At 71.1% G+C, this 162,586-nt stretch carries 153 protein-coding genes and 5 pseudogenes (1 of these 158 only partly in view); 71 read left to right on the forward strand and 87 right to left on the reverse strand.

From position 1 onward, the window contains the following. On the forward strand, positions 1 to 3,088 hold the 3' portion of the coding sequence (locus ACIBK9_RS11615) for an NACHT and WD repeat domain-containing protein (RefSeq protein WP_397157274.1). Its footprint begins 1,256 nt before the window's first position; the window shows 3,088 of its 4,344 coding nt (coding positions 1,257-4,344); the start codon falls outside the window, past its left edge; its stop codon occupies positions 3,086 to 3,088. Positions 3,089 to 3,090: 2 nt separating this feature from the next. On the opposite strand, the gene ACIBK9_RS11620 is transcribed toward ACIBK9_RS11615, so the two are convergent. Further along, positions 3,091 to 3,567: a hypothetical protein gene (locus tag ACIBK9_RS11620; protein WP_397157276.1), complete on the reverse strand. Its 477-nt coding sequence runs from the start codon at positions 3,565 to 3,567 to the stop codon at positions 3,091 to 3,093. 554 nt (positions 3,568 to 4,121) lie between these two features. Here ACIBK9_RS11620 and ACIBK9_RS11625 point away from each other — a divergent pair. Beyond that, positions 4,122 to 4,265, forward strand: a complete 144-nt coding sequence (locus ACIBK9_RS11625; protein ID WP_397157278.1) for a hypothetical protein — start codon at positions 4,122 to 4,124, stop codon at positions 4,263 to 4,265. Here the strand turns inward: ACIBK9_RS11625 and nuoH are convergent. After that, complete coding sequence (gene nuoH / locus ACIBK9_RS11630; RefSeq protein ID WP_397157280.1) at positions 4,253 to 5,500, reverse strand: NADH-quinone oxidoreductase subunit NuoH; 1,248 nt, start codon at positions 5,498 to 5,500, stop codon at positions 4,253 to 4,255. The genes ACIBK9_RS11625 and nuoH overlap by 13 nt on opposite strands. A gap of 57 nt (positions 5,501 to 5,557) precedes the next feature. Next, positions 5,558 to 6,334 carry a helix-turn-helix domain-containing protein gene (locus ACIBK9_RS11635; RefSeq protein WP_397157282.1) on the reverse strand — a complete coding sequence of 259 codons (777 nt, stop codon included), beginning with the start codon at positions 6,332 to 6,334 and terminating at the stop codon, positions 5,558 to 5,560. A 305-nt stretch (positions 6,335 to 6,639) separates the two neighbouring features. Between ACIBK9_RS11635 and ACIBK9_RS11640 the strand changes: the two genes are divergently transcribed. From ACIBK9_RS11640 to ACIBK9_RS11650, 3 genes are all read left to right on the forward strand, one after another. Next, entirely contained in the window at positions 6,640 to 7,452 is an 813-nt protein-coding gene (locus tag ACIBK9_RS11640) for an SDR family oxidoreductase (protein ID WP_397157284.1), read from the forward strand. Between the two features lie 377 nt (positions 7,453 to 7,829). Then, a complete protein-coding gene (locus tag ACIBK9_RS11645; RefSeq protein WP_397157286.1) occupies positions 7,830 to 8,174 on the forward strand; it encodes a hypothetical protein in 345 nt (114 codons plus the stop codon). A 114-nt stretch (positions 8,175 to 8,288) separates the two neighbouring features. Continuing rightward, entirely contained in the window at positions 8,289 to 9,113 is an 825-nt protein-coding gene (locus tag ACIBK9_RS11650) for a hypothetical protein (protein ID WP_397157288.1), read from the forward strand. A 99-nt stretch (positions 9,114 to 9,212) separates the two neighbouring features. Here ACIBK9_RS11650 and ACIBK9_RS11655 read toward each other — a convergent pair whose 3' ends face one another. After that, positions 9,213 to 9,503 (reverse strand): hypothetical protein, encoded by a 291-nt coding sequence (locus ACIBK9_RS11655; protein WP_397157290.1) that lies wholly within the window; start codon positions 9,501 to 9,503, stop codon positions 9,213 to 9,215. Positions 9,504 to 9,620: 117 nt separating this feature from the next. Between ACIBK9_RS11655 and ACIBK9_RS11660 the strand changes: the two genes are divergently transcribed. Beyond that, on the forward strand, positions 9,621 to 10,487 hold the full coding sequence (locus ACIBK9_RS11660) for an alpha/beta fold hydrolase (protein WP_397157292.1): 867 nt from the start codon (positions 9,621 to 9,623) through the stop codon (positions 10,485 to 10,487). Positions 10,488 to 11,168: 681 nt separating this feature from the next. Here ACIBK9_RS11660 and ACIBK9_RS11665 read toward each other — a convergent pair. The 5 genes and pseudogenes from ACIBK9_RS11665 to ACIBK9_RS11685 form a co-directional block, all read right to left on the reverse strand. Further along, a pseudogene (locus ACIBK9_RS11665) lies at positions 11,169 to 11,482 on the reverse strand (hypothetical protein); the annotation flags it as partial. A 35-nt stretch (positions 11,483 to 11,517) separates the two neighbouring features. Continuing rightward, complete coding sequence (locus tag ACIBK9_RS11670) at positions 11,518 to 12,834, reverse strand: hypothetical protein (protein WP_397157294.1); 1,317 nt, start codon at positions 12,832 to 12,834, stop codon at positions 11,518 to 11,520. Between the two features lie 114 nt (positions 12,835 to 12,948). Continuing rightward, complete coding sequence (locus ACIBK9_RS11675) at positions 12,949 to 13,722, reverse strand: alpha/beta fold hydrolase (protein WP_397157296.1); 774 nt, start codon at positions 13,720 to 13,722, stop codon at positions 12,949 to 12,951. A gap of 48 nt (positions 13,723 to 13,770) precedes the next feature. Next, the gene (locus ACIBK9_RS11680) at positions 13,771 to 14,418 is read right to left on the reverse strand and encodes a nitroreductase family protein (protein WP_387649012.1); all 648 of its coding nucleotides are present in this window, start codon (positions 14,416 to 14,418) and stop codon (positions 13,771 to 13,773) included. A 13-nt stretch (positions 14,419 to 14,431) separates the two neighbouring features. Beyond that, the gene (locus ACIBK9_RS11685) at positions 14,432 to 15,529 is read right to left on the reverse strand and encodes an MFS transporter (RefSeq protein WP_397157298.1); all 1,098 of its coding nucleotides are present in this window, start codon (positions 15,527 to 15,529) and stop codon (positions 14,432 to 14,434) included. A 135-nt stretch (positions 15,530 to 15,664) separates the two neighbouring features. Between ACIBK9_RS11685 and ACIBK9_RS11690 the strand changes: the two genes are divergently transcribed. The 3 genes from ACIBK9_RS11690 (at position 15,665) to ACIBK9_RS11700 (ending at position 16,749) form a co-directional block, all read left to right on the forward strand. Then, a complete protein-coding gene (locus tag ACIBK9_RS11690) occupies positions 15,665 to 16,135 on the forward strand; it encodes a MarR family winged helix-turn-helix transcriptional regulator (protein WP_397157300.1) in 471 nt (156 codons plus the stop codon). 207 nt (positions 16,136 to 16,342) lie between these two features. Further along, a complete protein-coding gene (locus tag ACIBK9_RS11695) occupies positions 16,343 to 16,495 on the forward strand; it encodes a hypothetical protein (RefSeq protein ID WP_352324543.1) in 153 nt (50 codons plus the stop codon). 14 nt (positions 16,496 to 16,509) lie between these two features. Further along, positions 16,510 to 16,749: a hypothetical protein gene (locus ACIBK9_RS11700; RefSeq protein WP_397157302.1), complete on the forward strand. Its 240-nt coding sequence runs from the start codon at positions 16,510 to 16,512 to the stop codon at positions 16,747 to 16,749. Between the two features lie 91 nt (positions 16,750 to 16,840). Here the strand turns inward: ACIBK9_RS11700 and ACIBK9_RS11705 are convergent, their stop codons facing one another. Together ACIBK9_RS11705 and ACIBK9_RS11710 are read right to left on the reverse strand one after the other, a co-directional pair. Then, the gene (locus tag ACIBK9_RS11705; RefSeq protein WP_397157307.1) at positions 16,841 to 17,209 is read right to left on the reverse strand and encodes a hypothetical protein; all 369 of its coding nucleotides are present in this window, start codon (positions 17,207 to 17,209) and stop codon (positions 16,841 to 16,843) included. Between the two features lie 348 nt (positions 17,210 to 17,557). Then, positions 17,558 to 18,892: a PLP-dependent aminotransferase family protein gene (locus tag ACIBK9_RS11710; protein WP_397157309.1), complete on the reverse strand. Its 1,335-nt coding sequence runs from the start codon at positions 18,890 to 18,892 to the stop codon at positions 17,558 to 17,560. A gap of 129 nt (positions 18,893 to 19,021) precedes the next feature. Here ACIBK9_RS11710 and ACIBK9_RS11715 point away from each other — a divergent pair, with 129 nt between their 5' ends. Next, on the forward strand, positions 19,022 to 19,798 hold the full coding sequence (locus ACIBK9_RS11715) for an enoyl-CoA hydratase-related protein (protein ID WP_397157311.1): 777 nt from the start codon (positions 19,022 to 19,024) through the stop codon (positions 19,796 to 19,798). A gap of 989 nt (positions 19,799 to 20,787) precedes the next feature. Continuing rightward, positions 20,788 to 21,861 carry a glycosyl hydrolase family 18 protein gene (locus ACIBK9_RS11720; RefSeq protein ID WP_397157313.1) on the forward strand — a complete coding sequence of 358 codons (1,074 nt, stop codon included), beginning with the start codon at positions 20,788 to 20,790 and terminating at the stop codon, positions 21,859 to 21,861. Between the two features lie 517 nt (positions 21,862 to 22,378). Here ACIBK9_RS11720 and ACIBK9_RS11725 read toward each other — a convergent pair. The 5 genes from ACIBK9_RS11725 to ACIBK9_RS11745 form a co-directional block, all read right to left on the reverse strand. Then, positions 22,379 to 22,615: a hypothetical protein gene (locus tag ACIBK9_RS11725; protein WP_397157315.1), complete on the reverse strand. Its 237-nt coding sequence runs from the start codon at positions 22,613 to 22,615 to the stop codon at positions 22,379 to 22,381. Continuing rightward, positions 22,608 to 22,733 carry a hypothetical protein gene (locus ACIBK9_RS11730; RefSeq protein WP_397157317.1) on the reverse strand — a complete coding sequence of 42 codons (126 nt, stop codon included), beginning with the start codon at positions 22,731 to 22,733 and terminating at the stop codon, positions 22,608 to 22,610. Before ACIBK9_RS11730 ends, ACIBK9_RS11725 begins: the two co-directional genes overlap by 8 nt. 307 nt (positions 22,734 to 23,040) lie before the next feature. Further along, entirely contained in the window at positions 23,041 to 23,250 is a 210-nt protein-coding gene (locus ACIBK9_RS11735; RefSeq protein WP_397157319.1) for a hypothetical protein, read from the reverse strand. A 31-nt stretch (positions 23,251 to 23,281) separates the two neighbouring features. Beyond that, entirely contained in the window at positions 23,282 to 24,487 is a 1,206-nt protein-coding gene (locus tag ACIBK9_RS11740; protein ID WP_397157321.1) for an alpha/beta hydrolase family protein, read from the reverse strand. A gap of 196 nt (positions 24,488 to 24,683) precedes the next feature. Beyond that, positions 24,684 to 26,132: a hypothetical protein gene (locus ACIBK9_RS11745; RefSeq protein ID WP_397157323.1), complete on the reverse strand. Its 1,449-nt coding sequence runs from the start codon at positions 26,130 to 26,132 to the stop codon at positions 24,684 to 24,686. Positions 26,133 to 26,458: 326 nt separating this feature from the next. Here ACIBK9_RS11745 and ACIBK9_RS11750 point away from each other — a divergent pair, with 326 nt between their 5' ends. Continuing rightward, on the forward strand, positions 26,459 to 27,493 hold the full coding sequence (locus ACIBK9_RS11750) for a site-specific integrase (RefSeq protein WP_397157325.1): 1,035 nt from the start codon (positions 26,459 to 26,461) through the stop codon (positions 27,491 to 27,493). A gap of 429 nt (positions 27,494 to 27,922) precedes the next feature. Here the strand turns inward: ACIBK9_RS11750 and ACIBK9_RS11755 are convergent, their stop codons facing one another. The 3 genes from ACIBK9_RS11755 to ACIBK9_RS11765 all read right to left on the reverse strand — a co-directional run bounded on the left by ACIBK9_RS11755 (position 27,923) and on the right by ACIBK9_RS11765 (position 29,747). Then, positions 27,923 to 28,699: a hypothetical protein gene (locus tag ACIBK9_RS11755; protein ID WP_397157327.1), complete on the reverse strand. Its 777-nt coding sequence runs from the start codon at positions 28,697 to 28,699 to the stop codon at positions 27,923 to 27,925. A 339-nt stretch (positions 28,700 to 29,038) separates the two neighbouring features. Continuing rightward, a complete protein-coding gene (locus ACIBK9_RS11760; RefSeq protein ID WP_397157329.1) occupies positions 29,039 to 29,413 on the reverse strand; it encodes a hypothetical protein in 375 nt (124 codons plus the stop codon). Positions 29,414 to 29,585: 172 nt separating this feature from the next. Continuing rightward, positions 29,586 to 29,747 carry a hypothetical protein gene (locus tag ACIBK9_RS11765; RefSeq protein WP_397157331.1) on the reverse strand — a complete coding sequence of 54 codons (162 nt, stop codon included), beginning with the start codon at positions 29,745 to 29,747 and terminating at the stop codon, positions 29,586 to 29,588. A gap of 436 nt (positions 29,748 to 30,183) precedes the next feature. On the opposite strand from ACIBK9_RS11765, the gene ACIBK9_RS11770 reads away from it, so the two are divergent. Then, positions 30,184 to 30,429, forward strand: a complete 246-nt coding sequence (locus ACIBK9_RS11770) for a hypothetical protein (protein ID WP_397157333.1) — start codon at positions 30,184 to 30,186, stop codon at positions 30,427 to 30,429. A 42-nt stretch (positions 30,430 to 30,471) separates the two neighbouring features. Here ACIBK9_RS11770 and ACIBK9_RS11775 read toward each other — a convergent pair whose 3' ends face one another. From ACIBK9_RS11775 to ACIBK9_RS11795, 5 genes are all read right to left on the reverse strand, one after another. Next, positions 30,472 to 31,554: a thiopeptide maturation pyridine synthase gene (locus ACIBK9_RS11775; protein ID WP_397157335.1), complete on the reverse strand. Its 1,083-nt coding sequence runs from the start codon at positions 31,552 to 31,554 to the stop codon at positions 30,472 to 30,474. Next, positions 31,551 to 32,516 carry a lantibiotic dehydratase C-terminal domain-containing protein gene (locus ACIBK9_RS11780; RefSeq protein WP_397157337.1) on the reverse strand — a complete coding sequence of 322 codons (966 nt, stop codon included), beginning with the start codon at positions 32,514 to 32,516 and terminating at the stop codon, positions 31,551 to 31,553. Before ACIBK9_RS11780 ends, ACIBK9_RS11775 begins: the two co-directional genes overlap by 4 nt. Further along, the gene (locus ACIBK9_RS11785) at positions 32,509 to 34,977 is read right to left on the reverse strand and encodes a hypothetical protein (protein ID WP_397157339.1); all 2,469 of its coding nucleotides are present in this window, start codon (positions 34,975 to 34,977) and stop codon (positions 32,509 to 32,511) included. Before ACIBK9_RS11785 ends, ACIBK9_RS11780 begins: the two co-directional genes overlap by 8 nt. Before the next feature lie 15 nt (positions 34,978 to 34,992). Then, positions 34,993 to 35,151 (reverse strand): hypothetical protein, encoded by a 159-nt coding sequence (locus tag ACIBK9_RS11790; protein WP_397157341.1) that lies wholly within the window; start codon positions 35,149 to 35,151, stop codon positions 34,993 to 34,995. A 198-nt stretch (positions 35,152 to 35,349) separates the two neighbouring features. Further along, positions 35,350 to 35,928 (reverse strand): hypothetical protein, encoded by a 579-nt coding sequence (locus ACIBK9_RS11795; RefSeq protein ID WP_397157589.1) that lies wholly within the window; start codon positions 35,926 to 35,928, stop codon positions 35,350 to 35,352. 27 nt (positions 35,929 to 35,955) lie between these two features. Between ACIBK9_RS11795 and ACIBK9_RS11800 the strand changes: the two genes are divergently transcribed. From ACIBK9_RS11800 to ACIBK9_RS11810, 3 genes are all read left to right on the forward strand, one after another. Further along, positions 35,956 to 36,165 carry a methyltransferase domain-containing protein gene (locus tag ACIBK9_RS11800; RefSeq protein WP_397157583.1) on the forward strand — a complete coding sequence of 70 codons (210 nt, stop codon included), beginning with the start codon at positions 35,956 to 35,958 and terminating at the stop codon, positions 36,163 to 36,165. Between the two features lie 30 nt (positions 36,166 to 36,195). Next, a complete protein-coding gene (locus tag ACIBK9_RS11805) occupies positions 36,196 to 36,969 on the forward strand; it encodes a class I SAM-dependent methyltransferase (protein WP_397157343.1) in 774 nt (257 codons plus the stop codon). 599 nt (positions 36,970 to 37,568) lie between these two features. Then, positions 37,569 to 38,138: a dihydrofolate reductase family protein gene (locus ACIBK9_RS11810; protein WP_397157345.1), complete on the forward strand. Its 570-nt coding sequence runs from the start codon at positions 37,569 to 37,571 to the stop codon at positions 38,136 to 38,138. A 279-nt stretch (positions 38,139 to 38,417) separates the two neighbouring features. Here the strand turns inward: ACIBK9_RS11810 and ACIBK9_RS11815 are convergent, their stop codons facing one another. Next, positions 38,418 to 39,005, reverse strand: a complete 588-nt coding sequence (locus ACIBK9_RS11815) for a TetR/AcrR family transcriptional regulator (RefSeq protein WP_397157347.1) — start codon at positions 39,003 to 39,005, stop codon at positions 38,418 to 38,420. 105 nt (positions 39,006 to 39,110) lie between these two features. Between ACIBK9_RS11815 and ACIBK9_RS11820 the strand changes: the two genes are divergently transcribed. Continuing rightward, positions 39,111 to 39,587: an MFS transporter gene (locus ACIBK9_RS11820; protein ID WP_397157349.1), complete on the forward strand. Its 477-nt coding sequence runs from the start codon at positions 39,111 to 39,113 to the stop codon at positions 39,585 to 39,587. Between the two features lie 35 nt (positions 39,588 to 39,622). On the opposite strand, the gene ACIBK9_RS11825 is transcribed toward ACIBK9_RS11820, so the two are convergent. Further along, the gene (locus ACIBK9_RS11825; protein ID WP_397157351.1) at positions 39,623 to 40,345 is read right to left on the reverse strand and encodes a TetR/AcrR family transcriptional regulator; all 723 of its coding nucleotides are present in this window, start codon (positions 40,343 to 40,345) and stop codon (positions 39,623 to 39,625) included. Between the two features lie 77 nt (positions 40,346 to 40,422). On the opposite strand from ACIBK9_RS11825, the gene ACIBK9_RS11830 reads away from it, so the two are divergent. Further along, positions 40,423 to 40,737, forward strand: coding sequence for a DUF1330 domain-containing protein (locus ACIBK9_RS11830; protein ID WP_397157353.1), 315 nt, complete (start codon positions 40,423 to 40,425; stop codon positions 40,735 to 40,737). A 361-nt stretch (positions 40,738 to 41,098) separates the two neighbouring features. Here ACIBK9_RS11830 and ACIBK9_RS11835 read toward each other — a convergent pair whose 3' ends face one another. Next, positions 41,099 to 41,437, reverse strand: a complete 339-nt coding sequence (locus tag ACIBK9_RS11835; protein ID WP_397157355.1) for a hypothetical protein — start codon at positions 41,435 to 41,437, stop codon at positions 41,099 to 41,101. Here ACIBK9_RS11835 and ACIBK9_RS11840 point away from each other — a divergent pair. The 4 genes from ACIBK9_RS11840 to ACIBK9_RS11855 all read left to right on the forward strand — a co-directional run bounded on the left by ACIBK9_RS11840 (position 41,430) and on the right by ACIBK9_RS11855 (position 43,923). After that, on the forward strand, positions 41,430 to 42,380 hold the full coding sequence (locus tag ACIBK9_RS11840) for a LuxR C-terminal-related transcriptional regulator (RefSeq protein ID WP_397157357.1): 951 nt from the start codon (positions 41,430 to 41,432) through the stop codon (positions 42,378 to 42,380). The genes ACIBK9_RS11835 and ACIBK9_RS11840 overlap by 8 nt on opposite strands. Before the next feature lie 148 nt (positions 42,381 to 42,528). Further along, positions 42,529 to 42,783, forward strand: coding sequence for a hypothetical protein (locus ACIBK9_RS11845; RefSeq protein ID WP_397157359.1), 255 nt, complete (start codon positions 42,529 to 42,531; stop codon positions 42,781 to 42,783). Continuing rightward, positions 42,784 to 42,933 (forward strand): hypothetical protein, encoded by a 150-nt coding sequence (locus ACIBK9_RS11850; protein ID WP_397157361.1) that lies wholly within the window; start codon positions 42,784 to 42,786, stop codon positions 42,931 to 42,933. It abuts the gene before it with no gap. Positions 42,934 to 43,098: 165 nt separating this feature from the next. Then, positions 43,099 to 43,923 carry an enoyl-CoA hydratase/isomerase family protein gene (locus ACIBK9_RS11855; protein ID WP_397157363.1) on the forward strand — a complete coding sequence of 275 codons (825 nt, stop codon included), beginning with the start codon at positions 43,099 to 43,101 and terminating at the stop codon, positions 43,921 to 43,923. A 3-nt stretch (positions 43,924 to 43,926) separates the two neighbouring features. On the opposite strand, the gene ACIBK9_RS11860 is transcribed toward ACIBK9_RS11855, so the two are convergent. Beyond that, entirely contained in the window at positions 43,927 to 44,538 is a 612-nt protein-coding gene (locus ACIBK9_RS11860; RefSeq protein WP_397157364.1) for a hypothetical protein, read from the reverse strand. A 119-nt stretch (positions 44,539 to 44,657) separates the two neighbouring features. Here ACIBK9_RS11860 and ACIBK9_RS11865 point away from each other — a divergent pair, with 119 nt between their 5' ends. After that, the gene (locus ACIBK9_RS11865) at positions 44,658 to 44,795 is read left to right on the forward strand and encodes a hypothetical protein (protein ID WP_397157366.1); all 138 of its coding nucleotides are present in this window, start codon (positions 44,658 to 44,660) and stop codon (positions 44,793 to 44,795) included. Between the two features lie 471 nt (positions 44,796 to 45,266). On the opposite strand, the gene ACIBK9_RS11870 is transcribed toward ACIBK9_RS11865, so the two are convergent. Further along, the gene (locus ACIBK9_RS11870) at positions 45,267 to 46,607 is read right to left on the reverse strand and encodes a dihydrolipoyl dehydrogenase family protein (protein WP_397157368.1); all 1,341 of its coding nucleotides are present in this window, start codon (positions 46,605 to 46,607) and stop codon (positions 45,267 to 45,269) included. Between the two features lie 160 nt (positions 46,608 to 46,767). On the opposite strand from ACIBK9_RS11870, the gene ACIBK9_RS11875 reads away from it, so the two are divergent. From ACIBK9_RS11875 to ACIBK9_RS11885, 3 genes are read left to right on the forward strand one after another with little or no spacing between them, the layout of a single operon-like run. After that, positions 46,768 to 47,607, forward strand: a complete 840-nt coding sequence (locus ACIBK9_RS11875; RefSeq protein WP_397157370.1) for an alpha/beta fold hydrolase — start codon at positions 46,768 to 46,770, stop codon at positions 47,605 to 47,607. Between the two features lie 5 nt (positions 47,608 to 47,612). Further along, positions 47,613 to 48,098 carry a VOC family protein gene (locus ACIBK9_RS11880; RefSeq protein ID WP_397157372.1) on the forward strand — a complete coding sequence of 162 codons (486 nt, stop codon included), beginning with the start codon at positions 47,613 to 47,615 and terminating at the stop codon, positions 48,096 to 48,098. A 45-nt stretch (positions 48,099 to 48,143) separates the two neighbouring features. After that, positions 48,144 to 50,888, forward strand: coding sequence for a BREX system ATP-binding domain-containing protein (locus ACIBK9_RS11885; protein ID WP_397157374.1), 2,745 nt, complete (start codon positions 48,144 to 48,146; stop codon positions 50,886 to 50,888). A 56-nt stretch (positions 50,889 to 50,944) separates the two neighbouring features. Here ACIBK9_RS11885 and ACIBK9_RS11890 read toward each other — a convergent pair whose 3' ends face one another. Further along, a complete protein-coding gene (locus ACIBK9_RS11890; RefSeq protein ID WP_397157376.1) occupies positions 50,945 to 51,262 on the reverse strand; it encodes a hypothetical protein in 318 nt (105 codons plus the stop codon). 496 nt (positions 51,263 to 51,758) lie between these two features. On the opposite strand from ACIBK9_RS11890, the gene ACIBK9_RS11895 reads away from it, so the two are divergent. Further along, complete coding sequence (locus ACIBK9_RS11895) at positions 51,759 to 52,853, forward strand: site-specific integrase (protein ID WP_397157378.1); 1,095 nt, start codon at positions 51,759 to 51,761, stop codon at positions 52,851 to 52,853. Beyond that, positions 52,766 to 53,143 (forward strand): hypothetical protein, encoded by a 378-nt coding sequence (locus tag ACIBK9_RS11900; protein WP_352365461.1) that lies wholly within the window; start codon positions 52,766 to 52,768, stop codon positions 53,141 to 53,143. The genes ACIBK9_RS11895 and ACIBK9_RS11900 overlap by 88 nt, the downstream gene beginning before the upstream one ends. Here ACIBK9_RS11900 and ACIBK9_RS11905 read toward each other — a convergent pair. After that, positions 53,136 to 55,919 (reverse strand): hypothetical protein, encoded by a 2,784-nt coding sequence (locus ACIBK9_RS11905; RefSeq protein ID WP_397157381.1) that lies wholly within the window; start codon positions 55,917 to 55,919, stop codon positions 53,136 to 53,138. The two genes, ACIBK9_RS11900 and ACIBK9_RS11905, sit on opposite strands and share 8 nt — an antisense overlap. Before the next feature lie 221 nt (positions 55,920 to 56,140). Between ACIBK9_RS11905 and ACIBK9_RS11910 the strand changes: the two genes are divergently transcribed. Further along, positions 56,141 to 56,506: a DUF4158 domain-containing protein gene (locus tag ACIBK9_RS11910; RefSeq protein WP_397157585.1), complete on the forward strand. Its 366-nt coding sequence runs from the start codon at positions 56,141 to 56,143 to the stop codon at positions 56,504 to 56,506. A gap of 55 nt (positions 56,507 to 56,561) precedes the next feature. Here the strand turns inward: ACIBK9_RS11910 and ACIBK9_RS11915 are convergent. Next, positions 56,562 to 56,945 (reverse strand): annotated as a pseudogene (locus ACIBK9_RS11915) (tyrosine-type recombinase/integrase); the annotation flags it as partial. Positions 56,946 to 56,991: 46 nt separating this feature from the next. On the opposite strand from ACIBK9_RS11915, the gene ACIBK9_RS11920 reads away from it, so the two are divergent. Beyond that, a complete protein-coding gene (locus ACIBK9_RS11920; protein WP_352365465.1) occupies positions 56,992 to 57,099 on the forward strand; it encodes a hypothetical protein in 108 nt (35 codons plus the stop codon). A 293-nt stretch (positions 57,100 to 57,392) separates the two neighbouring features. Here the strand turns inward: ACIBK9_RS11920 and ACIBK9_RS11925 are convergent, their stop codons facing one another. The 6 genes from ACIBK9_RS11925 to ACIBK9_RS11950 form a co-directional block, all read right to left on the reverse strand. Next, positions 57,393 to 57,926, reverse strand: coding sequence for a serine hydrolase domain-containing protein (locus ACIBK9_RS11925; RefSeq protein ID WP_352365467.1), 534 nt, complete (start codon positions 57,924 to 57,926; stop codon positions 57,393 to 57,395). Positions 57,927 to 57,967: 41 nt separating this feature from the next. Beyond that, on the reverse strand, positions 57,968 to 59,179 hold the full coding sequence (locus tag ACIBK9_RS11930) for a hypothetical protein (protein ID WP_397157384.1): 1,212 nt from the start codon (positions 59,177 to 59,179) through the stop codon (positions 57,968 to 57,970). A gap of 144 nt (positions 59,180 to 59,323) precedes the next feature. After that, on the reverse strand, positions 59,324 to 60,421 hold the full coding sequence (locus tag ACIBK9_RS11935) for a HesA/MoeB/ThiF family protein (RefSeq protein WP_397157386.1): 1,098 nt from the start codon (positions 60,419 to 60,421) through the stop codon (positions 59,324 to 59,326). 248 nt (positions 60,422 to 60,669) lie between these two features. Then, on the reverse strand, positions 60,670 to 61,566 hold the full coding sequence (locus ACIBK9_RS11940; RefSeq protein WP_397157388.1) for a proline racemase family protein: 897 nt from the start codon (positions 61,564 to 61,566) through the stop codon (positions 60,670 to 60,672). After that, the gene (locus ACIBK9_RS11945) at positions 61,563 to 62,180 is read right to left on the reverse strand and encodes a thiolase C-terminal domain-containing protein (RefSeq protein ID WP_397157390.1); all 618 of its coding nucleotides are present in this window, start codon (positions 62,178 to 62,180) and stop codon (positions 61,563 to 61,565) included. The genes ACIBK9_RS11940 and ACIBK9_RS11945 overlap by 4 nt, the downstream gene beginning before the upstream one ends. 125 nt (positions 62,181 to 62,305) lie before the next feature. Continuing rightward, positions 62,306 to 63,589, reverse strand: coding sequence for a serine hydrolase domain-containing protein (locus tag ACIBK9_RS11950; RefSeq protein WP_397157392.1), 1,284 nt, complete (start codon positions 63,587 to 63,589; stop codon positions 62,306 to 62,308). A 198-nt stretch (positions 63,590 to 63,787) separates the two neighbouring features. On the opposite strand from ACIBK9_RS11950, the gene ACIBK9_RS11955 reads away from it, so the two are divergent. Next, on the forward strand, positions 63,788 to 64,027 hold the full coding sequence (locus ACIBK9_RS11955; protein ID WP_397157394.1) for a hypothetical protein: 240 nt from the start codon (positions 63,788 to 63,790) through the stop codon (positions 64,025 to 64,027). 335 nt (positions 64,028 to 64,362) lie between these two features. Here the strand turns inward: ACIBK9_RS11955 and ACIBK9_RS11960 are convergent, their stop codons facing one another. Then, positions 64,363 to 64,836, reverse strand: coding sequence for a hypothetical protein (locus ACIBK9_RS11960; RefSeq protein ID WP_387658750.1), 474 nt, complete (start codon positions 64,834 to 64,836; stop codon positions 64,363 to 64,365). Between the two features lie 216 nt (positions 64,837 to 65,052). Between ACIBK9_RS11960 and ACIBK9_RS11965 the strand changes: the two genes are divergently transcribed. Continuing rightward, entirely contained in the window at positions 65,053 to 66,015 is a 963-nt protein-coding gene (locus tag ACIBK9_RS11965) for an IS630 family transposase (protein WP_397157397.1), read from the forward strand. A gap of 220 nt (positions 66,016 to 66,235) precedes the next feature. Here the strand turns inward: ACIBK9_RS11965 and ACIBK9_RS11970 are convergent, their stop codons facing one another. The 4 genes from ACIBK9_RS11970 to ACIBK9_RS11985 all read right to left on the reverse strand — a co-directional run bounded on the left by ACIBK9_RS11970 (position 66,236) and on the right by ACIBK9_RS11985 (position 68,797). Beyond that, the gene (locus tag ACIBK9_RS11970) at positions 66,236 to 67,048 is read right to left on the reverse strand and encodes a class I SAM-dependent methyltransferase (protein WP_352365484.1); all 813 of its coding nucleotides are present in this window, start codon (positions 67,046 to 67,048) and stop codon (positions 66,236 to 66,238) included. Positions 67,049 to 67,286: 238 nt separating this feature from the next. Then, positions 67,287 to 67,433: a hypothetical protein gene (locus ACIBK9_RS11975; protein ID WP_352365486.1), complete on the reverse strand. Its 147-nt coding sequence runs from the start codon at positions 67,431 to 67,433 to the stop codon at positions 67,287 to 67,289. A 199-nt stretch (positions 67,434 to 67,632) separates the two neighbouring features. Next, positions 67,633 to 68,124 (reverse strand): hypothetical protein, encoded by a 492-nt coding sequence (locus ACIBK9_RS11980; RefSeq protein ID WP_397157400.1) that lies wholly within the window; start codon positions 68,122 to 68,124, stop codon positions 67,633 to 67,635. A 124-nt stretch (positions 68,125 to 68,248) separates the two neighbouring features. Beyond that, positions 68,249 to 68,797, reverse strand: coding sequence for an HTH domain-containing protein (locus ACIBK9_RS11985; RefSeq protein WP_352365490.1), 549 nt, complete (start codon positions 68,795 to 68,797; stop codon positions 68,249 to 68,251). Positions 68,798 to 68,965: 168 nt separating this feature from the next. Between ACIBK9_RS11985 and ACIBK9_RS11990 the strand changes: the two genes are divergently transcribed. Continuing rightward, positions 68,966 to 69,175, forward strand: coding sequence for a hypothetical protein (locus tag ACIBK9_RS11990; RefSeq protein ID WP_352365492.1), 210 nt, complete (start codon positions 68,966 to 68,968; stop codon positions 69,173 to 69,175). Between the two features lie 1,044 nt (positions 69,176 to 70,219). On the opposite strand, the gene ACIBK9_RS11995 is transcribed toward ACIBK9_RS11990, so the two are convergent. From ACIBK9_RS11995 to ACIBK9_RS12030, 8 genes and pseudogenes are all read right to left on the reverse strand, one after another. After that, positions 70,220 to 70,573, reverse strand: a complete 354-nt coding sequence (locus tag ACIBK9_RS11995) for a hypothetical protein (protein WP_357710198.1) — start codon at positions 70,571 to 70,573, stop codon at positions 70,220 to 70,222. A gap of 258 nt (positions 70,574 to 70,831) precedes the next feature. Then, positions 70,832 to 71,845 carry a helix-turn-helix domain-containing protein gene (locus tag ACIBK9_RS12000; RefSeq protein ID WP_352365498.1) on the reverse strand — a complete coding sequence of 338 codons (1,014 nt, stop codon included), beginning with the start codon at positions 71,843 to 71,845 and terminating at the stop codon, positions 70,832 to 70,834. A 204-nt stretch (positions 71,846 to 72,049) separates the two neighbouring features. Then, positions 72,050 to 72,424, reverse strand: coding sequence for an oxidoreductase C-terminal domain-containing protein (locus tag ACIBK9_RS12005; RefSeq protein ID WP_397157403.1), 375 nt, complete (start codon positions 72,422 to 72,424; stop codon positions 72,050 to 72,052). A gap of 28 nt (positions 72,425 to 72,452) precedes the next feature. Continuing rightward, positions 72,453 to 72,845, reverse strand: a pseudogene (locus ACIBK9_RS12010) (FAD-dependent oxidoreductase); the annotation flags it as partial. Further along, positions 72,761 to 74,230, reverse strand: a complete 1,470-nt coding sequence (locus ACIBK9_RS12015; RefSeq protein WP_397157405.1) for an alpha/beta fold hydrolase — start codon at positions 74,228 to 74,230, stop codon at positions 72,761 to 72,763. The pseudogene ACIBK9_RS12010 and the gene ACIBK9_RS12015, both read right to left, overlap by 85 nt. A gap of 284 nt (positions 74,231 to 74,514) precedes the next feature. Then, positions 74,515 to 75,162 (reverse strand): hypothetical protein, encoded by a 648-nt coding sequence (locus tag ACIBK9_RS12020; RefSeq protein WP_397157407.1) that lies wholly within the window; start codon positions 75,160 to 75,162, stop codon positions 74,515 to 74,517. 9 nt (positions 75,163 to 75,171) lie between these two features. After that, positions 75,172 to 75,531: a hypothetical protein gene (locus tag ACIBK9_RS12025; protein ID WP_397157409.1), complete on the reverse strand. Its 360-nt coding sequence runs from the start codon at positions 75,529 to 75,531 to the stop codon at positions 75,172 to 75,174. A 79-nt stretch (positions 75,532 to 75,610) separates the two neighbouring features. Next, the gene (locus ACIBK9_RS12030) at positions 75,611 to 75,937 is read right to left on the reverse strand and encodes an AAA family ATPase (RefSeq protein ID WP_352365508.1); all 327 of its coding nucleotides are present in this window, start codon (positions 75,935 to 75,937) and stop codon (positions 75,611 to 75,613) included. 1,063 nt (positions 75,938 to 77,000) lie between these two features. On the opposite strand from ACIBK9_RS12030, the gene ACIBK9_RS12035 reads away from it, so the two are divergent. The 3 genes from ACIBK9_RS12035 to ACIBK9_RS12045 are packed head-to-tail and all read left to right on the forward strand — an operon-like array spanning position 77,001 to position 79,259. Then, entirely contained in the window at positions 77,001 to 77,285 is a 285-nt protein-coding gene (locus ACIBK9_RS12035) for a hypothetical protein (protein WP_397157411.1), read from the forward strand. A gap of 22 nt (positions 77,286 to 77,307) precedes the next feature. Next, positions 77,308 to 77,811 carry a hypothetical protein gene (locus tag ACIBK9_RS12040; protein ID WP_397157413.1) on the forward strand — a complete coding sequence of 168 codons (504 nt, stop codon included), beginning with the start codon at positions 77,308 to 77,310 and terminating at the stop codon, positions 77,809 to 77,811. After that, a complete protein-coding gene (locus ACIBK9_RS12045) occupies positions 77,808 to 79,259 on the forward strand; it encodes a tyrosine-type recombinase/integrase (protein ID WP_397157415.1) in 1,452 nt (483 codons plus the stop codon). Before ACIBK9_RS12040 ends, ACIBK9_RS12045 begins: the two co-directional genes overlap by 4 nt. A gap of 543 nt (positions 79,260 to 79,802) precedes the next feature. Here ACIBK9_RS12045 and ACIBK9_RS12050 read toward each other — a convergent pair. Next, positions 79,803 to 80,006 carry a hypothetical protein gene (locus tag ACIBK9_RS12050; protein WP_397157417.1) on the reverse strand — a complete coding sequence of 68 codons (204 nt, stop codon included), beginning with the start codon at positions 80,004 to 80,006 and terminating at the stop codon, positions 79,803 to 79,805. Positions 80,007 to 80,184: 178 nt separating this feature from the next. Here ACIBK9_RS12050 and ACIBK9_RS12055 point away from each other — a divergent pair, with 178 nt between their 5' ends. Further along, positions 80,185 to 81,138: a cyclase family protein gene (locus ACIBK9_RS12055; RefSeq protein ID WP_397157419.1), complete on the forward strand. Its 954-nt coding sequence runs from the start codon at positions 80,185 to 80,187 to the stop codon at positions 81,136 to 81,138. 771 nt (positions 81,139 to 81,909) lie between these two features. Here ACIBK9_RS12055 and ACIBK9_RS12060 read toward each other — a convergent pair. Further along, on the reverse strand, positions 81,910 to 82,485 hold the full coding sequence (locus tag ACIBK9_RS12060) for a sensor histidine kinase (protein WP_397157421.1): 576 nt from the start codon (positions 82,483 to 82,485) through the stop codon (positions 81,910 to 81,912). Here ACIBK9_RS12060 and ACIBK9_RS12065 point away from each other — a divergent pair. From ACIBK9_RS12065 to ACIBK9_RS12080, 4 genes are all read left to right on the forward strand, one after another. Beyond that, positions 82,466 to 82,993, forward strand: coding sequence for a class F sortase (locus ACIBK9_RS12065; RefSeq protein WP_397157423.1), 528 nt, complete (start codon positions 82,466 to 82,468; stop codon positions 82,991 to 82,993). The two genes, ACIBK9_RS12060 and ACIBK9_RS12065, sit on opposite strands and share 20 nt — an antisense overlap. A 160-nt stretch (positions 82,994 to 83,153) precedes the next feature. After that, the gene (locus tag ACIBK9_RS12070) at positions 83,154 to 83,885 is read left to right on the forward strand and encodes a macro domain-containing protein (protein WP_397157425.1); all 732 of its coding nucleotides are present in this window, start codon (positions 83,154 to 83,156) and stop codon (positions 83,883 to 83,885) included. A gap of 320 nt (positions 83,886 to 84,205) precedes the next feature. Beyond that, a complete protein-coding gene (locus ACIBK9_RS12075) occupies positions 84,206 to 86,362 on the forward strand; it encodes a hypothetical protein (protein WP_397157427.1) in 2,157 nt (718 codons plus the stop codon). Positions 86,363 to 87,581: 1,219 nt separating this feature from the next. Then, positions 87,582 to 89,339, forward strand: a complete 1,758-nt coding sequence (locus tag ACIBK9_RS12080) for a hypothetical protein (protein WP_397157429.1) — start codon at positions 87,582 to 87,584, stop codon at positions 89,337 to 89,339. Positions 89,340 to 89,420: 81 nt separating this feature from the next. Here the strand turns inward: ACIBK9_RS12080 and ACIBK9_RS12085 are convergent, their stop codons facing one another. Continuing rightward, positions 89,421 to 89,570: a hypothetical protein gene (locus ACIBK9_RS12085; RefSeq protein WP_397157431.1), complete on the reverse strand. Its 150-nt coding sequence runs from the start codon at positions 89,568 to 89,570 to the stop codon at positions 89,421 to 89,423. 264 nt (positions 89,571 to 89,834) lie between these two features. Here ACIBK9_RS12085 and ACIBK9_RS12090 point away from each other — a divergent pair, with 264 nt between their 5' ends. Both ACIBK9_RS12090 and ACIBK9_RS12095 read left to right on the forward strand, forming a co-directional pair. Next, positions 89,835 to 90,125 carry a hypothetical protein gene (locus ACIBK9_RS12090; RefSeq protein ID WP_397157433.1) on the forward strand — a complete coding sequence of 97 codons (291 nt, stop codon included), beginning with the start codon at positions 89,835 to 89,837 and terminating at the stop codon, positions 90,123 to 90,125. Positions 90,126 to 90,482: 357 nt separating this feature from the next. Beyond that, positions 90,483 to 90,899 carry a hypothetical protein gene (locus ACIBK9_RS12095; RefSeq protein ID WP_397157435.1) on the forward strand — a complete coding sequence of 139 codons (417 nt, stop codon included), beginning with the start codon at positions 90,483 to 90,485 and terminating at the stop codon, positions 90,897 to 90,899. 210 nt (positions 90,900 to 91,109) lie between these two features. Here ACIBK9_RS12095 and ACIBK9_RS12100 read toward each other — a convergent pair. The 4 genes and pseudogenes from ACIBK9_RS12100 to ACIBK9_RS12115 all read right to left on the reverse strand — a co-directional run. Continuing rightward, positions 91,110 to 91,268: pseudogene (locus ACIBK9_RS12100) on the reverse strand (hypothetical protein); the annotation flags it as partial. 179 nt (positions 91,269 to 91,447) lie between these two features. Beyond that, positions 91,448 to 92,347 carry a serine hydrolase domain-containing protein gene (locus tag ACIBK9_RS12105; protein WP_397157437.1) on the reverse strand — a complete coding sequence of 300 codons (900 nt, stop codon included), beginning with the start codon at positions 92,345 to 92,347 and terminating at the stop codon, positions 91,448 to 91,450. 81 nt (positions 92,348 to 92,428) lie between these two features. Continuing rightward, entirely contained in the window at positions 92,429 to 92,569 is a 141-nt protein-coding gene (locus ACIBK9_RS12110) for a hypothetical protein (protein WP_397157439.1), read from the reverse strand. An 88-nt stretch (positions 92,570 to 92,657) separates the two neighbouring features. Beyond that, positions 92,658 to 92,801: a hypothetical protein gene (locus ACIBK9_RS12115; RefSeq protein WP_397157441.1), complete on the reverse strand. Its 144-nt coding sequence runs from the start codon at positions 92,799 to 92,801 to the stop codon at positions 92,658 to 92,660. Positions 92,802 to 92,896: 95 nt separating this feature from the next. Between ACIBK9_RS12115 and ACIBK9_RS12120 the strand changes: the two genes are divergently transcribed. Next, on the forward strand, positions 92,897 to 93,052 hold the full coding sequence (locus ACIBK9_RS12120; protein ID WP_397157443.1) for a hypothetical protein: 156 nt from the start codon (positions 92,897 to 92,899) through the stop codon (positions 93,050 to 93,052). A gap of 11 nt (positions 93,053 to 93,063) precedes the next feature. On the opposite strand, the gene ACIBK9_RS12125 is transcribed toward ACIBK9_RS12120, so the two are convergent. The 10 genes from ACIBK9_RS12125 to ACIBK9_RS12170 form a co-directional block, all read right to left on the reverse strand. Continuing rightward, the gene (locus ACIBK9_RS12125; protein WP_397157445.1) at positions 93,064 to 94,494 is read right to left on the reverse strand and encodes a glycosyl hydrolase family 28-related protein; all 1,431 of its coding nucleotides are present in this window, start codon (positions 94,492 to 94,494) and stop codon (positions 93,064 to 93,066) included. 210 nt (positions 94,495 to 94,704) lie between these two features. Beyond that, the gene (locus ACIBK9_RS12130; protein ID WP_397157587.1) at positions 94,705 to 95,223 is read right to left on the reverse strand and encodes an aldo/keto reductase; all 519 of its coding nucleotides are present in this window, start codon (positions 95,221 to 95,223) and stop codon (positions 94,705 to 94,707) included. A gap of 154 nt (positions 95,224 to 95,377) precedes the next feature. After that, positions 95,378 to 96,202 (reverse strand): LLM class flavin-dependent oxidoreductase, encoded by an 825-nt coding sequence (locus ACIBK9_RS12135; protein WP_397157447.1) that lies wholly within the window; start codon positions 96,200 to 96,202, stop codon positions 95,378 to 95,380. Then, a complete protein-coding gene (locus ACIBK9_RS12140) occupies positions 96,199 to 97,086 on the reverse strand; it encodes an alpha/beta fold hydrolase (RefSeq protein WP_397157449.1) in 888 nt (295 codons plus the stop codon). Before ACIBK9_RS12140 ends, ACIBK9_RS12135 begins: the two co-directional genes overlap by 4 nt. 64 nt (positions 97,087 to 97,150) lie before the next feature. Beyond that, positions 97,151 to 98,062 (reverse strand): LysR family transcriptional regulator, encoded by a 912-nt coding sequence (locus ACIBK9_RS12145; RefSeq protein ID WP_397157451.1) that lies wholly within the window; start codon positions 98,060 to 98,062, stop codon positions 97,151 to 97,153. A gap of 485 nt (positions 98,063 to 98,547) precedes the next feature. Next, a complete protein-coding gene (locus ACIBK9_RS12150) occupies positions 98,548 to 98,865 on the reverse strand; it encodes a trypco2 family protein (RefSeq protein WP_397157453.1) in 318 nt (105 codons plus the stop codon). Positions 98,866 to 98,881: 16 nt separating this feature from the next. Then, on the reverse strand, positions 98,882 to 102,490 hold the full coding sequence (locus ACIBK9_RS12155) for a CHAT domain-containing protein (RefSeq protein WP_397157455.1): 3,609 nt from the start codon (positions 102,488 to 102,490) through the stop codon (positions 98,882 to 98,884). After that, positions 102,480 to 104,750: a trypsin-like peptidase domain-containing protein gene (locus ACIBK9_RS12160; protein WP_397157457.1), complete on the reverse strand. Its 2,271-nt coding sequence runs from the start codon at positions 104,748 to 104,750 to the stop codon at positions 102,480 to 102,482. Before ACIBK9_RS12160 ends, ACIBK9_RS12155 begins: the two co-directional genes overlap by 11 nt. Before the next feature lie 206 nt (positions 104,751 to 104,956). After that, a complete protein-coding gene (locus ACIBK9_RS12165) occupies positions 104,957 to 105,583 on the reverse strand; it encodes a response regulator (RefSeq protein WP_397157459.1) in 627 nt (208 codons plus the stop codon). Between the two features lie 11 nt (positions 105,584 to 105,594). Next, positions 105,595 to 107,583, reverse strand: a complete 1,989-nt coding sequence (locus ACIBK9_RS12170; RefSeq protein WP_397157461.1) for a sensor histidine kinase — start codon at positions 107,581 to 107,583, stop codon at positions 105,595 to 105,597. A gap of 137 nt (positions 107,584 to 107,720) precedes the next feature. On the opposite strand from ACIBK9_RS12170, the gene ACIBK9_RS12175 reads away from it, so the two are divergent. Together ACIBK9_RS12175 and ACIBK9_RS12180 are read left to right on the forward strand one after the other, a co-directional pair. Beyond that, positions 107,721 to 108,158 carry a hypothetical protein gene (locus tag ACIBK9_RS12175; RefSeq protein ID WP_397157463.1) on the forward strand — a complete coding sequence of 146 codons (438 nt, stop codon included), beginning with the start codon at positions 107,721 to 107,723 and terminating at the stop codon, positions 108,156 to 108,158. A gap of 442 nt (positions 108,159 to 108,600) precedes the next feature. After that, positions 108,601 to 108,738: pseudogene (locus ACIBK9_RS12180) on the forward strand (transposase); the annotation flags it as partial. 204 nt (positions 108,739 to 108,942) lie between these two features. Here ACIBK9_RS12180 and ACIBK9_RS12185 read toward each other — a convergent pair. After that, complete coding sequence (locus ACIBK9_RS12185; RefSeq protein ID WP_397157465.1) at positions 108,943 to 109,737, reverse strand: neutral zinc metallopeptidase; 795 nt, start codon at positions 109,735 to 109,737, stop codon at positions 108,943 to 108,945. 523 nt (positions 109,738 to 110,260) lie between these two features. On the opposite strand from ACIBK9_RS12185, the gene ACIBK9_RS12190 reads away from it, so the two are divergent. Further along, positions 110,261 to 112,219 carry an ABC transporter ATP-binding protein gene (locus tag ACIBK9_RS12190; protein WP_397157467.1) on the forward strand — a complete coding sequence of 653 codons (1,959 nt, stop codon included), beginning with the start codon at positions 110,261 to 110,263 and terminating at the stop codon, positions 112,217 to 112,219. A gap of 56 nt (positions 112,220 to 112,275) precedes the next feature. Here the strand turns inward: ACIBK9_RS12190 and ACIBK9_RS12195 are convergent, their stop codons facing one another. From ACIBK9_RS12195 to ACIBK9_RS12225, 7 genes are read right to left on the reverse strand one after another with little or no spacing between them, the layout of a single operon-like run. Continuing rightward, entirely contained in the window at positions 112,276 to 113,907 is a 1,632-nt protein-coding gene (locus ACIBK9_RS12195; RefSeq protein ID WP_397157469.1) for an amidohydrolase, read from the reverse strand. 10 nt (positions 113,908 to 113,917) lie between these two features. Further along, entirely contained in the window at positions 113,918 to 115,330 is a 1,413-nt protein-coding gene (locus ACIBK9_RS12200) for an amidase (RefSeq protein WP_397157471.1), read from the reverse strand. Continuing rightward, a complete protein-coding gene (locus tag ACIBK9_RS12205) occupies positions 115,327 to 116,142 on the reverse strand; it encodes an ABC transporter ATP-binding protein (RefSeq protein WP_397157473.1) in 816 nt (271 codons plus the stop codon). The genes ACIBK9_RS12200 and ACIBK9_RS12205 overlap by 4 nt, the downstream gene beginning before the upstream one ends. Continuing rightward, positions 116,135 to 117,091 (reverse strand): ABC transporter ATP-binding protein, encoded by a 957-nt coding sequence (locus ACIBK9_RS12210; protein WP_387683197.1) that lies wholly within the window; start codon positions 117,089 to 117,091, stop codon positions 116,135 to 116,137. Before ACIBK9_RS12210 ends, ACIBK9_RS12205 begins: the two co-directional genes overlap by 8 nt. Then, complete coding sequence (locus tag ACIBK9_RS12215) at positions 117,091 to 117,924, reverse strand: ABC transporter permease (protein WP_358300013.1); 834 nt, start codon at positions 117,922 to 117,924, stop codon at positions 117,091 to 117,093. The genes ACIBK9_RS12210 and ACIBK9_RS12215 overlap by 1 nt, the downstream gene beginning before the upstream one ends. Positions 117,925 to 117,946: 22 nt before the next feature. Further along, positions 117,947 to 118,912, reverse strand: a complete 966-nt coding sequence (locus ACIBK9_RS12220) for an ABC transporter permease (protein WP_397157475.1) — start codon at positions 118,910 to 118,912, stop codon at positions 117,947 to 117,949. Further along, entirely contained in the window at positions 118,882 to 120,504 is a 1,623-nt protein-coding gene (locus ACIBK9_RS12225; protein ID WP_397157477.1) for an ABC transporter substrate-binding protein, read from the reverse strand. The genes ACIBK9_RS12220 and ACIBK9_RS12225 overlap by 31 nt, the downstream gene beginning before the upstream one ends. Positions 120,505 to 120,640: 136 nt before the next feature. Here ACIBK9_RS12225 and ACIBK9_RS12230 point away from each other — a divergent pair, with 136 nt between their 5' ends. Further along, positions 120,641 to 121,684, forward strand: a complete 1,044-nt coding sequence (locus ACIBK9_RS12230) for a LacI family DNA-binding transcriptional regulator (RefSeq protein WP_397157479.1) — start codon at positions 120,641 to 120,643, stop codon at positions 121,682 to 121,684. On the opposite strand, the gene ACIBK9_RS12235 is transcribed toward ACIBK9_RS12230, so the two are convergent. Beyond that, positions 121,685 to 122,131: a MarR family winged helix-turn-helix transcriptional regulator gene (locus ACIBK9_RS12235; RefSeq protein WP_397157481.1), complete on the reverse strand. Its 447-nt coding sequence runs from the start codon at positions 122,129 to 122,131 to the stop codon at positions 121,685 to 121,687. Positions 122,132 to 122,170: 39 nt separating this feature from the next. Here ACIBK9_RS12235 and ACIBK9_RS12240 point away from each other — a divergent pair, with 39 nt between their 5' ends. The 5 genes from ACIBK9_RS12240 (at position 122,171) to ACIBK9_RS12260 (ending at position 127,866) form a co-directional block, all read left to right on the forward strand. After that, positions 122,171 to 123,022, forward strand: a complete 852-nt coding sequence (locus ACIBK9_RS12240) for a crotonase/enoyl-CoA hydratase family protein (RefSeq protein WP_397157483.1) — start codon at positions 122,171 to 122,173, stop codon at positions 123,020 to 123,022. Further along, the gene (locus tag ACIBK9_RS12245) at positions 123,019 to 124,998 is read left to right on the forward strand and encodes an acetoacetate--CoA ligase (RefSeq protein ID WP_397157485.1); all 1,980 of its coding nucleotides are present in this window, start codon (positions 123,019 to 123,021) and stop codon (positions 124,996 to 124,998) included. Before ACIBK9_RS12240 ends, ACIBK9_RS12245 begins: the two co-directional genes overlap by 4 nt. Continuing rightward, the gene (locus ACIBK9_RS12250; protein ID WP_397157487.1) at positions 124,995 to 125,942 is read left to right on the forward strand and encodes a 3-hydroxyacyl-CoA dehydrogenase NAD-binding domain-containing protein; all 948 of its coding nucleotides are present in this window, start codon (positions 124,995 to 124,997) and stop codon (positions 125,940 to 125,942) included. The genes ACIBK9_RS12245 and ACIBK9_RS12250 overlap by 4 nt, the downstream gene beginning before the upstream one ends. A 17-nt stretch (positions 125,943 to 125,959) precedes the next feature. Further along, positions 125,960 to 126,856: an amidohydrolase family protein gene (locus ACIBK9_RS12255; protein WP_397157489.1), complete on the forward strand. Its 897-nt coding sequence runs from the start codon at positions 125,960 to 125,962 to the stop codon at positions 126,854 to 126,856. 80 nt (positions 126,857 to 126,936) lie between these two features. Continuing rightward, positions 126,937 to 127,866, forward strand: coding sequence for a phosphotransferase family protein (locus ACIBK9_RS12260; RefSeq protein WP_397157491.1), 930 nt, complete (start codon positions 126,937 to 126,939; stop codon positions 127,864 to 127,866). A 61-nt stretch (positions 127,867 to 127,927) separates the two neighbouring features. Here the strand turns inward: ACIBK9_RS12260 and ACIBK9_RS12265 are convergent, their stop codons facing one another. Continuing rightward, a complete protein-coding gene (locus tag ACIBK9_RS12265; RefSeq protein ID WP_397157493.1) occupies positions 127,928 to 128,761 on the reverse strand; it encodes an ABC transporter permease in 834 nt (277 codons plus the stop codon). Further along, entirely contained in the window at positions 128,758 to 129,651 is an 894-nt protein-coding gene (locus ACIBK9_RS12270; protein WP_397157495.1) for an ABC transporter ATP-binding protein, read from the reverse strand. The genes ACIBK9_RS12265 and ACIBK9_RS12270 overlap by 4 nt, the downstream gene beginning before the upstream one ends. Positions 129,652 to 129,922: 271 nt before the next feature. Between ACIBK9_RS12270 and ACIBK9_RS12275 the strand changes: the two genes are divergently transcribed. Together ACIBK9_RS12275 and ACIBK9_RS12280 are read left to right on the forward strand one after the other, a co-directional pair. Then, positions 129,923 to 131,617: an alpha/beta fold hydrolase gene (locus tag ACIBK9_RS12275; RefSeq protein ID WP_397157497.1), complete on the forward strand. Its 1,695-nt coding sequence runs from the start codon at positions 129,923 to 129,925 to the stop codon at positions 131,615 to 131,617. A 29-nt stretch (positions 131,618 to 131,646) separates the two neighbouring features. After that, positions 131,647 to 132,483, forward strand: coding sequence for a serine protease (locus ACIBK9_RS12280; protein ID WP_397157499.1), 837 nt, complete (start codon positions 131,647 to 131,649; stop codon positions 132,481 to 132,483). Positions 132,484 to 132,508: 25 nt separating this feature from the next. On the opposite strand, the gene ACIBK9_RS12285 is transcribed toward ACIBK9_RS12280, so the two are convergent. After that, a complete protein-coding gene (locus ACIBK9_RS12285; protein WP_397157501.1) occupies positions 132,509 to 133,444 on the reverse strand; it encodes a DUF2332 domain-containing protein in 936 nt (311 codons plus the stop codon). A gap of 43 nt (positions 133,445 to 133,487) precedes the next feature. After that, on the reverse strand, positions 133,488 to 134,717 hold the full coding sequence (locus tag ACIBK9_RS12290; RefSeq protein WP_397157503.1) for an MFS transporter: 1,230 nt from the start codon (positions 134,715 to 134,717) through the stop codon (positions 133,488 to 133,490). 58 nt (positions 134,718 to 134,775) lie between these two features. Here ACIBK9_RS12290 and ACIBK9_RS12295 point away from each other — a divergent pair, with 58 nt between their 5' ends. After that, positions 134,776 to 135,759, forward strand: coding sequence for a helix-turn-helix domain-containing protein (locus tag ACIBK9_RS12295; RefSeq protein WP_397157505.1), 984 nt, complete (start codon positions 134,776 to 134,778; stop codon positions 135,757 to 135,759). Positions 135,760 to 135,857: 98 nt separating this feature from the next. Beyond that, positions 135,858 to 136,094, forward strand: a complete 237-nt coding sequence (locus tag ACIBK9_RS12300; RefSeq protein ID WP_352329212.1) for a DUF6289 family protein — start codon at positions 135,858 to 135,860, stop codon at positions 136,092 to 136,094. A 31-nt stretch (positions 136,095 to 136,125) separates the two neighbouring features. Here the strand turns inward: ACIBK9_RS12300 and ACIBK9_RS12305 are convergent, their stop codons facing one another. Together ACIBK9_RS12305 and ACIBK9_RS12310 are read right to left on the reverse strand one after the other, a co-directional pair. Next, entirely contained in the window at positions 136,126 to 138,504 is a 2,379-nt protein-coding gene (locus ACIBK9_RS12305) for a glycoside hydrolase family 65 protein (RefSeq protein WP_397157508.1), read from the reverse strand. Further along, positions 138,501 to 139,265 (reverse strand): beta-phosphoglucomutase family hydrolase, encoded by a 765-nt coding sequence (locus ACIBK9_RS12310; protein ID WP_397157510.1) that lies wholly within the window; start codon positions 139,263 to 139,265, stop codon positions 138,501 to 138,503. Before ACIBK9_RS12310 ends, ACIBK9_RS12305 begins: the two co-directional genes overlap by 4 nt. 153 nt (positions 139,266 to 139,418) lie before the next feature. On the opposite strand from ACIBK9_RS12310, the gene ACIBK9_RS12315 reads away from it, so the two are divergent. Then, positions 139,419 to 139,643 (forward strand): 4-oxalocrotonate tautomerase family protein, encoded by a 225-nt coding sequence (locus ACIBK9_RS12315; RefSeq protein ID WP_397157512.1) that lies wholly within the window; start codon positions 139,419 to 139,421, stop codon positions 139,641 to 139,643. A 29-nt stretch (positions 139,644 to 139,672) separates the two neighbouring features. On the opposite strand, the gene ACIBK9_RS12320 is transcribed toward ACIBK9_RS12315, so the two are convergent. Continuing rightward, positions 139,673 to 140,197, reverse strand: coding sequence for a PadR family transcriptional regulator (locus tag ACIBK9_RS12320; RefSeq protein WP_397157514.1), 525 nt, complete (start codon positions 140,195 to 140,197; stop codon positions 139,673 to 139,675). Positions 140,198 to 140,258: 61 nt separating this feature from the next. Between ACIBK9_RS12320 and ACIBK9_RS12325 the strand changes: the two genes are divergently transcribed. From ACIBK9_RS12325 to ACIBK9_RS12360, 8 genes are all read left to right on the forward strand, one after another. After that, the gene (locus ACIBK9_RS12325) at positions 140,259 to 141,017 is read left to right on the forward strand and encodes an alpha/beta fold hydrolase (protein ID WP_397157516.1); all 759 of its coding nucleotides are present in this window, start codon (positions 140,259 to 140,261) and stop codon (positions 141,015 to 141,017) included. Between the two features lie 175 nt (positions 141,018 to 141,192). Beyond that, complete coding sequence (locus ACIBK9_RS12330; RefSeq protein WP_397157518.1) at positions 141,193 to 144,162, forward strand: AAA family ATPase; 2,970 nt, start codon at positions 141,193 to 141,195, stop codon at positions 144,160 to 144,162. A gap of 66 nt (positions 144,163 to 144,228) precedes the next feature. Further along, positions 144,229 to 144,357 (forward strand): hypothetical protein, encoded by a 129-nt coding sequence (locus ACIBK9_RS12335; RefSeq protein WP_397157520.1) that lies wholly within the window; start codon positions 144,229 to 144,231, stop codon positions 144,355 to 144,357. A gap of 25 nt (positions 144,358 to 144,382) precedes the next feature. Beyond that, a complete protein-coding gene (locus ACIBK9_RS12340; RefSeq protein WP_397157522.1) occupies positions 144,383 to 146,719 on the forward strand; it encodes a hypothetical protein in 2,337 nt (778 codons plus the stop codon). A gap of 11 nt (positions 146,720 to 146,730) precedes the next feature. Further along, on the forward strand, positions 146,731 to 147,879 hold the full coding sequence (locus ACIBK9_RS12345) for a hypothetical protein (RefSeq protein ID WP_397157524.1): 1,149 nt from the start codon (positions 146,731 to 146,733) through the stop codon (positions 147,877 to 147,879). A gap of 8 nt (positions 147,880 to 147,887) precedes the next feature. After that, positions 147,888 to 149,057, forward strand: a complete 1,170-nt coding sequence (locus ACIBK9_RS12350; RefSeq protein ID WP_397157526.1) for a hypothetical protein — start codon at positions 147,888 to 147,890, stop codon at positions 149,055 to 149,057. A gap of 1 nt (position 149,058) precedes the next feature. Beyond that, positions 149,059 to 151,479: a S8 family serine peptidase gene (locus ACIBK9_RS12355; protein WP_397157528.1), complete on the forward strand. Its 2,421-nt coding sequence runs from the start codon at positions 149,059 to 149,061 to the stop codon at positions 151,477 to 151,479. 195 nt (positions 151,480 to 151,674) lie between these two features. After that, the gene (locus ACIBK9_RS12360) at positions 151,675 to 154,080 is read left to right on the forward strand and encodes a glycoside hydrolase family 5 protein (RefSeq protein ID WP_397157530.1); all 2,406 of its coding nucleotides are present in this window, start codon (positions 151,675 to 151,677) and stop codon (positions 154,078 to 154,080) included. Positions 154,081 to 154,111: 31 nt separating this feature from the next. Here the strand turns inward: ACIBK9_RS12360 and ACIBK9_RS12365 are convergent, their stop codons facing one another. Beyond that, on the reverse strand, positions 154,112 to 155,050 hold the full coding sequence (locus ACIBK9_RS12365) for an MBL fold metallo-hydrolase (RefSeq protein ID WP_397157532.1): 939 nt from the start codon (positions 155,048 to 155,050) through the stop codon (positions 154,112 to 154,114). A 75-nt stretch (positions 155,051 to 155,125) separates the two neighbouring features. Between ACIBK9_RS12365 and ACIBK9_RS12370 the strand changes: the two genes are divergently transcribed. The 5 genes from ACIBK9_RS12370 (at position 155,126) to ACIBK9_RS12390 (ending at position 159,849) form a co-directional block, all read left to right on the forward strand. Continuing rightward, positions 155,126 to 155,797: a TetR/AcrR family transcriptional regulator gene (locus ACIBK9_RS12370; RefSeq protein ID WP_397157534.1), complete on the forward strand. Its 672-nt coding sequence runs from the start codon at positions 155,126 to 155,128 to the stop codon at positions 155,795 to 155,797. Between the two features lie 100 nt (positions 155,798 to 155,897). Next, on the forward strand, positions 155,898 to 156,479 hold the full coding sequence (locus ACIBK9_RS12375) for a DUF998 domain-containing protein (RefSeq protein ID WP_397157536.1): 582 nt from the start codon (positions 155,898 to 155,900) through the stop codon (positions 156,477 to 156,479). Further along, positions 156,476 to 157,576 carry a sensor histidine kinase gene (locus ACIBK9_RS12380; protein WP_397157538.1) on the forward strand — a complete coding sequence of 367 codons (1,101 nt, stop codon included), beginning with the start codon at positions 156,476 to 156,478 and terminating at the stop codon, positions 157,574 to 157,576. The genes ACIBK9_RS12375 and ACIBK9_RS12380 overlap by 4 nt, the downstream gene beginning before the upstream one ends. Beyond that, on the forward strand, positions 157,573 to 158,235 hold the full coding sequence (locus ACIBK9_RS12385; RefSeq protein WP_397157540.1) for a response regulator: 663 nt from the start codon (positions 157,573 to 157,575) through the stop codon (positions 158,233 to 158,235). The genes ACIBK9_RS12380 and ACIBK9_RS12385 overlap by 4 nt, the downstream gene beginning before the upstream one ends. Before the next feature lie 279 nt (positions 158,236 to 158,514). Beyond that, positions 158,515 to 159,849 (forward strand): erythromycin esterase family protein, encoded by a 1,335-nt coding sequence (locus ACIBK9_RS12390; protein WP_397157542.1) that lies wholly within the window; start codon positions 158,515 to 158,517, stop codon positions 159,847 to 159,849. Positions 159,850 to 159,948: 99 nt separating this feature from the next. Here ACIBK9_RS12390 and ACIBK9_RS12395 read toward each other — a convergent pair whose 3' ends face one another. Continuing rightward, positions 159,949 to 160,101 (reverse strand): hypothetical protein, encoded by a 153-nt coding sequence (locus tag ACIBK9_RS12395; protein ID WP_397157544.1) that lies wholly within the window; start codon positions 160,099 to 160,101, stop codon positions 159,949 to 159,951. A gap of 194 nt (positions 160,102 to 160,295) precedes the next feature. After that, positions 160,296 to 162,554 (reverse strand): hypothetical protein, encoded by a 2,259-nt coding sequence (locus tag ACIBK9_RS12400; protein WP_397157546.1) that lies wholly within the window; start codon positions 162,552 to 162,554, stop codon positions 160,296 to 160,298. Positions 162,555 to 162,586 lie beyond the last annotated feature (32 nt).

The following is a 162,586-nucleotide window of genomic DNA, read 5'->3' on the forward strand; positions in this document are numbered from 1 at the left end:
CGTTCGTGGCGACTTCGCCGCCACCTGCGCCGCTCACCCCACGCTGGCCGAGGCGTTGGAGGACGGGCAGTTCGTCCTCGGTCCGATGACCGAATCCGACCTGCGCCGGGCCATTACCGGGCCGGCGGGCATCGCCGGTCTGGAGGTCGAGGCAGGTCTGGTCGACAGCGTGCTGAGCGATCTGCGCTCGTACGCCGACGAGGGCGGCTATGGCGCAGGCGTGCTGCCCCTGTTGTCCCAGGCGATGCTTCTCACCTGGGAGAAGAGCCAGGGCGGAACGCTGACCAGCAGGACGTACGGGCTGGTCGGCGGCGTCGCCCATGCCGTGGAGTCGGCCGCCGAAGAGGTCTACGGGAGCCTGTCCGCCGAGCGGCGACGCCTGGCGCGCGAGGTGTTCCTGCGGCTGGCCGCCACCGGCCCGGACGGGCGGCCGGTGCGCCGCCGCGTCACGCGCGCCGAACTGCTGGGCTCGCACGCCGCCGGCCGGGCGGCCGACGTGAATGACGTGCTGGAGGCGTTCACCGAGCGCCGGCTCCTCGTTCAGGGCGGCGCCGACGAGGGGAGCCCACGCGGCACCGTCGAGATCGCGCACGACGTGCTGCTGAGCGCGTGGCCCAAGCTGCACGGCTGGCTCGACGACGATCGTAGCGACCACCTGGTGCTGCGGCAGTTCCTGGACAGCGCCGCCGACTGGCAGGCCAGAGGCCGCGATCCGGCGTTCCTCTACCGGGGCACCAGGCTGACGGCGCTGCAGGAGGCGTTCCCCCGCTGGGACGACGATCCTGTACGCAGCCCCGCGCTCACCGGCGTGCATCGCGCGTTCCTGCACGCGAGCGAGCGGGCGGCGACGCGGACCACGCGGACCCGTCGCGTGGTCCTCGCCCTGCTCACCATCCTGGCGCTGGCGTCACTGACGGGCGTCGGCGTGGCGATGAACCGCGCCACCGAGGCGAGCAACCAGGAAAGCACCGTGCGCTCGCGCGAACTGGCCGGCCGCAGCGTGGAGTTGAGCGAGACCGATCCGGCTCTGTCCCGGCTGCTGGCTGTCACGGCCCATGAGATACGGGACACCCCGGATTCCCGCGCGGCCATGACCACCGCCCTGCTCAACCCTGCTCGCGCCGTGTTCACCGGTCACGTCGGCGAGGTCGAGAGGGTGGCGTTCGCCCCCGACGCGAGGACGCTGGCCTCGGCCGGACGTGACGGCAGCGTCCGGCTGTGGAACATCGCCACGGGCCGTCCGATCGCGCGCTTCACCACCGGGCCGGGCGAATGGGCGCGGGCAGTGGCTTTCAGCCGCGACGGCAAGCTCCTGTTCTGCGCGAGCGGTACGGAGGAATCCAACAGGGGCGCGATCTACATCTGGGACGTCGCCGGCCAACGGCAGGCCGGCGCCCCGCTCACCGTCGCGGACGTCATCGAGGGGCAGACCGTGCGCTTCAACGCGCTGGCACTCAGCCCCGACGGCGAGACGCTGGCCGGGGCGGGAGACGACGGCATCCTGTACCTCTGGGAGGTCGCCACCCGGCGGCGCCTCGCCCAGATCACCGCCGACCAGGTCGAGGACGTCGTCTTCAGCCCGGACGGGCGCGTACTGGCCACCGCCGGCACGGACGGAACCGTGCTGTTCTGGGACGTGGCCCGTCGCCGCGAGATCACGCCCCGGACGGCCACCCGCAAGGGCAACATCACGGCGTGGAAGGTGGCCTACACCCCTGACGGCACCAAGCTGCTGAGCGATGACAGCGATGGAACCGTGCGCTGGTGGGACACGACCACCCACCGCCGGCTCGGCGCCGCCCTCAAAGCCTCCGGTTCGGCGCTGGCCGTCAGCCCCGACGGCGTCACCATGGCCACCGGCGGTGAGGCGGGCACGATCGCCCTGTACGACCTCAGCACCCGCCGGCCGGTCGGCGCTCCCCTCGTCGGCCACACCGGCACGCCGCTGGACGTGGCCTTCTCCCCGGACGGGAAGGCGCTGGCCAGCGCCGGGAACGACGGAACCGTACGCGTCTGGGACCTCGTCCGCGGCCGGCAGATCGAGCGGCCCGTCACCAGGCCCGGCACCGGCGATGTCTACGAAATGGCCCTCAGCCATGACGGCCGTACGCTCGCCACCTCCAGCGGCACGAGCGTGCTGCTGTGGAACCTGGCCGGGCGCGACCGCCGCGGACGCCTCGTCGTGAGCCCGCTCGGGCAGCCCATCGCGCCGGGCAGGACCGGCGACGGCGGCCCGGTGGCCTTCAGCCCCGACGGCACGATGCTGGCCACCGGCGCGGCCGACGGCGTGATCGACCTGTGGACGGTCGCCACCCAGCGGCCGATCGGGCCACCGCTGCGCGGCCACACCGAGCACAACGGGCAGAGCTGGGTCCGCGGGCTCGCGTTCAGCCCCGACGGGGGAACGCTGGCCAGCACCGGCGCGGACGGCACCTTGCGGTTCTGGGACGTACGCGCCCGGCGGCAGCTCGGCCCGCCGGTGGCAGGCGTGCGCGGTTCCGCCCTGGCCTTCTCCCCCGACGGCGCCACCCTCGCGGCGGGGCTGGACGACGGGAGCATCCGCCAGTGGGATCGGCGTTCCCGCCGCGAGAAGGCCGCCCCGCTGCGCGGCCACATCGACGCCGTCACCTCCATCACGTACAACGCGGACGGCTCGCTGCTGGCCAGCGCGAGCAGCGACCGCACGATCCGGCTGTGGGATCCGCACGCGGTACGGCCGAAGAACCAGCCGCTCGTGGGGCACACCCACACGGTATGGAAGGCGGCCTTCAGCCCCGACGGCCGGCTGCTCGCGAGCGCAAGCCGTGATCGTACGATCCGGCTGTGGGACGTCGCCACCCAGCGGCCACTCGGCCGTCCACTGACCGGACACGACGGGGACGTCTCGGGGATCGCCTTCACCCCGGACGGCCGCACCCTCGTCAGCACCGGCTATGACTCCACCATTCGCGCGTGGAATGTGAACCTGCCCTCCGACCTCGAAGCCGCCGTATGCGCCCTGGCCCAGCGGCCGATCAGCCGCGCGGAGTGGAACCTGTACGTACCGGGCAAACCGTACGTGCCGACCTGCGCTGCCTTCGTACGCTGAGTTCAGCGTGCCGGCCGGGCGGGCGGCCTGAGGCCGTCCATCAGGAGGTCCAGCAGGCGACCGGCCTTGGCTTCATGCTCGCGCCGGGGGGCCACGGTGAAGATGCCGATGAGGGAGGCGGCGACGTCTTCGGCGGTGACGTCGGAGCGGAGGTCGCCCGCCGCGCGACCGGCGTCGGGAATCGTGGTGATGGCCGCCAGTAGCTCGCTCCGGGTCTGCGCATGGGCGATCTCGCCCGACTCGATCATCGAGAGCAGCGTGTCGAGCATGCCGTTCTTGGTCGCGATCCAGTCCCCGAACAGGTCCATCCAGCATCGCATCGCCGCGGCCGGGGGCAGTCGGCCGAGCACCTCGCGGGCGCCCTCCGACGTCCGCACGGTCCACGACAACGCCCATGCCGCCGTGTTCTCCGTCGACCGGCAGGTCGTCGCCCGAGACCGCATCCGCCGGCTCACGCTGCTGACCGGGGTCGTGACCATCGTGCGCCACGAGAACGATCTCGTCGTAGTGCGCGCGGCGACCGAAGCCGAGGCGCCCACTTGTGGAGTGGCAGATACCCGCCCCTGGGCGTCACCGCGAAGCGTCCAATGGAGAGGTGACGACCAGACTTTCCCGGGCCCCCTCGGGCAGCGTTGGCGCTGGCCGGGCTCATCGCCTCCGCCGCGGCGGGCGCGGCCCTTGCCTCCACCCGAACCACGACGCCCAGCGTTCCGGCAGCCCCCGCTCCGGAACCCGTGCACCCCCCTCCCCCAGCCCCCTGCCGGGCCCCTCCATCGTCATCTTGGGCTCTTGACCCCTTCTCGCAGGCCAGAGAGAGATGATCTTGTAAGGCATGTAAGGCACTGTGGCGAGCGGTAAAGCCACAGGCGCGAGGTTCGCCGCGAGGAGGAACAGAGAGCATCCAAGCCCCCGGGCCCATGTGATCCGCCACAGCGCAGGCGATCTTCGTTCGGCTGCTCGTTATCCCAGGTGAGGCCCGTGGCGCAGGGCCCAGAGGAGAGGATCGGCGACGCGGAACGGAGCAAAGACTGGCGTGTGCCTGGGCTGGAGCCGCCCCGGCTGGATCGCCCTCGGCGTCGGCTTCGCCCTCGTCGGCCTCCTGGTGCCACCCGCGGCCCGGCTCGCCGAACGGCGGGCGACCCTGGTCAGCGCCCGGGTGGCGGATCAGCGGCCGTGATAGTGCGGCAGATCGAGCGGCGGCACCGGGAAACCGCCTGCGGTCGGCTCTTCGCCGAGCTCCTCGAACTCGGCGTCGACCTGTGCCTTCCTGGCTTCCCTTCGCCGCTGGCCGACGGTGTCGAACCGCATCCAGATGGCCAGTACGCCGACGGCGATGACGACCCCGAGCGCGATGGAGACGACTCCCGGGCTCTGCGTGATCGTACGGACGGCGGCGACGAGGAGGATCCAGCCTAGGTTGACCGGGATGAGGACCTTCCAGCCCAAGGACATGAGCTGGTCGTAGCGCACGCGGGGCAGCGAGGCCCGGACCCAGATGATGAAGCAGAACGTCAGCACGAACTTGATGAAGAACCAGAGCATCGGCCACCAGCCCTCGTTCGCGCCCGCCCACAGCGAGATCGGGAACGGCGCCCGCCAGCCGCCCATGAACAGGGTGACCGCGATGCCGGAGGCGGTGAACGTGTGCAGGTACTCGCCCATCATGATCAGAGCGAACTTCAGCGACGAGGAGTACTCCGTCTGGAACCCGCCGACCAGCTCACCCTCACCCTCGGGCAGGTCGAACGGAATCCGCGCCGCGTCACCGAACATGCAGACCACATACACCAGGAACGACGGCAGCAGCATGATGCCGTACCACAGCGACGTCTGCGCGTTCACGATCTCCGAGGTCGACAGCGTCCCGGCGAAGATGAAGACGGCCACGAACGACAGGCCCATCGCGATCTCGTAGGAGACCACCTGCGCCGCCGAACGCAAACCACCGAGCAGCGCGTACGGCGAGCGCGACGACCACCCGGCCAGCACCACCCCGTACACCGAGATGGCCCCCATCGCCAGTATGAACAACACCGCCACCGGCAGATCGACCAGCTGCAACGGCGTCTGGTGCCCGAACATCCACACCTTCGGCCCGAACGGCACGATCGAGAACGCCAGGAACGCCGGAACCACCATCATGACCGGAGCCAGCAGATACAGCACCTTGTCCACGGTGTTGGGGAAGAGATCCTCCTTCAACCCCATCTTGATCGCGTCCGCCACCGACTGCAGGATCCCGAAGGGGCCCGCCCGGTTGGGACCGATGCGGTTCTGCATCCTGGAGATGAGCTTGCGCTCGAACCAGACCCCGAACACGACCCCCAGCGACAGGAAGAGGAACAGGAACACCGCCTTGACGATGGTGATCCCCAGCGGATCCCTGCCGAAGTCGGCGAGCGTGACTCCCATGACGTGCTGCCCCTTCCCGTCCCGGGCACGCCGTTCGGCCGGGAGCGGAAGGTCACGCTATTCGGCGAGCCGCCCGGTGTCTTGAACGAATGCGAACAGCTGCGCGGGCGTCAGCCGCGACATGGCCCTGATCTCCCGGCTGAGATGCGGCTGGTCGGCGAAACCACAGCTCAGGGCCGCGTCCACGGTGGCTGACGGGCGGCGCCAGCTGTCCACGGTCCGCTGGAAGCGGGCGATCCGGGCGACGGTCTTGGGTGACAAACCCACCACTCTGCGGAATCCGAGCTCGACGTACCGCCTGCTGACACCGACCTCGGCGGCGAGGCCCGCGATCGTGCGCGGACAGTCCGGGGCCTGCAGCCGCCACCAGGCGCGCATGATCAGGTGGTCGCGTCCCGGGCCGGGGCGCAGCCACGCCGTCAGGCGCTCCCACAGCAGGGCGAAGCGCTCATCCCAGCTCGCTGACTCGCCCAGCCGCCCCGCCAGCTCCTCGGCCCGGACGCCGAGGAGGTCAGCGAGCGGCACGGTCGTCCCGGCCACCTCCCGGACCGGCGCGCCCGTCAGCGCGGACATCCCGGCGGGGGTGAGCCCGACCGCCATCCCGTGACGCCACGGCGTGCGGACCGCGAACGTCGCGGTGGCGCGCGGGCCGGTGACGATGGGGCTCATGCCGGTGAAGTCGACGATCAAGGTGACCGCGTTGAGCGGCAGCATCCGCGCGTCCTCCGCCGTCCGCGTCCGGAACCCCGCCGCTCCCAGTGCGTACGGGCGCAGGTGCGGCGGCGACCGCCGCACAATCATCTCGTACGGCTCAGCCTGCCTCAGCGCAGGCACCGAGTGGATCATGCCGTGGTCGGCAGGAGCATGGCGCGTGCCTGACGTGCCTTACATGCCAGACCAACCATGGATAACGCGTCAGACACGTTCTGAATCCTTCATGTGCCTAGCATGCCTGACACTCCGACAGCACCGAAGATATCCCCGATTATCTAGTGTTCTCAAGCGAAGTAGCTGGTCAGCCGCATGAAGGCTTGTAAGGCATGTCAGGCAAGTGTGCTGGCCGCGCTGCCGCACCGAGGTCCGAGTTGTCTGACGATAAAGGGGTGGTGGCGTTCAGCCGGACCAGCGATCATCTCCAGATGCCCGTCGAAGAGCGCGCAAGCGCGCAGCGAGGTCCTCTGGCCGGCCGTGTCGCGGTGGTGACCGGCGTGAGCCGGCAGGCCGGGATCGGGTTCGCCCTGACGCGGGAGCTGCTGGCCGCCGGTGCCAGGGTGCTGGTGCAGTCATGGACACCTCATGACGCTGATCAGCCGTGGGGCAGCGACCCGGCGGGGATGGCCGGCGTGCTTGAGGCATTGGGCGGCCTGGGCGACCGGCTGGCGCATGTCCAGGCCGACTTCGCCGATCCGCTGAAGCCGGCGTGGGTGATCGAGCAGGCTGTCCAGCGGTTCGGGCACGTTGACGTGCTGATCGCGAACCATGCCCGCAGCTCGAAGCAGTCACTGGAGCAGGTGACCGCGGCTGAGCTCGACCTGGCCTGGGCGGTGAACGCTCGCGGCAGCGTGCTGCTGACTCAAGCGTTCGCGGCTCAACACGATGATCAGCGCCCCGGCGGCCGGGTGATCTTGTTCACCTCCGGCCAGCACCTGGGCCCCATGCCGACCGAGCTGCCGTATGCGATCAGCAAGGGCGCGATCCACCAGATGACCGCCAGTCTCTCCGAGGCGCTCGTCGATCGCGGCATCACCGTCAACACCGTCAATCCCGGTCCGGTTGATACTGGGTGGGCCAGCCCCGAACTGACCCGGCAGCTCGCCGGCGCCTTGCCCGCGGGCCGGTGGGGTCGGCCGGAGGAGGTGGCTCGCCTGGTCCGCTGGCTCGCCTCGGACGAAGCGGCGTGGATCACCGGACAGGTGATCAACTCCGAGGGCGGGTTCCGACGCTGGAAATGACAGCGCTGATGGGAAAGACCGTGACCCGGACCTACAGGAGGAGTCTGAAGGGTTTGATGACGCCCTCGGGCTAGACGCCCCAGGGAGTCCGCTGACCCAGGCCGGCTCGCAGGCCCTCACCGGTTCGAGCCTGGCCCGCGTGCAGCGCGCCGACGGCCGGGCCGGTGGCGAGCCGACCGCGCTCGCGTCGGTCGACCCGTCAAGTGGGACATCGCCCGGTTTCGAGACGCATGACCAACGTCCCGCACGTGTCTCACATCCATTGGATATCTGTAAGGCACGTACGTCGAGCGTGCCCATGTCTCACCTGCCTGACGCTCGCAAGGCACCCAAGCTAAGTGGAGCAACGAGCAGACCGACGGTCCTGAGGAGCGCGTATGCACCGGACGATCATCTGGCGCCGCAAGAGCATGGACGCCGTGTTCCCCGTTGACATGCGCGCACAGGTCCTCCAAGCGATGGCCCGTGGCGTCCCGCTGGCCACTGCCATGGAAGAGCGCGGGCTGCCCGACGAGGTCGCCTACGGGCGGGCCCGCTGGAACGAGGAGTTCCGGCACCTGCTGTACTCGGCCTTGATGGACGGCCGCGATCCCGCCCTGCGACACGGCTGTCCATGGACCTACAGCCAGTACGGGTGCCGCTGCCCGGAATGCCAGGCCACGCAGACCGGCTGCACCGCGGCGCGGCGGTGGCTGGAGGAGATCACAACCAGGGCCCGGTAACGCGAAGCCGGACTGTGCCGCCAGCCAGGGTGCGCGTCCTAAGTCCGGCCATCGTCGGTCCCAGGAACCCTCGATAATCTTCGGATGCTGCGATTGGTCGTGACGCTCCTGACAATGACTCTGCTCGTCAGCGGCGGGAACCTCCTTATCGGACAGCTCGCCTTCGATGACCACGCCGCCCGTGCCGTCTGGACCTGGCGGACCAGCGGCGCGGCAGAGATCTGGCGCGACGGCTTCGTCCCGACGGAGGGCCTGAGCAAGATGCCGCAGGACGTGGAGAAGCAGATCGGCAGTGACGAGGAGTACGGCTTCGCCGTGGCCGGCCCGCTGCCCGCGGCCCCGAACAAGGCGCGGATCCGCTGGGACGACGGCTCCACCATGCAGGTCCCCGTGATCAGTGCGCGCCAGGCGCTGATCACGCTGTCCCCCTACGAAGAGGAGGCCTCCGCCCAGGACGATCGGGCGTACAAGCTGACCGCTGCCACCTTCACGACCATGCGCATGCGGACCCTGCGCGGCATGGCCACCGTCCCGGCGTGGCGGCTGTACTTCTCGAACCTGCCCGGCCCGATCGACCACGTTGCGGTCGACCGGGCCACGCTCGGCACCGTCGAGGACGCTGTCGGCGACCACCTGCCCCCTGACATCACAGGCTTCGAGGTGCTCGACGAGCGCACCCTGCGGGTGAGCTATGAATACGGCCTCTGCAACAGCCACGAGAGGCCGACCGTCCACCTGCGGGCCGACGAGCGGCCCGACGTCGTGGTCCTCGGAATTGAGGTCCAGGAGCGCGTCAGCGCCGGCCTGTGCCTGGGCGTTGGCGCATCTGGCGAGGGCGTCGTCCCGCTTGAGGAGCCGTTGCGTGATCGGGTGGTGCTGGATGCGAAAAGCCGGCTCCCCGTCTGTCTCCATTGGTCGGCCCCCTGCCGCGCCGGGTGACCTGCGGGCGCATCCTGATGCTGACGGCCGCCATCTGGCATGACCGAGCAACCGGCTGGCCCGCCGCCCAATCACCGATCAGACTTGGGACTTACTCGTCTAGCACTCCATTCTGGTGATGTCGACCCACTGCCAGTCGTGGATCTTGATCCAGCCGGGGCCCTGGATGAGGATGCCGTACGGAGTGTCCAGCGTCGTGTACTTGCAGTTGGTGGGAATGTAGAAGCCGTCGACGTCCTTGAGGCCGATTCCGTTCTCGTCGTGGCCGCTCTGCCCCGGGTTCAGCCAGTGCCAGGTGCGGGAGTCGTTGACGCCGCCCCAGTTGTCGGTGATCCGGATCAGCCAGTTGGTGTGGTTCCAGACCTCGCCGCACATTCCGATGGGGTGCATTCCCCGGCTAGCGCTGGGCCTGTTCCCGCGAGCGTCATGCCGGCGGTGAGGGTGAGCGCGAGTGCCGCTGCCGTGATGAGCCGACGCATGAAGCAACTCCTCCTTACACTCACGTCCATGACCGCGGCCATGATCGAGTTGGATGACGGTACGCAGCTACGCACGTGGACCACGGGCTCGGTCATCCCTCAGAGATTCCCCGTGGTCATGGTGCACGGCGGGCCAGGAGTTCCCGACTACCTCGCCCCGGTCGCCGGCATCATCGACGACCTGTGCCTGGTCCACCGCTACGACCAGCGCGGTACCGGTGGCTCGTGCTGGGAGGGGAAGCACACGATCGCCCGTCATGTCGACGACTTGGCGTTGCTGCTCGATGCGTGGGGACACGACCAGGTTGTTCTGGTGGGGCATTCGTTCGGAACCAGCATGGCCGGCTACTTCTTGCTGGCCCATCCCGAGCGCGTGGCCGGACTGATCCAGATCGCCGGCCCCTTCCTCGATCCCTGGCGGGAAGCCGACCAAGCAGCACAGCGAGCACGACGCACTGACGAGCAGCAGGCCAGGCTCGATGAACTCGATGCGATCGAGCCGCGCACCGACGCCGAGGAGATCGAGTACCTCACGCTGTCGTGGCTTACTGATCACGCCGACCGAACTCGGGCATGGGATTGGGCGCTGGCCTCAGCCCGCACGCTGCGGCCCATCAACTACGCGATGAACGCCCAGCTCAACGCAGCGAAGAAAGCCGACCCGCTCGAAGCACACGTGGACGAACTTCGCGAGCGTCTGCCACCCGGCGCGATGATCATCGGCGGGGCCGGAGACAGCCGCCCGGCTGACGCTCTGCAACGTCTCGGAACCCGCCTCAACTGCGAAACCATCATCATCCCCAACGCGGGGCACCATCCATGGCTGGACGCACCAGACCAGTTCGGTGTGACGCTTCGCGCCGCAGTGGCGAGGCAGGCCCAAGGGCCCAGCTGACGGCTCAATGATCGGCATGTGGGGACACGGCCGGGACTCAGCGTAGACAAGCATCGTGGAATTGCAGCGGGGCATGTTGTGCCTCCAAGCCTCCGCTGGGGGCGACCGAGCGCGCGCGTGGCCGTACGGTCGGACCGGTGCTGTCGATCAACGCGGCGTCCCGCGGGACTTCTGGCCATGACTCTCGCCAGTTGACGATGCCACCCCCGCCACCTTCGTTCGGTGGGTCCTGGGTGCTCAGGGATCGGGGCGGAAGAAGGAGCCCAGCGTCTGAAGGTCGTCGGGGAACATCGGGACGCTGGTGGTCTTGGCCGGCAGGGCGGCGAGGAACTGGGTGAGGGTTCCGTCGTAGATGAACCAGCGGGGGCCCGCGGGCTTCGTTGACGGCCATGGTCCACTGCTCGGGGCTGTCTTCAGGATCGATGATCCAGAAGAGGGATTCGCCGTTGTCGGTGACGCCTACGGCGAACAGGTGCTGGGGGTCGTAGGGGACGGCGTTCTTCTCCGGTGCGCGGTCATCCTCCAGTTGGCCACGGATCACAGTGGGCCACGGATCACAGTGGGCATGGGGCCGGTGAGGTCAACCCATTCGGTGGTGGCGTGGGCTGGTAGAGGCGTAGGAAATCCCAGAAGCTGCCGGGCCCGTAGGTGTCAATAAGGATCTTGTAGTCGGCTGGGAGTGCCCGGCCCAGGGTTTTCTCGACGCTCGGCCCGCCGCTCGCCGCCGCGGCCGACCGGGACCAGGTCGCCGGCCTGGGCGGCGAGCCGCCGCAGATTCTCCCAGCGCCACAGGTGCGGCACCGCGCGCGAGCGCGGATGCGCCGGCATCAGGTCGCCGATCTCCGTCCACAGCGGCACGAGCAGTTCCCGCTCGAAGCCGCGGTAGAGCTCTTCGAGCGCGGGGGGACGGCGGGCTGGTCCGGCCCGTCGGCCGCGCGGAGCCGTACGGGGAGGGTGGGCTGCTCATAGGACCCATGGTGCGGGCGTAACGCGATGAGGAACCCCAAACTCTGCTGGGCAGAATCCGAGCTCAGTTCCCCTGGCGGTATCGGCCCTCGTCGAAGTACGTGCGCAGCCGCGCGTCGTGCCGCGCCACGGCGTCGGGGTCGGCGATCCAGAACGAGTACGCCTCCGCGAACAGCTCCCCGAACGACGTCTCCGCGTACGTCGTGAGGTTCCTGGCCACGCCGCCGTTGTGCACGAACTGGACGAAGTCCCGCAGGCACGGGGTGATCGGCCGGCCCTGCGGCGTCACGTAGGTCCGCCGCCACCGGGCCTCGGAGATCTGCGCGTCGCACCATCGCACGATCTCCTGCCGGTAACTCCGCCACTGGTCGAGCGTGAGCGTCCCGGTCACCTCGGCCTTGACCTCGGCGAACGCCTCCTCCGGCTGGTAGGTCCCGTCCCGGGCGGCCGTGATCCATCCCTGGAGCTTCTCGATCGTGTCGGCCAGGGCGTTGAACTGCGTGATGGGGGCGCCGCTCGCCAGGCCGGTGGCGAGCTCGTTCAGCGCCTTGTTGTCGGTCCGGAGCTGGATGGCGTCGGTCACCCGGTTCTCCGGGACGCGCTGCGGAGCTGGGTAGCGCGGCCCGCCGATGCTCTCGACGACCCGGGCCGCGTTGTCGCGGGAGTCGTACCGGCACGCCACGCTCTCCACGGCGTGGCCGACCTCGTGCAGGATGCCGCGTACGCTCGGTGGGCAGGCGGGCGAGGTGAGGCCGCCGTAGAAGCCGATGTCGTCCTCCTCGAAGATCGCGTCCGCCAGTTTGAGCATGCCGGGCGAACCGGTCCAGGGGCCTCGGTCGTAGCTGAAACTGCCCTTGTTGTGGCCGTCGTCGGACCGCAGGACGTTCACCCGCTGGATCTCGACGCCGCGCAGCGCCGGATGGTCGGCGGCCGGGACGCGGCGCAGCGCCTCGTACAGCTTGGCCAGCTGGTCGGCGCTCCACGCGCCGGAGATCGCGGCGAGGGCGTAGGTGTCCTTGAGCCACTGCCCGAGCTGGGCCGGGTCGCGGTGCGGCGGCTCGGGGCCGGTCGGCAGGCCGCGCCCGACCAGGGTCGCGGTGGCTCGCTTGCCCGCCCCGTAGGCGAGGACCACCTGCCCGACGGACGCGGCGGTGAGGGGCAGGATCTGGTGGTTGGTCCTCGTCGCGTACGGCTGCGGGACGTAGGTCGCCAGCAGCCAGGTCAGCGCGTTGCGCTCGGCGTCGGTCCCGCCGCCGGCCCTGAACACGACGTCGGCGGCGGCGAGGCCGTTCTGCCTGGCCGCCGACGTGGCGGCCTCCGCGGTCAGGGGATGCGGCAGCTCTAAGTCCTCGAATCGCTCGTAGGTGTAGTCGATCGGCATGGCGGCCTCTTCTCCTGATCACCGCACCGCGCGCGGGTGCTCTGCCCTGTCCCCGAGCGGCTACGGTCAGTCCCTGATACGAGCGGCCGCGTGATCCTTCGGCGCGTCCCGGTCTCAGCCCTGGCCCGCGCGGGGTGCGCCGGCAGTGCGGTCGAGCTCGTCGATGAAGGTCAGGATCCGGGAGTTGACCCGTTCGGGGAACTCGCCGTTGCTGGCGTGGGAGGCGTCCGGCCACAGTTCGACGACGCCGTGGGAGAGCAGCCGGCGGGCGCGCTGCCCGGCCTTGCCCGGATCGTGGATGATGCTGCGCCCGGCGATCAGGGCGAGCACCGGCGCCTCGACGCCGGCCACCTGGTCGTCGGCTGGGTACGACGGCGGCGGCAGGAAGGAGGTGAAGTCCCGCATGCCCGCCGAGATCAGGTTGGCGATGGGCTCATCGCCGGAGGCGTCGGCTCCGCCGGAGATCCAGCTCAGCAGCTTGCGGCGCCACGACTCGGGGAAGGACGGCACCACCGACCCCAGCGAGACGATGACGACCTTCCAGGTGATCCGGCCGAACGTGATCGCGGGGTCGAGCAGGCTCACCGAGGCGATCTTGTCCGGGGCGCGCATGGCGAGCTGGAAGGCGCTCCACCCGCCGATGGACACCCCGAGGAGGTGCACCCGGACGGTGCCGAAGCCGGTGGTCACGTCGTGGGTCTCGGCGGGCTCGGGCAGCTGCGCCATGGCCTGGTCGTGGGCGGTGCGGTAGCGCGCGAACGCGGACGGGTCGCGGAAGTGGCCGAGCCGCCTGCCGCGGAAGGCGGCTCCGGGCACGCCTTTCTCGCCAGGGCCGTCGCCGACCCCGACGTGCTCGCGCTGTACCGGACGGGCGGCGCGGCGGTCCACCGCGAGATCGCCGCCCTCGTGACCGGCCGGTAGGGCCGGAACGGGCTCTCACCAGCGGTCCCAGTGCAGGACCTCCTCGCGCGGGATGCGGGGAGCGGGCCTGAACTCGGTGCCGATGGTGAAGGCCAGCGGGATGAACGCGGCCAGCATCACCTTCTCGTACGGCACCCCGAGAACCTGGGCGAGCTCCCGTTCGAGGGGCGCCTGCGCGGTCGTCCACACCGTGCCGAGGCCGCGGGCCCGCGCGGCCAGCATGAAACTCCACACCGCCGGCAGGATCGACCCCCAAGCCCCCGCCTGCGCCTCCACCGTGGCGCGGTCGGTGCGCCCCTCGACGCCCGGGATGACGAACGCGGGCACCCGGTGGATGTTGGCGGCCAGGTGACGCAGCCCGTCGAAGACCCGCTCGGTGGAGCCGCGGTGGTAGTTCATGCGCCACAGGTCGCGCTCGCTCAGCGGCTGCCCGGTGGCCCGCGACAGGGAGCGCAGGAAGAGGTCGGCCACGGCCCGCCGCTGCTCGGGCTCGGTGACGACGAGGAAGTGCCAGCGCTGCCGGTTGCGTCCGGTGGGCGCCTGTACGGCCAGGTCCACGCACTGCTCGATCAGCTCGCGGGGCACCGGACGGGTGAAGTCGAGGCGTTTGCGCACGGCGCGGGTGGTGCTCAGCAACTCGTCGGGCGTGAGATCCAGTGTCATGGCAGGTGTCCTTTCAGTCGATCGGTACGGCGGCGGGACGGCGGGCGCGCAGCCCGTAGGCGGCGACCAGGGCCCCCAGCAGCGAGAACCCGCCCGCCACCAGGAACGCGAGCCGGTAACCGGCCAGCGGCGACCCGCCCAGCGGCAGGACGGCGGCCAGCACCGCCACCCCGACCCCCGCCCCGATCTGGACGGAGGACGTGACCAGCCCCGAGGCCAGCCCCTGCCGCGCGTCGGGCAGGCCGGCGACGGCGGCGATGTTGAGGCTGGGGAAGGACAGCCCGTTGCCGACGCCGTGCACGACCAGCGCGGGCATCAGCACCGTGAGGTAGTCGCCGGTGACCCCGGCCCGCAGGAACAGCAGGATGCCCGCCCCCTGGACGAGCATCCCGGCGGCGGCCACCCGTCCCAGCCCCCAGCGGCTGATCAGCCGGCCGGCCAGGTTGGCCGTGACGACGATGGCCAGGCCCATCGGGACGATCCCGAGCCCGGTGGCCAGCGCGGTGTAGCCGAGCACCTGCTGCAGGTACAGGACGGTGACGAACTGCCAGCCGATGGTCGCGCACGCCCAGGTCAGCGCGGCGAGGTTGGCGGCGCCCACCGTCCCGGACCTGAACACCTCCAGCGGGACGAGCGGGCTGGGCCGCCCGCGTTGGATGAGCACGAAACCGCCGAGCAGCGCCACGGCCACCACACCGGCCGGCCAGTTCCGCTCGGTCAGCGCGAACACCAGCAGCAGCACGCCCCCGGTGACCGCGACCGCCCCGGCGGCGTCGAACCCGCCGCGCGCCCGCTGCGGCCGGACGTCGCGCGGCAGTGCCAGCGGCGCCGCGGCCAGCACCAGCGCCGCGACCGGCACGGGCAGGAAGAACACCAGCCGCCAGCTGATCTCCGCCAGCAGGCCGGAGGCGATCAGCCCGGCGGTGTAGCCGGTGGCCCCGGCCAGCGAGTAGACCCCGAGCGCCCGGTTGCGCGGCGCGCCCTCGGCGAAGGTGGTGGTGATGAGCGACAGCAGGGCCACGCCCATCAGGGACAGGTCCATCGAGTCCAGGAACACCGCCGCGCACAACACCACCAGGGCCGTCCGTGCGACGCGCTCAGTCCGTGCCACGTCCACTCTCCATCTGAGTACAAACAATTTGCTGACAGACGATTGGGACCGTACGGCTACAAATCATCTGCTGTCAAACGATTGGAGGTGAGATGGTTTGCGTTAGACTCGGCGTCGGAGCGAAGAGGGGGATCCATGGCGACCACCACCAGGACAGGCGACCGCGCACGCCAGGCGTACTTCCCGCGGCTGGCCGCCGAGCGGCTGGACATCGCGTTGTGCCGGGCCTCGGCCGCCGTGGCGCGCGCCGCCGACGCCCACGCCACCACGCAGGGGCTCGGCGTCGGCCAGCAGCTCGTGCTCCAGATGCTCGACGCCGTCGGCCCCTGCTCGCAACAGACGCTCAGCGAGGAGCTGCGCATCGACCGCAGCGTCATGGTCAGCGTCTGCGACGACCTGGAGCGGGCGGGCCACGTACGCCGCGAACGCAACCCCCGCGACCGCCGCTCCTACGCCGTCACCATCACCGACCCGGGGCGGCGGCGGCTGGCCGAGGCGCAGGCCGCGATCCCGGCCTTCCTCGACGACACCTTCCAGTCCCTCACGCCGCAGGAGCGCGACCAGCTCACCGCCCTCCTCGGCAAACTCCTCAACACCGGTTCCTGAGGCGTCGGCTCCTGGGGCGCCGGTTCTCGAGGCGTCGGGCGGCCGTGGTTGTCGTCCTCCCTGTGGCCGGAGGGACCGGCCTCGGGGAGGAGCCGGGGCCGCCGCCGGCGTCCGACAATCGCAGTGCGGCCCCGGAGATCATCGGGGCATCCGGCGGCCGTCACGGAAGCATCTCGCGTACGTCGCGACCTCACCGCAGGAGCCCATGTGACCCGTCTTCGTCCCGTCATCACCGTCGCGCTGCTGGCCGCGGCCACAGTGGGGGCGCTGTCCCTGCCGGCCCAGGCCACCGAAGGCAAGTCGTGCAACACCGGACCGAACGGACCCGCCTGCCACTCGCCCGGCTGGGGAACCAAGTAACAGGAAGGATCGCCATGCGTCACGCACGCCGCCTCGTCATCGCCACGCTCCTGGCCGCCGCCTGGGTGGTCCCCGCCGCCGTTGCCGCCCAGGCCGACAGCCGGACCGACTGCTACCAGATCTACAACCACAACTACCAGGCCCTCGTCGCCCGGGGCTGGAGCCCTGAGAAGGCCGCCAACGAGGCGCTTCTCTACTACGAGGAGTGCATGCGGCTCAAGGAGAACCCCGCTTCGAGCACCCCGACTGACTGAACCCCGCCGCGAAGCGTCCTGCGGCTGCTGTCGCGCACGCCCATCCACGCAGGAAGGGCGTGCGCGGAAGCAGCCCGTCAGACGCCGCCCGTCAGATGCCGATCGTGAGGGTTCCGGGCGCGGTGAGCCGCGTGACGCCACCGCCGGCGCAGGCGAGCGGGTCGGGCTGGAGCCCGAGGCCCTGCGAGATGGCGGGCAGGCCCTGGTACCTGCCGTCCTGGATCGAGCCGGTGGCGATGACCTGGATGTAGCCGGCGACCCGGTTCACGACCCGGTGGTAGGCGAACGTGCTGTGCTCTCCGGAGCTCCAGCGGAAGGTCCGGGTCCCGTCGCCCGAGGAGAGCAGGCTGGTGCAGGTGGCGCCCACCGCCGTCCCGGACTCGGCGTACCAGCCGGTGGGGGCGGAACCGTCCGTGCTGACCCAGGTCGGGCTGTCGGTGCCCGACCCGGCGCGGCTCATCCACGATTTCTGGACCACCGTCTACCAGGCCGTCGACGCGTAGACAGCCTGGTAGGGCATCAGCTGTCGTGGCAGCGGTCGCGGGTCGGCTCTCGTTCGTCGAACCCGGCCGAGCGGCAGGTGGCGACGGCGCCGACGTTCGAGGACGGGGTCGTGAGCGCGGCGGTCAGCGTCGCGGGCGTCGGCCGTGGCCGCGTCGACCCAGGGGCTCGTCACTCAGCCTGGATTGATCGGCAAGGCGTTCCAATGTCGGCTCGTCACCTGAGATCGGTCAAGAACGCATGCATCCGCAGAGCCGGTACCGGCGCGGAACCCGGCGGCCCGGGGCGCGGCTCCTGTCGGCATGTGTCATGGGGGGATGGTCTCGATCGCGTCCTTCAGGCAGCGCAACGCGGCCCCGAGCTCGTCCCGGGGCGGTGTGGCCAGTGCCAGCCGGAGTGCCTGGGGACGGTGGGGGCCGGTGGCGAAGGCGTCTGCGGTGGATACCAGGATGCCTTTCTCCGCGAGCACGGCCGCGACGTGATCGGGGCGCTGGTGCGACTCCAGGCCGAGCCACACGATGTATGAGACCGGGTGTGCCGTGAGGTCCAGGCCGGCGAGCGCGGCGCGGGCGATGTGCTGCCGGGCGGCTGCGTCCTCGCGGCGGTCTTGCTCCAGGCGCGTGACGGTTCCGTCGGCGATCCAGCGGGTGGCGAGCGCGGTGACGACACCCGGGGCTCCCCAAGCCGCGGCACGAAGACCGCTCGTGGCCGCCTCCAAATGGCGCTCGGGCAGCACAGCGAAGCCGAAGCGCAGGCCGGGTGCCACGTTCTTGGACAGGCCGGCGACGTAGCAGGTGCGTTCGGGCGCGAGGGCCTGGAGCGGCGGTGGCGGTGAGGCTTCGAGGAAGGCGTAGGTGCCGTCCTCGATGATCAGGCAGTTGTGTGAGTGGGCGAGGGCGGCCAGCCGGTCGCGCTGCTGTCGGTCGAGCACCCAGCCGAGCGGGTTGTGCACGGTGGGCATCGTGTAGATCGCGCGGACGGGCCGGGCGCAGCACAGCTGATCGAGCGCGTCGAGGTCCGGTCCCGTGGCCGTGACCGGGATGGGGGCCAGGTCGAGGCCGTGTGCCGAGGCGAGGAGCTTGATACCCGGGTAGCTGAGCGCGTCGACGGCGAGGACGTCGCCGGGTCGGGTGAGGGTGTGCAGCACGATGTCGAGCGCCTGCTGGGTCCCGCTCGTCAGCAGGACGTTGCGCGGCACCGTGTCGATCCCCCGCCCCAGCAGGTAAGTGGCCACGGCCGCCCGGTCGTGCCGGTGTCCGCCCGGCGGGTGCTGGCGCAGCAGCGCCTCGACGTCTCCCGACACCGCCATCGTGCGCAGGGCCTGCCGCAGCAGGTCGGCCTGCCCGGGGGCCAGGGGCTGGTTGAACGACAGGTCCGCCACCCGGGGCACCGGCAGAGTGCGCGACGGTTCGAGCCCGTCGTAGCCGGACCGCACTCGAACGAACGTTCCCCGGCCCGGCTCTCCCACGACCAGGCCCAAGGCGGCGAGCTCGGCGTAGACCCGGGTGGCCGTGGCCAGCGCCATCCCCCGCTCGCGCGCGAGAGCGCGGTGGGTCGGAAGCCGGGCACCGGTCGGAATCGCGCCAGAGCGGATGGCTGACGCGAACTCGTGAACAACGGCCTTGTAGGACGACGGTCCCATGGCACACCTGCTGCCCCTTGCAGAACCCGTTGGGACCGCCCCATTGTATCTAGGACGATTATTGGATCGTCCTAGATGGGTGCTCGTAGCCTCAGAAGGTCGAACCCAGAGGAAACGGAGCACCCCGGCATGACCGTGCGCATCGAGCGAGAAGACCAGATAGTGGTAGTCACCATCGATCGAGAGCAGAAGCTCAACGCCCTGGACTACCCGACGATTGACGCGCTCCTCGCGCAGCTCGACCTCATCGACTCCGACGACAGCATCCGGGCGGTCATCCTGACCGGCGCCGGGCGCAAGGCGTTCAGCGCGGGCGCGGACATCCCTTCGCTGGCCTCCAGCATCGCAGGAGGACCCGAACGTGCGCTGCGCGAGATCGTGCGCCGCGGTCACGGGCTGACGCGGCGGATCGAGGAGTTTCCCAAGCCCGTGATCGTCGCGGTCAACGGTCTCGCTTACGGCGCCGGCTGCGAGATCACCGAGGCCGCTCCGCTGGCGATCGCAGCCGAGCACGCCGCCTTCGCCAAACCCGAGATCACCCTCGGGTTCCCGCCCCCCTTTGGCGGTTCCCAGCGCCTGCCGCGACACGTCGGTCGTAAGCGGGGCCTGGAGATGATCCTGACCGGCGACCCGATCCCGGCCGCCCGAGCCGCCGAGCTGGGCATGGTCAACACCGTCGTACCGGCAGACGAGCTCCTCGACGCCGCACGGGACTTGGCCGCGCGGATCATCCGGCACGCGCCGACGGCCGTCGCGGCGTGTCTGCGCGCGGTGACCCGCGGGATCAACCTGCCGATCGACGAGGGCCTGGCGGTCGAGGCGGCGAGCTTCGCCGCCACCGTGCCCACCGACGGCGTGCGGACCGGCCTGCAACGGTTCCTCGACCGGACGAGTGTGTCGGCCTGAACCTGGCGGAAGAGTCGGCGCTGCTCGCTCGTGACCGTCCGGCGCGTGCGTGAGCGCCACGAGCCAAGAAGACAGACGAGGACCGGGCCAGGAGGACACCGTTGGCGGAACCAGCCGTGATGTGACCAAGCCTCGGCGCTGCCTCATGTGCCGGTTCGTCCCGCGCGCGGTCGAACTGCTCGGCAATCTCGGTTTGTGCGGGTGGCGGAGCTGCTCCAGGTGGAGAAGCGGATGCGGCAGCGCCGGTGTAACCGTGGAGGCCGCGCGCCTGCTGTTAGCTGATTCCGTGTCTCTTGAAGACGCACCAGTACCAGCAGGTGAAGGTCCTGCCGAAGGCTTCCGCGCTCTGGTACTTCATGTGGACGAGTTCCCACCCTTGTTGGCCCAGTTCGTTGAGCTGCTTCTCCACGTCTGGGTCTTTCAACGTAGCGATCTTGTACTCCCACCGTCGTGCCATGCCGAGGTTCTCCCCGCTGGTCTTCGCCTCGGTGCGGCTGGGGTACACAGTAGGCCGCGAAGGGCTGGAGGATTCGCGGCTTAGTCGTCGAAGGTGCGAGCCGGGTAAGGGGCTTTCAGGTGATCAGGTTGATCCAGATGCCGATCGGGATGGAGAGGAGCCCCCCGGCGACGAGGCCGACGATGAGGAGCATCCACTCGCGGCGCCGCTGCCTGGGGCGTTCGGCCATGGCCCTGGCCTCGGTTTCGGCTGCGACGGCTTGGGCGATCTTCGTGACGTACTCGTCGCTGAGTTCTGCCGGGGATGCGTGCCGGTGCGTGGCACTGGCGTTTGCGGCGACTCTGCTTCGATCCAGTTCGGGGTTCGCCGCCGGAGGTCGATTACTTGTCCGACATTCGGTGATGGGCCACTGGCTGAGCGCTCATGGCGACGCGAGCCCTTGTGGGACCCGGGTGTGTCCTCCTGGGGAGGGACAGCACCATGCAGAATTAGTTAACCTCCTTTCCAGTTCCTCGTGAACGGAGGTATCGGCATGCGCCGTCTGGCCGCGCTCGTCTCCTTATTCCTCCCCCTCCTTCTCCTGCCCGTCCCCGCACAGGCCGCTGCGACCCCGCTGCAGGTCTACGGCGCCTGGCACTGCGGTGATGACGCCTGCATCTGGGGCAACGTCCGCAGCCCAACAGACTTCGACGCGAAGAACCACTGGCTGATCGACCGAGGAGACGGCCGCCCCTCGGTCAACCTCGTGGTGCTCAGCTTCGTCCACCCGGTCAAGTTGCTGCACAAGACCACCGACGCGCAGACCCTCGACGGCGTGCCGCGTGGCATGACCGCTGACATCGCGAACTACTTCACCAGCCGTGGCATCCGGGTGATGCTCTCCATCGGCGGCATCACGTACACCACCGCGTGGAACTCCGCCCTGGCGGAGAATGCGGCGCAGTTCGGGCGCAACGCGGCCGAGGTCGCCCAGCGGCTCGGCGTCGGCATAGAGATCGACTACGAGGAGAACAGCAGGCCCGACCTGGCCGGTCTGCAGGCCTTCGTCGACGCCTACCGCTCCGCCCTGCCGTACGACGCGAGCGGTGCGAACCCAGCCGCCCGGCTGACCATCGACCTCGCCGCCGGTGACCGCTGGCTCATCGACATCACCAGGAAGGCGACCGCGGACTGGCTGCGCACCGACACCCCGGTCCTTGACTACGCCAACGCGATGGTGCCCGCCCAGCAGCCCAGGAGCTCCGACGCCATCGCCAACTGGCAGGAGCACATCGACGGCAAGACCACCTACTCTCCGCCGATCCCGTCGCTGGCTCCGGCCAAGTTCACCGGCGCGTTCTACATCGCTGAAGGAAGCAAGGTCCGCGCCGAATGCACGAACTTCAGCACCTCGCTGCAGAAGTCCACGGGATCGTTCGTCCAGACGGCCGCGCCGAAGGGTGCCGGAACCACTTCCGGCATGCTCGGCTACATGTTCTGGGCCGCCGAACGTCCCTCCACAAGGGGCGTGACCACCGCACCTCCGAACAGCTGCGAGGGAGGAGTGGGCGGCGGCGCCACCGCGTACGCCATCCCCCTCCCGATGCCCGCCCTACGGCAAAGCTGACCGCCTCCTGGGACCGGGCCGCCGGTCCCAGGACAGACCGATTACCCGTCCGAGATTCGCTGACGGGCCACTAGTGTCGTTGCCGGCGCTGTCGAAGCGGGGACAAAGTAGGCGATCAGCAGCGCCTTCTCGAACTGCTCGCAAGTCATGATCAGTGCCTGCCCGCAACGAGGAAATCACCCGCCGGCTGCCCGACCCCGCCCGGCTGATCGTCGACCCCGAGATGCTCGACGTCGCCCTGCCGTTGTCCGCCAAGGCCGTCACTCCTGGGCTCGGGTGCTGCCGCGCGGGTCGCTCACCCGCGTGGACAGCGAACTGCTGCGAGCCAGCGCATCGGCGAGTTGGAAGACGAGGTAGGCGCCATCCGAGCGAGGGCCGGCCGCTGCAGAGGCTGCGGAGGCCCTCTCAAGCCGCACGGCGACCTGCCCGGTCTACGCGCCGAGAAGGGGTACTGCTACGACTGCATCCAGCAACTGCGGAAGGCCCTGCCTGCGTGCTTGGCAGGGCCTTTCGCAGCTCATGCGCAGATCACGATCTCCCGCTGCGCGATCACGTTCACAGCGCGTGGATCGTCGCCGGCAGGCGTGACCAGCAGCCATCGATCCGGGTGCTCGACGTCATACCCGTGCTCATCCAGCCAGGAGATCGTGTCGGCGTCGAACGCGGCGTACGACACCGGTGAGTCGCCCAGCTCGTCGCCGACTGCCTCACGCCCAGCGTCGCCCTCGATCAGGGACAGGGTGTACTCACGCATCGGCCACCGACCCGAACGCGCGGCAGCCGACGACCGTGCCGTCCACGTTGCGCACCTGCTCGTGCGGGACGAGCAGGTCCTCCCGCCCGGCCGCGGCGAGCGCGGCCAGGAGCGGCACGATGTACCAGACCCCGGGGGCCGGATCGGGGTGTCCGCGGAGTAGATGCGGACAGGGGGCGGGGTCATGTTGACCACCATCGGAATCCTCCAGAGGGCGGCCAGCACCCGCAGGCGCTGGCCCAGATCCCTCGAAGGGGCGATGAGGTCGTTTCTGTTCTTCTACTTCCTACAGATGGACGAAGCGGAGACTCAGATCTCCCCCTCCAGTTCCAGCAAGTGCCAGTCAGTGGCCAGCCACACCCACACGGTGCGCTCCTGCTGGTCGCGCAGCGCCGCCATGTACTCGAGCACGGACGTCTCCGGGGTCACGCCGAGCAGTTCCTGCTGCCGGACCGGAGGTGGGCGCGGATCGCCGCCACGCGCCCGGCTGCACCGTGCTCCTCCCGGAGTCGTTCCCGGAGGTCGGGAGACGCCGTGAGGGTGCCGTCCTCGGCGGTGCCGAGCCGGTCGCGGGCCCACGCCTCCCGGTGCGGACGCCTGCTGACGGCGAGTTCAGCGGTCCCGGGCCCCGTCACACGAGGATGGTCATGCCGATCAGAAAGCCGGTCACCGAAGATCGGTGAACCACCGCAACACCGTCGGCATCGCCGCGAGGGGCGAGTCCATGTGACCGATGTCCCCAACGTCGGTCAGTGTCGCGTCCGTGCCGTGTCGCCGCAGGTCACGCAGGCAGTTGCGGGAGTTGCGCGCCACCACCTCCCGGTCGCCCCGGGCCGCGAACAGCCGTACAGGCACCCGGGGCCGCCACGACGAGCACGTGTCGTCGTTCGTCTCCAGCGCCTTCAGCACCGCCCCTGACGGGTTCAGGTACCACTGCTGGAACTTCGGCGTGAGCACGTCCAGCGGTGAGGCGGGCAGCCCGGCGATGATCTCGTCGAACGTGTGATTCCCGTCGTAGAGCGCCTCGACCGCCGGGTCCTGGAACGCCTCGGCGGGCGAGTCGTAGAAGTGGTGCAGCCGGTTCATGGAGGCGGTCCAGTACGCCAGGTAGAACGCCGAGGTGCGCGGATCCAGCCGTTCCGCGATCAGCTCGGGGAACTGGACGTGCTGCACTTCGTACGGCCCGGAGATCGGCGCGAGGCCGCGCAGCCGGAACCCGAGCCCGGGGCCGGCCTGCAGTTGCCGGCCCACCGCCATCGTCGCGGTACCGCCCTGGGAGAAGCCGGTGACCAGCACGTCCCCGCTCAGCCTCCGCCCTTGGCCGGTGGCGAGCGAGCGGGCGGCGCGCAGCAGGTCCACCGTGGCGGAGGCCTCGCTGGCGTGGTCCATGTACGGATGGAAGCCGGGGGCCGTGCCCAGCCCGAGGTAGTCGGGGGCGACGGCGATGAACCCTGCCGCGGCGAACATCATCGGCACCGCCCGCCCGTCGCCCTCGTCCATCGAGCCGACGTAGGCCCTGGTGGCCGTCGTGCCGTGCTCGTAACTGACCGTCCACAGGTCTTTCCTGGACTTGTGGGGGACGGCCACGGTGCCGCTGGCCGTCGTCGGGCTGCCGTCCACGCCGACCGTACGATAGACGACGGCGTACAGGTCGGCGCCCTGGGCCTTGGGTGGGACGGGGAACTTCGACTCGCGCAGGTACGCGGCGATCTCCGTGGCGGACAGGCTTTTGATCTTTTTGGCCGAGACGAGCGAGCCCTGCTCCACCTGAGGGGTGGACAGGGCCAGTGCGGCGGGGGCGGTGGCCGTGGCCAGCACGAGTCCGGCGCAGGCCAGGGCGAGCAGCCCAAGCGTCTTGCGGGTTCTCCTCATGTTCCTTGACGCTAGAGATCATCCAGGAGCCGCCCCATCCTGCACACCGCCCAACCGTTGGTAGGGCCTACCGGATGGCGCGTACGCCGTCTGGTGCTGTGACCGGAACCGGGTTGGGTGGGGATTTCAGGCTGCGGGAGCCAGGGGCCGGCCGCCCCAGCGGATGCCCTTCTCGCTATGGTCGCCGCGGGCAGTGTCAGGCATGGTCGTCGCCTTCTTGTCTCGTCGTGGGGGACGTTACTACGGCCAGGAGTCCCGCGGCGAGGGCGCGGCCGCGGGCGGCGGCGTGCTCGGTGTCGCCGAGGCGGACCTCCCGGCCGGCGGCAAGCAGCATGACGGCGCCGTCCGGGTGCCGGGCTACGGCGATGCCGGCGCCGGGCAACGTCACGCCGCGGACACCTGTGCCGAGGTCGCCGCTGAGGTCGGCCAGTTCGGGCAGCACCAGCCCGGCGGCGGCCTGGGCGGCGGCCAGCCGGTCACGTAGTCCCCGCACCTGTTCGGCGTCACGTTCGCGTTCAACTTGGGCGGCGCGGGCCTGCTGTTCGGCGGCCACGGCGCGCTCGCGCTGGAGATCGCGGTCGGTGCCGGCCTGGCGCAACTCGTCCTCGGCGCGGGCCTGCAGCCGCGCAGCGGCGGCGGCCTCCCCTTGGGCGGCGGCCAGGGCCAGGCGGGCGTCGGTCGCCTCCTGCCGGGCGGTCTCGGCGCGGCCTTCGGCGGTCTCGGCCCGGGCCCGGGCCTGGCGGCTGTCGTGCTCGGCGCGCTCGCGGGCGAGGTCGGCGTCGGCGGCCGCGGCCCGCAGGGTCTCGGCGCGCCGGGCGTGCTCTTCTGCGGCGGCGCGCAGCCGGTCGAGCTCGCGCCGGGCCTCCTCCAGCGCGGCGGCCGTCCTGTGCTGCTCTGCCTGGGCCTGTTCCCGCTCCCGCAGGGCGTCGTCGCGGGCCTGCTCGGCCGCGCCGCGGGCACGTTCATGCTCGGCCACCTGAGCCCAGGCGGCGCGGGCGTCCTCCTTGGCCACATCGACCTTGCTGTCAGCCTCCCGTTCGGCGCGGCGCTGCTCCCGCTCGGCCGCCTCCTGAGCCTCACGGGCAGCCTGTGCGCGGCGGTCGGCCAGCTCGGCACGGGTGTCGGCCGCGTTCTTCTCGCGGCGCGCCTGGGCGGCGTCGGCGCGGGCGGCCTGGGCCTGCGCGATCGTGTCGGCGACGGCTTGCTCCAGGTCGGCGCGCAGCCCGGCCGCCACGGCGGCGATCTGGTCGGCCAGCGGCCCGAGGACGGCCTGGGCCTGTTCCAGGCGCACCTCGCCGCTGTCGCGGGCGGCGGCGGTCTCGGCCGGGACGCGCTCGCGGTGGTACCGGGTGCGGTGATCGGCGCTGCAGTCCAGCGCGTCGGCACGCTTGCCCGGCGGCAGGGCGCCGCCGCAGTACCGGCAGGCCCGCCGGCCGGCGGCGCGGGTACGCGCGGCACGCTCGGCAGCGACTGTCTCCTCCACCCGGCCGGGCAGCGGCTCCGGCACCACTCCCCCGTCCGCGACGTCCGCCGCGGAGCCGGGCACGGACGGCTCGCCCCCGGGGATGTCCCCGGACTGCTGTCCCGCGATGGAGTCCCCGGCGGGCTGCTCTGCTGACTCCGCCCGCTCCTCACGTTCGCTCATGCCGAGCATCCTATCAGATCAATATCTGTGCCATATCCGTATCCGTTCGCACGGCTATGGCTACGAAAACTTCAGCAGCTCGAACATCTCACACAATTCAGCTTGTGTGAGATACGATGATCGCCGGCTGTCGGAATGAGAGTTCTCATCTTTCTGGCCTGGGGTTTTCTCACCTGCTGTCAGCAGGATTCCCACCTGCTGTCAGTGGCCTGATCCGCAGCCGATGCCGCCCGTTCTCCTGCCTCCTCGGAGATCGACCGCCTTGGGACGCTGGTTAGCGATAAGCTCACTTATCGCTAACCAGGGAGTTGATCACGGAAAACCATATGGACGCTCCCGAACGGCTGCCGGCGCGCACCCCCGCGCTGCCCCCTCCGGATGAGCACCTTCTGGAGGGCCGGACGGCCCGGCTGGTCGACGAGGGCCTGGCCGCCAACACCCGCCTGGCCTACGCCCGCGACTTCGGCGCCTACGCCACCTGGTGCGCCTCCACCGGCCGCCCCCTGCTGCCCGCCACCCCCGCGACCCTGGCCAACTACGTCGCCCATCTGGCCGCCCAGAACTACGCCCCCTCCACCATCGACCGCGCGCTGGCCTGCGTACTGGCCGCACACGACCACGCGCAGCTCGCCAAACCCGCCACCACCGCGGCCCGGCTGGCCCTGCGCGCCTACCGCCGCGAGCGCGCCCAGCAGGGCCACCGACCCCGCAAGTCCCCGCCGATCACCGTCGACCGGCTGCGCGCGATGGTCGACGCCCTGCCCGCCGGCACCCCCGCGGCCCGCCGCGACCGCGCCGTCCTGGTGCTCGGCTTCGCCCTGATGGGCCGCCGCTCGGAGATCACCGACATCGACGTCGACGACCTCACCTTCACCACCGACGGCCTGGAGGTGTACGTGCCGTTCAGCAAGACCGATCAGGACGCCCGAGGCGAGATCGTCGCCATCCCCTACGGCCAGCACCCGCAGACCTGCCCCATCAGGGTGACCCGCGCATGGCTCACCGACCTGACAGACGCCGGCGTGACCACCGGGCCGCTGTTCCGCCCGATCGACCGGCACGGCCGCATCGCCGCCCGCGCCCATCCCGCCGCCGGTCGCGGCCGCCGTGAACGGCTGACCCCACAGTCGATCAACCTGATCGTCAAACGGGCCGCCACAGCCGCCGATCTCGACCACGCCGAGGCCTACACCGCCCACGGCCTGCGCGCCGGCGGCGCCACCTCCGCCGCCAAGGCCGGCGCGCCGATGTCCGCGATCACCCGCCACGGACGCTGGGCCGACGGCTCCCCCGTCGTCGCCGGCTATATCCGTCAGGCCGACAAGTGGAACGACAACCCCCTGCACGGCATCGGACTATGAGACCAGCGGCCGCCAGTCCCCCGGTACACCGACAGTTGGCGATCCACTTCGTCCGGCCCGACACATCACGGGGTGTAGAAGGCATCTGGCGGCGCACCGCCCGATTCTTTCGGCCGAGCCGGTGGTGGCTCGCCGGGTAAGTCTGGCGGGCCGGTGGGTAGAGGTCGGCGCCGAGCCGAAGAGGATACGGTTCGGCCTTGCGGGCGTGGCACTGCTCGTGTCCGTGCTGCTCAGATCTCGCGCAGTGCCGCCTCGGAGGGGGAACCCGGGGTCGACGGTGTAGAGGCCGAGCGTCTGGCGTGGGGCCCCGGCCGGGGTGGAGGGCTCGAAGCCGAGGGTGAGTTCGCCGGCGCGACAACCTGCAGGACGTCCCCTCATCCTGTCCCGATGCCGTGCGTCACGGTTCAGGATCCGAAGTCGTTCGAGGCGTCAGCCGATGGCCTGTCGCCACGCCGGAGCGAGCGCGATCTGCCGGAGTTGCTCAAGAGTCAGCGCCGGTACGCTGCGGTCCGCGGGAAGACGGTAGGCGCCCGCGTTGAGTGCCGAGATCACCACCCGCAGGCCGTCCGTACCGAGGGCGTCGACGGTCCACTCGATCGCGCCCGCTCCCCCGAGCGGCGCGAGCCCCTGGCGCACCCCGACGCGAGTGCCGTCAGGCAGTGTGGCGGCGTTCCTGAACACCAGTGCGATGGCCGCGTCACCGGGCTTCCACTGCTGGACGTTCACGGCGACCAGGCTCTTGCCGTGGCCGTCGTCGGCCGTGACGTGCCCGAAGCCGTCAGCGCCGCCCGGTCGCCCGGCGCGTACGCCTGCCGGAAGCAGTCGCTCGATGACGCGGGTGATCTGCGCCGCGGTCAGCCGGGACACCGATCCGGCACGGGGAGCGGCAGGCGGCGCGGGCATGGCCGCGAGAACCGGATGCCACACGGGAGAGGTCGCCACGGCGGCGAGTTGCTGATGCGTCAGAGGAAGAGTGGACCTACCGGCCGCCGACACGAAGACCTGCCTGCCGTCCTCGTAAGTGAGCAGAGCACTGAGGAGTTCGCCCCCTGATGGGTTGTTCTCATCGCTCGGGGAGCGGTCCAGCACGAGCCTGGCCCCGCTGGGCAGGATGGTCTGGAGGCAGCGGCTGTAGGGGTGATAGGCGGAGTCCGGGCACTGGGCGTACTGGACCGGAACGGGGACGGGCCATCTGTTGAGCTTCACCACTACTTTCGCCGAGCTCCCGCCCGCTTCGAAGAGCACTTGAGCGGAGGGCGCCGGACCGGGCTCGGCGCTCAGTCCCCGTCCCTGCTGCCCTGAGAGTCTTCCTGGCGGAAGCTGGGTCTGGAGCAGATGAACCATCTGCTGGGCGGATACAGCGGCTGCGGGGGATGCCGCGGGCCGAGCGGCAGCGCAGCCGGCGACGGCGACAGCGAGGACGGACATCGCGATCGAGGTGAGCAAGCGGACCGTTCTGCGTGGCCTGACCGACATGGCGCGCCTCCGTTCATTCGGTTCACCGGGCCTGCCCGGGGGAGGCGTCCGCCCCCGGGCGGGGACAAGTCAGGCTCCGGGGTAGGAGATCGAGCTGATGGAGTTGTCGTAGGGGTAGTCCAGCGCGTTCCAGACGGAGTTCGGCGCGAAGTAGCCGTAGGTGCCCTGGAAGTTGACGTTCGTCCAGGCCTCGATGGCGACCGAGTTGGTCTTGATGGAGGAGATGGCGTCGTTGTAGGCCCAGGTGCGCAGGTCGGGCACCCTGGGCGGGTTGGTGTTGGTGCCGGTCAGGCAGGCACGGGTGATTTCCCACATGTTCCAGTCGTCGCACAGCTTCCACGTGCCGGTGGCGGCGGCGGCGGGGCCGGCCGCGACGCCGATGATCCCGATGCCCAGGACCAGGCTCGTAGCGGTCGCGATCAGGGCCTTACGGAAACCTCGCATGAGAACTCCTCCTTGGTTCTTTCCTCCGCCCCTTGACGGAGGCTGTTCGGGCGTGGTCGAGGACGGGCTTGTCATCCACCCCTGAGTGGATCGGGCCTCTATGCAGCATCCGCCGACGCCTACATCACTTCCAGTGGATGGTTGGCTACTCTGGGCAACCTCGAAAGGGAACTCAGCGGGACTCGACGCCGTCGGCCGGCTGCGCCTCGAAATAGTCGCCGTCTGGTGGTGGTTGCCCCTGCGCGCCGGTGCCGGTGGCGGTGCGGATGGGCCGGGAAGCGGTCGTGACAGTCGCGGCCTGCTGGTCCCCGGCGGAGGTGGGCTGGTCGGACATCTCTGCTCCTTTCCGTAGCCGCCGGGCTCGCTCGTCCGGGTCGCTGGGGGCTGATGTCTTCACGATCGCGCGCGGTCGGCTCGCTTCGCGCCCGTGGTAGTCCCTGGCCCTGCCCTGGCCTCCCCGGGGCCGATCGGAGGGCGGCTGTCAGACCGTCGCGGGACGACTGCATGATCTGCGCTTCCTGCGGGGTCAGCTGCACGCCCGGGTCACCGGTTCGCCTGTGCACGGATTTCCCGGTCGCCGGCAGCTCGCGTTCAGCGCGACTCGCGAACGCGCGCCCATGGCGTCGAAGGCATGGAAGGCGGTCCTGACCTGGGCTCGCGCGTCGACGCTGCGGTTCTGCCTGTGTAGCCCTTCGCCGTAGATCAGCTGGGGACTTGCCCGGTGTACGGTGACGCGGGACCTTTGAGCCGCTCGATCACTTCCCGATCAGGTGCTCACCGCCCTCACCAGCGGCGGCGAACTGGTCGGCCGCGACTTCGACGGCTCGGCCGGCCAGCGCTGGTTCCTGCAGGCGTCCGATACGGCAGACAGCGTCAACGAGGTCGTGCTGCGCGGCTCGCCGGCCCCTGACTCCCGGCTGGGTGCTGTCGGACGCCACCCGGTGACCACTGCCCGTCGGCGGCAGGCTCGTCGATCGGCCCGGATCAGGGCCTCGTCGACGGCCGCTGCGCGATGACGTTCGCGATGACGTTCGCGAAGTCGTCAGCCGCCGGCGTTGTCAGGCTCGCGCCCAGGCCGTGGCCTTCTCCACGGGTGAGACGCCGTACTCGGCCTCGACCGCCGCCGCGATCAGGTGGCAGAACAGGTAGCGCTGGAGCGGTGCGAGCCCGAGTCTGGCCAGGTGGCCGTAGAGCATGTTGATGGCCAGCCGGTGACCGAGGAACCAGTCGGAGCCGAGCACCTCGTTCTTGTACCGTCCGGTGGCCAGCAGGATCTCGTGGAAGTCGATGGGGTGGAGCTGGCGCATCTCGGGTTCGGGCGCGGCGGCGTCGAGGTCGATCTTCTTGTCGCGGATGAGGGGTGCGGCCATGGCCTTCCTGCGCTCGACGTAGTCGAGCCATTCACGGACGTGCGGCGGGGTCCGGCCCTCGTCCACCTCGGCCACCCGACGGCGTACCAGGGCGCGGAGCTGCCGTTCGTGCTCGCGGTACTTGGCCTCGAAGCCGGCGCGCACGCCGTCGCGGTCCACGCAGTAGGAGGCGAAGGCGTCGGCGTGGGAGCGGAAGGACATGTACCCGCGCGAGATCGGGGGCACGCTGGTGTGCGCGAAGGCGATCATCAGGTCGAGGCTGAGCTGGAAGAGTGACAGCTCGCCCCGGCGGATGGCGGCCAGCGTCCCGAACGCCATCCGGGTGCTCTCGGCGTGGTAGGAGTCGAGCAGGTCGCGCAGGGCGGGGCTGCCGAGCACGTGCAGGCGGTCCTCGTACGGTTCGGTCTGCAGCGTGTTGTCCGGATACCACGGCCGCAGCGGCCCGTGGTCGCTTTCCCGGACGGCGAGCGCCCGGTGTGCCTGCTCCAGCGCGACCTCGTCCAGAACCGCCCGGGAGGGGTGTTCGCGCAGGTATCGGCCGAGCCGGTCGGTGGCCAGCGGCAGGACGTCCGCGTGCCAGGCGTCGTCGGGGGCCTGGAGGTTGAGTCGCAGGTGCGGCCCGCGCCGCCAATGACGCACGAAGTACGGTTGCCGCACCCGCTCCCCCAGCTCCTCCAGCAGCGGTCGCACGGCGTCGAGGATCAGGCCGTCCTGGTCGGTCTGGTAGTAGCGGATCTGGATGCTGTGCCAGGGGGTCGTGAGGTCGTTCACCGGTGCTCCAGTTCGCGGTAGGTGGTGCCGACGAGGTGACGCAGGTGCGACTCGTGCCCGCCCGGCAGGCCGAGCCGGTTGCACAGCAGGTGGACGCAGCGCAAAAGGAGGATCAGCAGGTCGCCGCGCGGCCGGGTGACGCCGGAGGGGACGAAGGTGGATTGTGCGGGTTCCGGATTGAATCGGCCGGTGGCCTGGAGGTCCAGGACGCGATGGCGCAGGGCGTCGATCGAGCGCCACCACGCGCCGAGCGGATCACCGGCGCGGGGGTGTTCCTCGCCGCCGGCGATGCGGTGGCTGCGCTGGAGCTGCGCGGCGAGCGCGGCCCGCTGCCCATCGGAAGGCCCTGGCTGGTCGGACGGTTCTCCAGGGGCGGAGCGACGGTCGCGGGTGGTGGGGAGCGTACGGGCGAGGCGGGCGGGGTCCGGTTCCCAGGCGGCAAGGGCGAGCATCAGGGCGGCGACGGCGAACCCGGCCCGGCGTCCGGTCCCGATCTCGCCCTCCAGCAGGGCGAGCGCGATGCGGCTGGAGTCGTGGAAGTGCCGTTCGGCGGCCTCGACCGCCTCCGGCCCGCCGTACGTCCCGTATTCGGGGCGGTACGCGATGGCCTCCACGCCGTCGCGGGCGCGTACCCGCCGGTCGTAGTGGAGGAGGTGCTCGGCTCTGGCGTACCGTTCGGCCGTTGCGGCGTACTGGCCGGGGTCCCAGGAGGCCGGCGAGGGGTGGGCGGCGAGGTGCCGTTCCAGCGCCGCCGTGGCCCGCTCGGCCACCTCCTCGGGGCGGGCGGACGGCAGGAGCCGCAGCCGCAGATGCGGCCCGCCCTCCCAGTAGCGCAGGAAGAAGTAGCCCGTCAGCAGGCCGTCGGCGGCAAGCTCGCGAACCAGCCCGCCGACCGTCTGGACGATCAGCCGGTCGGTGCCGCCGTAATGGAAGGCGTGCAACGAGATCCACGGCTCAGCCATCGCCCACCTCCACCACGTACTCCGTGACGTGGCCGTCGCCCGGCTCGGGCAGCACCTCCTGGAACGCCGTACAGGTGCCGCTGTCGCCGAGCTGCCGGTCGAAGGCGGCGACCAGGGAAGGGTCGGCCAGGTCCAGGAAGGTCGGTTTGGCCAGCCGTGCCGTACGCATGGGGTCCTGTCCCCAGGTGCCCGGGTCCAGGGAGAAGACGAAGCAGCGGGGCGGGATGCCGGACACGGCGAACCAGCGGGCCAGCGCCAGCAGGTGCTCGGTCTCGGGCTCGCCGGGCCGGCGTCGCGGGACGTCGGTCGTGGCTGCGTACCAGGTGGCGCGGGCCACGACGACCTGCCCCAGCCACACCCTGGACCTGCTCACGACCGCTTCAGGCGGCTGACGTGGCGGCTCGGCGAACAACGCCCAGGTCGGCACAGAGACGCTGGGCTGGTCGCCGAACAGGTGCAGCAGCAGCCGGGCCGTACGCGGCAGGAACGGCGTGGCGATCAAGCCCGTGTGGCGGGGCAGGACGCGGCGGCCGTCGGCGGCGCGTACCAGCTCAAGCTCCCCGGTGGCGGGGTCGTGGCGGACGGCCAGCTCGCCCAGAGTGAGGCGCGCGCCGGGCGGCCGGTCGGAGACCGCGCCCGGATAGCTCAGCTCGTGGACGGTCGTGGCCGAGCGGAGGTTGACGTTGTGACCGAACAACCCGGTCATCTCAACCGGAATCCCGCCATCCTCGGGTTCGGCGGGATTCGGCTCGTCCATGAGACCTGCGATCGTCAGGAGCCGGTGGACCCGGCTGCGCGCGGCGCCATGACCGGCCGCCACGCTGTTGAGCACCAGCCGCACGGGACCGTCCCCCGGCAGCACCTGCACGTAGCACGCCAGCGAGCGCACCGGCCGGGCGCTGCCCGGCCGCCCGGACAGCCAGTCGGCCAGCGTCTCCGGCTGCTCGTGCAACACGCTCAGGGTACGGTCGCGGAACCGCCGCAACTCGACCGCCGCGGGCAGGGTGCTCACACTCTCCGCCGCCGCGCCACCGCGATGGAGCAGAGCGTGCAGCGCCCGGCCCTCGGGGGTGGCGAGCTGCGCGGCCAGCGTACGGTGGAACCGGACGAACGGGACCTGCGCCCCGGCGCCGGACGCCCGCACGAAGAGGTCGGCGGCCAACAGCCGGATCTCGTTGTCACGCTGGAAGACTTCCAGCAGCTCGCGGAGCAGGTGAAGGTCGTCCAGGGCGGCCCGCCAGGCCTCCTCTCCCAGGCGCATGACGGGCGAGGCGAAGACGGCGTTGTCGCGGAAGAGGTTCTTGTCCGGGAGCTTCGTGCCGGACGGGGCCAGTCGGCGCAGTGCGCCGCGGACCTCGTGCTGGAAAGCCAGTTGCTCGCTCAGTCCCGCCACGCCGGGGTGGCGGTCCAGCGCCCGCGCGAACGCGGTGAGCGCGTCGGCGGCGGGATGCGGCGCCAGCCCCCGGGCCAGATCGGCCAGATGGGAGTCGGACTGGTCGGCGACCGGCGCGCAGGTCTCCAGCACCTCCAGCTCGATCAGCCGGGCGAGCGTGGCCGGCGGGACAAGCCGCCGCGCCTCACCGAGCGTCGGGGCGCCGGCCAGGGAGCTCAGGAGCGCGCGCAGTGGCGGCGTGGCCCGGACGCCCCGGTAGGCGTCCTCGGTACGGCTGAGCCACCACAGGCGGTCGCCGTCCTCGCTCAGGCCGGCGTTGGGCCTGACCAGGAATCGGGTCGCGAGGTCGTCGTCGGTCGCGGCCAGGTCACCGAGCAGCCTGCGCAGCAGCCACAGGTCGGGCTCGGCCGCGCTGCGCCAGTTCTCCTCGCCTGTCACGGCGATCGGTTCCGGCCCGAGGTCCCAGTACCCGAGCCCCATCATGGTGAACGTCGAGTACGGGCTCGTCTTGGCCGCCACCCGCGCGAGATATCGGCTCAGCCGCAGGTCCAGCCGCCGGGACGGCCCGGCGCCGGGAGAATCGAGCCAGCGTCGCAGCGCCTCGGCCAGTGACGGGCTCGCCTGGACCAGGCCATGGGTGAAGACATCGGCCGAAGCCCATTTACGAAGGTTGCGGTGCCTGTCCTGGCGTTCCTCCTCCAGGACGGCGGGCAGCGAAGCCCGCAGCCGCTCGCTCGCCCGCGACGCCTCCAGCCACCGCCGAAGCCGCCGCTCCAGCTCGGCCGGAAGCTCGGCCGAGCCGGCGAACGCCGCGGGGCGGCGTCCGTTGTACAGCGCCCGGCGGAGTGCGACCAGGCGGGACCTCGCCCGCCCCGAAGGGACGTCCGCGATGCACGGCTCCAGGGCGAGCGCGAGCTCGCGCCCCTCAGCGGACAGGCGAGCCTGCCCCTTGAGGATCTCCTGGACGGTCCGCCAGGTCCGTTCGCACCGCAGATCGTCCAGGACGGCCGCGGGCAGGGCGGCGACTCTGACCACCACGGTCTGCGAACGCCGGCGCCAGATCGCCATGCGGATTCCGCCGCGCTAGATGAGCCAGCTCTTGCCCGACGTACAGCCCGAAGCGCCGATCTCGGTGTTGCCCAGCCCCATGGCCACGGCCTCGACGAGCACCTCGGAGCCGGGGAGTTCCACGGTGGCGACGTCCAGCGCGTCCAGGTCAAGGACTTCTTCGTGCAGGTCCATGCTGCCTCCGTTTCGTTCGGGCGCAGGTGCGCCACGACACTTCTGCCAAGAGAACACGCAAAACAGCCCATGTCCACACTGCATGACATATCGGGCATGACGGCGCCTCCCCCATGCGGTGCCGGGAATCAAAGCCCCGCCCGTGCCGGCTGCCGGCGTCGCGTCCCCGTCGGAGTGGTTCTTCCAGCCGTCCGGCGGTCAGGCGCGTACGCGGCTCCACGAGGCGTCGTTGTCGACCCGCGCCTGCTCGCGGCGGTCGGGCGTGACACAGACCCGGTCACCGATGAACGCTTCCCGCCACACGTATCCCGCGACACAGGTCTTGGGCCCGTAGGGGCCGTCGGTCCAGCGGCCGGAGGCGGCGGCGTTGTCGTCCAGCGTCTGGTAACGGGTGGTGAGCGGGACGCAGACGTAGTCGGAGTCGTCGGCCATCCGCCACACGTAGTCGTCCTGGCAGGCGTTCGGTCCCCAGACGTGCTTGGCGGTGTTCAGCCGGTTGGGCGCATCAGCGGTGTCGCGATCGGTCTGCGCCTTGACCTCGCGGGTGACGCAAGCGGCGTCCATGATGGTGATCCCGCGGAAGACGTAGCCCGTCCGGCAGGAGCCGTCGCCCTCGTGGCGGCCGTTCTGGTTCGCGTTGTCGTCGGCGGCCTGGTCACGAGCGGCGGCGGTGACACAGACGTCGTCGCCGGCGATGGCGTTGCGCGGGACGAAGCCGAACCGGCACTTGGTGGTCAGGTCGGTGGTGACGGTGACGGTGGCCGCGTCCTCGGTCATGGAGTCGAGGCGGATCCGCACCCCGTCCTGGTCGTAGACGCCGGCTGCGGCTCGGGTCCCCTGTTCTCCGCGCTGCGCGATCGAGGCGCCATCGTGACCGGCATCGACGCGAGCGCCGGGATGCTGGAGCTGGCCCGACGGCGGCTGGGCGACGACGCGGATCAGCTCGTGCTATCCGCGGCATGCGCGGACGGGTTGTCCTTGCGAAAACCATTGGTGCCCGGCTTGCTCCGATGATGGACTGACGTCCCGCCGTGAGTCTGCTCCGTGACGGAGGTAGTGGTTGTGACGGAATATGACGTGCTTGCCGAGGTGTACGAATGGCTCATCTCGGATGCAAAGTTGCCTCCAGCCAAGTTCGCTGCGTCGTTCGATGACGTCCTCGGTCTCCTGCCGTCGCACGCTCACGTCCTCGACTGTTCGTGCGGAACCGGACAGTTGGCGGTTGGCCTCGCCGGCCGTGGCATGCAGGTCGTCGCAACTGACGCCAGCGAAGCGATGGTTCGCCGGACTGCAGAGCTGGCTGAGGAGTTCGGGGCCTCCGTCCGGGCCATGCGGGCGAACTGGGAAGAGTTGCCCGACCATTTCGAGGACGACACGTTCGACATGGTGTTCTGCGTGGGCAACTCGCTTCACCATGCCGTGGGCGCGACAGGCAGGGGTGCTGCCCTGGAGTCGATGTCACGGCTTCTGCGCCCTGGCGGGCGCTTGGTGCTCACATCCCGCACTTGGGAACTCGTGAGGGCCAGAGGTTCCCGGCTGGACATCAGTGACCGACTCGTCCGCCGGAACGGTCGCGATGCCGTCGTGGTCTACCGCTGGGAGATTGCGCCGCATTGGGAGGAGGAGCACCACATCGAGATTGCGATCGCGCAAGTTGATGCGACTGGGCTGGTTCTTGTCCGCTCGGAACTGCTGTCCTGCTGGCCCTACCGGTACGAGGAACTCGAAGTCGAGCTGCACCGGGTCGGACTCCGGACGGAAGTGAGCACGTTCGATCTTGAGGCCGAGAACTACATGGTGGTCGCGAGCAAGGTATAGACACCGGGCTCTCAGTCCCCGGTCGGACCGCGCTGTTGCTCGTAGGACGCTTGCGCCCTCTCATCGGTGCGGGTCAAGCGGTCAACGCAACGCCTTGCAAGTACTTCGAGACCCGCAGCCGGACCGAAGAATGGGCCCAGGGCGGGCAGGCCGTCCAGATGAGGTTCTGGCACCGGCCGCTGCACGCGATGACCGAAGCCTTCACCGCCGGGGGCTTCGCATCAGCGTCATCAGCGAACCGCCGTTTGTGCCGGAAGCCCGCGAACTGTTCCGCGAGGAGCTCAGCAGGATCCCCGGTATGAGGTTCCTGAGCTTCCTGTTCTTCGTTCTGGAAGCCGGCCAACGGCGCTTCGTAACGATCGATCCCGGTGACTGAGCGTTTCAGCGGGCGATTCCGCAACCGAAGCGCTCAATCAAGATCCGTTGCGAAGCTGAACGCCCCCAGCGCCCGAATCGGTCGCGCGCTCGGTCTGCGGTCTGGTTCGCATCACGACGGTGTTGAGCAGCTGGGATCGGGCGCCGATGAGAAATGGCGCCGACAGTCGTCTAAGTAGACGTCCGGTGAGAACGCGCTGCGCGCATCAAGGGAGAGCAACGAGATGAGACCACTTCGATACTCGATCAACGTCACGCTCGACGGCTGCTGCCATCACGAGGCAGGGCTCCCCCCGGACGAGGAGTCGATGCGTTACTGGACCGCTGAGATGGAGCGAGCCGATGCCCTGCTATTCGGCCGGGTGACCTACGAGATGATGGAGTCGGCGTGGCGGAAGCCGGCCACGGACACGTGGCCCGACTGGATGGATGAGTGGCGGATCCCGTTCGCCGAGACCATCGACCGGGCGAAGAAGTACGTCGTGTCGAGCACCCTGAGCGCGGTCGATTGGAATGCCGAGCTGGTGCGAGGCGACTTCGGGCAGGCGGTTCAGCGGCTCAAGCAGGAATCAGGCGAGGGCCTGTGGGTGGGTGGCGTGACGCTCCCCCTGGCGTTGGCAGATCTGGGACTGATCGACGAGTACGAGTTCCTTGTGCAGCCGGTCCTTGCCGGACACGGGCCGACGTTGCTCGCTGGTCTGCGTGAGCGCATCCAGCTCGAGCCCGTGGACCGCCGTGAGTTCCGGTCGGGGGCGGTCGCCCTGCGATACCGGCCCTCGCGAGCTACGGGTTGACGTGATTCATCCTGGCACGTTGGCCGCTCCCTCGCGACGGGGCGGGCGCTGGAGACGTCCTCGTGGCGCGCGGCGGCCTCGGGGATCGTGAAGATGCTGGCCGAGGCAATCGAGTTAGGCGCCAACCCCGAGGACGGGGACGTGCCAGGGGGGACGGGTCTCGCTCGGCTCACACCCCGGCCGGTGATCGCTACCTTGCCAGATGGCGAAGGCTATTCCCCCCAGGGCATGGGCGCCGTTCGCTCGCTACGCCGTTCGCACCGTATTGGACCAACAGGTTCAGGTCGGCTCATCCACTCGGCGGTGGAGCCCGTCGAACATGACGGCCAGAAGTCGATCACGATGTGCGGGGGTCCGCTCCGCCGCCCAGGCGACTGAAGCGATCAGGGAGAAAAGGGCAGAAGCGTCAATATCGGGGCGGATCGTCCCCGCGTGCTGGGCTCTGTCCAGGAGTTGCGCCCCGGCGGCCTTGACGGCCTGACAGGTGGCGTGGAGTTCGGACGCGGGGTCGGCGAGGCTGTCCACCAGGGCGTCGACCAGGCCGCGATAGGCCATGGCGTGCTCGACGGCGGCCGTCGTCCAGGTGATCAGGGCCCTGCTCGGGGACGGTGAGGCGAGCAGCTCGTCCGAGCGCGCCCGCAAGCCGCGCAGGCTGTCGCCCAGCAGCGCCTCCAGCAGTGCCTGGCGGGTCGGGAAGTGCCGGTAGAGGGTCACGTTGCCGACGCCGGCGGTGCGCGCGATGTCGTTCAGCGACGCGCCGACGCCGTGTTCGGCGAACGCCGCCTGGGCGGTCGTCAGGAGCCGCTCGTAATTGCGTCGCGCGTCTTTGCGCCCTACGGGCCGGGCCCGCGTCGACCGATCCGCCACCGGAACCCTCCACACATTTGCCAAAACGAGGAAGCTCCTCATATCTTAGCCCACCGAAAGCGAGGAGGTTCCTCGTTTATTGTGGACACCATTCCGAGGAGTGCCATGACCGAGCACAGCACGCACGCGGCGAGAACGGGCCCCGGGCCGGCCGGCGCCGCCGCCGCCCACCAGCGCCACCCCGGCCTGATGCTCGCCATCGTGCTGACCTGCCAGACGATGTTCATCCTGGACACCAACGTGGTGAACATCGCCCTCCCCGACATCCAGCACGACCTCGGCTTCTCCGCGGCCGGCCTGTCCTGGGTGCTCAACGCCTACATGCTGACCTTCGGCGGTCTGCTGCTGCTCGGCGGTCGCGTGGGCGACATCGTCGGCCAGCGGCGGGCGCTCGTCGGCGGAGTGGCCGTCTTCACCCTCGCCTCACTGGCCGGAGGGCTGGCCACCTCGGCCGGGATGCTGCTGGCGGCCCGCGCCGGTCAGGGGATCGGCGCCGCCGTCGCCGCACCGACCGTGCTCGCCGAGCCCGTACCGGCGGGTGTTTCCCGAACGTCCCCTCAGGGCCGATGTAGCTGTGCGTAGCGACCCATCACTCCCATGGCGTGATCAGGCGTGGCTCAGCTCAGGCCCAGCGATCTGACCAGGTCGAGCATCTCGGCGCGGTGCAGGGCGGCCGGGTTGCCGGCTACGGGGTGGATGTGGCCGTCGATCTCCAGGGCGACCAGGCCGTGCATCCGGCCCCAGACGCGCAGTGCGAGGGCCGCCGCGGCGGGCGGCACGTCGGGGAGATCCTCCTGGATCTTCGCGGCGTAGTCAGGATGGAGGTCGGACCAGGAGGTGTCTTCGGGCTGGTGGCGCCGGGCATGCGGCCACGCGGCCGCCACCAGACGGGTGAGCTCGCGGCACACACGGCGGGCCGTCTGGTCGACCGGCCCGTCCTCGGGCGGCTGGTAGCCCGGGACGGGGTGTCCGTAGAAGAGCCGGAAGCTCTCCGGATGGGCCAGTGCCCACTCTCTGAGCGCCCGGCCCCAGGCCATCAGCCTGCCACCGGGGTCGGCGTCGGGCACCGCGTTGCTGGCGGACTCCAGCGCCTCCGCGAGCGAGGCGGCGATCTCGCTGATCAGTGCCGTGATCAGGTCGTCCCGGGTGGGGAAGTAGCTGTAGATCGCGCGCGCGGTCATCCCCATCTCGCGGGCGATGCCCCGCAGCGAGATCGCTCCCGGGCCGCCTTCGGCCATCTGCCGCAGCGCGATGGTCCTGATCTCCCGGCTCGTCTCCACCCGCAGCCGCTCACGGCGGCTCATCATGCCCCTGGCGCGTTCGCCCTCATCGATACCCACCTTGAACAGGTTACAGGGATGCGTTACCCTTCGGCGGGTCAAAAGTACACGCCGTGTCCGAATGAAACGGAGTTTCCATGCCTGCTTACGTCATCGCCAACGTCGATGTGCTCGATGAGGAGGCCGGCTGGGCCTACGCCCCCGTTGCCCAGCGGTCGATCCTCGACCACGGCGGCCGCTACCTGGTCGCGGGCCCCGTGCCCGAACCCGCCGAGGGCACTTGGACCGCCTCCCGGCTGCTGATCATCGAGTTCCCCGACATGGACCGTGCCCGGCAGTGGTACGACTCCCCTGACTACCGGCGGGCCAGGCAAATCCGAGACGGCAAGGCCCGCGTCGGGCTGCTCTTCGTCGAAAGCTCCCCACCCGAAGGCTTCACCCTTCCCTCCTAGGAACTCTCCGGTGAGGTGACCCCCGTCCACTGGTCCAAGGCCGTTGGTCGGACTGGTCGACGATGCCGAGCGCGTTCTGCCGACCCGCCGAGCGGGCCCTGGGGTCGGGAACATGCGACGAGCCGCAAAGTGGCTGTCCGCGATGGCGACGAACCGGGTGAGGGCGCGCCAGTGGATCGCGGGTTATCGGCTCGGCGCGGGCGAGGCGGCCACGGCACGTTCGATCTCGATGGCCACCACGCGCAGATTGTCGTCCGTGCAGGGGCCGGGGCGTTCAGGCCGGCTTGGCAGTGCAGGACGATCTTTCCTCGGGTGTGGCCGGTTTCGCTGCATCGCATGGCTTGGTCCGGGGTCGGCGATGTCACGTCGATGCCCTGAGGTGCGAGGTGGCGGAGGCGGTCGGCGAGCCCGTCGCCGTGGGAGACAGGGACGGCGCGAGCGAACGCCGGTAGTCGTGGTCGGCGGCGGAGGTCGTGCCGGTGACAGTGGCGCCGCGGGCGACGGCCGGCTGGACCGCGACGGTGCCGACCGCGCCCGCCGCGCCGGGGATGAGCTGGGTGTCGGCGTCGGTGACGTGCAGCAGGTCGAGGTCGCAGCGGGCAGCGCGGCGGCTGTGGCCCAGTCCATCGCGGCGGGTTCGACGGCGAAGACGATGCTGGTGGCGCTTGGTGGCGGAGGCCAGGAGCACACGGGTGTGCACGCTCGCACCAGTCGATGATCACCCCGTCCGGGCGGTCGACCAGTTCCTCGACGTGCTTGTCACCCGGGCGACCCGCGAGTACGTCCAGGGGCTGCCGTCGGTGCGGCGGGCGCTCGCGACCTTCCGCCGCGAGGGCTTTCGGCGCGAGAACATCGCCTGGTGCCGGCCGGCCTGCCAACTGGCCATGGACGTGTGGGACGACGAGGCGTGCGCGGCGATGGCGGGCGGTCTGGCCGAGGCGGCCCGTGAGGGCGGCCTGCTCACGGTCTTGCCGTTCGCGCTGAACTACTCCGCCGCTCACCAATTGTTCGCGGGCCGCTTCGATCTGGCCCAGCAGCTCATCCGGGAAGCCGACTCGATCACCCAGGCGACGAGCAACGTCGCCATCGCCGACTTCTCCATCCTGCTCGCCGCCTGGCGAGGAGACCGGGAACGAACCCTCGACATGCGCGATCAGATCATCGCCGAGGCGACCGACCGCGGCGAGGGTTTCGTCGTGGAGGCGGCGGGGTGGGCCGCCGCGACCCTGCATCTGGGCCATGGCGAGTACGGTGCGGCCGCCGAAGCCGCGCACCGAGCCGCCGAACCGGACGGGATCGGCTTCACCGTGTGGGTGCTCCCCGAACTGATCGAGGCCGCCATACGCGCCCTGGATGCGATGGGAGCGGCAGCGTTCGCCCAACGCGCGGAACAGGAGCTACTGGCGACCGGGGAAACCGTCCACAAGCGCAGCCAGGGCCCGAGCGTAGGGCTGACCTCGCAGGAGGCACAGATCGCGCGACTGGCCGGCGGCGGGCACACCGATCCGGAGATCGCCGCCCGCCTGTTCGTCAGTCACCGCACTGTCGAGTGGCACCTGAGCAAGGCGTTCACCAAACTCGACGTCACCTCACGCAAGGACCTGGCGCAAGCACGTCGAGCTGCCGAACCGGCGACGGTCTGACCGCGCTCGGCGACCCGGCCCCAGTAAGGGGCCCGGGCGAGGGCCAGGGAGTGTCACGGGCGCGAATACCGGCGGCCGCGCGCGATCGTGAAGACATCACCGCCCAGGCGCCCGGACCGTGAGCCCGGGACCACGGCAAGGAGCAGAGATGTCCGCCAAGGCCACCCCCACCGCCTCCCGTCCCCTTCGCAGGAGCATCACCGTCGCGCTGTCCGTCGCGACCACCGCGGCCGCCCTGCTGGTCGCCGCCCCCAGCGCCAGCGCGCAGGGCAACTGCCCCCATTACGGGCAGGAGGGCTGGGGACAGATGTTCACCGACGACAACTACCAGGGCGACTGTTTCGAGTGGACGCTGGGACAGACTGTGATCCTGCCCGCCTATGTGAAGAACAAGGTCTCTTAAGTGCGGATCTGGACTGTCTGGCCGCAATACGGCGCGACCCTGTACGACTTCGACGCGGACCCCAGGGAGTTGTTCTCTGTCGGGCCGAACGAGTGGTGGCCGAGCCTGCCCGGCTGGATCAACGACAAGGCTGACCGCGTAACCGGTTGAGCCCTGATGAGTTTCGCCGCCTGATGCGTGGGACGGTGCGATGGGGAGGAAGCCAGGGCAGGTCACCGGCGACTGCCTGAACGAGCCAGGTCGGGCACCCGCCCGCCCCCTGCCATGCCGTACGGCTCAGAGGGGCAGGCCTTGTCCCGGAGAGGATGAGTAGTCATGACGTATGAGACTCTGCGCCTTACGCACACCGATCAGGGTGTGCTGAGCGTGGTGATGGACGCGCCGCCGATGAACCTGATCGGCCCCGAGCTCGTCCGCGACCTGGTGGGCCTGGTCGGCGAGTTGGAAACAGGCCAGGACGTCCGGGTCGTGGTCCTGGAGAGCGCCGACCCTGACTACTTCGTCCCGCACGTCGACCTGACCAAGGTCGCCGCCTACACCGCTGAAGCGGCCAGGGCGGGCGGCCCTGGCGACTCCTCTCTGGGGATGCTGTGGCATCGGCTCAGCGAGCTGCCGGTCGTGACCATCGCGAAGATCCGCGGCCGGGCGCGCGGGGCGGGCAGCGAACTGGCACTGGCCTGCGACATGCGCTTCGCCGCCCTGGAGAACGCCGTCCTCGGGCAGATCGAGGTCGGCACCGGCGCCCCTCCCGGTGCCGGCGGCATCCAGCACCTGGCCCGGCTGCTGGGAAGAGGGCGGGCCATGGAGGTGATCCTCGGATCCGAGGACTTCGACGCCCGTACGGCGGAGCGGTACGGCTGGATCAACCGGGCGGTCCCTGACGCGGACCTGGACGCCTTCGTGGCCCGCCTCGCCCGGCGGATCGCCTCGTTCCCCGCCGAGGGGGTCCGTACGGCCAAGCGGGTCCTCAACGAGCTGACCCTGCCCGCGGCCGACGCCTTCCGCGCGGACGCGATCCGCTTCCGAGACCTGGTCACGGCAGAAGCCGCCCAAACCAGGGTGAAGAGCCTCTTCGCCCAGGGGCTGCAGACACGAGGGCCGCTCGAACTCAACCTGGGCGACCGCCTCGGCGACCTGTGAAGATCAACGCAAGATGAGAGCGCTCCCTCGGTGGACGACCCCGAGAGCACGCTCGACCGTCTCGTCGTTCTCTCCAACTGGCGCGACATAGTCGAGTACGGCTTGGGCCGCCGCCTCGCCGAGTGTGCGGGTGATCACCCACGTGGCAAGGTACTGCGAGGCCAGGCACCCACCCGCCGTCGCTATGTTTCCCCGGGCGTGGAAGGGCGCATCCAGGACCCTGACATTCTCCGCCTCGACGAACGGCCGGCTCGTCCGGTCGGTGCAGACCGGCATGTCGCCCAGCAACCCCAGGCGGGCCAGCACCAGCGCTCCGGAACACTGCGATCCGATGAGCTGTCGGCCTGGGTCGAGAGGCAGCATGGACAGCAGCCGATCATCGGCCACCACGTCGCGGGTCTTCACCCCGCTCCCGATGAGCACCGCCTCGGCCTCGGCCACGAACTCGATCGGCCGCTGCCCGGTCACCGGAACACCGTTCATCGAGGTGACGACGGGCGTCGGCGTGGTGATGAAGGCTTCCAGCCCGTCGGCCCGGCACCGGTTGATCAGTGCCGAGGCGATGAAGCTGTCCAGTTCGTTGAACCCGTCGAAGGTGACCACCGCGACCTGCATGACGACTCCTCGGAATCAGATCAGACAGCAGCGGCCCGTTCGGCGCGCGCCTCCTGACATCATCCCCCATTCATGGCCTTTCGCTCTATCGAGCCAGACGCTGGATGGGGCAGTAGTCCTTGAGGCTTGCAGATGGGCAGATCGCCTCGCCGACGAGTCGGCCACGGCGCGCGCAGGCTCCGTCGGCGTTCGTCAACATGCTCATGCTGCAGGACGTGCCGGCCGACGCCCATGGCGAGGCCGGGCTGAACGTGTAAGCCCGGCGGCCAGCCGTCCCCCCCCCCCCCCCCATGGTGCCGCACAGAAGCGTGTGGCGGCGGCCGACAGGCGCGATCGAGAACCGAAGGAAGCAGCCACCTGGAGTAGCGTCGCGGCTAGAAGCATCGAGATAGGCGGCGTCGAAACCGTACGCCCTGACCCCTGCCGCGTTCACCCAGATCCACCTCGGAGCTCCGTTGCCCGGGTTGTCGTCCACCTGGGCCTGGGCTCCGAAGCTGTGGGGGAAGTTGCATGCCGTGCTCGCGGCCGCGGAGGCGGGCACCCCGGAGATCCCGCGACGTCCGGATGCCCTCGATGACGTATTCACGTTCGCACCCGGACGTCGCCTCTCGCCCCCCGTGACAGTCCCTGGACCATGCCCTGGCCGTCTACGACCGCTCCGTGGACAGGCACGCCAACTCCACGGTGTTCCAGACTGCCGCCTTCACCTCCCGATGATCAGCCAGCTCTCACCGCAGGGCGCGCAGCACCGGCTGGAGGGCGCGGTGGAAGGTCGGATAGGCGAAGTGCATCTCCGCCAGCGTCGCGATCGGGATCCGCGCGTGGATCGCGGTGACGAGGGCGGACAGCACTTCGCCGCCCATGCTGCCGACGACGGTCCCACCGATCAGCACACCCCGCTCCGCGTCGGCCACGAGCTTGATCGGGCCAGCCTCCCCGGCGATCCAGCCGCGCGTCCCCAGGTCGCTGGTGGCCGTCCTGACGTTGACGCCGTGTTCGCGGGCCGCCGCTTCGGTGAGGCCGACGGAGCCGACCTCGGGCGCGGTGAAGGTGACCCGGCCGACGGCCCGGTAGTCGGCCCACGGGCCGTCGGCGCCGGTCAGGTCGCGGATGACGAGGTCGGCCTGGTACATGGACATGTGCGTGAAGGCGCCCTTGCCGGTGATGTCGCCGATGGCCCAGACGCCGTCGGCGACCCGCATCCGCTCGTCGGGGTCCAGGACGCGGGCCTGCGGGTCCAGCCCGACGTGCTCCAGGCCGAGATCGCTCAGGTTGTTGCGCCGGCCTGCGGCGACCAGCAGGCGTTCCGCGGTGACCACGTCGTCGCCGAGGTGGATGCTGAAGCGGTCGCTGTCGTGCTCGACTCGTTCGGCGCGCGCCGCCGTACGCACGATGATGCCGTCGGCGGCGAACGCCTTCTCCACCGCCGCTGAGGCCTCCGGTTCCTCTATGGCGAGCAGCCGGTCGGCGACCTCGATCACCGTCACCTCGACGCCGAAGGCGGCGAGCGCCTGTGCGAGCTCACTCCCGATCGCGCCGCCGCCGAGCACCGCCAGGGAGGCGGGCAGTTCGGTGAGCCGGACGACATCCCGATTGGTCCAGTACGGCGTGGCGGCCAGGCCGGGGATCGGCGGCGCGGCGGGTGACGTCCCGGTGTTGAGCACGATGCCGCGCCGGGCCGTGTAGGTCGTCGTCGACCCGTCAGCAGCAGTGACGGTGACCGTACGGGGCCCGGTGATGCGGCCTCGGCCACGGGCGAAGACGGCCCCTGCGGCGACCAGCCGGTCGACGGCGACCTGGTCGTTCCAGTCGTCGGTGGCCTCCTCGCGAATGCGGTCGGCGACCGGTTTCCAGTCCGGGTGGACGCTCGCCGTCTTGGCGTGCTGGGCCGTGCGGAGCCTGTCGGCCGCGGCGATCATCATCTTGCTCGGAATGCACCCGAAGTACGGGCATTCGCCACCCACTAGGCGCTCGTCCACGCCGGCGACCGACAACCCGGCCTTGGCCAGGCTCCCGGCCACGTGCTCGCCGCCGGGGCCCAAGCCGATCACTACGACATCGCATTCCATGGTCTCGTCCCTTTCCGGTGGGTCCGTCGTGTCCTATGACCATGCAGCACCTCTCGTCGTGTCGCACCCGTGTTCGCCCCTGGGCGCAGGCCAGGGGTCATCCCTGGTGCGACGGAGCGCCGCCCGCACGAAGCTGGGGGCGTTCCCGAAGGAGGGCGACATGACCACCTCCCCGATCACCACCAAGACCATCACCGTGGACGGGCTCACCGTCCGCTACGCCGAGACCGAACCGCGCGCACAGCACGCGCTGCTCCTCAGCCCGTGGCCCGAGAGCTTGTACGCGTTCGAGCCGATGTGGACCGAACTGGCCGCCGCCGCGCACGTCGTCGCCGTCGACCTGCCCGGGTTCGGCAGATCGCAAGGACGCCCGGACGTGCTCACCCCGCGCGCCGCCGGCGCGTTCGTGCTTCGGCTCATGGACGCGCTCGGGCTCGACCGGACGCACGTCGTCGGGCCGGACGTGGGCACCAGCGCCTCGCTGTTCGCGGCGGCCGGCCGGCCCGAGCGCTTCCACAGCCTCGTCATCGGCGGCGGCGCGGCCTCGGCCCGTCTGGACCTCGGTGAGCCGCTCGCGACCTGGGTCCGCGACCCCGACCTGGCCTGGTACGAGCTGAACGCGGACCAGATCACCCGGATGACCTTGGACAACATCCACCCGGCCACGCCGCTCGCCGACCACGTTCGCGAGGACTACGCCGCCTCCTACGCAGGGCGCCGTTTCGCCGAATCGATGCGCTACGTCCGCACCTACCCGGCCGAGCTCGACGCCCTGGAACCGCTGCTCCCGGCGATTCGGACACCGGTCCGGATCATCGCCCCGGAGCGCGATCTGGTCGTCCCCCGCGCCCACGGCGAGTTCCTCGCCGCCCGGCTGCCCGACAGCACGCTCGACGTCGTCGACGCCGGGCACTTCGCCTGGGAGGAAGCCCCGAGGGCCTACGCCTCCCTCGTCCTGGACTGGTGGGAGCGCCACCAGCCCGTCCGAACCGGAAGGTGAGCACCATGAAGCAGACGGACCTCAAGGTCGAAGCCGTCGTGATCCCCGTGTCCGACGTCGACCGCTCCAAGCAGTTCTACCAACGCCTGGGCTGGCGCCTGGACGCCGACTTCGCCTTCGCCAACGGCTTCCGCGTCGTCCAGGTCACCCCGCCGGGGTCACCGGCCTCCGTCCAGTTCGGCACCCGGATCACCGGCCAGAAGCCCGGCACCGCCGAAGGCGTCTACCTGGTCGTCTCCGACATCGCCGCTGCCCGCGAGCGGCTCGTGTCCCTCGGCGCCGACGTCAGCGAGATCTTCCACCCGGACGCCCCCGGCGCGCAGTTCGGCCAGATCCCCGGCGGCCGGGCCGACGGGCCGGCGCCCGAGCACGCCAGCTATGGCTCCTTCGCGACCTTCCGCGATCTGGACGGCAACGCCTACCTGATCCAGGAGGTCACCACCCGCCTCCCCGGACGGGTCGAGCACCACGGTGACCCGCTGCCCGAATGAGGACAGGATCGTGCCGGCCGGGCGGTTGATCCCTAGACTCGGGGCGTGGCAGCAGCGCTGGTCCTCCGCGGACGCCGAACCGAACGCGAACGGCTGGACCAGGCGCTGCGCCGGGTCAGAGAGGGGCAGAGCGCCGCGCTGGTCCTGCGCGGCGAGGCAGGCACGGGCAAGACCACGCTGCTGCACTACCTTGAGAACCAGGCCGCTCACTGCAGGATCATCCGGCTCACCGGCGTGGAGTCCGAGCTTGAGCTGCCGTTCGCCGCACTCCACCAGCTCTGCGCACCCATGCTCGCCGCATCCTCCACCCTGCCGGCACCGCAGCGGCAGGCGCTCGAAGTGACCTTCGGACACGCGGCGGGTGCGACGCCCGACCGGCTCGTCCTCGGGCTGGCGGTATTGGGCCTGCTCGCCGAGTCGGCTGCCGAGCAGCCGCTCGTATGCCTCGTCGACGACGCCCAGTGGCTCGACGCCGCATCCAGGCAGGTGCTCGGATTCGTCGCCCGACGGCTGCTCGGCGAAGGGGTGCTGCTGGTCTTCGCCGTCAGAGAGCAGAACCCAGACACGCTGCTGGCCGGGCTTCCGTCCCTGGCCGTGGCCGGCCTCGCCGACGCCGACGCCCGTGAGCTGCTGACCGCGGCGACCCCGGGGCGGCTCGACAGCCGCGTGCTCGACCGCATCGTGGCCGAAACCCGCGGCAACCCGCTGGCCCTGCTGGAGCTGTCACGCAGCGGCCGGGCGGAACTCCTCGGCGGCTTCGCCCTCCCGGCGACCGGCGCCGACGCACTGCAGGACCGCTACAAGCGACGCATCCGTACCCTGCCGGAACCGGCCCGCCTCTTGCTGCTCCTCGCAGCCGCCGACCCCACCGGCGATGCCGCCCTGCTCTGGCGCGCCGCCCACGAGCTCGGCCTCGGTCCACACGCGGCGGGCGCGGCGGAGGAGGCTCAGCTCGTCGAGATCGGAAGCGGCGTCCTGTTCCGGCACCCGCTGATCCGCGCGGCCGCCTACGCCGCGGGCGGCGCTGAGGAACGGCGGGCCGCCCACCACGCGCTCGCCGGCGCCTTGGACGGCGAGAGCGACCGGCAGCGGCGCTTATGGCACCTGGCAGCGGCGGCCGAAGCTCCCGACGACGTGCTCGCCGCCGACCTCGCCGAGGCCGCGCAGGGCGCTCGCACCCGCGGCGGGATGGCCGCCGCCGCGACCCTGCTGCGCAGCGCGGCAGAGCTCACCACCGACCCCTGGCTCCAGGTCGAGCGCACGCTGGCCGCAGCTCAGGCCAGCCTCGACGCCGGCGCTTTCGCGTCCGCGCTCGGCCTGCTCGCGCGAGCCGAGGGCCTGCCCGCCGACGACCTGCAAAGCGCCAGGATCGACCTGATCCGCGGCCGCACCGACCGAGCTGCCCACTCCGGCAGGGAAGCACCCGCCGCCCTGCTGCGGGCCGCCCGGCGGCTCGAACCCCTGGACGCCAGGCTCGCCCGGCACACCTACCTCGACGCCTGGAGCGCGGCCCTCGTCGCGGGCGGGCTCGCCCACCTCGGCAGCGACCTGGCCTCCGTCTGCGCCGCCGCCCGCCAGGCGCCACCGCCGCCCGAGGCCGCGAGCGCCGCCGATCACCTGCTGGACGGCCTCGCCTCCCACATCACCGACGGGCCTTCGGCGAGCCGCCCGCTGCTGCGCGAAGCCGTCACGGGCTTCCTCGACCACGACGTGCCGGCCACGCTGTGGCTGCACTGCGGCGTGCTGGTCGCCAACGCTGCCTTGTCGCTGTGGGACTACGACCGCTGGGAGGCGGCCAACGCCCGGCACATCGAACTCGCCCGCGCCGACGGCGCGCTCGCGCCGCTCGCCAACGCGCTCAACGTGCGCCGGGTCATCGCGCTGTGGCGCGGTGATGTGCAACACGCACGGGAGCTGGGATCGGAGGAGTCGACCGTCAAAGAGGTCACCGGCACGCGCAGGGTGTCCTACGGCGAGTTGTTCCTGCTCGCCTACCAGGGACACGACGCCGAGGCGCTGGCGCTCATCGAGGAGGCGGCCAGTGAGGCGACCGAGCGCGGAGAGGGGCTCGGGCTCTACTTCACCGACCGGGCCACCGCCCTGCTGCATCTGGGCCTCGGTCACTACGCCGAGGCGACGGCCGCCGCAGCACGAGCCGCTGCAGGCAACCTCGGCCCCTTCACCGCGCAGGCTCTTCCCGACCTGGTCGAAGCGGCTGCGCGCAGCGGCGAGACCACGCTCGCGGAAACCGCGCTAGCCCGCCTTGTGACCTCTACCGCCTACGCCGATCAGGAGTGGGCTCGCGGCCTGGAAGCCCGTTCACGAGCCCTCGTCACTCAAGGTGAGGAGGCCGACCGGTTCTACGCCGAGGCCGTCGAACGGCTCAGCCGTACCCGGCTGTCCTTCGAGCTGGCCAGGACCAGGCTGCTGTACGGCGAGTGGCTGCGCCGAGAACGCCGCCGCGCCGACGCCCGCCACCACCTCAAGCCGGCGTTCGAGGCGTTCGTCGACATGCGCGCCGACGGCTTCGCCGAACGCGCACGCCACGAACTCCTCGCGACCGGCGAGAAGGTCCGCAAACGCACCGCCGACACCGTGGACGACCTGACACCGCAGGAGGAGCACATCGCCCGCCTGGCACGCGACGGCCGTACGAACGCGGAGATCGGCGCCGAGCTCTACCTCAGCGCCCGCACCGTCGAGTGGCACCTGCGCAAGGTTTTCGCCAAACTGGGCGTCGCCTCCCGCAAGGAGCTTCGCGACACGCCGATCCGCTCGCCCAGACGCTGACACAGTGACCGGCTCGAAGCCGCACCCCGACCGCTCGGAGGGGCTGGGCCTGGAGGTCAGGCAGGCGGCGATGCACATCCGGAGACCAGCGGCGAAGGGAGAGCCGCCGGTGACACCGGATCGGCCGCGTTCGCCGTTGGAGTGAGTATGGTTCTCACCCGCTGCGGCAGGGCGATGCCGCCGCGCTCCAGCGCGGTTGGCACCATCTGGTCGATGCGTGCGCAGGTCACATCCCGGGTGGTAAAACTCCAGGTCGTCCGCTTCTCCATCCCGATGCCAGAATCGATTCCCGTGAAGCTCCAGCTGTGCCGTACTGACAACATGAGAATCAGTACTGACAGAACAATGAGAACTCTCAAAGTGAGAGCTCTCATCTTTCTGACTGTCCCGTCTCACTAGATCTGGCGCAGTCTCAGGAGAAGTGACGCATGGCGATGATCAGCCCCGGCGACATAGCGCACTCATCAGGGCGGAACCGGCATCCTCCCGGCCACGACCTGCATCAGAGGCAAATTCTTCCGTTCCGTGATCGTGTGCCAAGTCGGATGAGAGAAACGGTCGCTTGCGCCAACTTGAGTGAGACGCGGCGGCTGCGGTCGTCTCATCCAACTTGGCGCACCGCAGGTCAGAGCCCCACCGCACGCCAACTTCATTGAGAAGGAACACTGACCCTGGGGTTTCTCGCCTGCTGTCAGCGGGATTCCCACCTGGCGTCAGTGGCGCGATCCCGCATCCGACGCCGCCCGGCCTCCCTCCTCTCCGGAGATCGACCGCCTTCCGTCCTGGTTAGCGATAAGCTCTTATCGCTAACCAGGAAGTTGATCACGGAAAACCATATGGGCGCTCCCGAACGGCTGCCGGAGCGCGTCCTTGCGCCGCCCCGCCCCGGATGAGCACCTCCTGGAGGGCCGCAAGGCCCGGCTGGTCGACGAGGGCCTGGCCGCCAACACCCGCCTGGCCTACGCCCGCGACTTCGGCGCCTACGCCACCTGGTGCGCCTCCACCGGCCGCACCCTGCTGCCCGCCACCCCCGCGACCCTGGCCAACTACGTCGCCCACCTGGCCGCCCAGCACTACGCCCCCTCCACCATCGACCGCGCGCTGGCCTGCGTACTGGCCGCCCACGACCACGCGCAGCTCGCCAAACCCGCCACCACCGCGGCCCGGCTGGCCCTGCGCGCCTACCGCCGCGAGCGCGCCCAGCAGGGCCACCGACCCCGCAAGTCCCCGCCGATCACCGTCGACCGGCTGCGCGCGATGGTCGACGCCCTGCCCGCCGGCACCCCCGCAGGACGCCGCGACCACGCTGTCCTGGTGCTCGGCTTCGCCCTGATGGGCCGCCGCTCGGAGATCACCGACATCGACGTCGACGACCTCACCTTCACCACCGACGGCCTGGAGGTGTACGTCCCGTTCAGCAAGACCGATCAGAACGCCCACGGCGAGATCGTCGCCATCCCCTACGGCCAGCACCCGCAGACCTGCCCCATCAGGGTGACCCGCGCATGGCTCACCGACCTGACCAGCGCCGACGTGACCACCGGGCCGCTGTTCCGCCCGATCGACCGGCACGGCCGCATCGCCGCCCGCGCCCATCCCGCCGCCGGTCGCGGCCGCCGTGAACGGCTGACCCCACAGTCGATCAACCTGATCGTCAAACGGGCCGCCACAGCCGCCGATCTCGACCACGCCGAGGCCTACACCGCCCACGGCCTGCGCGCCGGCGGCGCCACCTCCGCCGCCAAGGCCGGCGCGCCCATGTCCGCGATCACCCGTACCGGCGCGGGCCCGGTTCGACCGGGATTTGGTGAACCCGGTGTCCAGCGAGGTGATCATCCACACCAGGTCGGGGTGGCTGCGCCACTGATGACACCCCTGTGGTGGGCGTCGCCGGCTACTACGCGTTCGCCGGCGTCATCGCGGTCGCGGTCGGGGCGATGGTCAGGCACGCCGCCGCCGTCCTGACGCTGCTGCTGGGGTACGCCATGATCGCCGAGTCGCTCGTGCAGGCGGTCCCCGGCGTGGGGGCCGGGATCTACCGGTGGTTGCCCTTCAACGTCGCCAAACAGTTCCTCATCGGCGCCCCCGATCCCGGCACAGGCCAGCCGGCCCCGCCCGCCCTCACGCCCTCGACCTCTTCGCTGCCTCCGTGGTGGGCTCTGGCCTATTACCTGGCTTTCGCACTCGTCCTGCTGGCGATCGCCGCCTGTACGGCGAAGCGGCGCGACGCCCGACGATCGAGTACGGCTAGCTGATCGCCACCCGGATGAAGCGTGGCCGGTAGATGCTCGGGTCGCGATAGTGGTCGGCGTCCGGCTGGGCCCTGTTGTCCATGCTGTTGACGTTGTAGGAGATCAGCAGCGAGGCGTCGGTGCTCTGCTCGAAGTGCACGTGCGGGTTGTAGGAGATGACGTCGCCGTCGAGGTAGCTGCCGAACGGGCCGGGCTCGGGCATCCGGTAGACGGGAGTCCTGTTGGTGAAGCCGTCGAACGGGTCGCACGAGGTGAAGGCGTTGATCAGACCGTTGAACGCCTCCGTGCTGTCCTGGCTGACCATGAGGAACTGGCCCCGCCACGGGGTGACGCTGTACTCGTTCGCGATGCCGCTCAGCGTTTCCGCGGCGTGCTCCTCGACCTCGCTCCAGCCCCACGGGGTGTAGAACTGCCACCGGCCGACGCGCAGGTCGTCGCCCCGCACCCGGGCCACCTTCATCTTCTTGTTGATCGGCGCGTCCGACACGCCGTAGACGTAGGTGTAGCCGTCGCCGCTGCGGCTCGCGGGCAGGATCGCCGACCCCCAGGCCACGCCGGCGCGCGAGGGCAGCGGGGTGACGCTCTTCGGCTTGGTCAGATCGCTCAGCGAGAACGTAGCGACCACGTTCTGGTCGAAGGCGAACGGCATCGGGCCGGTGCCCTCGAGGCGGTACTTGTTGAACATCACCTGCAGCCGGTCGCCGGTGACGAAGCCGTCGCCGCTCCAGTACCAGTGCGTGCCGTCCGGCGGCGGCAGGAGCGCCCGGGGATCCGAGGCCGTGCCGCCGTGCACGGTGGTGAGCTTGTCCCCGTCCTGCAGGACGAACGAGTTGTTGATGATCCTGGCGGTCGTTGGTCTGGTGCCGTTGGCGTTGAGCGGCCCCAGGAAGGTGTCGGAGAACAGCCAGAGCGTGCGGCCTCCTGGCAGGGGCATGGAGAAGGTGGAGTCGCCGCCGGTCCAGCCGTCCGGGGTGGAGGCGGCGTAGGCGTTGAACGTGCCGACCGGGTAGGCGTCCAGCTGGGGAGGCCCGAGCACGGGCGGTCGTAGGGCACAGGAGCGGCGCTGGAACGGGACGTAGTTGCCAACGCTCCAGAAAGGGTTGGTCCAGTCGTTGCTCGCGGCCGCGGAGGAGGTGCGAAGGTCGAGGCGGGTCTTGACCAGCGTCGCCACCATCGGATAGCGGAAGTTCTCGATCTCCACCGTCCCGGTGGAATCGGGTGAGCGCACGTACTCCGCCGTCGGGTACGCCGACAACGTGTCGGAACCCTCTCCCGCCTGTGCCCATACCAGGACGCTCCACGCGACGCGCGGCACCGGCTGGCCGGGCGCCACGTTGAAGCCCTTGATCGTGAGCGTGGCCGGCGCCGCCCCCTGCTGGGCCGTGAAGTCGGTGTAGGAGCTGCCGCCCGGCAGCAGCGCGCCGCCAGCCACCTCGTTGTAGCCGACGAACGCGGCGTTCGAGCTCCTCATCGGGCGGGCGCCGCCGAGCGAGTCGCCCTCCGTGGCCTGCTCCTGCTCGAGTTCGCTTCGCCACAGGGCGACGTCGGGGTCGCGATAGCCGTTCTCCGCCGCGCCGTACTGCGGGGCGGCCAGGCGGTAGTTGGCGATGGCGAAGCCGTGCAGAAGCACTCGCAAGTCGCGCCCGCCGAGCGAGGCCTGGATGGCGGTGATGGGGGCGGAGCCCGCGCTGCGGATCTGCTCCCAGGTGCTCCGCACGAAGTCAGGGCCGACCTGTTCCGTCAGGTAGAGGGGCAGCAGAAAGGCGCCGTACTGGCGTGGCCCGCCCAGGCCGTCCCAGCCGTTCAACGCCAGCATGGGTTTGGCCAGGAAGTCATCCACGTGATCGGCGTACATGTCGCGCTGGGAGGGATGGGGGACGTGCGAGGGGGCGCGGAGGTAGGTCTGATGGGCCGCCCATTCCGCGGTCGCCTCCATCCACCAGTTCATCGACCCGAAGGCGTCCGTGTCGATGAACTGGCGGAAGAAGTCCTGAGCCACCTTTCCTGCCTTCCAGTAGGAGTACTGGAACACGTGGAAGAGCTCGTGGCGCGGCAGATAGTCGTAGTACACCGGATTCGACGGCATCAAGATCGTCGGCAGGAAGTTGTAGCCGATCGGCAGGACGAACGGATTCCTCAACTTGGGGGAGCAGAGGTTGTCGAGCACGGGGTCGCAGAACTGGTCGGTGCCGAAGAAGATGGCGTGCGGCACCGCCGGATTGTCGGAGATCTCGAATCCCATCGAGCGATATGTCCTGGCCGCGATGGAGACGGCGTCGACCGCGTTCTGGATCGCGGTCGGGCGTCCGCTCGGCTCGGCAGGCGTGGGAGGCACGCCGCCGCCACCGGTGTCGAGGTTGTAGAAGATGACGAAGTTATCGACGTTGGCCCAGCAGTGGTAGTCCTTTCTCAGGAATCGGTACGGCTCGTCGTGCGCGCAGTCGAAGAAGGAATTCCCGGTACTTCGCAGTCCCGGGGGTGAAAGCACCTGCTTGGCGGCGCCGGAGGCTTTCGCCGACATCGCTGACAGGTAGGTGAGATAGGTCTCGGCATTCGTCGAGAGCGGGCCGGTCGGGCGCAGCCGCGCGGGCACCGTCTCGGGGGCGGTCACCGACGCCACGCCGTACCTGATCATGTCGTCGACCGACAGTTCGCCCGCCTGGTAGGCGCTGACGATCCGTTCGTTCGGCCCGAAGAGGCTTGTTGCCTGAGCCGGGCGGGAGAGAACGACGGCGGGGAGGAGAAGTATCAGCAGACCCGCTAAGACCGCGCGCTTCATGCGCGGAGTATCACATGATCGTCAGGTCGGCGACAGCCGATCGAATGCCGTTGCGCTCCATGGCAATGAAGTGTGCGTTCAGCACTAACTACCCTCAAAAAGCAGCCCCGGTCCACGAAGGGGTCTCAGTAGTAACGGCCGAAAATCGGGCGGATATAGCCGAGTAGGCTTCTGGGCTTGGTATCTGTGGGGCTGGCTGGAGGTCGTTCTTGGCGACGCAGGTGTTCGCGGATGAGGAACTGGAGCGGCTGCGGGGATTCCCGGAGATCGGCCGAGACGAGCTGTTTCGGTTCTTCACCCTGCCATCAGCTGATGTCGCGTTCGTCGATCCCGGCCCGGGCCGAGGTCCGGCCGATCGGCTGGGGCTGGCCGTAGCCCTGTCCACGTTGCCGTGGCTCGGATTCGTGCCGGACAAAGTGTCGGCGGCGCCGCCGGTGGCGGTGGCCAGGCTGGCCGACCAACTCGCCGTCGACCCAGCCGGACTGCGGTCCTACGGGCGGCGGGCGAAGACGCGAACCGAGCATGGGTGCGGCGGCGGGGTGCCAGGAGCTCGGTGGCCTTGGCGATGGCCTCGGGGCCGGGGTTGACGTAGCGCATGGCGGTGCGGGGGTCCTTGTGCCGGGTCCTGCCCATGATGAGCTGCAGGGGGACTTCGGCCTCGCCGAGGTGGGTGGCGGCGCTGTGGCGCAGCTGGTGCAGATCGAGGCCGGCGTGCTTGTCCAGCAGGACGCGGGCGCGGTCGTAGCCCAGGCGGGCGCGGCCGGTGTGCGGGCAGATGTCGGCGGCCGCCGGGCGGCGGGCGCGGGCGGGGCGGCGTTCGGACAGGAACAGCGGGCCGCGCGTGCGCGTGCTGCCGTCCGGGAGCCGGAGCAGGCGTGGCAGCGGGTGGGCGGTGCCGCTGTCCCAGTACACCCACTCGATCGAGCTGCCCTTGGACCGGACCGGGGCGCGGCGATGCTCCAGGTCGAGGTCCTCGACGTTCAGCGCCAGGATCTCAGCCGCTCTGGCCGCCGTTTCGTGGAGCATCCGCCACAGCGGCTTCTCGCGCGCGCTCTCGCCACGCGAACGCAAGGTGCTCGCGCTGGTTGCCGAGGATCGGTCGAACAGTGCGATCGCCCAGCGCCTGTATGTGTCAGAGGCCGCCGTGGCCAGCACGTCACCGGCGTATACACCAAGCTGAACCTCGGCCCGGACGCCGACGACCACCGCAGAGTGCTCGCCGCACTGACCTTTCTCCGCTCGCGCTGACCTCGAAGCTGCATGGACGATTCGCAGCTCTGGTGTCCTCGGAGACAGCACTGAGGTCGCTTTCATCGTCCCGCCAACCGGGCGGGCGCAGGGCAGCCGCACAGTCACGTCCCGACATCCCGAGCCCGGCCCAGACCCTCGCCATTCAGGCCGGGCACCGCTCAGAGGGGCAGAACCCGAACTGACCGAGCCCGCCGTGATTCGTTGATGTCTAGCCGATCTGGATCAAAGTCCGTGAAGCGGTGACTGTGTCTGACGAACGCAACGCGGCTGACGACCTCCTCGAGGATGTAGCGGAAGGTCAGCGCGTGGTATCCGGTGACGGTGCCCAGGGCCACAGCGGCGCCAGGTCGGCGATCCGGTCGCACATGCTCCCCCGGTCCCGCAGGTCGCCCGGCGTGGTTCCGGCCGGCGCCTGGGCACGCCCGCCGTGTGGACGAGAACGTGAGCCAGCGTGATGCCTTGCTTGCCGTGCGCGGCGAACTCCGGCCAGTACTCGGCGACCGGCCTGTCGTAACTGAGTCTGCCGCGGTCGGCCAGCACGTGCACGACCGCCGCAGTCAGTCCCTTGCCGGTGGACCAGGAGTGGAACAGTGTTCGGTCGTCCACCGGCCGCTCCGCGCACGGGTCGGCGAGGCCCGCGCCGGTGTTCACGACCCGCTCGCCGTGCAGGCGGGCGGCCACCTGGACGCCGGTCTCCCGTCTAGAAGCAACCAACTCGTCGAGCAGTCGCTGCACGTGTTTCTGGGCATCCGCCATGTCCGTTCATAGACGAGATGACGACGTCACTGCAGCACCTCTCACAGGAGCCTGCCCGACCTCCGCAGGCGGCGCTCCCTGAGTGCGAGGAGCGGGGGCAGGGCAAGCTGTGTCGCCACGTACGCCGTCACGGCAAGCGCCTCCCAGAACGCGGCCGAACCCATGGTGCCGGCACTCAGCTGTACCAAGCCCCACTGAGCGAGGGCGAGCAGCAGCGGCAGGGCCACGAGCACGAACATGCCGGCCATGGCCACGACCCCCGCCACGTACAGCAGGGCGAACCAGCGTGCCACGTGCCGATCACGCTCGCCCGCCGAGGCCAGCTCGGCCGCCTCGGCGGGAGGCAGCCGGAAGAGCCCGGCCTTGGCAGTCAGCCACGTGACCCGGTACAGGTTGTGGCAGCGCAACGCGTTGGCCAGTACGGCATAGCCGTCACTGCGCATCGGCACCGCGGCCCACTGCCAGACGATCCCGACGAGCCGATACAACACCACCGCGCCGAGAAGACCGCTCAGCGTCTCGGGCAGTGTGAGCATCCCGGCCCTGTCGAGCAGCCGCAGCCCCAACGCCGTCGCCACGACCACGACGTCGATGGCCATGCCCGCCAGATAGGCCCCGTACCTGCGGCGGCGCGGCACGTTCACGATCTGGGTCAGGTCGGTCTCGAAGACGATGTAGAGGCCCCGATAGCTGACCCTGAACGTGGCGGGGACGCCGAGCGCCCTGCCCGCGACCCAGTGCCACGCCTCGTGCAGGGCGCTGAAGGCGATGTCGACGAGCAGGTAGGTGAGCATCGACAGTGCGGCGCTGGGGAGAAACCAGGCGTCCTTCCACGAGGGGCGCAACTCGGGTGTGAAGGCCAGGACAGTCACGACGAAGACCGCTGCCGCCGCGTAGCACGTCCAGGCGGTCCTGCCGAAGAATCTGGCCGCCGTGCCCTGGCCGAGTCCCTCGATCCAGCCGCTGGGGGCTCGTTCTCCGAGCGGTGCGGGCGGGTCGAGCAGGCCGGCGCCGGTGAGACCGTCGAGGAAGTCGGCCCCGTCGACCTCCTCGCCCGCCACCTCGCTCGCCCGCCTCGCGGCCTCGGCGGCCGACCCGCCGTCCTGCAGTGTGGTGACGAACACCGCCCCCGGCTCCGGCACCGCGACGAAGATTCCGAGGTCGGGGCGGCCCAGGATCCAGGCGTCACCGTCGAACGCGACGGTGAGCCGTGCGGCCCGTTCGCGCAGGTCCCGGTCAACGATGGCGGACATCCGTCCTCCTGGAGCTTGCGGAGCGACAGAGGCAGAGCGCACCCCGACCGACGCCGGGGTGCGCTCGCGATGGTCAGGAGTCGGGCGTGTTCAGTCCGGTCAGGCGGGTGTTCTCGATCCGCACGATCTCGATCTTCATTGTGGTCAACTCCTTCCGCAGGTCGCACACTCGGGATTGCGAGACCACTCGGCCTGACTCATGGCGCAGGCGCCGGCGAAGTCGATGGTGAGTGGCCGGCCGGCGTATGCCGGTGGCTCGAAGCCGGTCAGGTAGCGCAGCACCTCGAAGGCGCCGAGCGCGCCGAGCAGACCGGCGACGGGGCCGATGCCGCGGTTGGGTTGCGGCCTGCTGTAGAACAGGCGGGCCGCGGCGATCTCGGCGCTCAGTGCGGGCTCGTCGGGGTCGGCGTGGCCTTCGGGCCTGGTCGGATCGGCGGGGACGCAGCCCCTGCAGGCGCTCTCCCCCGGCGCGACAGACCAGACGATTCCCTTGGTGACCGTGATGCCGCCGCGTACGAACGGCACGCCGTGCCCCACGCAGGCCGCGTTGACCCAGAGGTCGACCTCCTTCGGCTGGTCGATCCCCGAGGCGACCACGTCGGGGCGCGTCTCGTCGAGGAGCTCGGCCAGTTGCCCGGCGCTCTCGATGCCCGTGTCGATCGCCTGGACCTTGATGGCCGGGTCGAAGGCGCGCACCCACTCCGCCGCCCGCTCGACCTTCCTGGCGCCGACGTCCTCCCAGCGATAGAGGTACTGCCTGGCGAAGTTGCGCACGTCGACGGTGTCCCTGTCGACCAGCGTCATCCTGCCGACGCCCAGCCCGCTGAGATGCGGGATCGTGTTGGAGTTGAGGCCGCCGGTGCCGAGCACGAGCACGTGCGACTCGCGCAACCGGCGTTGCAGGTCCTCGCGGCTGCGTGTCAGCGTGCCGAACGACTCGAAGAAGGCCAGGTTGCTGAAGTGGCGCTCGGCTTCGGCGGCGTCGAGGACGCCCAGCCGATCGCCGTCCTCCAGCAGCCGCTCGGCGTCGAGGGCCTCGATCGCGCCGAGCACGTCCTGGACGGGGAGCGCCAGGTCGTCGGCGAGCTCGCTGACGGTGCGGCCGCCCTCGCGCAGAAGGGCGAGGAGCTTCTCCACCTGGCCGCCGGGGTCGGTCACGATCAACCGGTCTCGCAGGTCGTACACGAGGTGGAGCTCATCGCCCACCCGTTGCCAGGCGACGTTCTTGAGGCGTGGCCGCATGCGTCCTCCGATGTGTCCGGTGAAGCCGTCGTCCTGAAGCTCGATGAGCAGACGGCGTCGCGGTCGACGTGGGCAGCTTACGCACGGCGGATCATGGAAGTCGTTGGCGGAGCACGCACTATTCCTTGGCAACGGCGGCACGGACAGCGGCTCGCCCCCTCCTTCCGATCAGCCGGCGCGATCGCCGCACCAGCCAGCGCCGAGAGGTACGAACTCGCCCTGATCGTCGGAAGCACGATGTGGATCTCTCAGGGCGGAGGAAGGCCAAGGCCAGGTCCAGTACCGCGCCGAGGCGCCGCGCCTCGGGTACGGATGGGGACTGCGCCTCGCCCGCCCGGCGAGCACTGCGACGCGCGCTGGAAGGAGGAGTAGACCACTCCGGAGGACGTCGAGGCTGCCAGGCGGCTGCCCGGAACCACGTCGCCGTCCTCGACCGCCAGGCTGCAGCGAGCGCACGTGCCGGTGCCGCACGGCCCCATGTGCAGGACCGCGTCGCCCCAGACCACCGCGCTGGTCGTTCGCGCGGAGGTCACCGGTGTGGTGAGCAGGAGCATGTGCGGGCGCGCCGGGCCCGCGCGGAGGGTGCCGAGGAGGGCCGAGCCATGCTCGGTGAGGGCGCGCGCTCCCGCGGCGGAGACCTCCAACTCCAGCTCGGCCGCGGAAACCGCGGCGAAGACGTTGCCTCCGGCCGTCACGGTACGGACCTGGAGCCGCTTGCCCTCGTAGGAGACTTCGGCGACGTCGACCCGGGAGGTCCCCGGAGGCATGGTGAGGGTGATGCGGGCCTCTCCCGAAGACCGGGCGATGATCAGGCCCGCGCCCGTCTCGAGCCGCACCTCAGGCCGGGACCCGAGAACGAGCATCGCGGCGAACATGCTCGCCTCACCGCAACCGTCGAGCGGTCCGTCGGCGGCCATGAAGACCAGCCCGAGGTCCGCCTCGCTCCGGACGGGCGCGACCAGGACCGCGACGATCGCGCCGGGGTCCCCGGCCCGTGCTTCGAAGTAGTCACGCCGGATCTCCTCCAGCGTGTCCGCCATGAGGGCGGGCACCTCGCGCATCCGCGACCCGGAATGAGGCACCGCCGTGGCGTCGTAGCAGGCGACCGGCTGGCCTTCGGCGTCTCCGAACGCCGGCGGTATCACAGCGTGCCGCCACGGTTGGCGGGCTGGTAGGCGGTCACGACGACGGCGCCGCCGAGTCCGATGTTGTGCTGGAGGGCGACGGTTGCGCCGTCCACCTGGCGGGCGCCGGCCTCGCCGCGGAGCTGCCACGTGAGCTCGGCGCATTGGGCCAGGCCCGTGGCGCCGAGAGGGTGGCCCTTGGAGATGAGGCCGCCGGACGGGTTCACCACCCAACGGCCGCCATAGGTGGTGTCGTCGTTGTCGACCAGCAGGTGCCCCTCGCCCTCCTCGGCCAGGCCGAGCGCCTCGTAGGTGAACAGCTCGTTCGGGGCGAAGCAGTCGTGCAGCTCGATCACGTCGACGTCGTCCGGGGTGAGCCCGGACCGGGCGTAGACCTTCTCCGCCGCCTTCCGGCTCATGTCCGTGCCGACCAGGTTGATCCCGCTGTTGCTGTCGAAGGTCGAGCGCATGTCGGTGACCATCGCCTGGCCGACGATCTCGATCGCGCGGTCACCGAGGCCGTTCTCCTCGACGAACCTCGCGCCGGCGAGCACCACGGCGCCGGAGCCGTCGGACGTCGGCGAGCACATCAGCCTGGTCAGGCCCGCGTCGGCGTAGACCATCTCGGCGTCCATGATGTCTTCGACGGTGTAGACGTCCTGGAACTGGGCGTGCGGCGGAGCCGGCCCGGCCCGACCGGCACCCCCTGTGCGTCTGCGACCCCCTCTTCCAGGCAGTGCCCGAGGCCCGCTCGGCCCGTCTACTGAGCCTGCCCGTCGCAGAACACCGTCTTGACCAGGTTGTTCAACGCCTTCGGGAACTCCGTCGCCACGTCCGCGGGGGCGTCACCGGTGGTGATCGAGGCGGTCAGGGTCTTCTTGCCGTCGGGCGTGCTGTACATCAGCGCCCCGTAGCCGTTGTTGCTGCCGTCGTGGTTGTAGACGACGCCGCCGCAGTTCGGGCCCAGGTCCTGCACGTACAGCCCGAGGCCGTAGCTGCCGAAGAGACCGGCGCTGTTGGGGTGCGGCTTGCGCATCTGGGTCAGCAGCCCGGCCGGCAGAAGCTTGCCGCTGTTCAGCGCGGAGAAGAACGTACGCAGATCCTCCGTGGTCGAGATGATCTCGCCCGCGCCCGAGATCCACGAGGGGTTCTGGCGGGTGACGTCGATCACCTTCCACTGGTCGGCGGCGTCCTGGTAGCGGTAGTAGGCGTGGGCGTACGGCGCGGGCATACCCGTCCAGGCGCCCGGCACCACGGTGTGCTGCAGCTTGAGCGGCCCCAGGATCCGCCGCTTCATCTCCACGGCGTAGGAATGGCCGGTGACCTTCTCGATCAGCAGCTTGGTCAGCACGTAGTTGACGTTGCCGTAGCTCCATCTCGTCCCCGGCTCGAACTTCGCCGGCCTGGTCAACGTCAGCCGTACCAGCTGCTCGTCGGTGTAGGTGTGGAAGCGCTTGGGCACCCACTCCTTGCCCTGCCAGGGGATCAAGGACACCGGCTTCCCGTCGGGGTCGATGTCGAAGCTGTAGTCGAACAGCCCGGTGGTGTGCTGCAGCAACATCCGCACAGTGATCCGCCGGTCCAGCTTGAACTGGGGCAGGTAGTCGGCCACCGTGGCGTCCAGCCCGATCTCGCCGGCCTCCACCAGTTTCAGCATCAGGGTCGCGGTGAAGTTCTTGGTGCTGCTGCCGATCCGGAAGTACCCGTTCGTCGGCGGCTTGGCGCTCGTGCCCAGCCTGCGCACCCCGGCGCTGCCGACCCACTCGCCTTGCTCATCGTTCACCCGCATCTGCACCCCGGCGGCGAGACCGGCATCGACGAACGCCTGGATGGCCTTCTGCAGCTCCGGGCGGTCCTGTGCGGCGGCGGCCTTCGACACGGCTCTGCTGTCCGCGGTGGCCATCGCGGGGGTGGCGGCGCCGGCCAGCAGCGCGGCCGCCAGCGCGGTGACCGCCACGCGCCGGAAGGCATCGCCGCGGCTGGCCGGGCGCGGGTGCACGCCGGAGATGCGTGCCTGGGTCGCTGATGTGGACGGGGTATTCATGGCTTCTCGTCTCTGTTGTCGCGCTCATGCGAAGCGCTCGTCCGGTGATTCGGGGATGGGCGATCGGGATGGGTATGGGCCATCGATCAGGTCGCGTACCAGGAGGCCCAGGTGCGTTTGCGGGCCTTGAGTCAAGCGGCGTCGAGGGCGACGATGATGGTGCTGCGGAAGTTGTCGGCCTCTGCCGGATCCTCCCGCTTGAGCAGGCTCATCGAGGCCGTCAAAGCCGGCAGCACTCTGGTCGGCGAGGTCGGCCACGGTCTTGCCCCACTTCACGCCCTTGGGCGCCTTGGCCAGCACGTGCCCGCCCAGGCGGCGGCGGAGGTCAGGGCGATGGAGCCGTCGGTGCCGACCCGGTGGGCCGAGTCGGCGGCACCGGCGGTCGACATCAGCGCGACGGCGCTCCAGGCGGGGACCCGCAGGGTGTGCGTGTCCTAGGCGGAAGGGGTGGTGGACATGGTGGTGGACTCTCAGAGATCGGTGATGAAGGTCGAGTGAACGAACGACTGGTGGAATGCGGTCCCTGCCGGTGCCCGGAGGGCTGGACGGCTCAGGTCAGATCGCCCGAGCGGATCTCCCCCGGCCTCAGTCGCTGAACCGTTCATGACGTTCACCTTCGCAGACCGCCCTGACACCGGGCCGTCGTCGTGCTGACATGGCCGCTGACACGAGCTGTGCGTCGCCGGGACTCGCCTGTGTTGTGCTGCGTGCACGCCCTCGGAGGCCGCGCACCTGTCGTGCCGGAGTTCACGGAAACGCGAAGCGTGAGCGCGTCAGTTGCCGAACTCCTCGGCGACTTTCTGATGGATGGCCTCCAGCTTGGGGGTGTAGACCCGATAGAAGTCCTTGCCGCACTCCAGATCGTCCAGAATCGCGCGCTTACCCGCCCTCTCCGCGGCGGCGGCGGACTGCGCTAACAGGTCCTCGCCGGATTTCAGCTCCTTGCCGAGGACCCGCTTGGCCGCGTCGACGATGCAGGCGTCCACGGCCTTCCAGTAGCTTGTTCTCTGCGCTGGGGAGAGCTTCGTCCAGATATCCCCGTTGGGGTCGGCCCCTGAGAGGTCGGGCATGAAGTCGGGGGCGTCCGGGCCCTTCAGGTAGACGTACACCGAGAAGACCCCGAAGCCGTACTTCGCCCGCTGGGCCTTCAACGCCTCATAGTCGCCGGCTCTGCGCTTGCGCTCGTCGTCGGTCATGGGATCTTCCGGTGGCACATAGGGGATGTACCTGAAGCCCTTCTGCTTCATGCAGTCCGCCTTGACGGATTCGAACTGGCGCCTCTTCTCCAGTGCCGTCGCGGCCGACTTCGACGGAGTGAAGCGCCTTCCCGGAGGGCTCGGCGTCACCCCCGCAGCCGTCGAGCACGATCGCCGCGGCCATCGCCAAGGCGGTCATTCTGATGGTGTCCATGGTCGGTCTCCCGTATTCAACGTCACGCGCGCACGCGAACGCCGAGGCAGGCGGTGGCCCGCCGGCGCAGCCGGTTCCTGGCCCATCGGCTGGACGGGCTGTCCGACGAGCCCCGGCCGGGCGTGCCGCGCACCATCACCGACGTCCAGGGGGAGGAGGTGGTGGTGCGCACCCTGGAGGAGGTGCCGGCCGGGTCCACGCACTGGTCCAAGCGGGAACTAGCCCGCCCGGTGGGCATCTCGCCGACCAGCGTGGCCAGCATCTGGCGGGCGTTCGGGCTCCAACCCTGGCGCACCCAGGACTTCAAGATCTCCACCGATCCGCTGCTGATCGACAAGACGTGGTCGGGCTGTATCTGGCCCCGGGCCACCCATGCCGCGGTGTTCGCCGTCGACGAGAAACCGCAGATCCAAGCGTTGCAGCGGAGCGCACCGGCACTGCCGATGCTGCCCGGCGTGCCCGAGCGGCGCAGCTTCGACCACGTCCGGCACGGCACCGTCGATCTGTTCGCCGCGCTCAACACCGCCACTGGCAAAGTGATCGGCAAGCTGTCGGCCCGTCACCGTGCCGTCGACTTCCGCGACTTCCTGGACGAGATCGTCCGCCAGGTCGAGCCGGGCCTGGGAGCGGGGCAACTTCTGCTCCTTGGACGCTCTCAAGGCCGCGTCGGAGGAGTGGATCAAAGTCTGGAACGAGGACGCCAAGCCGTTCAGGTGGACCCAGACCGCCGACCAGATCCTCGACCGCATCTGCCGCTACTGCGACCGAATCTCAAAAACCGGCTCACTAGGGTGACGCAGCCGTGCGACGCCTGTCCCAACCCTCCCCCGGGACATCGGATCCGGGGACCCCGCGATGGGGACCATCAATCCGGTCGACACCATCCAGCCCACCACGCCGCCCATCTCCTTCGACCTGACCCAGCCGCTTGCCTGCCGGCGCTCTGTGGCCGGTGGGTCGAGCCCGTACCGCGACGTCCTCGAGGTGAAGGTCCACGCCGCCAGCTCATGCAGTGAGGATCACCATCGACCGGCCGTGGAACGGCTCATACGCGCCCATGGCGTGCGGAATCGGCGGACGGCCGTTGTCGATCAGGCCAGGGCTCCGAAGGACAGAGGCGGGGCGCGAGTGGGAACAGCTGCTGGTCAGCCTTCCCGCCGTCCAGGCGGCGGACCTGGCCGGGATCCTCGCTGGGCAGGCGCGCTCGCGTACGTTCCCCGTGCCATCAGCCCCGGCTCAGAACCGGTAACGGAGAATGCGTGCCCCTTGGCGGGACAAGGCCGTGCTACGGGCGGTGAGACGGGTCAGCGCGCGTAGCGGTTGCGGGAACAGGGCTACTTCCGGTGCGCGGTTGAGGATCTGTTCCTCGATCAGTTTGAGGCTGGCGTCCCAGGACTCGGGTTCGTGCGGGTCGTCGAAGCCCCGGGCGGCTTCCATGCCGAGTGTCCTCATGATCGGGTGGTGCTTCATGGCCCAGGCGGCGAGGCGGGTGTAGCCGTTGAGCGCGAGTTCGCCCGAAGGGAAGTGGCCGGCCAGCTCGCGGACCAGGGCCTGGAAGGAGTCGCCGGGCATGAAGGGGAGCAGCCCTTCGGCGACGATCATCGCCGGGCGGTCATCGGGGATGGCCGTGAGCCAGTCGGAGCGGGTGAGGTTGGCTCCGACGAGGTGGGAGCGGCCGTGCAGGAGTGCGGATCGCAGACTCACCACTGCGGGAAAGTCGACGTCGTACCAGTCGACGCCCGGCGGCGGATCGCAGCGCCGCATCCTGGTGTCCAGGCCGCAGCCCAGGTCGAGCACCACGCATCCGGGGTGAGCGGCGACGAAGGCCCGGACGGCGTCGTCCAGCTTCCTGGAGCGCAGGGCCGTGGTGACGACGACGTTGGTCTTGACCTTCAGCTTGCCGAAGTCATAGTCGATTCTGCCGGCCAGGTCGGCGGAGAGCGTGTCGCCGAGGATCGGGCGGGGCAGTTCGGCGTCCCGGGCTCTGGCGTGGAGCGTGAGCAGGAGCGTTTCCTGGATCAGCCCGAGGTCGGGTTGCCAGCGGTACATGGTGATTCCTTAACGGCGTAACGGATGGCGGGCTGCGGAGTTCTGTGGCCATGTCGGGGAGTCGCGGCCGGCCTTGATGCGCTCGGTGCGGTGTCCCTCGCCGCCCGCGATGTCGAGCCCCAGCGCTTTCGGAGGTGTGGCAGCGTTGCTGCGACGCCGCGCGGGTGTCGTCCCGCCGCGTCCATGCACCCGGCCATGGCGGGGATCTCTGGCCCGCCTCCGGCCCCGGCGCGTTTCGTCAGTACATGAGGATCCACAGTTCGAGGTACGGGTCTCCCCACTTCACCGGGAACTCGACGCACTGGTGACCGCGGCCGGTCCGGGGGCACCTGTCGTACATGTCCATGCTGTAGTAGCGCGCGGCGCTCTCCCGGTGCGGTCCCATGGGCCGAGGACGTCGCGGCCGACGCCGGCGACCCAAAGACCGCGCTTCCACGAGCCACGGGTTCTCCGATCGTTGTGAGGCGAGCCGAAATGTCGCTGTCGACCCTCACATGATCAACCTCTTCATGTCGTTGGCACTGAACGCACGCTTCCTTCGACATCAACGCAATGTGGAGTTCCCGTAGCACTGACCGAGGGATTCAGGGCGTGCTGTCCGGAACATCATTCGCCGCCGTCTTCGCCCTCTTCACCAGAGCCTCTCCCCGCACGGAGAGCCGGTGGCCGACTTCCAGGCTCTCGGTCAGGCTGCGGCCTTTGAGTGTGCGGACGTCCCGTTTGAGGGCCTGGGTGTCGCGCCCGAGGTGCTGGGCGAGCTCGGCGGCGGCGGTCGCGGGCAGTTCGTGGATGAGGCGGAGCAGGTCGTGGGTCCAGGGGCCGCGGCGGGCGGCCTTATCGATGCCGGCCAGGCGGCGCTGTATTTTCGGCCGCCTGTTCGGCGTGCAGGTCGCTGCGTTCACGGAGCGCTGTCCGGGGGCCGGGCCGGCTATGCGCAGGCTGATCCGGTAGAGCTGTCCGTCGGCCCGCCGGGCCAGTTCCTTCCACAGGTCGTCGGGCGTGGCGTAGCCCGCGCGCCGGAGGTCCTGCGCGGTCACCTGGGCCTCGGTGATCTCCTCCACCGTGTCGATCGCCACGATGCCGACGGCGGTGCGCAGCCGGCTGCCCGGACACACGGCGTTGCGCTGCCAGCGGCGGACGGCCAGCGTGAGGGCCCGTCCGCGATGCGCTCAAGGTCTCGGCGCTTGAACAGCATGGGAATCAGGCTAACGGCGGGTGCCTCCCGGCGACGTCGGCGCGGTGCGCCGAACGCCATGGCGGAGGTCGGGCTGTGCGGGCGTGATCCGTCGGTTGCCGGTGCCTGCAGCAGGTCTGGGAACCGTGTCGTAGCGCCGGGTGCGTGCGGCCGCCGGTGAGCGCGGTGGCGAGCTTGTCCATGGCGGACGCCGCGGACGGGCTCGTGGTGGGGCCGAGCGCGGTGAGGCTGGCCATCAGGGTGGCGATCTCGCGGAGGTCGAAGGCGATGGCGGGGATGCGGTGGTGCCGGTTGATGGCCACTCCTCCGCCGCGGCCGGTGGTGACGTCGATGGGGACGCCCGACTGTCGTAGCCGTTCGATGTCACGGGCGATGGTGCGTTTGGAGACGCCGAAGTCGCGGGCGAGGGTGCCGACGGTGATCCGATCGGCGGCGGCGTGGAGCCGTTCGATGAGGTGTTGCCGGCGCTCGACACTGCGGATCGTCAGGTGATTGTCGCGCGAGGCAACGGACTTTGCGGACGACTTCCTGGCGAAGGATCGTAACCAGGACACAAGCTTGTCCAGGTTCGTCGCTAGCGCGACACCTCATGAGCATGACCACCGTCGTGCACGCATTCGTCGACCGATACGCTCGCGCCCTGCTCGCCCGAGACGGGAAGACCATGGCCGACATGTACGCGATACCGTCGTTGATCCTGTCCCCCCGGCCATCCCATCGCCGTGCCGGACGCCGGACAGAGCGAGGAGTTCTTCGCCGCCGCCCGGGGTCAGTACGACGGCGTGAACGACCTGGCGGCGGACATCACCCTGGTCGCCGAGACGGCTCACAGCGCCTGGGCCGACGTCACCTGGCGCCATGACGGAGCCGCCACCCAACGCCACCTCCATCAACTCATCGACACGGGGCGCAATGGAAGATCGCCGTACTGACGCCCCTCGGCCGATGAGCGCTCCGGCCTTCAGGATCGAGCCCGCGTCGGCGGACCACTTCGACGACGTCTCGATCATGCTCGCCCCCACAAGGCCGGGCACGACCGCCTGCTGGTGCCTGAGCCATCGCATCGACCCCGCGGTCAACCGCGAACTCGGCCCTGACGCACGGCCAGGCTACATGCGACGCCTGTGCCGGCAGCCCGTCGCGCCGGGCGTCCTGGCCCATGACGTCGATGAGGTCGTCGGCTGGGCCAGTGTCGCGCCCCGCGCCGGGGTGTACTCCATCGCTCGCAACAGCAGGATCCCCAAGCTCGACGACGACCTCGCGATCTGGTCGATCTGGTGTCTCAAGGTCCGCGCCGGCCACCGCGGCCGGGGGGGCGAAGGCGCTGATCGACGGCGCGGCCAGGTTCGCGCGCGGGCACGGCGCCGCGGCCGTCGAGGGCTACCCGGTCGACAACACCGGCAAGAAGATCGACACCATGCTGGCGTTCGTCGGTACGCGGTCTCTGTCCGAGTCCGCCGGCTTCGTCACGATCGCCGATACCGGATCGAGGGCCGCCGGAGTACCCCGCATCGTCCTGCGACTCGCCGATTGAGGCCGAGCGGCAGCCGGCAGAGCTGATGATCCGTTGTTGCTCGACGAGCCGCTGGTCGGGATCTTAGGGCGCCACGTCGCGGGGGTCGCCGAAGCCCTCGTTGGCGGGAGCTCTGATCGTCTTGATGGCCGGCACGACCTTGCGCACCCTCTGACTTGAAGGCTTGGAAAACCCAGCAGGCGGCAGCCTGATGAAGGTGGGGCTGGTTAGCCAGGGGTAGAGCCCGCCCATCATCATGACCGCCACCGATCCGCCGGGGCCGTCTCCAGCCAGTCGCCCTCAGCGAGTACCGCGCGACAACCCCTACGGCCGTCCGTGAAGATCAGGCTTCTGATCCAACCTGATCATCACGAGCGGTCGTTCTCACGTGCGGGCAGTTACAGCACCGCGATCATGGGCACGTGCCGTCACGGCATCCTGCTCTTTTGCGCCAGAACTGCCTTCACGCAACGCCCGGCTGTGGTGGCGCGGACGAATAGCACCAGGAATTGCCATAGAAGGTGTCGGCGCTGTCGCCGTCCGAGCCGCCGTCGTTGTCAGCCATCCAGAACCATTTGTGCAGTCCCCGATAGGCGTCGTAGAGGGAGCCGTTGACGTAGTGGTTACCGGTGTTGTGGGAGTGGCCGTACGCCCGCTGTTTGGGGTCCCCGCCGGGGCTGTCGTTGATGTAGATCGGATCCGCGCTGCACCGGGTGTCCGCGTGCGCCGCTGTTGCGCCGCCCGCGACGACCATGGTCCCTGCGAGGGATACGGCCGCGGCCCCGAGGGCACCCCACCGCCTGAGTCTTCTTGTCATTCCCGTTCCCCTCATCCCATGAAATTCGTGGCGTCGAATCCCGTTCGCTGGGATCCGACGTGCGCAGCCTAGTTGCGGTCGATCATGGAAGTCGTCAGCGCGGCGCGCACTGTGTCTTGGCAATGAGCGCACGACAGCGGACGGCGAGTTCGCCACAGCGCGATGGCGTTCGGGCCGGTTGATGCCGCTCTCCACGACGTGGCGCTGCCGGTAGAGGGCCGGCCTGACCGGCGGCCGGCAGCCGGGGAGGTCTCGACGTCATCGTCGCGCGTGGCTGTCGTCCGCCTCTGGTGTGGCGCGGGTCAGGGCCTCGTGCCGATAGTCCTTGGGCGACAGGCCGTACTTGGCCCGGAAGGATTTGCTGAGGTCGGCGGCGCGGGTGAATCCCCAGCGGGCGGCGATGGCGTGGATGGGCTGCCCGGCCAGGCGGGGATCGGCCAGGTCGGCGCGGCAGTGCTCCAGACGGCGGCGGCGGATCCACTCTGTCAGCGTTGTGCCTTGACGCTGGAACAGCAGTTGCAGGTAGCGCACGGAGATGTGGTGCCGGTGGGCGATCGCGCGGGGTGTCAGGTCGGCGTCGGCGAGGTTGTGCTCGACGAACGCCCGGATGCGCGCCACCAGGGCGAACTGCCGGGTCTCGGGGGGCAGGCGGTCCTGTGCGTTCAGCCGGTGGGCGAGGAAGGCCAGGGCCAGGTCCAGCGTGGCGGCACCGAGCCGCCGTACCTCGGGTAAGGACATGGACCGCGCCTCGCGCACCAGCGTCTTGAGGTAGCCGGCCAGGATCGCGTCGACGCCGCCGTTCGCGGGCATCGCGTGGGCCAGGAGCGCGTCGACCTTGCCGGACGGCAGGGGCAGCTCGGATTTGGGCAGATGCACGATGATCGCCCGTGCCGGCCCCGGCCCGTCGAACGCGCCGCCCTGGTACGGGTGGGAGGTGTCCCACATCACCAGGTCGCCGGCCCCCATCCGGGTGTCGTTGCCGCCCTGGGAGATCCACATCGTGCTTCCCACGATCAGGGCGAGCTCGTACCTCTCGGGGTCGGAGCGGCGGATCAGCGCGGGTGTGCGCACGGAGCTGAGCGCGGGGAACGACATGGTCGTCACCTGGACGGTGTCCAGGTCGATCGCCCCGGCCGACGCCCGGAAGTCGGCGGCGTGGTCGCTGGTGATCTGGATGGGCGCCACGTCGTGGCTGATCAGGTCGCACCACCAGTCGAATCGCTGGTCGGGCGGCAGGTCCGTGCTGTGCAGGGTGACGATTCCCAATTTCACCTCTCATGACATGATCTCGAGCGTTCGAGACATACTCGGGTGTGACGAGAAGCCAGGCTGCGCCCCGCCGACCACATCATCGGCCATCCTGAGGCCGAGCCGGCCGACCGCAGCGGGGTGCGTGCCGGCGACCGTGCCGCTGTCCGTGCCGCTGTCCGTGCCGCTGTCCGTGCCGCCGTTGCCCAGGAGCGGTCGAGTGCCGGGTCATCCGGTGGTGGCCTGGCGCCACGGGGTCCGCTCGGCGACGTGTCGGCGGAGGTCGCGGGCCTGCCAGGGCAGGTTCCAGGTCATGGCGCCGATGACGTGGCCGTCCCTGCCGTACAGGCCGGCGAACCGGCCGGTGGCGGGGTCCCCGGCGACGACCTGGAACCGGGCGTCGCCGCCGGTGACGCCGTGGACCTGGATCTTCACGTCGTACTGGTCGGTCCAGCAGTAGGGCACGGGTGCGAAGGGGGCCTGGCCGCCGAGGAGCGTCCAGGCTGCGGCCGTGCCCTGTTCGGTGGCGTTCAGCCGGTGTTCGACGCGCAGGCGGCCGAAGCCGGGGTGCCGCCAGGAGGCGACGTCGCCGGCGGCGACCACGCCGGGTGCGGCCCGGCACCCCGTTCACCCGGCCGTCGTGGCCGGTCAGGCCGGTGACCAGGGTGCCGGGACGCAGACGGACGCCGTGCCTGGCGTGCAATCCGGCCAGCAGCCGCGCCACCCGGTCGCCGAGCCGGTCGATCAACGGCGCGCGGAGCGGATCGACCAGGGTGACGTCCAGGCCGAGCTGCCGGGCGGCGGCGGCGACCTCCGTACCAAGGAACCCCGCGCCGACGCGGACCACCGACCGCCTGAGCGCGGGCGGCGTGGGCGAAGCGGGTGTGCGTCGGCGAGGCGCTGACCGACGACGGGGCCGACTGGTTGTGGCCCACGCGGTCAGGACGGATCGGCGCGGCAGGTGAGATCGTCGGCGGGCAGGGTGCCGCTGGCGAAGTAGGTGTTCACGGCCGTCTCCACGCAGGTGTTGGGCAGGCGGCCGAAGACGCCGTGCATGCGCACGTCCCGTACGGTGACCAGGCGTGCGGCGGGCATCGCCCGGCGCAGGTTCACGCCCTCCTGATAGACCGTGCGGGTGTCGCCGGTGGCCTGGACGATCAGTGCGGGGACATTGTTGCCGACCTTGGTCGCGGGCTCGCGGGGGTTGGCCCAGAAGGCGCAGGCGGTGATGTTGTTCGCATACGGTCCGAACACCGGCTGGGTGGCCCGGCTGCGCTGGATGGCGCGCCAGTACCGCTCGGGGTCGCGTGGCACTGCCGCATCGCCGCAGATGACGGCGGCCTGGCTGGAGTAGCCCTGCGGCTTGCCGTACAGCGTGAACTGCAGTTCCTGTTCGAAGTCGTCGCTCGGGCGGACCGGCTTGCCCTCGGCGGCTTCGGCGAGCAGCCGCACCCGCGCGGCCAGACGGGCGTTCTCCCTGGCGTCGGGCAGCAGGGTGAAGATGACCATGGGCAGGAAACGTTCGTCGACGAGATGGTCCCCGATGCGGATCGGGGCCTTGACCAAGCTCTCGACGCGGGCCCGCACCTGGCGTGCCGTCGCGCCGAGGTGGTATTCGGGGTCGCGCTTGGCGGTCCAGGCGGCCCAGTCGTCGAGCGCGGCCTCGTTGGCCGGTCCGCTGTTCCTGATCGACCCGGCCATGTACTGGGCCGGATCGATCGCGCTGTCCAGTACGAAGCGGTCGCTGCGCTGCGGGAACATCTGGGTGAAGACCGCGCCGAGGTAAGTGCCGTAGGACATGCCGAAGTAGGAGATCTTCGCCTCGCCGAGGGCGGCGCGGATGACGTCCATGTCCCGCGCGGTGTTCCGGGTGGTGATGTGGGCCATCCGGTCGCCTTCCCGCTGCGCGCACCGCTGCGCGAGATCGGCCTGCGTCTGTACGGCCCGGCGGAAGCTCGCCCGGGTCGGCCCGGCGGACCAGAGCATGTGCCCGATCGGCCAGCCGCAGTCGACCGGTGCGCTCCTGCCGACGCCGCGTGGATCCATGCCGATCAGGTCGTAGCGGGAGGTGACCTCGGGGGTCATCCGCTGACTGATGTAGCCCATGAAGTTCAGGCCCGCACCGCCGGGACCACCGGGGTTGGACAGCATGACGCCGCGCCGCTTGCCCGGGTCGGTGGCCTTGATGCGGGAGATCGCGACTTTGATCGTCTTGCCCTGCGGCTTGGAGTAGTCCAACGGGACCGTGATCTCGGCGCATTGGGCGCCCACATGGTCCAGGAGGGGGTCGCCGCAGGTCGCCCATTCGACGGGCTGGTTGTAGAAGCGGGTCAGGGCAGTGGTCGTGGGGCCTGGCAGGAGTGTGGTTCCCGTCAGCACTACGCCGACTAGGGCATGGGGGAGATTCATGTGGGACGTCCTTCATCGGGAATGCAAGCAACCATAGTTGACTAAATCCGGGATAGTCAACCTAAGTTGCTTATCTGGTGAAAGGCGGTCAGAGCGGGAGGAGTGGAGGAGAGCTATTCCCAGAGCAAGATCGAACAGATTCAACGCCTGGACGCCTGCACGATGAGCAACTCGTGTTGACTGAAGCAGCCCCGTGGTCGTGGTCAACGTCAGCGCCGGGGAGGTGACCGTCGTTCCGCTGCCCCGCCTGACCGGCGGAGGCGGCCGACGCCCAGGTGGCCGGCCTAACCAAGGCGATCGACGCGCTCGGTGGGACTAGGACCAGCGAGTGGGCAGGGCTGGGGCTGCCGCACAGCAGCTGGGTCAGGTAACTGAATGGACCGGCCGAGTCGTCGAAGCGAAGGGGTTGCAGACCACGGTCCCGTTGGCGGGTGAACCCGCCGGTGCCAGCGCACGGGCGCGGCAGGCCGCGCGCGGCACGGGATCGGCGTGATAGTCCGGGTGGCCGGTGAGGAACGCGCAGGCCGAGTCCATCGCTTGCCGGTACAGGGCATCGGCCAGCGCGAAGCATCGGGGCCGAGCTGGCGGCGCAGATCGGCCCGGAACCGGGTCAGCCCGCTGTCCGGCAGCAGCGGCAGCGGCGTGGCGAGCGCCTCGGTGACCACAGCGGTGTCGGTGGACAAGTTGGAGCATCGCATCGGGCGCGATGGCGGTTCGGGCCGCACCGGGCGGCGCGCGCGGGCCTGCTCGAACAACGCCTGCACCTGTCCCAGCACGGTGAAGGTGGCGGCCGGCAGCACGTGGGCCAGGTCGATCAGGCTGTTGCTGGATGGGGTCGGATGCACGGTGATCCACCCGGCCGCCGGATCCTGGGCATTCAGCGCCTGCCGGGTCAGCCGGTGGTCGTCGGCGTGGTCCACGACGATGCTCACCACCGGCGGTCATGGGCTGCCGCCGAGTTTGCTGAACACCCACTCCAGCACCTTGCGGTCAACTCGCGGCTGATCGAAGAGCGTCAGCGCCTCCACCGCCAGACGCGTGATGGTCACCCACATCCGGAAGTTGCCATGGGCCGCGCGGGCGTCGACCAAGGTCAGATCTGCAGGGGCGACGTGCGCCCAGACCGGATGGAAGGCGGGGATGACGGTCGCGACCTCCTCGCGCGACAGCCGCTGGAGCTCCTGCCAGATCGTCACCCGCGAGGCCAGCATCGGCTTGCTGCGCAGCACCTTGTAGCAGTTATGGCCGCCGACGAACACCAGGACGATCTTCGTATTCTTGTCGTCCCGCAAAAGCGCCACAGCTCGAAGCACTCAGCCGACAACCACTGGGCCTCATCACACACCAGGACCCGGAACTCGCCGCGCAGCTGCTGAAGGATCAGCCGGTCGAACTGGCCGGCACGGCGCGGCACCGGCCCGGCCATGCCCAGCGACTCAAAAGCGCCTCGCGGATATCACGCGGGTAGGGGTGGGCGCGAAAACGCACCCAGAACGTGCTCACCGGCGCAAGCTCCCGCAGCACGCCGCGGGTCAGGAACGTCTTGCCGACACCCGCCTCCCCGTACAGGCACAACATGCCCTGAAGTTTGATCACCTGGGCGAGGTTCTCCTTGATGATCAACGCGTCGCCGGTGACCACCGAACGGGCGCCGGGCAGCCGCAAGTGGTGATCGTCAGGTTCGTCGTTCGACCAGATCCGCTCCACGCTCATCCTCCTGCCGCATCGCCGCTCGACGGGTCTTCTGCGTGTTCGCCGGGCCGGACCCATCCGGCGACAGGCGGCGGCAGCGGGAGGCCGGAGGGGCGGGGCAGGTGACGCGGCAGCTGGTGGTAGGAGGCGTCCAGTTCGGCTTGGGCCTCGGCAGTGGTTTGCGTCTGCAGCGGCTGCGGTGCCCGGGCCTCGGTGACAGCGGCATAGCGTGGGCGGCGCTTCTTGGCGGCCGCCTTCAGCAGGCGCTCCAGCTCCTGGGCCTGCCGGCGCGGCCATGACCTCGGCCTGCTGCTGCGCGGTGGCCGCATCGGCCAGGAACGGCGGCCCCAGGTGGGCGCCGGTGCGGGCGTCGAACAGATGTTCCTGCGCTCCCTGCCGCGCTATCTCCATCAGCCCACGCTCCGGGGGAAGGTCCTCGGTCCAGACGAACCGCGGGTGCGGCTTTCGCTCCGTGCGGCCTTCCTCACACCCGGCGCGGATCCATCGCCACAGGGTCCGCTCGCTGATCCCCATGCAGGAGCTCAGCAGGCGGACGTGCGCAGTGGTGAACTCCTGACGCTCATCGAAGGCCAGAAGGCGGCGCATGGCGGGACCGCGGAGTTGATGGAGACTTCCCCATTCGAGGTGTCGACGTGTTCCCGCGATGCCGCTCCCTCGTGCCGGCGGTGAGCACGCGTGCAGACGCGTTACCGCACTGGACAGTTCGGTCACATGCGCCAACATCCCGGATGGTAACTCCAGCAATCCAGACGATTCCATACCGTAACGATTGAAGCCAGGAAACTGGGACGGTGAGGAAATGCCCGACTACCCAGGGTCGCTCGCCTCGCGCTTGGCCGCCCGTTCCTCCATCCCGATGCCAGAATTGACTCCTATGAAGCGCCATCTGGGCTTACTGACAACCCGATGAGAATCGGTACTGGCAGAAGAATGAGAACTCTCACGCAGCCGGGCTTCCCGCGCGGAGAGGCCCCCTGGAGACTGGAGGAGTCGCCGATGAGCCCCGGCGGCGGACCGGCGCTACCTGACGTACGGCCTGAACCTGGAGCGACGGAACGTGCGTGAAGCCTTCGCCCAGGAACTGCGCTACGCCGTCGAACGGCTGCGGGCGCTCGACGGCAAGTTCGCCGATGCCGACGCCACGGTGTTCAGCGGCGACACCCGCCGGCTGCTGCACGCCGTCGACGAGTTGCACCGGCGGGCTGCGGAGCTGGACGCCCTCGACCGGTCGGCCGGCCTGATCGAGCAGGCACCGCCACCGACGGAACCCCACCTCGCCTGTCCCGACGAGCCGGTGGTGGAGACTCCGCCGACGTCTCCGCCGAACGGCACGGAAGGCTGAGCACGTGACGAAGGAAGTGTTCATGGCAGCACCTGGGCAGGCCCCGGAGCAGGTCAGCGACGCGTCACGCCGCCCCTCGCCCTTTACGACGGAGGGCGCGGGCACGCTGGAGTTCCGCTCGCGGCCGTGCGGGGGCGAGCGCGTGTGCGCGTGGCGGCGTGACGCGGATCTGACCGCCTACAGCGACGAGGACATCCGCAAGCTGATCCAGGTCAGCGAGGGCGACGCCCGGGGCGGTGCCCACACCATGGACGAGGCCGCGCAGAGGTTCGGCAGCCGCCGGATGGCCTGCGGTCTGGACCAGCCGGACGCCGCGCATCCGCTGCGGTTGTGCGCGGGCTGGCTGGCCGTCGTCGGCGACACCACCACCTGGCCGCCGCTGGTGTGCGACCTGGAGGAACTCCTGGAGCGCCGTGCCGTCCAGCTGGCCGCGCGGGGGCCCGGCCAGGCCAGACCTGGCGAGCCCGATGCCGATGCCGATGCCATGGACGACCCGGCAGGCCGGACGTCGGGAGCCCGCCCGTGACGGAACAGCAGATGGGCCGCGGAGAAGAGGTGCTCGTTCCGACGACGGTGTGGCGTCCCGGCGCGAGCACCGTCCCTCCTGCCGCTGCGACGGTCGCGGGCTCCGGCGGGTCCGGCGGCGGAGTCATCGGCCCGCTCGGCCGGGCGGGCGAGCCGCCGCTGCCGCCGCCGTCGCCGCTGGTGGCCTCGGTAGGCGACATCGCCGGGCTGCGTCCCCGGCGCCGGCCGCGTGACGGCGGTGAGGTGCCCGGCGCCGACGTCGACCTCATCGACGCGCTGCCCCGCGACGACGACCCGGCGACGCACCAGCGGGCCGGCTGGCCGACGGTGGCGGCCTGGCTGCGCGCGGGCAAGACCGCCGCCACCCGCCGCGACCGACTGGCCGTGGTGGCCAAGTTCGTCCGGTGGTGGGCACTGACCGCGCCGGGCGCCGGGCTGTGGCAGGTCACCGAGGATGTCGTGGTCGCCTACCTCGACCAGCTCGGCACCGGCAGCGGCGCCGCCGCCGGACTGAACCGGGGCGGCAAGGCGCTGGCCCCGGCCACGCTGGCCTGGCACCTGTCCAACCTCAAATCGTTGTACGGCTATGCCGCCCGCCGCCAGGTGATCGGCCACAGTCCGGCCCAGTGGGTCGAGGCGCCCGAGGTGGGCAAGGTCGGCACGACCCCCGCCCTCGATCTGACCGAGGGCACCGCGCTGTTGCGTGGCGCCCAGGCGATCGCCGCCGAGCATCCGGCCGACGCCGCCGCGGTGGCGTTGCTGGCCGTCACCGGGATGCGTGCCGGAGAACTGGAGAGCCTGACCGTCGGGCGGATCGAGCGCTCGGCGGGGCACTGGGTGATCCGCTTCCGGCTCAAGGGCGGCGCCGTCATCGTGGTGCCGCTGCCCGAGGTGGCCATGGCGTTGCTGCGGCCACTGACGGCCGGCCGCAAGCCGAACGACCTGCTGCTCCAGCGCGCCGACGGCCGCAGCTTCGACCGGTGGCGGCAGCAGACCGCGCTGCGCCGTGCCGCCCGTGCCGCCGGCCTGGATGTGGCCAAGCTGACCCCGCACATGCTCCGCGCCACCGCCGCCACGCTCCTGCTCGCCATGGGCGTCCCGGTGGAGAAGGTCCAGGCACTCCTGGGGCACGCCTCCCCCGTCACCACCCAGCGCTACGACCGCGGCGAGGCACAGCTGGACGAGCACGCCGTCCATCGGCTCGCCGAACTGCTCACCCAGCAACCTCCTCCCGGCCCCGGCCGGACCGCCGACGAGCCCATCGCAGACCCCGCCAAGGCTCAGCCGCACGATCCGCGCACCCCCGGCTCCGGCTCCGGGGCGGACCATGTGCAACACGAGCCAGCCCTGCTCGCGCCGACCGTTGGGCCACCACCTGCGGGCGAGGCTCCCCCGCCCCCACTCACCGACGCCGTGGCGGCAGCTGCGACACAATCGCATGAGTCATGACGGATCGGACGTCTCCCGTGCCCTACACCGAGAATCCCGGACGTGACCACTGGTCGCATGCCCAGCCGAGCGTGGCCGAACCCGAGTGCCGGTAGCCCCTCACCTTCCGAACCATGACCGTGGTCTGCGCCGGACGGCCAGGCGCGGCAGGTCGCGATTCCCGAGTGCGTGCCCTGCGATGTGGAATGGATGCCCTGCCACCTGTTCGAGCCGGGCGTTCAGGAATGGGTGCGCTTCCAGCGGAGGGACAGCGTCCTGGACACGGTGCGCGGGCGAGACCAGCCGATGCCGAAGCCTGACCTCCCGCTGACGTCCGCGCGGAACGACGGCTGCACATGGACATCCCGCAAGAGAGAAGGCGAACGTGGCTGACACCGACCTCGCGACCAGCAACTCGCCAACATCCGCCGCATCTACGGCCCGGAGAAAGAGGCCCTCGGTGTCCTGGCCACGAAGCCGGAGCGGCGGGCCCGATAGGGCGCCGTCGCGACGTGAGCCCCTGGCCTAGAGACTCTCCTCCTCAGCCGCCCGGATGGCGGCGGCTCACGACTCCTTGCGGCTGCGCCTATCCCCCTCCGGCCTCGTCGTAGGGGGCCCACCCCTTATCGAGTGCTGGACGGTCACGCCCCTGCCCTCGCGCAGCTGCGCGCGCAGCGCGGCCAGCGGATCGTTGGGCGCGGCCAGCGCCGGCACGGACGGCACCAGGACGAATCCGGCGACCACGCCGGAGATCACGTACTTCTTCATGCCGGGAGATCATTCCGGTCGTGGATCACGGCGAGAACACGGATCCGGCGGGGGCGGCGCGTCCGTGGATGATCCAGTAGCATCCCGGGTCAGCGGGCCTTTGGCAGGCCGAAGGAGAAGGCGGGACACCCCGCCTCCGGCGCCTCGGGCCGCGTGGACCCGAGGAGCCGATGGCGCGATGACGGCAGGCCGACCGATGCCCACGCAGGACGACGTGCTCGGATACTTCGACACGCTGTCGAACTGGGGCCGCTGGGGCGACGACGACGAGCTCGGCACCCTCAACCACATCACCGACGACGTCCGGCTGGCCGCGGCGCGGGCGGTGCGCCACGGCAGAAGCGTGTCGTGCGCGTGGGAGGTCGCCGTACCCAAGGACATGGAGCGGTCGACGACGGCCTGCCCGCGCAGCGCCGACATGCCGGGCGCCGAGAACATGCCGGTCGCCTTCCACAAGGACCGGCGCTGGGGGTTCTCCTCCGAGCGGCTCGGCCTCACCTTCCACGGCAACAGCCTCACCCACCTCGACTCGCCGTGCCACATCTTCTGGGACGGCACCATGTACAACGGGCGGCCCCACTCGCTGGTCGACGCCGAGACGGGCTCGTCGTGGGCGGCCGTCACGGCGGCGGCGAACGGGATCGTCACGCGTGGTGTGCTGCTCGACGTCGCCGGCGCGCGCGGCGTGCCGTGGCTGGAGCCGGGGGAGGGCGTCGTCCCCGGCGACCTGGAGGAGGCCGAGCGGCGCCAGGGCGTGCGGGTGCGGCCCGGTGACGCCGTGCTGCTGCGCACCGGTTACGGCCGCGCCCGCCGCGAGGCCGGTGAGCCGGGCGGTTTCCGGCAGGCCGGCTGGCACGCGTCCTGCCTGCCGTGGCTGCACGAACGGCAGGTCGCGTTGATCGCCGCCGACACCCCCCAGGACGTTCAGCCGTCGGGGTACGAGGACGTGCTGATGCCGGTGCACGCCGTCGGCCTCGTGGCCATGGGGTTGTGGCTGGTCGACAACTGCGACCTGGAGGCGTGCTGGGCGACGGCCGCCGAGCTCGGCCAGTGGGACTTCCACCTCGCGGTCGCGCCGGTCCGCTTCGCCGGCACGTCCGGCAGCCCGGTCAACCCGATCGCCACGTTCTGACCGACGTTCACGAGGCGAAGCACGTCACGTGGCGAACGGCCCCGAGCGGGAACGGCGAGCCCCGCTTGAGGTGCCGGCCGCGTCAGGGCCGACGCCCTGCACGGGCAGAGCGGCCAGGCCGCCGGCTTACTGGGCGCGCTCGGGAGGCGGGGTCGCCGTCGGAGCGGGCGGCCTGACCGCCGTCGTCGGGATCGGCGTGGCCGGCTTCCTGAGCTCGGGGGTGGACCTGCAACGGAACCGTTTCGTACGGTAAGCGGCTTCCCGCAGGTCGGGATGGGTGCCGGAGGGGACCCGTGTGAGGTCGTTAGCGTGCGTTCCCGTTCGGCCGCAGCTCGCCTCTGATCGCTGTTTCGGAGGTGGATCACCTGGTGGGTGACGCCGGGTGATGGTGATCTTCGTGTCCGGAAGTCCTCAGCAACGGACAAGATCAATTATGGCATTGTCGATTTCCGAAGTCGTAGGCACGGATCTGCACAGTCCTCTGCACAACCGTCGGGTGCCAGTGCCAGGAGCGCGGGTTCTACCAGCGGCTCAGTTCCTGTAGATGAGGCCGAGCTTCTCGGCTCCGTCCTTGCTCTCGCCGATCGTGTCCGCGTCACCTTCGGATCGCCGTCCCTCACTGACGCGATGATTTCGGCAGCTCGGATCCCAGGGACTTGCCCATGACCATCGATCACCATGCCGAACTGCATGGACGAGTTTAGAAGGCGTCCCTGGGTTTGCTGCGCGCATGGTGGACTCCTGGATACGGGCGGCGACCACATCGCGTCATCATGTCCGCCGATCTGCCGGCGCCACCGGGCTCTGTGGGAGGTCGACGGTGACGTCGAGGCCGCCGCTGGTCCGGGCGGTGACCGCGATCCGTCCCCGGTGGGCGAGTGTGACCGCGCGCACGATCGACAGTCCCAGCCCTAGCCCCGGGCCGTCGGTACGGACGCGGGTTCCCTGCCCGTGCACGAACGGTTCCAGCAGTGTCTGCGTCTCGTCGGGCGGGATGTGCCGTCCGGTGTTGGAGATGCGCAGGACGGCGCGCCCACCCGCCGTACTGGTATCGATGGCCAGGTGCCCGCCGGCCCGGTTGTAGCGGATGGCGTTGTCGGCCAGGTTGCCGATCATCCGTTCCAGCAGGACCGGTTCGCCGCTGACCGGTGCCGGCCGGAGCCGGGGTTGTACGGCGAGGTCGGCGGCTGCTGCCCGCGCTGCGGCGGCGTCGAGGGTGGCAGCCGTGATAGCTGCCAGGTCGACCCGTTGGCGCGCTCCGGGCCCGGCCTGGCTGCGCGCCAGCAGCAGCAGCCCATCCAGGACGCGCTGCATGTGCGTGCCACCGATGCCGCTGTACGTCTCCATCCCCGCACCGCCTGTCGGGCGGCCTGCTCCAGCCGCCACGGCCGAGCCCGTCGCGCCGCCCACACACCTGGACATCGAGGCGATCGGCGTGTCCGCACCGATCACCCAGGTCGGCCTGGACGCCGCCGGAGTGATCGAGCCGCCTCCGTTGGAGGAGACGAACCTGGTCGGCTGGTACGGCTTGGGCCCCGCCCCGGGCCAGGTCGGCCCGGCCGTCCTGCTCGGACACGTGGACACGCGTACCGGACCGGCTGTTTTCGCCCGCCTGCGAGAGCTCCGACCGCAGACCCTGATCACCATCACGCATTCGGACGGCACCAGCGAGAGGTTCCTCGTCGAGCGAGTCGAGAAGGTCGCCAAGACCTCGTTCCCGACCGCCAAGGTCTACGGCGCGACCCGGAATGCGGAGTTGCGCAACATCACCTGCGGCGGGGCCTTCGACCACCAGGCCCGCAGCTACGCCGACAATGTGATCGTGTACGCGAGTCTCCAGCAGACCAGCACTTGAGTGCCACAACGAGCCACGGGGGGCCGCCGCCAGTCGTCACAGTGAGCGCGCTCGGCGACCCAGTCCTTAAGGGGCTAGGGAATCTGATCGATCTCCGCTTCGGGCCGCAATGCCCGCAGCGGGGCCGGGTCGGCCGTCACGATGGGCGGCCCGCGACGGCGTGCCGCGTGAGCACTGGCGCCAGTCCTCCCGCCTGGACGACATCCGCGACGGCCTCGACGACCTGGCGCGCCTCCTGGTGGAGCTGAACATCACCAGCGTCGCGGTGCCTCCGCTGGGCTGCGGCAACGGCGGACTGCAATGGTCGGTCGTCCGGCCCCTCATCATCGAGAAACTCGCTCCCCTGGACATCGACATCCGGCTGTACCATCCCGGCACGCCCGCCGCCCGTGACATGATCACCCGGACGGTGCCGCCCGCTCTGACCACGCCGCTCTTGCACCTGATCGCCGGTCTTGCCCGCTATGTCACCGCGGCCTTCGACGCCGGTGTCACCCACACGCCACGGCTGTCGCTCCTGGAAGCGCACAAGGTCAGCTACCTGCTGCGAAGCAGTGGCCTCGACCTGAACCTGCGCTTCGACCCGCACCTGTACGGTCCGTTCTCGGCCGACACCATGCAGAAGGTCACCCGATCCACCGCCGACGACGTTGCGTTCAACCAGGCAGGGGACACCGTTCAGCGCGCCATCGTCGGATTCGAGTACCCCGAAGGCATGGAGCTCCTGGCGACCGTCCACTACCTGGCCACCCGCCCCGGGGGCACCACCGACGTCCCGGCCATGACCAGCCGGATTGCCGACTGGAACGAGCGCAAACGCCGCCTGTTCCGGCAGGCCGACGTCAGCGTCGCCCTCACCCGGCTCCGGCACGCAGAGCTCGTCGACGCCTGAAAACGTTCACCCCATGTGACGTTCACCCACTCGGCGCAGTGCGATAGTCCGATCAACAGCCGGCAGGCGCAGGCTTCAGCGCCGCGCTCACCGCTAACTCCCCTCGGGACGCACGCCGGCGCCTGTCGGACCTGGGGCAGCGTTGGGTGACCGGGCGTGTGGCTTTGACGCCCGCCGCTGACGCCTGTGCGTGGAGGCGTCCTTGGTCGTCGTCTCACCCGCCTGTTCAGGCCGCCGTCCTGTCCCGGCAGGGTTCGCGCATGATCGCCGTGGGAGAAAAGCAGCGGTGGACCGGCACGCATCACCACTATGGTGCCGATGTGGAGGATCTGGAAAAGCTCGTCATTTCCCGCCGTCTGCGAGTTCCCATCGGCAGCGTGCCCGCCGGCTCCGGGCAGGCCCCGCAGCAGTGGGGACAGGTCGCCGCGCGTCAGCTCGACGTCGCGCTGCTGAGTGTCGGCTTCACCTGCTCGGCGCCGTTGCTGGAACGCCTGTCAGAGCTGCGCGGTGAAACCGTCATCGATCTCGGCGTCCGGATCCTGGCTGCCGTGCGCACGCTGGTCGGCGACCATGTCGAGCACAACGCCTACTTCCTCGACTTTCCCAAGAACGTGCCGGACACGCTGGAGTTCTGGGCCGCTCTGCTGCGCGAGGCCATGCTCGACCCCGCCGCCGTGGAACGGCTCCGGCGCTCGTCGAGACCGTCCGCACTGAACCTGCTGGCGCTGCCCGGCTATGGCCGCTACCAGCACACCTACGCCGACCTGCTGGCCGCACACGCCGAGCTGATCCCGCTGGCCGGCGACCGGGTGACCGTCCTGGACCTTGGCGGCAGCCTGGAGTCGGAGACGCGCGAGCTCTACTTGTCGCTGGCGGGCTCGACGGTGCCGCTGTCGGCCGAGGACCTGGCCGCGCTGCGCATCCTGGCTGCCTCCTGCGCCGCCGTACCTGACACCATCCCGGTACGCGAGAACCGTGCCGTCATCAACGAGGCCCGCCTGGCAGACGGCCGTCCGTTGCTCGTCGACACGGTCACCGACGTGCTCCGACTCGCCTGCGCCGCCTCCGGCGGCGACGTCACGCTGGCCGCCCCGACCAGGTTCCGCTCCTTCCGCCGCGCCGAGCGCCGCGCCCTGCTGCAGGCCCTGGACGCGGTCGCCTCCCCCGCCAAGCTCGGCGACGTGCCTTCCCGCCGGGAGCAGTGGAAGCGGCTCGGCGAACGGCTGCACCCCCACGAATACCCGCAGCTCCCGCACGCCGCGCACGTCTTTGAAGCCGCGCGAGGCGCACGCCGCGTGAGCAGTCTCGACAGCCGGGTGGAGGCGGCCCTGGCGCAGGGACGTACCGGCGAAGCCGTCGACCTGCTGCGCAACGCGCCGGGCGCGCTGCTGCGCCGCCTGGACCACTTGCTGCGCACCGGCACCGCGGCGACCGCACCGGCATCCGTGCTGGAGCCCGTGCTGGAAGCTGCCGAGAAGGCCGCGGCGAGCGCGTCGGGGCGAGTCCTGCTGTCGCTGCGCGAGCACTTGACCAACCGGCTCATCCCCGCGCCCGGTCGCGTGTTCGTCAACCGGAACGGCCGGGCCTGGGCGACCGGCGACCAGCGGCCACCGCTGGCCGGCGACGTCGTGACGCGGGCCGCGGCCATCCTGGACGAGGAGATCATCCGCCGGCTGCCCGACCCCGGCCGACTGATCGTCGACCCCGAGATGCTCGACGTCGCCCTGCCGTTGTCCGCCAAGGCCGTCACTCCTGGGCTCGGCATGCTGCCGCGCGGCTCGCTCACGCGCGTGGACGGTGAACTGCTGCGCTTCTTCGTCTACTGGCGGCAGGCCGAGCAGCGTACCGACTACGACCTGTCCGCGTTGATGCTGGACGCTTCCTACGGCGCGCCCGAGCACATCTCGTGGACGAACTACGGCAACGACTTCGCCCAATACTCCGGCGACCTCACCCAGGCTCCCGACGGCGCGAGCGAGTTCATCGACATCCGCCTCGCCCAGGCGACCAAGCCGATCATCATCCCGCAGGTCAACATCTTCGCCGGCGAGGCCTTCGACGAGGCCACGGAGGCGTTCTTCGGCTACATGTCCAGGGACGCCGACCAGCAGGGCCTGCCGTTCGAGCCACGCACGGTACGGATGAAGTCCGACCTGCGCGGCGCGGGCCGCGTCGCGTTGCCGCTGGCCTTCCTGCGTGGTGACGACGGCGGCTGGCGGGTGAAGTGGCTGCATCTCTACCTCAAGGGCCACCCGGGGTTCAACCAGGTGGAGGGCAACCGCGTGACCACCGCTCTGCTGGTGCGCTCCATCGTGGAACGCGACCACCTGCGCGTACGCCACCTGGTCGACCTCCTGCGGGCCAAGCCCCAGACGGGGGATCACACCACCTACATCGGGCTGCATGCGCCGGCCGACCTGCCGCCCGGTGCCCGGGTGTACACACCGGCGACTCTGCACGAGCTGATCCCCGGCTGATAGGGTGATGATCGCGAGGCTATGGAAGGGCTTCCTTCTCACTTCGAAAAGTTCTCTAGCCTTTCCGCCTTCCTCGCAATACAAGGTGTGAGGCCATCCGAGGGCTTCCTTCTCACTGGGACCAGTGTGGGCCCCACAAGGGGCCAGCTGGCTGATCTAGCCCTCGGGCCTTCCTCACGCCCCCGACGCCCCCGACGCCTTCGGCGCCGGTGCCAACGCCTTCGCCTGGCGGCTGGGCAGCACGTCGGGCTAGCCCGCGAGCTGTTGCCCAGCGCCCGTGGCCTGGAGACGCGGCTACGGAAAGCTGTCGGCCGCGCTCGCCACGACATGGAGGACGTGGTCGCGCCGATGCCGGTCCGCGCCCGAGCAGGCGCAGCCCAGCGGGTCGAAACTGCGAGGTGCTGAGGACCGGTGTTGCACCGTCCGGCCCCCGTGCCGCCTCATCCTGAGCGTCCTGAGTACCGCCATCGAGCTGCTCGGACATCACCCCGCTGCCCTCGTACGTCGCCCCTTTTCGGGGCTGGCGCCCACTTGCTGCACGACTGAGAGTCGCCAAAGCTGCCGTTCGCCAACGGCGTGGCTCCGCCTTTCACCGAAGGGCGCACAGCGCGACCGCTTCTTTCCGTCCCCCTGCTCAGCGATTCAGGGATCAGACGCCATGTTGATGACTTCTCAGTCCAAGGAGTGCTGTGGGCGCAGAAGCAGTCATTGCTCTGGCTGCAGCAGTCATTGCCCTCGCGGCACTCTTCGTTGCGATCTTCGAGGTTCGCGCTACGCGTCGCCACAACCGACTGTCCGTACGCCCAGTCCTCCAGTGCCGAGTAACTCTTCGCGAGGGGGAACCATCGGGCCTGTCGATCACAATCTCATGGTCACCACGAGGTCGCCCGGATGGCGGTCCCAGCCGTAAGCCCGCCGCTCGAAGCGCCCCCTCGTCCTCAGAGCGGGCCTCGCCCCAGGTCTTCTCGCTGGAGGGCGCCCGACGGGATCGACTCCGGCGGAGGAAGGCCCCGCCCAGGACGAGGTACTCGTGGTGCCACGGCCTCTTCAGCTGGAAGCGGCTGGGAGCTCGGCCAGGAACTCCTGCAGGCATTTTGCCGGTACGCCCACGAGATGTGGGCGCGGCCTGTCGCAGGAGGGTGAGCGGCCAGTTGGCGGAGAAGCGGGCTCGTTCCTCAGCAGGAGGCAGGCCACCTGAGGGGTGCTCATAGTTGACGGCATGACGCGCAGATCCTTACGGCGGCCCCTCCCCCGCACCCTCACCGCGGGAGCCCTCGCCATCGCCCTGATCGCGAGCTCCGGCTTCACGCCCGCGAACGCCGCTCCCATCACCGACGTCCCGCTGCTCGACGACTACGACGCCGAATCGCTGGCGAACCTCCCCACCGTCGGCGGTCTGAGGTACCTGGCTCAGCGGTACGCGCCGACCGACACCTGCCCGCCGACCGGCACCGGGCCGGGCGGGCCGCTGTTCTGGGGGGAGGACAAGCCCGTCCAGTTCCGCCAGGGCGTCCCCCGGCCGGGACAGAGGATCGTGAAGATCGTCATCATGGGCGATTCGTACATGTCAGGAGAGGGGGCGGGAGACTACTACAACAGGCGCGGCTTCCTTCCCGAACCCCGCGAGCCGGGAGGGCTGGGAGGGGAGACCTATCCAGCGGCAGGGCACACCGAGGACGACTACACCGAGGACTTCCGTCACCGTTCGGCGAACGCGGCGGTTCTGCAGGCCATCGACCTGCTGCGCCGGGCCAACCCGGAGGTCTTCTTCGACGTGCGGTTCAACGCCTCCTCCGGCGCCGCCAGCGAGCACTTCTTCGTGGGCCAGAACGATCACTCCCGCGTCAATCCGCCCCAGAACCAGGGAGTGGACGAGGCCACCGACCTGGTGATCTCCGGCTTCGGCGGCAACGACGTCGAGTTCGGACCCATGCTGAAGGCCGTGCTCGACGATCCCGTCGACATCAGCAACATCGAGGCGCGCATCCGGCCACTGCTCGACACCACCCGCACCTCGCAGCAGGAATGGGACGACTCGCAGCCGCCGCGCCCCCCATTCGTCCGCCCGCTGACGCAGCCCGCCACCTTGTCGGCCAGGCTGGTGCAGCTGGTTCGGGCGATGCACGCCGCCTCCAACGGCAGGACCAGGGTGATGATGGTCAACTATCCGCAACCCGTCAAGGTCGGCCTGCACCCGGGCGGCCTCATGGGCTGGCTGACGAACATGTGGCCTTATGCCTGGACCAGCGCCGCGCAGCTGGCTCCCCAGCTGACCGCCTCCGTCAAGAAGGCGCAGCAGGTCCTGGCCGACCACGGGATCGCCGCCGACGTGCTGGACCTCGAGAACGCCTTCGCCGGCCACGAGCTGGGGACCAAGACCCCCTACATCCGCAACGTCAACTGGAGACTGGCCGCGGCTGGGGACGGCCTCAACCAGATGCAGCAGACAGGACATCCCAACCAGGAGGGGCAGAAGGCACTGGCGGGCCACTACGCCCTGATGATCGCCGGTGAGCTCGGGCTGCGGCTCAAGGCGTCCGACGGGGCGCCTCCACCGGCCAGGGCGGCGCAGCCGTGCGACCCCGACCACAGCGACCGTCACTATCTGCCCGCCAAGGCCACCCAGAGCGGCGGGTCGACCGGCGGCACCGGCGGCGGCGGAGGAGGCGGCGGCACCAGCACCCCCAACGTGGGCCCGCGTTCGACCATGACCTACGTCAACATCGACCCGCCGCCCTTCCATCCGGCGCCCCAACCCAGCTCACAGCCCAGCACACAGCCCACCCCGGGCACGGGGACGCCGGACCAGACGCCGCGGTGGACCATCTATCCGGTCGACACCATCCAGCCGACCAACCCGCCCATCTCCTTCGACCTGACCCAGCCGCTCCCCTACCTGTGGCCCGTGGGCGGCGGATCGAGCCCGTACCGCGACGTCTACGAGGTGAAGATCAACGCCGCCCAGCTCCTGCAATGACGATCGCCACCGACCGGATCCGCGCCCGCTGAAGCCGATCCCGAGAGCTCCCTGAGCTCGGCCGCGCCGGCCGCCGGGGGCTCAGGAGCTCCCGGGCGCGGGCCGCCGCACGAGGGCGCGCCGCGAGCCGTCGGGAGCCTCGGCCCACCCGGTGATCTCGCTCTGGGCGTTGACGGCATTGGCCATCGTGGCGGTGCCGGTCGCCGGGTTGGGCAGCAGGGCCGATGCCACGTCGGGGGCCCAGACCGCCGCGTGGGCGGCACTGCCCGCCTGGGTGCTGCCGTCGGCAGGTCGGCGCGGCAGAACCGCTGGTCGCCCAAGTCGGCGACGCGGGGCGCGAACCGGTAGCCGAGCATGGAGAAAATCCGCACCGAGGCGGCCGATCAGTGCGCCGAACAGGAACGCCAGGCCGCCACCGAGGCCCGTGCCGAGACCACCGCGGTGCGGGAGCAGGCAGATCGACGGTGAGACCGGCCCTGACCGCGCGTCCCGGGCGTGTGGTTCTGCTCGGGTCAGCTCTACGCGGCCCGCGGGTCCGCGGAGCAGGAGCGCCCGGCGCCGCCCGACTGGGTGCGCCCTGACGGCAGCGTCGACCTGGCCGCCGCCCCCAGCCAGATCCCCGTGTACGACTCCGCGCCGTCCTCCCCCTCCGGCAGGACGCTCGCCGGGCACGTGCCGGTCCGGGACATGTTCGCCCCGCCCTCCACGCCGCCCTCGTCGCTCCTCCGTTCGCAACGGCCGCTCCCGGCCGGCGTCGTGGTCACCACGACCCCCGCACACCGCTGAGGAGAACATCATGCGAAGTCACCCCCGGACGCCTGGCACGACAGGCCGGCGGGCCCGCCGCACCCTGTGCGCCGTCGCCGCGACCGTCCTGGTGCTGATCACCTCGGTCGCCCCGGCGCGCGCCGAGGACGGCCGGGCCAGTAACGAGGACTACGTCTACCGCTCCAACTTCCTGTGTGTCAGCGTCCACGCCGAGGTGCGTGACTTCAGCAGCATCGACGCCGGCTCGTACAAGTCGACCTGGGTGGACACCTGGGCACCGAACGGCACCATCCCGTGCGGCCGCCAGTGGCCGCTGCCCGCCGGCTACCTCGCGGTACGGCTGATCGTGCTCGTCTACAACTTCGACCGGCAGGAGTGGGGCACCTGCTCGGGCATGGACTCCGGCTTCCACTACACGCGCCCGACGAGACCAGCCACGCCGACTGGTACATGTGGGACGGCTACGGCTCCAACCCCGCCCCCTGCGGCACCGCCTGGTACGCCTCGCTCGGCTTCGGTTACGCCTGGAACGGCTCGTGGTACGGCGGCTACCTGCCCTCGGGCAACGTCTGGCTCACCTCCAAGTACGGCCTCCAGGCCAAGACGCCACCGGCGCAGCCGCCGCGCCCGTCCTGGATCAACGGCGAGGGCGGGTTCGACCCGGGCGGGCTCCCGGACCGGCTGCCGCTCATCGGCGCCGACGGCAAACCCAAGCGCACGGGCTCGGGCGCCGTCGCCACCGTCGACAGCGCGACCCTGTTCGGCCCGCCGCCCACCCGCCCGGCGGGTTAGGCCGGACGACCGAGCCGCCCCGCGACGGGCAGCGTGAGGGGCATGCTCAGCCCTCCCCCAGGGTCTCCTCGGGGGAGGGGGCCGCTCATGGCCTCGGCCGGCCCGCGCGGCAGGGCGACCCCGAGCCCGACGCCGGAGTGGTTGTCGGTTGCCGAGCCGCTGGAAGTGCTGGAAGACACGGTCGTACGCGTCGGGCGGGATGCCGGGACCGCGGTCGATCACCCGGATCTCCACCTGGTCGCCGTGGCTGCTGGCGGTGATCAGGACCGGCTCCCCGCCCCGGCCGGCCTGCTCTGTACGGCTCGTTCGAGGAGATGGTCGAGGCCAACCGGCGTGCGGCCAAGGACGGGTGAGCCAAAGGCGCCGCATCGCCGAGGCTGAACGCAAAGGATGGCTCGGCGAGATCGAAGGGGCCACGTGAGCGATCGGTCCCCCGGTGTTCGTCACACTGGCCGACCGTGAGCGCGAGCTCGACGAGCTGAGCACCGGTCCTGTCCAGCGCCACCCACACCGCCGAACGGCTACATCAGGACCTCGAGCGCAGGGAGTCAGCCAAAGACATGCTGGCGGAAGGTGTCACGGATGGCCATGAGCGGGTCGCGGTCGCGGGTGAAGTAGAGCTTGTTGGTGAGCAGGACTGCCCATCGGTTCAGTCCCGGTGACACCCACATGGCCGTTCCGGTGAATCCGTAGTGGACGTGGACGTCGTCCTGCGGGCTGGTGCCGGGTGCGGGATGCCAGAAGAGGCCGCGCGCCGGCGTGAGAGCGCCGGTGTTGACGCACAGCGACTCGGCGACCCAGGTGGGGCCGAACCCGACATGGGCCGGATCCGGACCTGGGTGCAGGAGGTTGCGCAGGAACGCGGCCAGGTCCTGCACGACAGAGAAGACGCCGGCGATGCCGCACACGCCGCCCAGCAGGCGAGCGGAATAATCGTGAGCAACGCCCTGGAGGTGGGCTTCGGTGTCAGGGTCGAACTCGGTCGGCGCGCACCGGCCCCCGGTGTACTCGACGGCCTGGCCGGGTGGGCGGTGCAGCTCCTCGTGGAGGACACCTTCGCGGATGACCTGGGGGTCGGTGCCGTAGGCCCGCAGGTTGGCCCGCAGCGGGACGCCGGCGGTGTGGGTGAGGAGCTGGCGGGCGGTGACCTGGCCGAGCGGATATCCGGCGGCCTCAGGCCAAAAGGTGGCCACAGGGTCGTCCAGCGAGAGTTGCTGATCGTGCCACAGGGTGCCGATGACCGCCCATACGGCAAGGATCTTGGTGAGGCTGGCGACATCGAAAACCGTGTCGAGGCGCATCGCCGCCTGGCCCGGGGCCATCGCTCCGTGGGCGCCGCTGTCGAGTACGGTGTCCGCGTCGCCGATCGCCCAGACCGCGCCGGGGTACACCTGCTCTCGCACCCCGGTTTCCAGGAGCCGGATGATCGATCCGTGGGTGTCTGCCATGGTTGATTCCCTGGTCCGGGCGAGTGCGTTGTGATCAGCGTAGTGAGGAGTCTGGGGGGCCGCAGGTGTACCGGGAGCGTGTCAGGCGATGTCGTTGTCGAGCTTGGCCAGCGCGACTGCGGTGGCTGACGGCGGGAAGTGCGCGGCGTTGCGCCGGCCGGCCTCGCGCAGGTCGTTCGAGATCCCCGGATCGCCTTGCAACTCCTTCAGGACCTTGGCCAAGGCCAGAGGGTCGCCCATGTCGGCCCGGAGCGCGGAGTCGCCCAGGACCTCCTCGGTGGTCCCGCGCGGGAAGACCCATGGCCGGAGGTCAGCAGATCGCCACCGTGGACGACATGGAGCCGACCGAGACAGGATCGGTTCGGTAGCCTCGCCCGATGGCGATGATCTTGGTCACGGGGATGCCGGGCACCGGTGAGTCCGCCGCGTCGGAGATGCCGGCGGCGGCCGTCACCGCGGCCCGGCTGGAGGAGCCCAGGCCGCCACCAGGCCGACACTGCCCGAGCCGATCGGTGCGCGCTCCGACCTCGGCGACGGGGTGAGCGGCTCGTGCTGCTGCCCGACGCCGCCATCGAGACCGTCACCCGGGAGCCGGACGGCACCATCGCGCTGCACCACCACGACACCCGCATCCGGCTCGGCGCCCCGCAGCACGCTTCAGCTCACTGCTTCCATCGGTTCCAGACATCGGGCGCGAAGAGCTGATCGGGTGGCTCCTACCCCTGGTAACCGGGGATGGAGAGCTCCGGGACGGTGCTGCCGGCGCAGCGGGCGCGCTGGTCGGCGGTGGGGGCGGCGTTGCGCATGCCCACGACCGGCACGGCGCGGCCGTCGGCGTAGGTGTTGTCGGACGCGGTGAAGGCCGCCGCGTCCCCGGCGACCTGGGAGACGTCGGGGCGGCCCGGGGTCCCGGCGAGCGGGTCGAGAAAGCGGTTGCCGAAGACGGCGATCGCCCGCTCGGCCCCGGTGCCGGAGAAGTTGCGCCAGTACATGATCCCGCTGTGGTCGGCGGCGGGCGTGACCGTGCTGACGTCGTAGACGTTGCCGCAGACGACGACGTCCTGGAAGACCTTGGGGGCGTTGGTCACGTCGTAGGTGTAGAGCAGTAGCGCGGTGCCGTACAGGAGGTTGCCGGCGATGGTCGCGCCGGTGCCGTTGCGCACCTTGAGCCCGCCCCTGGCGTCCTGGGGCCAGCCGCGCAGCCAGTTGCCGGTGATCCGCAGGCCGTCGAAGCCCCAGGCGTACACGCCGTGATCGCTCTTGGCGCGGCTGCGCGGGTCACGGTTGACGATGTTGCCCGAGACGGTCGCGTCGATGTCGCCCTTGATGCTGATGCCGCGCTGGATGTGGCCGAGGGCGGCGGGCAGGCCGGTACGGCGGCGTACCTCGGCGAGGCGCGCGGCCGGGGCCTGGGACCAGGAGCGTCCGCCGGCCCAGGTGCTCAGCCACGCCGTCGAGGACAGGTCGGCGCCCAGGACGTTGCCGCTGATCGTCAGGTCGCGGGTGCGGTAGGTGAACAGCGGGGCGCCGCCGTCCACCTGCCGGTCCGACAGGAAGACCGAGTCCTGAACCTTGGCGCCGACCACGTTGGTGAGAGCCACGGCGACCTGGGCCGAGCTCGTCTGCTGCTCGTCGCCCCCGGTGGGCGTCTCCCCGTCGCCCATGCGGTTGACGAACACGCTGCGCCGGATGATCGGCCCGGTCTTGTAGGGGCTGTTGACGTCCAAGCGCAGCCCGTCGAACACCACGTTGTCCAGTACGGGCGTACGGTCCCAGCGGTTGGCGTAGGTGGTGTCGGCGAGGGCCGCGTTGGTTGTGCCGCGCAGGATGGCGGGGGTGTCGGGGTCGCCGAGGATGGAGGCGGGCTTGCTCCAGTCGAGGCCGCCGGTGATGCGGTAGAGGCCGCCCGGCAGGTAGAGGCAGCGTCCCGAGGCGTACGCGGCGGTGATCGCCTGCCGCATGCTCGCGGTGTCGTCGGCCTGCCCGTCGCCCTTCGCACCGGCGTCGGCGACGGCGTTCAGCACGCCACCCGAGCAGGCCGGGTCCGCGGCCACCGACTCCGGCACCGCAGGAGCGGCACCTGCCATGGCCGGCTCGGCACCGAACCCCGACACGACGATCACGCCCGCGACCAGCGCCTTACGCATCCGCCCTGCGTTGCTTGCCCGCATCGCCCGACTTCCTCCGGTTTCCCCCGACGCCGGCCGCGACATGGTTGCCGCGTCCGCCCGTTCAGCAAGGTGATCTTGCCATACGCGGCCGCCGCCGGGGTGGCGTGTCACGACGGGCCGCACGAGCGACGATCATCGCGACCGGGTCCCGGTCGCGCCGCGTGCCGTTGGGTCCAGTGAGGGTGTTCAGGCGTGGCGGCCACACCAAGAACGATCAGCCATGGAAGCGGCCGCGGTCAGGAAACCGCGGCCGAGCGGGGAGTAGGCGACGAAGGCGGCGTCGTGGCGCGCGCGCCACTCCAGCGACGTGGACAGGTGGTCTCTCGTCCACAGGGACAACTCCGACTGCACGGCCTTGATCGGGTGGACGGTCTGCGCCCGGTCGAGCCGTTCCACGCTGAACTCCTGGACCCCGACGGCCAGCGCCTTGCCTGCGGCCACCATCTCGGCCAGGGCGCCGGCGCTCTCCTCGACCGGCACCTCGGGATCCGGACGGCGCGGATAGTACAGGTCGACATGGTCCACGCCCAGCCGCCGGAGCGAGGCGTCGACGGCCGCGCGCAGACACTCGGCCTTCCGTCCGGCACAGGCAGGGCGGGGGCGCCGTTCTCGGTGGTCCGCGCGAAGTGCACGCCCGGTCCAGCGCCCGTCCGTTGACGGTACGGGGTCCTCGGCGTCCGGGGAGTCGCCGTACGCCCACGTCATCCCCACGCAGCCGAGCCCGACCGCGCCCACCTCCAGACCGCGGGCCTCAACCGCCGGGGCATCCGATCCTGATGCATCTCGCCGTTCACGACGTTTCTCCTGTTCATCCGATGCAGGACGGCTCGTCGGAGATCAGGAACACCGGTGAAGCGGCTCAGACGCCGCCCGGGTTCGCCGGGCCGTCGCGAAGTACGCCGCGTACCGTGTCGAGCCGTACACCCGGGTCGAACTCCGTCAGCCACCAGGTCGCGCCGGCGGCGGCGTACGGCAGCGGGTCGACGCCGGCGGGCAGGCTGACGGCGATGTCGTACGAGGCCATGTCGCCGTGTCGCAGCTCGGTGAGGGCGCCGGCGACCTCGGCGAGCTGGTCCGGGTGTTCCAGGTTGATCGGGAAGAAGCCGTCGAGCCGGGCGGCCCGGCGGATCGGCTTGACGTTGCCGGGGAATCCGGCGGCCCATACCGGCACGCCCGGCCGCTGAACCGGCTGCGGCAGGAACGTGATGTCGTCGACGGTGTAGTGCTCGCCGCGGTGGCGCACCGGCTCTCCGGACCACGCGGCGGCCAGGATGGCCAAGGACTCGTCGAGCATCCGCCCCCGCTGCCGGTCGTCGAGCTGCTCGCCGGTCCTGGACAGCTCGCCGCCGAACCGATCGCTGCCGAGTCCGACGCCCAGGGTGAGACGGCCGTCGCTCAGCTGGTCCAGTGTCGCGGTCTCCCGCGCCACTTTGGCCGGCCGCCGGCGGGCGAGCGTCGCCACCATCGGACCGAGCCGCAGCCGTTCGGTGACGGTCGCGATCGCCGCGAGCGTGATCCACGAGTCGGCGACCTGCTGGACCGGCGCCCGCCAGGACAGGTGATCCCACACGAAGCAGCCGTCCCACCCGGCCTCCTCCGCGTCGGCGGCCAGGTTCGCCACCGCCCGCGGGTCGGCGAGCTCGTCGAAGAGCGGCAGCCAGAGTGCCGATCGCAGCAGGTTCACGGGCGCTCTCCGCCGGAGACCGAAAGGATCTCTGCGATCACGACGTCCCAGAGCTCCGGCGGCGGCATCTGATGCCCCATGCCCTCGAGCGGGACCAGCCGGGCTCCCGGGATCTCCCGTGCCAGCGCCTCGCCGTGCCCGTACGGGAGCAGCGGGTCCGCGGTGCCGTGCAACACCAGCGTGGGCGCCGTGATCTCACCGAGACGGGCGCGGACGGGCTCGCCGCCGTCGAGCTGCCAGTGGTTCTGCGCCGAGGCAGGGGACGGGCTGCGGTCCCAGACGCGGCCGGCGACGCGGCGCATCCGCTCCTCGTCGACGGGAACGGTGCCCGCGAAGGTGCGCTCGCCGTCGGTGTAGTACGCGATGACGGCCTCGCGGTCGGACCAGTCGGGCGTCTGGTCGCCGCCCTCGGCGAACCGCTCCGCCAGTTCGGCGCTCATCGGCGGCAGGTCATGGCGGTCGGGGCCGCCGGGTCCGCCCGGGCTGGTGGCGATGAGCGTCAGGGAGGCGACCCGGCCGGGGTGGCGCACGGCCAGGCGCTGGGCGATTCCGCCGCCCATGGAGACGCCGACGATGTGGGCGGCCGCGATGCCGAGTTCGTCGAGCAGGCCGACGGCGTCGTCGAACAGGGCGTCGTTTCCGTACGGCGGCGCGCCGGGCGGGAAGGTCGTGGAGCGGCCGGTGTCCCGGGTGTCGTACCGGATGACGTGCCGGCCGCCGGCGGCCAGGCGCTCGCAGAACTCCTCGTCCCACCAGTCCATCGACGCCTCGGCGCCGCCGATGAGCAGCAGGGCGGGCGCGGCCGGGTCGCCGAACGTCTGGACGCAGAGCTTTATGCCGTTGACGTCGAGGAGCCGCTCAGGGTGATCTTGATTGGCGTTCATGTCCGGCACGCTAAGCCTGGCCACCCCATCGCGAAAAGCTATGATTTTCGATCGAGTCGATCGCCTACAGCGATATACCGTGTTCCATCTGGCCGGCCAGCTCAGCGGCGGCTGCGACGGCGAGGTCGATGGCCCGGGCCGCCAGCGGCGACCGGGTGCGCCCGGCCGGCCGGCACAGGTACCACGTGCAGGCAGGCGGCGGTTCCAGCCGATGGATGCGGAGCCGGTCGTCGGACCAGACGTCCGACCCCAGGAGGGCGAGCCAGGGCAACACCGCTGAGCCCAGGCCCACCCGCACCATCGAGACGACGGTTTCGTGGCCGGCCGTGCGGAACACGATCCGCGGCCGGGCGCCCGCGCCGGCGAGCTCCCGTTCCAGCCATCTTTGGTGGACGGTGGGCGGCCAGGCGACCATGGGAGTGTCGTCGAGCAGCTCGACCGGTACCGGACCGTCGGGGAACGCGCCCGCGGCGGCCACCAGGAGGTGCGGCTCGTCCAGCAGCTCGACGTGTTCGACGTCGCCGTCGATGCGGTCGTAGTGGAACAACAGGTCGAGATCTGCGATGTTCGGGTTCTCCGGTTCCACTTCCGACAGCCTGATGTCGCAGCCGGGGTGCTCGCTCAGCAACCCGCGCACCACTGCCGGCAGGATCAGCCGGGTCGCGCCCTGGAAGGTGCCGATGTCGATCCGGCCGTGACCCGCCTTGAACCGATCGACGGCGTCGGCCAGCGCCTCCGACCTCGCGAGCAGATCACGCCCGTGGGCCAGCACCAGCTCGCCGAGAGGAGTGGCGCGCACCGGCCTGGGACCTCCCGGCCGGTCGAAGACGGCCCCGCCGACGGCCTTCTCCAGCGCGGCGATCTGCTGGCTCACCGACGACTGGGTGTAGCCGAGGCGAACCGCCGCCCGGCCGAACGTCCCCTCCTCGGCGATGGCGGCCATCGTCCTCAGGTGGCGCAGTTCGACGTCAGCCATGACCGCCAGAGTATCGTCAAAGGCGATTGATTCGAACAAAACAATCGCTCCTGTTGATGAATGCGCGCTGCTGCCGGCGCCTCTGCGCCTCCGGCTGGGCCGCGGCCCAGCGCGACCCCGCCGTCGCTTTTGCCCGCCCGTGGAATTGCGACCTTTAATCCACTGCTTCTTCCGGAAATTTCAGGCAGGGACGGACGCGTCCGCGCGGCCAGGCCCTTGGGCCGCTCCATGGCATGGCCGTCGGCCGGCCGCCACACGGCCGAGACGTCCCGCGGGCGCCGAGGAAGCGCTGCACGAGCTACACGTCACCGCAGACTGACTTCCCGCGTGCGCTGCGCAACAAGATCGCGCATCACGCTCGCATCCACCACCGGCATCTGCACACCCGCCACGAAGCGATCACGGCCATGCTCGGTTCCACCGATACGCCGCCGGCCGAGCTTGAGAGCCGGCACAACCCCGTACCGGCCCTGCTCGCGCGAGGATCAGGAATCGGGGATCGACGGCTTCCCCGTCGCCGCCACTCGGGCGGGGTTGCCGTCCACGTCGACGGGGTTCAGGGTGAGCTTGATCTTGTGCGAGTCGGACCGGCCCTTGACCTTCTTGGCTCCGACCGAGATGACGCTGATCTTGACGCCGCCCTCGCCGCTGACCTCGTTCTTGACGTCCACGAGGAACTCCAGCTCCACGGGGCCCAGCCCGAACAGCAGCTCCTGACCCTCGCCCTCGTGCATCGCCCGGGTGAGCTCCCGCCTGATCTGCCTGATGGTGGCGCTGAGGTCGGCGAACTGGTCGTCGGTCATGGGACTCCAATCAAGGTCAGCGGCCGACATGGATATGTGCGGCCCACAACGAGGGGATGTGCGGGTAACGCTCACGCAGCCGGCGGGCGGCGGCATTCAGTGCTCGCGCCGAGCGGTCCACGTCAAGGGTTCCGTTCACGTCCGCGAGTTCCTCGTAGAAAGCTTGTGCGAGGTCGGCGTAGGCGCGGTCGTCGACCTCCCACAGCGTGGCGATCGCCTGCCACGAACCGCTGAGCTGCGCCGCCACGGCCAGGTTGATGGGCTCGCCCGCGGCGCCCGGCGCCGCCGTGGTGCACGCCGACAGATACGTCAGCCGGCTGGGCGCGGCCACGTCCCGCAGGCGCAACCGCCCGTCCGACAGCAGGAGCGAGCCGGCTGTGGCGTCGTCGGCGTCCGTGCTGCTGTGGCCGGCGAAATGCAGGACGTCGGCGCCCGGCAACTCTCTCAGAAGGCGTTGCCTGGTGGCCTGCTCTCCCTCGATCACGACGGCGGGGTCGAGGAGGCGGGCGACGGTGAGCGCCTCCCGCTCGGCCCCCGGCATCCGCATCGGGCTCTCCGCGGACTGCGGCAGCACGACCAGGGCCGAACCCGGCCGGCCCGCGGGCGCGGCCGAACGGGAACGCGTCAGCGCGCCGATCGTCGCCGTGTACGAGGAGACAACCGAGTCGATGGCGGAAGTCTCTGGGAGCCACCCCGCCGCGTGCAACGGCAGCACGCTCAACGGACCCGTCGGCACCCACCACACGCGCGGCATGCCCTCGGCTGCGCTCAGATGCGGCCGCAGCGCCTCCAGCACCGGCCCGACCACGACCTCCGCCAACCAGCCCAGCGTCTCGGCCAGCGACTGCTCCCGGCCCAGCCGGTCACGCAGCGGCCGGTAAGCGGTGGTGAGCTCGGTCAGGAAACGGCGTGCGCGCTCGGTCGCCGCCGCACGGTCGAGGCCAGGCAGGCCGATGACGAGCAATCCGTCCGTCGTCACCGCGATCGCGTCGCAGCGGTGCCCGCTCACGTTCAGGACCACGACGGGCCCCTCGGCCGCGGCCTGGAGGAGATCGCCGACCACCGGCGGGCGCAGGAAACCCGCCATGCCGGGCAGGGCGCGCGCCTCCTCCACCAGCCGCTCGAACTCCTCCGCCGGCCGGCCCCCGGGTTCGCGTGACGATGGCTCGTCCACCGCGATCCGCAGCGCCGACAGCCGCTCCGCCAGCTCAGGTGCGCGCGCACGCAACCTGCGAAGATCCTCCTGTACGCCCAGGGCCTGCGACAGCAGCAGCCCGCGTCCCTGCTCCAGCAGCGTGAGCGCCTCCTGCGGCCGTCCCGTCTCCAGCGCGCACGCGGCAGCGTCGCCGGCCAGCTCGGTCAGGCTGTCCTCGCGGCTCCCCCTCGCATGCCAGAGCCGGTCCGACATGGCCAGTGGAACCAGCTCGATCGCGGCGCGGAACGCGCCGAGCGCGCGCTCGTAGGCACCGCCCGCCATGGCGAGCCGCCCGTACTCCTGCCAGGCGAGCACGCGCTCCGCGATCGGCTCGTCGAGCCGTCCGGCGATCGCGGCGAACGCCTCCAGCGCCCCTTCGAGGGCAGCAGGGTCTCCCGAGCGCTCCCAGCGCCCGCGGTGCTGCGCGGCGAGGTCGGCGAGGTCACGGGTGAGCCGGAACCGGGCTTCGCGCAGCGTGTCGATGAACGCCTCGTGCTGCCCGCGCGCCTGCTGAGGGGCGATGGCCGCCGCCAGCCGGATCAACGCCTCGGCCTCGTCCAGATCGTCCGCGATCCCGGCAGACCACGAGCGTCGCAACAGGACCTTCGCGAGCAGGGCAAGGGCCCAGTGCCGGTCCGGGTCGCCCTCCGGCATCGCGCCGACCGCCCTGCGGGCCACATCCACGGCCTCTTCGAGATCGCCGGGGTTGTCGAAACGCTCGAAGCGTTCCTCCAGGGCATGGCCGAGCTGCACGAGGGCGAGGGCTCCGTAGGTGCCGGGCGTGTCGAGGGCGACGAGCCGGCGCGTCAGGTCGAGCAGGCGGTCCAGGACGGCGGGTTCCCCGGTCGCCTCATACGTCAGCGACACGGCGTGACGGAGCCGATCAAGCGCTACGGGATGTTCGGGCGCGTCGACAGAGGTGCCGGACAGGACCTCCGCGGCAGCCGTCAGGTAGGCGCGCAGGTCATCGGGCTCGCCCGACCGCTCGAAGCGGGCTCCCAGCATGTCGGCCAGACGACCGGCGACGAGCGGGGCGTCCGCGGAGTCCGCCGGCATCGCCGCGGCCACGCCCCGCATGAGCTCGATCGCGGCATCGAGGTCGGCCTGCTCGCCGACCGCGAGGAACCGGTGGAAGAGCAGCAGGCCGAGTTCGGCGGGGGCGCTCGCGCCGACGGACAGGTCCAGGTTCGCTCTGACCAGGCTGATGGACTCGTCCAGGTCGGCGAGCGACCCCGAACGCTCGTACCTGAGCCGCAGCGCCCCGCTCAGGCTGATCCACAGGACGTCGCGCTCCGGCTCGGCCTCGGGTACGACCGCGAGCCCTTCGCGCAGCACCCCGATGGCCTTCTCGAGGTCCTCGTCCATGCCGAGACGCTGGAACCGGTCGAGGAGGAGATCGCCGAGCGTCGCGTAGACGAACAGCGAGTGGGCCGCGAGGCCGTTCTGTTCGTGCATGAGCCGGGTCAGGACGAAGATCGCGGTGTCCGGCGGCTGCTCGACGGCCGCCGCCACCAGGAACCTGGCGCGGTCCTCGTGGTCGCTCGGCAGCAGCTCGGCGGCCTCGATCAGGAGAGCGGCGACCCGGTCGAGGCCGTCCCGGTCGTCGTCCCTGTCGTCGTCCGCGACGACCCCCCGCTCGATCTCCGCCTGCGCGGCCAGAGCGTAGGCGAGATGGATCCGGTAGGGGTCCGGTTCCGTTTCGGCGAGCCGCCGATGGACGTCCACGATCTCGCGGGCCGTCGCCAGAGCGCCCTCGTCGTCGCCCTGGCTCCGCTGCCTGCCGCGGCGTTCGGTGAGCGCCGCGGCGAGCGCCGGCAGGGCCGACTCCGGGGTGTGCTCGGCGAGGCCACGATAGAAGGCGACCGCCTCATCGGGGTAGTCGTGAGAGAAGGCAAGCTCGTGGAAGGAATGGCGGGATTCGTCCAGTTCCTCGATGACCTCCGCTGCCTCGCCGTCGCGTCCGAGCAGGCCCAGCGCCTGCGCCTTCAGCGCGGAGAACTTCGCCTCGCCGGCCTTCCTGCGGCGTCTGGACCCGGCGAGCAGCTCGATGCCGGCTTCGGCCGTAGCCAATGCCTCCGCCGCCAAGCCCGCGCGGAGCTGGACGTCGGCCAACAGGAGGAGCACGCGCAGCTGCGCATCGCGCAGAACGGGCGTGCTGCCCCTCCCCGCGACCACGTCCCACAGGACGAGCAGGGCGGACGGTGCGTCGGCCATGGCGTCGCCGAACCGTCCGAGCGCGGCGGCCGACTCCGCCCGCACGGTCAGCGCGCGAGCGAGCCCGAGCGGTTCACCGTGCAGCCGCTCGTAGACCTCGACGGCCTCCCGCGCCGCGGCGGACGCGCCCACGTGATCCTCGACCTCCATGAGCTGCTCGGCGTAGCTCACGAGGTTGGCGGCGTAGTCGGGAAGATAGCCGTGGTCAGGACGCATGAGAGGCTCCTCCCGCCGCAGCGCTGCCCCGGCCGGTCAGCGCGCGGTACAGCTCCAGCGCCACAGCCCTGGCGGCGAGCGCCTCATCGTGGCGCTGAGCCTCCCGCATGTGATCGCTCAGGTTCTGCCACGCCCTGGCCAGTTCCGGGCGGTAGTCCGTCCGGCCTTCGCTCACCAGCCTGCCGTACACCGATATGGCCAGCCGGGTCAGCGGCTCGACCAGCAGGTTCAGCGCGGGCGCGCCCGCGGGGAAGGAACCGGCCAGCGCGACCAGCGCGGCCTCGTCAGAAGCGCAGACCCCGGCCACGCCGTCCTCCAGCGCCGAGATCAGGTAACCAGGCTGCTCGGTCTCGATGACGACCTGCAAGGCGACGGGGCCATACCTGGCCAGCTGCCCGACCACCTGCTCCTTGAGCAGCCGCCCCACGTGGGGATGATCGCCGCTCGCCCGGGCCAGCACATGGAAGGCCTGGTGAAGCTGGGTGAGCGACGCGGCGGCCAGCGGTTCGTCGATCAGGTCGGGCCACTCACGCAGATGCGTTCCCACGAGATACTCACCCAGGCGGTCCGGCTCCAAGGGCCCCCACTCACCCTCCTGGGACGGATAGAGCGTGCTCAGCCACTGGTGGACCACAAGAAGTTCGTTCTCCCCCAGGTCGCGCAGGCCGAGGACGTGACTCAGCAGTGCCACGGCTTGGGACCTGCTCGACGCCCCGAACAAGGTGGCGATCGTCACCGTGTTGCGCAACGTCTCATCCGACAGGAAGGCGAGGCCCACCGCGTCCGCCGTCCGCCGCCAGTAGCGGTTCTCGTGCACCATGAGGACCTTCTCGTGCGGCGTACGGCTGCGCGCGGCGGCCGGTGCGGGCCCCGCCTGCAGCAACCCCACCAGGGCACTCAAATGAAGGCGCATCAGCGATCCGTAGCCGGGGCCGCCCAAATCGGGCAGCGCCACCTGGGCAGCCAGATCAGTCCAGCACGTCTCCTGCAGACCCGACACCCGATGGAGCTGGGCGGCGATGTCCACCACCGCCTCCCTGAACGCCGTCTCACGTGCTCCCGTCCACGTCGGCAGGCCGGTCAGCGGGTGAAGCTCGGCGAGTTCAAGGGCGTACTCCATCAGGTCGGACTTCGCGGTCAGCCGCTGCCACCACTGCCCGGCCGAGCGCGCCAGCATCAGCACGCGCACCGCGCTGCCGTCGTCGACACCGACGTTCTCGATCAACCGGCGGACGACGTCGGGCCGCGTCTCGGCGTAGTCGACCACGAGCAGCAGCGGCAGGTCACACGCGCGTAACCGGCTCAAAGGCTCCTCCGGCAGCACCGCCGCGCTCTCGGCCACCACCTGCCCGGTCACCCAGCCCTCGCGGCGCAGATGGGCGACGAGCTGACGCGCGAGCCGCGTCTTGCCCAGCCCACCGGCGCCGAAGACGAGCCGAGCGTCGAAGACCTCGTCCGTGGAGCACCATCCGATGAGCCTGGCCAGCTCGTCGTCCCTCGGGGTGAACCACCGCACCGCCTCGGCGTCGGCACGCAGGAGCGCCGCAGGAGAACGCGGGCGGCGCCGGTCAGCCGGAGCGGAGAACAACCTGGCCAGCTCGGCTGGTTCGAGAACCGCCGGCACCGCGATCGCGTCAAGGAAACCGGGCTCGGCGAACAGGGCCTCGGCCCGCGTGGCGAGCAGCCTCGCCCCGCCATACCCCTGATGATCAGCGACCACCACGCCGATCAGCAAGTCATCGGCGAACAGCGCGGCACCCGACATCCCTGCCCAGGGCGACCCTGCACCTGTGCGCTTGGGCGGGTTGAGCACCTGGAGGTGATAGCGGCGCTGCTTGGCGCCCGCCTCCGGATTCACCCGGCCACCGGCCTGATCGCGCTCGCGCACACCATCCGGCTGGGCCAGCACCTCGGGAAAGCCTGAGGCCTGACAGACCACCTCCGCCCGGCGGCTGACCAGCCGTCCCCAGCGCACGGGCGCGACAGGAGGATCGCCCCAGTCGCCGTCGATGATCTCCAGGACAGCGACGTCCACCTGGGGGTCGGCCGACGACCAGGTACACACGGCGGACCACAGGCGCGTCCTGTCGGCGGTCCTGACCTTGATCTCGGCCCCGAGTCCGGGGCGGCCCGTCGCGGACAGCACGTGCGTAGAGGTGATGAGCAGGCGCGGCGCGATCAGGTAGCCGGAACCGGACGACCAGGACGCGTCGGCCTGCCGGGACCACACCTCGGCCACGCGTTCGACCGTGGTCGGCATCTGTTCTCCGGCTGCGGGGGGAAACTGACAGCAGAATACGGGCTACCGCGTCAAGGCCGGTAGGTTCCGACGAACCAGGAGCCGCCCCGGAGTCCTTGCGCCCCCCCATCTGGGCCCTTCCGGCACGTCCGAGCATGATGCGACAGCCAGAAGGCCGATCAGGTGTCCGGCCAAGAGGTCCGTGGGCGGACAGGACTCGGCGATGATCAGCCGGAGCCGAGCCCGGCATCCCGCGCCCGGACAACCGCCGCCGAACGGTCGGAGACGTGCAGCTTGGCGAAGATGTTGGACACGTGGTTGCGCACGGTCTTCTCGCTCAGCACCAGCCGCCGCGCGATCGCCTGGTTGTTCAGACCGACCGCGACCAGATCAAGGATCTCCACCTCACGGTCGGTCAACTCGGGCAGCGGGCGCGGACGAGCCGCGGTCGTGGCGAGCACCGACAGCAGGCGTTCGCCCGTAGAGGCGCCGAACACCACCTGCCCGGCCGCGACCGCCCGCACCGAGCGCACGATCTCCTCACCGGTCGACTCCTTCAGCAGGTAGCCACGAGCCCCGGCGCGGATCGCGGCGAGCACACTCTCGTCGTCGGTGAGCATCGTCAGCGCCAGCACGACCGTCTCCGGCCGGTCGGCGAGAATGCGAGCGGTCGCCTCCACGCCGCTCATGCCCGGCAGGTGCAGGTCCATGAGCACCACCTCCGGCGCGACCCGTCCGGCGAGATCGACGGCGGCCTCGCCGGTGCTCGCGACACCCACGACGTCGATCTCCGGCGCGTCGCCCAGGAGCGCGACCAGGCCCTCGGCGAACACCGGGTGGTCCTCCACCACCATGACCCTGATCATCAGGCCGCCAGCGGGAGTCTGACGAGCAGGAGCGTGCCCGGCCCCGAGCCCGTGACCAGCTCGAACGTCCCGTTCAGCTCCTCGGACCTGCGCCGCATCGAAGCCAGGCCGAACCCCCGCCGGACAGGCGCGCCGACACCCACGCCATCGTCCTGCACACGCAGCTCCAAGGTGTCGGTGGCACGCAGCGTGACCGTACAGCGGGACGCCATGGCATGCCGCACGGCGTTCGTCAGCGCCTCGGCGGCGATCCGATAAGCGGCGAGCTCGACCGGCGGCGGCAGCACGGGCAGGTCGAGCGGCACCTCCACGTCCACCGCGAGGTCGCCGGCGAAGCCCCTGCCGAGCTCGGCCAGCGCGCCGGCCAGGCCCAGGTCGTCCAGGGGCGGCGGCCGCAGGTCGTTGACGATCGTGCGGACATCCTCGACGGTGGCGCGGATGCGCCTGGACAGCTCATCCATCACCCCCTTGGCCTTGGCGGGGTCGATGTCCACGAGACGACGGGCGCGGTCGGTCTGGAGCGCGAGCGCGGCCAGGTTGGGACCGAGGCCGTCGTGCAGCTCGTACAGCAGGCGGTCGCGCTCCTCCTGGCGGGCGGCGAGCATACGGCCGTGCGAACGCTCCAGGTCGGCGCCGAGACGGTGGGCGTGCACGGCCACCGCGACGTGCGGGGCGAGCTCGCCCACCAGCTTGTGATCCTTCGGGCGCAGCCGTTCCCCGAGCAGCAGCGCGCCGACCGGCTCGCCCCGATGCAACAACGGCACGCTCTCGGCCACCTCACCCGGACAGCCCCAGGAGGCGACGACCGCGCCGGACTCCTCGACCGCGACGTAGTGGACGCGCAACACCCTGCCGACCTCCGCGGCCATCTGATCGAGCAACTCGCCCGGCACGCCGGCACCGGACAGACGGGCGCCGAGCATGCGCAACGCGCGGGCCGGGTTGTCGCGGTCGCCGTACACCAGGCGGTTGGCGGCGGCGAGAACCCGGGCGTACAGGGGATGCACGACGAACGCCACGAGCACCGCCGACACGCCCGCACCGACGATCCCACCGAGAGCGAACGCGACCAGCGCGTACATGATCAGCAGCCCGACGCTCAGCGCGCCGAAGGCAAGCGCCCGCGACAGCAGGAGGTCCAGATCCCACAGGCGATGGGCGACGATCGCGACCGAGACCGCCACCGGCAGCGGCACCGCCGCCAGCACGAGCGCGCCCGCTCCCCAAGACGCCACGAGCGCCACCCCGGCCAGCGCGACCGTGATCAGCGCGGCGGCCACCACCCACTGCAGCCGCCTGCGCACCTCCTCGCCCGACGACCGGTAGCGGACGGCGAGCGAGGCCACCGCGCCGGCCACGGCCCCCGCCGTGCACACCACGACCGGCCCATCCAGCACGTCGGGCAGGCCGCGCAGACCAGCCAGCACGCCCGCGTACCCCTCGGGGAACAGGCCCGGCACGTTCTCGTACGGCACCGGCCGCAACATCCAGTCCAGAGTGTTGGCCCCGATCGCGACGAGCGCCGCCACCAGCGCGGGCCGCCAGCGACGCGAGGGCAGCCGCCCGTCCGGGAAGATCAGCAGGAAGACCGTCGGCACGACGAGGTAAGCCGGCATCCACAACCAGTTGGACGCCCACATCGCCCAGTCGTCACCCGGCAGCCGCCCGCCCCCGACGCCGCCCTCGACACCCTGGTTGATGCCGAGCAGCCCGTACGTGCCAAGCGCCAACCCCACCGCCTGGGCCGCCCCGGTGAACACCATCACCCAGCCCACCCGGCCCGCCGGCCCGCCCGGCCGCTGCGACACCACGAAGAGCCCCGGCACGCCGAACGACAGCGCCGCCACACCACGGAAGGCGTCGAACCGCTCGACGATCCCCGTGACGCCGAGCGCCCGCAGCCGCGGCTCGACCGCCAGCGAGCCGACCACGAGGGCGACGAGCACCCCGCCGACCAGCGAGGCTCGCCGTACCGATCTGTCCTTCATGGAGTGAATCGTGCCACCCGGTTGTCCCGCCGTCACGGGACGAGAAGTCCCCTCCGGGTCGGGACATGAGGCTCATGACGCCCGGCGGCCGCCCCGCACATCCTTGAGGCCGTTCCCTACGACCTCAGGAGAAGAACATGTCCGTCTCCACCACCACGACCACCACCGACCGGCCGCTGAAGATCTCGCTGCTCGCCGGGGTCGGGCTGCTGCTCACCCTGGACCTGACCGGCGCGGTCATCTCGCTGTCGGCCGGCCTGAACGCCACGTTCCTGGACGCGCTCGGCTCCCAGGCGCGCCTGTCGGCGCCGATCCCGATGATGGCCGCGCAGGTCATCCTGGTCGCGGGGGCAACCAGCCGCCGCCGGGCGCTCGCCGCGCCCGCCGCCGGGCTGCTGGCCGTAGCGGGGGTGCTGGCGTTCATGTCCGGCTTCTACGACGGAGGCTACGCGGCCGACCTCACCGGCGGCCAGCGGATCTTCCAGATCGTCCTGGTGTGCGCGCATCTGGGAGTGGGCGTGCTGGCTGCGATCCGGCTGGTCGGGCTGCTGCGCCGCCGTAAGCCACTTTCGTGAGCAGGAGAACGTCGATCGCCGGAGCCGACGACGCGAGGTAGGCCATCAGCCTGGCGTGCGCAGCGCCACGACAGCGGCTGCCATGGCGGTTCACAGCATTCTGCCGCTGAGCTTGCGACGCCGGACCGCTGCGCATCTCCGGGGCCGCCTACCGGTTGCGACGCCGCTGGCCTCCTCTTTCAGCTGGATCCGTTCCGTTCGGCATCTGCGTACCAGCGGCGAGCCTGCCATGCGGTGACCGCCATCTGCGCGCGCTTCAGACAAAACGATCATGGATCTATCTTTTGATTCTGATGATGAGTTCGGGCGAAGCCCGTTCCGATATGAACCGCTGCTGCAGACAATTTTCTGGCGGCACCACTGCCAGCGCCTTTACAAAGTAAGTTCCTGTCTGCGTTCGGGGCAGCGTGACGGCCAGCTCGTGGGCGGCCAAGGTGGCCGAATGCCCCCGCAGCGCCACCTCTCCAACCTGACCGACGCCCAATGGGACCTCATCGAGCCTCTGCTTCCCGAGCCCAACAGCGGCGGCCGTCCAGAAAAGCACCCGCGCCGAGAGATCGTCAACGCCATCCTGTACGTGGTCCGTCCCGCCCGCCCCGGCGAGCGGTACGAGCTCACGGGCGACCCCACCGCGCGCGGCGAGATCCTGGAAGGAACAGACCTGGCCAATCGCACGGTGGCCCAGGTCAAGGCCCCACACTGAGGCGTCGCCCTGCCCAGGAGATCAACGCCCGCCCAGGAGCGTCGCGCCGGCCAGGCGATGGGACAGACAGGGGCTCCGCGATCAGGAAACCTTGGACGAGGAGACCGTCCAGGTGTTGCACGCCTGCGGGGATCTGGCGCGGAAGCCCTTGTCGAGCCAGATGGCGATGTTGCGGCCCTTGCCGTGGTCGCGGTTCTTATACTGCTCGTCCCCGCTGTCGCGCGTTATCTGGAGCAAGATCTCCCAGTCTTCCTCGCTGCGTTCTGTCAAGGAGTCCCAGACGCTGCCGGTGAACACTCCGCCTAGGCACTCCGCCTGCAACTCCATGCGGCGGATCTGCTCGTTCAGTTCACTCTTGTTCCGGTACGGATAGCGGTCGTAGCTGCGGCTGATCCCGGTGAGGTTCTGCACGTGGTGCCCGTACTCGTGGGCGGCCGTCTGGAACAGGTACAGGTCAGTGGAGTCGTCGAGCATGTCGTCGTCCAGAAGGACGAGGAAACGCCGCTCGGCGTCGCAGTATCTGGCTGCGGCGGAGCCCCAGGGCTCTCCGCAGTACTTGCGCGGCTTGGTGATGAATCCGATCTTGGCCTTGGCGAAGGGCAGGCCCGCCCTCTTGAAATGGGCGCCCCACGACCGGTTGAGACAGTCCAGCACCGCGGTCAGGTACCGCTTGGCGGCGGCGACGGTCTTCGGCCCGACTTCGCGCTCCGGGCACTGGCTCGCTTGGAGTTCGCCCGTACGGTACAGCTTGTTCGCGGTCAGAGCTCGGGCCCGAATGGGGAAGGCGGACGCCGCGTGTGCTGTGTCCAACAACAAGGTGCCGGATAACAGCAGGCAGGCGAGCGTGGTTGCGGCGACAAGGGTGACGAAACGCATGATCGCCATCTAAGCACGCGGTACCGGAACTCTGCCGGGCTCGAAGGCGTCCCCCGAAGATACGACGAGGCCGAGCTCCCCGGATGCCGGAAGACGTGGAATCCCCTACATCAGGGTCCAAGAATCGAAGGTCGGTGCCACGCTCGCGCGAATAGTGTGCCTGCGAGGTTCCGTCACCATCGTCTTCCGGGTGGGGCGCCTGCGTGCTGAGGTGAGCGCATGACACCCCGTGAGCGCCATCAACCGGACGGCCGCCGCAGGAATGACCGCTCTGACGTCGGATCGCGCCCGCTCAGCCAAGCGGCAGATGCCGGGTGACATCGATCACGACACCGCTCATCCTCGGAGATCTGCCCGCCGCCCTCCACCATGAGCCTGCGACCGCCTCGCCCGGCGAGGTCCGCCGGCAGCCAGGGCAACGGGGTGCCCGCGTCGACGCCACGATCACACGCACGACATCGCCATCCGGGCGAGAAGGGACGCCGACGGCAAACGGAAGAACCGAGAGAACGGAGCCTCGTCCGTGACGGTAAGGTCCAAATCTGATCCACCCCCTGCCGACCACGCCGGGCAGCAGGCCGCCGTGCAGGAGCCCGCCACGGATCCGATCTTCGGAGGCGGCCTCCAGTACAGCATGGGATGGGCGCGGCACGAGGCCGACCTGGCGGTCGGCTTCGGCGTGATCATGCGTAAGCTGCCCTCGCTGATCGGCATCTGCCTGCGGCTGTCCTGGCGAGCCGACCCGGCCGCGCTCGTGATCGTCGTGGCCTGCCAGCTCATCGTCGGCGCCGCGACCGCGTTCGGCCTGCTGGCCACCAACCGGGTCCTGCAGCAGATCCTCGCGGTGGGGCCCACCCCCGACCGCGTCAAGGCCGCCGTGCCGGCGCTGGTCCTGGTCGCGGCCGCCGGCATCAGCGTCGCGGTGTTGACCGCCTGGTCCGGTGCCGCCTCCGGCCGGCTCCAGCCGAAGGTCGAGCACCTCGCCTACGACGAGCTCCTCAGCCGCGCCGCGAACGTCGAGCTGCTGCACTTCCAGGGCGCCCAGTTCCACGATCTCCTGGAGGCCGCGCAGTTCGGGGCCGGATGGATCGACATCGTCATCGATCAGGTCATCCGCATGCTGAAAGCGCTGATGGGCATGACCGCCGCCGCCGGCGTCCTGGGTGTGCTGCACCCTCTGCTGCTGCCGCTGCTGCCGCTCATCATCCTGCCGCGCGCCTGGGCGCTGGTGCGCTCCACTCTGCGCCGCAAGGCCTCCCGCCTGCGGTGGCTGACTCCCCTACGGCAGCAGCGCAGCCTGGCCCAGCTCCTGGTCGGAGCCGACCCCGCCGAGGAGATCCGCGCGCACGCCGCCGGGGACTTCCTGCTCCGCCACCACGACCGGATGGCCCTGCGCTCGGCGCGGGAGCAGGCCCGCCTCGCCCGCGCCGACGCCGGAGGCGAACTGCTGGCCGGGGCACTGAGCGGCCTGACGACGGGCGCCACCTACGTGGTGCTCGGCTGGCTCCTGATCACCGGACGCATGCAGCTGGCCGCCGCCGGCACCGCCGTCCTGGCCATCCAGACCGGCACCAGCCAGCTGGGCAACCTGATCTATTCGATCAACAACGTGTTCGAACACGGCCTCTACACCGAGGACTGGGCCGCCGCCTGCCGCCAGGCCGAACGCCTGGCCATCCCCCGCGACGGCACCGGCCTGCGGCGGGCCGACGGTCCCGACCTGATCGAGGCACGCGACCTGCGCTTCAGCTACCCCAACGCCGACGAGCCCGCCCTCGACGGCGTCGACCTCACCATCACCCGCGGCCAGATCGTCGCCCTGGTCGGGCACAACGGCTCCGGGAAGACCACGCTGGCGAAACTTCTCACCGGCCTCTACCTCCCCGAGTCCGGATCGGTCACCTGGGACGGCACACCCACCACCGACCTCGACCGAACCCAGCTCTTCGACCAGGTGGCCCTGCTGTCCCAGGGCTACGAACGATGGCCCTTCACCGTGTCCGCCAACGTCGCCATCGGCCGCCACACCACCGGCCCCACCCCCGAAGCGCTCGCCTGCGCCGCCGCGGCCTCCGGCGCCACCGATCTCATCGCCTCCCTGCGGGACGGCTGGGACACGCTGCTCGCCCCCGAGTACCAGGGCGGGGTCGACCTGTCGGGCGGGCAGTGGCAGCGCATCGCGGTCACCCGCGCGTACTTCCGGGACGCGCCCGTGCTGGTCCTGGACGAGCCGACCGCCGCCCTCGATCCCCGCGCCGAGGCCGAGACCTTCGCCGGTGTGCGCGCCCTGGCCGGCGGACGCACGGTCATCCTCATCACCCATCGCCTGCACTCGGTGCAGCACGCCGACCGCATCTTCGTCCTGCAGGACGGCCGGGTCACGGAGAGCGGCAGCCACCAGGAGCTGCTGGATCTCGGCGGCGAATACGCGGAGCTGTGGTCGTTGCAGGCGGCCCAGTACGGCATGGGCACCACCCCGTGATCTCGACCGGGCTCCCCCATCCTCGATGGGGGGCCGGTTCACTCGGCGACGAGCGGTCAGAAGGACGGATGCGCGTGCACCTGTCGTCCCTCCACGTAGGTGGCCAGGACGGTGATGGCGCCCAGGTCACCGGGGGGTACGGCGAACGGGTCGGCGTCGGTGACGATGAGGTCGGCGAGCTTGCCGGGCTCGATGGTCCCGGTCCTGGTGTCGAGGTGGTTGATCCGGGCGGTGCCGATCGTGTACGCCGACAGGGCCGCCGCCACCGGCAGGCGCTGCGCGGGCAGGAACGGCCGCCCCGATCCGTCGGGGAGCATCCGGTTGACGGCGACGTGGATGCCGAGGAACGGGTCCGGGCTGCTGACCGGCCAGTCGCTGCCCGCGGCGAGGGCGGCGCCCGAGCGCAGGAGGTCGCCGAAGGGGTACTGCCAGGCGGCGCGCCGGTCGCCGAGGAAGGGAATGGTCAGCTCGTCCATCTGCGGCTCGTGCGCCGCCCACAACGGCTGGATGTTGGCGGTGACCTCCAGGGCCGCGAAGCGCGGCACGTCGTCGGGATGGACGACCTGGAGATGGGCGATGTGATGCCGGTTGCCCTTGCGCCCGTTGACCTTGAGCGCCGCCTCGAACGCGTCCAGCGCCTCCCGGGCGGCCCGGTCGCCGACGGCGTGCACGTGGACCTGGACCCCGACGGCGTCCAGCCGGGTGACGTAGGCGCGCAGGTCCTCGGGCCCGACGAAGCTGATGCCGCTGTTGCCGGTCCGGCATCCACAGCCGTCCAGGTAGGGGGAGGTCATGGCGGCGGTGTAGTTCTCCGCCACGCCGTCCTGCATGATCTTCACGCTGGTGGCTCTGAACCGTCCGGTGGTGGTACGGCGGGCGAGCAGTTCGGGGATCTGCTCCTCGCCCCGGTCCCGATCCCACCACAGGGCGCCGACCACGCGCCCGGTGAGTATCGAGGCGTCGGCAGCGGCTTCGTAGGCGCGCTGGACCTCCGGGCCGACCATCGCGTCCTGCCATGCCGTCACTCCGGCCTGGTGCAGGCGTCGCTGGCCGGCCTGGAGGCCGCGGAGCAGGTCCTCCTCCGTGGGCTCGGGCACGTGCCTGCCCACGAGGGAGGCGGCGCCCTCGTGCAGGGTTCCTTGAGGGGTTCCGTCCGGTTCGCGCTCGATGCGCCCGTCGTTCGGGTCGGGGGTTCCGTCGTGGACGCCGCACAGCCGCAGGGCCTCGGTGTTGACCCACGCGCCGTGCCCGTCCCTGTTGGTCAGGTAGACCGGTCGGTCGGGGACGACCTCGTCGAGGGCGATCCGGCTCGGCGTGCCGCCGGGGAACCATTCCATGGACCATCCGCCGCCGGAGATCCAGCGCACCTCGGGATTGGCCGCGGCGTACGCGCGGACGACGGCGAGGGCGTCGGCGGCGTCCCGCGCCTCGTGCAGGTCGCACCGGGTCATGGAGAGCCCGGCCAGCACCGGGTGCACGTGGGCGTCCTGGAACCCGGGAAGCAGGGTCCGGCCGGCCAGATCGACGATCTCGGTCCGCGGGCCGGCCAGGTCGCGCACCTCCTCGACCTCGCCGAGCGCCAGGATCCGCCCGTCGCGCACGGCCACCGCGCGGCTGGGAGCGCCGGCCATGGGACGCACCCGGCCGTTGAGGAACACGATGTCGGCAGTTTTGTCGGCAAAAGTCATGTAAGTCTCCTCAGAGCTGCGGGCGGGTGGGCCACGGCAGGACGCGTTCGACGGCGGCGCCGATGTGGAAGACCGTCGCGTCGTCGTAGCTGCGGCCGACGATCTGCGTCCCCGTCGGCACGCCGTTCGACGCGAGACCGGACGGGACGTTGAGCACGGGGCAGCGGCTGGCGATGTTGAAGACGGTCGTCAGCGAGTACTCCAGGTAGTGGTCGAACTGGACCCCGTTGACCGTCAGCTTGGTGTCCACGTAGTCCTCGCCCGCGGGCAGCGCGGCGGTGCCCGCGGTGGGGCAGATCAGCGCGTCGTACCGGTCGAGCAGGTCGCCGATCACGGCGTAGATGCGGCCCTCCAGCTCCAGCCCGGCCAGGAAGCCGTCCCGCGCCAGCGCGGCGCGCGAGTCCTCGGCGAAGGCGAGGGCGTAGGGCGTGAGCTCGTCGCGGTGCGTGTCCGCCACGCCGGCGACCATGGGGCCGAAGATGGCGCCGAAGTGGATGAAGGCCGCGCGCATGACGTCGGCGCGCCGCAACGGCACCTCCACCTGCTCCACGATGGCGCCGGCCGCGGCCAGCGCGTCGGCGACCGCGCGGGTGTTGGCCGCGACGTCCGGCTCGATCTCCCAGTTCCCCAGGTCGGGGGAATAGGCGATGCGCAACCCCGCGACGTCGCCGAGGCGTTCGGGGAGGTGCACGGCGGGCCGGATGGAGACGACGTCGGCCGGGTGCGGCCCGACGATGACGTTCTGCAGGAGCGCGCAGTCGGCGACGGTACGGGCCATCGGCCCGTCATGGCAGTAGTGGTCCAGGTTGTACGGCGACATCGCGGGCACCCGCCCGTAAGGCGGCTTGTATCCGACTGTGCCGGTGGCCGCGGCGGGCAGCCGGATCGAGCCGCCGATGTCGGACCCCGTGGCGAGCGTCGCCGTCCCCGACGCCAGGGCCGCGCCCGCGCCGCCTGAGGAACCGCCGGGCGAGTAGTCCAGGTTCCAGGGGTTACGGGTGAGGCCCCACAGCCGGGAGTGCGTGTAGGCGGCGCAGCAGAACTCCGGCGTGGTGGTGCGGGCATGGACGATCCCGCCGGCGGCGACGACCCGTTCGACGACCGGATGGGTGGTGTCGGCGACGTGGTCGGCGTAGGCCAGAGAACCGTCGCTGGCGCGCATCCCCGCGATCGGCTGCTCGTCCTTGGTGGCGACCGGCAGCCCTTCGAGCGGTCGCGGCGACCCGTTGCCGAGGTAGGCGCGCTCGGCCTTCCTGGCCTGGTCGAGCGCCTCGTCGAACATCGTCTCGCTGAGCGCGTTGACCCGCGGCTCGACGGCCTCGGCCCGCTCGATGACCGCGGTCATGAGCTCGACGGGCGACAGGGCCCGGGTCCTGAACAGCTTCAGGGCTTGCGTGGCGGACAGGTGTGCGAGCTCACTCACATGATCTCCTGAAGGGCGCGCCGGTCGGCGGCGATCTGGGCGGGATCCCAGCCCGGCCGCGGCACGGAGTGCAGCAGCAGGCGGGTGTAGGGATGCTGGGGGGCGGCCAGGACCTGCGCGGTCGGCCCGGCCTCGACGACCTTGCCGCGGTGGAGCACGACGATGTCGTCGGCCGCGTGCCGGACCAGGGCCAGGTCGTGGGTGATGAACAGGTAGGCGATGTCGAGGTCGCGGCGGATGCTTGCCAGCAGGTCGAGGATCTGCGCCTGGATGGACACGTCGAGCGCCGAGGTGGCCTCGTCCAGGATCAGCACCTTCGGCGCGGTGGCCAGCGCGCGGGCGATGGCGACCCGCTGGCGCTGGCCGCCGGACAACCGCCTGGGCCGTACGGCGGCCTCACGCTCGCCGAGCCCGACGCGCTCCAGCAGTTCCTCGCGCCGGGCCCGGCGGGCCTGCTTGTCCAGGGCGAAATGCAGCCGTAGCGGCTCCTCCACGCATTCGCTCACGCTGATCCGCGGATCCAGGGAGAGGTAGGGGTCCTGGAAGACCATCTGGATCTCGCGCGCCCGCGACAGCCTGGCCCGGCGGCCCCGCGGGGCGCGGGAGCGGTTCCGGCCCTCGACGCTGATCCGCCCGGCGTCCGGGATCTCCAGGCCGACGAGCATCCGCGCGGTCGTCGTCTTGCCCGAGCCCGACTCGCCCACCACGGCGAGCGAGCCGCCGGCCCGCAGCGAGAAGGAGACGCCGTCCACGGCCGCCTTGTGGCCGTACGCCTTGCGCAGCCCCTCGACCTCCAGCACGTTCTCAGTCATGGACCGGCTCTCCAGCTCTCAGGCACGCCACCCGCGCGCGTTCCAGGATCTCCAGGTCGGGCCGTTGCTCCCGGCATCGCTCGACGGCCAGACCGCAACGGGCCTCGAAGGCGCACCCGGCCGGGGACTCGGCCAGCGACAACGGCCTGCCGGGCACGCCGTGCGGCGGCTCGTGCGACTCCAGCCGGGGCGTGGCCGCCAGCAGCCCGGCCGTGTACGGGTGCCGGGGCCGGGCGAAGAGCTCGCCGGTGGCCTGCTCCTCGACGATCCGGCCCGCGTACATCACGTAGATGCGGTCACAGATGGCCGCGGCCAGCTCCAGGTCGTGGGTGACGAACAGCATGCCCATCCCGCGCGCGGTCCTGAGGTGGGACAGGATCGCGATGACCTCCGCCTGCGTCGTGACGTCCAGGGCGGTCGTCGGCTCGTCGGCGAGCAGCAGGTCGGGCTCCGCGGCCAGCGCCCCGGCGATCATCACCCGTTGCAGCATCCCGCCGGAGAACTCGTGCGGGTGACGGCGCAGCGCGGCTTTCGGGTCCTCGATCCCCACCGCCTCCAGCAGCCCCTCCGCCCGATCGAGAGCCTGCCGGTACGGCAGCCCGCCCGCCCGCAGTCCCTCGGTGACGAAGTCGCCGATCCGCCGGACGGGATTGATCGACGCCCGCGGATCCTGGAAGATCATCGCCACTCGGCGGCGGCGCAGGTCACGCAGCCCCGCGGCGGTCTGCGCCAGTACGTCCTGGCCGTCGACCAGGACGCGCCCGCTCACGGCGGTCCGCCCGGGCAGCAGGCCGAGCACGGCCCGGCAGGTGACGGACTTGCCCGACCCGGACTCGCCGACGAGCCCGACGGCCTCGCCCTGGGCGACGCGCAGCGACACCGCGTCCAGGATGGGCCGGGCCGCCTGGCCGGGCGCCAGCCGTACGGTCAGATCGTCGATCTGGAGCATCAGCGCTCCCTCCCGGAGACGCGGTCGGCGATGCCCTCGCCGACGACGCTGAAGGCCACCACCGTGATCACCACGGCCGCGCCGGGGGCCAGCGCGGGCAGCATGGCGCCCTGGAGCAGGGCGGAGGCCCCTTCGTTGATCATGGCGCCCCAGTCGGGGACGGGCGGTTGCGTGCCGAACCCGAGGAAGGACAGCGCCGCGAGGTCCATGAGCGCGTAGCCGAAGTTGATCGCCGACTGGGCGAGGATCAGCGGGACGACATTGGGGACCAGGTGTCTCAGGCAGATGACCCACCCGGACCAGCCCTGCACCCGGTAGGCGTGGATGTAGGGGCGGGACATCTCGCGCAGGGCGACGCCGCGCGCCAGCCGTCCGACATAGGGGGTGTAGGCGATGCTCATCGCCACGACGGGCGCGGTCAGGCCGGGGCCGAACATGGCCACCAGCGTGATCGCCAGCAGCAGCGCGGGAAAGGCGAAGACGAAGTCCATGGCGCGGGACAGGACCGCGTCGAGCACACCGCCGGTCCAGGCGGCCAGGACGCCGAGCAGGGTGCCCGCCACCGTCGACAGAGTCACCACCAGGAGCGGGCCGAGCAGCCCCGCCCGCGCGCCGTGGATCAGGCGGGACAGGATGTCGCGGCCGGACTGGTCGGCTCCGAGCAGGTGATCGGCGCTCGGGCCGCTCAACGCGGCCGGGAAGTCGATGGCGAGCGGGTCGTGCGGCGCCACGACCGGCGCCAGGATCGCCACCGTCACCAGGACGGCCAGGACGGCGACGCCGGCGACGGTCATCCGGTCCGCGGGAAGCCGGTAGCGGCGGTGGAAGGTCACGGCTGTCAAGAGGACTCCTTCACTACGCCCTGCGCAGGCGCGGATCGATGGCCGGCTGAACCAGGTCGACCAGCAGGTTGGCCGCCGCGAAGACGACGACGATCAAGGTGGTGACGGCCTGCACGACCGGGAAGTCCTTGACGGTGACCGAGCTGACCAGCAGTTGCCCGATCCCGGACAGGCCGAAGGCGGTCTCCACGATCGAGGTCGCGACGAGCAGCCCGGCGATCACCGTGCCGGTGACCGTGCTGATCGGGCCGAGGGAGTTGCGCAGGACGTGGCGCCGGATCACCGCGTTCTCCTGGACGCCGCGCGAGCGTGCCACCTCGACGTGCTCGCGGGCCAGCTCCTCCAGCATGGACGAGCGGGTGACCCGGGCCAGCAGACCGGCGAACGTCAGGGCGAGCGCGGCCGCGGGCAGGGTCAGATGCCAGACGCGGTCGACCGGTCCCTCGCCGTTGCCGAAGGCGGGGAACCAGCCGAGCTGGACGGAGAACAGCGAGATCAGCCCGATCGCCGCGACGAAGGAAGGGGTCGCGGTGGCCACCCCGGTGCCGATGAGGACGATCCTGTCGAGCGGGCCGGGCCGCAGCGCGGCCAGGGCGCCGAGGATCAGCCCCGCGACCACGATGAGCAGCCCCGCGTAGCCGACCAGGAAGAGCGTCGTGGGCAGCCTGGCCAGGAGCAGCCCGGTCACGTCCTGCCGGAACTGCACCGACCGGCCGAAGTCCCCGGTCACCGCGCCGCCGACCCATTTGAGGTACTGCATGAGGAACGGATCGTCCAGGTGGTACTGCGCCCTGATCGCCGCGATGGCCTGCGGAGAGGCCGAACGCCCCTGGGTGAGGAAGGAGGCGGGGTCGCCGGGAGCCAGGTACACGGCGGAGAACACCGCGAACGACGCCCCGGCCAGCGTCGCCACCAGCCCGGCGAGCCTGCGGGCCAGGAAGGCGCCCATCAGTTCGCCGACCCGAGCGCTGCCGCCCACGGGTAGACGAGCTGGGTGATGCCGGTGGGCGCGCCGGTGAGCCGCTTGTTGAGGAACATGCTGTGCGGCACCTCGTACAGCGGGATCCACACCATGTCCCGGACGGCGATCTCCTGGAGCTTGGCGACCACGGCGGCGCGGGCCGCGGGGTCGGCCTCGGCGCCCGCCTGGTCGACGAGCCTGTCGTACTCGGGGTCGGAGTAGCCGCCGTAGTTGGAGAAGTTGCCGGTCTGCAGGATTCCGTAGAACTCCAGCGGATCGGGGGTGGAGTCGTACCAGATGGTCATGACCAGGTCGACGCCCTGGCGGGCCTTGGGGTCGGAGAACAGCGCGGAGTAGGCGTCGGGGGCCACCGCCTTCTGCTCGACCCGCAGGCCGATGGCCTGGCCCGCGGCCTGGACGGCGTTGGCGATGACGCCGATGTCGGGAGCCATCGTGCTCGTGGCGATCACGATCTTCTTGCCCGTCCCGCCGGCCTCCTTGACCAGCTTCCTGGCCCCTTCGAGGTCGGTGCTCAGCTCGGGGAGCTTGGCGTAGTACTGCTTGGCCGCCTCGGGGGCGATGCCCCACGCGCCGATCGCCGCGGGCGCCTTCGCCGGTGTGGCCACCCCGGCCACGCTGGCCTGGAGAATGGCCTTGCGGTCGAGCGCCATGGACAGCGCCTTGCGCAGCCTCAGGTCGCCGAGCGTGCCCTTGAGGTCGAGCGGGATGAGGCTGACGGCCGCGGTGTTGGGGCCGAAGTACAGCTTGCCGCTGGAGGCGCTGCCCAGGCGGGTGAAGCCGGTGGTGGGGACCAGGTAGCTGCCGTCCACCTCGCCCGAGAGCAGCGCGTTGACGCGGGCCGCCGGGTCGGAGATGAAGACGTTCCGCACGGTCGCGGCCCTGGCCTTGAGCGCGGGGTCCCAGTAGCCGTCGAAGCGTTTCAGGTTGATCGCCTGGCCCTTCTCCCACTTGTCGAGGGAGTACGGCCCGGTGCAGTTCACGCCCTTGTCGGGGGTGCCGTACCCGGCGCCCTGCGCGGCCAGGAACGCGGCGCTCTCGATGGTCCCGGCCGAGGTGCCCATCTGCTCGTTGAACAGGTGGTCGGGCTTCTTCAGGTGGACGGTGACCTCCATGGGGCCGGTCTTCTCCACCGATTTGACGTTCTGGTAGGACGAGACCCAGTACGAACCCACCGCCGGATCCATGTGCCGCCGCATGCTCGCCACCACGTCGTCGGCGGTGAGCGGCGATCCGTCGTGGAAGCGCACGCCCTGGCGGATCGTGTACACCCAGCGCCCGGGGTCCGGGGACTCGGCCTTGCTGGCCAGCCCCGGTTCCACCCGGAAGCCGGGGGTGATCCGCATGAGCTGCTCGCACACGTTGGCGAGCACGGTGTTGGGCGGGTAATCGAAGGCGTAGGCGTAGTCGAGCGACTGCGGCTCGGCGTAGAGCGCCCAGGTCACGGCATCCACCGGGCCCTTGGCCGGCGGCAGGTCCGCCGTGACGGTGAAGGTTCCGGAGCCGGCGGCCTTCGGGGCGGCCGCGCCCCCTCCACAGGCAGTGGCCGCCAGTACGGCCAGCGCCGCGGCGGCGAGTCGAGCGGTACGCATCGGACCACCTCATCCTCGTGCGGGAAAGTGCCATGAGTATTGGTGAAGGAACGTTCCTGCACAAGACACTGAAGGAACGATTCAGCAACGGTCAGCGAGGTGGCGAATCGGCTGACATCCTGCAAAGATCGGACCCATGGAAGAGCCAGAGCGTAAGGTCGGCGCGCGCGTGCGCCTGGTGGACGTCGCCCGCGCGGCGGGGGTGTCCAAGACCACCGTCTCGGACGCGCTCAACGGCGCGGGCCGCCTCCCCGACGCCACCCGCGAGCATGTCCGGCAGGTGGCGCGCCGGCTCGGATACCGGCCGAACGCCACGGCGCGGCGGCTGCGCGCCGGGCGCTCACGCCTGCTCGGCCTCGCCGCCCGCGAGTTCGTCGAGCATCCGTGGTTCTACACCGAGCTCGCCTACTTCGCCCGGCTGACCGCCGCCACCACCCGCGCGGGCATGACCCACGGATACGGCGTGGTGCTGCTGCCCACCACCGGCCCCGACGACTACTGGACGGACCTGCCTCTCGACGGCGTGTTCGTGGTGGATCCGGTCGAGGGAGACCCTCTGGTCGGAGACTTTCTCGCCGCGGGGGTGGCCGTGGTCTCCGACCGCAGAGCCGTGGCGGGGACACCGTGGCCGTGGGTCGACTTCGACTACGGCGCGGCCCTGCGCGGCGTGCTCGACCACCTGGAGGACGAGGGCGCCCGGCGGATCGCCGCGGTCGGCGCCCCGACCACGGCCTGCTACCACCGCGATTCCGTCCGGGCCTATCTCGACTGGAGTGCGGAAAGGGGCCGCGACCCGTTGCTGGCCCAGCTCGACGGCCCCGGGTTCGAGCCGACGCTGGCCGCGGTGGAGAGGTTGCTGAGTGATCCCGAGCCGCCGGACGCGCTGGTCGTGCTCGTCGAGGTCAGTCCGTCGCTGCTTCTGGACCGGATCCGCAAGCTCGGCAGGTCGGTGCCCGGCGACCTGCTGCTGGTCTGCGCGACGGAGGACCCCACGGCGCCGTTCACGGACCCGCCCGTCAGCACGCTCAGCTTCCTGCCGGTCGAGACGGCCGACATCGCGGTCGGGATGCTCGTCGACCTCATCGAGGGCCGCGGCGTCGCGGGCGGCCGGCTGCTCCAGGCGAGGTTCGACGTCCGGGCCTCCTCCGATCGCCGCTCCGTGCCGGGAGCCGGGAAGTGATCACTTTCTGGGCGGGCGCAGAGTCGTCCACGCCACGGTGAGGGCGGTGCGGAAGGTGTCGGCCTGCTCGGGCGACAGGCCCGAGATCATGCGGTCCTCAAGCTCGGCGGCGGCCTCGGCGTGGGCGTCGAGGAGCGCCCGGCCCTCGTCGGTGAGGTAGAGCAGCAGTTCGCGCTTGTTCGCCGGGTTGGGCGAGCGGCGGATGAGGTGACGCCGGTCGAGGGCGCCGATCACGTCGGCCATGGCCTGCGGGGTGACGAAGGAGTCGCGGGCGAGCTGGGCGGCGGTCACACCGTCCTTGTGCTGCAGCACGGTGAGCGCCGTGTACTGCGGCGTGGTCACGGCCGCGCCGCGCAGCATCTCGTCCAGGCGCGACCTGATCGCCAGTTCGAGCCGTTTGACGGCGTACAGCAGCGACGGGGTGGGGCGGGGCGGGGCGCTGGCCATGACGAACAGTATCCCAGCCAGGCATTGACAGGAAACCTGATGATACTTCAGCCTTCTTCATCAGGATTCCTGTCAATTGGAGAGCTTGTGATCCCTCCCTGCCCTGACCTGCCCCCGTCTCTGACGCTGGAGCGCCGTGGGGACGTCGCGGTGCTGTCGTTGAACCGGCCGGCCAGACGCAACGCGCTGGACGACGCCACGATCGCCGGGCTCGGCGCCTTCTTCGCCGCCCCGCCCGCGTGGGCCGGGGCCGCGGTGCTCGCCGCCGAGGGCGCGCACTTCTCCGCCGGGCTCGACCTCGGCGAGCTCACCGTACGAGACGCCGCCGGCGGCCTGCACCACTCGCGCGGCTGGCACGAGGCGATGGGCCGGATCGACCACGGCGCCCTGCCGGTGATCGCGGTCCTGAAGGGCGCCGTCATCGGCGGCGGCCTGGAACTGGCGGCGGCCGCGCACCTGCGCGTCGCCGAGGAGTCGGCGTTCTTCGCCTTCCCCGAGGGCAGCCGGGGGCTCTTCGTGGGCGGCGGCGCCTCGGTCCGGGTCTCCCGGCTGATCGGCGCCCAGCCGATGATCGACATGATGCTCACCGGAAGGGTCCTGACGGCCGCGGAAGGCGAGGCCCGCGGCCTGGTCGACTACCGGGTGGCCGAAGGCGACGGGATCACCAAGGCTCTTGCCCTGGCCGAGCAGGTCATCGGGAACCCGCCGATCGCCAACTACGCCGTCCTGCACGCCCTGCCGCGCATCGCGGACGCCGACGCCGAGACCGGGCTGCTGCTGGAATCGCTCATGTCGGCCGTGGCGCAGAGCAGCCCGGAGGCCAAGGCCCGGATACGGGACTTCCTCGACGGCCGGGCCGCCAAGGTCGGCCGTCCGGGAGCCGCCCGATGAGCGCCCCCCTCCCCCCGGCGGAGCCGCTGTACGTCCCCGGCCCCGAGCAGATCGCCAGAGCGCACGCCACCGGCTTCATCGGCTGGCTCGCCCGCGAGCGCGGCGTGACCGTGGAGACGTGGGAGGAGCTGCGGCACTGGTCGGTCACCGGCGTCGAGGACTTCTGGGCGGCCGTGTGGGCCTACTTCGAGGTCAAGGCCCACACGCCCTACGACAGCGTCCTGGCCGAACCGGCCATGCCCGGCGCCCGCTGGTTCCCGGGAGCGACCCTGAACTACGCCGAGCACTGCCTCGGCACGCCCGAGGACGCCGGCCAGGTCGCGGTCGTCGGCCACTCCCAGACCCGGCCGCGCGTCGAGCTCACCTTCGCCGAACTCGCCGAGCAGGTCCGGCGCGTACGGGCCGGCCTGCGGCGGCTCGGGGTGCGGCGCGGCACCCGGGTGGTCGCCTACCTGCCCAACTGCCCGGAGACGCTGATCGCGTTCCTGGCCACGGCGAGCCTCGGCGGCATCTGGGCGAGCTGCGCCCCGGAGTTCGCCGCCCCCGCCGTGGTGGACCGGTTCGGCCAGATCGAGCCGGCCGTCCTGCTCGCGGTGGCGGGCTACACCTACGGGGACAAGAGGATCGACCGGCGCGAGCAGGTCCAGGCGATCCGGGACGGCATGCCCTCGCTGGAGCACGTCGTGCACGTCCCGTACGGCGAGCTCGACCTCCCCGGCGCCCTGGCCTGGACGGAGCTCGCCGCGCCCACGGACCAGGCGCTGCGGTTCGAGCCGGTGCCCTTCGACCACCCCCTGTACGTGCTGTTCTCCTCCGGCACCACCGGCAAGCCGAAGGCCATCGTGCACGGCCACGGCGGCATCCTGCTGGAGCACCTGAAGAACCACGCCTTCCATTGGGACCTGGGCCCCGGCGACCGGCTGCTGTGGTTCACCACGACGGCGTGGATGATGTGGAACACGCTGGTCTCCGCGCTGCTCGTGCGCTCCTCGATCGTGATGATCGACGGCAACCCGCTCCACCCCGACCTGCGCGCGCAGTGGCGGCTCGCGCAGGAGACCGGCGCCACCCTCATGGGCGCCAGCCCCGGCTACCTGATGGCCTGCCGCAAGGAAGGGGTGCGGCCCGGCGAGGAGTTCGACCTGTCCCGGCTGCGGCAGATCGGCGTGGCCGGCAGCCCCTTCCCCGCCGAGGGCTTCCGGTGGGCGGCCGAACAGCTCGGCCCCGCCGTCCTGCTGAACGTCGGCAGCGGCGGCACCGACGTGTGCACCGGCCTCGTCCAGGGATCGCCGTTGCAGCCCGTGTGGGAGGGGGAGATGTCCGGGCCGAGCCTCGGTGTGGACGCCAAGGCGTTCGACGAGCACGGCAACGTGGTGATCGGCGGCGTCGGCGAGCTCGTCATCGCCGCGCCGATGCCCTCGATGCCGGTACGCCTGTGGGGCGACGACGACGGCCGCCGGATGCGCGAGACCTACTTCAGCCGCTATCCCGGCGTCTTCCGCTTCGGCGACTGGTGCCGTTTCTCCTCCCACGGCTCCTGCGTCATCACCGGCCGATCGGATGCCACGCTCAACCGCGGCGGCGTCCGGCTGGGCACCGCCGAGTTCTACCGGGCCTTGCAGGACGTCGAAGAGGTCACCGACAGCCTCGTCGTCCACCTGGAGAGCAAGGAGGGCGACATGGGGGAACTGATCCTGTTCGTCACTCTCGCCGACGGGTTCGTCCTGGACGAGCCGTTACGCGCCCGCCTGATCGCGCGCATCCGCGCCACCCTGTCCCCGCGGCACGTGCCCGACGCCCTCCTGGCCGTCCCCGCGATGCCCTACGGGAGAACCGGCAAGAAGCTGGAAGTCCCCGTCAAGAAGATCCTGCTGGGCGCCGCCCCTGACGAGGTCGCCTCGGCCGGCTCCCTCATGGACCCGGCGGCGCTCGACGCGTTCACCGCCATCGCCCGCGACCGTGCGAGGCGGGCGTGACGAGCCCGGCGGACCAGCCGGTCGCCGTCATCGGCACGGGCGTCATCGGCGCCGGATGGGCGGCGCTGTTCCTCGCCCGCGGCCTCGACGTCACCGCCTTCGACCCCGCTCCGGACGCCGAGGAACGGTTGCGGGCCGCGCTCGACCTGGCCTGGCCCGCGCTCACCCGGCTCGGCCTGGCCGACGGCGCCTCCCGCGACCGGCTCACCTTCGCCGCGACCTGCGGTGACGCCGTCGCCGGAGCGCGGTTCGTCCAGGAGAGCGGGCCGGAGCGCGCCGACCTCAAGCGGGCACTGCTGGCCACGCTGGACGAGGCGGCCCCGCCGAGTGCGCCGATCGCCAGCAGTTCGTCGGGCCTGATGCCCAGCCACCTTCAGGAGATGTGTCCCGCGCATCCCGAAAGGGTGCTCGTCGGACATCCCTTCCACCCCGCCCACCTGATCCCGCTGGTGGAAGTCGTGCCCGGCGAGCGCACCGGCCCCGACGTCACCCGGCGGACGATGGACTTCTACCGCTCCCTCGGCAAGCGGCCGGTGCTCGTGCGGCGTGAGGTTCCCGGGCACCTCGCCAACCGGCTTCAGGCCGCCCTGTGGCGGGAGGCGTACTCGCTGGTGGAGCGGGGAGTCGCGAGCGTCGCCGACATCGACGCCGCCATCGCGCACGGCCCCGGCCTGCGGTGGGCCCTGCTCGGCCCGCTGGTCAACCAGCACCTTTCGGGCGGCCCCGGCGGGATGGCGCACACCCTGCGCCACCTCGGCCCGCCCGCCCAGACCTGGATGGACGACCTCGGCGCGCCGCGGCTCACCCCCGAACTCGCCGGCCTGCTCGTCGACGGCGTGCGCGCCGAGCTCGACGGCATCGACCAGGAAGCCATGGCGGCCGACCGCGACGCGCTGCTCGTCGGCCTGCTGCAGGCCAAGCGCCGGCGCCACGACCTTCCCTGACACACCGAGAAGGAACGATGACCTACACCCCGCGCATCGACCCGGACGCCATCGTGGCCCTGGACGTCCACGCCCACATCGAGGCCGACCACCACGGCCGCCTGTCCCTCGACGCCGAGCTGATGGCGGCCTCGGCGAAGTACTTCAAAGCCGGTCAGGACCGCACCCCGACCATCGACCGCGTCGCCGCCTACTACCGGCAGCGGAACATGGCCGCGGTGGTCTTCACCGTCGACGCCGCCACCGAACTCGGCCACCCGGCCCTGTCCAGCGAGGAGATCGCCCGTCAGGCGGCCGAACACGCCGACGTCCTCATCCCCTTCGGCTCCGTGGACCCGCGCCGCGGCCCGGCCGCCATCGCCCAGGCCCGCCGGCTCGTGCGGGACTTCGGCGTGCTCGGCTTCAAGTTCCACCCGAGCCTGCAGGGCTTCACCCCCAACGACCCTGCCCACTATCCGCTCTGGCGGGCGCTGGAGGAGCTGGGCAGCGTCGCGCTGTTCCACACCGGCCAGACCGGCATCGGCGCCGGCCTGCCCGGCGGGCGCGGCATCAAGCTGCGCCACTCCGACCCGATGCTGCTCGACGACGTCGCCGCCGACTTCCCCGGGCTCACCATGATCCTCGCGCACCCGTCCGTGCCCTGGGTCGACGCCTCCCTGTCCATCGCCGGCCACAAGTCCAACGTCTACCTCGACCTGTCCGGCTGGTCACCGAAGTACTTCCCGCCGCAGCTCGTCCGCCAGGCCGCCGGGCCCTTGCGGCACAAGGTCCTGTTCGGCTCCGACTACCCTGTCCTCACCCCCGACCGCTGGATGGCCGATTTCGCCGCCCTGGACGTCAAGGACGAGGTCAAGCCACTCATCTACAAGGAGAACGCCCTACGCGTTCTCGGCCTGCGCGGGGCGAGCCGATGAACGCGGCCGTCGTGGCCGAGCCCCCAGACGCGGAACGCCTCGTTCGCAGCTTCTGGCCGTGCGTGCCAGCATGATCGATCATGTCGGGATACGAGACGAGTGACGCGACCCTGGCCGCCATCGCCGGCCTGTTCGGGACCACCGCCGAGCGCGTACGGCCTCTCCCGCAAGGGGTGGCCAACCATGTCCTCCTGCTCGGCGACGACCTGGTCCTGCGCATCCCGCGGACCGAGCAGTTCCTTCCGGACCTGGTCAAGGAGGCCGCGGTCATCCCGTACGCCCGGCGCGCCGGCGTACGCACCCCGGAGATCGTCGCCTTCGACGACACCTGCTCGGTGGTGGACGTCCCCTACATGGTGCTCACCCGGACGCGCGGAACGGATCTCGCAGGCCTTGACCTGCCCCACGCGGACACCGAACATCTCTACCGGCAAGTCGGGCGGGAGCTGGGCAAACTCCATCGGCTCACTCCGGACACCGCCCCCGCCCTTGCCGGCGTCCCCACGGACGACGGCAACGCGGACCCCTGGGCGCTCACCGACCGCCTCCTCAAGGACGGCTGGATCGACGCCGAGACCGCCCGCTGGCTCACCGGATGGTTCGACCGGCTCTCACCGCATCTCCCCGCGAGCCCGCCTCCGGTCCTGATCCACGGCGACATCGCTCCCCAGAACCTGCTCATCTCCCCGCAGACGGCCCGGCTCAACGGGATCGTGGACTGGGGCGACGCCGAATGGGCCGACCCCGCCGCCGACTTCGCCAAGGTGCCCCTCACCTCCATCCCGGCCATGCTCGCCGGCTATCGGCAGGAAACCGGCATCGCCACGAGCCCGCCGACCTGGGAGGCTCGCGTGCTGTGGTTCCACCTCACCTGGGCGCTGGGACGCCTGAAAGATCCCGTGCCGCGCCCGGGCGAACGCCACTGGACCGCGCCTCCGGCCAGCCGACTCCTCGGCCTGCTCCGCTTCTTCGCGTCAGCCCCACCCACTCCTTGGGCCGATCTGTCCTGATGGCCCGCCACCTGATCCGGCGTCAGCTATCGGCCGGGCACCGTCGTGACGGTCACGGCATTCACCCGATCCGTCGCAGGGCACGCTCGCGGCGTGCCGCCACCGTGGAGCCTGACTCGCCGCGTGCCATCCGCCGCAGCACGACCGGCGCCACGAGCAGGCCGAGCACCGCCCAGGCGCCCAGCACTCCGGCGGTCTCCAGGTGTCGCCAGGACGCGCCGATCTCGACGGCGACCGCCGCGTCCGGCAGCAGGGCCGAGCGCATTCCGAGCCCCATCCAGTAGAGGGGGAAGACCTGGGCGATCCACTGCAGCCACTCGGGCAGCGCGGTGATCGGGTAGAAGATGCCGGAGATCCCGATCAGGGCCAGGAACGGCAGCTGGACCAGCCCTTGGGCGCGTGCGGTGGCGAACACCGAGCCGAGGACGGCGCCGATGGGCAGGGTCGCGACCAGGCCGAGCGCCAGCACCCAGGCCAGTGCGGGCCAGGAGCCCGGGCTGATCCGCAGGCCCTCGACGAGCAGCACGGCGGGCACGAGGAAGATCGCCAGGTCGGCCAGCAGACCTCCGGACACCGAGATCACCTTGCCGATCAGGTATGCGGGCATGCCGTGCGGGGTCGCCTTGGCCCGCAGCAGCGTGCCGTCCTCGCGGTCGGCGGTGAGCTGCTGGCTCATGCTGATCAGGCCGGTCGCGGCGTTCATGCCGAGGATGCCGGGCAAGGCCAGGGCGCCGAGAAGGAGGGCGCCGACGGGCCGGTCCCGGATGAAGAACAGCGTGGCCACCATCAGGGCGGGCCACAGGAAGTGGGAGAACAGCTCGGCGCCGTTGGTGAACGACTGCCGCAGCTCGATCAGCCCCCGGGACCAGCCCGCGCGCAGTACGGTCGCGTTCATCGGGCCGCTCCCTCGGCCTCGCGCACCAGCGCCAGGTACGTCTGCTCCAGCGAGGCCCGGACGATCTCCAGCTCCTGGACGTCGTCGCCGTGACGGGCGAACAGCTCGCGGGCGAACGCGGTCGAGTCGGGCGTCCGCTCGACGTACCGCCGTCCGTCGCGCAGCCAGCGCACCTCGTCCTCGCCGGCGATCCGCCGTGCCAGCCCGGCGGCGGTGCCGTCGGCGACGATCCGGCCGCCGTTCAGCACGAGGATGCGGTCGGCCAGCTTCTCGGCCTCGTCCAGGTCGTGGGTGGTGAGCAGGACGGTGGTCTCGCGGGCGTCGGCCAGGTCGCGTACGAGATCGTGGAAGTCGGACCTGGCCTGCGGGTCGAAACCGGTGGTCGGCTCGTCGAGGAACAACAGCTCCGGGCGCCCCACGAGCCCGATCGCCACGTCGAGCCTGCGCCGCTGGCCGCCCGACAGCGTCTTGAGCTTCTTGCCGGCGTGCTCGACGAGGCCGACCCTCGCGATCAACTCGTCGGGGTCCCAGGGGCGCGGGATGGCGGGGGTGGCGTAGGGGGCGTAGTAGGCGCCGAGGTGGGCGAGGAGTTCGCGTACCGGCCAGTTGCCGTGGTCGCGCCAGGACTGCAGCACGATCCCGAGCCTGGCCCGCCACGACTCGTCGCCGTGCGAGGGGTCGGCGCCGAGCACGGAGACCCGGCCCTGCGACCGGACGCGGAAGCCCTCCAGGATCTCGATCGTGGTGGTCTTGCCCGCGCCGTTCGGCCCCAGCAGGGCCAGGACCTCGCCGTGGCGGGCCTGGAACGTGACGTCGTGCAGGACGTCGGTCGAGCCGTAGCGCATGCGCAGGCCGTCGACGTCGAGCACGACATCGGTGCTCCTTGTCATGAGATGACCTCTCTTCGTGATCGGATGACCTCGTGCCGGGGCGACTGCCGGTGCGAGGGCATGGCGCATCGCGGCCCGCACCGGGGCCGGAGCGTGGGGGTCAGGGGTGCCGGCTACCGGCTTTCGCGCGTGGACGTCTCCTCGACGCGGTCCGTCGGATCGGTCTCGACGAGCGCGTCGGCGGGCTTCCGAGGCACGTTTTCCGGCATGCAAGCAACCTTAGTTGACTATTCGGAGCTTAGTCAACCAGAGTTGCTTAAGAAGGGCGCGGGTGCCGTGCCAGCTCGTGGTGGGGGCGGCTGCTGCGCGGATACGCGACGGATACACGGCCGCGCGGTCGCCGATACGAGGGTGCGACGGTGTGGGAACCTTTGCCCCCGAAGGTGGACGACGTACGCCTGACGGCGTGCCCCGCGCGCTTGGAGGTGTGCGGGCAGGACCGTCGAAAGATGCGACCATGTTCAGCACCCGTGTTTCACCAGGCACTCGTCCGGCGCGCGTGGCGGTCGCGTGCCTGGTCGGCCTGGCGAGCTTCGCAGCCGCCGGCACGGCCGACGCCCGCACCGACGAAGAGCCTCTGACGTGGCGTGAATGCGCCAAGACGGCCAAGGACTGGCCCGTCGAGAACGACACCAGGACCGAATGCTCCACGCTGACGGTCCCCCTGGACCACGCGAACCCGCAGGGCCGCAAGATCAAGATCGCCGTGAGCCGGATCAAGGCCGCCGATCCGAGTAAGCGCCGTGGCGTGCTGGTCATCAGTCCCGGTGGTCCCGGCATCAGCAACATCGACGCGCCGGCGACGTACGCCGCCGGCAGGCTCGGCCCGCTGGCCGTCGACCATGACCTGATCGGGTTCGATCCCAGGGGCGTGGGCTACAGCGACAAGATCAAGTGCGACGCGGAGGAGCCGTCGCCCGCCGCGTCCGCCAAGGGCCAGGAGTCGTCCAGCATCTCCCCCAAGGAGGCGGCGAAGGCCGGATTCGCCGAGACCGCCGCGTACAACAAGCGGTGCGCCGCCAAGGATCCCGCCTTCGTCCAGCAATTGACCACCACGAACATCGCGCGTGACGTGGACGCGATCCGCGCGGCCCTCGGCGAATCGAAGATCAATTTCTACGGGGTGTCCTACGGCACCGCGGTGGGCGTGAACTACCGGTCGCTGTTCGACAACCGGGTGAACGCGATGTGGCTGGATTCGGTGATGCCTCCCGTCATCGACCTCGCCGCCATGGACGCCACGACGGACGCGCTCTCCGAGAAGCGCTTCAACGCCTTCGTTCCATGGCTGGCACGGCACGACGGCGAGTTCCACTTCGGGACGACCGACGCCAAGGTCCGCGAGAACATCTTCGCGTTGCGTGACGAGCTCCGCCGCAAACCCCGTGAGGTGGACGCGAACACGGTGCTCGACGACGAGTGGGTCAGGCAGCAGCTCGGCGGAGGGCCGGGATACTGGATCTCCTCCGCCAGGGATCTCGCCACCGTCCGCGAAGGCGGCGTCCCGCTGTCGGCGCGTCCAGCCCCGGAGTCGGCGAAGGTGTTCGGGTTCGACGAGAACCCGCTGGGCCTGAACCTGATCCAGTACCAGGCGATCTTCTGCAACGAGGGTGTCGGCGGCCGCGATTTCGAGCAGATGTGGGCGGCCGCGCAGGCTCGGAGAGCCGCCTTCCCCGCGACCGGCGGCTATTTCGAGCGCAGCGGCTGGTGCGGGGGATGGCCGTGGCCCGCACGGCCGTGGAAGCCGGTCAGGGGAACCAGTCCCCTGCAGCTGTCCGGCCACACCGACGAAGACGTCACGCCGTACGCCTGGGCGGTGGACACGGCGAAAGCCGCCGGCGGGACGTTGCTGACGGTCCAGGACGACGCGCACGCCTCGCTGCGCCGGCTGCCCTGCGCCGCGAAGGTGATCGATTTCTTCCGCACCGGCCGTACCGCCGCGGGCACCTGCCCCGGTACGCGCTGACCGCGGCCCCTCCCATGAACGGACATGAGATGCGTGTGTTTCGGCGAATCGGCGCGGCACTGGCTGCCGCCGTCCTCGGCCTCGGCCTGCCGGCCTTTCCCGCGCGGGCGGCGACCACAGACCTGGCGGGCACCGTCAATGTGGACGGCTGCTCGGGATCGCTGGTGCGGATGCCGGCCAGCGCGGCCGACGACCGGGCCTTCGTCCTGACCAACGGTCACTGCTACGAGGGCACGTGGCCGGTGCCGGACGAGGTCCTGGTGGACCAGCCGTCCCACCGCGTGGTCGACCTGCTCGACGGCGCCGGTGAGCCGGTGGCCACCCTGCACGTGGCCAGAGCGGTCTATGTGACCTTGACCGGCACCGACGTCGCGCTGTACCGGCTGGACCTGACCTACCGGCAGTTGGAGCGGGCCTACCGCGTCCGGCCGCTCACGGTGTCGGCGGAGCGTCCCGCACCGGGCACGGACATCCGGGTGCTCTCCGGAAGCATAAAGAAGGTCTTCTCGTGCGAGATCGACACGCTGGTCCACCGGGTGCTGGAGGTGGGCAACGTGACCAAGGACGTCATCCGTTACACGCCGCGGTGCGACACCGGCCCCGGCACCTCGGGATCCCCGGTCGTCGACGCCAGGAGCGGCCAGGTCGTCGGCATCAACAACACCAGCAACCACGACGGCGGCCGGTGCACGCTGGACAACCCGTGCGAGATGAACCGCGACGGCGTCATCAGCGTGCGCAAGGGCACCGCCTACGGAACGCAGACGTACTGGCTCGCCACCTGCGTCAGCGCGGGGAACCAGCTCGACCTGGAGCGCCCGGGCTGCCTGCTGCCCAGACCGGACCCGCGGCTCTCCGCACGGTGACCCGCGCCTGGGCCGTCTCCTCGCGTCACGCGAACCAGATGATCTCCTGACCGTGCGATCGGGCCCAGGCGAGCGGCTGCCCGTCCAGCGCGAGCACGTGGTGGTTCGCCTCGCCCGGCGGCGTCGGGAGCGTGTCGTAGGGCAGCACGTCGGGGGTCTCGTTCGCGATCCAGTGTGCGGGGAGCTCGCGTACCGCCTCGGCGAACGCCGTCCGTCGCGGCGTCGGCACGAGGTACAGCACCGAGCTGTGGAACACCACCAGCGTCGCGTCGGGCGGGGACTGCGCGGCCAGGGCCGGCAGGTCGTCCACCAGGTCGCCCCGTACGAGCAGCGGCGGGTCGGCTGCGACGACGGCCGCCGCCGCCCGCAGCCGGGCCCGGCGGTGCGTGTGCTCGGGCCAGATGAGCGCGTCGAGCCAGGCCAGATCCGCCGGGTCGGTCACGTCGAGCGGGTTCAGGTCCAGGCCGGCCCGCCACACCACCTGGGGCAGGCTGGTCGGCGGCGCCAGGCCGGCGGCCGTGCAGGCGAGGACCGGGTCGCCGGAGCCGACCAGGTGATCGCCGTAGCGGTAGCCGTACCGGTCGGGGTAGAGGCACAGCCCGGCGGACGCGCCCACCTCCAGCAGCGCGAGCGGCTGCGGGAGCGCGTTGAGCACCGGCAGCAGGACGGCACACCGTCCGGCCTCGTTCGTCTGGGTGGTTCGGGTGCGCATCTCCGCCTCGATCGCGGGCCAGTTCGCCACCGTGTAGTCGTGGAAGGCGGCCGGGTCGTCGACCGGCCCGCCGAGCAGCCGGACCACGCCGAACAGCAGGTTGGGCTGCCGTTTGGCCGGCGGAAGCCCGGCGAGCAGGTCCAGGAGGCCGGGATCCCGCGCCACCGCGGAGGCCAGGCGTTCGTACGTGGGCGACACACCGTGCGCCTCGCGCGCGGCGAATTCAGCGTAGATCGCGGCGATCGTCATGTTTCGATGATCGCAGCCGGGTGCGATCCCGGACGGCCGTGTCCTATGGGCTGCTACGGGCACGGTCGTCCTGGGCGTGCGGGAGCCGGCGCACGGCGGCGGAGGCCAGCGGGAGGACGGCCGCCGCGGCGTAGACCAGACCGGCGGTCGCGGCCACCTGGAAGCCGTCGAACCTGTCGGCCAGCAGTCCCACGGCCAGCTGGCCGACGGGGATCGCGAGGTAGGACAGCAGGTCGTCGTAGGACGAGACGCGCGAGAGCACGTGTGCGGGAACGTGCTCCTGCAGTGAGGTCTCCCAGCTGACGGCGGCGGCCGAGGAGCCCAGTCCGGCGGCGAAGGCGACCGCGATCAGCCAGGGGGCGTCCAGGCGCGCACCGAGCGCGAGCAGGGGGATCGCGCCGAGCGCGCTCATCAGCTGGCCCAGCCGCAGCAGGTGCCTGACCACCAGCCGGTAGATCAGCGCGCTCATGACCAGCATGCCGACGCCGCGGGCGCTGAGCACGAACCCCCACGTCTCCTCGCCGCTGAGCTGCCTGGTCAGTACGGGCCCCAGGATCTGCCAGGTGCCGACCTGAACCAGGTTGACCACGCAGAAGCACGCGGACACCGTCCACACCCAGCGGATGCGGCGGAACTCGGTCCAGCCGTCGCGGATGTCGGCCGCCATCCCGGAGGAGGGCCGCGGCGCGGCCGGCGCCGCGGGGAGGGACAGCCGGGCAAGGCATCCCGCGGCCAGGAGGTAGGTCAGTGCGTCGAAGGCGATGGCGGGGCCGCCGCCGACGGCGGCGACCGCGATCCCCGACAGGCTCGGCCCGAGGATCTTCGTGGCGTTCCGCACCGATCCCAGCAGCGCGTTCGCCTGCCGTATCCGGTCTTTGGCGACAAGTTGCGGCACGATGCCGCGCAGGGCCGGCGTGGTGAACGCGGCGAGAGTGCCGTTCAGGAACCCCAGCGCGGCCACCGGCAGCAGCGCGTACCTGCCGGTGAGCAGCAGCGCGGCGACGCCGCCCTGGGTGAGGGCCGAGCCCAGGTGGGCGGCCGTCAGGACCGTCCGGCGCGGGAGGCGATCGGCCACGGCCCCGCCCACCAGGAGAAAGGCGAGCAGCGGCACCATGTAGGCGGTCAGGACGACGCCGAGGTCGCTGGTGTTGCCCGAGGCGTCCAGCACCCCGAACGCCAGCGCGACCGGCGCCATCGAACTGCCCAGCAGCGACACCGCCTGCGCGGAGAGGAACCAGCGGAAATCGGTCTGTCGCAGGAGGGCTGAGAGCATGGGCAGGAGTCTGCAGACATACCGGATCGCGCACTATCGTTTCGGCAGGAGGCGAAAGATGACGCTGCTGCGGTTGAGCACCCTGGCCCTGTCGCGGTCGCGGTTCGCGCTGTCGCCGCTCGCCGAGACGCTGGGATCACTGATGGTGCTCGACAGGCCCTGCGCCGATCCGTGGCTGGCGTCCTGGCACGGCCGCCACCGCGGCGCGTTCCGCGCCGTCCTGGAAGCCGATCCTTTCGCCGGGGGCCTGGTCAGGTTGCTGAGCTCGACCAAGTGGCTGCCGAGCCACGTGGTGCTTCCGCCGACGGGCGGCATGCGCACCACTTTGGACAGCGAGCTCGCGTCGGTCGCGCGGGTGCCCGACGAGGAGGTGCGCGCCGAGCTGGCGGAGTCGGTGGCGCACAGCTGGAAGCAGCACGATCTGGCCTGGCTGACCGGACGCGGCTGGGCGGCCCGTACCGCCGACCTGCTCAGGTACGTGTGGGACGCTCATGTGGCCCCCGACTGGCCGCGCCGGCGGGCGCTGCTGGAACGCGACGTCACCTACCGGGCGGGGTTGCTGGCCGCCTACGGGTGGCCGCGCGCGCTGGAGCGCATGAGCCGCCGCAGCGCCTGGGTCGGCGACGACGCCATCCGCTTCAGCGACCAGCCCTCCCCCGACCGGGTCGTCGGCGACGAGGGCATGCTGTTCGTCCCGGTCAGCGTGCTGAGCAGCGGCACGTGGTTGTGCGAGGCGCCGCCGACGTCGTACGCGCTGGTCTATCCGGCCCGCGGATCGGCCGGCGGCACGGCGCGTTCGCCGCGCGCCCGGTCGCTGGAGCGGCTCATCGGCGCCGGTCGAGCGGCCATCCTGGACGAACTCGAACACCCCGCGACCAGCAGCGAGCTCGCCGCGCACCTCGGCCTGTCACTCGGCACCGTCGGCGGCCACCTGGCCGTCCTGCGCGACGCGGACCTCGTCGTCGGCACGCGGGCCGGTCGGCGGGTGGTCTATCGGCGCACCGAGACCGGTCACCTGCTCGCGGGCCAGGGAGAAGGCTGAGCAGGACGGGCCGGGTGATCCCCTTGCGTTTTCATCCCACGCGACGGATCATTTCGTGCGCATCGTACCGTTTCCCTGCGAATCAGGAAGGACGATCCATGATCCGTCGCGTACTGGCCGTCGCGGTTCTGGCCGCCGCCACGCTCGCCACCGTCCCGGCCGCCGCGCAGGCGCTGCCTGCCTGCCCGGTCGGTTACCTGTGCAACACCCAGTACTTCTCCGACGCCGCGCGCACCCACCTGGTGGGCGTCAGGACGCAGTTCTGCGACCGTTCGGTCTCGACCTGGGGCACGCTCAGCGGCTACGTCACCTGGTCCTCCAGCCCCTGCAACTGATGACAGGCCTCCGGCACGGGGCCAGGAAGCCTCAGCCACTCGCCCTCCTGCCGGAGGTCCGGGGATGTCGTGGGCCCGGTTCGCGGCCGGGCGGCTGGTGGATCCGCTGCTCCGGCGCCGGTCGCGACGGGTTGGGCCGGGTGACCTCCGTCCCGTCCAGGAGGATCTGCTCCCCGTGGTGGGTCACCGTGATCGACGGCCCCCGCAGCAGCCGGTAGACCGTCGCCTCCGGGGCGACGCCGACGCTCAGCAGGCTGCCGCGGTAACGCAGCCGGAAGGCGAGCCGGGTGATGCCGGGAGGCAGTGACGGGGCGAAGCAGATCCGTCCCCGGCCGGCGCGCATCCCGCCGAAGCCCGAGACGAGAGCGATCCACGCCCCGGCCAGCGAGGCCATGTGCACGCCGTCCATGGTGTTCCGCTCCAGATCCGCCAAATCCATCAGCGCCGCCTCGCCGAGATAGCGATAGGCGAGCTCCAGATGGCCCACCTCGGCGGCGATCACCGCCTGGGTGCAGGCCGACAGGGACGAGTCCCGTACGGTCAGCGCCTCGTAGTAGGCGAAGTTGCGGGACTTCTGCTCCGGCGTGAAGGCGTCCCCGCGCAGATGCATGGCCAGCACCAGGTCCGCCTGCTTGACCACCTGCTTGCGGTAGAGGTCGAAGTACGGGAAGTGCAGCAGCAGCGGATACTGGTCGGGCCTGGTGGCCGCGAAGTCCCAGGCCGCGTGCTGGGTGAAGCCCTCGCACTGCGGGTGGACCCCCAGCCGATCGTCGTAGGGCACGGACATCGCCTCCGCCGCGTCCCGCCAGCGGCGGATCTCCTCGGCGGTGACCTGGAGCCGTTCCGCCGGGCCCGGATGGCGGTCCGCGGCCTCGGCCGCCGCGCGGAGGTTCTGCTGGGCCATCAGGTTCGTGTACACGTTGTCGTCGACCACGGCGGTGTACTCGTCGGGGCCGGTCACACCGTCGATGCGGTAGCGCCCGGCCGGGTCGTGGTGGCCGAGGGCGCACCACAGCCGGGCCGTCTCGACCAGCAGCGGCAGGCCGGTCCGCTGTTCGAACGACAGGTCCTGGCTGGCGTCCACGTACTGGATCGCGGCGTGCGCGATGTCGGCGTTGACGTGGAAGGCCGCGGCTCCGGCGGGCCAGTAGCCGGAGCACTCCTCACCGTGGATGGTCCGCCAGGGGAAGGCGGTGCCGTGCAGGCCGAGCTGCTTCGCGCGCTCGCGAGCCAGCGGGATCGTGGTCCGCCGCCAGCACAGCGCGTCCGCGACGGCCGCGGGATGGGTGTAGGTGAGCACCGGCAGCACGAAGATCTCGGTGTCCCAGAAGGCGTGCCCGTCGTAGCCGGAGCCGGTCAGGCCCTTGGCCGGGATGGCGCGCTCCTCCAGGCGCGCGGCCGACTGCAGCAGATGGAACAGCCCGAAACGCACCGCCTGCTGCACCTCGGCGTCGCCCTCCACCTCGACGTCCGCGCCTTCCCAGAAGTCGTCGAGGTAGCGCCGCTGGTCGGCGTGCAGGCCGTCCCAGCCGTCCAGGCGGGCGGAGGCCAGCGCGGCGGCCACCTGGTCGTGCAGCGCGGCCCGCGAGCGCTGCGCCGACCATCCGTAGGAGAAGAACTTGACCAGCCGCAGCGTCTGGCCGGGCGACAGTCGGGTGGCCACGGTCAGCCGGCTGACGTCGTCGCTGCCCTGCGCCTCGATCCTGGTGCCGTCCGGCCCGTCGATCTCGTGGCACATCCCGGCGGCCACGCGCAGGCCGCTGGCCCGGGTGCGGTGGACCATGATCGCCGTTCCGTCGCTGCTCGGGACGTTCTCCTCCGCGACCAGCGGCGCGTGCAACGGGGCGGCGGCGCGCGGGTCGGCGCTCTCGTAGGTCTGGGTCTCGTTGGCGATCAGCTCCGACTGGAGGACCACGCGCAACGGCCGCTCGACGGCCTCGACCTCGTACAGGATCGCGGCGACCGCGCGGTGGGTGAAGGACACCAGCCGGGTGGACGTGATCCGGACCGGGGCTCCGGTCGGGGAGCTCCAGTGGGCCGTGCGCGTCAGGGTGCCGGCGCGCAGGTCGAGGACCCGTTCGTGCCGGTGGAGCGTCCCGTACCGCAGGTCGAACGGCTCGTCGCCGACCAGCAGCCGGATCACCTTGCCGTTGGTGACGTTCACCACGGTCTGTCCGGATTCCGGGTACCCATAGCCCGCCTCCGCGTACGGCAGCGGCCGCACCTCGTAGAACCCGTTGAGGTACGTGCCCGGCGCCCCGTGCGGCTCGCCCTCGTCCAGGTTGCCGCGCAGCCCGATATGTCCGTTGGACAGCGCGAACACCGACTCGGTCTGCGCCAGCACCCGCAGGTCGAGATGCCGCTCCCGGACCGCCCACGGCTCGACGGTGAACGCCGGATGCCGGATCATCCGGCCTCCCGGGACGGCGCGCCCCGCTCCAGCAGGTCGGCCAGGTCGGTGACCACGACGTCGGCGCCGTGGTCGCGCAACGCGTCCGCCTGCCCCGCCCGGTCCACGCCGACGACGTAGCCGAAGCCTCCCGCCCGGCCGGCGGCGACTCCGGCCAGGGCGTCCTCGAACACCGCCGCCTCGGGCGCCCGCAGCCCCAGCGCCTCGGCGCCCGCCAGGTACATGTCCGGAGCCGGCTTGCCGGCGAGCCGGCGGTCCCGGGCCACGACGCCGTCGATCCGGGCCTCGAACTGCCCGGCGAGCCCGGCGGCGGCGAGGACCTGCTCGGTGTTGGCGCTGGAGGACACCACCGCGCGGCGCAGCCCCGCGTCCCGGACCGCGGCCAGGTAGCGGACGGAGCCGGGGAACACGTCCACGCCGTCCCGGTCGATAATGGCCTGCACCAGGGCGTTCTTGCGGTTGCTCAGGCCGTACACGGTCATCGTGCCGGGCGGGTCGTCCGGCGTCCCCTCGGGCAGGCTGATGCCTCGGGCGTCCAGGAAGCCGCGCGCGCCGTCCGCCCGTTTCCTGCCGTCGACGTAGCGGTCGTAGTCGGCGCCCGCGTCGAAGGGGACGAACGCGGCCCCGGTCTGCTCGCTCCAGGCCCGCAGGAAGTCGTCGAACATCGACTTCCAGGCCCTGGCGTGCACGGTGGCGGTGCGGGTCAGCACGCCGTCCATGTCGAACAGGCACCCTCGAATGCCGTCAGGCAGCCCCAGCATGGATCCCCCGTTCGCCCTCACACCAGCTCCCACCTGCGCATACCCTCCGCCTGCGGTCCTCACCCGCGCCGGCGCCCCGGCGGCGTTTGCCCACTTCGCCCAGGGGCATGTCGGCTGGACGGCGTGCGGTGCCATCGGGGGGAAGGGGAACCCATGCCACTCGTCAATGTGAAGGTGATCGAGGGTGTGTTCAGCGCCACCCAGAAGGCCGAGATGGTGCGGAGGCTGACCGACGCGATCGTCGCCATCGAGGGTGAGCACATGCGTCCCCTGACCTTGGTCGTGATCGAGGAGATCAAGAGCGGCGACTGGGGTGTGGCGGGACAGCCGGTGACGGCCGCGGAGGTGAAGGCGCTGGCCTCGGGCGGGCCCGGATGACGTCCTTGGGGCGGTACGCGTCCCGCGCTCTAGACGCCCAGCGCTGCCAGGGTCTCCCGTAGCCAGCCGATCTCGGTCCTGCTGGTGGCGGTGGCGATCGTGAACAGGCCCTTGCGGAACGGGTCGTCGAAGTCGGCGGCCCGCAGGGGCCGGTCGCCGTCCCAGAAGAAGCTGGCCGGTTCGGTGAGGAAGGTCAGTCTGCGTCGCAGCACACCCGCCTGGAGCGCGGGGTCGCCGAGGTGACGCAGGAACGCCAGCATCGTGAACCAGCGGTTCTCGTCGGTGATGAACGGCTCGTCCGGCTCGGCGAGCCGCTGCCGGAGCTCGGCGCGCCCGGCGTCGGTGAGGGTGAGCACGTGCCTGGGTGCGGCCTGGGCGCCGGGCTGCAGGTCGCGTTGGAGCAGGCCGTCGCGCTCCAGACGTTTGATCGCCGGGTAGAGGGTGCCGTCGGCGATGGGCCGGACGTGGCCGGTCAGGGCGGCGACGCGCTTGCGCAGCTCGTACCCGTGGAGCGGTTCGTCGTAGAGGAAGCCCAGGATCGACAGCTCAATCATCCCGCTATGCTATCTCGATGTCTTGGTACATCGATGTCGAGGTATCTCGGAGGGGATGGTCATGAGGGACGCGCAGGTACTGCCGGACGGGAGCCGCATCCGCTGGGCCGAGGTGGCCGGTCGTGAGCCGGTCCGCGTCTACGTGCACGGGCTGGGCGCGGCGGCGGCGCCGTACTTCCTGGAGGTCGCGAGCCGGCCGGAGCTGGCCGGGCACCGGAGCCTGTTCGTGGACCTGCTGGGGTTCGGCACCAGCGACCGGCCCACCGCGTTCGGCTACACCATCGAGGAGCACGCGGACGCGCTCGCGACCGCATTGCGGGCGGCGGATGTGCGCGCGGCGCAGGTGGTCGCGCACAGCATGGGCGGGACGGTCGCGGTGCACCTGGCCGAGCGGCATCCGGAGCTGGTGGCCGAGCTGGTGCTGGTGGACGCCAATCTGGACCCGGCCGACCCCGCGCCGCGGCCGGGCAGCTCGGGCATCGCCGCCTACACCGAGGCGGACTTCGTCCGGCACGGCTGGGAGGAGACGCTGACCCGGGTCGGGCCGCACTGGGCGGCCACGATGAGGCTCGCCGGACGGGAGGCGCTGCACCGGAGCGCGGTCCACCTGGCGCGCGCGGATGTGCGGGAACGGCTGCGGAGGCTGCCGATCCCGCGCGCCTACCTCCACCCGGAGGCGGACGGCGAGCCCGGCGGGGCGGCCGAGCTGGCGGCCTCCGGGGTGCGGCTGGTCGCCGTCCCGGACGCCGGCCACAACATCATGATCGACAACGTGGACGGATTCGCCAGGGAGGTGAGCGGCCTCCTCGCCGGCCGGTGAGCAGGCCGCGTTTCCCCGGGGAGCCGCGTGCTCGGGATCCCGCCGGTGGAGGGCTGCCGAAAGGGCGCCTGACCCCACCCTGTTCACCTCTACGTGCGCGGGAATTGGGGGTGACCGATTCCCGCGATCCAACCCGTGACAAAAGGGCTGACAAGCGCTTGAATGGCGCTCGGACATGAAGAGTCACATCGGGCTGGTGGGCCGGAGCGCGGAGCTGGAGCGGCTGCTGGCGGCCGTCGTCCATCCGCCCGCTCTGGCCGTCGTCGAGGGTGAGGCGGGCATCGGCAAGACCCGCCTGGTCTCCGAGCTGGCCGCGCGGGCCGGCCGGCCGGTGTTCCTGGGGCGGTGCGCGCACATCAGGGAGCCGTTCCCCCTCGGCCCGCTCCTCGACGCCGTGCGCGGCATCGGCGCGAACGGGCCGCTGTCGCCCGTCACCGGCGCGTTACGGCCGCTGCTGCCGGAGCTGGCCGGGCAGTTGCCGCCCGCCCCCGAGCCGCTGGAGGAGCGGGCGGCCGAGCGGCACCGGATCTTCCGCGCGCTGTCGGAGCTGCTGGGCTCTCTGGGCGAGGCCGTACTCGTGCTGGAGGACCTGCACTGGGCCGACGAGCAGACCCTGGCCTTCCTCGGCTACCTCATGGGCGAGCCGCCACCGGGGCTGTCGGTGGTGCTGACGTTCCGGGGCGAGGAGGTCGCGCTGGACGCCAGGACGATCGCGGCGCGGGCGGCGCCGTCGGTGTCGCGGGCCCAGGTGGGCCTGGAGCCGCTCGACGTGGCCGAGACCCGCGAGCTGATGACCGCGATCCTCGGCTCGGAAGGGGTGTCGGAGGAGTTCGCCGCCCATCTGTGCGAGCGCACGTCGGGATTGCCCTTCGCGATCCAGGAGATGGTGGCGCTGCTGCGCGAGCGCGGGACGCTGATCAGGCGCGGGCGCGGATGGGCGCGTAAGGCCATCGACGAGCTGAACGTCCCGACGGCGCTGCGCGACTCGGTGCTGGAGCGGGTGGGCCGGCTGCCCGCCGGGGCGCGGGCCGTGGTGGACGCGGCGGCGGTGCTGCAGGTGCCGGTGCCCGTGGCGGTGCTGGTGGCGATCTGCGGCCTGGAGCGCCCGGACGCGCTGGCCGGGCTGGAGGAGGCGCTGCGCTCGGGGCTGCTGAGCGAGCACACCGCGCTCCCGCGCGGCGCCCCCGACGGCTCGGCGCGCACCGCGGGTGTGGGGTTCCGGCACATGCTGGCCCTGCAGGCGGTGTACGAGAGCATCGCGCTGCCCCGGCGTCAGGTGCTGCATGGACGGGCGGCCGAGGCGGTCGAGCGGTTGCGGCCGGTGCCGATCGGGCAGATCGCCCACCACCTGCGGCATGCCGGGATGATGGAGGAGTGGGCCCGGGCGGCCGACCGGGCCGCGGCCGAGGCCGGCCGGCACGGCGACGACAGCGAGGCGGCCCGCCTGCTCGGCGACGTCCTGCGCGAGGCCCCGCCCGAAGGGGAACTGCTGGAGGACATGGCGGTGCGCTTCGGCTGGGCCTCCGTCCAGGGCCTGCACGCCCAGCCCGGCTTCGGCCAGATGGACGATCTGCTGCGCCGCGACCTCGCTCCCGGCGTGCGCGGCGAGCTGCACTTCCTGTACGGCCTGCTCCTGGAGAGGGCGGGCGCCGCCCCGGAACTCCGGCGGGAGCAGTTCGCCACGGCGGTGCGCCACCTCGACGACCGTCCGGAGCTGGCGGCGTGGGCGATGGTCGGGCTCGGCGTGCCGACCTCGGCCGGGGTGTCGCCGGCCGAGCACGTCTACTGGCTGGACCGCGCGCTGGAGACCGCCGAACGGCTCGGCGGCAGCCCGTCGCTGCAGCTGTCGGTGCTCGGCAAGGTGGCGATGGTGCTCACCACCATCGGCGACCCACGCTGGACGTCGCTGACCGAGCGGATGACCCGGCTGGCCGGCGGCCGTCCGGTGTCCCGGCAGGAGGTCGTCGCGTTCTGGTCGGTCGGCGACGAGACCTGTTACGCGGGCCATTACGCGGTGAGCGAGCGGCTGCTGGAGGCCGCGCTGCGCGGTGGGCTGAAGATCGACAGCAGCCGGCGCCTGGAGTACCTCATCCGCTCCTCCCTGGCGGTGCTGCGCTACTTCCGCGGGGAGTGGACGGGCCTGGCCGACGAGACCGCCCTGCTGCTGGACGCGCTCGACGAGCAACCGCACCAGCGCGTCACGGCCGAGCTGGTCGCCCACTGCCTGGCCGTGGCGCGGGGTGAGATCGAGGAGGGGGCGCGCAGGCTCCGCGCGGCCGTCGGGCGGGCCGTGGAGGTCGGCGCGGTGGACGCGCTGCCGCCGGCGGTCGAGACGTTGCTGCGCCTGGGCACGGTCCGGGGCGAGCCGCCGGACGACGAGCTGATCGGGATGCTGGCGGGGTGGCGGGCCAAGGGGTTGCAGCCGCTGGCCGTCCGCGCGTTGCCGGCCCTGGCGGGCGCGCTGGTCGCGGCCGGCCGGGCGGCCGAGGCCGGCCTGTTGTGCGCGGAGCTGGAGCGGGAGCTGGACGGGCTGGACGCGCCGCTGGCGCCCGCGGCCCTGGCCCACGCCCAGGGGTTCGTGACGGGAGACCCGGAGCGCTTCCTGGCGGCCGCCCACGCCTACGACGAGCTGGGCGGCCGGTACGAGGCGGCCCAGTGCCGCGCACTGGCCGCGACCGCCCTGCTCGACGGCGACCGCGACCGCGACGGCGACGGCAACGGCGACGGCGACGGCGACGGCGACGGCGACGGCAACGGCAACGGCGACGGCAACGGCGACGGCAACGGCGACGGCGACGGCGACGGCGATCCCGGGCGGGCCGGAGCGCTGCTGGGCGTCGCCATCGCGGTCTTCGAGGAGCTGGGGGCGCGGTGGGACCTCGACCGGGCCGCGAGCACGGCCAGGCGGCACGGCGTGGCCGGGCCCGTCCGGTACCGGGGCGGCACGCGCGGCTACGGTGACGCGTTGTCGCCGCGCGAGGCCGAGGTGGCCGAGCTGGCCGCGACCGGGCTGAGCAACAGGGAGATCGCCAAGGAGCTGTTCCTGTCGCCGAAGACGGTGGACAAACATCTGAGCGCGGTGCTGCGCAAGCTGGGGCTGCGGTCGCGGGCGGCGCTCGGGCAGCGCATGGGCGGATCCGGCTGACCCACCCCCACGAATGGGGATTTTTCCCCATAGCTGGGCGTACGCCCCTGTCATCACGCTTGTCCCATGGACAGCCCGGACGAGCCCACCGAGACCGAGGACGCAGAAGAGCCGACCCCGGCCCCGGACGACCACGGAAACCCCGCCGACGCCCCCGTGACCACTGCCGACGACGACGGCTGGGTCGAGGCGTGACCCCCCACCGAGGACAGGAGCCCGCATGACCACCTCCAGGCCGCGCTTACGAGCGGTGGTGATCAGCGCGACCGCGGCGCTGGTCGCCGGACTGGGCCTGACCGGCTCGACGGCCGGCGCGGCGACCGGCGTGCCGCCCGCCGACCCCGTCATCCCGTCCGTCATCCCGTACGAAGACGCCCCGGCCGTCGCCCGGGAACAGCCCGCGACCCCTCCCCGGCGGACCACCGTCACCCTCGTCACCGGCGAGCAGGTCCGGCTGGACGTGGACGAACAGGGCCGGCAGAGCACCACCGTCGTGTCCCCCGGCGCGGTGCAGGCCGGCGGCACCTACCTGAGGTTCGGCTGGCACGGCGACCAGTACGTCATCCCGAGCACGGCCGTGCCGTTCCTGGACCGGCTCCTCGACCCGCGCCTGTTCAACGTCAGCCACCTGGCCAGGACCGGCAACCGGCCCGTCCCGGTCAAGGCCACGACGGGCCGGCTCGCCGCGATGGGCGCCACGATCACCCCGGACGAGGCTCCGGCCCTCGGCCGCGTGCTCGCCGAGGAGTGGCGCGCGGGCCGCGGCGGGACGCCGGCCGGCGTCGAGCGCATCAGCGCGCCGGACGACGCGCCGCCCTCGCCGTTCCAGCGGCCCGCGACCGCGAAGGCGGCGGCCGGCGCCTACCACACCCTGTCGATCGACAGCGTCGACCTGGACGGCAAGCCGGGCGCGGTCGTCGCCTACGTACACAGCGTCGACGACACCGACCTCGGCTTCTACACGATCGACTATCCCGGCGAGACCGGCGAGGTCGCCTTCAGCGTGCCGGAGGGCACCTACGCCGTCGAGGCGAGCGTGTTCACCGGGCCCGCCGACGACCTGACCAGCCGCGCGGCGTTCGTCGTCCAGCCGGAGATCAAGGTGGGCGGCGACGTGCAGGTCACGCTGGACGCCCGCACCGCCGTGCCGTACGACGTCGAGGTGGAGCAGCCCACCGAGGGCATGTACCGGCAGGACATGTTCGCCTTCGTCAGGAAGAGCGAGGCGGGCAACTCGGCCGGGGTGGACGCGTGGGGGCTGGGAGCCTTCCAGCTGGTCGCGTTCCGGATCGTGTCCAACCCGGAATTCGGCAGCCGGCCGCTGTACGCGACGCCGACCAGGCCGGTGCGGAAGGGCAGTTTCAGCTTCGCCGCCTACACCCAGCTGACCGAGACCGCGTCCGGCTCCCCCAGCAGGCCCACGTACCGGCTCGTCCTGCCGTACGCCAAGGGCGTGCCCGGGAGCCTGGCCCGCAGGGTGCGGAACGCGGAGCTGACCACCGTCCGCTCCACGATCGTGCGCAGCCCGTACGGGCAGCAGGACCGGTTCGAGCTGTTCCCCGAGGTCTTCCTGCCCTGGACGCAGACCGCGCTCGGGGTCGGCGCGTCCGTGCTGCCGGGTGAGCGCACCGACTACCTGTTCAGCGGCTCCCCCGACATCACCGTCTGGCACACCGCGTTCAACTCCGACGACGGCGCGCGGCACTACGACCAGCGCCGCACCCTCAGGCCGGGATCCGTGGTGCGCGAGGTGTGGAACAAGGCGCCGGGCGTGCCGTCGCGCACCGCGCCCTACCGGCAGGAGTCGACCATCGGCTTCGGCGGCGACTCGCCCCTCGTCGACGATCCGTTCGCGACCTTGTGCGTGGCCTGCCGCCAGGGAGACCTGGGCATGATCTATCCGCAGCGGTTCGCGGACGCGACGCCGGGCCACTACACCACCGGCAACAGCTGGGACGAGCACTCCGGCCTGGACTTCTACCGCAACGGCGAACTGGCCTTCACCTCCGACAACCGCATCACCGGCAACCTCGGCGCCCAGGCGGCCGACCTGCCGATGCTGCCCGAGCAGGCCGTCTACCGGCTGGTGTGGAAGCAGGACCAGCGCGGCGAGCTCGCCGGCACGCCGGTCACGACCGACTGGACGTTCCGCTCGGGGCCCTCCGACCGGCGGGCCGAGCTGCCGAAGAGCGCGTCGTGCGTGCCCGACGCCACGCGGGAGTGCTCGTTCCTGCCGCTGCTGTTCCTCCGTTACGACCTGCCGCTCGACGCCGAGTCGAAGGCGAAGGCCGGGCCGTTCGAGGTGGCCTTCGCGGTGGAGAACCAGGAGCACATGGCCGCGCCGAAGGGCGTCGAGGCCACCGTCGCGGTCTCCTACGACGACGGCGCCACCTGGAGCGAGCCGCGGACGGCGGCCAGGCGGGCCGGCGGCCTGTTCGCCGCCACGATCCGGCACCCGGACTCCGGCGGGTTCGTCTCCCTGCGGGTCAGGGCGCACGACCGGCAGGGCAACGCCGTCGAGCAGACCGTCGTCCGCGCCTACGGCCTGACGAGCTGAAGGAGCTCATCATGGTGAAACTCATCGCGGCGGCCGCGGCCGCCCTGCTCCTCGCCGGGCCCGCCGTTCCGGCGCAGGCCGATCCCGCGCGCTCCTGCCCGGCCGCGCGGGCCGGGTCGGCCGGCTGCCTGCTGACCGCCCGTCCGGCCGCGGAGGCCAAGGCGGCCGGGCTGCCGCAGCCGTTCTCGGCCGCCGACCTGCAGCAGGCCTACCGGCTGCCGTCGGCGCGGCTGGGCGGCGGTCAGACGATCGCGGTCATCGTGCCGTACCACAACCCGAACGCGGGCAACGATCTCGCCGTCTACCGCAAGGCGAACGGGCTGCCGCCCTGCGAGGGCGAGTTCGACTGCTTCCGCCAGGTCAACCAGCGCGGCGGCGACGAGCCGCCGGGCGCCAACCCGGACTGGTCGCTGAACAGCAGCGCGGCGCTCGACATCGCCGCGGCCGCCTGCCCCAACTGCAGGCTGCTGCTGGTGGAGGCCGACGACGCCGGCGCCGAGAACCTGGGCCTGGCCGTCGACCAGGCCGTCAAGCAGGGGGCCACGGTCGTCACCACGCCGTACGGCCTGCCGGAGTACGCCGGCGAGCTCGCCCACGCCGCCCACTACGCGCACCCCGGCGTGCCGGTCACCGCGCCGAGCGGCGACAGCGGGTTCCCCGCCAGGACGGGCAGGCAGCTCGTGCCCGCCGCGTACGGGACGGTCACGGCCGTCGGCGGCACCACGCTGTACCGTCAGGCCGGCGCGCGCGGCTGGGGCGAGACCGCCTGGTCCGGATCGGGTTCGGGCTGCTCGGTCTACGTCGCGCGGCCCGCCTGGCAGCCGAAGGGGGCGTGCGGCGCCAAGCGCACCGTCGCCGACACGGCGGCCGTGGCGGACCTGCGAACGCCGGTCGCCGTCTACGACAGCTACTCCTACGGCGGCTGGGTCGCGGTCGGCGGCACCCCGATCGCCGCCGCGCTGGTGGCCGGGGTGTACGCGCTGGCCGGCAACGGCGACCTGATCACGCCAGGCAGGCAGCTGCAGGCGGGCAAGGGCCACCTGTTCGACATCACCGCCGGCAAGACCGGCACCTGCGCCGCGCCCGAGCTGTGCAACGCGCGTCCCGGCTACGACGGCCCGACCGGCTACGGCAGCCCCAACGGCATCGGCGCCTTCTAGGAGAGCCCATGAAGACCCTCATTGCCGGCGCGCTGCTGGCGACCACTCTCACCACGCCCTCGGCCGCACCGGGAGGCTGCGTGCCGTCCTGGAACGTCGTCGACACCTCCGCGATCACCCCGGCCGACAGCTATCCGCAGGACGTCACCGTCTTCTCCGCCCGGGAGGCCCTGTTCACCGGCTCCTCCTCCAGCGGGTCACCGGCGGCCTGGACCGGCGACCTGCGCGGCGGCCGGCCACGCGACAACATCCGCCCGCCCGTCCCGCCGCACACCAGGCAGAGCGCCGAGGCCAGCTCCTTCCACTCCCCCAGCGGCGGCTGGTTGCTGCTCGACCACATGGGCACCGGCGCCGACACCACGCAGGCCGCCCGCTGGGACGGCCGGCGCTGGACGCTCCACCCCACGGCCGTCTCACCGGCGGCGGCCACGACGGGCCTCTACCTGGCCGACGTCGCCTCGGTGTCGAAGAACGACGCCTGGGCCGTCGGCTACACCTACGGCGCCAAGAAGGGCGACCTGAACCCGCCCACCGCCGCGCTGATCGAGCGCTGGGACGGCCGGCGCTGGTCGATCGTCGAGAACCCGGCCTCCGGGCGACCTGAGTCGATCCTGCGCGCCGTCACCGCCGTCGCGCCCGGCGACGTGTGGGCCGTGGGCAACCAGCGGGACGCCGACGGCGTCGTCAGCCCGCTCGTCCAGCACTTCGACGGCACGCGGTGGACGGAGGTGCCGGCCCCGCACCCGACGGGCGCCCTCTTCGCGGTCTCCGGCACCGGCCCCGACGACGTGTGGGCGGTCGGCAGCCGGCGCCGCGACGGAACCGACAACCAGGCGGCCGCCCTGGTCATGCACTGGGACGGCACCGCGTGGAGCAGCGTCACGACGCTGCCCGACCTGGGCAACAGCCGTCTCGACAGCGTCTACGCCGCCGCCCCCGGCGACGTGTGGGCCGTCGGGGACGTCGGCCTCGGCCAGGAGGAGGAGTTCCTGCACTGGGACGGCTCCGCCTGGACGACGGTCTCCCATCCCGGGCCGCGTTTGAACGGCCTGACCTACAACTTCCTGGACGTGCACGGCAGCGGACCGGACAACGTGTGGGCCGTGGGCCTGACGATCTCCGAGGTCGCCCAGGAGGTGCGGCCGATGGCCGCCAGACTCACCTGCGGAAAGGGCTGACATGCGATTCCGGGCCTTACTCCCCGTCCTCGCCCTGGTGGCGGGGCTGACCCCGGCCTTGCCCGCACAGGCGGCGCCGGGCGACGTCTGGGTGATCCTCAAGCCGGAGGCCGACCTGTCGGCCGCGCCCAAGGCGCGTTCCAGGACGGCGCGCGGCCAGCTCGTCGTGGACGCGCTCAAGGACACCGCCGTCCGCACCCAGTCGGACGTCAGGAAGTACCTCAAGGACGAGAAGCTGGACAGCGAGTCGTTCTGGGTCACCAACGCGATCCTGGTCAAGGACGCCACCCCGGCCCAGGTCAAGAAGCTGACCGCGATGGGGGGCGTGCGGCAGGTGCGGCCGCCGAAGACGTACACGCTGGCCGAGCCGGTGCGGCGCGCCGTCACCACGGCGGCCGGCACGGGCCTGGAGTGGGGCGTGGGCGACATCAACGCCGACGACGTCTGGAAGGAGTACGGGCGGCGCGGCGAGGACATCGTCATCGCCAACATCGACACCGGCGTGCAGTTCGACCACCCCGCCCTGCGCGCCTCCTACCGCGGCACGAACGCCGACGGCACCGTCACCCACGACTACAACTGGCTGGACACCTCGGGGCACTGCGCGGGCGGCGCTCCCTGCGACACGCACGGGCACGGCACCCACACCATGGGCACCATGGTGGGCGACGACGGCCAGGGCAACCAGATCGGCGTCGCCCCTGGCGTGAAGTGGATCACCGCGAACGGCTGCCAGACCTGCAGCGAGGAGGACCTCGTCGCGGCCGCCCAGTGGATGCTGGCCCCCACCGACAGCCACGGCCAGAATCCGGACGTCAGCAAGCGGCCGCACATCATCAACAACTCGTGGAGCTCGACGGAGCCCACCGACGAGCCGATCATCGAGGACATCCTGCAGGCGTGGGCGGCCTCCGGCATCATGGGCGTCTGGGCCAACGGCAACAGCGGCCCGTCGTGCAAGACCAGCGGTTCGCCCGGCAGCCGCGCGCTCAACTACTCCGTCGGCGCCTACGACGTGAACGGCGCGATCGCCTCCTTCTCCAGCCGCGGCCCCGGCCAGAACGGCGAGACCAAGCCGAACATCGCGGCCCCGGGCGTCGACGTGCGCTCGGCGCTGCCCGGCGGCTCCTACGGGCTGATGTCGGGCACCTCCATGGCGGCGCCGCACGCGGCCGGCGCCGTCGCGCTGCTGTGGTCCGCCTTCCCCGACCTGGTACGCGACCTGGACGGCACCCGGGCGCTGCTGGACGCGTCCGCGATCGACACGGCCGACGCCCAGTGCGGCGGCCCCGCCGAGGACAACAACGTGTTCGGCGAGGGGCGGCTGGACGCCTCGGCGCTGCTGGCCGTCGCCAAGGTCGGGCTCGGCACGCTGGCCGGGACCGTCACCGACGCGGAGACGGGCGAGCCCGTGCCCGGCGCCACGGTCTCCGTGACCGGCGCGCGCTCCCGCGACGCCGTCACCGGCCAGGCGGGCGACTACTCGCTGCGGCTGATCGGCGGCGAGTACCAGGTGAAGGTCGAGGCGTTCGGCTACGACGACGCCACAAAGGCCGCCACGATCGCCAAGGACGGCACGGTCACGCTCGACGTCCGGCTCGCGCCGACCGCGCGGGTCCAGGTCGGCGGCACCGTACGGGACGGCTCCGGCCAGGGCTGGCCGCTGGCGGCCAAGGTGACGGCCTCCGACGGCGCCGGGCACACCTGGACGGCCGAGTCCGACGCCGGGACCGGCGCGTACCGGCTGGACCTGCTGCCCGGTACGACGTACACGCTGGAGGCGGCGGCCGTGCCGCGCGGCTACACCCCGGCCGTCCGGCAGGTGACGGTCGGCACGGCGCCGCTCACCGAGGACTTCGCGCTGACGGTGACCCTGGCCTGCGAAGCCCCCGGCTACGAGCCGGTCCTGGAGGGCGTCACGGAGCGGCTGGACTCCGGGCTGCCGGGCGGGTGGAGCGTCACCAACGCCGATCCCGGGTTCCCCGGGTACGCCCACGAGCCCGGCTGGGTGCTGAACGATCCGGGCGGCCGTACCAACAGGACAGGCGGGAAGGGCGGGTTCGCGATCGTGGACTCCGACCACTACGGCCTGCACCACGTCCAGGAGACCACGCTGACGTCGGCGACCGTGGACCTGTCCAAGGCCGCCGCCCCGGCCCTGCAGTTCGCCTCCGACCTGGAGCCGAGGGTGAACGGCACGGCGCTCGTGGACGTCAGCCTCGACGGCGGCCGGACCTGGGCGAACGTCTGGAAGAAGGCCGGCTATCCGGGGGCTCGCGGGCCTGAGCTGCAGGTCGTGGAGCTGCCCCAGGCGATCGGCCGGAACGCGGTGCGGGTCCGTTTCACCTTCCTCGGCCAGCTGTCCGGGTGGTGGGGGATCGACGACGTCTTCCTCGGCCACCGCACCTGCGAGAAGAAGTAGCCCCTCCGGGGCCCGTCCCTGACGGGCCCCGGAGAACGACGCCCGGGGGCCGCTCGTCCCCGACGTCGAGCCGGTCAGGAGCGATGTCAGGGCCACCTGCGAGAAGGGCTCTGCCACAACGGCGGCGCGGCCGCGTGCTGTCGCGGATCTTGGCCCTTCATTTGTGAGCGATGCTCATGTATGGTCGCCGTCACTATGAGGAACCGCTGGTTGTCGCCGATCGCCGTCGTGGTACTGGCCGCCGTCATCGCACTGGGAGCGGTGTTCGACCCGTCGGGGCTGGCCGCGCCGTACACCTGGACCGGGGCTGATCTGCTGCCTGTCGCCGGGCTCTGGCAGGTGGCCGCGCCGGCCGTCTACGTGCCACTGCTGCTGGCGGGGGTCGGAGCGCTGACCTGGGCGGTCGCCCGCGGACATGCCCCGCTGCGTACGGCGCTGCTGGTGTGGGGCGCGGTGGTGTGGTCGGCGATGGCGGCGAAGCTGCTGATGTCGCTGGCGATGACCTTCGACGACGTGCTCTACCTGGTGTGGTCGACCGGCTTCACCGGCGTCAAGGCGGCGGTCTTCGGCCTGCCGGTGGCGGCGGCCGCCTGGCTCGCCCAGCTTCTGCACCGCCGCCTCGCCCCACCTTCTCCCACGTCGGCGTCCGCGGATCCCGCCGAGGGCTCGGGGGCGTCGGCGCCGGGATGGGTTGCGGCGGGAGTGGCCGTGGTCCTGGCCGCGTCGGTCGGCGGGGTGTGGTGGGGCGGCTCGCCCGTCGGCTATGCCATCGGCGACTCCCCGCTGGCCCCCGCGCCCGAGGCGGGACCGCTGGGCTGCCTGGCCGCCCTCGCTCTGCTCGGCGTGCTGACCTGGGCGTCGCACCGCCGGCTCAGCGCCACCACCTCGCCCGGGGCCGTCGTGGCCGGGCTCTCCGCGCTGGGGGCGGCCGGGACGCTGGGCCTGGTCGAGGTGGCCGTCGGGATCCCCGGCGACCTGGCGGGCGGCGGTCTGTTCTGGGCGCCGGCGATCATGCTTCGCCTCGCCCCCGCGCTCTCCTTCGGCGCCCTGCTCGCCCTGGCGACGGCACTGCTCGTCGCCCTCCTCGACGCCGCCCGTCCGGCGCGCAGGGGCGTCGGCCTGGCCGCGCGGATCCCGATGGCGGTCGTCGTGGCCGCGGCGGCGCTCGCCTTACCGCTCCTGCAACCCGGCGCCACGACCGCGCAGCCGCCGCCGCGCACCCCGGGGCTGACGCTCTCGGCCGACCGCAGGATCGTCGACGCCGACGGCAACGAGGTGCTGCTGCGCGGCGTGAACGTCAACCAGCTCGAAGACTATTTCCAGCAATTTCAGGACAAAGCGGTGACGCGGCCGCTCACCGAGGCCGACTTCGCCGGCATGGCGCGGATGGGCTTCAACGTCGTCCGTCTCGCCCTGTCCTGGTCGGCGCTGGAGCCCCGGCCCGGCCACTATGACCCGGCCTACCTCGCCAAGATCTCCTGGGCCGTCGAGACCGCCGCCCGGCACGGCCTGCGCACGGTCATCGACATGCACCAGGACGCGTGGGGAAAGGGCGTCGCCGCCGCCCCCGGCACCACCTGCGCCAGCGGTTCCCCGATGCACGGCTGGGACGGCGCCCCCACCTGGGCCGACCGCTTCGACGGCGCCCCCAGGTGCGAGTTCACCGGACGCGACATCTCCCCCGCCGTCGCCCGCGCCTTCACCAACTTCTACCAGGACCGGGACGGCATCCAGACCCGCCTGGTCGCCGCCTGGGGCATGCTGGCGGAGCGGTTCGCGAACGAGCCGATGGTCGCCGGATACGACCTGCTGAACGAGCCCGGCTTCGGCGAGGCGCCGCCGATCACCTCCGGCGTCCTGCTCGGCCGCTACTACGACCGGGCGATCAAGGCCATCCGGGCGGGCGAGCGGCGCGGCTTCCCCCACCTGGTCTTCTTCGAGCCGTCCGTGCTCTGGTCGGGTCTCGGCTTCGAGGTCCCGGTGCCCAAGGACTTCACCGACGACCGGCTGCTCGTCTTCGCTCCCCACCTCTACAACGAGTCGATCACCATCGAGCAGGGCACCGGCCTCACCGTCACGAGCATCGAGCGCGGTTTCGAGCTGGCGAGCCGGGCGGCGAAGTACTACGGCGCCGGGCTCTGGTCGGGCGAGTGGGGCTGGTTCGGCGACCCCGCCGCCGCCCCGATCGCGAGATACACCGACCAGGAGGACCGGCACCGCATCGGAGGCGCGTTCTGGGTCTGGAAGCAGTCCTGCGGCGACGCCCACGCCAGTGCCGGCGCCGAGACCGGCGGCAACCTCGTGATCGAGGACTGCGCCACCGGCAAGGACCTGCCTCCGCCCGCCGAGTACGTCGCCGAGCTCTCACGTCCCTACCCCCGGTCCGCCCCCGGCCGCCTGACCGGCCTGACGTCGGACCGCGCGAGCCTCACGGCCCGGGGCGAGGGCAGCGGGTGCGGGCTCGACGTCTGGTTCCCGGGCGACGTGCGGCCGGCCGTCCGCGGCACCGGGCTCAGCGGCGTCGCCGTCCGGCAGGCGCCGGGCGGCTGGCGCATCACCGGCTGCACGTCGGGCTCCTACAGCGTGACGGCGGACGCTTAGCGCTCCCCCGGCGGAGGCACGACCGGTCACGTCACCGGTGTTCGCCGGCGTGGAAGGCGCGGGCGGCGAAGGCGATCCACTCGGGGCGTTCCCAGGTGGTCCAGCGGGCGCGCGCCTGTTCGTCGATCCGCGCGGCCGTCTCGTCGGCGGAGGCTCCGGCCGCGCGCAGCCGTGCGACCTCGCCGTGCACGTAGCCGAGGTAGTCGCGGACGTCGCGGATCAAGGAGACGCCGCCCACCTCCCCGTGGCCGGGCACGACGATCTCGGGCGCGCCGGCGATCAGGTCGTCGAGCACGCCGATCCAGCCGGGGCCGTCCACGTCCACGTCGTACGGCGGGAAGTACGGCGCGATCGGGAAGATGCGGGTCTCGATCAGGTCGCCGCCGAACAGCACCCGGTCGTCGATGACGACGACCTGGTCGGAGCCCGTGTGCGCGGGCCCGACCGCCCGCAGCGCCGCCGTGCGCCCGCCGAGGTCGATCTCGGCCCGGCCCTCGTAGACCAGGTCGGGATCGACGAGTTCGACGCCTTCGAGCTCGGCCGCCGCGGCGGCGCTCAGCCCCCTGAACATCTCGACGTAGGCGGCGCCCTTACGGTGCAGCTCCGCGCGCTGGGCGGCGTTGTAGACGATCGTCGCGGCGCCCTTGAACGCCTGCGCCCCGAACCCGTGCTCGGGGTGGAAATGCGTGATGGTCAGGTACAGCCGCCGGTCGCCGGCCAGGCGCCGGGCCTGCTCCAGGACATGGTCGCCGTTGCGGGGACCCATGCCGGTGTCGACGACCAGCGCGGCGTGCTCGCCCACGACGATGCCGACGTTCGGGACGAGCTCGACGCGGTTGTCGGGGATGACGTACACGCCGTCGCAGACCTCGACAGGCTCGCCGCGCACGACCGGCGGCGGGCTCGTCCGCACGTCGGGAAGGTCGGTCAGGTCAGGGGACGGGTTCGGCGTCACATCGGCGGGGCACATGATCCGGCTCCAATCTGAACACTGTTGAGATGCTGGCGAGCGTAGCAGAGATCTGATCAGTGTTAAGATCGGGCGATGGCGAAAGGGCGATACCACCACGGTGACCTGCGCAGCGCGCTGCTCGGCGCCGCCGAGGCTCTCGTGCGCGAGCGCGGCGCCGACGGCTGGTCCCTGCGCGAGGCCTCGGCGCGCGTCGGCGTCAGCCCCAGCGCCGCCTACCACCACTTCGCCTCCCGCGACACGCTGGTGCGCGCCCTGTCCGAGCGCACGCTCGCCTGGCTCGGGGAACGCCTGCGACAGGACTGCGAGCGCGCACCCGGGCAGGCCGACGACCCGCAGCTGCGGCTGATCGCCCTGGGGTGCGGCTACGTGCGCTGGTCGCTCGACGACCCGGCCGTCGCCCGGCTCGTGCTGCGCGGCGGCGCCACCGCCCCCGACTCCGCCATCTCCCCCCACCCGCACGACGTCCTCACCGCGGAGCTCGACCGGCTCGCCGCGGCCGGCGGCCTGCCGGAGCCCGCCCGCGAGGGGGCGGAGTTCGTGGTCTGGGCCGCGCTGCACGGGCTGGCCGTGCTGCTGGCCGATGGCCTGGTGCACTTCGACGACCCGCGCGCGGTCGATCTCCAGACCACGCGCGTGGTCCGTACCACGCTCAACGGCCTGGCCCAGGAGGCGTCGCACGCGGCGGGCCGTCCCGCGGGCCGTTCGGCGCACACCGAGCGCCTGGCGCGCCGTTCTCCCGGCTGACCTCTGCAAGGGGTGCATGCGCATACACCGATCGGTGTACGCGCAGGTGTCCGCGCATGGACGACGCCGGGCACCAGAGGCCGCTCATAACGTCTGGGCCATGAAGAAGACAGTTCTCGCCGGTGTCGGCATCGGCGTCGCGGCATTCGCCGTCTCGGACGTGGTCAACAGGGAAATGAGCCCGATCGGCGAGACGATCAGCAGGTTCGTCAACACGGGGGCCGGTTGGCTGGTGCCGCTCGGGCTGGTCGCCCTCGCGCTCGGCGCGGCGGCGCTGACGGTGGCGGTGGCTCGTACCCGCACCAGCCGCGCGGGCACCTGGCTGCTGGGCGTCTGGTCGCTGGGGCTGCTGCTGGCCGCGATCTTCCCCGCCGACCCGCCGGGGTGGTGGGACGACCCGTCGGTCTCGGAGAGCGTGCACGGCTTCTCCGCCTGGGCGGCCTTCGCCGCCTTCACCGCCGCCGCCGTGGTGCTGACCAGGGCGTGGCCGCGGGACGGCCTGCTCACCGGTGCGACCGTGGCCCTGGTGTCTGGAATGATCCTGTTTGTGGTCACTCTTGTCGATGTCATGGTCTCCCGGTCACTTCCTCCCGTTGTGGGGCTGACCGAGCGCATCGCCATCGCCGCCGCCCTCGGCTGGATGGCGCTGGCCGCCGTCCGTCTGCCCCGCACCGGCCGATGATCTCCGCTGTCCTGGCCGTCGTGCTGCCGGGGGTGCTCACGACCATCGCCGTCCTGACCGGGACGGCGGCGGTCGGGGCTCCGATCGGCTGGCCGGTGGTCACGATGGCGCTGCTGCTCGGCGGGTTGCTGGTGGCGCGGCGGCGCCGGCCGGTCGGCGTCCTGCTGGCCTCGGCGCTGGTGCTGGTCGCCTTCCAGGGAGCGGGGCTGTTCGAAGGCGGCTGGGTGTGGCCGCTGACCGCGGCCGCTTACACCGTGGCCGCGGCCGGGCGGACCCGCTGGGCCGCCGGCGTGGGAGTGTTCCTGCTGCTGTACGCGCTGACCTGGGACTGGGCCGTCGCGGGCGGCTCGCCCGCCCGCGCGCTGGCCTCCGGCGGCGCCGAGGTGCTCTGGCTGGCGCTGGTGCTGGCGGTCGGCAACGCCCGCCACCTCCAGGCGCGCTGGCGGGCGCAACTGGAGCAGGCACGCGAGGCGGACGCCCGCCGCCGGCTCGCCGAACAGCGGCTGGAGATCTCCCGCGAGCTGCACGACATCATCGCCCACACCTTGGCCGTGGTCGGCGTGCATCTCAACGTGGCCGCCGACGCGCTGGACGACTCTCCCGAGGAGACGCGCGCGGCCCTGCGCACCGCGATGGACGTGCGCGGCAAGGCCATGGCCGACCTGCGCTCGCTCATCGGCGTGCTGCGGATCGACGGTGACGCCGCCCCGCAGCCGGACCTGGGCGGCATCGCCGATCTCGTCTCCGCCGCCCGGGCCGCCGGCCTGGAGGTGGAGCTGCACGAGGAGGGCGATGCCGCCACGGTCACCGGCCCGCAGGCCGTCGCGGCCCACCGGCTCGTCCAGGAGGCGCTGACCAACACCATCAAACACGCCGACGCCACCCGGGTGTCGGTGCGGCTGCGGTATGCGAGCCACGCGGTGACGGTCGAGGTGGCCGACGACGGCCGCGGCGCGACCGCCCCGGCCGATGGCGTCCTGGCCGGGGGCCACGGACTGACCGGCATGCGCGAACGTGTCACCACCCTGGGCGGCACGCTGAGCATCGAAGGGAGCGAGGGGTTCGCCGTGCGCGCGATCATCCCCATGGCAACATGACGATCAAGGTGCTGCTCGCCGACGACCAGGCCCTCGTCCGGGCCGGTTTCCGCAGCCTGCTCAACCGCTCCAAGGACCTGACCGTGGTCGGCGAGGCCGCCACGGGCGACGAGGCCGTCCGGCAGGCGCGCGCCACCGAGCCCGACGTGATCCTCATGGACATCCGCATGCCGGGAATGGACGGCATCGAGGCCACCCGCCGGGTGCTGGCCGAACGCCCGGGGACCAAGGTCGTCATCCTGACCACGTTCGACACCGACGACCACGTCTTCGCCGCGCTGCGCGCCGGCGCCAGCGGGTTCCTCACCAAGGAGGTCGAACCGGCCGAGCTGCGCCACGCCGTGGCCGTGGTGGCCGCGGGCGAGGCACTGCTGTCGCCGAGCGTCACCCGCCGGGTCGTCCAGCAGTTCGCTCACCGGCCCGCCCCGCTGAGCGGCGACCGGCTCACCGCGCTCGCCGTGCTCACCGATCGCGAACGCGAGGTCGTCCGTCTGGTGGCGGAGGGGCTGTCCAACGACCAGATCGCCGCCAGGCTCGTGATCAGCCCGCTGACCGCCAAGACGCACATCACCCGCGCCCTGATGAAACTCGGCGTCCGAGACCGGGTGCAGCTGGTCATCCTCGCCTACGAGACCGGCCTGGTGCAGCCGGGCTCCTGACCGTCTTCTGGGACGCCGACGAGAAGTCCTGCGAGCGGTGCGCGAGCAGGGGGTGCCAGGTCAAGACCCGCGGCGGCGGCAAGGAGTACACCGTGCTGAACCTGGCGGCCGTCCCCCGGTGAGCTCGGCCGCGCGAGGGCGGCCTCGGTAGGGCTGGCCCTACCTGTTCGAGGCAGTGCGTACGCCGAAAAATGCGCAGGTCAGCGGCATCGTCTGGGCATCCGGGCGCGTCATACGGTTCTTGGCGTCAAGTAATGGCGACACCAAGGAGCAAGTGACATGACCGTTGGCCGGAAGCTCGCCGCCCTCGCGGCGGGCCTGACCCTCGTGCCCGTCCTGGCCCAGGCGGCCTTCGCGGCTGAGCCCGCCGCGCCCGCCGCGCCCGCCGAGCCCGTGCGAGCTCTGGAGGCGGCGGCGCAGGAACTGCGCTCGACCGAGCCGGGCGCGGAGTCGGGCGACCTGAGGGCGTTCGGCCGGATGGTGGGTGACGCCCGGGTCGTCGGCATGGGCGAGGCGACCCACGGTTCGCATGAGTTCTTCACGGTGAAGGAGCGGGTCTTCCGTTACCTCGTGGAGAAGAAGGGTTTCACCACGTTCGCGCTGGAGGCCAGCTGGTCGGGAGGGGTGCGGCTGGACGAGTACCTGCGGACGGGGAAGGGCGACCTGCGGGCCATCGCCAAGGAGGTGCTGCGGGCCTCGCCGTGGGAGCGTGAGGAACTCGTCGGGATGCTGGAGTGGATGCGCGAGCACAACCGCCGCGACCCCGGCCACCCGCTGCACGTCATGGGCGACGACGTCGGCGCGCCGAAGGTGGGCGAGGAGGTCTTCGCCCGCATCGCGCAGTACGTCCGGGGCGCCCACCCCGGCTCCACCGCTCCCCTGGCGGCGCTGTACGAGGGGTTGCGCCCGCTCGACGACGTCTTCGCCTACCTGAACCGGCCGCTGGACGAACGGCGGCAGCTCGCCGCCAAGGCTCAGCAGGCGCTCGACCTGCTCCTCAGCCTGGGAGGGCCGCGGGCGTCGGCCGCGTACGACAGCGCCGTCCAGGATGCCCGGTTCATCGCCCAGACCGCCAAGTTCGCCGGCTACGACCTGGCCGACAAGTCCTGGCTGAGTGTCATGGAGCGCTACCGCGACCAGGTCATGGCCGACAACACCGTCTGGTGGCTGCGACACCACGGCGGCAAGATCCTCATGTCCGCGCAGAACACCCACGCCGGGTACGTCTCCGGCGATCCCGCGCTCTACCCGAAGACGCAGGGCGCCTACCTGCGCGACATGCTGGGCGAGAAGTACGTCGCCGTCGGCTTCACCTTCGACCGCGGATCCTTCCTGTCGAAGGACGCCGCGCTGGGCGGCGACTGGAAGCAGTTCACCGCCGGCCCCGCCGAACCCGGCAGCAACGAGCACACCCTCGACCGGGTCCGCTACGACGACTTCTACCTCGACATGCGCACCGCGCCGGCCGCCGCGCGCGACTGGCTGGCGGTGGCTCGCCCGACCCGCAACATCGGCACGCAGTACCCGTACCCGCCGCTCGACACCGCCCTGTCCCGCGCCTTCGACGTGCTGGTCCACCTGCACGAGGTGCGTTCGGCGCAGGTGCTCAAGTAGCGAGGCAGTCGGCGGGGCCCGCGGCAGACGCCCCGGGCCCCGCCTCATTCAGCTGTCCGTCCGGTCATCACCCGGTACGCCGCAGGCGTCCCGGACGGCTCAGTACCAGCCGCCGGTGGTGGTGATCGTCTGGGTGTTCATGGTGGACCCGCTGCAGTTGACGCTCACGTCGAAGCAGGTCATGTCGCAGTACATGAGGCCGGCCTCGTCGGCGGTCGGCAGCATGTCCAGGGCGGAGACGTTCAGCTCCATGGCAATTCCCTTCCCTATGGTGGTGAGCGGGCGGCCGCCTCGCGCGGCGCCCCTTTTCACGGCCGGTCCCGGAGCGCGCGGCCGACATGTGGCCGAGCCCCGCGTCCCGGACCGCCGGGGCCGTGCCGAGCCGCCAGTCGCCACAGGCCGATTCCAAGGTTTCGCAGGCCACGCCGAACAGCGGTCGAGAAGGCTCAGCTCCGGGCCAGGGAGACGGTCCCCTCGCCACTCTTCTTAATCACGACGACCGCGTAGACGCCGGTCGTCCTCGGGTCGGAGATGGTGATCCGCTCGGCCTTGCCCGCTCCGCCGCTCGCGGCGCGGCGCGCGGCGGAACGCGGCTGCCCCCACACGGCGGGGTTGGGCGTCATCACGAAGAGGTCGACGTCCTGGCCGTTGCGGGGCGTGACGGTGAGGGTCGCGGGCACGCCCTGCTCCAGCCGGACGGTCCGGATCTCCACCAGCCGATCGGCGGCCATGGCGAGCTCCTGGGGAGATCCCTTCTCCAGGTCGCCGTCGGGCGCCTGCGCCACCTCCAGCGCGTACTCCTGATAGTCGGCGGGAGACCCGGCCCAGGCGGTGAAGGATTCGTCGGCGACGGGCGGCTGCACGGCGACGAAGTCCGGGTTGGCCGCCCAGTCCTCGCTGGTGACGGGCGGCTTGCCCGCCGCCTGGGGCACGACGTCCAGGTTGACGTCCGTTCCGTCGGCGGCGACCGCGGAGGTCACGGCCACCGCCCACCGCCCGGCCGGGACGGTGAAGAGCTCTTCCTGCGGGACGTTGGTGGGCCAGCGCGCCGGACTGCGGTCCAGCAGCGCCGACAGGCGGCTCACCCTGATCGTGTTCTGGAACAACACCTGCTCGGCGAGGGCCTGGTTCCGGACGTCCAGCCCGAGCAGGAACTGGTCGAGGTCGTCGGCGGCCACGTTCCTGAAGGCCGCCACGACCCCTTCCGGCCCGATCCCGGCGACGTCCCAGTACTTCTCGTCGCGTGCCCCGGAGTCGGCCAGGTCGAGCAGGGCGCCGGCCACGCGCCCCTCGGTCCTGTCGGCGTCGGGACCGCTCGGCCAGCCTGCGCTGTACCAGCGCGGGCTCTCCAGGTCGACGTCCTGGAGGCCGCCGGTGGCCCACCGGAAATGTGTGTCTCCGTACGTCTGGACCGCGACCCAGTCGGCCCACCCCTCCACCCAGGCGCAGGACTTGGTCGCCATCGGCGTCATCATGTAGTGGGCCCGGCAGGAGGGGTCCATCGGCGGCAGGTGGCCGTAGGTGTAGTCCATGATGAAGTGCCCGAGCTCGTGGGCGATCTCCATCTTCCGCAGCTGCGCCGACGCCGTCAGATGGGCCTCGAACTCGCGGGGGCAGGAGGGGGCGGCGACCCTGCTGCAGTAGTAGGAGCCGCCGGGGACGGCCCGGTCGGGAGCCCAGACCAGGAGCACCCTCCGGCAGGAGGCCGAGCCCGTCTCCCAGCACCCGTCGCCCGGCTGGTCCAGCCAGCCGGTGTAGGCCTTCCAGGTGTCGTGGGCGGCGGTGAAGAGGCGGAACGCGCCCTCGATCGGGCTGCCCGGCGCGGCCTGGTAGTCGATGACCGACAGCGCGGTGCCGCGGGGGATGTCCGGCCGCACCTCGCTCCGGTCGAGATAGTTGGTGCCGTCGGCCGGCTTCACCACTCCCCAGTAGTCGCCGGTCGAGGTCACCTCGACGTAGACGTCCTGGCCGGTGCCGTCCTCCTCGACGCCGTCGAAGCACACCCGGTAGTCGCCGGTGTCGTCGGTGACGGTCCAGCCGATCTGCTCGGAGCCGTCCGCGTCGACGTCGAACGTCTCGACGAGCACCTTGGGCACGCCTCTGAGCGCGCCGGTCTCCGCCACGACGTGCGTGATCCGGCCGTGCACGCACGTGTCACCGGGCAGGTCGCTCCTCCGCGCCGGGATCCGGACGCCGCGGGCGCGGTCGTCCGCCGGCATGCCGAAGATCGACCGGGTGCCGATGGTGAGGTAGGCCAGGCCCTCGGTGCCCGGTCCCGGCCGCCCGTCCCGGGCCTGCACCCGGATGGAGGCCGGGCCCGGCCGCTCGGCCGCGACCACTGCCTCGTACCGGATGGTCCGGCCTTTTTTCACGCGTTCGGCACGGCTGGTCGCCCGGTCCACGGGGCTGCGGCCGACCGTGGCCGTGTCGTGGGTGAATCCGGCGGGTGGGGTCGTCCATTTCAGGGTGTCGGGGAGTTCGATGATCGTGGTGGCGTCAGGTATGTCCTGTTTCGGCGTCACCACGACCGTGAGTCTCGCGCTCTGCCCGACGGCGGGGGCGCGGTCGAGCGAGACGTCGACGGTGAAGCAGTCCCCCGGGTCGCAGGAGGGCTGTCGCGGTGCGGCGGCGTGGGCCGGGGCCGTGGTGAGTCCCACGGCCGCCAGCACCCCCGCCAGGATGGTCGCCATCAGACGGCGTGACATCGGCATGTCTCCTGATCAGCCCGCGCAGGCCA

Origin of the sequence: Nonomuraea sp. NPDC050227 (assembly GCF_044459705.1) — a bacterium.
GTDB lineage: Bacteria > Actinomycetota > Actinomycetes > Streptosporangiales > Streptosporangiaceae > Nonomuraea.

Bases quoted from the DNA above. Each gene is read 5' to 3' on its own strand.
- ACIBK9_RS11620 (WP_397157276.1), bottom strand. From the start codon at position 3,567: ATGGTCACGACCCCGGTCAGCAGCGTGAGCCGGCGGATGCGGTCTCGG.
- nuoH (WP_397157280.1), bottom strand. From the start codon at position 5,500: ATGGGAGTCACGCTCGCCGACTTCGGCAGGGATCCGCTGGGGATCACC.
- ACIBK9_RS11640 (WP_397157284.1), top strand. From the start codon at position 6,640: ATGCCCGTCGAAGAGCGCGCAAGCGCGCAGCGAGGTCCTCTGGCCGGC.
- ACIBK9_RS11645 (WP_397157286.1), top strand. From the start codon at position 7,830: ATGCACCGGACGATCATCTGGCGCCGCAAGAGCATGGACGCCGTGTTC.
- ACIBK9_RS11650 (WP_397157288.1), top strand. From the start codon at position 8,289: ATGACTCTGCTCGTCAGCGGCGGGAACCTCCTTATCGGACAGCTCGCC.
- ACIBK9_RS11655 (WP_397157290.1), bottom strand. From the start codon at position 9,503: ATGCACCCCATCGGAATGTGCGGCGAGGTCTGGAACCACACCAACTGG.
- ACIBK9_RS11660 (WP_397157292.1), top strand. From the start codon at position 9,621: ATGACCGCGGCCATGATCGAGTTGGATGACGGTACGCAGCTACGCACG.
- ACIBK9_RS11670 (WP_397157294.1), bottom strand. From the start codon at position 12,834: ATGCCGATCGACTACACCTACGAGCGATTCGAGGACTTAGAGCTGCCG.
- ACIBK9_RS11680 (WP_387649012.1), bottom strand. From the start codon at position 14,418: ATGACACTGGATCTCACGCCCGACGAGTTGCTGAGCACCACCCGCGCC.
- ACIBK9_RS11690 (WP_397157300.1), top strand. From the start codon at position 15,665: ATGGCGACCACCACCAGGACAGGCGACCGCGCACGCCAGGCGTACTTC.
- ACIBK9_RS11700 (WP_397157302.1), top strand. From the start codon at position 16,510: ATGCGTCACGCACGCCGCCTCGTCATCGCCACGCTCCTGGCCGCCGCC.
- ACIBK9_RS11705 (WP_397157307.1), bottom strand. From the start codon at position 17,209: ATGAGCCGCGCCGGGTCGGGCACCGACAGCCCGACCTGGGTCAGCACG.
- ACIBK9_RS11710 (WP_397157309.1), bottom strand. From the start codon at position 18,892: ATGGGACCGTCGTCCTACAAGGCCGTTGTTCACGAGTTCGCGTCAGCC.
- ACIBK9_RS11715 (WP_397157311.1), top strand. From the start codon at position 19,022: ATGACCGTGCGCATCGAGCGAGAAGACCAGATAGTGGTAGTCACCATC.
- ACIBK9_RS11720 (WP_397157313.1), top strand. From the start codon at position 20,788: ATGCGCCGTCTGGCCGCGCTCGTCTCCTTATTCCTCCCCCTCCTTCTC.
- ACIBK9_RS11725 (WP_397157315.1), bottom strand. From the start codon at position 22,615: ATGCGTGAGTACACCCTGTCCCTGATCGAGGGCGACGCTGGGCGTGAG.
- ACIBK9_RS11740 (WP_397157321.1), bottom strand. From the start codon at position 24,487: ATGAGGAGAACCCGCAAGACGCTTGGGCTGCTCGCCCTGGCCTGCGCC.
- ACIBK9_RS11745 (WP_397157323.1), bottom strand. From the start codon at position 26,132: ATGAGCGAACGTGAGGAGCGGGCGGAGTCAGCAGAGCAGCCCGCCGGG.
- ACIBK9_RS11750 (WP_397157325.1), top strand. From the start codon at position 26,459: ATGGACGCTCCCGAACGGCTGCCGGCGCGCACCCCCGCGCTGCCCCCT.
- ACIBK9_RS11760 (WP_397157329.1), bottom strand. From the start codon at position 29,413: ATGCGAGGTTTCCGTAAGGCCCTGATCGCGACCGCTACGAGCCTGGTC.
- ACIBK9_RS11765 (WP_397157331.1), bottom strand. From the start codon at position 29,747: ATGTCCGACCAGCCCACCTCCGCCGGGGACCAGCAGGCCGCGACTGTC.
- ACIBK9_RS11780 (WP_397157337.1), bottom strand. From the start codon at position 32,516: ATGGCTGAGCCGTGGATCTCGTTGCACGCCTTCCATTACGGCGGCACC.
- ACIBK9_RS11785 (WP_397157339.1), bottom strand. From the start codon at position 34,977: ATGGCGATCTGGCGCCGGCGTTCGCAGACCGTGGTGGTCAGAGTCGCC.
- ACIBK9_RS11790 (WP_397157341.1), bottom strand. From the start codon at position 35,151: ATGGACCTGCACGAAGAAGTCCTTGACCTGGACGCGCTGGACGTCGCC.
- ACIBK9_RS11795 (WP_397157589.1), bottom strand. From the start codon at position 35,928: ATGACCGAGGACGCGGCCACCGTCACCGTCACCACCGACCTGACCACC.
- ACIBK9_RS11810 (WP_397157345.1), top strand. From the start codon at position 37,569: ATGAGACCACTTCGATACTCGATCAACGTCACGCTCGACGGCTGCTGC.
- ACIBK9_RS11820 (WP_397157349.1), top strand. From the start codon at position 39,111: ATGACCGAGCACAGCACGCACGCGGCGAGAACGGGCCCCGGGCCGGCC.
- ACIBK9_RS11830 (WP_397157353.1), top strand. From the start codon at position 40,423: ATGCCTGCTTACGTCATCGCCAACGTCGATGTGCTCGATGAGGAGGCC.
- ACIBK9_RS11845 (WP_397157359.1), top strand. From the start codon at position 42,529: ATGTCCGCCAAGGCCACCCCCACCGCCTCCCGTCCCCTTCGCAGGAGC.
- ACIBK9_RS11855 (WP_397157363.1), top strand. From the start codon at position 43,099: ATGACGTATGAGACTCTGCGCCTTACGCACACCGATCAGGGTGTGCTG.
- ACIBK9_RS11860 (WP_397157364.1), bottom strand. From the start codon at position 44,538: ATGCAGGTCGCGGTGGTCACCTTCGACGGGTTCAACGAACTGGACAGC.
- ACIBK9_RS11870 (WP_397157368.1), bottom strand. From the start codon at position 46,607: ATGGAATGCGATGTCGTAGTGATCGGCTTGGGCCCCGGCGGCGAGCAC.
- ACIBK9_RS11875 (WP_397157370.1), top strand. From the start codon at position 46,768: ATGACCACCTCCCCGATCACCACCAAGACCATCACCGTGGACGGGCTC.
- ACIBK9_RS11880 (WP_397157372.1), top strand. From the start codon at position 47,613: ATGAAGCAGACGGACCTCAAGGTCGAAGCCGTCGTGATCCCCGTGTCC.
- ACIBK9_RS11890 (WP_397157376.1), bottom strand. From the start codon at position 51,262: ATGAGAGCTCTCACTTTGAGAGTTCTCATTGTTCTGTCAGTACTGATT.
- ACIBK9_RS11905 (WP_397157381.1), bottom strand. From the start codon at position 55,919: ATGAAGCGCGCGGTCTTAGCGGGTCTGCTGATACTTCTCCTCCCCGCC.
- ACIBK9_RS11925 (WP_352365467.1), bottom strand. From the start codon at position 57,926: ATGGCGGATGCCCAGAAACACGTGCAGCGACTGCTCGACGAGTTGGTT.
- ACIBK9_RS11930 (WP_397157384.1), bottom strand. From the start codon at position 59,179: ATGTCCGCCATCGTTGACCGGGACCTGCGCGAACGGGCCGCACGGCTC.
- ACIBK9_RS11935 (WP_397157386.1), bottom strand. From the start codon at position 60,421: ATGCGGCCACGCCTCAAGAACGTCGCCTGGCAACGGGTGGGCGATGAG.
- ACIBK9_RS11945 (WP_397157390.1), bottom strand. From the start codon at position 62,180: ATGGACGCCGAGATGGTCTACGCCGACGCGGGCCTGACCAGGCTGATG.
- ACIBK9_RS11950 (WP_397157392.1), bottom strand. From the start codon at position 63,589: ATGAATACCCCGTCCACATCAGCGACCCAGGCACGCATCTCCGGCGTG.
- ACIBK9_RS11960 (WP_387658750.1), bottom strand. From the start codon at position 64,836: ATGAAGCAGAAGGGCTTCAGGTACATCCCCTATGTGCCACCGGAAGAT.
- ACIBK9_RS11970 (WP_352365484.1), bottom strand. From the start codon at position 67,048: ATGTACCGCTGGCAACCCGACCTCGGGCTGATCCAGGAAACGCTCCTG.
- ACIBK9_RS11975 (WP_352365486.1), bottom strand. From the start codon at position 67,433: ATGGGACCGCACCGGGAGAGCGCCGCGCGCTACTACAGCATGGACATG.
- ACIBK9_RS11995 (WP_357710198.1), bottom strand. From the start codon at position 70,573: ATGACAAGAAGACTCAGGCGGTGGGGTGCCCTCGGGGCCGCGGCCGTA.
- ACIBK9_RS12015 (WP_397157405.1), bottom strand. From the start codon at position 74,230: ATGAATCTCCCCCATGCCCTAGTCGGCGTAGTGCTGACGGGAACCACA.
- ACIBK9_RS12040 (WP_397157413.1), top strand. From the start codon at position 77,308: ATGGCAGCACCTGGGCAGGCCCCGGAGCAGGTCAGCGACGCGTCACGC.
- ACIBK9_RS12050 (WP_397157417.1), bottom strand. From the start codon at position 80,006: ATGAAGAAGTACGTGATCTCCGGCGTGGTCGCCGGATTCGTCCTGGTG.
- ACIBK9_RS12055 (WP_397157419.1), top strand. From the start codon at position 80,185: ATGACGGCAGGCCGACCGATGCCCACGCAGGACGACGTGCTCGGATAC.
- ACIBK9_RS12065 (WP_397157423.1), top strand. From the start codon at position 82,466: ATGCCGCTGTACGTCTCCATCCCCGCACCGCCTGTCGGGCGGCCTGCT.
- ACIBK9_RS12060 (WP_397157421.1), bottom strand. From the start codon at position 82,485: ATGGAGACGTACAGCGGCATCGGTGGCACGCACATGCAGCGCGTCCTG.
- ACIBK9_RS12080 (WP_397157429.1), top strand. From the start codon at position 87,582: ATGACGCGCAGATCCTTACGGCGGCCCCTCCCCCGCACCCTCACCGCG.
- ACIBK9_RS12105 (WP_397157437.1), bottom strand. From the start codon at position 92,347: ATGGCAGACACCCACGGATCGATCATCCGGCTCCTGGAAACCGGGGTG.
- ACIBK9_RS12125 (WP_397157445.1), bottom strand. From the start codon at position 94,494: ATGCGTAAGGCGCTGGTCGCGGGCGTGATCGTCGTGTCGGGGTTCGGT.
- ACIBK9_RS12130 (WP_397157587.1), bottom strand. From the start codon at position 95,223: ATGACGTGGGCGTACGGCGACTCCCCGGACGCCGAGGACCCCGTACCG.
- ACIBK9_RS12140 (WP_397157449.1), bottom strand. From the start codon at position 97,086: ATGAACGCCAATCAAGATCACCCTGAGCGGCTCCTCGACGTCAACGGC.
- ACIBK9_RS12145 (WP_397157451.1), bottom strand. From the start codon at position 98,062: ATGGCTGACGTCGAACTGCGCCACCTGAGGACGATGGCCGCCATCGCC.
- ACIBK9_RS12150 (WP_397157453.1), bottom strand. From the start codon at position 98,865: ATGACCGACGACCAGTTCGCCGACCTCAGCGCCACCATCAGGCAGATC.
- ACIBK9_RS12155 (WP_397157455.1), bottom strand. From the start codon at position 102,490: ATGCGTCCTGACCACGGCTATCTTCCCGACTACGCCGCCAACCTCGTG.
- ACIBK9_RS12160 (WP_397157457.1), bottom strand. From the start codon at position 104,750: ATGCCGACCACGGTCGAACGCGTGGCCGAGGTGTGGTCCCGGCAGGCC.
- ACIBK9_RS12165 (WP_397157459.1), bottom strand. From the start codon at position 105,583: ATGGTGGTGGAGGACCACCCGGTGTTCGCCGAGGGCCTGGTCGCGCTC.
- ACIBK9_RS12170 (WP_397157461.1), bottom strand. From the start codon at position 107,583: ATGAAGGACAGATCGGTACGGCGAGCCTCGCTGGTCGGCGGGGTGCTC.
- ACIBK9_RS12175 (WP_397157463.1), top strand. From the start codon at position 107,721: ATGTCCGTCTCCACCACCACGACCACCACCGACCGGCCGCTGAAGATC.
- ACIBK9_RS12185 (WP_397157465.1), bottom strand. From the start codon at position 109,737: ATGCGTTTCGTCACCCTTGTCGCCGCAACCACGCTCGCCTGCCTGCTG.
- ACIBK9_RS12195 (WP_397157469.1), bottom strand. From the start codon at position 113,907: ATGACTTTTGCCGACAAAACTGCCGACATCGTGTTCCTCAACGGCCGG.
- ACIBK9_RS12205 (WP_397157473.1), bottom strand. From the start codon at position 116,142: ATGACTGAGAACGTGCTGGAGGTCGAGGGGCTGCGCAAGGCGTACGGC.
- ACIBK9_RS12210 (WP_387683197.1), bottom strand. From the start codon at position 117,091: ATGCTCCAGATCGACGATCTGACCGTACGGCTGGCGCCCGGCCAGGCG.
- ACIBK9_RS12225 (WP_397157477.1), bottom strand. From the start codon at position 120,504: ATGCGTACCGCTCGACTCGCCGCCGCGGCGCTGGCCGTACTGGCGGCC.
- ACIBK9_RS12230 (WP_397157479.1), top strand. From the start codon at position 120,641: ATGGAAGAGCCAGAGCGTAAGGTCGGCGCGCGCGTGCGCCTGGTGGAC.
- ACIBK9_RS12235 (WP_397157481.1), bottom strand. From the start codon at position 122,131: ATGGCCAGCGCCCCGCCCCGCCCCACCCCGTCGCTGCTGTACGCCGTC.
- ACIBK9_RS12240 (WP_397157483.1), top strand. From the start codon at position 122,171: ATGATACTTCAGCCTTCTTCATCAGGATTCCTGTCAATTGGAGAGCTT.
- ACIBK9_RS12245 (WP_397157485.1), top strand. From the start codon at position 123,019: ATGAGCGCCCCCCTCCCCCCGGCGGAGCCGCTGTACGTCCCCGGCCCC.
- ACIBK9_RS12255 (WP_397157489.1), top strand. From the start codon at position 125,960: ATGACCTACACCCCGCGCATCGACCCGGACGCCATCGTGGCCCTGGAC.
- ACIBK9_RS12260 (WP_397157491.1), top strand. From the start codon at position 126,937: ATGTCGGGATACGAGACGAGTGACGCGACCCTGGCCGCCATCGCCGGC.
- ACIBK9_RS12265 (WP_397157493.1), bottom strand. From the start codon at position 128,761: ATGAACGCGACCGTACTGCGCGCGGGCTGGTCCCGGGGGCTGATCGAG.
- ACIBK9_RS12270 (WP_397157495.1), bottom strand. From the start codon at position 129,651: ATGACAAGGAGCACCGATGTCGTGCTCGACGTCGACGGCCTGCGCATG.
- ACIBK9_RS12280 (WP_397157499.1), top strand. From the start codon at position 131,647: ATGCGTGTGTTTCGGCGAATCGGCGCGGCACTGGCTGCCGCCGTCCTC.
- ACIBK9_RS12285 (WP_397157501.1), bottom strand. From the start codon at position 133,444: ATGACGATCGCCGCGATCTACGCTGAATTCGCCGCGCGCGAGGCGCAC.
- ACIBK9_RS12290 (WP_397157503.1), bottom strand. From the start codon at position 134,717: ATGCTCTCAGCCCTCCTGCGACAGACCGATTTCCGCTGGTTCCTCTCC.
- ACIBK9_RS12295 (WP_397157505.1), top strand. From the start codon at position 134,776: ATGACGCTGCTGCGGTTGAGCACCCTGGCCCTGTCGCGGTCGCGGTTC.
- ACIBK9_RS12300 (WP_352329212.1), top strand. From the start codon at position 135,858: ATGATCCGTCGCGTACTGGCCGTCGCGGTTCTGGCCGCCGCCACGCTC.
- ACIBK9_RS12305 (WP_397157508.1), bottom strand. From the start codon at position 138,504: ATGATCCGGCATCCGGCGTTCACCGTCGAGCCGTGGGCGGTCCGGGAG.
- ACIBK9_RS12310 (WP_397157510.1), bottom strand. From the start codon at position 139,265: ATGCTGGGGCTGCCTGACGGCATTCGAGGGTGCCTGTTCGACATGGAC.
- ACIBK9_RS12315 (WP_397157512.1), top strand. From the start codon at position 139,419: ATGCCACTCGTCAATGTGAAGGTGATCGAGGGTGTGTTCAGCGCCACC.
- ACIBK9_RS12320 (WP_397157514.1), bottom strand. From the start codon at position 140,197: ATGATTGAGCTGTCGATCCTGGGCTTCCTCTACGACGAACCGCTCCAC.
- ACIBK9_RS12325 (WP_397157516.1), top strand. From the start codon at position 140,259: ATGAGGGACGCGCAGGTACTGCCGGACGGGAGCCGCATCCGCTGGGCC.
- ACIBK9_RS12330 (WP_397157518.1), top strand. From the start codon at position 141,193: ATGAAGAGTCACATCGGGCTGGTGGGCCGGAGCGCGGAGCTGGAGCGG.
- ACIBK9_RS12335 (WP_397157520.1), top strand. From the start codon at position 144,229: ATGGACAGCCCGGACGAGCCCACCGAGACCGAGGACGCAGAAGAGCCG.
- ACIBK9_RS12340 (WP_397157522.1), top strand. From the start codon at position 144,383: ATGACCACCTCCAGGCCGCGCTTACGAGCGGTGGTGATCAGCGCGACC.
- ACIBK9_RS12345 (WP_397157524.1), top strand. From the start codon at position 146,731: ATGGTGAAACTCATCGCGGCGGCCGCGGCCGCCCTGCTCCTCGCCGGG.
- ACIBK9_RS12350 (WP_397157526.1), top strand. From the start codon at position 147,888: ATGAAGACCCTCATTGCCGGCGCGCTGCTGGCGACCACTCTCACCACG.
- ACIBK9_RS12355 (WP_397157528.1), top strand. From the start codon at position 149,059: ATGCGATTCCGGGCCTTACTCCCCGTCCTCGCCCTGGTGGCGGGGCTG.
- ACIBK9_RS12360 (WP_397157530.1), top strand. From the start codon at position 151,675: ATGAGGAACCGCTGGTTGTCGCCGATCGCCGTCGTGGTACTGGCCGCC.
- ACIBK9_RS12365 (WP_397157532.1), bottom strand. From the start codon at position 155,050: ATGTGCCCCGCCGATGTGACGCCGAACCCGTCCCCTGACCTGACCGAC.
- ACIBK9_RS12370 (WP_397157534.1), top strand. From the start codon at position 155,126: ATGGCGAAAGGGCGATACCACCACGGTGACCTGCGCAGCGCGCTGCTC.
- ACIBK9_RS12375 (WP_397157536.1), top strand. From the start codon at position 155,898: ATGAAGAAGACAGTTCTCGCCGGTGTCGGCATCGGCGTCGCGGCATTC.
- ACIBK9_RS12380 (WP_397157538.1), top strand. From the start codon at position 156,476: ATGATCTCCGCTGTCCTGGCCGTCGTGCTGCCGGGGGTGCTCACGACC.
- ACIBK9_RS12385 (WP_397157540.1), top strand. From the start codon at position 157,573: ATGACGATCAAGGTGCTGCTCGCCGACGACCAGGCCCTCGTCCGGGCC.
- ACIBK9_RS12390 (WP_397157542.1), top strand. From the start codon at position 158,515: ATGACCGTTGGCCGGAAGCTCGCCGCCCTCGCGGCGGGCCTGACCCTC.
- ACIBK9_RS12395 (WP_397157544.1), bottom strand. From the start codon at position 160,101: ATGGAGCTGAACGTCTCCGCCCTGGACATGCTGCCGACCGCCGACGAG.
- ACIBK9_RS12400 (WP_397157546.1), bottom strand. From the start codon at position 162,554: ATGTCACGCCGTCTGATGGCGACCATCCTGGCGGGGGTGCTGGCGGCC.